216 protein-coding genes, 1 riboswitch and 1 other annotated feature (1 of these 218 cut by a window edge) are annotated in these 230,686 nt (G+C 53.3%); of the genes, 162 read left to right on the top strand and 54 right to left on the bottom strand.

Annotated features, from left to right (window positions below; all coding sequences use genetic code 11):
* The 32 genes from PVA01S_RS02970 to yunB all read left to right on the top strand — a co-directional run.
* Positions 1-862, top strand: the 3' portion of a protein-coding gene (locus PVA01S_RS02970) for an ATP-dependent helicase (RefSeq protein ID WP_127605035.1). 1,346 nt of this gene lie to the left of the window's left edge; only the last 862 of its 2,208 coding nucleotides appear in the window; the start codon falls outside the window, past its left edge; the stop codon is at positions 860-862.
* Positions 863-1,175: 313 nt separating this feature from the next.
* Positions 1,176-6,881, top strand: a complete 5,706-nt coding sequence (locus PVA01S_RS02965; RefSeq protein WP_244932879.1) for a glycerophosphodiester phosphodiesterase family protein — start codon at positions 1,176-1,178, stop codon at positions 6,879-6,881.
* A gap of 118 nt (positions 6,882-6,999) precedes the next feature.
* Positions 7,000-7,554, top strand: a complete 555-nt coding sequence (locus PVA01S_RS02960; RefSeq protein WP_054800343.1) for a glycerol-3-phosphate responsive antiterminator — start codon at positions 7,000-7,002, stop codon at positions 7,552-7,554.
* 220 nt (positions 7,555-7,774) lie between these two features.
* Positions 7,775-8,680 carry an HAD-IIA family hydrolase gene (locus tag PVA01S_RS02955; protein WP_244932878.1) on the top strand — a complete coding sequence of 302 codons (906 nt, stop codon included), beginning with the start codon at positions 7,775-7,777 and terminating at the stop codon, positions 8,678-8,680.
* A 100-nt stretch (positions 8,681-8,780) separates the two neighbouring features.
* Positions 8,781-10,121 (top strand): ABC transporter substrate-binding protein, encoded by a 1,341-nt coding sequence (locus PVA01S_RS02950; RefSeq protein ID WP_127605031.1) that lies wholly within the window; start codon positions 8,781-8,783, stop codon positions 10,119-10,121.
* 108 nt (positions 10,122-10,229) lie between these two features.
* On the top strand, positions 10,230-11,126 hold the full coding sequence (locus PVA01S_RS02945; RefSeq protein WP_127605029.1) for a carbohydrate ABC transporter permease: 897 nt from the start codon (positions 10,230-10,232) through the stop codon (positions 11,124-11,126).
* 24 nt (positions 11,127-11,150) lie between these two features.
* A complete protein-coding gene (locus PVA01S_RS02940; RefSeq protein ID WP_127605070.1) occupies positions 11,151-11,963 on the top strand; it encodes a carbohydrate ABC transporter permease in 813 nt (270 codons plus the stop codon).
* Positions 11,964-12,003: 40 nt separating this feature from the next.
* A complete protein-coding gene (locus tag PVA01S_RS02935) occupies positions 12,004-12,729 on the top strand; it encodes a glycerophosphodiester phosphodiesterase (RefSeq protein ID WP_127605027.1) in 726 nt (241 codons plus the stop codon).
* A gap of 183 nt (positions 12,730-12,912) precedes the next feature.
* The gene (locus PVA01S_RS02930) at positions 12,913-13,371 is read left to right on the top strand and encodes an SRPBCC family protein (protein WP_127605025.1); all 459 of its coding nucleotides are present in this window, start codon (positions 12,913-12,915) and stop codon (positions 13,369-13,371) included.
* Between the two features lie 112 nt (positions 13,372-13,483).
* A complete protein-coding gene (locus tag PVA01S_RS02925; RefSeq protein WP_164751713.1) occupies positions 13,484-14,665 on the top strand; it encodes an MFS transporter in 1,182 nt (393 codons plus the stop codon).
* 399 nt (positions 14,666-15,064) lie between these two features.
* Entirely contained in the window at positions 15,065-16,930 is a 1,866-nt protein-coding gene (gene iolD / locus PVA01S_RS02920) for a 3D-(3,5/4)-trihydroxycyclohexane-1,2-dione acylhydrolase (decyclizing) (RefSeq protein ID WP_127605021.1), read from the top strand.
* A 21-nt stretch (positions 16,931-16,951) separates the two neighbouring features.
* Positions 16,952-17,884 carry a myo-inosose-2 dehydratase gene (gene iolE / locus PVA01S_RS02915; RefSeq protein ID WP_054796329.1) on the top strand — a complete coding sequence of 311 codons (933 nt, stop codon included), beginning with the start codon at positions 16,952-16,954 and terminating at the stop codon, positions 17,882-17,884.
* A gap of 7 nt (positions 17,885-17,891) precedes the next feature.
* Positions 17,892-18,902 (top strand): 5-dehydro-2-deoxygluconokinase, encoded by a 1,011-nt coding sequence (iolC, locus tag PVA01S_RS02910; RefSeq protein ID WP_127605019.1) that lies wholly within the window; start codon positions 17,892-17,894, stop codon positions 18,900-18,902.
* 50 nt (positions 18,903-18,952) lie between these two features.
* On the top strand, positions 18,953-20,398 hold the full coding sequence (locus tag PVA01S_RS02905) for a CoA-acylating methylmalonate-semialdehyde dehydrogenase (protein WP_127605017.1): 1,446 nt from the start codon (positions 18,953-18,955) through the stop codon (positions 20,396-20,398).
* A gap of 37 nt (positions 20,399-20,435) precedes the next feature.
* Positions 20,436-21,323, top strand: a complete 888-nt coding sequence (gene fba / locus PVA01S_RS02900; protein ID WP_054796332.1) for a class II fructose-1,6-bisphosphate aldolase — start codon at positions 20,436-20,438, stop codon at positions 21,321-21,323.
* 13 nt (positions 21,324-21,336) lie between these two features.
* On the top strand, positions 21,337-22,386 hold the full coding sequence (gene iolG, locus PVA01S_RS02895) for an inositol 2-dehydrogenase (protein ID WP_054796333.1): 1,050 nt from the start codon (positions 21,337-21,339) through the stop codon (positions 22,384-22,386).
* A 34-nt stretch (positions 22,387-22,420) separates the two neighbouring features.
* Positions 22,421-23,236, top strand: coding sequence for a 5-deoxy-glucuronate isomerase (iolB, locus tag PVA01S_RS02890; protein ID WP_054800169.1), 816 nt, complete (start codon positions 22,421-22,423; stop codon positions 23,234-23,236).
* 76 nt (positions 23,237-23,312) lie between these two features.
* Positions 23,313-24,326, top strand: a complete 1,014-nt coding sequence (locus PVA01S_RS02885; RefSeq protein ID WP_127605015.1) for a LacI family DNA-binding transcriptional regulator — start codon at positions 23,313-23,315, stop codon at positions 24,324-24,326.
* Between the two features lie 328 nt (positions 24,327-24,654).
* Entirely contained in the window at positions 24,655-25,992 is a 1,338-nt protein-coding gene (locus PVA01S_RS02880) for a DRTGG domain-containing protein (RefSeq protein WP_127605013.1), read from the top strand.
* Positions 25,993-26,033: 41 nt separating this feature from the next.
* Complete coding sequence (lspA, locus tag PVA01S_RS02875; RefSeq protein ID WP_127605011.1) at positions 26,034-26,501, top strand: signal peptidase II; 468 nt, start codon at positions 26,034-26,036, stop codon at positions 26,499-26,501.
* A gap of 134 nt (positions 26,502-26,635) precedes the next feature.
* Positions 26,636-27,823 carry an MFS transporter gene (locus PVA01S_RS02870; RefSeq protein ID WP_244932877.1) on the top strand — a complete coding sequence of 396 codons (1,188 nt, stop codon included), beginning with the start codon at positions 26,636-26,638 and terminating at the stop codon, positions 27,821-27,823.
* 446 nt (positions 27,824-28,269) lie between these two features.
* Positions 28,270-28,932, top strand: coding sequence for a chromate transporter (locus tag PVA01S_RS02865; protein WP_127605009.1), 663 nt, complete (start codon positions 28,270-28,272; stop codon positions 28,930-28,932).
* Positions 28,933-28,949: 17 nt separating this feature from the next.
* On the top strand, positions 28,950-29,486 hold the full coding sequence (locus PVA01S_RS02860) for a chromate transporter (protein ID WP_127605007.1): 537 nt from the start codon (positions 28,950-28,952) through the stop codon (positions 29,484-29,486).
* A gap of 98 nt (positions 29,487-29,584) precedes the next feature.
* Positions 29,585-30,262 carry a response regulator transcription factor gene (locus PVA01S_RS02855; RefSeq protein WP_127605005.1) on the top strand — a complete coding sequence of 226 codons (678 nt, stop codon included), beginning with the start codon at positions 29,585-29,587 and terminating at the stop codon, positions 30,260-30,262.
* Positions 30,259-31,629: a sensor histidine kinase gene (locus tag PVA01S_RS02850; protein ID WP_127605003.1), complete on the top strand. Its 1,371-nt coding sequence runs from the start codon at positions 30,259-30,261 to the stop codon at positions 31,627-31,629. The genes PVA01S_RS02855 and PVA01S_RS02850 overlap by 4 nt, the downstream gene beginning before the upstream one ends.
* A 186-nt stretch (positions 31,630-31,815) precedes the next feature.
* Positions 31,816-34,929 (top strand): efflux RND transporter permease subunit, encoded by a 3,114-nt coding sequence (locus PVA01S_RS02845; protein ID WP_127605001.1) that lies wholly within the window; start codon positions 31,816-31,818, stop codon positions 34,927-34,929.
* A gap of 55 nt (positions 34,930-34,984) precedes the next feature.
* Positions 34,985-36,256, top strand: a complete 1,272-nt coding sequence (locus PVA01S_RS02840) for an efflux RND transporter periplasmic adaptor subunit (RefSeq protein ID WP_127604999.1) — start codon at positions 34,985-34,987, stop codon at positions 36,254-36,256.
* Positions 36,257-36,276: 20 nt separating this feature from the next.
* Complete coding sequence (locus PVA01S_RS02835) at positions 36,277-38,004, top strand: DUF4352 domain-containing protein (protein ID WP_127604997.1); 1,728 nt, start codon at positions 36,277-36,279, stop codon at positions 38,002-38,004.
* Between the two features lie 161 nt (positions 38,005-38,165).
* Complete coding sequence (locus PVA01S_RS02830) at positions 38,166-39,413, top strand: DUF445 domain-containing protein (RefSeq protein WP_164751712.1); 1,248 nt, start codon at positions 38,166-38,168, stop codon at positions 39,411-39,413.
* A 277-nt stretch (positions 39,414-39,690) separates the two neighbouring features.
* Positions 39,691-40,563 (top strand): hypothetical protein, encoded by an 873-nt coding sequence (locus PVA01S_RS02825; RefSeq protein ID WP_244932876.1) that lies wholly within the window; start codon positions 39,691-39,693, stop codon positions 40,561-40,563.
* Positions 40,564-40,656: 93 nt separating this feature from the next.
* Entirely contained in the window at positions 40,657-41,016 is a 360-nt protein-coding gene (locus PVA01S_RS02820) for an ArsR/SmtB family transcription factor (RefSeq protein WP_127605064.1), read from the top strand.
* 92 nt (positions 41,017-41,108) lie between these two features.
* Positions 41,109-41,876, top strand: a complete 768-nt coding sequence (gene yunB, locus PVA01S_RS02815) for a sporulation protein YunB (protein ID WP_236595799.1) — start codon at positions 41,109-41,111, stop codon at positions 41,874-41,876.
* A 173-nt stretch (positions 41,877-42,049) separates the two neighbouring features.
* Here the strand turns inward: yunB and PVA01S_RS02810 are convergent, their stop codons facing one another.
* Positions 42,050-43,108 carry a M23 family metallopeptidase gene (locus PVA01S_RS02810; protein WP_412761003.1) on the bottom strand — a complete coding sequence of 353 codons (1,059 nt, stop codon included), beginning with the start codon at positions 43,106-43,108 and terminating at the stop codon, positions 42,050-42,052.
* Between the two features lie 127 nt (positions 43,109-43,235).
* On the opposite strand from PVA01S_RS02810, the gene larC2 reads away from it, so the two are divergent.
* Positions 43,236-43,712, top strand: coding sequence for a nickel pincer cofactor biosynthesis protein LarC2 (larC2, locus tag PVA01S_RS02805; RefSeq protein WP_054796339.1), 477 nt, complete (start codon positions 43,236-43,238; stop codon positions 43,710-43,712).
* 186 nt (positions 43,713-43,898) lie between these two features.
* Here the strand turns inward: larC2 and larC are convergent, their stop codons facing one another.
* Positions 43,899-45,002 carry a nickel pincer cofactor biosynthesis protein LarC gene (larC, locus tag PVA01S_RS02800; RefSeq protein ID WP_127604993.1) on the bottom strand — a complete coding sequence of 368 codons (1,104 nt, stop codon included), beginning with the start codon at positions 45,000-45,002 and terminating at the stop codon, positions 43,899-43,901.
* Positions 44,999-45,877 carry a nickel pincer cofactor biosynthesis protein LarB gene (larB, locus tag PVA01S_RS02795; RefSeq protein ID WP_127604991.1) on the bottom strand — a complete coding sequence of 293 codons (879 nt, stop codon included), beginning with the start codon at positions 45,875-45,877 and terminating at the stop codon, positions 44,999-45,001. Before larB ends, larC begins: the two co-directional genes overlap by 4 nt.
* A gap of 158 nt (positions 45,878-46,035) precedes the next feature.
* On the opposite strand from larB, the gene lipA reads away from it, so the two are divergent.
* Together lipA and PVA01S_RS02785 are read left to right on the top strand one after the other, a co-directional pair.
* Positions 46,036-46,911 (top strand): lipoyl synthase, encoded by an 876-nt coding sequence (gene lipA, locus PVA01S_RS02790; protein ID WP_127604989.1) that lies wholly within the window; start codon positions 46,036-46,038, stop codon positions 46,909-46,911.
* Positions 46,912-46,930: 19 nt separating this feature from the next.
* Entirely contained in the window at positions 46,931-47,755 is an 825-nt protein-coding gene (locus PVA01S_RS02785) for a YutD family protein (RefSeq protein ID WP_127604987.1), read from the top strand.
* A gap of 51 nt (positions 47,756-47,806) precedes the next feature.
* Here PVA01S_RS02785 and PVA01S_RS02780 read toward each other — a convergent pair whose 3' ends face one another.
* The 4 genes from PVA01S_RS02780 to ylbJ all read right to left on the bottom strand — a co-directional run bounded on the left by PVA01S_RS02780 (position 47,807) and on the right by ylbJ (position 53,291).
* Positions 47,807-48,619 carry an NAD kinase gene (locus PVA01S_RS02780; protein ID WP_127604985.1) on the bottom strand — a complete coding sequence of 271 codons (813 nt, stop codon included), beginning with the start codon at positions 48,617-48,619 and terminating at the stop codon, positions 47,807-47,809.
* Positions 48,620-48,840: 221 nt separating this feature from the next.
* On the bottom strand, positions 48,841-49,329 hold the full coding sequence (locus tag PVA01S_RS02775) for a zinc ribbon domain-containing protein (protein ID WP_307720663.1): 489 nt from the start codon (positions 49,327-49,329) through the stop codon (positions 48,841-48,843).
* A 70-nt stretch (positions 49,330-49,399) separates the two neighbouring features.
* Positions 49,400-52,000, bottom strand: a complete 2,601-nt coding sequence (gene glgP, locus PVA01S_RS02770) for an alpha-glucan family phosphorylase (protein ID WP_127604983.1) — start codon at positions 51,998-52,000, stop codon at positions 49,400-49,402.
* Positions 52,001-52,040: 40 nt separating this feature from the next.
* Positions 52,041-53,291, bottom strand: coding sequence for a sporulation integral membrane protein YlbJ (gene ylbJ, locus PVA01S_RS02765; protein ID WP_280531806.1), 1,251 nt, complete (start codon positions 53,289-53,291; stop codon positions 52,041-52,043).
* Between the two features lie 459 nt (positions 53,292-53,750).
* Between ylbJ and PVA01S_RS02760 the strand changes: the two genes are divergently transcribed.
* On the top strand, positions 53,751-54,113 hold the full coding sequence (locus PVA01S_RS02760) for a globin domain-containing protein (RefSeq protein WP_054796367.1): 363 nt from the start codon (positions 53,751-53,753) through the stop codon (positions 54,111-54,113).
* Between the two features lie 32 nt (positions 54,114-54,145).
* Positions 54,146-54,844, top strand: coding sequence for a DUF2225 domain-containing protein (locus tag PVA01S_RS02755; RefSeq protein WP_054799839.1), 699 nt, complete (start codon positions 54,146-54,148; stop codon positions 54,842-54,844).
* Positions 54,845-54,977: 133 nt separating this feature from the next.
* Here the strand turns inward: PVA01S_RS02755 and PVA01S_RS02750 are convergent, their stop codons facing one another.
* Together PVA01S_RS02750 and PVA01S_RS02745 are read right to left on the bottom strand one after the other, a co-directional pair.
* Positions 54,978-55,232: a hypothetical protein gene (locus PVA01S_RS02750; RefSeq protein ID WP_127604977.1), complete on the bottom strand. Its 255-nt coding sequence runs from the start codon at positions 55,230-55,232 to the stop codon at positions 54,978-54,980.
* A gap of 9 nt (positions 55,233-55,241) precedes the next feature.
* Positions 55,242-55,433, bottom strand: a complete 192-nt coding sequence (locus PVA01S_RS02745; RefSeq protein ID WP_054796342.1) for a YycC family protein — start codon at positions 55,431-55,433, stop codon at positions 55,242-55,244.
* A 210-nt stretch (positions 55,434-55,643) separates the two neighbouring features.
* On the opposite strand from PVA01S_RS02745, the gene PVA01S_RS02740 reads away from it, so the two are divergent.
* Complete coding sequence (locus tag PVA01S_RS02740; RefSeq protein ID WP_127604975.1) at positions 55,644-57,434, top strand: M3 family oligoendopeptidase; 1,791 nt, start codon at positions 55,644-55,646, stop codon at positions 57,432-57,434.
* Between the two features lie 98 nt (positions 57,435-57,532).
* Here the strand turns inward: PVA01S_RS02740 and PVA01S_RS02735 are convergent, their stop codons facing one another.
* Positions 57,533-58,792 carry a methyl-accepting chemotaxis protein gene (locus tag PVA01S_RS02735; protein ID WP_054799840.1) on the bottom strand — a complete coding sequence of 420 codons (1,260 nt, stop codon included), beginning with the start codon at positions 58,790-58,792 and terminating at the stop codon, positions 57,533-57,535.
* 239 nt (positions 58,793-59,031) lie between these two features.
* Here PVA01S_RS02735 and PVA01S_RS02730 point away from each other — a divergent pair, with 239 nt between their 5' ends.
* Positions 59,032-59,418 carry an O-methyltransferase gene (locus PVA01S_RS02730; protein WP_425262459.1) on the top strand — a complete coding sequence of 129 codons (387 nt, stop codon included), beginning with the start codon at positions 59,032-59,034 and terminating at the stop codon, positions 59,416-59,418.
* A 209-nt stretch (positions 59,419-59,627) separates the two neighbouring features.
* Here PVA01S_RS02730 and PVA01S_RS02725 read toward each other — a convergent pair whose 3' ends face one another.
* Positions 59,628-59,855, bottom strand: a complete 228-nt coding sequence (locus PVA01S_RS02725) for an alpha/beta-type small acid-soluble spore protein (protein WP_054796343.1) — start codon at positions 59,853-59,855, stop codon at positions 59,628-59,630.
* A 102-nt stretch (positions 59,856-59,957) separates the two neighbouring features.
* Between PVA01S_RS02725 and PVA01S_RS02720 the strand changes: the two genes are divergently transcribed.
* A complete protein-coding gene (locus PVA01S_RS02720) occupies positions 59,958-60,455 on the top strand; it encodes a hypothetical protein (RefSeq protein ID WP_054796344.1) in 498 nt (165 codons plus the stop codon).
* A 4-nt stretch (positions 60,456-60,459) separates the two neighbouring features.
* Here the strand turns inward: PVA01S_RS02720 and PVA01S_RS02715 are convergent, their stop codons facing one another.
* Positions 60,460-61,662 carry a CapA family protein gene (locus PVA01S_RS02715; protein WP_127604973.1) on the bottom strand — a complete coding sequence of 401 codons (1,203 nt, stop codon included), beginning with the start codon at positions 61,660-61,662 and terminating at the stop codon, positions 60,460-60,462.
* A gap of 166 nt (positions 61,663-61,828) precedes the next feature.
* On the opposite strand from PVA01S_RS02715, the gene PVA01S_RS02710 reads away from it, so the two are divergent.
* Positions 61,829-62,329, top strand: a complete 501-nt coding sequence (locus PVA01S_RS02710; protein WP_127604971.1) for an LURP-one-related/scramblase family protein — start codon at positions 61,829-61,831, stop codon at positions 62,327-62,329.
* A gap of 88 nt (positions 62,330-62,417) precedes the next feature.
* Here the strand turns inward: PVA01S_RS02710 and PVA01S_RS02705 are convergent, their stop codons facing one another.
* Positions 62,418-63,365 carry a TIGR03943 family putative permease subunit gene (locus PVA01S_RS02705; protein WP_127604970.1) on the bottom strand — a complete coding sequence of 316 codons (948 nt, stop codon included), beginning with the start codon at positions 63,363-63,365 and terminating at the stop codon, positions 62,418-62,420.
* Positions 63,366-63,376: 11 nt separating this feature from the next.
* On the bottom strand, positions 63,377-64,489 hold the full coding sequence (locus PVA01S_RS02700) for a permease (protein ID WP_127604968.1): 1,113 nt from the start codon (positions 64,487-64,489) through the stop codon (positions 63,377-63,379).
* A gap of 125 nt (positions 64,490-64,614) precedes the next feature.
* Positions 64,615-64,888: a binding site (T-box leader), on the top strand.
* A 72-nt stretch (positions 64,889-64,960) separates the two neighbouring features.
* Between PVA01S_RS02700 and trpS the strand changes: the two genes are divergently transcribed.
* On the top strand, positions 64,961-65,950 hold the full coding sequence (gene trpS, locus PVA01S_RS02695) for a tryptophan--tRNA ligase (RefSeq protein ID WP_127604966.1): 990 nt from the start codon (positions 64,961-64,963) through the stop codon (positions 65,948-65,950).
* A gap of 72 nt (positions 65,951-66,022) precedes the next feature.
* Here the strand turns inward: trpS and PVA01S_RS02690 are convergent, their stop codons facing one another.
* Positions 66,023-66,220, bottom strand: coding sequence for a DUF5325 family protein (locus tag PVA01S_RS02690; RefSeq protein WP_054796349.1), 198 nt, complete (start codon positions 66,218-66,220; stop codon positions 66,023-66,025).
* Positions 66,221-66,370: 150 nt separating this feature from the next.
* Here PVA01S_RS02690 and PVA01S_RS02685 point away from each other — a divergent pair, with 150 nt between their 5' ends.
* A complete protein-coding gene (locus PVA01S_RS02685; RefSeq protein ID WP_054796368.1) occupies positions 66,371-66,595 on the top strand; it encodes an alpha/beta-type small acid-soluble spore protein in 225 nt (74 codons plus the stop codon).
* 157 nt (positions 66,596-66,752) lie between these two features.
* On the opposite strand, the gene PVA01S_RS02680 is transcribed toward PVA01S_RS02685, so the two are convergent.
* A complete protein-coding gene (locus PVA01S_RS02680; protein WP_127604964.1) occupies positions 66,753-67,736 on the bottom strand; it encodes a metal-dependent hydrolase in 984 nt (327 codons plus the stop codon).
* 97 nt (positions 67,737-67,833) lie between these two features.
* Between PVA01S_RS02680 and PVA01S_RS02675 the strand changes: the two genes are divergently transcribed.
* Positions 67,834-68,160, top strand: coding sequence for a hypothetical protein (locus PVA01S_RS02675; RefSeq protein WP_127604962.1), 327 nt, complete (start codon positions 67,834-67,836; stop codon positions 68,158-68,160).
* A 177-nt stretch (positions 68,161-68,337) separates the two neighbouring features.
* Here the strand turns inward: PVA01S_RS02675 and gerQ are convergent, their stop codons facing one another.
* From gerQ to urtA, 7 genes are all read right to left on the bottom strand, one after another.
* A complete protein-coding gene (gene gerQ / locus PVA01S_RS02670) occupies positions 68,338-68,769 on the bottom strand; it encodes a spore coat protein GerQ (protein WP_244932875.1) in 432 nt (143 codons plus the stop codon).
* Positions 68,770-69,105: 336 nt separating this feature from the next.
* Complete coding sequence (locus PVA01S_RS02665; protein WP_127604960.1) at positions 69,106-69,939, bottom strand: aldo/keto reductase; 834 nt, start codon at positions 69,937-69,939, stop codon at positions 69,106-69,108.
* 127 nt (positions 69,940-70,066) lie between these two features.
* Complete coding sequence (urtE, locus tag PVA01S_RS02660) at positions 70,067-70,795, bottom strand: urea ABC transporter ATP-binding subunit UrtE (protein ID WP_127604958.1); 729 nt, start codon at positions 70,793-70,795, stop codon at positions 70,067-70,069.
* Entirely contained in the window at positions 70,782-71,579 is a 798-nt protein-coding gene (gene urtD, locus PVA01S_RS02655) for an urea ABC transporter ATP-binding protein UrtD (RefSeq protein ID WP_127604956.1), read from the bottom strand. The genes urtE and urtD overlap by 14 nt, the downstream gene beginning before the upstream one ends.
* A gap of 19 nt (positions 71,580-71,598) precedes the next feature.
* A complete protein-coding gene (urtC, locus tag PVA01S_RS02650) occupies positions 71,599-72,711 on the bottom strand; it encodes an urea ABC transporter permease subunit UrtC (protein ID WP_127604954.1) in 1,113 nt (370 codons plus the stop codon).
* Positions 72,712-72,734: 23 nt separating this feature from the next.
* A complete protein-coding gene (gene urtB, locus PVA01S_RS02645) occupies positions 72,735-73,640 on the bottom strand; it encodes an urea ABC transporter permease subunit UrtB (RefSeq protein ID WP_127604952.1) in 906 nt (301 codons plus the stop codon).
* A 117-nt stretch (positions 73,641-73,757) separates the two neighbouring features.
* A complete protein-coding gene (gene urtA, locus PVA01S_RS02640; RefSeq protein ID WP_127605056.1) occupies positions 73,758-75,002 on the bottom strand; it encodes an urea ABC transporter substrate-binding protein in 1,245 nt (414 codons plus the stop codon).
* Between the two features lie 340 nt (positions 75,003-75,342).
* Here urtA and PVA01S_RS02635 point away from each other — a divergent pair, with 340 nt between their 5' ends.
* The 9 genes from PVA01S_RS02635 to PVA01S_RS02595 all read left to right on the top strand — a co-directional run bounded on the left by PVA01S_RS02635 (position 75,343) and on the right by PVA01S_RS02595 (position 82,868).
* Positions 75,343-75,648, top strand: a complete 306-nt coding sequence (locus tag PVA01S_RS02635) for an urease subunit gamma (RefSeq protein ID WP_127604950.1) — start codon at positions 75,343-75,345, stop codon at positions 75,646-75,648.
* Between the two features lie 39 nt (positions 75,649-75,687).
* Positions 75,688-76,053 carry an urease subunit beta gene (locus PVA01S_RS27125; RefSeq protein WP_127604949.1) on the top strand — a complete coding sequence of 122 codons (366 nt, stop codon included), beginning with the start codon at positions 75,688-75,690 and terminating at the stop codon, positions 76,051-76,053.
* Positions 76,054-77,784 carry an urease subunit alpha gene (gene ureC / locus PVA01S_RS02625; protein WP_127604947.1) on the top strand — a complete coding sequence of 577 codons (1,731 nt, stop codon included), beginning with the start codon at positions 76,054-76,056 and terminating at the stop codon, positions 77,782-77,784.
* A gap of 15 nt (positions 77,785-77,799) precedes the next feature.
* On the top strand, positions 77,800-78,501 hold the full coding sequence (locus tag PVA01S_RS02620) for an urease accessory protein UreF (protein ID WP_127604945.1): 702 nt from the start codon (positions 77,800-77,802) through the stop codon (positions 78,499-78,501).
* A gap of 56 nt (positions 78,502-78,557) precedes the next feature.
* Positions 78,558-79,217, top strand: a complete 660-nt coding sequence (ureG, locus tag PVA01S_RS02615; protein WP_127604943.1) for an urease accessory protein UreG — start codon at positions 78,558-78,560, stop codon at positions 79,215-79,217.
* Positions 79,210-80,046: an urease accessory protein UreD gene (locus PVA01S_RS02610; protein WP_054796354.1), complete on the top strand. Its 837-nt coding sequence runs from the start codon at positions 79,210-79,212 to the stop codon at positions 80,044-80,046. The genes ureG and PVA01S_RS02610 overlap by 8 nt, the downstream gene beginning before the upstream one ends.
* 237 nt (positions 80,047-80,283) lie before the next feature.
* Positions 80,284-81,231, top strand: coding sequence for a heme o synthase (gene cyoE, locus PVA01S_RS02605; RefSeq protein WP_054799845.1), 948 nt, complete (start codon positions 80,284-80,286; stop codon positions 81,229-81,231).
* 71 nt (positions 81,232-81,302) lie between these two features.
* Entirely contained in the window at positions 81,303-81,914 is a 612-nt protein-coding gene (locus PVA01S_RS02600; RefSeq protein WP_127604941.1) for an SCO family protein, read from the top strand.
* Positions 81,915-81,938: 24 nt separating this feature from the next.
* Positions 81,939-82,868, top strand: a complete 930-nt coding sequence (locus tag PVA01S_RS02595) for an AEC family transporter (RefSeq protein ID WP_127604939.1) — start codon at positions 81,939-81,941, stop codon at positions 82,866-82,868.
* A 6-nt stretch (positions 82,869-82,874) separates the two neighbouring features.
* Here the strand turns inward: PVA01S_RS02595 and PVA01S_RS02590 are convergent, their stop codons facing one another.
* The 3 genes from PVA01S_RS02590 to PVA01S_RS02580 all read right to left on the bottom strand — a co-directional run bounded on the left by PVA01S_RS02590 (position 82,875) and on the right by PVA01S_RS02580 (position 86,683).
* The gene (locus PVA01S_RS02590) at positions 82,875-83,234 is read right to left on the bottom strand and encodes a ribonuclease M5 (protein ID WP_127604937.1); all 360 of its coding nucleotides are present in this window, start codon (positions 83,232-83,234) and stop codon (positions 82,875-82,877) included.
* Positions 83,235-83,513: 279 nt separating this feature from the next.
* Positions 83,514-85,115, bottom strand: a complete 1,602-nt coding sequence (locus PVA01S_RS02585; RefSeq protein WP_127604935.1) for an S-layer homology domain-containing protein — start codon at positions 85,113-85,115, stop codon at positions 83,514-83,516.
* Positions 85,116-85,498: 383 nt separating this feature from the next.
* A complete protein-coding gene (locus PVA01S_RS02580) occupies positions 85,499-86,683 on the bottom strand; it encodes an MFS transporter (protein WP_127604933.1) in 1,185 nt (394 codons plus the stop codon).
* Between the two features lie 208 nt (positions 86,684-86,891).
* On the opposite strand from PVA01S_RS02580, the gene PVA01S_RS26425 reads away from it, so the two are divergent.
* The 13 genes from PVA01S_RS26425 (at position 86,892) to PVA01S_RS02520 (ending at position 101,074) form a co-directional block, all read left to right on the top strand.
* Positions 86,892-87,044 (top strand): hypothetical protein, encoded by a 153-nt coding sequence (locus PVA01S_RS26425; RefSeq protein WP_155614613.1) that lies wholly within the window; start codon positions 86,892-86,894, stop codon positions 87,042-87,044.
* A 71-nt stretch (positions 87,045-87,115) separates the two neighbouring features.
* Positions 87,116-87,550, top strand: a complete 435-nt coding sequence (locus tag PVA01S_RS02575) for a hypothetical protein (protein WP_230876080.1) — start codon at positions 87,116-87,118, stop codon at positions 87,548-87,550.
* 53 nt (positions 87,551-87,603) lie between these two features.
* Positions 87,604-88,773: a transglutaminase domain-containing protein gene (locus PVA01S_RS02570; protein ID WP_230876079.1), complete on the top strand. Its 1,170-nt coding sequence runs from the start codon at positions 87,604-87,606 to the stop codon at positions 88,771-88,773.
* 154 nt (positions 88,774-88,927) lie between these two features.
* On the top strand, positions 88,928-89,644 hold the full coding sequence (locus PVA01S_RS02565; RefSeq protein WP_127604929.1) for an HAD-IA family hydrolase: 717 nt from the start codon (positions 88,928-88,930) through the stop codon (positions 89,642-89,644).
* A 21-nt stretch (positions 89,645-89,665) separates the two neighbouring features.
* Positions 89,666-91,750, top strand: coding sequence for a peptidoglycan D,D-transpeptidase FtsI family protein (locus PVA01S_RS02560; protein WP_127604927.1), 2,085 nt, complete (start codon positions 89,666-89,668; stop codon positions 91,748-91,750).
* 462 nt (positions 91,751-92,212) lie between these two features.
* Entirely contained in the window at positions 92,213-93,100 is an 888-nt protein-coding gene (locus PVA01S_RS02555) for a metal ABC transporter solute-binding protein, Zn/Mn family (protein ID WP_230876093.1), read from the top strand.
* Between the two features lie 56 nt (positions 93,101-93,156).
* On the top strand, positions 93,157-93,930 hold the full coding sequence (locus PVA01S_RS02550) for a metal ABC transporter ATP-binding protein (RefSeq protein ID WP_127604925.1): 774 nt from the start codon (positions 93,157-93,159) through the stop codon (positions 93,928-93,930).
* A gap of 5 nt (positions 93,931-93,935) precedes the next feature.
* A complete protein-coding gene (locus tag PVA01S_RS02545; RefSeq protein WP_127604923.1) occupies positions 93,936-94,904 on the top strand; it encodes a metal ABC transporter permease in 969 nt (322 codons plus the stop codon).
* On the top strand, positions 94,901-95,785 hold the full coding sequence (locus tag PVA01S_RS02540; protein ID WP_127604921.1) for a metal ABC transporter permease: 885 nt from the start codon (positions 94,901-94,903) through the stop codon (positions 95,783-95,785). Before PVA01S_RS02545 ends, PVA01S_RS02540 begins: the two co-directional genes overlap by 4 nt.
* A 231-nt stretch (positions 95,786-96,016) precedes the next feature.
* Complete coding sequence (gene asnB, locus PVA01S_RS02535) at positions 96,017-97,891, top strand: asparagine synthase (glutamine-hydrolyzing) (protein WP_127604919.1); 1,875 nt, start codon at positions 96,017-96,019, stop codon at positions 97,889-97,891.
* Between the two features lie 33 nt (positions 97,892-97,924).
* Positions 97,925-98,683 (top strand): Cof-type HAD-IIB family hydrolase, encoded by a 759-nt coding sequence (locus PVA01S_RS02530; RefSeq protein WP_054796360.1) that lies wholly within the window; start codon positions 97,925-97,927, stop codon positions 98,681-98,683.
* A 51-nt stretch (positions 98,684-98,734) separates the two neighbouring features.
* Complete coding sequence (locus tag PVA01S_RS02525) at positions 98,735-99,223, top strand: DUF456 domain-containing protein (protein ID WP_127604917.1); 489 nt, start codon at positions 98,735-98,737, stop codon at positions 99,221-99,223.
* 135 nt (positions 99,224-99,358) lie between these two features.
* On the top strand, positions 99,359-101,074 hold the full coding sequence (locus PVA01S_RS02520) for a putative polysaccharide biosynthesis protein (protein WP_127604915.1): 1,716 nt from the start codon (positions 99,359-99,361) through the stop codon (positions 101,072-101,074).
* Positions 101,075-101,204: 130 nt separating this feature from the next.
* On the opposite strand, the gene PVA01S_RS02515 is transcribed toward PVA01S_RS02520, so the two are convergent.
* Entirely contained in the window at positions 101,205-102,491 is a 1,287-nt protein-coding gene (locus PVA01S_RS02515) for a DUF2515 family protein (protein ID WP_127604913.1), read from the bottom strand.
* A gap of 135 nt (positions 102,492-102,626) precedes the next feature.
* Between PVA01S_RS02515 and PVA01S_RS02510 the strand changes: the two genes are divergently transcribed.
* A complete protein-coding gene (locus PVA01S_RS02510; protein WP_127604911.1) occupies positions 102,627-104,225 on the top strand; it encodes a copper amine oxidase N-terminal domain-containing protein in 1,599 nt (532 codons plus the stop codon).
* Between the two features lie 112 nt (positions 104,226-104,337).
* On the opposite strand, the gene PVA01S_RS02505 is transcribed toward PVA01S_RS02510, so the two are convergent.
* Positions 104,338-104,556, bottom strand: a complete 219-nt coding sequence (locus PVA01S_RS02505; protein WP_127604909.1) for a type II toxin-antitoxin system antitoxin — start codon at positions 104,554-104,556, stop codon at positions 104,338-104,340.
* Between the two features lie 15 nt (positions 104,557-104,571).
* Positions 104,572-105,417, bottom strand: a complete 846-nt coding sequence (locus tag PVA01S_RS02500; RefSeq protein WP_127604907.1) for an SPFH domain-containing protein — start codon at positions 105,415-105,417, stop codon at positions 104,572-104,574.
* Between the two features lie 203 nt (positions 105,418-105,620).
* Here PVA01S_RS02500 and PVA01S_RS02495 point away from each other — a divergent pair, with 203 nt between their 5' ends.
* The 5 genes from PVA01S_RS02495 (at position 105,621) to PVA01S_RS02475 (ending at position 110,695) form a co-directional block, all read left to right on the top strand.
* Positions 105,621-105,965, top strand: coding sequence for a thioredoxin family protein (locus tag PVA01S_RS02495; protein WP_054798606.1), 345 nt, complete (start codon positions 105,621-105,623; stop codon positions 105,963-105,965).
* Between the two features lie 192 nt (positions 105,966-106,157).
* On the top strand, positions 106,158-107,084 hold the full coding sequence (locus PVA01S_RS02490) for a COX15/CtaA family protein (protein ID WP_230876078.1): 927 nt from the start codon (positions 106,158-106,160) through the stop codon (positions 107,082-107,084).
* Between the two features lie 51 nt (positions 107,085-107,135).
* Positions 107,136-108,896 (top strand): UbiD family decarboxylase, encoded by a 1,761-nt coding sequence (locus PVA01S_RS02485; protein ID WP_127604903.1) that lies wholly within the window; start codon positions 107,136-107,138, stop codon positions 108,894-108,896.
* A gap of 156 nt (positions 108,897-109,052) precedes the next feature.
* Positions 109,053-109,817 (top strand): Cthe_2314 family HEPN domain-containing protein, encoded by a 765-nt coding sequence (locus PVA01S_RS02480; RefSeq protein WP_127604901.1) that lies wholly within the window; start codon positions 109,053-109,055, stop codon positions 109,815-109,817.
* Positions 109,818-109,876: 59 nt separating this feature from the next.
* Positions 109,877-110,695, top strand: coding sequence for an SDR family oxidoreductase (locus PVA01S_RS02475; RefSeq protein WP_054799176.1), 819 nt, complete (start codon positions 109,877-109,879; stop codon positions 110,693-110,695).
* Positions 110,696-110,752: 57 nt separating this feature from the next.
* On the opposite strand, the gene PVA01S_RS02470 is transcribed toward PVA01S_RS02475, so the two are convergent.
* Positions 110,753-111,001 carry a NifU family protein gene (locus PVA01S_RS02470; RefSeq protein ID WP_127604899.1) on the bottom strand — a complete coding sequence of 83 codons (249 nt, stop codon included), beginning with the start codon at positions 110,999-111,001 and terminating at the stop codon, positions 110,753-110,755.
* A gap of 78 nt (positions 111,002-111,079) precedes the next feature.
* On the opposite strand from PVA01S_RS02470, the gene PVA01S_RS02465 reads away from it, so the two are divergent.
* Positions 111,080-111,334 carry a YuzB family protein gene (locus PVA01S_RS02465; RefSeq protein WP_054797780.1) on the top strand — a complete coding sequence of 85 codons (255 nt, stop codon included), beginning with the start codon at positions 111,080-111,082 and terminating at the stop codon, positions 111,332-111,334.
* A 2-nt stretch (positions 111,335-111,336) separates the two neighbouring features.
* On the opposite strand, the gene PVA01S_RS02460 is transcribed toward PVA01S_RS02465, so the two are convergent.
* Both PVA01S_RS02460 and mqnE read right to left on the bottom strand, forming a co-directional pair.
* Positions 111,337-112,401, bottom strand: a complete 1,065-nt coding sequence (locus PVA01S_RS02460; RefSeq protein ID WP_127604897.1) for an NAD(P)/FAD-dependent oxidoreductase — start codon at positions 112,399-112,401, stop codon at positions 111,337-111,339.
* A gap of 30 nt (positions 112,402-112,431) precedes the next feature.
* Positions 112,432-113,505: an aminofutalosine synthase MqnE gene (gene mqnE, locus PVA01S_RS02455; RefSeq protein ID WP_373423885.1), complete on the bottom strand. Its 1,074-nt coding sequence runs from the start codon at positions 113,503-113,505 to the stop codon at positions 112,432-112,434.
* A gap of 380 nt (positions 113,506-113,885) precedes the next feature.
* Here mqnE and PVA01S_RS02450 point away from each other — a divergent pair, with 380 nt between their 5' ends.
* The 3 genes from PVA01S_RS02450 (at position 113,886) to PVA01S_RS02440 (ending at position 115,398) form a co-directional block, all read left to right on the top strand.
* Positions 113,886-114,131 (top strand): aspartyl-phosphate phosphatase Spo0E family protein, encoded by a 246-nt coding sequence (locus tag PVA01S_RS02450; protein WP_244932874.1) that lies wholly within the window; start codon positions 113,886-113,888, stop codon positions 114,129-114,131.
* Positions 114,132-114,164: 33 nt separating this feature from the next.
* On the top strand, positions 114,165-114,527 hold the full coding sequence (gene erpA / locus PVA01S_RS02445) for an iron-sulfur cluster insertion protein ErpA (RefSeq protein ID WP_054797782.1): 363 nt from the start codon (positions 114,165-114,167) through the stop codon (positions 114,525-114,527).
* A 481-nt stretch (positions 114,528-115,008) separates the two neighbouring features.
* Complete coding sequence (locus PVA01S_RS02440; RefSeq protein WP_127604895.1) at positions 115,009-115,398, top strand: hypothetical protein; 390 nt, start codon at positions 115,009-115,011, stop codon at positions 115,396-115,398.
* Positions 115,399-115,467: 69 nt separating this feature from the next.
* On the opposite strand, the gene PVA01S_RS02435 is transcribed toward PVA01S_RS02440, so the two are convergent.
* Complete coding sequence (locus tag PVA01S_RS02435; protein ID WP_127604893.1) at positions 115,468-115,797, bottom strand: SPW repeat domain-containing protein; 330 nt, start codon at positions 115,795-115,797, stop codon at positions 115,468-115,470.
* 115 nt (positions 115,798-115,912) lie between these two features.
* Positions 115,913-116,209, bottom strand: a complete 297-nt coding sequence (locus tag PVA01S_RS02430) for a magnetosome magnetite crystal formation protein family (protein WP_054797785.1) — start codon at positions 116,207-116,209, stop codon at positions 115,913-115,915.
* A 295-nt stretch (positions 116,210-116,504) separates the two neighbouring features.
* On the opposite strand from PVA01S_RS02430, the gene sda reads away from it, so the two are divergent.
* Positions 116,505-116,660: a sporulation histidine kinase inhibitor Sda gene (gene sda, locus PVA01S_RS02425; protein ID WP_054797786.1), complete on the top strand. Its 156-nt coding sequence runs from the start codon at positions 116,505-116,507 to the stop codon at positions 116,658-116,660.
* A 128-nt stretch (positions 116,661-116,788) separates the two neighbouring features.
* On the opposite strand, the gene PVA01S_RS02420 is transcribed toward sda, so the two are convergent.
* Entirely contained in the window at positions 116,789-117,778 is a 990-nt protein-coding gene (locus tag PVA01S_RS02420; protein WP_127604891.1) for an NAD(P)/FAD-dependent oxidoreductase, read from the bottom strand.
* A 434-nt stretch (positions 117,779-118,212) separates the two neighbouring features.
* On the opposite strand from PVA01S_RS02420, the gene PVA01S_RS02415 reads away from it, so the two are divergent.
* Together PVA01S_RS02415 and PVA01S_RS02410 are read left to right on the top strand one after the other, a co-directional pair.
* Entirely contained in the window at positions 118,213-119,403 is a 1,191-nt protein-coding gene (locus tag PVA01S_RS02415; RefSeq protein WP_054797787.1) for an NAD(P)/FAD-dependent oxidoreductase, read from the top strand.
* A 3-nt stretch (positions 119,404-119,406) separates the two neighbouring features.
* Positions 119,407-119,679: a hypothetical protein gene (locus tag PVA01S_RS02410; RefSeq protein WP_054797788.1), complete on the top strand. Its 273-nt coding sequence runs from the start codon at positions 119,407-119,409 to the stop codon at positions 119,677-119,679.
* A gap of 145 nt (positions 119,680-119,824) precedes the next feature.
* Here PVA01S_RS02410 and hemQ read toward each other — a convergent pair whose 3' ends face one another.
* Entirely contained in the window at positions 119,825-120,571 is a 747-nt protein-coding gene (gene hemQ, locus PVA01S_RS02405) for a hydrogen peroxide-dependent heme synthase (RefSeq protein WP_054797789.1), read from the bottom strand.
* Positions 120,572-120,784: 213 nt separating this feature from the next.
* Here hemQ and PVA01S_RS02400 point away from each other — a divergent pair, with 213 nt between their 5' ends.
* The 3 genes from PVA01S_RS02400 to zapE all read left to right on the top strand — a co-directional run bounded on the left by PVA01S_RS02400 (position 120,785) and on the right by zapE (position 123,723).
* On the top strand, positions 120,785-121,069 hold the full coding sequence (locus tag PVA01S_RS02400; RefSeq protein WP_054797790.1) for a YuiB family protein: 285 nt from the start codon (positions 120,785-120,787) through the stop codon (positions 121,067-121,069).
* 119 nt (positions 121,070-121,188) lie between these two features.
* Positions 121,189-122,700, top strand: coding sequence for a DnaD domain protein (locus PVA01S_RS02395; protein ID WP_127604887.1), 1,512 nt, complete (start codon positions 121,189-121,191; stop codon positions 122,698-122,700).
* Between the two features lie 69 nt (positions 122,701-122,769).
* On the top strand, positions 122,770-123,723 hold the full coding sequence (gene zapE, locus PVA01S_RS02390) for an AFG1/ZapE family ATPase (RefSeq protein WP_127604885.1): 954 nt from the start codon (positions 122,770-122,772) through the stop codon (positions 123,721-123,723).
* A gap of 145 nt (positions 123,724-123,868) precedes the next feature.
* Here the strand turns inward: zapE and PVA01S_RS02385 are convergent, their stop codons facing one another.
* Complete coding sequence (locus PVA01S_RS02385) at positions 123,869-124,018, bottom strand: YqzM family protein (RefSeq protein ID WP_127604883.1); 150 nt, start codon at positions 124,016-124,018, stop codon at positions 123,869-123,871.
* A 229-nt stretch (positions 124,019-124,247) separates the two neighbouring features.
* On the opposite strand from PVA01S_RS02385, the gene trxA reads away from it, so the two are divergent.
* Together trxA and uvrC are read left to right on the top strand one after the other, a co-directional pair.
* Complete coding sequence (gene trxA / locus PVA01S_RS02380) at positions 124,248-124,565, top strand: thioredoxin (RefSeq protein WP_054797792.1); 318 nt, start codon at positions 124,248-124,250, stop codon at positions 124,563-124,565.
* Positions 124,566-124,656: 91 nt separating this feature from the next.
* Positions 124,657-126,669, top strand: a complete 2,013-nt coding sequence (gene uvrC, locus PVA01S_RS02375) for an excinuclease ABC subunit UvrC (protein ID WP_127604881.1) — start codon at positions 124,657-124,659, stop codon at positions 126,667-126,669.
* Here the strand turns inward: uvrC and PVA01S_RS02370 are convergent.
* A complete protein-coding gene (locus PVA01S_RS02370) occupies positions 126,626-128,257 on the bottom strand; it encodes a CPBP family intramembrane glutamic endopeptidase (protein ID WP_127604880.1) in 1,632 nt (543 codons plus the stop codon). The genes uvrC and PVA01S_RS02370 overlap by 44 nt on opposite strands.
* Positions 128,258-128,494: 237 nt before the next feature.
* A riboswitch (cyclic di-AMP (ydaO/yuaA leader) is annotated at positions 128,495-128,645 on the top strand.
* A gap of 70 nt (positions 128,646-128,715) precedes the next feature.
* On the opposite strand from PVA01S_RS02370, the gene PVA01S_RS02365 reads away from it, so the two are divergent.
* The 3 genes from PVA01S_RS02365 to PVA01S_RS02355 are packed head-to-tail and all read left to right on the top strand — an operon-like array spanning position 128,716 to position 132,021.
* Positions 128,716-130,068 carry a TrkH family potassium uptake protein gene (locus tag PVA01S_RS02365; RefSeq protein WP_127604878.1) on the top strand — a complete coding sequence of 451 codons (1,353 nt, stop codon included), beginning with the start codon at positions 128,716-128,718 and terminating at the stop codon, positions 130,066-130,068.
* A 13-nt stretch (positions 130,069-130,081) separates the two neighbouring features.
* Positions 130,082-130,747 (top strand): potassium channel family protein, encoded by a 666-nt coding sequence (locus PVA01S_RS02360; RefSeq protein ID WP_127604876.1) that lies wholly within the window; start codon positions 130,082-130,084, stop codon positions 130,745-130,747.
* A gap of 53 nt (positions 130,748-130,800) precedes the next feature.
* Positions 130,801-132,021: a cation:proton antiporter gene (locus tag PVA01S_RS02355; protein ID WP_127604874.1), complete on the top strand. Its 1,221-nt coding sequence runs from the start codon at positions 130,801-130,803 to the stop codon at positions 132,019-132,021.
* Between the two features lie 10 nt (positions 132,022-132,031).
* Here the strand turns inward: PVA01S_RS02355 and PVA01S_RS02350 are convergent, their stop codons facing one another.
* A complete protein-coding gene (locus PVA01S_RS02350; RefSeq protein WP_127604872.1) occupies positions 132,032-132,919 on the bottom strand; it encodes a LysR family transcriptional regulator in 888 nt (295 codons plus the stop codon).
* Between the two features lie 255 nt (positions 132,920-133,174).
* On the opposite strand from PVA01S_RS02350, the gene PVA01S_RS02345 reads away from it, so the two are divergent.
* Genes PVA01S_RS02345 through sdhB form a run of 3 tightly spaced genes read left to right on the top strand, consistent with a single transcriptional unit; the run spans position 133,175 to position 136,378 of the window.
* The gene (locus PVA01S_RS02345) at positions 133,175-133,831 is read left to right on the top strand and encodes a succinate dehydrogenase cytochrome b558 subunit (RefSeq protein ID WP_054797796.1); all 657 of its coding nucleotides are present in this window, start codon (positions 133,175-133,177) and stop codon (positions 133,829-133,831) included.
* A 16-nt stretch (positions 133,832-133,847) separates the two neighbouring features.
* Complete coding sequence (sdhA, locus tag PVA01S_RS02340; protein WP_127604870.1) at positions 133,848-135,608, top strand: succinate dehydrogenase flavoprotein subunit; 1,761 nt, start codon at positions 133,848-133,850, stop codon at positions 135,606-135,608.
* Positions 135,609-135,610: 2 nt separating this feature from the next.
* Positions 135,611-136,378 carry a succinate dehydrogenase iron-sulfur subunit gene (sdhB, locus tag PVA01S_RS02335; RefSeq protein WP_127604868.1) on the top strand — a complete coding sequence of 256 codons (768 nt, stop codon included), beginning with the start codon at positions 135,611-135,613 and terminating at the stop codon, positions 136,376-136,378.
* A gap of 84 nt (positions 136,379-136,462) precedes the next feature.
* On the opposite strand, the gene PVA01S_RS02330 is transcribed toward sdhB, so the two are convergent.
* On the bottom strand, positions 136,463-136,981 hold the full coding sequence (locus PVA01S_RS02330; protein WP_127604866.1) for a DUF3231 family protein: 519 nt from the start codon (positions 136,979-136,981) through the stop codon (positions 136,463-136,465).
* 184 nt (positions 136,982-137,165) lie between these two features.
* Here PVA01S_RS02330 and PVA01S_RS26420 point away from each other — a divergent pair, with 184 nt between their 5' ends.
* Both PVA01S_RS26420 and PVA01S_RS02325 read left to right on the top strand, forming a co-directional pair.
* Positions 137,166-137,306: a hypothetical protein gene (locus PVA01S_RS26420; protein ID WP_155614605.1), complete on the top strand. Its 141-nt coding sequence runs from the start codon at positions 137,166-137,168 to the stop codon at positions 137,304-137,306.
* Positions 137,307-137,468: 162 nt separating this feature from the next.
* Positions 137,469-138,542, top strand: coding sequence for a LacI family DNA-binding transcriptional regulator (locus PVA01S_RS02325; RefSeq protein WP_127604864.1), 1,074 nt, complete (start codon positions 137,469-137,471; stop codon positions 138,540-138,542).
* A gap of 67 nt (positions 138,543-138,609) precedes the next feature.
* On the opposite strand, the gene PVA01S_RS02320 is transcribed toward PVA01S_RS02325, so the two are convergent.
* Together PVA01S_RS02320 and PVA01S_RS02315 are read right to left on the bottom strand one after the other, a co-directional pair.
* On the bottom strand, positions 138,610-139,572 hold the full coding sequence (locus tag PVA01S_RS02320; RefSeq protein WP_127604862.1) for a cation diffusion facilitator family transporter: 963 nt from the start codon (positions 139,570-139,572) through the stop codon (positions 138,610-138,612).
* A gap of 449 nt (positions 139,573-140,021) precedes the next feature.
* Complete coding sequence (locus PVA01S_RS02315) at positions 140,022-140,162, bottom strand: hypothetical protein (RefSeq protein ID WP_127604860.1); 141 nt, start codon at positions 140,160-140,162, stop codon at positions 140,022-140,024.
* Between the two features lie 184 nt (positions 140,163-140,346).
* Between PVA01S_RS02315 and PVA01S_RS27690 the strand changes: the two genes are divergently transcribed.
* From PVA01S_RS27690 to PVA01S_RS02300, 3 genes are all read left to right on the top strand, one after another.
* The gene (locus PVA01S_RS27690) at positions 140,347-140,676 is read left to right on the top strand and encodes a zinc ribbon domain-containing protein (protein WP_127604858.1); all 330 of its coding nucleotides are present in this window, start codon (positions 140,347-140,349) and stop codon (positions 140,674-140,676) included.
* A 1,033-nt stretch (positions 140,677-141,709) separates the two neighbouring features.
* Complete coding sequence (locus tag PVA01S_RS02305) at positions 141,710-142,570, top strand: restriction endonuclease (protein ID WP_127604856.1); 861 nt, start codon at positions 141,710-141,712, stop codon at positions 142,568-142,570.
* A 59-nt stretch (positions 142,571-142,629) separates the two neighbouring features.
* Positions 142,630-143,214, top strand: a complete 585-nt coding sequence (locus PVA01S_RS02300) for a hypothetical protein (protein WP_127604854.1) — start codon at positions 142,630-142,632, stop codon at positions 143,212-143,214.
* Positions 143,215-143,803: 589 nt separating this feature from the next.
* Here PVA01S_RS02300 and PVA01S_RS02290 read toward each other — a convergent pair.
* Positions 143,804-144,433 (bottom strand): IS3 family transposase, encoded by a 630-nt coding sequence (locus PVA01S_RS02290; RefSeq protein ID WP_127604852.1) that lies wholly within the window; start codon positions 144,431-144,433, stop codon positions 143,804-143,806.
* Between the two features lie 41 nt (positions 144,434-144,474).
* Complete coding sequence (locus PVA01S_RS02285; protein WP_127604850.1) at positions 144,475-144,801, bottom strand: transposase; 327 nt, start codon at positions 144,799-144,801, stop codon at positions 144,475-144,477.
* 35 nt (positions 144,802-144,836) lie between these two features.
* Here PVA01S_RS02285 and PVA01S_RS27820 point away from each other — a divergent pair, with 35 nt between their 5' ends.
* Positions 144,837-145,007 carry a glycine zipper domain-containing protein gene (locus tag PVA01S_RS27820; RefSeq protein WP_464621143.1) on the top strand — a complete coding sequence of 57 codons (171 nt, stop codon included), beginning with the start codon at positions 144,837-144,839 and terminating at the stop codon, positions 145,005-145,007.
* A gap of 166 nt (positions 145,008-145,173) precedes the next feature.
* Here the strand turns inward: PVA01S_RS27820 and PVA01S_RS02275 are convergent, their stop codons facing one another.
* Complete coding sequence (locus PVA01S_RS02275; RefSeq protein WP_127604848.1) at positions 145,174-146,700, bottom strand: tripartite tricarboxylate transporter permease; 1,527 nt, start codon at positions 146,698-146,700, stop codon at positions 145,174-145,176.
* Positions 146,701-146,721: 21 nt separating this feature from the next.
* Positions 146,722-147,183 (bottom strand): tripartite tricarboxylate transporter TctB family protein, encoded by a 462-nt coding sequence (locus PVA01S_RS02270; RefSeq protein WP_127604846.1) that lies wholly within the window; start codon positions 147,181-147,183, stop codon positions 146,722-146,724.
* Between the two features lie 581 nt (positions 147,184-147,764).
* Between PVA01S_RS02270 and PVA01S_RS02265 the strand changes: the two genes are divergently transcribed.
* The 22 genes from PVA01S_RS02265 to PVA01S_RS02160 all read left to right on the top strand — a co-directional run bounded on the left by PVA01S_RS02265 (position 147,765) and on the right by PVA01S_RS02160 (position 172,475).
* Positions 147,765-148,775: a tripartite tricarboxylate transporter substrate binding protein gene (locus tag PVA01S_RS02265; RefSeq protein ID WP_127604844.1), complete on the top strand. Its 1,011-nt coding sequence runs from the start codon at positions 147,765-147,767 to the stop codon at positions 148,773-148,775.
* A 19-nt stretch (positions 148,776-148,794) separates the two neighbouring features.
* Positions 148,795-149,478 carry a GntR family transcriptional regulator gene (locus PVA01S_RS02260; RefSeq protein ID WP_127604842.1) on the top strand — a complete coding sequence of 228 codons (684 nt, stop codon included), beginning with the start codon at positions 148,795-148,797 and terminating at the stop codon, positions 149,476-149,478.
* A 21-nt stretch (positions 149,479-149,499) separates the two neighbouring features.
* Positions 149,500-150,843, top strand: a complete 1,344-nt coding sequence (locus tag PVA01S_RS02255; RefSeq protein WP_127604840.1) for an MmgE/PrpD family protein — start codon at positions 149,500-149,502, stop codon at positions 150,841-150,843.
* 74 nt (positions 150,844-150,917) lie between these two features.
* A complete protein-coding gene (locus PVA01S_RS02250) occupies positions 150,918-152,330 on the top strand; it encodes an SLC13 family permease (RefSeq protein WP_127604838.1) in 1,413 nt (470 codons plus the stop codon).
* A gap of 58 nt (positions 152,331-152,388) precedes the next feature.
* Positions 152,389-153,030: a GntR family transcriptional regulator gene (locus PVA01S_RS02245; protein WP_155614603.1), complete on the top strand. Its 642-nt coding sequence runs from the start codon at positions 152,389-152,391 to the stop codon at positions 153,028-153,030.
* 248 nt (positions 153,031-153,278) lie between these two features.
* Positions 153,279-154,127 carry a polysaccharide deacetylase family protein gene (locus PVA01S_RS02240; protein WP_127604834.1) on the top strand — a complete coding sequence of 283 codons (849 nt, stop codon included), beginning with the start codon at positions 153,279-153,281 and terminating at the stop codon, positions 154,125-154,127.
* 75 nt (positions 154,128-154,202) lie between these two features.
* Positions 154,203-155,087, top strand: a complete 885-nt coding sequence (locus tag PVA01S_RS02235) for a nitrilase-related carbon-nitrogen hydrolase (protein WP_054796416.1) — start codon at positions 154,203-154,205, stop codon at positions 155,085-155,087.
* A 228-nt stretch (positions 155,088-155,315) separates the two neighbouring features.
* On the top strand, positions 155,316-156,731 hold the full coding sequence (locus PVA01S_RS02230; RefSeq protein WP_127604832.1) for a sensor histidine kinase: 1,416 nt from the start codon (positions 155,316-155,318) through the stop codon (positions 156,729-156,731).
* Between the two features lie 25 nt (positions 156,732-156,756).
* Positions 156,757-158,166, top strand: a complete 1,410-nt coding sequence (locus tag PVA01S_RS02225; protein ID WP_164751709.1) for a response regulator transcription factor — start codon at positions 156,757-156,759, stop codon at positions 158,164-158,166.
* Between the two features lie 21 nt (positions 158,167-158,187).
* A complete protein-coding gene (locus PVA01S_RS02220) occupies positions 158,188-159,483 on the top strand; it encodes an MFS transporter (RefSeq protein WP_127604828.1) in 1,296 nt (431 codons plus the stop codon).
* A 217-nt stretch (positions 159,484-159,700) separates the two neighbouring features.
* Positions 159,701-161,074 carry an ethanolamine permease gene (eat, locus tag PVA01S_RS02215; protein ID WP_127604826.1) on the top strand — a complete coding sequence of 458 codons (1,374 nt, stop codon included), beginning with the start codon at positions 159,701-159,703 and terminating at the stop codon, positions 161,072-161,074.
* Positions 161,075-161,275: 201 nt separating this feature from the next.
* Positions 161,276-161,911 (top strand): GntR family transcriptional regulator, encoded by a 636-nt coding sequence (locus tag PVA01S_RS02210; protein WP_127604824.1) that lies wholly within the window; start codon positions 161,276-161,278, stop codon positions 161,909-161,911.
* A gap of 11 nt (positions 161,912-161,922) precedes the next feature.
* A complete protein-coding gene (locus tag PVA01S_RS02205; protein ID WP_218029624.1) occupies positions 161,923-162,681 on the top strand; it encodes a creatininase family protein in 759 nt (252 codons plus the stop codon).
* 44 nt (positions 162,682-162,725) lie between these two features.
* Positions 162,726-163,559, top strand: coding sequence for an alpha/beta hydrolase family protein (locus tag PVA01S_RS02200; protein ID WP_155614600.1), 834 nt, complete (start codon positions 162,726-162,728; stop codon positions 163,557-163,559).
* 25 nt (positions 163,560-163,584) lie between these two features.
* Positions 163,585-164,691: a C45 family autoproteolytic acyltransferase/hydrolase gene (locus PVA01S_RS02195; protein WP_127604822.1), complete on the top strand. Its 1,107-nt coding sequence runs from the start codon at positions 163,585-163,587 to the stop codon at positions 164,689-164,691.
* A 41-nt stretch (positions 164,692-164,732) separates the two neighbouring features.
* On the top strand, positions 164,733-165,563 hold the full coding sequence (locus tag PVA01S_RS02190; protein WP_054796405.1) for a carbon-nitrogen hydrolase family protein: 831 nt from the start codon (positions 164,733-164,735) through the stop codon (positions 165,561-165,563).
* Positions 165,564-165,608: 45 nt separating this feature from the next.
* A complete protein-coding gene (gene dpaL / locus PVA01S_RS02185; protein WP_218029623.1) occupies positions 165,609-166,847 on the top strand; it encodes a diaminopropionate ammonia-lyase in 1,239 nt (412 codons plus the stop codon).
* A 201-nt stretch (positions 166,848-167,048) separates the two neighbouring features.
* A complete protein-coding gene (locus PVA01S_RS02180) occupies positions 167,049-168,641 on the top strand; it encodes a glutathione ABC transporter substrate-binding protein (RefSeq protein WP_127604820.1) in 1,593 nt (530 codons plus the stop codon).
* A 28-nt stretch (positions 168,642-168,669) separates the two neighbouring features.
* Entirely contained in the window at positions 168,670-169,593 is a 924-nt protein-coding gene (gene nikB / locus PVA01S_RS02175) for a nickel ABC transporter permease (protein WP_127604818.1), read from the top strand.
* Between the two features lie 12 nt (positions 169,594-169,605).
* The gene (locus PVA01S_RS02170) at positions 169,606-170,508 is read left to right on the top strand and encodes an ABC transporter permease subunit (protein ID WP_127604816.1); all 903 of its coding nucleotides are present in this window, start codon (positions 169,606-169,608) and stop codon (positions 170,506-170,508) included.
* Positions 170,509-170,521: 13 nt separating this feature from the next.
* Positions 170,522-171,553 (top strand): ABC transporter ATP-binding protein, encoded by a 1,032-nt coding sequence (locus tag PVA01S_RS02165; protein WP_127604814.1) that lies wholly within the window; start codon positions 170,522-170,524, stop codon positions 171,551-171,553.
* Entirely contained in the window at positions 171,504-172,475 is a 972-nt protein-coding gene (locus PVA01S_RS02160) for an ABC transporter ATP-binding protein (protein WP_127604812.1), read from the top strand. Before PVA01S_RS02165 ends, PVA01S_RS02160 begins: the two co-directional genes overlap by 50 nt.
* Before the next feature lie 74 nt (positions 172,476-172,549).
* Here PVA01S_RS02160 and isdG read toward each other — a convergent pair whose 3' ends face one another.
* From isdG to PVA01S_RS02140, 4 genes are read right to left on the bottom strand one after another with little or no spacing between them, the layout of a single operon-like run.
* Complete coding sequence (gene isdG, locus PVA01S_RS02155; RefSeq protein WP_054796403.1) at positions 172,550-172,870, bottom strand: heme oxygenase; 321 nt, start codon at positions 172,868-172,870, stop codon at positions 172,550-172,552.
* Positions 172,871-172,885: 15 nt separating this feature from the next.
* Positions 172,886-173,659, bottom strand: coding sequence for an ABC transporter ATP-binding protein (locus PVA01S_RS02150; RefSeq protein WP_127605042.1), 774 nt, complete (start codon positions 173,657-173,659; stop codon positions 172,886-172,888).
* A complete protein-coding gene (locus PVA01S_RS02145; RefSeq protein ID WP_127604810.1) occupies positions 173,659-174,663 on the bottom strand; it encodes a FecCD family ABC transporter permease in 1,005 nt (334 codons plus the stop codon). The genes PVA01S_RS02150 and PVA01S_RS02145 overlap by 1 nt, the downstream gene beginning before the upstream one ends.
* Positions 174,660-175,637, bottom strand: coding sequence for an ABC transporter substrate-binding protein (locus PVA01S_RS02140; RefSeq protein WP_127604808.1), 978 nt, complete (start codon positions 175,635-175,637; stop codon positions 174,660-174,662). The genes PVA01S_RS02145 and PVA01S_RS02140 overlap by 4 nt, the downstream gene beginning before the upstream one ends.
* Before the next feature lie 447 nt (positions 175,638-176,084).
* Between PVA01S_RS02140 and PVA01S_RS02135 the strand changes: the two genes are divergently transcribed.
* Positions 176,085-180,086 carry an NEAT domain-containing protein gene (locus PVA01S_RS02135; RefSeq protein WP_164751708.1) on the top strand — a complete coding sequence of 1,334 codons (4,002 nt, stop codon included), beginning with the start codon at positions 176,085-176,087 and terminating at the stop codon, positions 180,084-180,086.
* Between the two features lie 104 nt (positions 180,087-180,190).
* On the opposite strand, the gene PVA01S_RS02130 is transcribed toward PVA01S_RS02135, so the two are convergent.
* Entirely contained in the window at positions 180,191-180,823 is a 633-nt protein-coding gene (locus PVA01S_RS02130) for a bifunctional 4-hydroxy-2-oxoglutarate aldolase/2-dehydro-3-deoxy-phosphogluconate aldolase (protein WP_127604804.1), read from the bottom strand.
* 491 nt (positions 180,824-181,314) lie between these two features.
* Here PVA01S_RS02130 and PVA01S_RS02125 point away from each other — a divergent pair, with 491 nt between their 5' ends.
* The 18 genes from PVA01S_RS02125 to PVA01S_RS02040 all read left to right on the top strand — a co-directional run bounded on the left by PVA01S_RS02125 (position 181,315) and on the right by PVA01S_RS02040 (position 199,748).
* Positions 181,315-182,379: a TRAP transporter substrate-binding protein gene (locus PVA01S_RS02125; RefSeq protein ID WP_244932873.1), complete on the top strand. Its 1,065-nt coding sequence runs from the start codon at positions 181,315-181,317 to the stop codon at positions 182,377-182,379.
* A gap of 53 nt (positions 182,380-182,432) precedes the next feature.
* Positions 182,433-182,969, top strand: a complete 537-nt coding sequence (locus tag PVA01S_RS02120) for a TRAP transporter small permease (protein ID WP_127604802.1) — start codon at positions 182,433-182,435, stop codon at positions 182,967-182,969.
* Entirely contained in the window at positions 182,966-184,243 is a 1,278-nt protein-coding gene (locus PVA01S_RS02115; RefSeq protein WP_127604800.1) for a TRAP transporter large permease, read from the top strand. Before PVA01S_RS02120 ends, PVA01S_RS02115 begins: the two co-directional genes overlap by 4 nt.
* A 52-nt stretch (positions 184,244-184,295) precedes the next feature.
* Positions 184,296-185,324 (top strand): C-terminal binding protein, encoded by a 1,029-nt coding sequence (locus PVA01S_RS02110; protein ID WP_054799192.1) that lies wholly within the window; start codon positions 184,296-184,298, stop codon positions 185,322-185,324.
* Between the two features lie 37 nt (positions 185,325-185,361).
* The gene (locus tag PVA01S_RS02105) at positions 185,362-186,411 is read left to right on the top strand and encodes a TRAP transporter substrate-binding protein (RefSeq protein ID WP_127604798.1); all 1,050 of its coding nucleotides are present in this window, start codon (positions 185,362-185,364) and stop codon (positions 186,409-186,411) included.
* On the top strand, positions 186,408-187,652 hold the full coding sequence (locus PVA01S_RS02100) for a nickel pincer cofactor-dependent isomerase, group 22 (protein WP_127604796.1): 1,245 nt from the start codon (positions 186,408-186,410) through the stop codon (positions 187,650-187,652). Before PVA01S_RS02105 ends, PVA01S_RS02100 begins: the two co-directional genes overlap by 4 nt.
* Before the next feature lie 137 nt (positions 187,653-187,789).
* Entirely contained in the window at positions 187,790-188,554 is a 765-nt protein-coding gene (locus tag PVA01S_RS02095) for an IclR family transcriptional regulator (RefSeq protein ID WP_127604794.1), read from the top strand.
* 83 nt (positions 188,555-188,637) lie between these two features.
* Positions 188,638-190,362, top strand: a complete 1,725-nt coding sequence (locus PVA01S_RS02090; RefSeq protein ID WP_164751707.1) for a methyl-accepting chemotaxis protein — start codon at positions 188,638-188,640, stop codon at positions 190,360-190,362.
* A gap of 54 nt (positions 190,363-190,416) precedes the next feature.
* Positions 190,417-191,436, top strand: a complete 1,020-nt coding sequence (locus PVA01S_RS02085) for a zinc-dependent alcohol dehydrogenase (protein ID WP_230876075.1) — start codon at positions 190,417-190,419, stop codon at positions 191,434-191,436.
* A gap of 206 nt (positions 191,437-191,642) precedes the next feature.
* Positions 191,643-192,404 carry a glycosyltransferase family 2 protein gene (locus tag PVA01S_RS02080; RefSeq protein WP_127604790.1) on the top strand — a complete coding sequence of 254 codons (762 nt, stop codon included), beginning with the start codon at positions 191,643-191,645 and terminating at the stop codon, positions 192,402-192,404.
* A 1-nt stretch (position 192,405) separates the two neighbouring features.
* Positions 192,406-193,512 (top strand): glycosyltransferase family 2 protein, encoded by a 1,107-nt coding sequence (locus tag PVA01S_RS02075; protein WP_127604788.1) that lies wholly within the window; start codon positions 192,406-192,408, stop codon positions 193,510-193,512.
* A complete protein-coding gene (locus tag PVA01S_RS02070) occupies positions 193,505-194,095 on the top strand; it encodes a glycosyltransferase family 2 protein (protein ID WP_127604786.1) in 591 nt (196 codons plus the stop codon). Before PVA01S_RS02075 ends, PVA01S_RS02070 begins: the two co-directional genes overlap by 8 nt.
* Before the next feature lie 93 nt (positions 194,096-194,188).
* A complete protein-coding gene (locus tag PVA01S_RS02065; protein WP_127604784.1) occupies positions 194,189-195,193 on the top strand; it encodes a CgeB family protein in 1,005 nt (334 codons plus the stop codon).
* Positions 195,190-196,302, top strand: a complete 1,113-nt coding sequence (locus tag PVA01S_RS02060; protein ID WP_127604782.1) for a DegT/DnrJ/EryC1/StrS family aminotransferase — start codon at positions 195,190-195,192, stop codon at positions 196,300-196,302. The genes PVA01S_RS02065 and PVA01S_RS02060 overlap by 4 nt, the downstream gene beginning before the upstream one ends.
* A complete protein-coding gene (locus PVA01S_RS02055) occupies positions 196,299-197,366 on the top strand; it encodes a Gfo/Idh/MocA family protein (protein ID WP_127604780.1) in 1,068 nt (355 codons plus the stop codon). Before PVA01S_RS02060 ends, PVA01S_RS02055 begins: the two co-directional genes overlap by 4 nt.
* Complete coding sequence (locus tag PVA01S_RS02050; protein ID WP_127604778.1) at positions 197,363-198,322, top strand: NAD-dependent epimerase/dehydratase family protein; 960 nt, start codon at positions 197,363-197,365, stop codon at positions 198,320-198,322. The genes PVA01S_RS02055 and PVA01S_RS02050 overlap by 4 nt, the downstream gene beginning before the upstream one ends.
* Complete coding sequence (locus PVA01S_RS02045) at positions 198,319-199,308, top strand: glycosyltransferase (RefSeq protein WP_127604776.1); 990 nt, start codon at positions 198,319-198,321, stop codon at positions 199,306-199,308. Before PVA01S_RS02050 ends, PVA01S_RS02045 begins: the two co-directional genes overlap by 4 nt.
* Positions 199,309-199,331: 23 nt before the next feature.
* Complete coding sequence (locus PVA01S_RS02040; protein WP_127604774.1) at positions 199,332-199,748, top strand: hypothetical protein; 417 nt, start codon at positions 199,332-199,334, stop codon at positions 199,746-199,748.
* Between the two features lie 57 nt (positions 199,749-199,805).
* Here the strand turns inward: PVA01S_RS02040 and PVA01S_RS02035 are convergent, their stop codons facing one another.
* Complete coding sequence (locus PVA01S_RS02035) at positions 199,806-200,819, bottom strand: DUF4855 domain-containing protein (protein WP_127604772.1); 1,014 nt, start codon at positions 200,817-200,819, stop codon at positions 199,806-199,808.
* A 172-nt stretch (positions 200,820-200,991) separates the two neighbouring features.
* Between PVA01S_RS02035 and PVA01S_RS02030 the strand changes: the two genes are divergently transcribed.
* The 13 genes from PVA01S_RS02030 to PVA01S_RS01970 all read left to right on the top strand — a co-directional run bounded on the left by PVA01S_RS02030 (position 200,992) and on the right by PVA01S_RS01970 (position 215,004).
* Positions 200,992-201,978 (top strand): glycosyltransferase, encoded by a 987-nt coding sequence (locus tag PVA01S_RS02030; protein WP_127604770.1) that lies wholly within the window; start codon positions 200,992-200,994, stop codon positions 201,976-201,978.
* Positions 201,979-202,039: 61 nt separating this feature from the next.
* A complete protein-coding gene (locus PVA01S_RS02025; RefSeq protein ID WP_127604768.1) occupies positions 202,040-202,735 on the top strand; it encodes a DapH/DapD/GlmU-related protein in 696 nt (231 codons plus the stop codon).
* A 20-nt stretch (positions 202,736-202,755) separates the two neighbouring features.
* Positions 202,756-204,060, top strand: a complete 1,305-nt coding sequence (locus PVA01S_RS02020; RefSeq protein ID WP_244932872.1) for a nucleotide sugar dehydrogenase — start codon at positions 202,756-202,758, stop codon at positions 204,058-204,060.
* A 199-nt stretch (positions 204,061-204,259) separates the two neighbouring features.
* Positions 204,260-205,471 carry an ROK family protein gene (locus tag PVA01S_RS02015; RefSeq protein ID WP_230876088.1) on the top strand — a complete coding sequence of 404 codons (1,212 nt, stop codon included), beginning with the start codon at positions 204,260-204,262 and terminating at the stop codon, positions 205,469-205,471.
* A gap of 83 nt (positions 205,472-205,554) precedes the next feature.
* On the top strand, positions 205,555-207,066 hold the full coding sequence (locus PVA01S_RS02010; protein ID WP_218029622.1) for a sugar ABC transporter ATP-binding protein: 1,512 nt from the start codon (positions 205,555-205,557) through the stop codon (positions 207,064-207,066).
* Positions 207,063-208,100 carry an ABC transporter permease gene (locus PVA01S_RS02005; RefSeq protein WP_054796384.1) on the top strand — a complete coding sequence of 346 codons (1,038 nt, stop codon included), beginning with the start codon at positions 207,063-207,065 and terminating at the stop codon, positions 208,098-208,100. The genes PVA01S_RS02010 and PVA01S_RS02005 overlap by 4 nt, the downstream gene beginning before the upstream one ends.
* Positions 208,101-208,190: 90 nt before the next feature.
* Positions 208,191-209,294 (top strand): substrate-binding domain-containing protein, encoded by a 1,104-nt coding sequence (locus PVA01S_RS02000; protein WP_054799204.1) that lies wholly within the window; start codon positions 208,191-208,193, stop codon positions 209,292-209,294.
* Between the two features lie 24 nt (positions 209,295-209,318).
* Positions 209,319-210,170: a sugar phosphate isomerase/epimerase family protein gene (locus PVA01S_RS01995; RefSeq protein ID WP_127604762.1), complete on the top strand. Its 852-nt coding sequence runs from the start codon at positions 209,319-209,321 to the stop codon at positions 210,168-210,170.
* A gap of 27 nt (positions 210,171-210,197) precedes the next feature.
* A complete protein-coding gene (locus tag PVA01S_RS01990; RefSeq protein ID WP_054796380.1) occupies positions 210,198-210,623 on the top strand; it encodes a cupin domain-containing protein in 426 nt (141 codons plus the stop codon).
* 32 nt (positions 210,624-210,655) lie between these two features.
* Complete coding sequence (locus PVA01S_RS01985; RefSeq protein WP_127604760.1) at positions 210,656-211,891, top strand: Tm-1-like ATP-binding domain-containing protein; 1,236 nt, start codon at positions 210,656-210,658, stop codon at positions 211,889-211,891.
* The gene (locus PVA01S_RS01980; RefSeq protein ID WP_127604758.1) at positions 211,884-212,708 is read left to right on the top strand and encodes a phosphoenolpyruvate hydrolase family protein; all 825 of its coding nucleotides are present in this window, start codon (positions 211,884-211,886) and stop codon (positions 212,706-212,708) included. The genes PVA01S_RS01985 and PVA01S_RS01980 overlap by 8 nt, the downstream gene beginning before the upstream one ends.
* A gap of 41 nt (positions 212,709-212,749) precedes the next feature.
* Complete coding sequence (locus tag PVA01S_RS01975) at positions 212,750-213,313, top strand: gluconate 2-dehydrogenase subunit 3 family protein (protein ID WP_127604756.1); 564 nt, start codon at positions 212,750-212,752, stop codon at positions 213,311-213,313.
* A complete protein-coding gene (locus PVA01S_RS01970; protein ID WP_127604754.1) occupies positions 213,310-215,004 on the top strand; it encodes a GMC family oxidoreductase in 1,695 nt (564 codons plus the stop codon). The genes PVA01S_RS01975 and PVA01S_RS01970 overlap by 4 nt, the downstream gene beginning before the upstream one ends.
* 45 nt (positions 215,005-215,049) lie before the next feature.
* On the opposite strand, the gene PVA01S_RS01965 is transcribed toward PVA01S_RS01970, so the two are convergent.
* Positions 215,050-215,268 (bottom strand): hypothetical protein, encoded by a 219-nt coding sequence (locus tag PVA01S_RS01965; RefSeq protein ID WP_127604752.1) that lies wholly within the window; start codon positions 215,266-215,268, stop codon positions 215,050-215,052.
* Between the two features lie 45 nt (positions 215,269-215,313).
* Positions 215,314-216,522 carry an MFS transporter gene (locus PVA01S_RS01960; RefSeq protein ID WP_127604750.1) on the bottom strand — a complete coding sequence of 403 codons (1,209 nt, stop codon included), beginning with the start codon at positions 216,520-216,522 and terminating at the stop codon, positions 215,314-215,316.
* Between the two features lie 354 nt (positions 216,523-216,876).
* Between PVA01S_RS01960 and rpoD the strand changes: the two genes are divergently transcribed.
* The 12 genes from rpoD to PVA01S_RS01900 all read left to right on the top strand — a co-directional run bounded on the left by rpoD (position 216,877) and on the right by PVA01S_RS01900 (position 230,531).
* On the top strand, positions 216,877-217,995 hold the full coding sequence (rpoD, locus tag PVA01S_RS01955) for an RNA polymerase sigma factor RpoD (protein ID WP_127604748.1): 1,119 nt from the start codon (positions 216,877-216,879) through the stop codon (positions 217,993-217,995).
* Positions 217,996-218,043: 48 nt separating this feature from the next.
* Positions 218,044-218,268 (top strand): hypothetical protein, encoded by a 225-nt coding sequence (locus PVA01S_RS01950; protein ID WP_230876074.1) that lies wholly within the window; start codon positions 218,044-218,046, stop codon positions 218,266-218,268.
* Positions 218,269-218,292: 24 nt separating this feature from the next.
* Complete coding sequence (locus PVA01S_RS01945) at positions 218,293-218,619, top strand: YnfA family protein (RefSeq protein ID WP_054796374.1); 327 nt, start codon at positions 218,293-218,295, stop codon at positions 218,617-218,619.
* Between the two features lie 339 nt (positions 218,620-218,958).
* On the top strand, positions 218,959-219,990 hold the full coding sequence (locus PVA01S_RS01940; RefSeq protein WP_127604746.1) for a Gfo/Idh/MocA family protein: 1,032 nt from the start codon (positions 218,959-218,961) through the stop codon (positions 219,988-219,990).
* A 130-nt stretch (positions 219,991-220,120) separates the two neighbouring features.
* A complete protein-coding gene (locus PVA01S_RS01935) occupies positions 220,121-220,936 on the top strand; it encodes a sugar phosphate isomerase/epimerase family protein (RefSeq protein WP_127604744.1) in 816 nt (271 codons plus the stop codon).
* A gap of 27 nt (positions 220,937-220,963) precedes the next feature.
* On the top strand, positions 220,964-222,148 hold the full coding sequence (locus tag PVA01S_RS01930; protein ID WP_127604742.1) for a substrate-binding domain-containing protein: 1,185 nt from the start codon (positions 220,964-220,966) through the stop codon (positions 222,146-222,148).
* 34 nt (positions 222,149-222,182) lie between these two features.
* Complete coding sequence (locus PVA01S_RS01925) at positions 222,183-223,346, top strand: levoglucosan dehydrogenase (protein ID WP_054799207.1); 1,164 nt, start codon at positions 222,183-222,185, stop codon at positions 223,344-223,346.
* Between the two features lie 85 nt (positions 223,347-223,431).
* Positions 223,432-224,925: a sugar ABC transporter ATP-binding protein gene (locus PVA01S_RS01920; RefSeq protein ID WP_127604740.1), complete on the top strand. Its 1,494-nt coding sequence runs from the start codon at positions 223,432-223,434 to the stop codon at positions 224,923-224,925.
* Complete coding sequence (locus PVA01S_RS01915; RefSeq protein ID WP_054796372.1) at positions 224,906-225,874, top strand: ABC transporter permease; 969 nt, start codon at positions 224,906-224,908, stop codon at positions 225,872-225,874. Before PVA01S_RS01920 ends, PVA01S_RS01915 begins: the two co-directional genes overlap by 20 nt.
* Positions 225,875-225,890: 16 nt before the next feature.
* On the top strand, positions 225,891-227,042 hold the full coding sequence (locus tag PVA01S_RS01910) for a Gfo/Idh/MocA family protein (protein WP_127604738.1): 1,152 nt from the start codon (positions 225,891-225,893) through the stop codon (positions 227,040-227,042).
* A 48-nt stretch (positions 227,043-227,090) separates the two neighbouring features.
* Complete coding sequence (locus tag PVA01S_RS01905) at positions 227,091-229,106, top strand: methyl-accepting chemotaxis protein (protein WP_127604736.1); 2,016 nt, start codon at positions 227,091-227,093, stop codon at positions 229,104-229,106.
* A gap of 255 nt (positions 229,107-229,361) precedes the next feature.
* On the top strand, positions 229,362-230,531 hold the full coding sequence (locus tag PVA01S_RS01900) for an ROK family protein (RefSeq protein ID WP_164751714.1): 1,170 nt from the start codon (positions 229,362-229,364) through the stop codon (positions 230,529-230,531).
* Positions 230,532-230,686: the final 155 nt, after the last annotated feature.

The raw sequence follows: 230,686 nt of genomic DNA, 5'->3' as shown, positions 1-230,686 counted from the left end.
GGGAATCGACAATAACGAATCCGTCTTTGATAATTTGCTGAACTACGTCCCGCTGCAAGATTATCAGCGTAAACAGGTGCAGGAAGTCAAAGAAACCTTGCAACAGATGAAAGGCATGCCGCCGCTTGAGGCAATCCGGGTAATTCGAAACCGGCTTGGCTACGAGAAAGCCATCGACAAGATGTGTGAAAGGCTGGGATTCAGCAAGGAATACTTGACCGGTATTCTGAACACGCTGGAAGCGATCGCGGATACGCTCGAAACGATGGAAGATTTTGCGAAGCGGCTGAAGCACTTGGCGTCTCTGATGAAAAGCTCAAAGTCCAATAAGGACCACAATGCGGTGACCTTCTCCACCCTTCACAGTGCAAAAGGTCTGGAGTTCGAGCGGGTATATATGATCGATCTGATCGACGGCATCCTGCCCGCTTCCGCGGACATGGAGAAAAAGGCCGGAGGGAATCAGGCCCTCTTGGAGGAAGCCGTCCGTTTATTCTACGTCGGCATGACCCGGGCGAAAAGGGAACTGGAGCTGCTTACGTATCAAAAAAGGGATGGCGAAAAAGTAAAAGAATCTCCGTTTGTTGCGGACGTTCGCAGCATCGTCACGCCCGACAAGCCGCTGCCCAAACAGGAAGCGTCCGTCCAGGCAAATACGGTAAAGCCCGCGGTTCCCTTCAACCCGAATGCGATAACGAGCGCGGCTCAACTGAAAATAGGGCTGACGGTTCAGCACCGGTCTTGGGGGCGGGGGGAAATCGTCCAGCTGTCGGGGGAACGAATGGACATTCGCTTTCAGGCCGAGGTTAAGAAGCTTTCGGTTAAAGCTTGCTTGGAAATGGGGCTCCTGGAGCCGGGATGAATCTTTACAATCTCTTCGCATGCGGATGACATTCCGGAAACAATGCGCTGGTAAAGTAAAAATAGAAATGTGAGTTCCTTATACGAACCGAATAGACAAGGGTAGGAGACAAGGAGAAAACCCTTCATTGCAGCAATTGGATGAGTCGTCAAGTAAAGACTCTCCGGTTTCGTTTGCTGGATGAAGGGTTTTTTTGTGCTTTCCGAAACTGTGTGCGGGAGGGGTGGTAAGGCCGCCGCGCTTTGATGAACAAGCAGTCTGACCAAGGATGAAAGGGATGAGGGAAATGAACAGGTATAGGAAGTTATTCCATATGTGGATCATCGTCGCTTTATTAAGCGGCATGCTCCAGCTTAGCGTGCTGCCAGAGCAAGCTCAAGCGGCAGACGCGGGAAGAAAAACGCTCGACGTGAACAAAACGCGGCATGCTCCTGTCATTGACGGCAAGCTCGATGAATCCATCTGGAGCATCAATGAGCGTTTGGACAGACGGATAGGGGAAGGGGGGTTCCAGGAATCCCGCTTTGGCCTACTGTGGGATAACCGTTATTTATATATCGGCGTGAAGTCCGATGACGCGAATTTGATTCATAATGGCTCCGGGTATTGGTTCGAGCAGGATGGCGTGAACATTTTTCTGGATCCGACACAGCATCAGTCTGCGCCGTTTGCCGAGGGCGACATGCAGATCGGCTTGATGTATCAGCCGGGAACGACGACGCCGAAGCTGCAATTCGGGGCTGCGCTGAGCAATCACAGCGGCAAGGATGAGAAGAAGATATTAAGGGCGATTCAAACGACAGCTTCCGGCTGGTCGCTTGAAGTGGCGGTTCCTTGGGACATGCTTCATTTTGACCCTATGCTGAACAAGCGGCTCGGTTTGGAGATCGGCACAACCGACCGGTACGGCGACGATACAAGCCAGCAGCGGACAAGCTATTGGAGCGCCTATAACTCCAGCTCGTTCTGGAACGATACGAGCGGCTACGGTGTCGTGACGCTTGTAGACGGCAGCCCGGTTTCGGGGGATGTGAATCCTGTTCTTCTTCAGGAACATTTCGACGGCTATGCGGCAGGCAGCCTTCCTCCCGGCTGGATCTCGGATGTGAACAGCGGCAGCAGCCCGTTTACAGTTGTGCAGGATACCTACGGTAACGGAAGAATGCTATTTGACGGGAAGGCGTCGGGGAAGCAGGCCCGGGTCATCGCGCCCATTCAATGGGACAATTATGAGATTGAAGCGGATATGAGATTCGAAGGCGTGGTGAATGCCCAAAGATGGGCGGCGCTCATGTTCCGTGTGCCTTCTAACGGCAAGGTCCCTTACGATCAAATGGCTGTCCGGCAGAACGGCACTTATGAAATGGCTTATCGGAAACCGGATGGAAACTGGTTTTCACCGACGCCGATTTCCGGCATGTGGAAGCCGCTGACGTTAAATGAGGACTACACCTTGAAAGTCCGGGTATTCGGGAACAACGTCAAGGAATATATAAAAGCGAAAACCGATGCCGACTTTACGCTTTTGACGGACCAAACGTTAGGGTCAGATGTGCTCTTGGAAAAAGGCAAAATCGGATTTCAAGCGGACCAAAGCAAGGTTTCGTTCGACAACTTGAAAGTGACCCGAATTACGGCCGACAACCTGTATATGACGCTGCCGCCTACGATGGAGGCTCTGTCTGGCGCGGTTAATGTGACGGCCAGTGTATATTACTCCGACGGTATTACCGAAGCGGTGCCTTCCGGGATGCTCAAGTTGTATACATCGGATGAGAGTGTCATCAAAATCGTAAACAATCAAATCAATCCGCTCAAACCGGGTAAAGCGAAAGTGACGGCGATCTACGCCGATGCCGAATGGTCGCAGGAAATAACGGTAACGCCTTCTGCAGTCGGGGCCAAAGTAGTATCGCTTCAGCACGAGAGCGGTTATGTGCTGTCAGCCGCTGCGGGTCAACCGATCGAGCTCGACTCGATAACGCTGCGTGCGGACTACAGCGATTTTACATCGGGGCTGATGAAGGGAAGCGAAGTAAACTGGACTTCCGTCGATCCCGCTGTCGTGATTCATAGCGGCACAATGAAGGTACAACAAAAAGGCGTGTACACCGTAACCGCGGAAAAAGATGGTGTCCAAGTGTCCATACGGGTCGTAGCCAAGAATGCCGGCGACAGCGATTATGTGCTCTATGAAGAAAATTTTGACGCGCTTGCGAACGGAACGCTGCCGCAAGGCTGGACAAGAAAACAAGGGACAACTGCCGGCGCGGCGGCCGTGAATAACGGCGCATTTGAAATCGATGCAAGCGCGGCTCCCGACAACCCTTCGAGAGTACTGCTTCCCGATTATTTAGGGGCCTTCGGCAATTACAAGATCGAAGCCGACATTACGCATCTGGCGGCCAATAACACAGCGAGATGGAATTCCATCATGTACAGAATTCAGAACGATAATTACCCGTATTACCAGATGGCGGTCAGGCAGGATGCGACGGCGGCCAACGGCGTCGAATTTGCGGAGCGGACGCCTGCCAATGGTTGGAACGTCATGGAAAAAGGATCGTACACAGAAGCTATCAATCCGAATAAGCTGTACCATTACACGATACTAGCCTATGGAAACCGGGTGCAGGAATGGATCGGCAGCCAGCTTGTTATCGATACCGACCGGGCAACCAGCTATGCGAAGGGAAGAATCGGACTTCAAGCCGACGGAAGTAAAATGAAAGTGGACAATATCCGGGTCACCCTGCTGCAAACTCCGCTTCCGGCTATCGTGGATCCGTCGGACCGGTTCGTTCAGGTGACGGAGCCGGATACGAAAATCGCGATGGCGCCTACGGTAGTGGCGGAGATCACAAGTCTGGAGAACTTGGCCGGCTTCACCGGTCCTACCTTGCCGGCAACGGTCATTCTGCATGTGAACGGCGACCTGAAGGTGACCAATCCGACGGGCGAGAAGGAAATCGGCAGTCTCGATTCGGTTCTCGGCACGATTGGAACGAGGATGATTCCTGCCTTTTACGTGAAGGATGAGCTCTCCGTTGAGCGGTTGACGGAGTATTTAAAGAGCATCGGACTTGAAGACGCCTTTGTTGTTTCGAATAACGGAGATTTGATCAAAAAAGCGAGAACCGCTTATCCGATCATTCGCGGTATCGTCGATTTTACATCGGAGACGAATGGGTCCGAAGATCGATTGATCGATATCCGCAGACAAACGACGGCCAGCTTGGCCAAGATCGCGCTTCTGCCGCAGAGCGCCGCAACGCCTGACAATGTGAACTACCTTCAACAGCGGATGGTCTCGATCTGGACCAAGGAAACGGCGAATGCGGCTGACGAGAGCATCGCGATGCATCGTCTGATTACGGCCGGAGTGAACGGGATTGTCACCGACTCGCCGGATAAGGCGTTCGACGCTTTCAAGGTATATACCCATGACTTGACGCTGATCCGCAAGCCGTATATGATCGGCCATCGCGGATTGCCGACCAAAGCTCCCGAGAATACGATAGAAAGCAACCTTCTGGCGATTCAGGCGGGCGCTGATTTTATCGAGAACGACATGTATCTTTCCAAAGACGGGCATTTGGTTATCGTACACGATACCGATTTGACCCGCACGACGAACGGATCCGGGAATGCGGAAAATTACACGCTTGCGGAATTGAAGGCGCTCAATGCCAACAAGCCGATGCCGGCGGGCTACCCTGACGTGAAGATTCCGACCCTGGAGGAGCAGATCGATCTGGCCAAAGCGCACGGGAGAATGATTATGGCCGAGATCAAGACAAGCACCCCTAACGCTGTCGGCACCTACGTCCGGGTAATTAGGGAACAGGATGCCGAGGCGCTGATCGATACGATGTCTTTTCATGCCAGTCAACTGAAATTGATGGCTCAGCTGATGCCGGAGATGCCGCTGGGTTTACTGGTCAGTGCCGGTACGGTCAAGCAAGCCGATACGCAAAAATCTTTGCGCGATGCGCTCATGCTTGTCCAGCCGCTGAATGCTACTTTTAATACGGGCTATGACAGGGAGCTGAACAAAAACTTCCTGGAGGCCGCGAAGCACCGGGGGTTGATCGTATCCCCATGGACCTACAATAACAAAAATGATTTCATCAACATCTTTAAAAGCGGCGTCTATGGCATTACGACCGACTATGCGGACTGGGCCTCAGACTGGGCGGCTGCGCTCAAACCGGTGAATGACAAGTTCGTCCTGCAGCAGAACGAAACCATTCCGTTATCGTCCTATATCGTAACCTTTAAGGGTGAACAAAAGGATGTTCAGCCTGACATCGTATTGTTGGACGGACTGGATACGGTAGAAGCGAACGGCAGCATGCTTACAGCGAAGAAGCCCGGCAGAGCGCATGCCTTGCTTCGCTACTCGTTTGTTATCGACGACAACAATAAGTACGACCTCTATACGCAGCCGGTTCTCATTCATGTGGAGTCCCATAATGCCGATCTGGCAGGGTTAGAGGTGAGCGCGGGCACCTTAACGCCGGCATTTGCTCCGGATACGACAGCGTATCAATGGACGATTGGCCGCAGCGTAAGCACAATCCGGGTAACGCCAACGGCCGCCGATGCCTGGGCGACGTTGAAAGTGAATGGTGTCCCGACCGTAAGCGGCGCGGTATACGAGGCGGCGCTCAAGTATGGAACGAACCGGATTGCGATTCAAGTGACGGCGGACGACAACACGACGACCAAAGAGTATGTGCTGAGCGTACTCCGGCCCCAGCCTGACGACGAATCGAGCGGCGGAACTTCGTCGCCTGCTCCGTCTGCCGGCGCTCCATCAACCGGCGATGGCATTCGTGTCAAAGAAGAAGACGGCAGAAAAATCGCACAAACTACAGTCGACGACGCGGCGATTCGAGCCGCCGTGAACGGAGCCGACCAAGGCAGCATTACGCTGCAGGCCGTGGAAGAAGGCGAAGACATCGATCAAGCGATGATTTCGTTAACTCCGTCAGCGCTTCAAGTCCTTCAGTCGCAGCAAGCGGGCAGCACCGTCGTGTTCAAGACGAATCTGGGTGCATGGCAGCTTCCACTGGAGCAAATCGATGTCAGGGCATGGGCGACCAGGCTGGAAGTATCGCCGGACAAGCTCCATGTAACCGTCCAGATGACCAAGGATGACAAGGCTAAATCGGCTGCCGAAGCGAACGGCTTGCAGGTGCTCGCCTCCATCGAATTCAAGTTAACGGCGGCGGCGGAGAATGGAAGCAGCAGTGAAATCTCAAGCTTTAGCCGGTATGTGCCCAGAACGATGAAGCTGAACGGGCCGGTGAATGAACAGACGCTGGCAGCTGTGCGGGTTGAAACCGATGCGAACGGAAACACCGTGTATCAGCCGGTTCCGTTTGCTCTTGCGGATGGCGAAGCGGCTCTGTACAGCAGGTCCAACAGCACCTATATGCTTCTGGACCGCCGTGTAACCTTTAGCGATTTGAGCGGGCATTGGGCTAAACAGGATGTAGAGAGAATGGCCGCCAAATGGATTGTTCAAGGTGTCGATGACGACAAATTCGCGCCGGACCGGGAAGTCACGCGCGCCGAATTTGCCGCGCTGCTCGTGAGATCGCTGGGGCTGGCCGCCGCAGCTCCGGCAGGCGCAACGTTCAAGGACGTCAAGCCGGGGGACTGGTTCGCGAGCGCGGTAAATACCGCGACCGCTAACGGGCTCGTCACCGGTTACGAAGACGATACCTTCCGCCCCTACGGCTATATCTCGAGGCAGGAAATGGCCGTCATGATTTACCGGACCATGCAGTTTGCCGGTTATCGCGCAGCAGATCCGGCCGCCGGCAACGCCTCTTTCTCCGATGAATCGGTGATTGCTGCTTGGGCGAGGGAAGCGACGGCCAAACTGGCGGGCCTGCAAATGGTGAACGGCGTGTCAGCGAATCGTTTCGCGCCGGAAAGCACGGGAACGAGAGCGGAAAGCGCGGTGCTGCTGAGCAGAATGCTTCGTTCCATCGATTTCTCCAACTAACGTAAGGCAGATAGCTGTCCCCACCACGTTTGGATATGGTGGGGACTTTTGAATATTAACACTCCGCAAACAATCGAAGGGTATAGTGGTAGTAAGCAAGCCTTGGAGGTGCACACGCATGAGCAATTATCCGATCATCGCTTCGGTTACGAAAGAGGAGCAAATTTCGAAAGTGCTGGAAAGCAGCGTCACGCGCGTGAATTTAATGGCAGGACATATCGGCAATCTGGAATCGATTATTCAACACATTCATGAAACAGGGAAACAGGTTTACGTCCATTTGGAGATGGTTTCGGGTTTGGGCAGGGATGCGCATACCGTCGAATATTTGGCAGCGAAGTTCAAGGTGGACGGCATCGTAACGACGAAGTCGAACGCGGTCGCTGCGGCCAGGCAGGCGGGAATCAGAAGCATTCAGCGCATCTTTGCCATTGACACTGCGGCCGTTCAAACGGCTGTTCGAATGATTGCGGGATCACATCCGGATGAGGTCGAGCTTATGCCCGGGTTAATGCCGAGGGTCATTCGCGAGCTGAAGAACACGATCAAGCAGCCGCTGATTGTCGGGGGATTGATCCGTTACGAGGAGGAAATCAGGGCTGCGCTGGAAAGCGGCGCAGATTTTATTTCCAGCGGTGATCCGTCCATGTGGAAGCACCCATTTGCACGCTGAAATTTACAAAACCTATGAACGGATTTTATCGTCCCTTGACAAAACTGCCTTATACTAAGTTTATATCGAACATATTTGCTGGTTACGATGGGTTGAGAACAGGAGAAAACCCTTGTTCAGTAAAATGTAAAAAAAAGCCGGGGCATCTGTGCGATGTGTCCGATGACGCTTATTTTACATTTTCGGACAAGGGTTATTTTTATTGGAAAGAGGTAGAGCGGTGACAGAACAGGGGACGCATCAGAAGAACGGGTTCCAGCCTTGCACAGGGGATGGCGCCAAGGAAGAAGGGCGGGTAAAGAAGCGCCCCGCCGGTTTGAATCAATTCGAAGGTTATTTGTTCGATCTGGACGGCACTGTGTATGCCGGCAATTCGATACTGCCGGGCGTGCTGCCTACGCTGAACAGGCTTCGCGAACAGGAGAAATCGCTGCTGTTCGTGACGAATACGACGATTCGCACCATCGAAGAGGTGCAGCAGCGGCTTGAACAGCTCGGGGTCGCATGCAGCGAGGATGAAATTATGACGGCGCTCAGCGTGGCCGGACTGTATTTCGGGGAGCATGAGCCGGGCGCCAAGGTGTTCATGATCGGCGAGCGGGCCATGAAGCTGGAGCTGGAACGGTACGGCGTGGAGACGACCGAAGACGCGCTGAGCGCAACGCATGTGCTGGTCGGATTGGACAGGCAGTTTACGTATGACAAGCTGACTCAAGGCATGAATGCCCTTCGCAATGGGGCGCTGCTCCTTGCAGCCAACCCGGACCCGTTCTGCCCGATCGACGACGGAGCGATTCCGGATACGTGGTCGCTGGTGAAGGCGCTGGAGACGGCGAGCTTACGAGAGACGTTCAAAGTGATCGGCAAGCCATCCGCCTATTACGCGGAAAAGGCGTTCGAGAAGCTGTCTGTCGACCCCGGACGGTGTCTGATGGTCGGAGACCGGATCGAAACCGACATCCGCTTCGGCAACGCGAGCGGCATGTATACGGCGCTTGTGCTGACAGGAGCCGATTCGCGCAAAGACATCATGCTGACGGGCGTCGAGCCGGATTACGTACTCGCTTCGTTAAGTGAAATTATCGGTGAACAGCGGCTATATACCGGAAGAAGCGGTACCAGCTAATACGCTGCATCAAGGGATTGTCCGAGCTGGATCATACCGGCAGTAACCTTCATTAGGCGAAGGATCTACATAAAACAGAAATTTAGGGAGGAATTTATCTATGAAAAAAGTATTGCTATCCGTGCTTGCGACAACATTCGTCCTGTCGGCTTGCGGCCAAGGAACAGCCGACAAGCCTGCAGCACAGAACGGGAACGCAAGCTCAAGTCCGGCCGAAACGGCCAAAGCCGCCGATAAGCCGGTAGACGTGCAGTTTTATTTTCCGGTAGCCGTCGGCGGTCCGATCACGAAGCTGATCGATAAATTGGCCGACGATTTCCATAAGGAAAATCCGAACATTACCGTGAAGCCGGTCTACGGCGGCAGCTACCAGGATACGATGACGAAAGTCGCGACGGCTGTGCAGGGCGGTAATTCGCCGGATATCGCGGTCCTCTTGTCTACCGACTTATACAGCCTGCTCTCGATGAATGCGATCGAAGACTTGACGCCGCGGTTTTCCAAAGATTATTTTAACGGCTTCTATGAAGCGTTCATGGGCAACACCAAGTCCGGCGATACCGTATGGAGCGTTCCGTTCCAGCGCAGTACGATCGTGATGTACTACAACAAGGATCTGTTTAAGAAAGCGGGACTCGATCCGGACAAGGCGCCTGCCAACTGGAACGAGCTGAAGGAAGCCGCCAGCAAGCTGACGGTCAAAGACGCATCCGGTAAAGTGACGCAGTGGGGCATTGAAATTCCAAGCACCGGCTATCAATACTGGATGCTGCAGGCGATGTCGCTGCAAACAGGCACGAACATCATGTCGAACGACGGCAAGAAGGTCTATTTCAATAAACCGGAAGTGCAGGAAGCGCTGCAGTTCTACACGGACCTCGGACGCAAGGATAAAGTCATGCCTGAAGGCACATTGGAATGGGCGACCGTACCGTCCGATTTTATCAGCGGCAAAACCGCGATGATGTTCCATACGACAGGCAATCTAACGAAAGTGAAGACGGATGCGAAATTCAATTTCGGCGTAGCTTTCCTGCCGGCTAATAAGCAATACGGGTCTCCGACAGGAGGCGGCAATCTGTACGTGTTCAAAAACATTCCGGAAGAGCGCAAGGCAGCAGCGGTGAAATTTATCGAGTTTCTGACGAAACCGGAGCGGGTAGCCCAATGGTCGATCGATACGGGGTATGTCGGAACGACGAAGGCTTCCTATGAAACCGATTTGCTGAAAAATTACGTGAAAGATTTCCCGCAGGCGGCTGTGGCGAGAGATCAGCTGCAGTATGCGGACAGCGAACTGTCGACGTACCAAAACGGGCAAGTGACCAAGCTGTTTAACGACAATATTCAGGCTGTGCTGCTCGGTAAAATGACGCCTAAAGAAGCGCTCGATAAATCCCAGCAGCAGGCTGACGAAATTCTGAAAAGCTTCCAGAAGTAGCAGTCAATCACAGCCGAAACGGACGGGATTATCACGGCATAGGTGCCGTAGTAATCCCGTCCGTTAGGCAGTCGCGAACAAGCAGGACGTAGAAAAAGGGGGATTCGAATGATACAATGCGCGCCGGGCGCCAAACGAAAAATCAACTGGAGAGAGAACGGCTTCGCTTACGCGCTGCTTCTTCCTTCGCTTGTGTTTCTGGCTTTGTTTACCTTCTATCCGACGATTAAATCGGTGTATGTAAGCTTCTACAGCTCGAATTTGTCCGAAAGGAAGTTCGTCGGCTTCGACCAATATGTACAGGTGTTTCAGGATGATGTGTTTATGAAGGCGCTCGCCAACAATTTACTGCTCGTTCTTGGCACCGTGCCGGTAAGTATTTTGCTGGCGCTCTATCTGGCGGTTTGGATCAACAATAAGCTGAAGGGGACAAGTCTGCTGCGCGCGGCGTTTTTTTATCCGACCTTTATACCGATGATTGCGATCGCCAACATCTGGCTGTTTATCTATACGCCCGACTACGGATTGTTGGATAAATTTATCGGTGTCTTCGGCTTGACGGGGTACAATTGGCTGGGCGATCCGGATTGGGTCATGCTGTCGATGATCGTCATGATCATCTGGAAGGAAGCGGGGTTTTTCATGATCTTTTATTTGGCAGGACTGCAGAACTTGCCGAGGGAAGTGTACGAAGCTGCGGAAATGGAAGGCGCGAGTCCCTTCCAGGCTTTTCGCAAGATCACCTTTCCGCTCTTGATGCCGACAACGCTGTTCGTCATGGTGATTGCCACAACGAACTCCTTTAAATTGGTCGACCACTTATACATCATGACAAAGGGAGGCCCCAATAACGCGAGCAATTTGCTGCTGTACCATATTTATGAGACGGCGTTCAGCTTTTGGGATATGGGCAAGGCGTCCGTGCTGACTGTCGTGCTTCTCGTTATTTTGCTTGTTATTTCCGTTTTCAATTACGCCTATCTGGACAAACGGATCCATTACTAGGAAGAAGAAAGGAGTTCTTCTATGGTGGCACGAGCGATCAACCGTTCCATTATCGTATTGTTGGGGATGGCCTTTCTGGTTCCGCTGGTTTGGACCGTTGTCACATCGTTTACTCCCTCAAGCGAAGTCATCACAAGAATCAATCCGTTCGCGATAGAACATCCGACGTTTGCCAATTATATATCGGCATGGACGACCATTCCGTTTCTTCGGTACTACTCGAACACGATTTTGATCGTTACCGGCATTTTGGCGGTGCAGCTGATTACGGTTACGCTGGCTGCTTACGCGTTTGCACGGTTGCGTTTTATCGGACAGGGCGTCGTCTTTATTCTCTTCTTGACGCAGATCATGATTCCGCCGGACATTCTGATTTTCCCGAATTATTCAACGATGAAAGAGCTCGGCTTGATTGATAACAAGCTGGCAATTATGCTGCCTTATTGGGCTTCCTCGTTCGGCGTGTTTCTGCTGCGGCAGACGTTCAAGCAAATTCCGCTTGATTTGGACGATGCGTCTAAGGCGGACGGAGCCAAATGGTGGCAAACGCTGTGGCATGTATATTTGCCCTCGGCGAAACCGACTTATATCGCATTCGGGCTCATCTCGGTCAGTACGCACTGGAGCAATTTCATGTGGCCGCTTATCGTAACCGACTCGGTGGAAACCCGGCCGCTGACCGTCGGCATCGCCATATTCGCCCAATCGTTCGAGACGGGAGCCCAGTGGGGAACCGTAACGGCGGCGACGCTGCTGGTTATCCTGCCGCTGCTGCTCGTATTTTTCGTCTTCCAGCGTCAGTTTGTCGAGAGCTTCATGCATTCCGGATTAAAGTAAAAGAACGAAACATGAGAAGAGGGATGGAAGGATGATCGGGATGAATTGGAATCGTAACACGCCATGGGTATTTGCCCATAGGGGGGCGTCAGGGGAAGCGCCGGAAAATACGCTCGCTTCATTCCGGCAGGCGATCCTGCAGCAATGCGATGTCATCGAGCTGGATATTCATTTGACAAGCGACGGGCATGTCGTCGTCTGTCACGATGAAACGCTCGACCGTACGACGGACCGGAGCGGAGCGATTGCAGAGCTGACGCTGGAGGAAATCCGCCGGGCGGATGCCGGTTCCTGGTTTGACCCGGCTTTTGCAGGCGAACGAATTCCGCTGCTGCAGGAAGTGCTGGAGCTGGTGCCGGCTGAGATCGGCTTAAATATAGAGCTGAAGATGAGCTGCGGCGGAAGATTGGAAGAGGCGGCGATCAAGCTTCTCCGCGAGAACGGACGGCTCGATTCCGTGCTGTTCTCCTCCTACGATCACAAGCTGCTGCACCGGATCAAGCAGCAGGCGCCTGAAGCGCGCATCAGTCTCGTTTACGACTTCAAGCCGCTTCATCCGCTCTCGCTTATCCGTGATTTCGAGCTGGATGTGTTCGCCGTGTCGCTGTATCACGGGATGGTGGAACAGGAAGACGTCGAGGCCATTCGCAAGCATGGCAAGCATGTCATCGTGTGGACGGTCAATCAGGAGCCTGCGATGCGCCGGATGCTGGATTGCGGGGTTTCCGGCATCATCACCGATCACCCTGCCCTGTTGAAAAGTTAGGAGCATGGATAAGCACGAAAGTAGCTAGTGCCTGGTAACAGCGTAAACTTGCGCATGTTGCTCAGGCGCCGGCTTTTTTTTATTTTTCAAAGTCCGCGGTAGTTAAAAGTGATGGTCTAATGCCGCCCCTTATGGTAAATTAATTACAATTTATATCTTCCCAAAAAAAAGGAGGATTGTCGGATGACCAACCCGAGAATCGACAACGGGTATTCGGAACATCAAGCTCGGAAGCCCGTCGGTCAAACGTCGTCGGTCGGCTTCCAGGTGGGGGTTCGAAGAACGCTGCCGCTGCCCCAAGAGCAGGCATGGCGCTTGCTTACGTCGCCGGAGGGCTTATCCTGGTGGCTGGGCGGGCTGTCCGCCTTGCAGCTGGAACCCGGGCAGCGTTTCTTCTCCAAAGAAGGCACGTCCGGCGAGCTGCGGATCGTAAAGCCGCTCGAACAGCTCCGGTTGTCGTGGCAGCGAGCAGGTTGGGAGCAAGCTTCGACTTTGCAAATTCGTTTACTGGCTGCGGCCGGCGGCAGGACGACGATCAGCTTTCATCAAGAAAAGCTGAAGGATGCGAATGTGCGGGAACAGATGAAGCTGTATTGGGAAGAGGTGCTGGCAAGGCTTACGGAGAAGGCTAAGGCGAAGTAAATCACGAGCGGTGAGCTTTGTGAATCACGAGGATGGTCGACCTTCGACTCGATCGGGTATGCTGAAATCCGGCTCGCCTAAACCTAGTAAACAATTTCGGAGGTACGACAACATGACCGTTGGGAACGGAGCCGGGGCTGAAAAACGCCGACTGAGTCAACTTTACTTTTTGTACTACGCCGCTGTCGGCATCTACATGCCGTACTTGGCGCTATATTTGCAGCAATCGGGCATGAACGGGGTGGCGATCGGCAGCACCATGGGGCTGCTGCCCGTCATTGGGGTCATCTCTCCGCTGTTTTGGGGGTGGCTGTCGGACCGATGGGGGAAAACCGTCGCCGTGATGGCCATTCTTCTGGGCGGAGCGGCCTTCTCGCTGATTCTCTTTATGAGCATGCGGCAGCTTCTGCTGACCGTGGCCGTTTTAGTGCTGATTACGCTGTTCATTAACGCCTATCCGTCCCTGTTGGACGGGATGACGCTATCTTACCTGCAAACCGCCTCCGGGCAGTACGGCCGGCTCCGGGTGTGGGGCTCGGTCGGTTACGGCGTCGGCGGGATGATCGCCACCGCCGTACTGTGGCGGCTGCCGATGGGAAGCTTGTTCCTGACTGCGGCGTTGATTTTGCTGCTCGGGATAGCCGTAACCTTGAGGCTGAAGACCGCCTCACCGTCTTCCGCCGACAGAACCGGCCGAGCTCAAGGCCCCCGAGGACTGGGTTCGGCACCGTTCGTCTTGTTTCTGCTGATGGCGTTTCTGCTGCAGGTGGCAAACAGCTTCTACGGCTCGTTCTTCGGCATTTACATTCACGACGTCGGGGGAACGCAAAGCGCGATCGGCATCGCCAACGTCATCAGCTCGGTCTGCGAGCTTCCGTTCTTTTATTACGCCTCCACGGTCGTTGCGCGCTTCGGCGCCTTAAGGACGCTATCCGCAGCCGGGCTGCTGTATGCCCTGCGGTGGGGCTTGCTCGGGGCGTTCCCCGGGATGGCGACGGCTTACAGTACGCAGCTGCTGCACGGCTGCACCTTCTGCTTGTATTTCGCTGCGGCCATGGATTACATCGCGCGCTCGATACCGGAGCGTTCCCGAACGACCGGCATTGCCGTCTTCACAGCCGTCATCGCCTTGGCGGGTATTCTCGGCAACGTGATGAACGGCTTTTTGTATGATTACCAGGGCTTGCTGTCGATGCCCTATGCGTCGTCCTTGTTCGCTGTGCTCGCCGGGAGCGGCTTCATCGGGCTGGAACGGCACGAGGCGCGTTTACGGGCTCGAGGCTCCTTATCGTGACTGTGTTTGGATAGACCGGCAGCGGGAGCGTACGGCTGCGCGCTGCCGTGTGCCCGGTATTGTCCGCTTCCAAACGATGGGGAGTATGGGCGCAGGAATGCCGGATGGCCCCCGGGCCGAGGCTGGAAAGCCTGATTGTCCGTATTCCAACCGGGGCGGGGGGTTAGCCCGCCTGCGCACTGCTCCTGCTGACCGTTGGTGCGGACGTTATCCGGTAGGGAGGAAGGCGTCCGCAACTGATTTCCATCCGGAAGGCGGAAAAAAAGGATTGTCGAAAGCAAATAAATGTAGTAATATCAGATTAAGCGCTTAACCCGGATGGGAACGGCGCTTGAGCCAATAGAGGTGAAGCGCTTAACCCAATAAAAAAGTTTCATGTAGAAGGGAGTTTCACGATTTATGAGCACGATTCGTCTTACGATGGCACAAGCCTTGCTCCGGTTTTTGGATGCCCAGTACGTTTCGATGGACGGGGTTGAAACGAAGTTCGTGCAAGGCGTGATGGGAATCTTCGGTCACGGCAACGTAACAGGGCTCGGTGAAGCGCTCGAACGCAGCGCCGGCGCCTTAACGTATGTACAAGGCAAAAACGAACAAGGCATGGTTCATGCTGCAACCGCTTTCGCGAAGCAGCGCAACCGCCGCCAAATTTACGCCTGCACGTCATCGATCGGCCCCGGGGCTTTAAACATGGTCACGGCGGCGGCTACTGCCACGGTCAACCGCATCCCGGTGCTGCTGCTGCCCGGCGATAATTTCGCGACCCGCCAGCCGGACCCGGTTCTGCAGCAGCTGGAGGTGGCCGGCGATTATACCGTCTCGGCGAACGATCCGTTCAAGCCGGTCAGCAAATATTGGGACCGGATTACACGTCCCGAGCAGCTGCTGACGGCCGGGCCGAACGCGATGCGCGTGTTGACCGACCCGGCCGAGACAGGCGCGGTGACGCTTGCCCTGCCGCAGGATGTACAGGCGGAAGCTTACGATTACCCGCTGTCGTTCTTCGCAAAGCGGGTGCATTATATCGACCGGCGGCCGCCGGCTCCGGATGCGGTGAAGCGTGCGGCGGAGCTGGTGCGCGGCAAGCGCAAGCCGCTGCTGATCGCCGGCGGCGGCGTGCTGTACGCGTCCGCGACGGCGGAGCTGGCGGCATTCGCCGAGGCGTTCGGCATTCCGGTAGCCGAGACGCAGGCGGGCAAAAGTTCGCTGCCGTGGAATCATCCGCTGAACGTCGGAGCGATCGGCGTAACCGGCACGCTGGCCGCCAACCGCCTGGCGCAGGAGGCGGATCTCATTATCGGCGTCGGCACGCGGTATTCCGATTTTACGACGTCGTCGAAATCGGCGTTCAGGAACCCGGACGTGCAGTTCGTCAACGTGAACGTCAGCGGCTTCGATTCGGCGAAGCTGAACGGGGTCGCGTTGACCGCCGATGCGAAGGAAGCGCTCCGCGCGCTGCACGAAGCGCTGGCGGCGTCGGCCTACCGCAGCGGTTACGCCGAAGGGGACATTGCGGCGCAGAAGGCGCAATGGGACGGGGAGGTCGACCGCTTGTACGCGGCGGAGCACGAAGCGGGCTTGGCGCAAACCCGGGCGCTCGGCGTGATCAACGAGACGATCGAGCCGACCTCGGTCATCGTATGCGCGGCAGGGAGCTTGCCCGGCGATCTGCACCGGCTGTGGCGGCCGGTTGAGCCGAAGACCTATCACATGGAATACGGCTTCTCCTGCATGGGCTACGAGATTGCCGGTGCATTCGGCGCGGCGCTCGCCGAGCCGGACCGTGAGGTGTACGCTATCGTGGGCGACGGCAGCTACCTGATGCTGCACTCCGAGCTCGTCACCAGTCTGCAGGAAGGACGCAAAATCACGGTGCTGCTGTTCGATAACCACGGTTTCCAGTGTATCCATAACTTGCAGCGGGGCCACGGCAGCGACGGCTTCGGCAATGAATTCCGCTACCGCTCGAACGAAACGGGCCGGCTGACGGGCGGCTACCTGCCGATCGACTTTACGGCGCATGCGCGCAGCTTGGGGGCGAAGGCTTACAAGGCGACGACGCCGGAAGAGCTGAAGGACGCACTGCTGCGGGCAAAAGGTGAAACCGTCACGACGCTGATCGAAATTCCCGTCGTACCGGGCACGAACACGGACGGGTATGAGTCGTGGTGGAACGTCGGCGTGCCGGAAGTGTCCGTCAGCGACAAGGTGAAGCAAGCAAGCGAACGCATGAATGCGCGTATTCAAGCGGTTAAACTCATATAACGGAAAAGGGGGAGTCCGGGCATGCCGAATCCTGAGCAACAGCAAAAGCCAGTGCTGCCTTTTAAGCTGGGCATTCATCCGATCAACTGGGTCGGCGAGGACGTGAAAGAGCACGGCGCGGATACGACATATGAACAAATTTTGGACGAAATCGCGGCGCTTGGTTTAACCGGGACGGAGATGGGGCGCAAATATCCGACCGATCCGGAGGTATTAAAGGCGGAGCTGTCCCGACGGGGCATCAGGCTCGTATCGCAGTGGAAGTCGGTGCTGTTCTCCGACCCGTCCTACCGCGAGAGCGAGCTGCAAGCGTACCGGAAACACGTCGAGTTTCTGAAAGAAATGGGCAGTCAAGTCATCAGCACGTGCGAGATCGGAGGATCGCTGCATTTCGATCCGCGCCGTACGCCGAACGAGAAGGAAGTGCTTCGGCTGGACGAGGCCGGCTGGCAGAGCCTTGCGGAAGGGTTGAACGCCGCCGGTGCCATCGCCAGGGAGTATGGCCTTAAGCTGACGTATCATCATCATGGCGGAACCGTGGTGGAGCAGCCGGAAGAGATCGACCGGCTGATGGAGCTGACCGATCCGGAGCTCGTGTACTTGCTGTTCGATACCGGCCACGCCTACTACGGCGGGGCGGACCCGCTGGAGGTGCTGCGCAAGTATTACGACCGGATCGCATACATTCACCTGAAGGATATCCGGCAGGAGGTGCTCGATCAGGCAAGGGCCGAGCAGGCGGATTTCGTCACCTGTATCCGCAAGGGCGTATTTACCGTTCCGGGCGACGGCTGCCTTGATTTTACCCCGATCTTCCGGGAACTGCTGTCCCGCGGGTACGACGGCTGGGCGATGCTCGAAGGCGAGCAGGACCCCGTCGTGCATCCGGCTTACGAATATGCGAAGAAGGCGATCGCGCATATCGAATCTCTTATTTCCAAGGAAAGAAGGTAGCGAAGCGATGACCTATGTCACATTTCCGGCGGAGAAGCCGCTGGACTTTGTCGCCATCGGGCGGCTCTGCATCGACTTAAATGCGAACGAAATTAACCGTCCGATGGAAGAGACGATGACGTTCACGAAATACGTCGGCGGTTCGCCGGCCAACATTACGATCGGGATGGCGCGGTTCGGGCTCCGCACGGCATTTATCGGGAAGATCGCAGATGATCAAATGGGCCGCTTCATCGCCGATTACTTGCAGCGCAACCGGATCGAGACGTCGAACGTCGTCACGGACCGGACCGGGGCGGTGACGGGGCTTGCTTTTACGGAGATTAAAAGCCCGACCGACTGCAGCATCCTGATGTACCGCGATAACGTGGCCGACCTCAAGCTGACGCCGGACGAGGTGAGCGAAGAGCTGATCGCCCGGTCGAAGGTGCTGCTGATCTCGGGGACGGCGCTCGCCCAGAGCCCGTCGCGGGAAGCGGTGTTCCAGGCGCTGCATTATGCCAAGAAACACGGCGCGGTCATCGTCTTCGACCTGGACTATCGGCCTTACACGTGGACTTCGCCGGAAGAAACGGCCGTCTACTATAACCTCGCCGCCGAGAAATGCGACATCCTGCTCGGCACGCGCGAGGAGTTCGATATGATGGAGCGGTTCGATGCGAATCCGGAGCACAGCGACGCCGTGACGGCGGGCAAATGGTTTGATTACTCGGCCAAAATCGTCATCATCAAACACGGCAAGGAAGGCTCCATCGCCTATACGCAGGATGGTGTCGGCCATCGGGCACAAAGCTATCCGGCTCGCGTCGTCAAAACCTTCGGGGCGGGCGACTCGTACGCGGCCGGGTTCCTGTACGGCGTCATGCAGGGCTGGACGCTCGAGAAGAGCATGGCCTTCGGCAGTGCGTCAGCCTGCATCGTGATCTCCAGCCACAGCTGCTCCGACGCCATGCCGACAGCCGAGCAGGTGCACGACTATATCGAACGCTGCAACCGCGGTGAAGTGACGGCTTCTTAAGCTTCTGATAACGAACGGCAACCTAACGAGCGAAAGGGGATTTTTTTTCCATGACCATTACGTTAAAAAACTGGATCGGCGGCGTCTGGGTCGAATCCGCATCCGCCAAAACTGAGCCCGTCTATAATCCGGCTACCGAAGAGGTGCTTGCTTACGTACCGCTTTCCACGAAAGAAGACGTGGACCGCGCCGTACAAAATTCGAAGGAAGCGTTCGCTGTATGGAGCCGAACGCCGGTTCCGCGCCGCGCCCGCATTTTGTTCAAGTACCAGCAGCTGCTGGTCGATCATTGGGAAGAGCTGGCGCAGCTTGTGACGAAGGAGAACGGCAAAAGCTATACGGAAGCGTACGGCGAAGTGCTGCGGGGCATCGAGTGCGTGGAGTTCGCGGCAGGCGCCCCGAACCTGATGATGGGCAAGCAGCTTCCCGATATCGCGTCCAATCTGGAGTCGGGCATGTACCGGTATCCGGTAGGCGTCGTCGCGGGGATTACTCCCTTCAACTTCCCGATGATGGTGCCGTGCTGGATGTTCCCGCTCGCGATCGCCTGCGGCAACACGTTCGTGCTGAAGCCGTCGGAGCGCACGCCGCTGCTGGCTAACCGGCTCGCGGAGCTGTTCCAGGAAGCCGGACTTCCGGAAGGCGTGCTCAACATCGTACATGGCGCGCATGACGTCGTAAACGGGGTCCTCGAGCACCCGGACGTTCGCGCGGTATCCTTCGTCGGCTCCCAGCCGGTCGCAGAGTATGTGTACAAAACCGCATCCGCTCACGGCAAACGCGTTCAGGCGCTGGCAGGCGCCAAAAACCACTCGATCGTCATGCCGGACGCCGATCTCGATCTGACGGTGAAAGAGATCATCAACGCGTCGTTCGGCTCCGCGGGCGAGCGCTGCATGGCGTGCTCCGTCGTTGTCGCGGTCGGCGAGATCGGCGATACGCTGGTGAACCGGCTTGTCGAAGCGGCTAATGCCATCACCATCGGCAACGGCCTGGACGAAGGCGTGTTCCTGGGGCCGGTCATTCGCGGACCGCACAAGCAGCGGACGATCGGATATATCGAGACCGGCGTGAACGAAGGCGCGCTGCTGGTTCGCGACGGCCGTCAGGACGCCGCTTGTCACACAGAGGGCTACTTCGTCGGACCGACGATTTTCGATCAGGTGTCGGACGAGATGAAAATATGGCAGGATGAGATCTTCGCACCGGTGTTGTCGGTCGTGCGCGTCGCTACGTTGGATGAAGCGATTGAGCTGGCCAACCGTTCGGACTTTGCCAACGGGGCCTGCCTGTTCACGAAGAACGGCAGCCATGTTCGCCAGTTCCGCGAAACGATCGATGCGGGGATGCTCGGCGTCAACCTCGGCGTTCCTGCCCCGATGGCGTTCTTCCCGTTCTCCGGTTGGAAAAAGTCGTTCTACGGCGATTTGCACGCCAACGGCACCGACGGCGTGGAATTTTATACCCGTAAGAAAATGTTGACGGCCCGCTGGTAAGTCCAGTGACCTTAGCCCGCATGAAGGAGAGAACATTATGGCACTCGTCTCGATGAAGCAGATGCTGCTTGGCGCCTTGGAAGGCGGCTATGCGGTCGGGCAGTTTAATTTAAATAACCTGGAGTTTACGCAAGCGATTTTGCAGGCCGCCCAGGAGGAGCGGGCGCCGGTCATCCTGGGCGTCAGCGAGGCGTACATCCCTTACATGGGGGGCCTCCCCTGCATTGTGGGGATGGTCAAGTCGCTGATTGACCATTACGGGGTCACCGTACCTGTCGCGCTGCATCTGGACCACGGCTCGACGTACGAGCTGTGCCTGCGTGCGCTGCATGCCGGATTCACGTCGGTCATGATCGATGCGTCACACCATTCGCTCGAGCATAACATCGACGTGACGCAGCGCGTCACGCAGGCGGCGCATGCGCTGGGAGCTACGGTGGAAGCGGAGCTCGGCCGGATTACCGGACGCGAGGACGACCTGGTCGTCGACGAGGCGGAAGGCATGTACGCCGTGCCGGACGAGTGCGCGCGCCTTGTACGCGAGACGGGCATCGACTGTCTCGCCCCGGCGCTCGGCTCGGTGCACGGCCCGTACCGCGGACAGCCGAAGCTCGGCTTCGAGCGGATGGGCGTCATCCAGCGCATGACGGGGGTGCCGCTCGTGCTGCACGGCGGAAGCGGGCTGCCGGATGAGGAAATCCGGCAGGCGATCTCGCTCGGCACGTGCAAGATCAACGTCAATACCGACAATCAAATGGCGTGTACGGCGGCGATCCGGGCCTTTCTGAATGAACGACCCGATGCGTATGATCCGCGAAACTATTTGATTCCGGCGCGGGAGGCGATCAAATCTTCCGTTATCGCCAAGATGCGTTTATTCGGCAGTTCAGGGCAAGCAGGTAAGCAGGCTAAGCAGGTTAATTGAGAGGAGACCTATCGTGAACAAGATCAGAATCGGAATTATCGGCGCAGGCCGAATCGGCAAAATTCATGCCGACAATTTGCTAAGGCTGCCGCAAGCGGAAATTGCGGCTGTCAGCGATCTATTCGCCGGCCCGGAATTGGAAGCATGGGCGGCGGATCGCGGCATCGCGCGCGTGACGAAAGACAGCGGCGACATTATTGCCGACCCGCAGATCGATGCAATCTTCATCTGCTCGACGACCGATACGCATGTGCCTTTAATCAAGCAGGCGGCGCAGGCGGGCAAGCACATCTTTTGCGAGAAGCCGGTCAGCATGGATATTCATCAAACGGTGGAGGCGCTGGAGGCGGTCCGGCAAGCGGGCGTGAAGCTGCAAATCGGCTTTAACCGCCGCTTCGACCATAACTTCAAACGCGTGCGCGAGCACGTGCAGGGCGGTACGATCGGCGACCCGCATATTGTGAAAATTACGTCCCGCGATCCGAATCCGCCGCATCCCGATTACATTAAAGTATCCGGCGGCATTTTCATGGATATGATGATCCACGACTTCGACATGGCCCGCTACGTATCCGGCAGCGAGGTGGAGGAAGTGTATGCGCAGGGCAACGTGCTGATCAACCCGGTGATCGGCGAGCTTGGCGACCTCGACACCGCGATTGTGACGCTGCGCTTTGCGAACGGTGCGCTCGGCGTCATCGACAACAGCCGCCAGGCTGTGTACGGCTATGATCAACGGGTGGAAGTTTTCGGCTCGAAGGGCAGCGTTGCGGTATCCAACGACCATCCGAATACGGCGGAAATCAGCACGGCGGAAGGGATTGTCCGCGACAAGCCGCTGCACTTCTTCCTCGAGCGCTACAACGCGGCTTATATCGAAGAGACGCAGCTGTTTATCGAGAGCTTGACGAACGGCAGCCCGCTGATCGTGGACGGGAATGACGGCTTGCAGGCGGAGCTGATCGCACTCTCGGCCAAGCTGTCCTACAAGCTGGGGCGTCCGGTGAAGACGGCCGAGGCGATCGGGCTCCTGGAATCGGAGCAATTGAAGGAAACGGTTTAAGGAAACGGTTTAACGAAAGAAAGGAGAGGCGAACATGTCGAAGCTGATCGTAAAACCGGAACAGACGCCGGATCGGGAAGGCGTGGTACTGAACATCACCCCGGAGTCGGCGCAGTGGGACTATGTCGGCTTTCAGGTGGTGCGTTTGGCGGAAGGCCAGACGCTCCGCCGGGAAACCGGCAGCATGGAAGTGTGCCTGGTGCTGCTGAGCGGCATCGCAGACGTTGCAACGGCGCATGAAGCATGGCCGGGTATCGGTCGGAGAATGAGCGTGTTTGAGAAAACGCCGCCGTATTCGGTTTACGTGCCGAACGACGACCGCTACGAGGTGACTGCGCGGACGGCGGTCGAGCTGGCCGTCTGCGAGGCGCCGGGCCGGGGCGGGCACGCCGCCCGTTTAATCGCGCCGGAGCAAGTCGGTGTGGAAATGCGCGGGTACGGGTCCATCGAGCGGCAGGTTCATAATATTTTGCCAGAGCAGGAGCCGGCGGACAGTCTCTTGGTGGTGGAAGTGTTCACTCCGAGCGGACACTGGTCCAGCTACCCGCCGCATAAGCACGACCGGGATGCGCTGCCGGACGAATCGCTGCTGGAGGAGACTTATTATTTCCGCGTACAGCCCGAGCAAGGCTTTGCGGTTCAGCGGGTGTACACGGACGACCGTTCGCTTGACGAGACGCTCATCGTCCAGGACGGGCAAGCGGTGCTCGTGCCGAAAGGTTACCATCCGGTATCCGCTCCTCCGGGCTACGAGGTGTATTACTTGAACGTCATGGCCGGACCGACGCGAGTGTGGAAATTTCATAACGACCCCGACCACGCTTGGATCATGACGAAGCCCCGTACCTAGACGGGCACGCAAAGCGGTTGCATGTTGTTCTCCTTCTGCGCATAATAGAAGGAAATCCGACAAGCGGGGAATCCACATGAAAGCAACCATATACGACGTCGCGCGCGAAGCCGGCGTGTCGATAGCGGCCGTATCGCAAGTCATCAACGGCAAGGGCAAGATCAGCGAGGAACGGCGGGCTGAAATTATGCGCGTGATGGAGCGGCTGAACTACCAGCCGAGTGTCATTGCCGCCGCCCTGACGGGCAAAAAGACCTACACCCTCGGGCTGCTCGTGCCCGATATTTCCAACCCGTTCTTCGCCGAGATTGCGCGGGCGGTCGAGGATCAAGGACACAGTCTCGGCTACAGCCTTGTTATTTGCAGCACGGACAACAAGGATGAGCGCGTGGAACGTTATTTATCGCTGCTGCAGCAAAAAAGCGTTGACGGCATGATCATCGGAACCGGGATGGACAACAAGGAAATGCTGAAGCCGCTGCTTGAGAATTCGATCCCGATCGCGATGATCGCCCGGGAAATGCCCGGTCACGACGTGCAGACGGTGATCACGGACGACTTCGCCGGCGGCCGTCTTGCCGCGGAGCATCTGCTGGGGCTCGGCCATACCCGGCTGGCCGTGCTTGCCGAGCAGCTCAAGGTAAGCAGCAGCCGGGAGCGGATTCGCGGCTTCCGGCAGCGGCTGGCGGAGGCCGGCATCGATTTGCCGGACGATCGGGTGCTTGCAAGCGGCGACGCCCTGGTCAAGGACGGCAAGCGCAAAGCGACGGAGCTGCTGCAGCGGGCGGAACGTCCGACGGCGATTTTTTGCTGCAACGATCTGCTTGCAATCGGTGCGCTGCAGGCGGCGAAGGAGCTCGGGCTGCTCGTGCCGGAGCAGCTGTCCATTGTCGGCTTCGACAATACGATATTGGCGACGGTCACAGAGCCTCCGCTGACAACGGTTTCCCAGCCGACCGAGGAGATGGGCAAGCTGGCCGTCGATTTGCTGCTCAGCCAGCTGAAGAAGGAAGAGGGCGGCTCAAGGCGAACGGTGCTGCAGCCTGAGCTCGTGACCCGGCGATCGACGGCCGCGCCTTCGAACGAATAACGGGCGCGCGGGTTATCGCGCGAGCAGGTACGGAATCGGACAATACCGCAGGTCGTGGTTCCGCTATTGCGCTAGTGTGCCGCCCGAGCGCCCGCTTGCGCAATCGACTTGCTGCCCGCTCCATTGGCGGCCGCAGCGTATATAACCAAGAAGGGTTGGGGATGCTCCCCAACCCTTCTTGGTTTATTCGATTACATGCGCCGCTCCACGCTCCCGTTGCCCGTCGTTCACTCCAGGTGAGTTGCAAGGTGCTACTGCCAATGTGTTACAATGAAAACAGTGGAACAGAATGTAACAGAGTATGGATCGGATAGGTGGGGGAGCGAGCATGAGTGACGGGCTTCAAGGTTTTCTAACGAAACACGAGCAAATTATGGATCATATCGAAAATTTGTCAGCGGGCACCCGCATTTCCGTACGGAAAATCGCCCAAATGCTTGAAGTGAGTGAAGGCACGGCCTACCGTGCTATCAAGGAAGCGGAAAATTTGGGGCTCGTCACGACGAAAGAGCGAATCGGGACGATCCGTGTCGATAAGAAGGAGCGGCAGCATTTTGATAAATTAACGTTCGCGGAGGTCGTCAACATCGTGGACGGAGAGGTGCTCGGGGGCGCCGCCGGGCTGCATAAGCCGCTGAACAAATTCGTTATCGGCGCCATGCAGCTTGAAGCGATGAAGCGTTATATCGAGCCGGACAATCTGCTGATCGTGGGCAACCGGAGCCAGGCCCAGCTGTATGCGCTCGGGCAAGGGGCGGGCGTTCTCGTGACGGGCGGCTTTCATGCGGATGAAGAGGCCCGGAAGCTGGCGGACGAGCTGGAGCTGCCGATCATATCGAGCAGCTATGATACGTTTACGGTGGCGACTATGATTAACCGCGCCATTTACGATCGTCTGATCAAGAAAAAAATTCTTCTCGTCCAGGACATCATCCGTACGGACAGCCCGGTGTACTCGCTGCGCGTCACAGATACGGTCAACGATATGCAGAAGCTGGTCGACGAACACGGGCACACGCGGTTTCCCGTCGTGGATGAGTTTAACCGCCCGGTCGGCATTATTACGACGAAGGATGTGCTGCGTGCGCAGCCGGAGCAGAAGGTTCACGCCTACATGACGAAAAATCCGCTGACCATCAGCGCCAATACTTCCGTCGCCTCGGTGAGCCATACGATGATTTGGGAAGGCATCGAATTGATTCCGGTGATCGATCATAACCGCAAGATGATCGGCGTGATCAGCCGTAAGGACGTGCTGAAAGCGATGCAGTATATCCAAACCCAGCCGCAGAACGGCGAGACGATCGAAGATCTCATCTGGTCCGGATTCGAGAAGGTTCGTCAGCCCGACGGCAGGCCCTGCTTCCGCGGCACCGTCACCGCCCGCATGACCAACTATGCGGGGATGGTGTCGGAAGGCGTATTAACGACACTGATGAATCAGGCGGCGTTGCGGACGGTACGCGACCAGAACCGGGGCAACTTGATTCTGGACAGTTCCTCGAACTATTTCCTGCTGCCGATTCCGATCGACAGCACCATTGAAATTTTCCCGATGATCATTGAGTTCAGCCGCAGGTTTTGTAAGATCGAGGTAGAGATTTATCACGAGGGCAAGCGAATGGCCAAGTCGATGTTCACAGCGCGTTTGATGGACCAGGTATAGGCTGAAGACCGGGGTCTGCGAAGAGGAATGGGGGAGCGGGGATGCGGTATTACGGGATCGTCATCGCGGCGATAGGCATCGATCAGGCGACGAAACTCTGGGTGCGCTTCCATATGCACTTGGGCGAAACCTTGGTCATCTGGCAGGAAGTGCTTCACTTTACGTATTATCGCAACAGCGGAGCGGCAGGAAGCACCTTCCAGGGCTATGGCCGTTATTTTATTATTCCGGCCGTGCTGTTCGTTCTTTACATGGCTTATGCCCGCAAGCAGGGGCAGCTCAAGAACGGTATGGCCGAGGCGGGAGCCGCGCTTCTCGTCGGCGGCGCGATCGGCAACGCGATCGACCGGGCGGTGTTCGGATGGGTGACCGATTTTGTGGATAACGGCCGCGGGATATTAAACTTGGCCGATATCGCAATTCAAGTCGGCGTCCTGCTGCTCTTGGCCGATGCCGTGCGGGATTTCATTGTGAGTCGCCGAGGACGTAAGAGCAATCCTCTAACGTAAGGCTCGTCATCCGATGAAGGCTGGACGATACCCGGCCATGATGGGCGGGCGAGGCGCAGCGCAAGGAAAGATTGGCATAATGCTGAAAGTGGAGGGAATTCTAAGGGAAAACCGGCAAAGCGCAGGTGAATCTCTTGAACGTTACCGCTGTTCCCTTTCAAGCTAAAGCAAACATGCTCTTATACGCGGCGATTCTGTTTCTGGTGGAATTCGTGCGCGGCGCTTTTCTCATTTCCTTCCTGCCTGCATACGGCGTTCATCGGCTGGGCTTGTCGACGGCCGGCGTCGGCATTGCGGTGTCCGTACACTATGTCACGGATACGCTGATCAAATGCGGCGCCGGGTATTTGCTCGACCGCTTCTCGCTTCGGCTGATCGCCCCGATCGGGCTTGCATGCTCGCTCGCCGGTCTCCTCATGATGCTGGCCGCCCCTGCGTTATGGCTGCTGGCTCTCGCCGCGGCCCTGTTCGGCGTCGGCATATCGCCGGTATGGCTCGGCGGTTTAAGCCGGGTCGATTCGAAGCGGCGGGCGTCGCACATGGGCGTCATCTATACGTGCTGGCTGGCGGGACTCGGTTCAGGCCCCGTCGCGATCAATTTCCTGCTTGACCGCAGCTATACGGCCGCGTATTGGCTGATGATCGGCTTGTGGGGCGCCGCGCTCGTCTTGTCGCTTTGGCTCGGCGCCGCCGGTCAAGACCAGGTAACCGGGCAGCTTTCGCTCCGGCGGCAGCTTTCCTTGTTGGGGGAGCGGCTGCGCGCGATGAAGGCGCTGCTGCCCGGGATGATGATGCAGACGACCGCAGCAAGCATGCTCGTTCCCGTCATGCCCGGGTTTGCCGCATCGAACCTCGGTCTGAGCTACTCGCAGTATTCGTTGGTGCTCATTGCCGGAGGCGGCCTGACGATGCTGGGCTTAATTCCGATGGGGAAGCTATCCGACCGTTTCGGGAAACGCTGGTTTATCGTGCTCGGCTATTCCGCCTTTGCCCTGGCGCTTTTCGGATTGACTTTAACCCGCTCCCTCGGCATGGCCTTGCTGGTCGCTTCGGTGCTGGGGATTTCGTATGCAGCGGTGCTCCCCGCCTGGAACGCGGTGCTTGCCCAATACGTGCCGAAGGAGCAAAAAGGGCTGGGCTGGGGGCTTTTCTCCAGCGTGGAAGGCATCGGGGTCATGATCGGTCCGGTCCTGGGCGGATGGATCGCCGACCGGTTCAGCCCCGCCATGAGCGTGCTGACCAGCGCCGGTATACTCGGCCTGCTCGCCCTGTATTATTTGTTCGTGCTGTTTGGCGCGCTGAAGCTGAAGATAGAGGCTTGAAGGCGTCCGTCCGTCAAATAGCGGAACGGCAGTCGTTCACTCGTTTCGAAGCCTTGGCGACAACCGCTGGATCCGCCCCTCCATGTCCGCGCGCTGTACCTTCCCCATCGCCCCCGTGGAGGCATCACGGCCGGCCGACCGCGTCCCACCGCAGCCCGTCGAGGCCACCGCACCCACCCCCTGCACCCTTTTCGCTTATTTTAGATGATAATTCTGCCCGGTGTCCTCAGCTCCGCAAACTAAACGCCATTTTGAAATTAATTCAACAAAGCACATCGGAAAAGAGGCGTTGAAATACACGGCCTCTTCGCAGCATAAGCTGATTTTATAGGATATATTTAGAGAAGTGATAGGAAACCCGGCGAAAGTTTATTCCAAATCGAAATAAAGTGGAGTATAATAGAGTCAACAACACGATGAGCCATCGTTGTAAGGGGGCGGGCTATATGACAACGGGTCGACTTCGCCTATTAGGGCAATTATTTTATACGTTTCTGCGAATGGGTCCCGTCACGTTCGGCGGCGGTTATGCGATGATTCCCGTTATCGAGCGGGAGGTGACGGTCAAGCGCCGATGGATCGAAGAGCATGAGATGTCCGAGGTGCTATCCGTATCCGGATCGGCCCCGGGGGGCATCGGCGTGAACGCTGCGGCGTTCATCGGTTACCGGCTGGCCGGAATGCCGGGAGCGGCATCCGCTATCGTAGGCATCACGCTGCCGACGTTTATCATTGCGATACTGCTAAGCGCCGGGTACGCCGTCTTCGGCGGGTATGCGAAGATCGAAGCGGCGCTGCAGGGCATTCATGCTGCCGTGTTCGGTCTCATTCTTGTTGCCGCCTACAGAATGGGCCGCAACGCCGTTTACGACATGACGACGTTTCTATCCGCGGCCTGTACCGTCATGCTGCTGATTTCCGCATCGATCCATCCTTTATTTCTGATCGCTTCGGGCATTTGGGCAGGCATCTCTTTCGTTATCGTGAAACAAAAGCTGGGCATGGTCGTTCGTCTGAACAAAGACGCGGATACCGGGGCGGAAGCGGATGGAAGCTCTGCGCCTAAAGTACCGGCTTACGCCGATTATTACATTGCCGACGGCATCTGAATGTGAGGTGAAGCGCCATGCTATGGAGCTTATTTGTTTCGTTTTTCAAAATCGGCCTCATGTCGTTCGGCGGCGGTTATGCGATGGTTCCGATCATTCAGCATGAGGTTGAAGCGAACGGCTGGCTGAGCGCCGCTGCGTTCGCCGAAACGGTCTCCCTGGCCGGCATGGCGCCGGGACCGATGGCAACGAATTGCGCTACGCTGGTCGGCTTGAAGACGGCGGGCCTCCCCGGCGCAATCGCGTCTACGGGGGGCATGGTGCTGCCTTCGCTGCTCGTGGTCGTGACGATTGCGGCGTTCTTTTTCAAATTCCATCGGCATGCGTGGGTGCGGGCGTCCTTCTACGGGCTCCGTCCCGTCGTCACGGGCTTGATTCTGTACGCTGCGCTGCGGTTCGGGGTGGTCGAAGCGGTCAGCCCGCTGTGGAGCTGGCACACCTTCGGCTCGATCCTTATTGCGGGCGGCGTGATTGTCGGCATCTTGAAGTACAAGATGCATCCCGCGGCCATTCTGGTCTTGTCGGGCTTGGTCGGCATAGCGTTCTTCAGCTAGACCCCGCTGACCGCCGCCTGCCTCCGCCGCCACGTTGAAAAGAAGCGGCGTCTCCATTATGATCAGGGTATCGGATGGAGCATAAAGGAGGGAGGGCCATGACCAAAATTCTCGTTGTCGACGACGATCCCCATATTCGAAGGCTGATCAAGGCCACCTTGCAGGGCGAAGGCTTCACGCTGCTGGAGGCGGAGAACGGCCGTCAAGCGCTGGACGCCTTGGCGCGCACAACCGTCGATTTGGTCGTGATGGATATTATGATGCCGCACATGGACGGCTGGGAGCTATGCCAGGAAATTCGGGCGTATGATGCCGATTTGCCGCTGCTGATGGTCACGGCAAAGGCCGAGTCCGCCGACAAAGTGAAAGGCTTTCGGCTTGGAACGGACGATTACTTGACCAAGCCTTTCGATCCGATGGAGCTTATGATGCGGGTCAAAGCGCTGCTGAAGCGGTATCGGATCAGCACGTCGCCGGTCATTCGTCTGGGCGGACTGGAGATGAACCGCAACAGCTACGAGGTCCTGTGCCTGGGAGAGCGGATGGAGCTCCCGCCCAAAGAGTTCGAGCTGCTGTTCAAGCTCGTTTCTTACCCGAACCAAATATTTACGCGTAACCAATTGATCGAACAAATATGGGGCATTGATTACGAAGGAGACGACCGGACGGTCGACGTTCATATCAAGCGGCTGCGGGAGCGCCTGCCGGAAGCGGGGACGGGCCTCAGCATCAAGACGATTCGCGGGCTGGGGTACAAGCTGGAGGTGCGGCCGTGATCCGGTCGCTGTACTTGCGCGTGGTGCTGACGTTCTTGCTGGCGGTCACGTTCGGGCTGATCGTGGCCTTTTTTGCGACGACGTATGTGTATCGGGATCGGATCGAACTGGGGATCGAAGAGGAAATGGTCAATACGGCGCAGGATATTGCCGAAACTTATCGGCTTATGGGGACTTCCGCCGCGGATAAGTATATGGGTGAGCGCCATTGGGTGAAGGCGTACTCGATCACGATCGTCGATGACGAAGGCGGGCGAAAAACGTACGGGGCTCGCCGGGACGGGGAGACGATCCCGGACGAAGCCGTCCGGTCGGTGCTGAACGGCGGTATTTATCGCGGCGACGGTCCGCCCTTTCACCGGACGATCGGGTATCCGCTGCAAACCGGCACGTCCAGGCATGCGGTTTTCGTCCAGGCAGCGCGGACCGAGCAATTGAACGATTTGAGGAAAATTGTGCTGACGTCGCTCCTGATCGAGCTCGGGGTCGGCAGCTTGTTTATATTAATTGCCGCGCGCTATTTGGTTCAGCCGCTCAAGCTGATGACGGTGGCGACCCGGCGTATTGCGAAAGGAAACTTTAACATCCGTTTAAACTGGGGCAAAAGAAAGGACGAGCTCGGCGAGCTGGCCCGCAGCTTCAGCGATATGGCCGAGGAGCTGAAGCAGCTTGAGCAGATGCGACGGGACTTTGTCTCCAACGTTTCGCACGAAATCCAGTCCCCGCTGACGTCGATTTCCGGCTTTTCCAAGCTTATCCGCGATCCGGGCATGCCCGCCAACGAACGAAACCAGTATTTGGATATTATCGAGACGGAGTCGTTGCGCCTTTCCCGGCTTAGCGAAAATTTGCTGAAGCTCGCGTCCCTCGAGTCGGAGCACCACCCGTTTCACCCGGTCACGTTCGATTTGGACGAGCAGCTGCGGCGGGTCGTCGTGGCGCTGGAGCCGCAATGGTCGGCGAAGGAGCTGGAGCTCGAGCTGGAACTGCCGCGGGTCAAAATTACCGGGGACCCCGATCAGCTGAACCAGGTGTGGATCAACTTATTCGGCAACGCCGTTAAATTTACGCCCCGGGAAGGGCGGGTTTCCATCAGGCTCGAGGCGTTAACCGATCGCGTGAAGGTCGTGATAGCGGATACGGGCATAGGGATTAAGGAAGAAGATCTGGAGCCTATTTTCACACGGTTCTATAAAGCGGACCGCGCCCGGCAGCGCGAGCTTGGCGGCAGCGGGCTGGGGCTGTCGATCGTGCGTAAAATCGTCGAGCTTCACCAAGGCTCGGTCGAAGTCCAAAGCCAGCCGGGACAGGGCGCCACATTTATCGTCACGTTGCCGAGCGTGCCCGCAGCTTCCAAAAGCATGTAAACTGCCGGTTTGAACCGGACCAAGGACGGTTGTCTGAAGCGAAGCGTTTGGCTCGCCTCGGGCAAACGTCTTTTTTGCGTTTCTGATTGTACCTCCGTTCATACTGCGTTCATATTCGCTTCGTATAGTAGGCAGGACGCCAATTTACAGGAAACGTTCAGGTTAAGGAATGAGGGGAGTGCAGGAATGAATCGAATCACGCAATTTTCTATGAAAAACGTTTCCGCTTTGTTTATCATCATGCTTCTCTTATTCGGCAGCGGGATCTATGCGTCCGGCGAGCTGAAAAAGGAAAACATGCCGGATATCTCGTTCCCCGTCGTTGTGGTGACGACGCAATATGCGGGCGCGCCGAAGGACGTCATGGATGAAATCACGGATCCGATCGAGGAAAAGCTCGCGGGTGTCGAGGACATCGACTCGATGAGCTCGACGTCGAGCGACAACAACTCCATGATTATCATCATGTTTAAGCAGGACGTCGATATCGACAAGAAGAAGCAGGACATCGAAAGCTTACTTACGGAAGTGCGGCTGCCGGCTTCGGCGAGCACGCCCAAGGCTTCCACCTTTGGAGCCTCTTCCATGGCATCCAATTACTTAGTCGTATACGCAGACAACGGAATGAGTCAGACGGAGCTCGACAAGGTGTACCGGGATACGATCGAGCCGGGGCTGGAAAGCATCAAAGGGCTCGACCATATGGACGTCATCGGGGCTCGCGATACGAGCTTGGATATCGAGCTCGATGCCGGTGCGCTTGCGGCCTTCGGCCTGTCGCCTTCGCAAGTCAGCAATGCGATCAGCGCCGCCGTAACGAAAAGTCCGATCGGCAGCGTCAAGCTGAACGGCAACGACAAGATGGCGCGCGTGACCGGCGACATCGACACCTTGTATGCGCTGGAGCAGCTCGAAATCGTGACCGGCAAGGGAGATATCGTCAAGCTGTCGCAAGTGGCGAAAGTCAAGGCGATTACCGAGTCCGACTTCAAAGGACGGTTGGACGGCAAGCCGGCGATTGGGCTCATCTTGTACAAGGCAGGCAGCGCCAACGCGGTCGATTTCTCGGACGACATCCACAACCAGCTCGAAAGCTGGCATCAGACGCTGCCGAATGTCGTGTTCAAGAGCACCTACGACAGCGCGGATCAGATCAGGGACTCGATCAACGGCATGCTGAAGGAAGGCATCGTCGGGGCTCTGCTTGCCTCGCTGATGATTCTCGTGTTTTTGCGCAACGTGCGTATGACCTTGATCGTGCTGGTGTCCATTCCTCTATCGATCCTGATCACGCTGCTGCTGATGTGGCAGTTCGATTTGACCTTAAACACGATGACGCTGGGCGGGATGTTTATCGCCGTCGGACGGGTCGTAGACGATGCGATCGTCGTCATCGAGAACATTTACGCCTCGCTGGAGAAGGCGCAGGCCCGGAACGAATCCGTCATTGCGCTTGCCACGAAGCAGGTTTCGATGGCTATTACGTCCTCAACGCTCGCCACCGTCGGCGTATTTGCGCCGATGGGGATGGTAAGCGGAATTGTGGGCGCCGTTTTCCGGCCTTTCGCCATCACGCTGGCCTGCGCGCTCCTGGCCTCGTTAGTAGTCGCCGTAACCGTCATTCCGATGCTGGCGAAAATATTGGTGCTGCGCGGCGCGAGAAACGTGAAGGCGCATGACGAAACGAAGCCAAGCCGTTTCACCTCGTTCTATGAGAACGTGCTGAAGTGGACGCTTATGAACCGGATCAAGACGCTGCTCATCTCCGGTCTGCTGTTTGTCGTTACGCTGGCCGCTACGATTCCGATGCTGAACGTGTCGTTCCTGCCCAGTAGCGAGGCCTCGAGAACGATGTACTTCTCTCTGAAGTTTCCGTATGAGACGTCCTTCGAGGCGACCGACGAGAAAACCAGAGAGCTGGAGAACATGCTGATGGAAACGAAGGACAGCCGCGGAGAACCCGTCTTCAAATTCGTCGAGGGACTTGTCGGATACAGCGGCAACGACGATGAACGGACCCCGTACGCTTCCCAAATTTATTTGGAAGTGAACGAGAATGTTGATCCGGACAAGGTGAAGGAGCAGGTGAAAGCCTTCATTGTCTCCGAGCTGCCGCAAGGCTCCGAGGTTGAGCCGCGTTCACTCGGCAACGACTTCGGCGGAACGACCACGGACTTCTCGTATTCGCTCAAGGGCGAAGATCAGGACCAACTGGTGAAAGCAGCCGCGCTGGTCAAGGAAAAGCTCCATACGTTCCCTGAATTGAGCGAAATCGAAGACAACCTGAGCGATGCGAAAACCGAGGTCGAAATCGCAGTCGATCAGAAAAAGGCGAGAGCTTACGGTCTGACGGCCGCAAGTGTGCGCGATACCGCCCGCGCTTGGATTCAGAAGCAAAGCATTGGCGACCTCAAGCTGGATAACGAGACGTACACGACGACCGTATCGCTCGATAAATCCGACAAAGATACGCTTGAGAAGCTCGGCAACCTCCCGCTGACCGGGGTTAACGGAACCACCGTCTATTTGAAGGAAATCGCCAAAGTCAGCGAGATTCAATCGGCGGCGGCGCTCACACGCGAAGATCAGCAGCAGCTCGTGAAGGTGACGGCCAAAATTAATGCCGACAACAAAAACGGCGTCAGCCAACAAGTGACCACGGCGCTGAACGCGCTTGAGCTGCCTGACGGGGTATCCCGCGAAGTAAAAGGAGTTTCGGCCGACATTAACGAAAGCTTCTCGCAGCTGTTTATGGCCATGGGTGTAGCCGTTTGCGTCGTGTACCTGATCATGGTGCTCGCCTTCGGGAACGCAGGTGCGCCGTTCGCGATCCTGTTCTCGCTGCCGCTTGCGGCGATCGGCGGCCTGCTCGGACTTGTGCTGACGGGCGAAGCGCTGAACGTTACGTCGATGATCGGCTTTATGATGCTGATCGGAATTGTGGTCACGAACGCGATCGTGCTGATCGACCGGGCGCAGCAATTGCGCGAGGAAGGGTATACGGTGCGGCAGGCGCTGCTTGAAGCGGGGAAAGTTCGCTTGCGTCCGATCATCATGACGGCGGGTGCGACGATTATGGCCTTGATCCCGCTGGCGCTCGGCTTGTCCGGCGAAGGGGCTTTGATCGGCAAGGGGCTTGGCGTCGTCGTGATTGGGGGCTTAACGACTTCGACGATTTTGACGCTGGTCGTCGTGCCGGTTGTGTATGAAATGATCGAAGGGCTCAAGAACCGGGTATCGCGCAGGTTCAACCGTACGAAGAAGGTCCAGGAGCCTCCGGCGAAAGCGCTCGAGATGTAGAGTCAGGCATCGATCGAACAGAAATAGAGATAGAGAAGGTTGAGGAGGCCAAGAGATGAGAAAGGTTAGTGCGGACAACAATAGAGCGTTGAAAAGTCGCTCCGTCGGCGTACTGGTCGTTGCAGCGGCGATTGCCGTTACGGCGGTCGGCTGCTCCGTTCCGGGGCAAGGAGCGGGTGCGGCGGAAGCGCAGCTCCAGGTACGGGCGGTCCGAACGGAGGCGGTCGTGAAACGCGACATCGGACAACCTGTCGAGCAAGTCGCAGACGTTGTGGCGCTGAACGTGTTGGATATCCTGCCGAAGGCAAGCGGCGAGGTGCTGGAAGTGCTGCGCAAGCGCGGCGAGTTCGTGGAGAAGGGCGATGTGCTGTTTCGGATCGACAGCCGCGATGCGGAGTCGGCGAAGCGGAAGAGCGAGCTGGCGCTCAGCAGCGCGCTGGAATCGCTGCAGAAGGCGAAGGACGACCGGGTCAACAACCGCAAGGATTTGGCCGATGCGGTGACGCGGGCGGAAGTGGCGCTGAACAATGCGGAGCAGGATTACAATAAAATGCGCAACGATTTCGACGCCGGGAAAGTGACGCAGCACCAGGTTGATCAGTCCAAGCAGCAGGTGGATAACGCGCGGATGAGCTTGGAGTCGGCACGGAGCAAGCTGGCGGCGAACGACAATTCCAATACGATCGCTTCGATCGAGACGCAGGCGGAATCGGCGCGTATTTCCCTGGAAGACGCGACGCGGAATTTGGACAATTACAGCGTGAAGGCGCCGGCGAGCGGGCTCCTGACCGATTTTAACGTCGTGGCGGGACAGACGGTTTCGATGAATGGGGGCAAGGTCGGCCAAGTGCAGCAGATCGATCCGGTCAAAATCAAAACCGAGCTGTCGGAAACGAATTACCAGCTGGTGAAAAACAAGCAGCAGCTTACGTATTACAGCCCGGACGCTCCGGACAAAAAAGGGACCGCCGCCATCAGCTACCTGGCGCCGGTCATGAGCGCCCAGAACAAGACGTTCACGCTGGAACTCGAGGTGCCGAACGCAGACGGCGCGCTCCAGCCAGGCGCCCGCGTCATGGTTCAGCTGACATCGGATGCCGAGCAGCAAGTCGTTGCCGTTCCGACCTTAAGCATCGTGCGCGAAGAGTCCGCGACGTACGTATTTGTACAGCAAGGCGATCAATACCAGAAGCGCCAGGTCAAGCTCGGCCGCATTAACGGCTCCTATCAAGAGGTGCTGGAAGGCGTGAAAGAAGGCGATCAGCTGGTCGTCACAGGACAACACACGTTGAAGGACGGACAACAGGCAGACACTTCCAAATCATAAAGCGAGGAGAGAAATCTAGCATGAGAAAAAGAACCCCTTGGAAAACCGGCATAACCGCCGCGGCGCTTGCCGCGATCCTGGTGCAAGCCAGCGTTCCCGCGCTGGCCGCAGACGCGCAGACTTCCGTCGTATCCGCTCCTTCCGTTAATTACGGCTTGACGAGCGACATCCGCGCCGCATTGAAAGGCGTCTCCGTCGAATCGACGGCGCAAGGCTTGCAGCTGGCGGCCGTCGTCCGGCTATATAATGGCGGAACCGTCCAAAACCGTGTGCCCGAGCATGAGCTTCGCGTACGTCAAGCGGACGGCTTGACGTATACGCTAAAGCCCAGCGCCACGAACAAAACGGCGCTGCAGCCGAAGGAGATCGGCGAGCTCGTCTATATGGCTACCGTCGACAGCAAGGCCGAGTTCAAGCCTGCCGACCTGTCTTTGGTGAATGTGAACGAATACACGTATCCGAAGCAGGAAACGACGCTGCTGACGCTGCCGGCCGCAGACCAGGTATGGTACGGGGCGGGCTCGGAGAACGGGCGGCAGCGCGAATCGCTCGCCTGGGGGACAACCTTCCGCATCCCCGGTTTAAACTCGGAGCTGGTGTATACGCCGGTCGGCTTGTCCAAGCAAAGCACGGCCCAGGGGACCGCAGATGTCGTCACTTTGCTGGTTGAGAACCCGGGCGTCGGCAAAGAGACGGTGCCGAGCTTCCGTATCGACGGCCGCGCGGCCGCAAAGACGTATACGGGCGCTTTCACGGACAAGCAGCCCGTCGTTGTGGAAGCCGGCGCGAAGGCGTACGTACATATCGCGATTCCGTACGAGAACGGCTCCGCACTGACGGAATTGTTCGTCATGACGACGGATACGTTTACGCAAGCGGGTAACCCGGCGACGCAGGTTGCCATCGATACAGGGCGGCTGAAGCTGGCATTGCCGGACGGCGGGCAGGCTGACCGTCTTCCTGACGCTTATACGCTCGGAACCCCGATTGCCTTCGATCCGCTGACGAAGGTCGTCGATGCGCAAACGGAAGTATCGCTGATGGAGCTGCATTTGCACGAAAATCCCGACGAAGGCTACCAGACGGTTGTCGGCAAGTTCAAGATTACGAACAAGGGCAGTATACCGGCGGCGCTGCCGGCGTTCCAGACGCAGCTCGTGAGCGGCACGGGCGCAACTTATGCCGGATCGAGGCAATCCAATGTTGCGGAGACGCTTAATCCGGGTCTGAGCTACGTGATCAGCTACTCGTTTAACGTGCCGCAGTCGGAGAAAGGTGACGCACTGACGCTGAAGCTGCTCGATGCGCAAACCGCTTCGCCGTACGTAAGCACAGCGGCTTCGTTAGCGACGTCGGTACAGCAGGAGACGACCGAAGAGCGTCTCGACCTGTATCCGTTCGACGTTAGGCTGAACTACTACACGATCTCCGCCGCGACGACAGGCGCGCAGACGATTGCGTACACGTATAAAGTGCTGCTTGATCTCGATATCGCGCAAGCGGAGGACGTGGTCGCCGACGCCAATTCTTCGAAGCTGCGGTTTGAGGTCGTCGATACGCTGGGTCGCATTCTGGGCTCTACGGACGGCGTGTTCACGGGCACGAACAAGCTGGTAAGCGGCAGACAAACCTTGACGTTCGCCAACATCAAGAGCGAGCAGCTTGAGTTCCCGGTAACCGTGAACGTGTACGAAGTCATCCAAACGCCGGGCGGCGAAGCGAAACGTCTGCTCAAGACGCTGCGTTAAGCTGCGCATAGGATGAAACGGACGGACGAAAGCCACGGCCGTTGGCATACCGCCTGAGGCAGTGGCCGGAAGAGCGTGCGTTTGGCAATTCTCGACATGAAATGCTATACTCTAGACAAATTTATGTCACCCGAGTTGAAGGGAAGGAGTTGACCATTGTCATGAGGGGAAAGGCCAAATATACTGCAGGGGTCTCATTGATTGTTATGTTCATCGGCTTTGTAGCCACGATTCCGTGGGATTCGATTGCCTGGGTGCGGTTCATACAGAGCGGATTCGAAGCGGGCCTGGTTGGAGGACTGGCTGATTGGTTCGCCGTCACGGCATTGTTCCGGCATCCGCTCGGTATCCCGATTCCGCATACGGCGCTGCTTCCGAAAAATCGCCAGCGTGTGACGCAGGCGCTGATTTCCATCGTAGAGAACGAGCTGCTCAGCAAGGAGAGCTTGACCCGGAAGCTGGAATCGCTGCAGATCGGCCGTCGGCTGCTCGAGCTGATCGAGCGGAAGCTCGGCACGACGGAAGCGAAAGCGGCGCTGATCCGCTTGATCGAGACGGTGCTGGAGCAAATTCCGTGGGACGAAGCGGCTCGTTTGGCGGATCGGGAAATCAGGCGGCAGGCCGGCTCGTTGAATGTGCCGGAGCTGCTGCAAACCGGCGTAAGCTATGCCATCGAGCGGCAATACGACGAGAAAGCGGTGAATGGGCTGCTTGATGTCGTATACGATCTGGTCAGCCGGACGGACACGCGAGACCGGCTGGGCGCGCTTGCCGTGAACGCCGTTTCGCAGATGAACACGGGAGGCTTTATGTCGTTCGCGATGAACGCATTCGCGGGGTTTGTCAGCGAGGAGAAGCTGGGAGGGATCATTCAGGAACAGCTGCTGCGGGAAATCGTCCGGTTGAAGAACGGGCAGGATTCGAACCGCCGGTGGATCATGGGCGAGCTGCGCGCCTATGCCCAGTCGTTCGGTAAGAGCGAGGAGCAGCGCGAAGCGCTTGAGGCGTGGAAGACCGAGCTGCTCGGCAGCCTGGATTTAACCGATAAGGCGGCGCAGGCGCTCGGCGATATCCGCGGACGTCTCGCAGTTTTTATCCGCGAAGAACGGTTTGCGGACGAATACTTGATTCCGTATTTAATCCGTGCGATCCACAACCTTAAAGCGGATTCGGACAGCATGCAGACCATGGAGCAATTCATCCGCTCGGGACTGACTCAGTGGATCGGCGAAAATCACCACCAAATCGGGAAGCTGATCAAGGAGAACGTCGACCGCTTCGATAACGCGACCCTGATCGAAATGATGGAAGACAAGATCGGACAAGATTTGCAGTGGATTCGCGTGAACGGGGCGATTTGCGGGTTCTTCATCGGGCTTATTTTGGCGGCCATTCAAGAGTTCGTCTAAAGCTGCGGCGAGCCTGGGGCTGTTAACGCCGGTGCCGCTTGCATGTCCGCTCCGTGCGTCCGACCGCCCGGCAATAATGTCAACCTCGCTGATAAAGACCATGTATTCCAACTAACACCGCCGCCGCGATCGCCTCGCTTGCCGTACCGGTATTCGTTTACCGCCGTCATACCCGAGGCCGCGGCGGCTTTTCCGTTTCCGCTTCATCGGAGGAGGGCTGGCGGATAGTTTGAATACCATATGGGGGTATGGTATTATTGGCTTGAGGTGAACGATGATGAAAACCAAACCACGTATGATTTTTATCGCGGCGGCTCTCGTGACCGTTTTGCTTCTTGCGGGCTGCGGGACTGGAGGCAAGCAGACGGCGGCTGATCACGGCGGACAAGCGGAGCCGACAACCGGCGGCGGGCACGCAGGGCACGATAGCCATGCGAGCGGCGGCAGCTCAGAGAGCTCCGCTGCGTTGCAGGCAGAATGGAAGCTGTCGAAGGAAAAGCCCGCGGCAGGCGAGACGGCGCAGGTTACGGTACAAATTCGTGATGCGGACGGCAAGCCCGTCGAGAAGTTCGATGTCAACCATGAGAAGCTCATGCATCTGATCGTCGTCAGCAAGGACTTGTCTCACTTTGCACATCTGCATCCGGATTACAGGCAGAACGGTTTGTTCCAAGCGGACGTCCCATTTCCTACGGACGGCGAATACAAGCTGATCGCGGACTTTATTCCGGCGGGAGGGACTGCACGGACCGAGACCCATTGGGTTGCCGCAGGCAGCGGAGCGGGATCGCCGTCGGCGCTGCAGCCTGATGCGAGCCTGGTCAAGACCGTGGACGGCAAGGAAGTGGCGCTGACCTTCGACAAGCTGAAGGCCGGGCAAGAGACGACGATGACGTTTACGATCAAGGACGCCCAGTCCAAGGCTCCGATTACGAACTTGCAGCCGTACCTTGGCGCTGTCGGTCACGTTGTCGTCATTAGCGGCGACGCGGAGCAGTACCTTCACAATCATCCGCTGGATGAAAGTGCGAAGGGGCCGAATGCGGCTTTCGCTACGACGTTCCCGAAGGCGGGTTTGTATAAAATTTGGGGCCAGTTCCAGCACGAAGGGCGCGTATTCACGGTGCCGTTCACGATAAACGTACCGTAAGCAGAGCGAGCTTGATCGGTTTGCGCCGTTTTCTGCTATAATGGAAATCAAGCGGAAGCTTGTACTGTGCGGAAAAGGGCGGTGATACCCGTGATAAACAAGCTGCAGGACCAGTGCGATGAGACATGCGAGGGAACATTGCAGATCGCCGAGCTGAAGCAGCAGCTCATCTCCGAATCGACGGCGGCGGGGCTGGCGGATATTTTCAAGGCGCTGGGGGACCCGACCCGGGTCAAAATCATTCATACGCTGCTGCAGCAGGAACTCTGCGTCCATGATTTGACGCTAGTGCTGGAGATGGGGCAATCGGCTGTCTCCCATCAGCTCAGGTATTTGCGCAATTTGCGAATTGTCAAGCGCCGCAAGGTCGGCAAGACGGTGTTTTATTCGCTCGACGACGAGCATATCGAACAAATTTTTGTCCAGATGCTGCAGCACATGAAGCACGAGTAAGCCCGCCGAAGGCGGGCTCTTCTTTTTTACGGCCTGGCCGCATATGCTGGTAGAAGCATAGGCCGTCCGCGGCCGGGAAAGGGGGAACCCCGGTGCTGTTGAGGCGCAGATGGAGAAGCGGTCCCTCGGGCAAGAGCAAGCTGCGGCGTCATATCGCAATCGTTAGTGTCGTGCTGCTCCTGCTCATGATTCAATTTTATATGTACATCGATCGAAGCCTGGTGCCTCCGCTCGTGCATTTGGCTACGGTGCGCATGAAGCAGGTGGCTACCGAATCGATTAATGCAGCCATATCGGACCGCATCGCGCAAAATACGAACTTCGAGAAACTAATCGATTGGAAGACGGACCGGAACGGTAAAATTACAGGTTTTATGCTGAACTACGCCGAGCATATGAGAATATCAGCGGACACGATTCAAATCGTACAGAAGCGGTTGGACGAAATCGGGGAGCTGCCGGATCACATTCCGCTCGGGCAGGCGATGAAAAGCCCGATTCTCGCTTCCTTCGGGCCGGAAATTCCGATTAGACTCGTACCGGCGGCTGCGGCGAAGGTAGACTTGAACACCCGCTACCAGAACGCCGGGATCAACATGATCTTAGTGGAAGTGTACATTAAAGTCCGCGTGGAGGTAACCGTCATCATCCCGTTCGATTCGCAAACGGAGGTGGTGGAGACGGAGCTGCCGGTCTCGTATTCGCTTGTCGTCGGCGATGTGCCGACGTATTATTTCGACGGCAAAGGCAACCCGCTCGGACAGACCAACCCGATGCCGCCCGGCGTCGCGTTGCCGGAGCTGAACATGCAGCCGGGCAAGGGGATGCCATCGAAGGAAGAGGCCGCGGCGGAGGGATAACCGTCCGGAGAAGAGCGAGTGAAGGGGCTGTGCGCAAAACCGGTTTTGGAATTTCGAAGTCCCATGCCAAAGAACCTTCATCTCCACGTTGACCGTGGTTATGAAGATTCTTTGCTTTGTCTTGTCCGGCCCGGGTTCGGTTGCAGTCTTTCGATTCTTTACGACGGAACGGCTTACTTCTTGCGGCGCAGACGCTCTTCGCGTTCCCACTTCCGCAAATAGGGATACGGGTCGAACGACCAGTCCGTCAGTCCGTTATCCCGATACAACCCGTAGTGCAGATGGGGAGGGAATTTTCCGGAGGTGCCGGGCTTGCCGTAGCCGGAGCTGCCGACCCAGCCAATGACTTGTCCGGGTTTCACGACTTCCCCTTCCTTCACTTCTTTTTTGTTAAACCCGGACAAATGGGCGAAGTAATGATATACATTATTTAAATCACGAATACCGATCCGCCAGCCGCCGTACGGATTCCAGCCCATCACTTCGACGATGCCGTAGGTGGCGCTTCGCACAGGTACGCCGTAACCCGCGAACAAATCGGTCCCTTCGTGGATCCTGTACCCGCCCCAGCCGCGGCTCGCTCCCCAGGTGCTGCGGTACGCATAATCGCTGCTGAGCGGTATGACGAAGTAATGTTCGTGCAGGTCCAACGTATCGAATTTGGCGTAAATCCGGGCAAATTGCTGGATCCGCTGTACACTGCGCGAGTTCTGATAATAATCCCACAAGCCGATGCGCAGGTCTTCATCCGAGCTGCCGCGCTTTAGTAAGAAGGTTGCCATGGCATGCAGCCGGTCCAGATCGTTCGAACGGTCGGCGAGGTTATCCCCGGAACCGTCTTTGCCCATGCCTCCGAACAAGATAATGCTCTGCGGGTTCCGGTCTTCGTGATCGGGATTCAGCATGCCGCCCCACTGCAAATCCGTAAAATAAATCGCGACCGTTCCGTCCGGGGCCGGTCTTTTTTTGGCAAGATTGATCGTTCGTTCGTATTGATCCACAGCAGCCAGGTAATACCAGGGGATTCCAGTCAACGCGCTTGTTTTGTCAAAAAGGTCTTTTCGCTCTGCAAATACGGCCTTCATATTCGCCCCAGCTTTGTTTTTGGCTGTATTGGTAGCCGGAGGAGCCGCTGCATGCGCAGATGAGCCCGGATCGAAATTCCATACCGCAGTTGCGAGTAAGGTGCTGCACATCCACATTGAGAAGTTCCGCGTTAAAGATGCTGCCATTAAAATAGCTACCTCCTAATCACGTACGGTGAAGCTCTACGCTCGCTTCAATAACGTTAGCTTGTGCCGCGGATTGTCTTTTTATCCCGCAATAAGTTTGATATGATGCTATGGGAGGGATGCGCATATGTCTTTTAATCACCGGGACGAGCATGTGGACGACGGGATGCTGCTGCTGCAGGCGAATTTGGACGATATGAACCCGGAGTGGTGCTCCTACATTACCGACTTGCTGCTGGAAGCGGGAGCTAACGACGTTTACTGGATTCCGATTATTATGAAAAAGGGACGTCCCGGCGTGATGCTGAACGTTTTCGTGGATGAATGCAAAACTGGAGACATGGAAGCCATTATTTTCGCCGAGACGACGACGCTCGGGCTTCGATATATGCGGGCCAGCTGTCATAGGCTCGGCCGCGAGTTTATCGCCGTGGATACGCGGTGGGGGACGGTGCAGGTGAAGGCCGGCTTTCATCAGGGTAAGATGGTGCAGTTCGCCCCAGAATTCAAGGAGTGCGAGCAGGCGGCGAGGAAGCATCAGGTGCCGCTAAAGCAGGTGTATGACGAGGTGCGCCGTTTGTTTCTGGAAACGTACGGAGAATAAGCTTGAAGCTTTTCCCATAAGTTAGGGGATAGCGAATCCGCTCTCGGTTCCCTGACGGGAACGAAGGAGGAAGTGGAACAAAAACGAACAGGCTGAGGCAGCCTGTTCGTTTTTGTTTTAGGCGCGGACGCCTTGCCCCTTATCTTTCCCGCAATCGGCCGGATCAGACTTCAGAGCCTTGGCCCACTAATGCTGGTGAGAATTCAGGCGCTGCGTGGAATCTCCGTTCACCCCATTGCCCGCCCGGGCTGCGCCAAGAACAGAGCCGCTCTCGTGCAATTTTTGAGGGGGGTCTTGGGGATGGTCCCGGTGCAGGTGCATGCGCACCTGTTCTTGATGATGCTCGTGATGGTGATGATGATCATGCTCGTGCTCGTGTTTGGCGTTGTGTCCGTCATGATCATGCTGATGATGCTCATGATGATGGTGATGATCGTCATGACTATGGCGGTGATGCCCGTGGTCATGATCATGCTGATGGTGGTGCTCGTGATGATGGTGGTTATGCCCGTGCTCGTGATGGATCTCATCGTGGTGCACGCGCCACTTGTTCAGGTAAGGGTCCGCTTGTCCGACGACCGCACGCAGTACGTTCGGCTGATTCGGCAAGTCGCGGGTGCCCGCGCCGTAACCGATCGATTCCACGATCATCGGCGGAAGTCCTTTGGCGAATTCGTCCACCACTCCGGCGATAATACCGGCGCCGGTCGGCGTCGTCATTTCGAGCGAATAGGCGGTCGGCGCGATCGGCAGCCCGCGCATCATTTCGAGAGTGGCGGGAGCGGGCACGGGATAAATGCCGTGATCGCAATGGACCGTGCCAGAGCCAAGCGGAACGGCGGAAGACAATATTTTCTCGATGCCGAGCGAGTCGACAGCCAGCGCTACGCCAACAACATCGGCGATGGAATCGATGGCGCCCACTTCGTGAAAATGCACGCGATCGATCGGAATATCGTGAATTTTGGCCTCGGCGATGGCGATTTTCTCGAAGATGGCAAGGCTCAGCTTGACCGTTCGCTCCGAAAACCCGGCTTGTTCGATGATGCTTACGATTTCAGAATAATGGCGATGATGCTTGGGAGGCGTATGCGGATCGAGCAGCACGTCCAGCTTTAGTGCGGAGATGCCGCGTTTGTTCACCCGCTTCCATTCAAGCGTAAATGGCTCCACTTGAATTTTGCGCAATTCTTCTTCAATATAATGGCGATCCGCCCCGGCGTCGACCAAGGCTCCTAACGTCATATCGCCGCTGATGCCGGAGAAGCAGTCCAAGTATAAAATTTTCATCGGTCATCCCTCTTTGTCTGGTTCTTTATGATCAAGGCTGCGTTGTAACCGGCGCCAAATCCGTTGTCGATATTCACGACCGAGATGCCGGGCGCGCAGGCGTTCAGCATGGAAAGCAGAGCGGCCACGCCTTGGAAGCTGGCGCCGTAGCCGATGCTTGTCGGCACGGCGATGACCGGCACGGCGACAAGACCGCCGAGCACGCTGGCCAGCGCGCCTTCCATCCCGGCGACGACGACGACAGCGTCGGCCCCTCGAATAAGCGGGAGCCGGCGGAATAGCCGGTGAATGCCGGCAACCCCGACATCGTAGACGCGCTCCACGCGGGTGCCGAAGCATTCGGCGGTCACGGCAGCTTCTTCGGCGACAGGCACGTCGCTCGTTCCTGCGCAGACAACCGCGATGTAAGGCGCCGTGCCGGAAGCGTCCGGCGTTTGTCCGCCGCGCAGCCACGTTAAGGCGCGCGCTTCGGCGCGGTAGACCGCGCCCGGGAACCGCTCCAGCACGGCGGCTGCTTTGTCTGCGCTAACGCGGGTGGCGAGCACCCGATCGCTATGCGCGGACAGCCGCTCCATAATGGCTGCAATCTGCTCCGCGGACTTGCCTTCACCGTAAATGACCTCGGGAAACCCCGTCCGTTCAGCCCGGTGCAAATCAAGCTGCGCGTAGCCTAGCGTATCGTCGATACCGGGAACTCCCGGCGCTTGCCCCAAGACCGCTTCGCGCGCGTCCGTCTGTCGGCCGGCATGCGCTGCTGCGCCCGCCGGCCGCTCCGCCGAAGGCTGCTCGCGTTCTTCCTCTAGCAGCCGTTTCGCTTCCGCGACGTCCAGATCGCCGGACTGAACCAGCTTCAATATATGATCCATGTTCATCATACGAACAAATCCTCCCCGGGAAACACTCATCTTAGTGTAGCATATTTCGAAATCGAACGAAATTCGCGGGATGGATTGTTGCGCCATTCATGATATAATAACTTCAATAAACATTATTAGTAATGTTCGGATTCCAGCAGAGGAAAGTAGGGATAACGATGGCGACACCGTCGATTGAGCGAAAACCGGAATGGTTAAAAATTAAATTAGCCAACGGCGATTCTTATAAAGAACTGAAAAATATGATGCGCACCAAAACGCTCCACACCGTATGCGAAGAAGCTAAATGTCCAAATATTCACGAATGCTGGGCGAACCGGACGGCGACGTTTATGATCCTGGGGGACATTTGTACGCGGGCTTGCCGATTTTGCGCCGTCAAAACAGGCTTGCCGACCGAGCTGGACTTGCAGGAGCCGGAACGGGTAGCCGAGGCTGCCGAGCAAATGGGCCTTCGCCACGTCGTAGTGACATCCGTTGCAAGAGACGACTTGAAGGACGGCGGAGCCTCCATCTTCGCCGCAACGATTCGAGCGCTGCGCGCGCGTCTGCCGTTATCCGGCGTCGAAGTGCTGATCCCGGATTTTCAGGGGGATGAGGAAGCGCTGCGGACGGTACTTGAAGCGAAACCGAACATTTTGAATCATAACGTGGAGACGGTGGAGCGGTTGTCCGATAAAGTAAGAGCGAAGGCAAAATACGGCCGCTCGCTCGAGCTGCTGGAACGGTCGAAGCGAATCGCGCCGGACATCCCGACCAAGTCGAGCATTATGCTGGGCGTCGGTGAAACGTGGGACGAGATCCTGCGGACGATGGACGATTTGCGCGCCATCAACTGCGACATCATGACCATCGGCCAATATTTGCAGCCGAGCCCGCAGCATTTGCCCGTGACGACCTATTACACGCCCGAGCAATTCGCCGAGTTGAAGGCGGAAGGCATGAAGCGCGGATTCAGCCATGTGGAGTCCGGCCCGCTTGTACGCAGTTCATATCACGCCCATGATCAGGTCAAATCAGCCCAGCAGTCGTAACCTTAAGGAGGCACGCTCCGTGATCCAAATTTCCAACAAAACCTATGAAGTGTTCGTCGATCATAAGAACGGCTGGCGTCCCGAGGCGTTCCGCGAGCGGTATAGCGAAGTGCTGGACCGGTACGATTACATTGTCGGGGACTGGGGATACAGCCAGCTTCGGCTGCGTGGTTTTTTCAAAGACAACCATCCGAAAGCGACGAAGGACACGGTCATCTCCACGATTGAAGATTACTTAAACGAATATTGCAACTTTGGCTGCGCTTATTTCATCCTTGAGAAAACCGGAACCCGGGAAATCCCTCCGTCGGAGCAAGGCGGCGATGAAGAAGGGGCGGCGCAAGAGGAAGGGGAACCGGCACAGGACGCCGGCGAGCAGCAGTCTGTTCCGGCCGGGCAGGAGCGCAGGGAGCAAGCGCCGACGCGGCATAACACGCACGCTGCCCGCGCCGAGACGAAGCAGGAGCATGCGCGTTCGTCCTCTCCAGGCGGCGGCCGCAATCACGGCCGAGGACAGCAGCAGGAATCGTCCGGCAAGCAAGGCGGTTCGCATCAAGGAACTTCTAAGCCGCAAAGCGGTTCTCATTTCCGCGGGAAAGACGGCAAGCCGGGGGCGTCGAAAGGCCCGAACGCGCAAGGCTCGCCGCGCAATGACCGTAACGATCGACCTGATCGCAGCGACCGTCAGGACCGCAACGAGCAAGGGGGACGTGCGCAAGGCGGCAACAACCAGGGCCAGGGTCAAGGTAACCAGGGTCAAGGTAACCAGGGTCAAGGTAACAAGTCGAACCGCAATCACGGCCATCACAGCCAGAAGCCGAAGCCGGAATCGTCCCGCGTGTAGGCTGAAAATCATGCAAGAAGCCCCGCCAATCGGCGGGGCTTCTTGCATGATTTAGATCATGTCGTATCCGATAAACGCCTCACGAACGCGGCTCCAGAACGGGAACGGGCGGAAGCGGGCGAACTTTACTTTTTTTCCGGCGGCTACCATGCTTCGGATCGACACAATATCATTGCGCTGCATGTATACATGATCGAGCGAGAGCACAATATTTTGCCGGGGGCGGGGATAAATGTCGCAATGGTGATGCTTCGGCAGCAGGATCGGCGAGCCGAGCGTCCGGAAGACACGGTTGTTGATGGAGGCGATTTCCGCGATCTGAATCGTGTCGAGCGACGGATGGATGATGGCGCCCCCGAGACTTTTATTGTAAGCGGTGCTGCCCGACGGAGTCGAGATGCAGATGCCGTCGCCGCGGAACGTTTCGAGCAGCTCGTCGTTGATGTGCAGCTCGGCCACCAAGGTGGCATCGACGCCCTTCAACGTAAATTCGTTCAGCGCCAGCTCGGTCTCAATGCCCTGCTGTGTCGTGATTTGAATTTCCACCAGCGGGTATTTGACCACCCTCAAATCGTTCTGCCGGGCGCTTTCTCCCATCAACTGCGCAAGCAGTTCGACCTCGTCCGGCTTCCAATCGGCGAAAAATCCGAGACGCCCCGTATGTATACCGACAAACGCGATATGATCGAGCTGTTCTTTGTACCGATGGAAGGCGTGAAGCAGCGTGCCGTCTCCGCCGATCGAGAGGACGATATCCGGATTCGTTTCCTCGTGAACCAATCCGTTCCGCTGTATGAGATCGTGGAACGTATTCATCAATTGGATCGAGACTTCGTCGCCGCGGTGAACCACATTGTATTTCAACTGGTTGTCCTCCTCAAGGCTTTCGTTAGAAAGCCACTTCGTAAGCATAAGCAAGGCTTTCGTTAGAAAGCCACTTCGTAAGCATAAGCAAGGCTTTCGTCATAAAGCCGCATCGTAAGCATAGCTCCATCCATCATAATCAATCTTGTCAAATAATACAATGCCGCCCCCGTCAAAAGGGGCGGCATGCCGGGAACGGCCCGGCGCTGCAGCCACTCCTTTTAAACCGATTCGCCGCACTTCGGGCAATAACGATAGCTGGCTTCGATTTTATCGCCGCAATACGGGCAGAAGCTTTTGCCTCCGCTGTCTGCGCTTCGATCCGCTGATTCATTTCCCCTTGACGCCCGTGGGGGGCGTCCCGCGAACCGATCCAGCGGATCGGGCTCGCGGTCGGCATCGACGATGTCAAAAGTCGACATGCGATTGCGGCCGGTCGCGTTCTTGAAGTGGTAGACGGCTTGCACGATGCCGAATCCGATAAAGACGAACCCGAACAGCGGAAAGACGATACCGACAAGCGGAAACGGCGCATCGCGAGTGATCGAGAACGCCATAATCGTCCAGAATATACCGAAGATAACGGCAAACAAGCTGCCGGCTGCTCCCATCGCGGAAGGGCCGCGTCCCGGTTTTATGCTTTTCATCGTATCGCCCCAATCGCTGGAAATCGTATCCTTCGGTTTTACATACGGATGTTGCCGCCGCAAAGTTGCAATCCTGACAGAAACGCGCAGCAAGAAGAAGCCGCCCCGGGATAACAGGACGGCTTCCTATCGGCTAATACGCTTTGACCAAGGGCAGCTCGAAGCGGTGGGTGAAATTGGCGCTTACCGGATGAACGCGTACGGAAAAGTGCGAGCCGTGGCGGAGATGCGACGGAATGACCGCACGGTAAACGATCGTGTTCTCGTTAAGATGACGGGTCGGCTCCATGACGACGACGACCTGCCGCCAGCCATCGGGCTGTTCTTCGTAATAGACGAGCTCTACGGCCGTGTCGCGGTACCACATCGGCCCGAAGTGCACCGTGGCGGTGGCTTCCTTTGTCGGCGCCATGCCCGGGACGGGCTGCCTGCCGGTCGTAAGGCCGTCGTTAACCTCGAGCACGCGGACGTGCTGCCAATTGCTCCGCACAAACTTCTTATAGTCGGCGACCTTTGTCGCCTCCTCGTAATGGTTGCTTACGAAACGCTGCGTCCGCACAAGCGAGGGAACATAGGTGCCGTTCGTATAATCCATCACCATCCGGTCCGTATTGTAGACCGGCGACAAGGTGCGGATCGAATGCTTCATCCGATCAACCCACGGGGACGGGAACTCGCCCTGACTGTAATAAAGCGGCACGATTTCATGCTCCAGGACGTGGTACAACGACTGTGTATTTTCCCGATCTTGCGTCTCCGGGTCCGACTTGTCATTGGAATGGATGCTCCAGCCGTTGGCGCCGTCGTAACCTTCCTCCCACCAGCCGTCCAGCACGCTGAAATTGAGAACGCCGTTCATCGCTGCCTTCTGGCCGCTGGTACCGCTGGCTTCGTACGGGCGGCGCGGGTTGTTCAACCAGACGTCGACGCCCTGGACAAGGACGCGGGCGAGGTTGATATCGTAATTTTCCAGGATGACGATTTTGCCGCGGAATCGATCCATCTGCGACACTTGATAAATGTCCCGGATCATGTCCTGTCCGGGCTGATCGGCCGGATGCGCCTTCCCGGCGAATATGAACTGCAAGGGGCGCTCGGGATTGTTGACGAGCCGGTCCAACCGGTTCAAATCGTTAAACAGGAGACGGGCCCGTTTATAGGTCGCAAACCGGCGCGCGAACCCGACGGTCAGCGCTTGCTCGGACAAATAGCCGTCCACTTCCGCAAGCTTATCGGCGGGTAGGCTGCTGCGTCTGCGCTGTTCGCGAAGGTTGTCGCGCGCCAGCCCGATCAGCCTCTTCTTCAACCCGCTGTGAATGTTCCAGAGCGACTCGCTGGGCACGATCTGCAGCGAGCTCCACATGTCCGGGTCGGTCTGATGCTGCTGCCAGCCGCCGGGTAAAAAGCGGTTAAACAGCGCCTTCAGCTCCGGAGCCAGCCACGTGTTCAGATGCACGCCATTCGTAATGTGCCCGATCGGCACTTCATTCACATCAATGTCCCCGTGGAACTCCCGGAACATCTCGCGGGACACATGCCCGTGCAGCTTGCTGACGCCATTGCGCAGCGCAGCGGTGTTCATCGCAAGATGCGTCATATTGAAAGCCTGCTTGCGCTCGTCGAATCCGAGACGGGTGAAATCGTGCCGGAAGCCCGGATAGTCCGCAAACAGCTTGCTGAAATAGTAGTCGAACATCGGAAGCGGGAACGCGTCGTGTCCGGCCGGCACCGGCGTATGCGTAGTGAAGACGGTGCCGGCGCGAACGACCTCAAGCGCCACGTGGAAGGGCAGCCCCTGATCCAACTGTTCCCGCAGCCGTTCGAAAGAGAGGAACGCCGCATGGCCTTCATTGATATGATACGCCCCGGTCGGGATTCCAAGCGCCCGCAGTGCCCGGATGCCGCCTACGCCAAGGAGCACCTCCTGCGCGATCCGGATATCCTGGTTACCGCCGTACAGCTGTCCGGTCAGCTCGCGGTCCCAGGGACTGTTATCTGGCAGATCGGCGTCGAGCAAATAGACAGGTATGCGGCCCACCTGGACTTGCCAAACCTTTAGACGCACCGTACGGTCCGCCACCGGTACCGTGATGTACAGCTCCTCGGGAGCCGTTTCAGTCGCAGCGTCCGGGGATGACGACGGCTCCTCGCATTCCTGCGAGGACTCGGAATCGAGCGCATACGCCGGGCCGATCGGCAGCTTCATGAAGTCGTAGACGACGTTCTCGGCTTGTTGTCCGCCCCGGTTATCGATTTTTTGATTGAAATAACCTTTCTTATACAACAGGCCGATGCCGACGAGCGGCACACCCAAATCGCTTGCCGATTTGCAATGATCCCCGGCAAGCACGCCGAGCCCCCCGGAGTAGATCGGCAGCAATTCGTGAAAGCCGAATTCCGCCGAGAAGTAAGCGACCGCTTGATGAACGTGCTGCGGGTATTGCCGCTCGAACCAGGTCTGCCTCTCCATATAGGCGTCGTACTGCTGGATAACCGCCTGGTAGCGCCTTAGGAAATCGCCATTCCCGGCGAGCCGTTCCAGCTTTTCGTTCGGAGCCTCGATGAGCAGACGCACAGGGTTGTGCTGACACTGGTCCCACAAGGTCGCATCGATCTCGGCAAACAGCGACTTGGCGCTGTCGTTCCAGCTGTACCACAGGTTGTGAGCAAGCTCGGATAATCGGACAAGGGCCGCAGGCAGCGGGATTTGACGTGCACGGAACAACGTATGCATCAGGTCACCTCAATCTAAATTTTGGATATACCGTATGAACTTAAGTTCGAATCCGCTTCATACATCTTCGGGCGAAGAGGAAGCAGGCGGACAGCAGCAGCATGATGACAAGGGAAACCGTAAAAGCCGTCAGCGCCGCCGGCAGCGTATGCCGGAACCAGGTCGCGAGCGGCTGCGTCACGTCTACGGTGGAGTAAGCGGATGGCTCGAACGTCGCGGGAACGGCGGCCAGCGGCTCCCAGAGGAGCAGGACCAGGGCGGCCGCCAGCAAGCCGTGCACGAACCGCGCGAATAAGAACGGCGTGTAGCGAAACGGCGTGCGGTGAAGCACGCTGACGATTTGCGCATGAACGGACAGCCCTGCCCACGAGAGCACCCAGGCCGCAATCGCCGCTTTGTACATGGGCGGAATGCCGATTGCGCTGCCGGCCTCTTTGGCTCCTAGCGTCACCTCGAAAAATCCGTTCACGACGGCTTCTGCCAAGACGGAGGGAATGCCTGCGCCCTGCAGCACGGTTTGCACCCCCGTATAAATGAACGACATCACGCCTGCGGACGCCAGTACTTCCATGACGACGGAGAAAAACACGACCAAGCCTCCGATGACGAACGATAATTGGAGACCCGAGGATAAAGCTTGCGTCAGCATGACGCCAAGCGTTCGTCCGTCCTGCAATCTAGCCGTGTGCATCGCCCGAAACGATTGCTTCCATATACCTATCCGACTGACCTTGGGGGCTTTTGCCTCCCGGATCTGAACGCCATGACCCGCCCTCGGCTTGCCATGAAACCGCATCATCAAACCGACGAGAACGGCTGAGCCGTAATGGGCGGCGGCGAGCAGCCCGGCAAGCGACGGGCTGTGAAAGAAGCCGACCGATACGGCGCCGATCAGAAAGATCGGATCCGACGACGTCGTAAACGCGACAAGCCGTTCGCCTTCCTCGCGGGTAACGATACGCTGATCCCACAGCTGGCTCGTCAGCCGGGCGCCGATCGGATACCCGGAGGCAAAACCCATCGCCATCACGAAGCCCCCGATCCCGGGCACGCGAAATAGCGGCCGCATCATCGGATCGAGCAGCGTCCCGAAGAAATGCACAATGCCGATGCCGAGCATCATCTCGGAGATGACGAAGAACGGAAACAGTGCGGGAAAGAGCACATCCCACCAGATGGCAATGCCCTTGATGGACGCCCGAAAAGACGGTTCCGGAAAGATCAGCATCATACAGGCTAACAGGACGGCGGCGAGTGCGGCGAGCTGCAGGCCGGGATTTGTTTTGCGCAAAAAAGTCACTTCCTCTCCAAAGAGCCTGTCATTCTGGTATATGATGAGCTTCCCGGAGACATGCTCCTGAATGGAAGATATAGGCATGCAAAAATTAAAGAGAGTGCTTTCAAAAATGCTGTTTGTTTATTTTTTTTATGGTACAATGGTACTAATATGAGAATGGGAGTGATCCTTATGATGGGCGTTATTGCTGGAATTCTCGTATGTGCATTTGTATATGTCATCAGGGAGACCTTAATGACCTCTGGTGAAGAAGACGCCTAAGTTGAAACGGCCGTTGCTGTGTTTACCGGTCAACGCGCCGAGTGGGATAGGATTCGAATGACGATGCTAAAGCGCATGCATTAGCATCTTTTTTTGTTGACTGACATCGCGCCCCCTTTGTAAGACATGGCCGGTGCCGCCGATTATCTTAGGGTTAAGGAGCTGATTGCTTTGACGCATGAACGAGAATCGATGACGATATATGAAGCGATGGGCGGGGTGGAAGGCATTCGCCGAATCGTCGAAGCCTTCTATCCAAAGGTTCAGGCCCACCCGCTGATCGGCCCGTTATTTCCTGACAATATTAGGCCGGTGATGGAGAGGCAAACTTTATTTTTAAGTCAATTTTTCGGTGGACCGCCGCTGTATTCGGAACAATACGGCCATCCGATGATGCGCGCCCGCCACCTCCCTTTCCCCATTACCGAAGAGCGAGCGGAAGCGTGGCTCGGCTGCATGGCGTTAGCGCTTGAAGAAACCGGCATGGAGCCGCAGCTGCGGCGCGCCGTGCTGGAACGGCTGAAGGGGCCTGCCTATCATTTTGTGAACAGCTGAATGTCATATGCCGATTAAAGGAAGTGTATGAAATGATGGAGCCTCTATTCCAAGCAAAAGTCCAATGCCCCCAGTGCGATGCGGAATTCAGAACGTCTCGGGTAAGGCCGAGCTTCAAGAAGTCGATCAAGTCCGACACGGACTTTTGCCTGCATTATAAAGATCTGAATCCCGATTATTACGTCGTGCGGATTTGTCCGTTTTGCGGCTTCGCCGGCACCGAAAATTCGAAGGAGCACCTCACGCTTCAGCAGAAGAACGCTTTTAAGGAGAAGATCGGCGCCAAGTGGTCGTACAAAGACTGCGGCGGCGAACGTCAATGGGATGATGCATTATATGCTTTTAAGCTGGCGCTCGTATGCGCGCAGGCGGTGAATGAAAAAGGGCGGGTCACCGCCTCATTGCTCCACCATATTGCCTGGTTGTATCGGCATCAGGGAAACGAGGAGCAGGAGAAACGGTTCCTTCAATACGCGCTTGAGGAGTATATCCGGACGTTTGAGACGGAAGCTTCCGAGATGAACAACGCCAGGCTCATGTATTTAATCGGAGAGCTGCATCGGCGCTTGAAAAATTTCAATCAAGCGGTCAAGTGGTTCGCACGCGTCGTGAACGACAAACAGATTATGGATGCCGGCATGATTCGGGCTTGCCGGGAGCAGTGGCAGGCCGTACGGGAGGAAATGCAGGAGCAAAAGCTTCAGCTGGAAGAAGATGTCCAAGAATTATAGACTCCGTATGTAAGCTGCACTAACAAACAAACGCTTAAAGGGAATTCGCTGCCGGGCCGGGGAGGCGGGAAACGAATTTGCTTTAAGCGTTTTGTTATGCCATTTGCAGGAATTAGCGCCCGCTTGTCTGCTGTTATGTCGATTTCGAGCGGTCGCCGCGGCGAAGCGGCCGGCTCGCCAGCAAATAGTCCGAATCGGCATCGACGAGTGTCAGCCGATTGCGGCAGCAGGGGAATACGAGCAGCTTCTTGACGCGGTCTTGAAGCTCCTGCATGTCCCTCGCTTTAAGCGGCAGCAGGACGTTCTCCGCTTGGCAGAACGGGCAGTTTTGCACGTAGATGTCCTGACCGAACCGGTCGTAAGGCCATGTATTTTCGAAAGGTATCATCGTTTTCGGTTACTCCGATTTCGGCTTTTCTTGAGCTTCGGCGGCGGTGCCGGTTTTGCTATCCGCTTCCGCAGATTTGGCCAGCTCGGCCAGCTTTTGCAGCAAAATATGCTGCGGCATATGCATCAGGTGCTCCAGCGGCACGTTCAACTGTTTGGCCAGCTTTTGTGCCGTTTCCGGAGAAATTTGCAGCGGTCTCATCTTCCGAAATCAACTCCCATTCGTACATCTATAGTCTCCATTTAAACATATCCAGGACCTGCATTCAACAAGAAACCATCCCGGAAGGGCGGGGGCCTGCGCCTCTTGACGCACCCGTCCGAACAATAGAGCTCCATTTGGGCTGGACGTCAAATTATGGTTTAATGGAAAAAGAAGTATATCCCTTATTGGAAGGTGCGGTGTTCACTCATGCAAAGTCCTTTGCCTCAAACCTGGGATTTGGAGCGTTTTTTTGCCGGAGGCAGTCAATCGGAGGCGTTTGCCCGCTTTCTGCGTCAGCTGGAGACGAATATCGCGGCGCTGCGTACCGCGCTGAAGGAGCTGCGCGTGCCGAACACGGCCGAGGAAGCGACGGCGCTGCTGCCGACGCTTGCGCTGCTGCAGAAAGCGGCGCTCGCATTGCGCGAAGCGGACTCGTTCACGGCCTGCTTGGCCGCCGCTAACCAGAACGATAAGACGGCCGTCATGCTGGCAGGTAAAGTGAAGGCGATTGGGGCGGAGTACGCCACCGCGCAAACGCATTTCGACGACCTGCTGACGCGTATAGGGGAGGAGGCCTGGCAGGCATTGCTGGCGCATCCGGAAACGGCGGAAATCCGTTACCCGCTCGTAGAGCGCAAGCTGCTTGCGGCCGACAAGCTGCCGCCGGAGCAGGAGGCGCTTGTCAACGATTTGGCCGTTGACGGGTATCACGGCTGGGGCGAGTCGTATAACACGACCGTCAGCAAGTTCCGCGTTCCGTATGAGGAGAACGGCGAAGTGCTTCAGCTGTCGGCCGGTCAGGCGGCCAACCGGATGCACAGCCCCGACCGGAAGGTGCGGCAGAAGCTGTTCCGTTCATGGGAGGAGCAGTGGGCCGAGCATGCGGATTATTGCGCCGACGCGCTGAACCATTTGGGCGGGTTCCGGCTGAAGCTGTACGAGCGCCGAGGCTGGAAGGACATTCACAAGGAGCCGCTTGCGATCAACCGGATGACGAAGGAAACGCTCGATGCGATGTGGGGCGTCATCGAGGGCGGTAAAGATATCTTCGTCCGTTATCTGGAGCGGAAAGCGAAGCTGCTCGGCATTCCGAAGCTGAGCTGGTACGATGTCGACGCGCCAGTCGGCGAAGGCAGCCTGGAGTTCAGCTATGATGAAGGCGCCCAGCTGATCGTCGAGCAGTTCCGCCGCTTCAGCCCGCGGATGGCTGATTTTGCGGAGAGGGCGTTCGAGAACCGCTGGATCGAAGCGGAGGATCGTCCCGGCAAGCGGCCGGGCGGGTTTTGTACGTCGTTCCCGATCGCCGAAGAAACCCGGATCTTCATGACTTACGCCGGCACGGCCTCCAATGTGGCGACGCTGGCGCATGAGCTGGGCCACGGGTACCACCAGCACGTCATGAACGATTTGCCGGCGCTTGCACAGGAGTACGCGATGAACGTGGCCGAGACGGCCTCGACGTTCGCGGAGATGGTCGTCGCCGATGCGGCGGTGAAGGCCGCGTCAAGCGAGGCTGAGCGGATTACGTTGCTGGAGGATAAAATACAGCGTTCCGTCGCGTTCTATATGAACATCCATGCGCGATTTATATTCGAGACGAATTTCTACGAGGAGCGGCGCCGGGGGCTGGTCGGGATCGAGCGCTTGAACGAGCTGATGACGGCGGCGCAGAAGCAGGCGTTTTGTGAGGCACTCGAGGAATATCATCCTCATTTTTGGGCGTCGAAGCTGCATTTTTACATCACCGAGGTACCGTTCTACAATTTCCCGTATACGTTCGGTTATATGTTCAGCACCGGCTTGTACGCCGAGGCGCTCCGCCGGGGAGCTGCGTTCGAGGACCAGTATGTGGCGCTCCTGCGCGATACCGGCCGGATGACCGTGGAAGAGCTGGCGCGTAAACATTTGGGCGTCGACCTGACGAAGCCGGACTTCTGGCAGCAGGCGCTGGATCTGTCGGTCGCCGACGTGCATGAATTTCTGCGCTTGACGGAATAAGACCGTTCGACCGTTCGGTGTACAAGGAAAGAGGCTGACCCTGCGGCAGATGATAATCTGCGGGGGTCAGCCTCTTTCACATGGCCGTTTCTTATGTACTAGAGCTTGAAGATGCTCATCGTGAGCTGCAGCTGCGTCACCAGCCGTGTCATTTCTTCCGACTGGGCCACGATGGCTTGCACGGCGCCGATCTGATCCTTCATGGAGGCGGACACTTGCTCCGTCCCGGCGGCGGATTGCTCCGTGATTGCCGATATGTTCTCCATCGTCGCCGAGATTTGTTGGGCGCCGGCCAGCATCTGCTCGCTTTCGCGCGCGAACTTTGAAATTTGCTCGCTGATGAAGGATACGCTGCTTACGATTTCTCCGAATACCGTTTCCGTCTCGGAAATCAGCTGGGTTTGCTCTTGCACGATCTTTTCGTTTTGCGCCATGGACGAGAGCGCTTCCTGGATGCCTTGCTCAATGCTGCGCACCAAGCCGAACACCTCTTGGGTCGAGGTCGTCGACTCTTCGGCAAGCTTCCGGACTTCTTGGGCGACGACGGCGAAGCCTCTGCCATGCTCGCCTGCCCGTGCCGCTTCAATAGAGGCGTTCAAGGACAGCAGGTTCGTCTGCTCGGCGATTTCCGAAATGGACGCGGTGATGGTGGAAATTCCTTTCGTCAGCTCGGCCAGCGAGTTGATCGTGTTCGAGACGTTGGCGGTCGCTTCGACGTTCTTGCGGACGCCGTCGCTTTGCGTTTCGACGGATTGCAGACCTTTATTGACCAGCTCCAGCATTTGGCCGGAGCGCGCATTCATTTCCCGCGTCGATTCCGTGTAGCTGGTTACTTTATGCTCGATGTCCTTCGTGGCGGCAGAAACCTCACTGATTTCCTCGGAAATTTGATTGGCCCCGGCTGCAAGCTCGTTGGCTGCGATCGCGGCTTCTTCGAGCACCGCTTTCATTTTCTCATTCTTGTAAAAGATGTCCCGGCTGGAATCCGACACGTGTTTCGACGCTTTACCGGTATCCTTCAAAATTTCGCGCAGCTTCTCCGTCATCCGGTTGAACGAATTCGCCAGCTCGCCCAGCGCATCGTTCGATTGAATGTGAATTTTCGACGTGAAGTCGCCCTTGGAGATGCTAATCGCGGCGCGGGAAATATCGCTGATCGGTTCTGTAAGCGTTCTTTCCAGGAATCGGATAAAAGGAAAACTTAACCCGGCCAGCAGAAATAGTAAAATAAGCCCCCAGAGCATACTTGACGAGGATTGAAAAATGAAAAACAGCATAGCGATGGAGTAAACGGCAACGATGGCGTAGCACCCAAGCTGGAGCTTGTTCTTAAACGATAAGCCTGAAAATCTGTTCATACCCGAACGACCCCTTCAATCTGTTCTGGGATCAACGACTCATACAAGGCGATTAATCCTACGGGCAATTATACCACTGCTTGTAAGTTTTGGTCTATAGGGTTGGAAGAAAGGGGTTTCGATAGGCCTACATGCATAGCGAAAAAAGTGAATTTTTGTTGATATTTTGATTTTATTGTCCTATAATAGGGCTACATCAGGATATACATAATATTCCATTAATTCAAAAAGAAGGGATGATGCTTTTGATTTTGGAGAAGGTTTCGTTAGCGCGGCAGTTGGACCTGGTGTTTCGGGAATTAAAGGAAGAGCTTGCGCATTTGACGTCGGGCACCGTATTCGTGCAAATTCGCAACAACATGGTAGGAAAGTTCGGGGTCAGGCACTTTCCCTTGGAAAGTAGAGGAAGCGAACTCAAGAAAGCGGACCGGGGACTGACCGAAAGCCACCAGCACTCCTTTCGTCAGACAGCCCTTGAGTCGTTAAAGCTGAAAAAATGGTCGCACGGCGAAATCCAGTTCGAGTTCGCGATGCGGCAAAACTTGTTATGCACAAGCGTCACGTTCGAATCGAATTATAATATGGCGAATCTTGTCAATCCCGACAAAAACGGCAATACCGATTGATCAGCACTTATACCTCATTTATAGTAGGATGGGCCTTTGGCGTTGATGCCGGAGGCTTATTTCACTTTTACGGATTCCATCCTGCGCTTAGACGGGAGCGGTGGAAATCGTTTATAATAAACAATACCGGCCTCGGATAATCGGGGCGGCCGCACATGGAAAAGCGGTTCCGCGAGGGAACCGCCCCGTTAAGTATTCGAGGTACTGCATTATCGAGTGAACTTGCCGGCCAACTGCTGCTCGGCGATTTGAACCAGACGACGTGTGATGTGGCCACCAATAGCCCCGGTGTCGCGAGTAGCCATGAAACCATAGTACCCGTCTTGAGGAATTTGGATGCCCAGCTCTTGAGCAACTTCATACTTCAGTTGGTCCAAAGCTTGGGAAGCTTGAGGTACGACCAAAGCGTTGCTGCTGCGGGATTGTCCTGCGCCCATCGATATCACCTCCGTTCTTGAAGGTAGTATGTACCAAAGCAATAATTATACTCTTTGAAAAAAATTGGTAAATGTGTCCACCGGGTGAAAAGGAGAACCGCCATGGCATTTTCATTAACTTACCGCAACTGGTCGTTTGACGCCGGCCTGCAGATCGTTCACGCCGACGTCCGGCTCGACATCGACGGTGAAACCGTGATCGATGAGCCTTTATGTCTGGACGTCGGACTGCCGGCCCTGCTCTTGAGCGCTTTGGAGAACGTGGAACCGGACCGCTGGGCCGGGGTGGACGCGTGGACGAAGGTTCCGTTCTTTATTTGCGGCTGCGGCGATCCGGAATGCCGGGCGTTCTCGTTCGTCGTCATCCACCGAAGCGAGCGGGAGCTGGAATTGACGGAAGTGGAGGAGCGGCAAGGCGGAGCCCCGCGCCGGGTAGCGTCTTATACGGTGGATAAGGCGGAGTACGTTCGGCAGGTACGGGATATCGCCGAAACGTTCCTGAGCTTCGTGGAGCCGCTCGACTACCGCCCTTTGTACAAAGACACCGTCCCCACGGTTCGCCGATTGTTGGATGAGTTGTCTTTGAAATATTCGACATAGTCGTTTATAACCCGTCCGCGACGGTAAGGTCCGGCATCCAGCGGCGCATATGGGCGGCCACTTCTTTAAAGACGCGGGGCGCGTCCTTTAATTCCTCTTCCGTCACGGAGGCCAGCGGAACGACACGATAACCGCGCCACCGCTTGAAGCGGATGTAAGTGGGCAGGAATGTGACGTTCTCGACGACGATGCGGCTGCCTATCGAACCGGCCTCTGGCCCCGGCCCCGGTACCTTTTGGAGGTCCGCGCTCAAGATGCCGCCGATTCGCGTATGCGGGTCGGATTGCTTCTGAGCGGCGATAAAATTGCCGAGCGAGTAGACGACCAGGCTTCGTCCGCCGTTACGGCCGTTGTCGATCCACTCGAGCGGCTGCAGCACATGCGGATGATGGCCGAGGATCAAGTCCGCGCCGGACACGGCGGCCAGTTTGGCCAGGCGCTTCTGCTCGTCGTTCGGCAGCCGCTGATATTCGACGCCGAAGTGCAGGCTGACGACGACGGCATCGGCCAGCCGCTTCGCTTCGCGAATTTCGGCGGTCAGGACGCCCGGCTCCAGCCGGTGCACGAGATGGGATTTGCCCGGCGGTGAAGGAATGCCGTTGGTGCCGTAGGTGTATGATAGAAACGCCAGCTTCAAGCCGTTCCGTTTCACGAGCCGCATACGCCGCCGATCGTTGACGCTCTCGCTCGCTCCCGCGTACTCGACCTGCAAGTCCCGCCAGTGCCCGATCGCTTGCAGCACAGCCTTCTCGCCGCGATCGAGCGTATGGTTGTTGGCCATCGTAACGACATCGACGCCGGCATCCCGGAGAGCGTCGGCTGTCTCGAACGGGCTGTTGAACGTCGGGTAATCGGACAAGCCGATGCCGATCCCGCCGGTGATGCTCTCTTGATTGGCGACAGTCACGTCCGCCGCCGCGAGCGCAGGACGAACTTTCTCGAACATCGGCCGAAAGTCGAAGCCGCTCTTTGTGCGGGCGTCGTCATAAATGGAGCGGTGAATCAAGACATCGCCGATGGCGGCGATCGACGCTTTCTGCTCCGGCTGCGGGCAGGGAGGGCCGGAGCGCAGCCGGGGTACTTCGTACGCCGCTCTTGGAACGGCTTGCCGGACGGCAGTCGGGTGAACGTCGGGGCTGGCGGCGGAACCGCTTAACGATGCAAGCAAGATGACCGCCGCTATAGCGCCGGACAGACAACGTGTCACGCAGGATTCGCCTCCCTTGTCATAACTTCACCGGTACCCTTACTATTCACTGGAATGAATGCGATTATGAAGCGTGGAAAATGTTTGAAAACCGAAACCTTTTAACCGCGCCGTTCGTTAAAAATGACAAAGCCTCCGATCGACGGAAAGCGAGGAGATGTTAGTGATGGAAGCGCGCAAGGTATATGTTCGCGACAACTTTTTGTCCAGAGGGGAAACGGACATCACGGATGAACGGGAGCGGAAAATCGGCACGCTCGACCTGCACGGCATGTTTCAATCCGGCGTAACGGTCCAGAGTTTCTCAGATGGGTTAACGTCGTATAGCGGAAAATTCCGGGCTTTCTCCAATACGTGGCTCGTGTTTAACGGAGGGGACCAAGAAATCGGCACGTTAAAAGCGAAGTTCACGTTTTTTACCAAACGGTATGTATATGATAGCGATACGCACGGGACGTTCTATATCGAATCCCCCGCCTTCTCGCGGGAATATACGGTGAAGACGGAGAGGGAGCAGCTGGCCGCCGAATTCCGCCGCGTGGACGGGATGTTCGGGGCCGGGGCGTTCGAGCTGACCAACGACTCGACGCTGCCGATGGAAGAACTGATTGTTGTCGTCATGGGCGTTCATGCGATTCAAAAAAGGCAAAGCGCCGCCTCCACATAAGACAGCGAAGGAAAAAGGCTCCGGCAACGCTTAACGCGCTGCCGGAGCCTTTTGGCTTGCTGCAGAAGTTCAGGCGGGTGACCCTCCATTAAGCGCCGAAATTCATGTTCGGGTAAACGTAGGGTGTCTTCGCCGGTTCGGCTTTGGCTACCTTCTCGACCTTCAGCACCATGATCTCGACGTCGTTGAATTTCGTCTTCTCCAGGGTGCCGGTGACCGTGACCCAGGTGTCTGCGGCGAATGTTTTGGCGCGGTCGTACTCGGCAAGCACGCCGAACGGTGCGGCATCCGCGGAGCAGCATTGAATGGAAAAGCGCCCGATGACAAACTGGTTGTCTTTCATATCCTCTTGCCGGTAGACGAAACCGGTCAGCTGCATTTTTTTGCCGATGAAGGCATCCAGGTAAAGGTCCACCGAGGTGAGCGTCTCGATAAACCATTCTTCCTGGACGGTAATCTGATCGGAAGCGTACAGCTTCTTCGCGAAATCGGCGTACTGCTTCGTGAACTTATCCGATGGAAACAACGCATCGAGAGAACCGGAGGCTCCTTTGGCCGGCGGTTGCGCCGGCGGCGGATTGTCCGCGCCTGGCGCGGCTGCGTTGGAGGACGAGAGACCTGCCTCCGGAGGCTCGCTTTCTTTCTTCACGGCGCTGGCGCTGCTGAGGTTCATGCCTTTCTTCGCGGCCAAGCTGCTGCCCAGCGACGTATCCGGAAGCAAGAACCCGAGCAGCAGCGGCAGGAGGAAGAGGCCGTATACAACCGTGTTCTTGAGAATGGAGCGCGACGGCGTATGATCGTGCCCGCAGTCGCAATCCGGCTCATGCGTACTGCGGAACGTGCGTACCGCCTGATAGCCTTGGTACACAGCCACGGCGTAGAGCGCCAGGGAGGACCATTTGACGTAATCCACCATGCGGGGCGCGATGTAGAGCAAAATTCGATCGCTGTGCACGAGATATGCGATATAACCGGCAAAGCCGAATAAGATGAGCGCTTTAATGGTATGGTGAAAGCTGAGCAGACGTGGACTCATAATAGGACACCTCACTGGAAAAAGATACGTTCGAACAGCAGCGAGCCGATTAACGTCACGATTACGAGCAGCCCGGTCAGCAGAAGCACGAACTTGGCGCGGAAGGCGGACAGAAGCATGAGCGTGCTTTTCATATCGAGCATCGGTCCGAAGACAAGAAAGGTCAACAGCGACCCTGCCGAGAACGTCGTGGCGAACGACGAGGCGACGAAGGCGTCGGACGTCGAGCAGAGCGACAGCACATAGGCAAAGCCCATCATGAACAGATGCGAGCTAACCGTTCCTTCCCCGATCGAAACCAGGCTTTCCCGGGACATGAACGTTTGAATCAGGGCTGTCAGCATGGCGCCGAAAATCAAATATTTGCCCATGTCGAAAAATTCGTCCGATGCGTGCCCAAGCACGCCGGACAAGCGGCCTCGCCATCCGGGACCGTGAGCATGCGTATGGCTGTGATCATGCGTATGGCCGTGATCATGCCCATGCGCTGTATGATGATGATGCGTATGCCCATATTCGTGCCCGTGTTCATGCGCGTGATTGTGCGTGTGCACAGGCGCGGCACCGTATTTCAAGCCGGCCCGCAGCGGATTGGTGCGGACGAAACGGTACACGAGCAGCCCGATCGTGGCGGCGACGAGAAAAGCGAGCGCCATGCGCGAGTAGGCGATTTCGGGACGCGTACGGAACGCCATGAAGGTGGAGGCGTATACGACCGGATTAATAATCGGACCGGCGAGGATGAAGACGACGGCCGTATATACGGGCATGCCCTTGAGAATCAGGCGGCGTATGACCGGGATCATCCCGCATTCGCACAGCGGAAAGACGATGCCGAGCGCGCAGGCGAACAGAACGCCGAGCACCGGATTTTTGGGCACCCATTTGCGGATCGTTTGCTCGGAAACGAACATTTGCAGCAGGGCGGAAACCAGGACGCCGAGGAGGACGAACGGCAGCGCCTCGAGCACGATGCTGATGAACAGCGTCTTAAAGTTTTGAAGCTCCTCCGAGCTGATCCACGACAAGTCGGGCGGCTGTTTTTGCCTGAAAATAAGGATGAACATGATGATGCATAAAACGGCGAGAACGTTAGTGGCCAGTCGTTGAATAGTCGTTTGCAAAGCACGGTCTCTCCTTCTTTTTCGTAATTATTATTATAGCGTATGCACTGCGGAATGAATATAGGACAAGTTTTTGGTCAAAAAGTGATCTTGACATGCCGCATGCCGTTCGGTACAATGACGTCTAATAAGCGATGACGGGAATAAGTAGGCGGCAGGCACGCTTTGCAGAGAGCCGGTGGCAGGTGCGAACCGGCAGGCGGCGGTCGTTCGAATGGATCCTCGAGCTGAACGGTGGAACAGGCGTCAAACCCGGGCCCGGGCTTAGGAGTCGGGCGCTGCATTATACCGTTACGGTCACTCCCCGTTACAGGAGATCAAGGCTCTTGTCGATCGCCGATTCGCGGCTGATGCGGCAACGGGCGAATTAGGGTGGCACCACGGTCTCTCGTCCCTTGCGGCGGGAGGCCTTTTTGTTTTGCAGTCGGACCGGAAGAAGAGAAGTTTCCATGATCAAGGAGGAAGAAGAACATGTCCAAATTACGAGTGCTGTCGGGGATGCAGCCCAGCGGGCAGTTGACGCTGGGCAACTATATCGGAGCCTTGAAAAATTATGTGAAGCTGCAGATCACCCATGATTGCTACTTTATGGTGGTCGATCTGCATGCAATTACGGTTCCGCAGGAACCGGCGGCGTTGAAAGAGCAGTCGGAGTCGGTCGCGGCGCTGTATTTGGCGGCTGGCATCGATCCGAAAGCGGCAACGGTCTTCCTGCAATCGACGGTGTCCGCTCATGCGGAGCTTGGATGGTTGATGACGACGCTCACCTATATGGGCGAGCTGGAGCGGATGACGCAATTTAAAGACAAGTCGGCCGGCAAAGAATCCGTCGGTGCGGGCTTGTTCACGTATCCTTCGTTGATGGCGGCCGACATTCTGTTGTACAATGCCGATCTCGTGCCGGTGGGCGACGATCAGAAGCAGCATCTGGAGCTGACGCGCGACCTGGCGCAGCGGTTCAACGGCAAGTTTGGCGAGACGTTCAAAATTCCGCAGGGCTACATCCCGGAAGTCGGGGCGCGTGTCATGTCGCTTGACGATGCCTCCAAGAAGATGAGCAAGAGCAATCCGAATGCCGGCAGCTACATCGCGCTGCTCGATGCGCCGGACGTTGTACGCAAGAAAATTAGCCGGGCGGTAACGGACTCGGGGCGCGAAGTGAAATTCGATCCGGCGAACAAGCCGGAGGTGAGCAACCTGATCAGCATTTACACACAGGTGGCTGATAAAACGATTGCCGAAGTCGAGGCGCTTTACGAAGGACAAGGCTACGGGCCGTTTAAAAAAGACCTGGCCGAGGCTGTCGTGACGGTGCTGGAGCCGCTGCAGCAGCGCTATCGCGAGATCCGGGAATCCGGCGAGCTGCACCGCATCCTGGCCGAAGGGAAGGAGCGGGCCGCCGAGCAGGCGGAACGGATGCTGAAGGAAGTCAAAACGAAGATGGGCTTTGTCGTTCTTTGAAACGACAAAAGAGCTTGTCCGACGGTGTGATCGTTCACCCGGAGGACAAGCTCTTTTTTATGTATCGATCCGTCAGCGTTCTTCTTGCTGCCGGCCTTCGCGCCGTCTCCGCTGTCTGGCCTTCACGATAAAGCCGGATCCTATAAAGAATAGGGCGATTATGCCGGTCAATACGGCCATCCATGGTCGGCCTGCAGCGATAAAGTAGCTGACCGTTGTCAGCAGCGCGGTCCCGACAAGGGCATAAATCAGCGCAAGAGTTTTGTTCATAAGGGTTCAAATCCGCCTTTGCTCCATAAAATTTGAAACTCGAAAGGTTTTTTCATAAAGGTGCGTATAGTTTCTTACAGCGGGCACATAATAAGTTTGCAAGCTTGCAAATACATCAAAGACATCATTCAATTGAAAGGAGTGCTGAACATGGGTGCAGGTCAATCCCGCAGCAGCAACGCTCTGGTCGTACCACAAGCTTCACAGGCATTGGATCAATTAAAGTATGAGGTAGCTCAAGAATTGGGCATCCAAATCCCGCAAGACGGCTACTACGGTTACATGGCATCTCGCGACACCGGTGCGATCGGCGGTCACATCACTCGTCGCTTGGTCCAAATCGCCGAGCAAGCAATCGCGGGTCAAACTCGCTAATTGCAGACGGCATTCTTAGCATCAGCGTAGTATCGACATAAGCTCAGGGAGCCAATCTCCTTGGGCTTTTTCATCATATATGGCGAACAAGTCCGCTGAAAGAAGCGGAGCATGAGCCTGAAGGGTGGCGCATGTCCGCTGGCGTGTTAAGGCCCGGTTAATTCATGTCGACGCGCAGCTTCTTCTCCAGCCGGGTATCGTTCACCCAGCCGACATAAGAATCGAGCGTTTCAAACGATTTGTCCATCCGCAGCACCGCTACGAAAGGATACTGCTTGCGATGCCGGTAGCGCACATCGGCCCAGCGTACCTCGTAGCCCCAGCCGTGCTCCTTGACGTCGGCGCAGGCAAACGAGGTAAAGTAAAGGAAGGAGGCGATATTCGGATGCGCTTTGGAAGCTTCCACCGCCGGATGGCAATCGCATTTGACGTGATCGACCCACTTGATCCGGCCGTTGCGATATTCGCCCAGGCTGAACGTCGTGTCGTTCTTTTGTTTCACGACCTGCCAATGATACAGATGGACGGTAGGGATTAACGTGTACTTGTCGCCGGGCGCGTACTCGGGATCCTGACGGTACAAGGTGGACTCCAGCCGGTGATGATGCCACGAGCGCCACGCGTAATAAACGGCTATCAATCCGTATAACAACGGGAAAGCGACCGCCGGGTCCACCAACCTCATCGACCAGAGGAAGATGGCGACCACATGCGCCAAAAAGATAAACGGATCGAAAATATGAATGATATTCCATGACACCCATCGCTCCGAGAAGGGACGAAGCGCTTGCGTTCCGTACGTATTGAACAAGTCGGTAAATACGTGGAATGCAACGGCGATGAACACCCACATCGTGACATGCAGCATAGGCAATCCGTCGAAGAAAAGCCAGAGCGCGCCGGAGATGGCTGCCGTCCAAAGGAAAAGCGCAGGCAGCGAATGGGAGATCCCGCGATGATTTTTAATGTAAACGGCATTGTTCTTCAAACGAAGCAGCGTATCCGCATCGGGCGCTTGCGAGCCCGCGACGGTTCCGATCAAGACCGCCGTCGCAACGACGGGATCTGCGGCTACGACAGGATCAATATAAGCGAGCCCTGCCAGTCCTAGCCCGATGACGAGATGGGTACCGGTGTCCATGGACTTACCTCCTGAAAAGCGTATTTCTTCCATAATGTGATTTGCAGTCCATTACTAGTAGTGTATCATTTTCTTGAACAAAATAAAGGTGGCGAGGGTGAAAAAAGTGTGTATCGTTTTTGTCGAGTATCGGATTGAAAAAGAGTACCGTACTTCTTATTTAACGTGGGCGGCCGTTTTGAAACAACAGTTCGAACAAATGGACGTTTATGAGGGGGCTGAACAGCCCGGTTTGTTCGTTGAAATTTGGAACGGGTTGAGCGATGAAGCTTACGCGGCTATGAAAGCGGCCCGGACCGGAACGATAACGCCGGGCCTGCCCGATGAGACGGAAGAAGGTCGCTTGTGGCGCCACATAGACCCTTGGATCGCCGGCGGCCGCGGGAAAGTCCATATATGGAAGTTCACGAGGATCACCCCTTAGGACGAAACCTTTCGTTTGCTCGAAGCTTATGATCCAGCTATATTCAAGCGATTCGAAAACGGTATAGGTATTTATTTGGCAGTCGTGCCGGCGAAAATAAAGAAACAGCGGAATCCCCCCAAATAGGGGATCCGCTGTTTCCGGCTTAACCATGTATGTTTTTTTAAAGAGTCAGCTTTATCGGCCGGTCGGGACTCCTCCGAACGGATACGTGTAATTAAGTTCTTCGTCGAAGGTGATGTAGTCGAGGTTAACCATGAGGAGCAGGTACCGCATGCCTGTGGTCGGGTCGCTGATGATGATGTGGTCGCGGCCGGCGGCTTCCAGGCGACCCTTGAACACTTTTGCGTTCCATTCGGAGTTATTCTCGAACGTCATATAGATGGTGGCTACCTTGCCAAGGTTTAATCGCAGAATGTTCTCGATGAACGATTGCTCGAGCGGGAGCAAGCCGGGCGCTGCCTGGGACTGCGGGGACATGCCCGGCAGGGTCGAACCGCTTGGGATGGTCGCGCCCATGGGTGCAATCGGTTGAGTCGGGCCCGGGCCCGGCGAATACATCGGGTAGCCGTAAGCATTGGTGTTCGGGCGGTAAGCTTGATTGTACATAATTTTCGAAAAACCTCCTTTGGGGTTAACGCCTGATTGGTGCATTGAACGCCTGGGCACATGCTGCCTGCAGGGGGGGAAGAAACCGTGCTTCTGCTAGCGTCCGGTGTTCGGTTGGTTGCGCCGGGCCGGACTGGCGCCGGGTGGAACTGACATACCAAAGAGAATGACTTGCCGGATCATAACGCTCGCCGCTGGTCGCTCGCTGCATCTAGGCTTTCGCACATAATTTATACTATGTGATAGGCGGATGTTTGTTGACGGGTGGGGGTTGTATTTTTTTGTAAACGGCAAAAACCGTAAAGCCTGTGGCTTTACGGTTCTCAGAGCAGTCGGTTAGAAATCGAAATTGTCTGGATCCGGTCCGAATCGGCGGTCTTGATTCAATCCGTCCAAACGGGTCATATCTTCGTCGGTAAGGGCGAAGTCGAAAAGATCGGCATTCTCCTGAATCCGGTGTTTCGTAACGGATTTCGGGATGGTGACAATGCCGTGCTGGAGATCCCAGCGAAGGATGATTTGCGCCGGCGATTTTCCATACTTGCCGGCAAGCTCGGTCAGCAGCGGCAGGTCGAGGTTGCCCTGCATCAACGGGCTCCAGGCCTCCAGTTGAATACGCTGCTTTTGGCAAAAACGGCGAAGCTCCAACTGCTGCAGCAGCGGGTGGAATTCAACCTGATTGACGGCCGGCACAACTCCGCTGTCGTCGATGAGGTCCTGCAGGTGATGGACTTGGAAGTTGCTGACGCCGATCGCGCGTACATAGCCTTCGTCGCGCAGCTTGATCAGCGCTTTCCAGGTTTCTTTGTATTTGCCTTTGACCGGCCAATGTATCAAATATAAATCGATGGTTTCAAGCTGTAATTTGCGCCGGCTTTCCTCGAAGGCGCGCAGCGTCGATTCGAAGCCTTGATCCGCGTTCCATACTTTGGTCGTGACGAACAATTGTTCCCTCGGGATGCCTGAGGCTTGCAGAGCTTGGCCGACTCCGGCTTCGTTGCCGTAAGAGGCTGCCGTGTCAATAGAGCGGTATCCCGCTGCAAGCGCGTCGGTGACGGCTTGAACGACCTCATCCCCATCCTTCGTTTTCCATACGCCCAGGCCGAGCCAAGGCATGGTTACCCCGTTGTTAAGCGTGGTGGCGTCATGGATTTGCTTCAAGGTTGTCATCGTGAATCGCTCCCTCTATATGGATATTTTTGGGTTATGTAATCCATTTTTATGATAACACAAGAGACGGGGAACGCCAAAGCGAGCCTGTTTTTGCTTACAGGCTCGGGGCGGATGGCTCCCTTCGTTATACAACCAGGTGTTTGCGCACCATCTCTTCGCTTAATTGCGAAGGATCGCCTTCGGCCACAATGACGCCTTTATCGAGAACGTAATAATAATCGGCGATGCTTGTCGCGAACGTTAGACTCTGTTCGACCAGCAGCACGGACGTATTCCCGATTTTCTTGATCGCTTCGATGGCGCGCTCGATATCCTGAACGATAGAGGGCTGGATGCCTTCCATCGGTTCGTCGAGCAGCAGCAGCCTCGGCTCGGCAGCAAGGGCGCGGGCGATCGCAAGCTGCTGCTGTTGGCCGCCGCTCAAATCACCGCCCTTCCGGTGAAGCATTTCCCGGAGAATGGGAAAATTCTCGAAGACGGAATCGGGAATGCCGGCTTTGCGCAGCTTGGAAGGCGCGGCTTCCAGGCCAAGCAGCAAATTTTCTTCAATCGTCAGCTGGGGGAAAATGTCCCGGCCCTGCGGGACGTAGCCGATGCCGGCCTTGGCGCGCAGATCGGGTGAAAATCGCGTTATGTCTTGGCCTGCATAGGAAATGCTGCCGCTTCGCGGCTTGATCAGGCCCATGATCGTTTTCATCGTCGTTGTTTTGCCGACGCCGTTACGGCCCATCAAACATACGACTTGGCCGGGTTTTACCTGCAGCGTGACTTGCCGCAGAATCATGCTCTCCCCGTATCCGGCTTCCAACGCTTGCAGGCGCAGCCCGGCATTTACGCCGCTATCCTTCGTCATGTCGTTCCGTCCTCCTCCCTAAGTAAACCTCGGCGACTTTATCGTCGTTCTGAATCTCCTCCATCGTGCCTTCCCGCAAAGTGGCGCCCTCATGCATAACCGTTACGATTTGGGCGAACTGACGCACGAATTCCATGTCGTGCTCGACGACAACGACTGTCTGGCTTCGGCTGATCCGCTGCAGCAGCTCGCCGGTTTTCCCGGTCTCGCTGTCTGTCATGCCGGCGGCCGGTTCATCGAGCAGCAGCAGCTCCGGCTCCTGACTCAGCAGCATGCCGATTTCAAGCCACTGCTTCTCCCCATGCGAGAGCGAGCCGGCCGCCGCCGTCTCCTTATGCGCGAGTCCGACCATCTCTAAATAATGCCGGATGCGGGCCCGCTGCTGGGGGGGCGACGAAGTGAACAGAGCGCCGAAGATACCGCGCTTTTGTTTGACAGCGAGCAGCATGTTTTCGTAAACGGATAGGGTGGAGAAGATGGAGGGAGCTTGGAATTTGCGTCCGATGCCCAGCTGTGCGATTTGATGCTCCTGGTGGCGAGCCAGGTCGATCTTGTCCTTGAACTTAACGCTGCCCTTCGACGGCTTCACCTTGCCGCAGAGCACGTCGAGAAGGGTCGTCTTGCCGGCGCCGTTCGGACCGATCAAAAAGCGCAGTTCCCCCGGAGCGAGCAGCAGATTCAGTCCGCGAATCGCTTTAAAGCCGCTGAAGCTGACTTCCAGGTTTTCGATGCGAATGAGGGGGGAGGCTGCTTCTGTACGCGGTGACGTTAGAGGGTGGATCATGGGTGAGGCCTCCTTCTTATCAGGTGTTGTTGGGCTCAGTGCCTGCCGTTGCGGCGAGCGATGCGCTGCTTCGCGGGGAAGCGGGTGACGATGTGGTCTTCTTCCGGCGCTTCAACAGATCGTGGATCGACCCGACAATGCCCTTCGGCAAAAACATCGTCACAACAATGAACATCGCGCCGATCAGAATCGGCCACCAGTCCGGATACGCTTCGCTGAACGTTGTTTTGGCGCTGTTCGTCAGGATGGTGCCGATTATGGCACCGAAGATGGTGGCCCGGCCGCCGACGGCGACCCACAGCACCATTTCAATAGAAGGGACGATGCCCATCTGTGCAGGAGAGATGATGCCTTCATGCAGCACGAACATGACGCCGGCCAGCCCGGCGAGCGCGGCGGACACGCAATAGATGAATACTTTATAAGCGACGGGGTTGTAGCCGAGGAACCGTACCCGGTTCTCTGAGTCGCGAATGGCGATTAAGATGTTGCCGAGCTTGCCGGACGTTAGCCACAGGCAAAAGCAAATGACGAGCCCGACGAGCACGACCGTCACGTAATAAAATAGGGTTTTGGTCGCAGGATCGCCCACGGGCATTCCGAGAAACGTGCTGAAGCTCGTCAAGCCGTTCGACCCTCCGGTATACCCCTGCTGGCCGACGAATAAGGTGACGGTGATGATGACGAGCGCTTGCGACAGGATGGAGAAAAAGGAGCCCCGGATGCGATTGCGGAACGTGAGATAACCGAGGAAGAGGGCGACCAGCGTAGGCACGGCTATGGCCAGCAGCAGGGCCGCTCCGGCGGAATGAAAGGGCGCCCAAAACCAGGGCAGCTTCTCCACGCCGCTCCATGACATGAAGTCCGGCAGCCCGCCATCGGAGGCGACGAGCTTCAGGTGCATCGCCATGCAGTAGGCGCCCAGCCCGAAGTAAACGCCATGGCCGAGACTCAGGATTCCGGTATAGCCCCAGATCAGATCGAGCCCCATGGCCAGGATGGCGAATGCCAGAAATTTGCCCAACAGACCGAGCCTGAATTCGGACAACGCCATAGGGGCCAAGCATAAAAGAGCGATTAAAATCACGGTGGCAATCGCTTTGGTTTGGGTACTGCCTAACGTCAGTTTCATGCGTCATACACTCCTTCTGCGGTTTAATCCAGCGCACGCGACTTCATCGTGACGAGCCCGGCCGGCTTCCATTGCAGGAACGCGATAATCAGGGTAAACACGATGACTTTGCCGAGCGTGGCGCTCGTCGAGTATTCGAAGGCGGTGTTCAGGACACCGATGCCGAGCGCGCCGACGACCGTGCCGACGATTTTGCCGATGCCTCCGAGCACGACGACCATGAACGCGTCTACAATATAATAGGTGCCGATCGAAGGGCCGATCGGACCGAGCAGCGTCAAGGCGCAGCCGGCGATGCCGGCGAGTCCCGAACCGAGCCCAAAGCCGAGCGCATCCACGCGTTTGGTGGAAATGCCGACGCACGCGGCCATCGAACGGTTCTGCATGACGGCCTGCATGTTGCGTCCGTTACGGGTGTGGTACAAGAACCAATAAAGGCCGATGATGCACAGGGCGGCTAAGGCAATAATGAACAGCCGCTTGTAAGGCAGGATGAGCTCGGCCGTGACGGTCCAGCCGCCTTCGAGCCAGCTTGGCGCTTTGACGGCGACGTTAGGCGCTCCGAAGATCGAGCGTGCAAGCTGCTGCAGTACAAGACTGACGCCCCAAGTGGCGAGCAGGCTGTCGAGCGGGCGGCCGTAGAGGAAACGGATCAGCGTTTTTTCCAGTATCCAACCGATCAGGCCCGCCGCGAGGAACGAGACGGCGAGCGAGACGGCAAAATAATAGCCGAATGCCGAGGCGGGCACATATTTTTGAAACGCCAGCTGGATCATGTAGGCCATATAGGCGCCGATCATCAGGAACTCGCCGTGCGCCATGTTGATCACATTCATCAGACCGAACGTAATGGCCAGCCCGAGTGCGATGAGCAGCAAAATCGAGCTGAGGGAAATGCCGTTAAACAACTGAAGCAGCAAAATGCTCATGGCAGGTTCGCCTCCTTGTTTGGGAGTCAAGCTGTAAAGGTGAGGTTGAAGGAAAGGGACCGCCCGAAGGCAGTCCCGCGTCCAGAAATACGTTCAGTTCTACGATGTGCAGCGTGATTATTTCTTGGTCACTTCCGCGCCCCAAGGATACGTGGTGAGGAACGGATCCGGCTTCACCGGCTGGCCCGAGTTCCAAACTTCTTTAAATTGGCCGTCGGCTTGCACCTGGCCGATCCGTACCGTTTTGAATACGTGCTGATTGTCGCCGTCAATTTTCACTTTGCCGCCCGGTGCGTTGAATTCGAGGCCCTTGGCAGCTTCTTTCACCTTGTCAACCTCGAAGGAACCGGCTTTCTTAACGGCCTCCGCCCACAGGTATACGCCGAAGTATCCGGCTTCGATCGGGTCGTCGGTTACGCGGTCCTGGCCATATTTCGCTTTGTAGGCTTTAACGAATTTTCGGTTCTCCGGCGTATCGGTCGTTTGGTAATAGTTCCATGCTGCGTAATGCCCTTCGAGCACGGAGGCGCCGATACCGCGGATTTCTTCTTCCGCCACGCTGACGGACAAGGTCGTCAGGTCGCTTGCGCTGATGCCGGCATCCTTCAATTGTTTGAAGAAGGCGACGTTGCTGTCTCCGTTCAACGTGTTGAAGACGATGTCCGGCTTTTCCTTCTTGATTTTGCTGATGATCGTGTTGTAGTCGGTATGGCCGAGCGGCGTGTATTCCTCGGCGATCAGGGTGCCGCCTTCGGCTTTCAGCTGCTCTTTAATAATCTTGTTTGCCGTGCGCGGGAAGACATAGTCGGAGCCGAGGAGGAAAAATGTTTTGCCTTTATTCTGCAAGAGCCATGTGACGGCCGGTACAATTTGTTGGTTCGTCGTAGCGCCGGTGTAGAAGATGTTCGGAGATGCTTCCAGACCTTCGTACTGGACCGGGTAGAAGAACAGGCCTTTGTTCTGTTCGACGACGGGGAGAACCGCTTTCCGGCTCGACGACGTCCACCCGCCGAAGATCACTGCTGCTTTGTCTTTTTGAAGCAGCTTTTTCGTCTTCTCTGCAAAAGTCGGCCAGTCAGACGCGCCGTCTTCAACGATCGGCTTGATTTGTTTGCCGAGCACACCGCCGGCTTTATTGATTTCCTCGATGGCGAGCAAAGTCGCATCTCGAACGGATACTTCGCTGATGGACATGGTGCCGGTCAACGAGTGCAGCACGCCGACGGGCACGGTGCCGGCGTCCCCGTCTTTCGGGGCTTCGGTCATGGTCGCTGTTGGGGTTTCGGAGCCCGAGGTGGCGGCCGGCGTTGTCTGGCTTGCGCATCCGGCAAGCAGCGCCGTCCATGCAAGCGCTCCTGCCATAAGTACGGTTAAGCTTTGTCTTTGGTTTTGTCTTTGTTTTTGGTTTCTCAATTCATCCACTCCCCTATTATTTGGAAATTGGTGATCACACGATTATCATAGTGACATCCGGAAATTATGTCAATATATATTACATCAAAAAAATAATCGACTAAATTCACTTTGTATCTGACCTGATACTGACGTTATTATTAGGATTTTCGGTTAAAATTAGAGATAACCTCCTTTTTCAGCTCTTTTTATGTTATATTAAATGACATAAATTGTTTACAAACGTAATAAGCGCGAATATAATAAAACCTAATCTCATCCTCATTATTCGTGTTTTGGAGGTGCACCGATGTTTTTGACGGAAAGGGAGAAAGAAAAACTGCTCATCACGGTCGCTGCGGATTTGGCACGGCGGCGTCTGGAACGGGGCGTTAAGCTGAATTATCCCGAGAGCGTAGCTTTGATTACGTCCGAGCTGATGGAGGGGGCCCGGAGCGGTATGTCGGTGGCGGCCTTGATGCAGTTCGGAACAACGGTATTAAAGGCGGAACAAGTGATGGAGGGCGTGCCCGACATGATTCATGAAGTGCAGGTGGAGGCGACGTTCCCGGACGGAACGAAGCTGGTGACCGTGCACCAGCCGATCAAATTTTAAAGGCGTAATACGTTCATCGAAACGGAGGGGGAGATTCCAATGATACCTGGCGAATTTCGGGTTCGTGAGGGCAGCCTGGCGATCAATGCCGGGAAAGCGGAAGCTGTGATCACCGTCGTCAATATCGGCGACCGACCGATTCAGGTCGGCTCGCATTATCATTTTTTCGAAGTAAACCGGGGGCTTCGCTTCGATCGGGAGAAAGCTTACGGCATGCGGTTGAACATTCCGGCCGGTACCGCCGTCCGTTTTGAACCGGGCGAAGAGAAGGAGATCGTGCTCGTCGAGCTAGGGGGCGAACGACTTTCGTTCGGTTTAAACGGATTGTCCGCCGGCAGCGTGCGCCGCGGAAAGCTGCCGGAACCGGTGCGCATCCGGTTGGCCGAATGGGAGGATGGCATCTAGATGGCGTCGATAGACCGTAAAGCGTATGCGCTCATGTTCGGACCGACTGTGGGGGATGCGATCCGACTCGCGGATACCGACCTGTGGGCGGAGATAGAGAAGGACTTCACTGTATACGGCGAAGAGTGTAAATTCGGCGGCGGCAAAGTGATTCGCGACGGGATGGGGCAATCAAGCCGGCACACCCGGGATCAGGGCGTACTCGATACGCTCATTACGAACGCGGTCGTGATCGATTACACCGGCATTTACAAAGCGGATATCGGCGTGAAGGACGGCCTCATCGTCGGGATCGGCAAGGCGGGCAATCCCGACGTCATGGACGGCGTCGATCCGAATATGATTGTCGGCGCATCGACCGAGGTGATTGCGGGCGAAGGGAAAATCATTACCGCCGGCGGGATCGATACGCACATTCATTATATATGTCCGCAGCAGATCGAAACGGCGCTGGCTTCAGGGGTGACGACGATGATCGGCGGCGGCACCGGTCCCGCGGCGGGCACGAACGCGACCACTTGTACGCCGGGCGCTTGGCACATTCATCGGATGCTGGAAGCGGCGGAGGCGTTCCCGATGAATCTCGGCTTTACCGGCAAAGGGAACGCCTCGTTCCCCGAACCGCTGGCCGAACAGGTTGAAGCGGGAGCGATCGGATTGAAGCTTCATGAGGACTGGGGGACGACGCCTGCGGCGATTGACGCTTGCTTAGGCGTTGCCGACCGTTACGATGTACAGGTCGCCATTCATACGGATACGCTGAATGAGTCGGGCTTCGTGGAAGACACGATACGGGCGATCGGCGGCCGGACGATTCATACGTACCATACGGAAGGAGCGGGCGGCGGGCATGCGCCCGACATCATCCGGATCGCGTCGGAGCTGAACGTGCTGCCGTCCTCGACGAATCCGACCCGGCCCTATACCGTGAACACGGTAGAGGAGCACTTGGATATGCTGATGGTTTGCCATCATCTGGATAGCCGCATACCGGAAGACGTGGCCTTCGCCGACTCGCGCATCCGGCCGGAAACGATCGCCGCAGAGGACATTCTGCACGACCTGGGCGTGTTTAGCATGCTCAGCTCGGATTCGCAAGCGATGGGGCGCGTAGGCGAAGTGATCATCCGTACGTGGCAAACGGCGGATAAGATGAAAAAGCAGCGCGGTTACTTGCCTGCGCCGGAAGAGGATGCGGCGGTCACGCAAGCCCACGATAATTTCCGGATCAAGCGGTATGTGGCCAAATATACGATCAACCCGGCAATCACCCACGGCATTTCGCATCTCGTCGGCTCGGTGGAGGTCGGCAAAGTGGCCGATCTCGTCGTTTGGTCGCCGGCCTTCTTCGGGGTGAAGCCCGACCTGGTCGTGAAAAGCGGCTTGATCGCCTACGCCCAGATGGGCGACCCGAACGCCTCCATTCCGACGCCGCAGCCGGTGTTCGGACGGCCGATGTTCGGCGCGTTCGGCATGGCGCTGAAGCACAGCATCACGTTCGTATCGCAAGCCGCTTTCGATGCCGGTGTACACAAGAAGCTCGGGCTTAACAAGCGGGTGGAGCCGGTCAAGGGCTGCCGGACTGTTAAGAAGAAGGATATGATTCATAATGATCAGACGCCTTCGATTGAGGTGGACCCGGAAACGTACGAAGTGAAGGTGGACGGGGCGTCGATCACGTGCGAACCGGCGAGCGTGCTGCCGATGGCGCAGCGTTACTTCTTATTTTAAGGAGGCTGTACAAGGATGAATTCGGGCGGAGGATATTCCTGGCTGGCCTACTCGCAGCTGCTCGATTCAGCGCTGCCGATCGGAGGCTTCTCCCATTCCTTCGGACTCGAAACGCTCGTTCAGGAAGGCCGGGTGATGACTCCGGGCCACCTGCGTGAATTTATTGAAGCGATGCTGTACTGTAGCTGGTCCGCTGTCGACGCGCTTGCCGTCAAGGCGGTTTACGAATGGTCGCCGGCGTCAAGGTGGGACGATTTGTGGAGCTTGGACCGGATGCAGCATATGCAGCGGCCGGCGCTGGAGACGAGGGAAGGCACGGTCAAAATGGGCCGCAGGCTGTTTCAGCTGGCGCGGTCGATGTACCCGGACCTTGAGTGGGAGCCGCTTGCCACCGCAATACGGGACGCCCGATGTCCCGGCACGCATCCGCTGATCCACGGCTGGATCGCGCGGCAGCTTGGCGTACCGCTGACTATGGCGGCGGAGGGGTACTTGTACCAATGCGCCCTCACGGCAGTGAACAGCGGCCTCCGGCTCATGTCGCTCGGCCAAACCGAAGGGCAAAAGCTGCTCGCCTCGCTGATGCCGGCGATCGCCGGGTCATGGAGGCAAGCGTCGATATTAGACCCGTTGGAGGATGGTTACAGCAGCGTGCCACTAATCGAGATTGCCATGATGCGTCATGAAGGTTTATATTCACGATTGTTTATGTCATAAAACATTATCGTAAATAGAATTTAATCCTATCAATAATGAAGGAGGAATGGTGCGAAATGTGTCAAGGAGGAGCTCATCACCACCATCAATGGGAGGCGCCGAATATTGAAGGAGACCGTCCGATGCGAATCGGCATCGGAGGCCCTGTAGGTTCCGGTAAAACGGCGCTTGTCGAAAGACTCGCCCGCAAGCTGAACGATAAATACAGCGTTGCGGTCATTACCAACGATATTTATACGAAAGAGGATGCGCGTATTCTGATTCATTCGGGAGCACTGCCTCCGGAGCGTATTATCGGCGTAGAGACGGGCGGCTGCCCGCATACGGCGATCCGCGAAGACGCCTCGATGAACTTCGAAGCGATTGAGGAGCTTGAGCGCCGTTTCCAGGAGCTTGACATCATCTTTATCGAAAGCGGAGGCGATAATCTGGCGGCGGCGTTCAGTCCGGAATTGGTGGATCGCTTCATCTATATTATCGACGTGGCGCAGGGCGAGAAGATTCCGCGCAAGGGCGGTCCCGGCATTATGCGCTCCGACATGCTGATTATCAACAAAATCGACTTGGCTCCGCACGTCGGCGCGTCCCTGCAGGTCATGGAGGAGGATACGATCCGCATGCGCGGCGACAAGCCGTTCGTTTTCTCGAACTTGTTCAACGGTCAGGGACTCGACGATATCGTGGCATGGATCGAACACGAATACAGCCATGTCTAAAGTCAGCGGCACGATTTCCGCGGATATTGTCTGTGCGAACGGAAGCACGCAGCTTCGGCGGCACGCGCAGACGTATCCGTTGAAAATCGCCAAAACGTTCCCGTTCCCGGGCAACCAGCTCGGCATTTATGTTATGGACGCTTCACCGGGCATCATGGCCGGGGATTGCTACGAGCTGGAATGGCGAATCGGGGAAACCGCCGATGTGCTGATCACGAACCAGTCGTATACGAAGGTGCATCCGCCCCGTGACGGTGAGAACGCCGTAAGCGAACAGCGGCAGCGTCTGCACCTCGGCAAGGACGCTTACGTCGAATATATGCCGGAACCGCTCATGTTGTATCGGGACGCGACGCTGATCAGTGACACCGCGGTTGAGATGGAGCGGGGCTCGACCTTGATGCTTAGCGAGCTCACTTGCCCCGGCCGGACGCATCGCGGCGAACGTTTCCATTATGAGAAGCTTCGCAGCCGGTTCACCGTCGCCTATGACGGGGAAATGATTTACCAAGCGAAGCAGCAAATCGTCCCGAAGGAGGGGAGGGTCGGCGTTATTCCGCGATGGCACAGCTTTACGCATCTCGGCATGTTTTATTTGTTCTCGGAGCGGGCGGATGCGGCCGTTGTGGAGGAGCTGCGGCAGCATTTATCGGAATTCGCCGCCAAATTCCCCGAGCTGTATGTCGGCGTCAGTTTGACGTACCGCTACGGCTTGGCCGTCTTCGTCTTAGGTCGGCGCGTGTTCGAGCTGCAGCAGCTGCTGCATGCGGCCTGGCTGTTTGTGCGGCAGCGGCTGTTCGACCGTCAGGCATTTGTCATTCCAAAATGACTTTCTTCTATAAAATAGATCAGGTCTAGAATGAATCGGGTAATAAGCCATAAGTGAATTTGGCAAGCGCCGCAGCCCGCGGTCGCTTGTTTTTTTTGCGCATTCGACAATATTTTGAACACCGTGCCCGGTTTGTTGTCAAACGACCCTTAGGTTGCTATTATAAAGGGGACATGTAAAAGCGTGGACAAATCGCAACAACGCTTGTTCGATTTTTCACACAAGGAGGTTCACAAATTGAAAGAGCAGGCAAGCCTGGAGCTTCATGTCGAAACGGCCGCAGCGGCAGAATCGACGGCAAGTGCACCGGTAAGTTGGAAAGACTTCTATCAACTGATCAAACCCGGTCTTATTTTCTCCAACTCACTTACAGCCTTGGGTGGATTTTGGGTAGCGTCCGGCTGGCAAATTGATTGGTTGAAGCTGATTTATATGCTGCTAGGAACCGCGCTCGTGATGGCATCGGGCACGGTATTGAATAACTACTTGGACCGCGATCTGGACGCGAAGATGGAGCGTACGAAGAAGCGCGCCTTGGCGAGCGGACGCATTTCCCCGCAGGTGGTGCTCGGGTATGGCATCGTGCTCGGCGTGGCCGGTTTGGCGGTGTTATGGTTTTTGGTCGGCAGTCCGTTATCGACGCTGCTTGGGCTGATCGGATTGTTCCTGTACGTGTGGGTGTATACCGCCTGGTTTAAACGGACTTCCGTATGGAGCACGTTCGTCGGCAGCTTCTCCGGCGCGGTGCCTCCGATCATCGGCTACTGCGCGGTGCAGCAGCAGTTTGACATGGGGGCGCTTATCCTATTCGGTATCTTGTTCCTGTGGCAGCCGCCTCACTTCTGGGCGCTCGGCATCCGCCGCATGGAGGAGTACCGTGCGGCAGGCTTTCCGCTGCTGCCGGTCGTTCAAGGCATTTACCCGACCAAGATGGCCATGATCCGTTACATTGTGCTGCTTGTGCCGGTTTCGCTGCTGCTGTACGTGTTCGACTATGTCGGTGAATTGTACTTTTACGCGGCGGTGCTGATGGGGCTGTACTGGGCATTCCTCAGCTTGAAAGGCTTTAAAGCCAAAGACGATATGCAATGGGCCAAAAAGATGTTTATCTTCTCCGTCAACTACTTGATGTTTTTATTCATCATCATGATGATCAGCACGACGTCGACGACGTTGCTGCCGTAATCATATACTTTCGAACGATCCCACGCCTCGCTTACGGGCTGGGATTGTTTTATGAAGAGAGGGGCTTACAGATGCCGAAGAATTCATTTAAGATTGTCGTGATTGTGCTGCTGCTCGGCTTGATTGGAACGTTCAGTTACATGCTGTTGAAAGGTCCGGAGGAGCAGACGATGGACGTCTTGCGCAAAGCGCCCGACTTCAAACTGCAAAATCTGGACGGCAAAGAGGTCACCTTAGCCGATACGGCGGGGAAAGCGAAGCTTGTATATTTCTTCTTCTCCACGTGTCCAGACGTATGCCCGCCGTCGACGTATACGCTGTCGAAAATTCAGGACAGTCTTAAGGAGAAAGGCGTATTCGGAACGAAAACGGCATTACTGTCGATCACTTTCGATCCGACGAAAGATACGCCGGAACGGCTGAAAGAATTCGCCGACCGTTATCATCCGGATTATAACGGCTGGTATTTCCTGCGCGGCGAAGAGAAAGCGACTGTGGAACTGGCCGAGAAGTTCGGCGTTATGGTAGCCAAAGATCCGAAAGCAGATACCTGGACCCACAGCAACTTGTTCCTGCTCGTAGACGGCAAAGGCGATCTGCGAACGTACTATACGGCCGCTGACGAGAACTTGGACGTGGAGAAAGTGGCAGCTGATTTGATTAAAATCAGCAAAGAAAAATAGCTTGCTTCGGAGGCTCGCGCCAGCATGAACGTTTTTACGCATATTTTATTGAATAACGTTATTCCTTTAACGATTATGATTGTGCTGGGGATTTGGTTGTATCGAGCTTTCCGACTGGATATTAAGACATTGTCCAAGCTGAACTTTTATTTATTTTCTCCGGCTATCGTCTTCAAAATGTTATATGAATCGCAACTTTCGTTAGCGCTAATCGGGCAAACGCTGCTGTTTTTCTCTCTATTCTTCGCCGCCATGTACATGCTGATCGAAATCGTCATCCGCGTGCGGAGATATGAAGGCGGCATGGTACCGGCGATGCGGAACAGCGTCATCTTTTACAACAGCGCCAACTATGCGATTCCGCTCAACCAGCTCGTGTTTGTCGGCGATGCGTTCACGCTGTCGGTTCAAATCATTATCATGATGATGCAGAGTCTTATTCCGAACACGTACGGCATTTATTCGGTGAGCAGTGCGACCAATAAGAACGATAGCAAGGCGACGATGCGCACGATCCTGACGATGCCCGTCATCTATGTGATTCCGGTTGCCTTCCTGCTGCGCGGACTGGAGGTGCCGATTCCGGACCCGGTATATACGCCGATCAACTATATCTCTAACGCGTTCATCGCAACCGCCCTGCTCACGCTAGGCGTACAGCTGGGCAGCATGAAATGGAAGCTGAATTTCTCGGACGTCATGCTGTCCAATGTGCTTCGGCTGTGCATCGGTCCGGCGGTCGGATTTGCTATCGTCAAGCTGCTCGGCATCGACGGCGTCATGGCGCAAGCGCTTGTGCTTTCCTGTGCGGTGCCAACTTCGTTAAGCAGTGTGCTGCTTGCGGTAGAGTACGATAATGAACCGGAATTTTCGTCCCAGGTTGTTTTTTCTTCGACGATCTTCAGTATTTTTACCGTCACGCTTGTCATTTATTTAATGAAATTCATCGCATAAACGGACTTAAAACTTCTCAAAGGTCGGGAGCACGGGCGGATATAAGATATATTCCTCGAGCCCGGCCTTTTCTAACTGTTGAATTAAATATTCGTCCGGCGTACCTTCGACGCCTGCGTAGCCGCGGCGGGTATAAATTTGTTCGGCGTCCGGGAACGTATCCCGCAGGATACCTCTTATTTTCTTGCCGGAAGAGTCGTTATCGGTGAATATATAGACGTCCCGGGTGCCGACCGATTTCTTTAGCTCCTCCAGGCGGTCGGTATTTAAAGAACCGAAGGTACACACGATCAGAATATCGTCCGTTAGCAGCCGTTTCAGACGGCTCTTGTCGTTTTTTCCTTCGACAATAATGGCAATCGGCATACTCGTTCCTCGCATTCCGTCTTATTTTATGTACGCTTTAGATGTAGTATATCCCCTATTACTGTCCGATCCAACCTGTTCCTGTACATATTTCCCAGGAAATTGTCGAAGGCCCAGCGGGCGATGAGGCGGCAGGGAAGCGCATGACGACACGGGCCGTTTGGCTTTTATGAAGTTTGTCGATGCACAAATACGTGTTGTTAAACGATGAATAAATAACAGCCCCGGCCGCTTCCGTTATGGAAGCGCCGGGGCTGTTCGTACGTACAAGATCGATTCTTATTCGTTAATGAAGTTCGCCTTCACAAGCAGGCGCTTCAGCATGGCGGCCGACTGCGCACGGGTCGCATCCTGGCGAGCGCCGAGCGTATCGCTCGTCATGCCGTCGATGATCCCGGCGTGAATGGCGACGGCCAGTTCATGCTGCGCCCAGACGATGGTGCCGGAGTCCTTGAACTTCGCGAGCAGCGCCGCTTGTTCGGTCGGCGTTACATCCGGCTTCGCTTTCGCATAGGCCAGAGCGCGGACGACCATGGCGGCCAGTTCTTCGCGGTTAATCGTGGCATTCGGACGGAATGTGCCGTCTTCGTAGCCGTCGATCAGCTTCGCGGCTGCTGCGGTTCCGACGACGCCGGCGAACCAATCGCTTGCGGCCACGTCCTGGAACGATCCGGCGCTGCCGGACGGCTCAAGACCGAGCGCACGGACGACCAAAGCCGCAAATTCGGCGCGGGTGATACTGCGCTCCGGTTGGAAAGACGTATCGGTTACGCCGTCCACGACGAGCTTGTTTGCAAGCAGTTCCACGTAAGGCTGCGCCCAGTGCCCGCTGATGTCGGCGAAGCTCTTGTCGAGCTGAATGACGGCGTACAAGCTGCTGCCGTTACGCTTCAGCGTCGCCTGCTTATCTGTGAATAGCGTAGGAACGAAGCTCAGCTTCCCGGTGGCCGGGTTGTACAGAACTCCGGTCGCCCTGGAGAGATTCTCGCTTCCGCTTAACGGGAGCACACGGCTGAGGTAATGACTGCCGAAATCCGGAGCTGCGGTTTTGCCGTCTTTGCCGACGCCGACGATGTTGAAGTCGACCGGCTGGGCAAGCACCGAGCCGCCCAACTGCTTCGCTGCGGCGTCCACCGCGCTGCTGGTTGCCGTATCGGCCTTGGCAATCGTAATTTTCACCGTCAGCTCGCTGACGGTGACTGCAACCTTCGCGGCCAGGTCGCTTAGCTTCAAGACGTGCAGCGGAATGTTATACGTGCCGTTCGCATTCGTCACCTTCAACAGCTTGTCAGTATCGGAAGCGAAGCTCTCTAACGCTTTGGCCGGAATGGAGACGCTGTCTCCGCTCAAGTTCAGCGTAACGGTGTCGTACTTTTCGAACGAGCTCTTCAAGGTATCGGCATTGACGCTTCCGTCGGCGCCGACTTGAATCGATTCAGAGCCGGTGGAAGGAGAACCGCCTCCGCCTCCGCCTGCGCAGCAGCCACCGCCGCCTCCGGAGTTGCCCGGATCTGTCGTCAAGTATACGGATTGATAGACGGAATCCGCCACGTTAAAGCCGGTTCCTTTCGGTCCGTATACTTGGACGTAATCGAAGGTGCTTACGTTATTGAGGGTAAATCCATAGTTGTACACGCCGTCGTACACGGTGTATGTAGCGGTCGTAACGCCCAAGTAGTTTCCGCTCGGATCATAGAAATAAACGGACGGCGTTACGGAGGAGCTGTACACATCGGAATATACGGTTCCGGTGACCGTGCCGTTCTTATAAGTCAAATCCTTAAAACCAGTACCCGCGTAGGCCAAAACCGGCAATACAAACGATAACATCATCATAAGAACGGTAAAGTGTGCCGTCTTCTGTAGAACAGAAGGCTTCATTCGCGATTCACTCCTTTCTGCTTGATCTGGTAATCGAACGGGGTCTGTGCGATATTCATGATGAGATGGGTCGGACAAAACTAGTCACCTCCTTCGTTTAAGAAATTCCACCAGAAGAGTTCGGCACGAACATCCAATTTATGTCCGTACTGCCAAATCATGTTTCATCTTCGTCGGGTAGTCCTATGGAGATTACCCAAGCTTGTCTGGTCTGAAACACGGTGGTTTCTCCTTAACGGAGGCCATTTACATAAGGTTGCGGGATTTACCCTAATTTGTACTTTTGGCCTATCCGTTTGCGACCATCTTCTCATGTGACAAAAAAAGCCGCCCGGAACCGGGCGAAAGACCGGTTCATGGACGGCGAGGCTTGCGGCCGCGGCTCAAGATGTGCGGGACGGTGTCAGAATCGCCCGGAACGGAACCATCGATAAGGCGATCATCAGGAACGCGAATGCGATAAAATAAGGAGACATGATGTCGCGTACATGTCCCGAGACGATCGGGCCGATAAAGGCCCCTACCGAATACGATATCGATAAAAACGAGAACGTGCGTCCGTACCGGCTGGCACTTGTGACCCCGGCAAGAAAAGAAGCGATTGCGGGGAAAATAACGCCTTTCGCCATCCCGATCAGGAACAGCGAAACCGACATCGGAAGCGGCCAATGCACCGACATGCCGAAGAAAGTGAACGCGAGCGCCAAGCTCCCGAACGATACGCGCCAGACCGGCGATACCCGGTTTAAGAATAACAAGCTGAGCGTCACTAGCGATCCTAAGCTGACCAAGGAGAAAAATATGCCGGAGGTCATAATCGAGCTGTGCGTCTCTTTCATCAGCGGCAGCTCGAAGAACAGAATGCCCTGGGAGCAGGAGAGAGCCAGCGGGATGCAGAAAAACAGCCATGGAATCGTACCCGATCCGGCGGCGGTCTCAAGCTCTGAAGCGTCATTCGAAGACGTTGTATGGTGCGCGTCCGACGCTTTTGAGGGCTCCGCGAACGCGGCCATCCTGGGAGCCGGGCTTTCTTTGACGAAGATAGAGGCCAGTACGCCCGTGGTGATTAAGCCCCATCCCAAATAAACGAACGACTGTTCGAAGCCGAAGCGGGCCACCAAATAAGCGCCGGCCGCCGGGCTCATGACGGACGCCAGCGTATGCACCATTCCGTTGCCGGACATCAATTTGCCTTGGTGGACGCGGTCCTTGGCGATTTTCGCCAGCATGGATAAACAAGCCGGAGACAGAAAGGCAAGGACGAACCCGCTGAACGAGCGGATAATCAGAAGCTGCCACGGGTCGGTGACCCGGGATTGAATCAAGAGAAGCACTCCTGCTACAATCAGGCTGAAGAGAATAAATTTTTTGCTGCCGAAGCGATCGACGCCGTATCCGGCGATCAAGTTGCCCGGAAGATGCGTAATGGAATAGACGCCGAGAATGAGGCCGATGAACGAAGGGGCGGCGCCCAAGGACACGGCGAACGGCGACAAAATCGGATACTGCGCGTGCAGATCGAAAATCGCGACGAACATAAACAAATAAAGCCATATAGCGGTTTTCATCCTATCACCCCGAGGTTCTCTAATCCCGCAACGGTTACAGCGGGTACTGCCGATGTTCGTTGCCGGCTTATTCATACAAGCTCTTTATACGTTTACGCTGGGCTCGGCCAAGTTAGTACAACAGTTGGAAAACTCCTCAATAATTGAACGGGTTAACGATTAGCCCGATTAACGGTTTGCAACCCTAACAGAAAGGGGCGACGGCCAAATGGAAGGTTTCATGTGGGTGCTGCTGATCGCCGTGCTGGTCGTTTCGGCGCTTCGGTTGAAAAGAACGCGCAAGGGCACCGGGCACAAGGATCGTTCTGACGAGATCCGGCGAAAGCTCGCCGAGCTGCGAAAAAAAAGAGATGAAGAGTAGAGACCAGCTGTTGTATGATGGGGAAAGCGGCTAGTTTAGCCGCACATGGGATTGAAGGAGGGGGAGAGCGGATGGACTTTATCATGAATTTTTTACAGGACCGGTGGTACGTCATCGTGGGTGCGCTCGTCGTCCTGTTCATCGTCGTCAACCTGGTGAAGACGGTGATGAAATGGATTCTCGTGCTGGCTGTGTTAGCGGGGCTGTTCTACTACGGGGCGAATTATAAAGATCAACTGCTTGAATTCGGCACGACGGTGGGGGCGCAAGCGGCAGCGGAAGTGAAGGCCCAGTTGGCCCGAACGTTCAGCGAAGAAATCAAAGAGGCCAAGTACGCGGCGAATCCCGACGGATCGTTCACGGTTACGACGAAAAGCATCAAGCTCGAAGGCAAAGCCGGCGAGGGCGATGTGAAGGTGACGTTTATGAACCAGACCTTCACGGTCAAAATGGATGATGTTATCAAAGGCTTGATTGACCAAGCGAAAAAGAACGCGGGTTTGTAATGGAGGGAGCCGCGCTTGACATCAACCGGGCCGGGTAGGAAGGAGGAGGAGGTATGGGCGATACGGACTTGCTAAGGACGGCGATGTCGCTCAACGCCGTCACGCTGCTTATTGCTGCAGTATTTTTCTTTTCCGTCATACAAGGATTGTTTCGCGGCGCTTCCTCTTCGGCCAAGCATTTGGCGCTGATGGTGACGGAGGGCGCCGTTACACTTGTCAGCTTGTTCCTCGCGTGGATGCTGACGAACGGGATGTCGCCGAAAGTACAGGCTTGGCTCGTCGGCTTGAATATTACCATTCCGTCCGAGGAGCTCGGTTTTTGGGAGCAGTTCTATTATACCGTCGTGACGGGGCTGCGGGATTTCTCGCTGCTGCGGAACAGTGTGCTCTTCGTGGTCGGCTACGGTCTGATCAAACAGCTCGTCTACCGGCTGATCGATCCCGTTGTGGACGGCTGGCTGTCCGCTCGCGGCGACCGTTTGCCGCGATCCGGGGAAAACGGAGGCGCGCCGACGGTATTCAGCAGCCTGCTGGGCGGCGGTATCGGCGGGGTGACGGGGCTCGGCCGGGGCCTTGTCCTGGTTGCCGCTCTGTTCATTTTCACGACGCTGTTTCCGCAAACGCCTGTGGCGGGTTACATTCAAGCGTCCTCGTTATACCAGAAAGGCGCCAAGGAAGTCATTCAGCCGGTAACCGGCGATTTTCTGGCCAATCAGCTGCCTGTTTTTACCCGTGCGGTAGAGCAGGAGTTCAGCAACATTTTACAGCGCAAATACGAGGTGCTCGACGCCCGGATCGCGCCGGATATCGCGCAGGCGGCCCGGCAGGTGACAGCCAAGGCGAAAACCGACGAGGAGAAGGCGAAGCTGCTCTACCGCTGGGTCGGCACGCGGGTCTCGTACGACTGGGACAAAGTCAAGCTTTACGAGGAACAGCGCATCTGGAAGGAGCAGACGCCCGAGGATACATTCACTACGAGAAAAGGCGTCTGCATCGACTTCTCCAGGCTGTATGCCGTCATGGCCCGTTCCGTCGGGCTCGATGTGAAGGTTGTGACCGGACTCGGCTACGACGGCCGGGGCGGTTACGGACCGCATGCCTGGAACGAGGTATACTTGTCCGAGAAGAAAGCTTGGGTGCCACTCGATTCCACATGGGTCGCCAGCGGCGGCAATTGGTTCAATCCGCCGAACTTCAACGATACGCATATTAAGGAGGCGTAACGTCTCCGTTTCCTGGCCGAAGGATCGCGAACAGCGGTCTTCCGGCTTTTTTATGGTTTTTTTGGCCGGCGATCCATGGCAAGAAGCTTTTCTTCTCCGGTTCGGTTTGTGGTAAACTGGTAACAACGATCGATTGAAAAAAGGTGGTAAAGACGTGCTGAACAAACCGTTAACGGCCTATAAAGCCGTATTTTTTGATGTAGGCGATACGCTGCTGACAATACCGGCGGCGAGCGCGATCCTGCACCGGCACTTGGCTTCCCGTTCGCTGCATCGCGGGGAAGAGCAAGTCGGTGAACTTTTTACCGAGGCGTTTCGTCTATTGTATTATGGAAAGCCTTCGGACGCGTTCGAAGCTTGTTCGCCCGAATCCGACCGTTTGTTCTGGATGAAGGTGTACCACTATATTTTGCAGAAGCTCGGCGTGGAGGAAGAGAAATGGACGGAGGAGCAAATCCATGCCTGCTGTCATGAACTGTATGACCTGTTTACGTCGCCGGAACATTATGCGCTGTTCGAGGACGTCATCGAGACGATGGCGGAGCTGCAGCGAAGAGGGCTGCGCCTCGGCATCATTTCGAATTTTGCCCCGACGCTGAAGTCAATTTTGGCGGATAAAGGGATTTTGGATTTCTTCGAGCCGGTCATCGTCTCGACGGAAGTCGGGCTGGAGAAGCCGGACCCGGCGATTTTCCGGCTCGCGTTGGAGCGTGCGGGGCTTGAAGCCGCAGATGTGCTGTATGTCGGCGACCATGACCGGAACGATATTTGGGCGCCGGCGCAAGCGGGCATCGATGCGGTGAAGATCAAGCGTTACGACTACCATACGGGCGAAGGCATTCATTCGCTGCGACAATTGCTTGTGTCTTAACGAAAGGAGCAGCTTTACCTCATGAAAAAACCGATCGGCATGGAAGACCCGACGAAGCAGGAGGCCAGCAAGCGCCGGAATTTTACGCTTCGGATCAATGTGTTCTTTTTCTTTACGTTTTTCTTGTTCTCTGTCCTGATCGTGCGGCTGGCGATGCTCCAATTCGTCGAAGGCAAGGAACTGCTGGCAGAGAAGAACGATATCAACAATGCGAACACGCCGATTCCGCCGATCCGCGGCAATATTTTCGACCGGCAAAGCGCGCCGCTCGCCTCGACGACGTCGTCGCAATCGCTCTATTTCCGCGTCGAGCAGAAGCAGCCGAAGGAGGAAGTCGTCGCGCTGGCTAAGCGGCTGGCCGACATCTTTGCCACGCACGGCCGCCCGACCGCTGCCCCCTTATCGGCCGCCGACATCATCAAGGAGATGGACGTCGGTTACGACCTGGAGATGAAGGAGACGGAGACGAAGCCGAGCTACTTCTCGGTGCCGCGGCGGATCAAGGCGGATTTGACGCAGGCCGAGATGGCCTTCATCCTGGAGCACCGCGACGAGCTGAAATGGCTGGAAATCACCGAGGAGAGCATCCGCAGCTATGACCCGGTCAAGCCGGTGGCGGTGCAGCTGGTTGGCTATATGCGTCCGTTCTCCCAGGCGCGGGAGCCGAAGTACGGGATCGAATTCTATAAAGACAAAACCAATACCAAGGGTTACATGGATACCGAATATGTCGGCTATGACGGGATTGAGCTGATGTATCAGGAAGAGCTTCGCGGCAAGAACGGCGTCAAGTCGTACCCGGTCAACGCCGCCCACAAAATCATCGGTCAAGTCGAAATTACGAAGCCGCAGAAGGGCAACAATCTGTATTTGACGATCGATAAAAATGTGCAGAGCATCACGGAAACGGCCATCATGGATCACCTTGCTTATTTAAAAAGCCCGGCGGTTCGCAACGATCCGTATATCGGCAGAGGCAAGAACGCGGTGGCCGGGTATGCCGTCGCCATCGAGGTGGAAACCGGGAAGGTCGTTACGATGGCCAGCATGCCGGACTATAACCCGGGCGTATGGGCGGGCGGAATTCCGAAATCGGAGTACGACCGGATCCAGTCGTTCATCAATAACGGCACGATTACGACCGCTTACCCGGATTATCCGGCCGAGGAGATCAAGTATCATCCAACCTCCATCGTGTATATGGGTTCCGTCGTGAAGCCGCTCTCGGTGTTGATCGGATTGAAGGAAGGCTTGTTCGGGGTCAACACGATCTATCAAGACACAGGGACGTTCTATTACGGGAAAGACAACAACGCGAAGCTGTCCAACTCCGACACCCGGGCTTGGGGACCGATTAATGCGACGAAAGCGATCCAGTACTCGTCCAATACGTTCATGTCGGCGATGATCGGCAACGAGCTGTACGGCCGGAAACGGGAGAAGGCGGTCGATATTTGGGATTCGTATTTGGCGAAGTTCGGGCTCGGTGTATTGACCGGAAGCGGTCTGCCGAAGGAATCGCCGGGGATCAGCGAATACAAAACGAATACGAAAGAGTCGATCCAGCAGCGCATGGTGTTCGCTTCCTGGGGCCAGAACGAGAAGTACACGACGCTCCAGCTTGCGCAGTATGCGACGACATTGGCGACAAGGGGCGAAAGACTGAAGCCGCTGCTCGTCGATCGGATCGAGACTTACGACGGAGAACCGTTACAGCAGTTTAACGAGAAAGTGGTGCTCGACAAGACGGATTTCTCGAAGGAATATTGGGATGCTGTATTTAAAGGAATGAAAGAAGTGAAAGTGAACGGCTTCGACGACTTCCCGTACACCCTCGCCCGCAAAACGGGAACGTCGACGCAGAAGGTCGCCGGCAACAAAGACGTCGACAACGCGGTGTTTATCGCGTTCGCGCCATTGGAGAAGCCGAAGCTCGCCGTTGCGGTCGTCGTGCCGGAAGGCGGGTACGGCGCTTACGGCGCCGCTCCGATCGCGCGCAAAATTTTCGATGCGTACGATTACTATTACGGGCTCGACGGCGTTCCGAAGAAGTCGGCAGGCACGAACGGCGCCGCAGGCGCAGTGACGCCGACTCCGGCGCCATAGTTACATTTACCCATAGCGGAACTATGAAGCGTTATTCCCTCTTTTTAGCCGCCCAGTCGCGGTTGGAGTGGAAATAGCGAACCGTAGTTCCGCTATTTTTGTTGAGCCAGCGCCGACAGGACCGACAGACGAAATAGTAAATTAAAGTTCCGCTATTTACATAATTACAGGGGTTGGTCCGCGGGTATGCGGCAGGCTGGGTGATTTCATTAAAATAAATGTTGCACTAAGGAAACATTATTGTATATAATAAAAATATAGTCTGGTGGGAAAGAAAAGTTGTCGAGACCAACAAATGAGGTCTAAGACAACTTTAGGCACCATATAGATCAAGACATAATACCATGAAAAGAGTAGGAGTGAGTTACTTTGAAAACGGACCATACAATGCTTAACAGCAAGGGGCTGCCGTCTTCATTGAAGCGGTTCATCATGACGATCATCTTTCTGGGGATCGCGGCCATGGCCGCAGCATGCGGAAACACGGCAAGTCCGACAAATTCGGCGGGCAACGAAGTCATCAAAGTGACGGCGACGATTGGCATGATCAGCGATATCGTGAAGCAGGTCGGCGGCGAGCACGTAGAGGTGACCGGATTGATGAAACCCGGCGTCGATCCTCACTTGTACAAAGCGTCCCAAGGCGACATTCGCAAGCTGGAGGACGCCCAGATCATTTTCTACAACGGGTTGCATCTGGAAGGCAAAATGACGGAAATCTTCGAGAACATGGAGAAGCAAAAAACGACGGTAGCTGTGACCAAAAACATTCCGGAATCAAGTTTGCACCTGGTGGACGACGGCTCCGGCTCGCATGACCCGCACGTTTGGTTCGACGTCAAGCTGTGGATCAGCGCAACTGAGACGGTGCAAACCGAGCTGGCGAAGTTCGACCCGGCGCATGCGGATGACTATAAGAAAAATGCGGACGCTTATATCGCCCAGTTAAAGGAGCTCGATGAGTACGCAGCGAAGCAAATCGCTTCCATCCCGGAAGGACAGCGGGTGCTCGTGACGGCGCATGACGCCTTCGGCTATTTCGGCAAAGCATACGGAATTAAAGTGATGGGCTTGCAGGGCATCAGCACCGCGTCCGAATACGGCTCCAAGGATGTCAGCGACCTGCGCGATTTCCTCGTGACGAATAAGATCAAAGCGGTGTTCGTCGAATCGAGCGTGCCGAAGAAATCGATCGAGGCGGTCATTCAGGGCGCGGCGAAGCAAGGGCATGACGTGAAGATCGGCGGGGAGCTGTTCTCCGACGCGATGGGTGAGGAAGGAACGCCGGAAGGCACGTACCTCGGCATGGTGCGGCACAATGTGGATACCATCGTTAAGGCGTTGAAATAATCTTTGGGCTGCTTGGTTAAAGATGAAGCAGGAATTGGGAGAAGGAGTGAGATTCCATGGTTAAACAAGAGATTGTATCCCCCTTATCGGTGCAAGGGCTGACCGTTGCCTATCAGAAGAAGCCGGTGCTGCGAGACGTCACGTTCACGGTGCCCGAAGGCAAGCTCATCGGCATTATCGGGCCGAACGGCGCGGGCAAATCGACCTTGATCAAGGCTGCGCTGGGCTTGATTCCGCGTGTGACAGGCGAGGTGACGATTTTCGGCAAGCCGTATGAGCAGCAGCGCAAGGCTATCGGGTATGTGCCTCAACGGGAGTCGGTAGACTGGGACTTCCCGACGAGCGCGCTCGACGTTGTCATGATGGGCCGTTACGGCCATCTGGGCTGGTTCAAGCGGCCGGGCGCCAGAGAACGGGAGATGGCGATGGATTGTCTGGAGAAGGTCGGCATGGCCGATTTCGCCGGCCGTCAAATCAGTCAGCTGTCGGGCGGACAGCAGCAGCGCATCTTCCTTGCCCGGGCGCTTGCACAGGATGCGCGGCTGTATTTCATGGATGAACCGTTCGTCGGGGTCGATGCGGCGACGGAGAAAGCGATCATTACACTGTTGAACGAGTTGAAAAAGCAGGGCAAAACAGTGCTGGTCGTTCACCACGACCTGGCAACGGTGAAGGAATATTTCGACTGGATTATGCTGCTTAACGTCGAGCTCATGGGCATCGGGCCGACGGATGATTGGTTTACGAAAGACAACTTACAAAAGACGTACGGCGGACGACTCGCGCTGCTTCACAGCGATGAAGACGCCGTGATCGTCAGCTCGAGGTGATCGCGATGTTCGCGTATTTATTCGATATGCTGCGCGATCCGAACGCGCAGTGGATTCTGCTCGGCAGCATGCTGCTCGGCTTGAGCAGCGGAGTGCTCGGCAGCTTCGCCTACTTGCGCAAGCAAAGCCTGATGGGCGACGCGCTGGCGCACGCCGCACTGCCGGGCGTCTGCATCGCCTTCATGCTGACCGGCTCGAAGTCCATCTTCTTCTTCCTGATCGGCGCCGCGGCGGCAGGGCTCATCGCGACGTTCGGGATCGGTTACGTGACGAGGCATTCCCGGATTAAACAGGATTCGGCGCTGGGCATCGTGCTGTCGGTATTTTTTGGCGTCGGGATCGTGCTCTTAACGAAAATTCAACACGGCGGGAGCGGCAATCAGAGCGGGCTCGACAAGTTTTTGTTCGGGCAGGCGGCTTCGATGGTGCTCTCCGATGTTATTACGATGGCGGTAGTCGCCTTAATCCTCGTCATCCTATGCGGGCTGCTCTTCAAAGAATTCAAGCTGCTCAGCTTCGACCCGGGGTTTGCCAAAGGGATCGGTTTGCCGGTCGCGGCGCTCGACCAGTTTATGATGTTCCTGATCGTCGTCGCCGTCGTTGTCGGCATTCAAGCGGTCGGCGTCGTGCTCATGTCGGCGCTGTTGATCACTCCGGCCGTCTCGGCCCGCTACTGGACCGAGAAGCTCGGCGTGATGGTCGTCCTGTCCGGCATCTTCGGCGCAATCAGCGGCTTTGTCGGCACGCTCGTCAGCGGCCTCGGCAGCAACCTGCCGACCGGTCCGCTCAGCGTGCTCGCGGCCACGGCGCTCTTCATCGTTTCCGTGCTGTTCGCGCCTAAGAGAGGGCTCGCGGCCAAGGTGCTGGAACGGCTGGCGGTGAAGCGCACCGTTCTGCGCGACATGCAGCGCCAAGTGCAAGTTCAGAGTGTACGGCAGCCGGCGCACGGCACAGGGGAGGAGGGGGGACTATGAACGACTTCTGGATTATACTGACAGCCTCGCTCGTTGCTTGTTCGTGCAGTCTGCTCGGCTGTTTTCTCGTCCTGCGGCGGATGGCGATGATCGGCGACGCGATCAGCCACTCCGTGCTGCCGGGGATCGTCATCGCCTTCTTAATCAGCGGCTCGCGCGACTCCTTCTTCATGATGCTGGGCGCTTCGGTGATCGGTCTGCTGACCGTTTTCCTGATTCAATGGTTCAACCAGAGCGGCGTCCAGTCCGATGCGTCCATCGGCGTCGTATTCACAGCGTTGTTCGCTTTGGGGGTTCTGCTCGTCAGCGTGTTCACCCGCCAAGTTGACCTGGACCTTGACTGCGTCTTGTACGGGGAGATCATTCAAGTGCCGTGGGAGACCATTCAGGCGTTCGGTATCGATATCGGACCGAAGGCGGTCTGGGCGCTCGGCCTCGTGCTGACGGTCAGCTTGCTCGTGATCGGATTGTTCTATAAGCAATTTAAAATTTGCGCGTTCGACCCGGCCATGGCGGCAGCGGTAGGCATTCCCGTCGCGCTGTTCCACTACTTGCTGATGGGGCTGGTCTCCGTTACGACGGTTGCCTCGTTCGAGAGCGTCGGGGCGATCCTCGTCGTCGGCATGCTGGTCGTCCCGGCGGCGACGGCGTACCTGTTGACTGAGAAACTCAGCCTCATGATCGTGTACAGCATGATCGTCGGCGTGCTTAGCGCGGTGCTCGGCTACGGGATGGCAACGCTGCTCGACGCTTCGATCGCGGGCTGCATGATTACGGTTGCCGGCGTCTTGTTCGTCGCGGCGTTCCTGCTGTCCCCGTCGCACGGTATCGTCTGGCGCAAGCTGAAACAGCGCACCCCGTCGAAACGGCTTGCCGCGTAAGCGAAGCGCAGATGGCAAAGAAAAAGCATCCTGAACCGGACCTTGGAAGGAAGGCGTACACCCGCCGCCCAAGGTTCGGATCGGATGTTTTTTTTGTGGGCGCATCGGAGGGCCCGAAGCTGCCGCCAGGGGACAACCGATTTCCAGATAACCGCGAAACTATGCTATACTGTTATATCGGACATTTTTTTCGCGGATTGTGATACGCGGTAAGAGGAGGACTTTAGACGAATGTGCGGAATTACCGGCGTTATGTATTTTGAAGACCGTGAGCCGTCTCCCGAATTATTGAAGAGCATGACGGATTGCATCGTGCATCGGGGACCGGACGATATTGGATTTTGGAGCGATAACCGGATCGGATTGGGCTTTCGCCGCTTGTCGATCATCGATTTGAAGGAAGGGCATCAACCGCTCGCCAACGAAGACGATACCGTTTGGATCGCATTTAACGGCGAGATTTATAATTATAAGTATTTGCGGGATTCGCTGCAGAGCAAGGGGCATCAGTTCAAGACGCATACGGATACGGAAGTCATCGTCCATCTTTATGAGGAATACGGCGAAGCCTGCGTGGAGAAGCTGCGCGGGATGTTCGGTTTTGTCATTTGGGACCGGCGTAAAAGGCTGCTGTTCGGGGCGCGCGACCATTTCGGCATCAAACCGTTTTATTACTATCACGACGGCTCGCGGTTTTTGTTCGGCTCGGAAATCAAGAGCTTGCTGGCTGCCGGCGTGGAGCGTTCGATTCATCGCGAGAGCCTGCTGAACTACTTGACGTTCCAATATGTGCCGGAGCCGGATACGATGTTTGACGGCATCCGCAAGCTGCCGCCGGGCCACACCGTAACGGTGACCTACGACGGGCAAATGTCGATCCGCCAGTACTGGGATCCGATGCTCGCGCCGGAGGAACGCTCGTTCGAGGACTGTGTGGAGCAAATCCGCTCGACGCTTCAGGATTCGGTCATCCATCATATGCAGAGCGACGTGGAGCGGGGCTGTTTCTTGTCCAGCGGCATCGATTCGACGGCCATCGCGACGCTGATGCGTTCGATCGAGCCGATCCGCACGTTCTCCGTCGGTTTTGAGGGTGCCAACAACGAAACGGTGATCGCCCGTCAGACGGCGAATGCGATCGATACGGAGCATTACGATAAAATCATTACGGAAGCCGATTATTTCGCGACACTGCCCAAAGCGGTGTGGCATCAGGACGAGCCGGTTGCCGATCCTTCGGCGATTGCGCTGTATCACGTGGCTCAGCTTGCGCGCGAGCATGTGACCGTCGTGCTGTCGGGTGAAGGCGCTGACGAGCTGTTCGGCGGTTACCGGATCTATAACGAGCCGAACTCGCTGGCCCCGATCGAACGGCTGCCGCATGGCGTGAAACGGATGCTGCACGCGTTGGCGCGGGTGCTGCCGGAGGGCTTCAAGGGCCGCAACTACTTGCTGCGCGGGACAACGCCGCTCGAGCAGCGTTTCCTCGGCAACGCGAAAATTTTCACCGAGGAGATGAAGGCCGACATCGTTCGCACCGATCGCGAGCTGCTGCGCTCTTACCGCAATCCGCTTGAGGTAGCGAAAGTATTTTATGACAGAAGCAAGCATCTTGATCCGGTGTCGCGGATGCAGTACATCGACATGAACCTGTGGCTGCCGGGCGATATTCTGATGAAGGCGGACAAAATGACGATGGCCCACTCGCTCGAGCTGCGCGTACCGTTCCTGGACGTGGAGCTGTATGAGGTGGCGCGCCGTATACCCGCCAAGTACCGGATTGCGCAGGGGACGACGAAATACGTGTTCCGTAAGGCGATGGAGGGGATCATCCCCGACTTTATTTTGAACCGGCCGAAGCTCGGGTTTCCGGTGCCGATGCGCGATTGGATGAAGGGTCCGCGGGGGCAGCAAATCGTGGAGCAGATCGAGGGCAGCGGCATTGAAGAGTACATTCGTCTGGACACCGTGCGTTCCATGCTGAACGCGCACCGCAGCGGACAAGGGGACTACGCCCGCCGCATTTGGACGATCTACATGTTCGCGCTTTGGCATACGACATATATAAACGAACAGAAGCAGCCTTCGCTCGCTTATGCGCTGTAAGGAAGGACGATCTGGGATAAAGGAGAGGTACGAATGAGTCGATACCGGATGATTGCACTCGACATGGACGGCACCATGCTGACGGAGGAGAAGACGATTTCAGCCGAAACCCGCGCGGCCATACTCGCGGCCGAAGATGCGGGAATCAAGGTGGTGTTCGCGACCGGACGCGGGATCCAGAATGCGCTGCCGTACGCGGTGGAGCTCGGCTTGACCTCTCCGCTCGTCACCGTCAACGGAGGCGAGGTCTGGAAGGCGCCGGGCGAGCTGCTCGAGCGGCACCCGATGCAGGCGGATGAAGTGCGCCGCATGCACCAGCTGGCGATTCAGTACGATCCCTGGTACTGGGCGTACAGCGTCGGCGATGTGTTTAATAAGGAGACGTGGGACGGGGTCGGCGATATCGATGCGCGGACGTGGCTGAAGTTCGGCTATTATACGGAGAATCTCGAGGTGCTGGGTACGATCCGGCAGCAGCTGGAATCGTGGGACCTGTTCGAGATCACCAATTCGCACCCGTGCAATATCGAGATGAACCCGAAGGGCGTCAATAAAGCGAGCGGCCTGCGCCGGTTGTGCGAGCTTTACGGCTTCGACATGTCGCAGGTGATTGCGATGGGCGACAGCTTGAACGACGTGTCGATGATCCGCGAAGCGGGTCTTGGCGTCGCTATGGGCAATGCGCAGGACGAAGTGAAGAAGCTCGCCGACACCGTCACGCTTACGAACGAGGAGCACGGAGTCGCACGCATCATCCGCGAATATGCATTGGGCGGTAACGCCGGCATTTAAGCGGGCGTCGCCGGGCTTTACAAGAAAGCGTAGCGAAAGGAGTGAGGCTGCATGGTGCTGGCAGCTTGGTCGATTATCGTCCTCTTGTTCGTCATCGGCATGGCCGGCGCGGTGTACCCGATACTGCCGGGGGCGCTGGCCATCTACGGAGCGTTCTTCGTATACGGGTTTATGCTCGGCTTCGAACCGTTCGGCTTCTGGTTCTGGCTGATCCAGACGTCCATCGTGGCCGTGCTCATGATTGCCGATTATCTCGTGAACGCGCTTGGCGTCAAGAAGTTCGGCGGCAACCGCGCCTCTGTGATCGGCAGCACGATCGGCCTGATTGCAGGACCGTTCGTCATTCCGGGAGTCGGGCTCATTGTAGGACCGTTTCTCGGGGCCGTCCTCGGCGAGCTGATCGTCGGCACCCCTTGGAAGCAGGCGCTGCGTGCCGGAGTCGGGGCGTTGGTCGGCTTTTTCTCCAGCCTGGTAGTCAAATTCGGCTTTCAGCTGCTGATGATCGCGCTGTTCGTCGTTTGGGTCGTGCGCTATGCGTAAGTACGGCCAGAACCGGGGCCATAGCGCCGTTGTTCACCGTCGTTCCGTTATTGAAATAAGGCACTTTGGAAGAAGACCGCCGGAGCTTGGTTCGGGCGGTTTTTCTTCGGTTGATAAGGGAGAAGGGAAACGCCTGTGTCTAAAGTCGGAAAAGATTCGCTAGTCAAAGGTACGCTTATATTAACGTTAGCCGCATTGGTGGCGCGGGCGCTCGGCGTCGTGCAGCGCATTCCGCTCGTTTACCTGCTCGGCGATATCGGCATGGCGGCATACGGAATCGCCTTCAATTTGTACTCCGTGCTGCTCGTTGTGGCAACGGCCGGTATTCCGAGCGCGCTGAGCAAAATGATCTCCGAGCGCACCTCGCTCGGACGCCACGAGGAGGCCAACCGGATTTACAAGGCGGCCTTGCTGTTCGCCCTGGCGGCGGGCGTCGTGATGACCGTACTGATGTATGCCGCCGCGCCTTACTTCGCGGAAAGCATCGTCAACCCGCAGGCGGCGCTGCCGATTCGCGCGATTGCGCCGGCGCTGCTGCTGTTCCCGCTGATTGCCATCATGCGCGGTTATTTTCAAGGCCGCCGGATGATGATGCCGAACGGCATTTCGCAAATTATCGAACAAATATTCCGCGTCGCCACCTCGGTGGCGCTGGCGTATTTGCTGCTCGGCCACAGCCTGGACGCCGCTGTCGCCGGCGCTTCGTTCGGCGGCGTGATGGGCAGTATCGCGGCGGCGGCCGTGATGCTGTATTACGCGCTCCGGCTGAAGCGCAGCGACCGCAGCGAGCGAATGGCCGTTGTGCCGGCCGCTCAGGCGGCAGCGGAATCGGGCGCGAACGCGGCGGCGGCCGCCTCGGCGTCAGCGCCGCTTGCGTTCCGCGCGATCTACGGCCAGCTGTTCAAGCTGTCGGTACCGATCGTCATCTTCTCGATGACGGTGACGCTCATCTATACGATCGATTCTTCGATCGTGACGCTGCTGTTGAAGGACCGGTTCGGGGAGGAGCCGGCCCGTGAAATACTCGGGATCTTAACCGGACGGGCCCAGTCGCTTGCCGGCATCCCGATCATTCTGGCCGTCGCGCTCAGCCAATCGATCGTCCCGATCATCTCGGCGGCTTACTCGCAGAAGGACATGAAGCAGGTGTCCGAGCAGACGGCCAAGGTGCTTCAGCTTTCGCTGCTCTCCGGCCTGCCGATGGTGCTGCTGATCGCGCTTGCCGCCCGCCCGCTGAACGGCTTCATATTCGGCAATGTGACGGGATCGGAGATCGTGGAGACGTATGCCGGTCCGGTCATTGCCATGCTGACGGTAACCGCCATCTTCCAAATTGTCATGCAGACGTCCGGCGCGGTACTGATGGGCATGGGGCGGATGAGGACGCTTGTGCTCGCGGTGATCGTCGGCATCGCCGCCAAACTCGCCGTCAGCTTTGCGCTTGCGCCGCTTTTCGGCATCTACGGCATTATCGCGGCGACGGCGCTTTGCTTTATCATCATGACGGCGATCATTGTCCGCGTGCTTCGCCAGAACGTGAGCTTCCGCATCTTCGGCGGAAAGCGCTGGATCGGGCTGATCGGCTCAACGGCGCTAATCGCAGTCATCGGCATCCTGCTCGATCAAGCGTGCCGCCTCTACGTGACACCGTTCGCCTCGGTTCGGCTCAACGATATGGTGCAGTCGATCGTCATCTGCGCGATCGTCGGCGCAGCCTATCCGCTGCTGCTGTTTGCGACGCGCGTCCTGAGGCTGCAAGATTTGCAGCAGGCGCCAGGTCCGCTGCGCAAGCTGGCGGGTCCGCTGCTGTCGCGGTTAGACCGGTCGAAGAAGCGGCAAGGCGGCTCGTAAAGCCTGAGTAAAACCTGAGTAAAACCGCTAAGCTAGAACGGCATATACCCCAATCCACGCCTGCTCGAAAGAGGGTGAAGGATTGGGGTATTGGTGTTGGGCGAACGGTGCCCAGCCTGCGCGCCGCTTCTCAAACAAGCAAGTCCCCCGCGAGCACGGTCATCTCGATCTTCTTCAACCCGAAGCCGTTTGCCTGCGTCATCTCGAACGAGAACGGCGCCGGGATGCTGCTTAAATAACCGAGCACGGCGATATCCGTGAACCAGTCTCCGGGCTCCGTGGGGGCGATCGGCCGGTCCGGCCACGCCTCCGCGAGACCCGGACTGTACAGGGGCGCGGCTCCTGGCTTTAGCCGCAGGCCGTCCAGCTTCTCCTGCAGCTGTCCGCGCTTCACCGGCGGACCGTGCCGCACCGACGCGAACAGCTGCGGCCAATAATCCGCGCGCGACCCTGTGTGCCGCCGCTCGCAGGCAAAGCGCACGGCCCCCTCGTGCACGGCCGGAATGCCGAACAAGATCGCGTACAGCGATTTGCCCACCTCGATACGCTCCCGCAAGCTGCTGAAGCTTTCCAGGATCAGGCCGGCCAACCGGCAATCGGCTGCATACCGGTACGGGAACACAACCTGGTTCAGCTGCAGCAGCGACTGTGCCTGGAAGAAGAACGTATCGACCACTTGCTGCAGGAACGAAGCGTTGCGCACGACCCGCTCCTCGATATGCTGCTGCTCGTTGATAATGAGTCCGACCGTCAAGAGAGCGGACTCCCGCCGTTCCCAGAAATGCTCCCACAACGGGCGCATGAAGCGCGATACCCCGAAGGCGGGGAGCAGGTGAAACAGCGGCCTGCGATGCCTTAGGCTGGCCTCATATAGCAGCAGCTGCGGATAAGCGTCGCGAAAAATAAGCGCGTTCGCCCGTTCCAGGAATCGGAACACCCACTCCCGCTGATCTTCGCTTAACAGGTAGGGGAGAAACTCGCCGCGAAGATCGGTCATGCTCCAGCCTCCGTTGCGCGACACCATATGCGCGAGGAATGCCCAGTGCAGCTCCGGGTGCTCGCGGTACATCCTCAGGTAGGCGGTCGTCCGCGTCAAGTTGTTCCGGTTATGCGCATCGCGCTCCGCGGCCAGGCGCGCCGTCAGCTGCCGCTCCCACGGGCTGACGGCGGCTTCGTCCCAGGCCTCGGCCGAGGCGGCCCCGTCCTTGCCCGCAAGCGACAGCTTCCAGGCATAGCGCCGCTTCAAAGCGTCGAGCGAAGGCCGGTTCAGCTCGATCCGGTGGGCGGCCGCGAGCAGCGGCTCCTCGTGCTGCACGCTGTGCGCCTTGCCTTTGAACCAATGCCAAAGCTCATGAGGCAGATCGGCCAGCTTATGCAGCAGATCGGTTCCGCTCCAGCGGTATTTATCACGATTCATCCCGTTCCTCCTTTCCTGTCGATGGGAAATTGTTACAATTTGTATATTTTCGCAGGCGAGTGCAACGTTTCCAAATAAAAAGCGTATAAAATGTAGCACGGCCCCGAACTTATTTACATATTTCAGGAGGTAAGAATGAAGAAGAAACATTGGAGCGCCAAACTAAGTCTCATGCTGATCGCCCTTGTGATCGTACTGGCCGGTTGTCAACCGGTAGGCTCGGTCGACGTCAGCAAAGTCATGTCCAACCTGTTTACCGTTAAATCTTCGGAAGGCGCATCAAGTGTAACCTTGGAGCTGACAGCGGATCCCGCCGCATCCATAACGCCGGAAGAGAAGCGCGCGATCGAGCTGTTGAACGGCTTCAAGGTAGAAGTTACCGAGATGAAGCAGCAAAGCCCGACCGAGCTTTCCGCGAAAGGCTCGCTCGCTTACGCGAACGTGAAAATTCCGTTTCACCTGGTCTTATCCGACATGATCTATACGATTCAAATCGAAGGCGCGAAGAAGCCGATCGTCATTGGCAACAGCGCCGCAATAGGCGCAGGTTCCGCTCTTCCGACGACGCCGGAACTGCAGAAGCAGATCGAGCAGCTCGGTCAGAAGGCCGTAGAGGCGATGCCGAAGTTCAGCTCGTTCTTCACGAGCAACTTCCCGAACCCGAAGACGATCTCCGCGGAGGCAGCGAACGTAACCGTGAACGGAGAAGCGCTGCAGCTGCAGAAGCTTCACGTTGAGTTGAAGGGCAGCGAGCTGGTCGGGCTGATCAAGGGTTTCCTGACCAATGTTCTGAAAGATGAGGAAGGCCTTAAGCAATTTATCGCCGCGCTGTATGATGTATATGCGCCGTTCTTGAAGGAAATGGTCAAAGCCGGCAGTGCGAACGCCGAAGGCGACACAGGCGCGCTCGATTCGATCATGCCTTTCCTGGAGAATAAAACATTAGCTGTCGAATTCATCTATACGTTCCTGAAAAGCAATTTGGAACAAGTCGTAGCGAGCTTTGATCAATCGCTGAACAGCTTGCCTAAGAACGAAGACGGCATGTCGATACAGGACTTGCTGAACGACAACCAATCGTTGACGATGGATCTGTATGTAGACGCGGAGAACGTAACCCGCAAGTCGACAAGCGTATTGCTGCTCACGCTGCCGGATTCGGCCAAGCATGGACTCAAGTCGATTAAAGTGACCTCCAGCGGCGAAGTATGGAACGTCAACAAACCGGTGACGATCGATCCTATCGATACAACCGGCGGAGTCGTGGAGTGGATGAACAAATCCGGACGCCTGACCTCGAGCAAGCTCGTCGCCTCGCTCGATCCGAAGTCGGACCTCTACAAGCTGTTGAAGGACGAACTGAACATCACGAAGAAAGAAGTAAATCTGACCGTCTCTTCCGAAGACAGCATCATTCCAGGCCTGACGCCGTTCAACGATCAAGGGACCGTGATGGTTCCGGCGCGCTTCGTCGCCGAGCAGCTCGACGCCGACGTCGAATGGGATGCGGCCAAGCAGCAAGTCACGATCACTGACCCGCTTAGCGGCAACGTAACCGTTCTGACGATCAACAGCACGCAGGCAAGCGTGAACGGACAGTTGCAAACGCTGGAGAAAGCCGCAGTTATCGTCGACGGCTCAACGTACATTCCGGTGCGTTTCGTTGCGGAGAGCATGAACGCTAAGGTTGGCTGGACGCAAGAAACGCAAACGGTCGGCATCGTCCGCGAATAACGAGCTTTACCCGTTACATTTTCCCAATATGGGGACCAACATGCATAAGCCCCCGAACGTTATCCGCCAAGGATCGTTCGGGGGCTTTGCCGCATGCGCGGGGGCAAGCGCTTTATTCGGTTGTCGGGTTGTCGTCTGCGCTGGAGGCCGGCTCTTTCGGAGCTGAGGCGGGCGGGCGCGGCGATAGGTGTCTTCCGGCTCGGGAAGCCGCGTCCCGCAGCAAATATTCGATGTGGCTGTTTACGCTGCGGAATTCGTCCGCGGCCCATCGCTCAAGCACCTCGTATAACTTCGGATCCAGCCGCAGAGGGAAATTTTTCTTCGCGGCCATAACGGACTGCGCCTTCTAGTACAAGCTTCCCGTATTGATGACGGGATTGGCGGAACGATCGGATACGATGGCGACGAGCAGGTTGTTGATCATCGCGGCTTTGCGTTCCTCGTCGAGCTCGATGACGCCCTCTCGCTGAAGCTGGGAGATAGCGAGCTGCACCATGCCGACCGCGCCTTCCACAATCTTCGAGCGGGCGGCGATAATAGCGGCCGCTTGCTGGCGCTGCAGCATCGCGCTGGCGATTTCGGTAGAGTACGCCAGATGCGTCAGACGCGCCTCCATCACTTCCACGCCGGCAACGGACAGCCGTTCCTGCAGCTCGCGGGCCAGTTCCGCAGCGACTTCGTCGGAATTGCCCCGCAGCGAGTAGCCGCCGTCTTCGAACGTGTCGTACGGATATTTGTTAGCCACGTGACGGAGCGCCGTCTCGCTTTGAATTTCCACGAACTGCTCATAATTGTCGACGTCGAATGACGCTTTCGCCGAATCGACGACGCGGAAGACGACGACGGCGGCGATTTCGATCGGGTTGCCTTCGATATCGTTGACTTTCAGCTTGGCGCTGTTGAAGTTGCGAACCCGCAAGGACACTTTCTTCCGAACGGAGAACGGGATGGTCATCCAGATGCCGCTTCGGCGAATCGTACCGGAGTAGCTGCCGAAGAAGGTGACGACCATCGCTTGATTCGGCTGGACGATCGTCAAGGACGAAAGCAGCGCGATGGAGAACAGAGCAAGCACAATGGCGAGAGCCGGCCATTCTTTATCGATGAGCAGCAGCGTGCCGATCACATCGACGGCAACGAGCCCAAGCAAACCGACGAATCCGTTAATCACCCAAGGTTTTTTTTCCTGCATGAACAAACACTCCTTTTCGTCATTCATTTAAATATTGTTTTGATACTGTTATGATATCACTTTTAGGAATTAATGTAAATCCCTGAATAATGGATACTCTTTTCTCGTCCAGAAAGGCACCCCGGCTCATTGACAGACGCCTTGTCGAATGCTATAAGTGGGGTAAGTTCCATTTCTGATATTAAGAATAGGCGGTGTTTCCTATGGAGAAAGTGACGACTGAACAGCGATTTCAAGAAATCATCGGCGGTTCCAAACCGACCGTTGCCGTTTTTAAAGCCACATGGTGCAAGGACTGCCATTTCATCGAACCATTCATGCCGGAAGTTGAAGAAGCTTACGCCGACCGGCTGCAATTTATCCACGTGGACCGCGATGAGATGCCGGACTTGTGCAGCGAGCTGAATATTTTAGGCATTCCGAGCTTTATCGCTTTCAGGAACGGCCAGGAGCTGATCCGCTTTGTGAGCAAGCTGCGCAAAACGCGGGAAGAAATCGAACAGTTTCTGGATCGCGCGGTTGAAGTTGCGAATACGCTCGCTCCCTAACCGACGGATGGAGAATGCCCGGGACGGATCGCTTCCGCCTGGGCTTTTCTTCTTTCATCGCTTTGTAACAATTCCGCGTGGAATTGCCCCCTGATTATCGTTATAATGTTAATGAAACGTTCGTCGGTGTCCGATTATGTCGAGAAATAACGAACAAGAAGCGGGTGAAAGCGGATGAAGATGGAGCGAAGAATGAAGGCTTTATCATTGGCCAGTATGCTCGGCATGTTCTTGATTCTGGTCATGGGCGCGTTAGTGACCAAGACGGAATCCGGGCGAGGCTGCGGAGACGATTGGCCGTTATGCAACGGCAAATTCGTTCCGGCCTATACAATCGAATCTTTTATTGAATACAGTCACCGGTTTGTTGTCGGCGTCGTCGGGATCATTTTGCTCGCGACAACGATTCTTGTGTTTTTATACAGCAAGCGCAAGGACGCCAAGTGGTATGTCGGCGGCGCGATGTTCTTCACGCTGCTGCAGGCGGTTCTTGGAGCGCTTGCCGTCTTGTGGCCGCAATCGTCGGCCGTGCTCGCGCTGCATTTCGGATTTTCGCTGATGTCTTTCGCGTTTACGCTGCTCTTGTATTTGGTCTTTACCAAATACGGCGAAGCGATGCACCGCGGAGACGGTACGCGTCTAAGCCGGGGCGTCCGGATGTCGGTCTGGTTCGTGCTGATTTACAGCTATGTGGTCGTTTATTTGGGCGCATTCGTCCGCCATACGGAGTCGGTCGGCGGTTGTATCGGCTGGCCGCTCTGCAACGGTCAGGTGATCCCGGAATTTACCGGATCGACGGGCATCGTATTTGCTCACCGGGTGGCGGCGGCGGTGCTCGGTCTCGTCATCTTGGCGCTGTTCCTGTTCGTCCGTTCTCAAGCACAGCCGGACAGCAGCGTTTACCAAGCGGCCAAGCTGTCGCTGATCTTCGTCACGCTGCAAATTGCAAGCGGCGCGTTCGTCACGCTGTCGATCGGGTACGAAATTTACTTGCTGGCCAGCTTGCTGCATGCCGTGCTGATCTCCTGTTTATTCGGAATCCTCTGTTACTTCGGCATTACTTCCCTCCATACGGAGGAGCACAACGTTCAGGCTTACGCAGCTCCAAGGCTGCCGTAAGCCTTCTTCTTCATCTACATACTTAGAAAGTGAAGGGAGCAAGGCACACGCATGCGATTTTCCAACCTGCGCGCTTTTTTGGAGGCGCTTCGCCAAGAGAATCAACTGAAGGTGATTTCGGCACCGGTCGACCCGAATCTGGAGCTCGCGGAAATTCACCGCCGCGTCATTGAAGAGGAAGGGCCCGCCCTGCTGTTCACGCATGTAAAAGGAGCCTCCTTTCCCGTCGTTACAAACTTGTTCGGGACGAGCCGCCGCGTTGATCTCGCGTTCGGTCCGCGTCCGGAGCAGTTGATGAAGCAAATTGTCGGCGCGATGGATACGCTGCTGCCGCCGACGCCGAAGGCGCTGTGGGAGCAGCGTCAGCTTATTCTCGATTTGCTCAAAATCGGCACCAAAGGCGTCGGCCGGGAGGCTGCGCCGATCCTGCAGCATTGCCGCACCGAAGCGCCTCTTGCCGGCTTGCCGGTTCTGACGTCATGGCAGGAGGACGGCGGTCCGTTCGTGACGCTGCCGCTTGTATACACGGAGCATCCGGTTACGAAGCACCATAACCTCGGCATGTACCGGATGCAGGTGTACGATCCGCAGACGACGGGCATGCACTGGCAAATCCATAAAGGCGGAGGCTTCCATTACCATGAAGCCGAGCTGCGTAACGAACCGCTGCCGGTTACGGTGTTCCTGGGCGGCCCGCCGGCCTTGATCGCCTCGGCGATCGCGCCCGTGCCCGAGCATCTGCCGGAGCTGCTGCTCACTTCGCTGATGCTCGGCCAGAAGCTGCCGCTTGTGGACAATCCGCGGGGCGGACACCGGCTGATCGCTGAGGCCGAGTTCGCCATCGTCGGCAAGGTGGCGCCCCATGTGCGCCGGCCGGAAGGTCCGTTCGGCGATCACTTCGGCTATTACTCGCTTGTGCACGATTTCCCGGTCTTCGATGTGAGCCATGTATGGCACCGCAAGGACGCCATCTACCCGGCTACGATCGTCGGCAAGCCGCGGCAGGAAGACTATTACCTCGGCGAATATTTGCAGCGCCTGCTGGCGCCGGCGTTCCCGATGGCGATGCCCGGCGTGAAGGAACTGTGGGCGTACGCGGAAACCGGCGTGCATCCGCTGGCTGCCGCCATCGTGCGCGAAAGCTACAGCCGCGAGGCGCTGGCGACGGCGTTCCGCATCTTCGGGGAAGGCCAGCTGACGCTGACCAAGTTCCTGATCGTGACCAATCAGCACGTCGATCTAAGCAACTTCCCGCAGCTGCTGGAAACGGTGCTGGAACGATTCGATCCGGCCACGGATCTGTTCATCTTCAATCACACGGCGCACGATACGCTTGATTATACCGGCGACCGGCTCAATCACGGCAGCAAAGCGGTGCTGCTCGGCGTCGGCGAGCCGAAGCGCAAGCTGCCCGCCGTCTACGAAAGCGGGCAGCTGCCGGGCATTCACAGCGCGGTTCCATACTGCCGCGGCTGTTTAGTCGTCGCCGGCGCTTCGTTCGCGGACGACCCCGAGCTGGCCGCCCGCCTCGTTCGCGACGCCGGCGAGCAGCTGCGCGATTGGCCGCTCGTCGTGCTCGTCGACGACACGGCGATCGCCTCCGGGCAAACGCCATTCCTGTGGACGGTGTTTACCCGGTTCAATCCGGCGGCGGATATGTATGCCGACGCCGAGCTGAGACGGCACCATATCGGGTACCGGGTGCCGATCGTCATCGACGCCCGGATGAAGCCGGGCTATCCGGACGAGCTGTTCCCGCGCGAAGATATCGTTGAATTGGTTGACTCGCGGTGGAACGAATATTTTGCTTAAGCCAAATCAACGACGAGGCCGGGAGAGATCCCGGCCTCGTCGTTTTTCAATTCGGCTCGCTGCTTTAATCCGTTCCATCAAGCCCGTTCGATGGTTTTCAGCCTAATCATGGGGTATAATAATAGTTATATCTTACGCGATGATGGAGATAAAACCATGTTGAGAGCTTTATTCGGCGAACCGCCGCGCAAGGACGAAGGGCTTCTGCTGGAAGCCAATCAAGCCATACGCAACTATTTGCAAGTCCTCTCGCGCATCCCCGGTGACCGGCAGACACCGCATGAGCGGCGCTTCGTCATCTGGAGCGAAAACTTCCTGCGTGCGCTGGACGAGCTGGAGCAGAGCGAGTATGCCGCGATTCTGTACGGAAGCCGGGTCAATTCGGATTACGTCGATCAGATGCAGCCCGGGGAGACGGACGAGTACCATCGTCATCTGTACTATTACCGCAACGCGCTGATCCGCCTGTTTGCCATTCTCGATAAACTCGGACATTTTCTGAACGAACGATTTGTACTGCAGACCGAGCGCGTCAAATCCCGTTTTTCCTATTTTACCGTACTCCGCAATATGCATCAGAACGGGCTGCACACGGATTTGGAGCAGCAGTTGTATGAGCTAAAGATAAAGTATAAAGAACCGGTCGACCGTCTGCGCAACAAGCGCAACATGGAGATTCATACGATTAACGCCGATCTGCTCGACGATTTGATGAAAGCGGAGGAGAGCAGACGCGGAGAACGGCTGCGTCCCGAGACGGAAGAGATCAAAGCCAATCTTGACGATCTGCGCGAAGGCTGCGAAATGGCCATGAAAGCCGTAACGACCGCATTCCGTTACATTGCCAGGCATCCGGCCGCGACTGCAGCGCCAAAGTCTGCGCCTACTTCCAGAGCGGGCGGACGGCGCGCCGGGCGTTGAAATCGCATCCCGCCATCCACTATACTTGAGGAAGAACTGGAAGCGGGGAGGAACGGAGCATGCAGCCTATGCGGAAAACCGCACTCATTACCGGAAGCGCCAAGGGACTTGGCAAGATGACCGCGCTTCTGCTTGCTGAGCAAGGCGTCGACCTGCTCGTCAACTACGTCAACAGTGCGCAGGAAGCCGAGGAGCTGTGCGCGCGAATTCGCAGCCTGGGCGTAGAAGGTTACGCCGTTCAAGGGGACGTAGCAAAGCCTGCGGACCGGGAACGTCTTGTCTCGGAAGCCGTCAACCGCTTCGGCAAAATTGACATTCTGATCAACAACGCCGGTCCGTTCATTCGCGAGCGCCGCTTGTTTCGGGATTACGACGCATCGGAGATCGAAGGATTGATGCAGGGGAATTTGCTCGGCGTCATGCATCTGGACCATCTGGTTCTGCCGATGATGCGGCAGCGTCAATGGGGGCGCATCATCCACTTCGGCTTCGGTCACGCCTCGGAGGCGCGAGGCTGGCCGCACCGAGCCGTATACGCCGCTGCCAAGGTAGGCCTCGTCTCGTTCACGAAGACGATCGCCGTCGAAGAAGCGGCCAGCGGCATTACGGTCAATATGATATGCCCGGGGGATATTCGCGGCGCGAACAAGGAGCGGACGATCGACGAAGTGGAGCATCTGCATGACGACGAATCGCCTAGGGGGCGTCCGGGAACCGGAGAAGACATCGCCCGCGTAATCGCCTTCTTGTGCGAGGAACGGTCGGACTTCTTAACCGGCAACATTATCGACGTCTCTGGGGGGCTTGATCCGATACGAGCGATCGTCGGCAGCGGCGCGAAGACGAAAGCGAGCGCAGAGGCGGGTACGAACGCCTGAAAGGCAAGAAAGGGCCGACCCCCGGAGGGTCGACCCTTTCTTGCTTGGCAAGTGCAATTAGAACACCTGTATAACCTCTTGCACGCCTTCCACTTCTTCAAGCAGCGCGCGCTCGATGCCGGCTTTCAACGTAATCGTCGAGCTCGGGCAGCTTCCGCATGCACCCATCAATCTTAGCTTAACGATGCCATCTTCCACGTCTACGAGTTCCACGTCACCGCCGTCGCGCTGCAGGAATGGACGAAGTTTATCTAAAACTTCAAGCACTTCGTCATACATAGTGCTTTGCTGCGTACTCTCACTCATTTGCATCATCTCCCTTCTATCCTTTATTATATTACAATCGTTTGAAAATTAAAATGGCTATAAGGTGGGGAAGCGTCCATGAGACCGATCATAGAATTTTGCACAAACAATATGCATCACGGCACAGATAAGCTGATGAAGGCGCTGGAAAGCAACCCCGAGTACGACGTGATCGAGTATGGCTGTCTGGGGAATTGCGGCGAGTGTTACTTGTTCCCGTTCGCCCTGGTGAACGGCGAGATCGTCGCAGCCGAGACGGCCGAAGGATTAGACGAAGCGATTCAAGCGAAAATAAAAGAGATCGAAGCGATGTTCGATCTCTTAGGGGAATAAAACTATCCGAAATGGCGCTTGGACATCCAGAGCACGCCGCTTTTAATCGCCCGCGGCATCATGCCGAGCATGACGGTGCGTTTGCCCATCATACCGAAGCCGGCCTTCTTGCCGAGCGACCCGAGAACTCCCTTGAGCTTGATTTTACCGAGCCGGGGAGTTTCGTTTTTCCATACCGCTTGTAATACTTCGGCAACCTGCTCGCCTTGGGCTTCGGCGGCCTGACCGCTCGGGGAGAAGGGGAGCGACGCACAATCGCCGACGATGTAAATCTCTTGATAGTCGGGCAGTTGATGGTATTCGTTAATGATTAGCCGTCCTTGCGCATCTTTAGGCAGATCTAACTGTTGCACAATCGGGCTCGGTTGAATGCCCGCCGTCCATATGGTGATGTCCGTTTGGATGATCTCATCGCCGTTATACAAGAGGCCGCCCTCCAGACGGGAGAGCGAGACGTGCGAGCGCAGCTCGATGTCATGCTCCAGCATCCACTCGCTTACGTAGCGCTGCACCTTCTGCGGGAACGGAGACAGGACGCTTGCGCCGCGGTCCAGAATGCGGATGTTCAGATCGGGCCTGCTTTCCCGGAGCTCGGCCGCCATCTCCACGCCGCTGAGGCCGCCTCCGACGATCGTGACTTGACCGTAGGGGGCAGTGTCGTTGGCGCCTTGATACGTTTTTCGGGTGGCGGACAACGTCTGGATGCTGTTCGAGAACTCTTTCGCGCCGGTAATGTTGTGGTACTTATCGACGCAGCCGAGCGCGATGACAAGCCAGTCGTACGAGAGCGGATCGTCATTCTCGAAGTGCACGAGCTTCGACTCCGGATCGACGGACGTCACTTCCCCGTACTTCAAAATCAGCCGCGGATCGACCGGAAACTGGACGCGTATGTCTTTATCGGACACGGTTCCCGCCGCAAGCGCGTAGTATTCGGTTTTCAACCCTTGATACGGCATGCGGTCGATCAGGATCATGACCGTATCAGACGGCAAATCCCCCTCGAGCAATGTTTTGGCGACGGTCAAACCGCCGTATCCTCCGCCTAAAATGACAAGTTTTTTCATAACAACGGCAAACCCTTTCTCACATGCATTTTATTCGTAAACCTTGATCTCGTTGTAGAACGTGTCGCGTTCAACCGCAATTCGTCCCGCTCCTTGGATCAAGTAAACCAGCTCGTCCCGGGTCAATCCTTCAGGGGAAGTGGCTCCCGCCGAATGGCTGATCCGTTCTTGAATGATCGTGCCGTGCGCATCGGACGCCCCGAAGGCGAAGGCGATTTGCGTCAGCTGTGTGCCGAGATTGATAAAATAAGCTTTCACATGCTGAATGTTGTCCAGCATCAAACGGCTGATGGCGATCGTTCGCAAGTTATCGTAAGCGGAGACGCGGCGTTTCAAACCCGCATCGACGTTGGCCGGCTGCACGGAGTTAGGGATGAATACCATGAACCCGCCCGTTTCGTCCTGAAGCTCGCGTAAATACATCAAGTGGCGGATGCGTTCCTCGAACGTTTCGATGGAACCGAACAGCATCGTCGCGTGCGTTTTCAACCCGAGCTTATGCGCAGTCCGGTGCACTTCGAGCCACTGATCGGTAGAAGCCTTGTCGACGAGGTGCATCTTCTTGCGGTAGCGTTCGGACAAAATTTCCGCTCCGCCGCCCGGCATCGTGCCCAGCCCGGCGTCGATCAGCGTTTGCAGCACCTCTTTATAGCTTAGTCCGCTTAGACGGGAGAAAAACTCGATTTCCGCCGCCGTATGCGCTTTGATCGTGACGTCCGGGTAACGCTGCTTGAGACCCCGGATGCAGTCTACATAGTATTGGAAAGGTACGTTCGGGTTATGCCCGCCCGTAATGTGAAACTCGCGCATGCCGGGATGGTAATGCTTGTCGATATAGGCGAACATTTCTTCAGGCGTTAACGTATAGGCGCCCGGCTGGCCTTCGTCTCTCCGAAAATGACAGAATGCACAGTGCTCTTCGCATACGTTCGTAAAATAGAGACTCATGTTATCGACAAAATACACTTTCTTGCCGTTCTTGCGCAGGTTCACTTTGCCCGCCAATTGTCCGATCGTTAACAAATCGTCGGATTCGTAGAGGAACACGCCGTCCTCTAACGTCAGGCGCTCGCCGTGCTCTACTTTCTCAGCAATTTCGGCCATGCGCAATTCGGGGTTGCTGATTGCGGATTTCAATCGAATCCACCTCCGTAAACTGGATAGGCGCCCTTGGCCGTAGGCTCAAGGGCGCATGCTGATCACACATCATATATAAGATATCCTTATAACACAAATAAGGTTGAACAATACACCCTATTATAAACCTCCTGTTCGGGCTGGGCAATACATGGTTTCGACAAAAATGTTTCAGCAAACCAAGGTTGAATATTTCCATGGGAGTAAATGTCACGATTACCATAAAATTTTATTTCAGTAAAGTGGAAAAACCTAAAATTTGGTATTTCAATTAGCCGCCAAATCTAGTATACTTTAGCATTGTCGGATTTCTTACTAAAACGATTTTTCTAAGAGGGGACGGTGCGATGATGCTGATTTCTGTTTCACAAGAGCAGTACCTGGCGCTTTCCCGGGAAATCGAGAGCGTTCGCGAACGGATGGTTCAATTGGGCGGTGAGCTCGGTTTGATGCATCCCGAGGTTCATCTGTGCAGCCAACAATTGGACGTGCTGTTGTTACGTTATTACGAAATTGATAAAATAAGAAGAAGCGGCGGGCAGGGAACAAAATCCCTTGAGGTGTCGGCTTCAAAAGAGTATACTTTATGTTAGAACCGATTTAATCGTAAGGGAGGCTGAATTCATATGATTACAATCAGCGAAACAGCTAGCGATAAAATTAAAGAAATGCTCGCGGCGGAGGAGTCGTCCAACTTGTTCCTGCGCATTGGCGTAAAATCCGGAGGCTGCAGCGGCTTTTCCTATGGAATGGGCTTTGACGATAACCAGAAGGAAGACGATAAAGTGATGGACATCCACGGATTGAAGGTGGTTGTCGACGCAGAAAGCTCCAAGTATTTGTACGGTGTCGAGATCGACTTCCAGGATGCCGGCATGGGCGGCGGCTTCACCATCAACAACCCGAATGCGGTAGCGACGTGCGGGTGCGGCTCCAGCTTCCGTACGAAAGAGGAAGATGCGGTACTGGCACAGCCTTGCGAGGATTAATCGCGGGAGCGGTGCGGGTTCTGATTCTGATCAATAGTTGATTACGGGTTGCGGATTGCATACCTCCTGACGTTAGTTCTACGGAACATACGTCAGGAGGTTTTTCGTTATGTCCACGCTCCAGATTCTCTCAATATGATTTCTTCGGAAATAACGTTGGGAGTTTTTTTATTTTGGCGATTAACGCTGCGGTAGATAACGAAGAAGGTGAATAACTACGGTGGCCGAATCTGCTTATCCACATGTGGATAAGCAGATTCGGCGCGTTATCAAGCCACTTATCCACGTCATCCACAACAGGGAAGGTTACTTCCATTTACCGCACAGATTTCCGATTTTACCATGAACATTAGCCTTACGTAAACTTAAAAAAACCAATCCAATTTCGGTGCTTGTACATTCGTATTCTATCGATTCGCCGATACCACTATCTAATAATTAAATATAATATAGTATTCTCTCATATTCAGGAGGTGATAGTATGTCGAAGATCACTACGAAACCGTTTGTTGTTCCCCGGATTACGGCTAGTGGACTGCCTATCGATAGTCTTGTTATTAATCTAAGAAACCTGGAAGATCATGCGATGAGAGTTTGTGCTACGGTTAATCGATATTTCCCGTACATGGAAACCGAAGGGGAGGTTCTTTACAAAGAAGAGGTCTTGCTGAGTCCGCATAGTGGTACAACTCATCTGGTCTACGGGTTCCATGCATCTGACAACCTTAGAGTTGTTGTGGAAGGGGATGTAAAGGATCCTGAGGGAGCAGGCACTGGAGTTGAAGTTTGGCTTGTGATCGGAAACAATGGCGTACCTTTTGAACCTAGCAGCTTATATCGGCATAGCGATTTTATTGAACTATACGATTGACATTCGTGGTTCATAAAAAAGAAGCCTTTCGGTAAAAGTCCCGAAAGGTTTCTTAACGCCCGCGTCAGCTCATTTCGCTTGCGGAGGGTCGGTATTCATATTCGTGTAATTGAGCAGTACGGTCAAATAACCGAGAACAACGTACAGCAGGGTCAGCATCCAGTCGAAATGATACAGGAACGGATACAAAATAAACCAAACGCCGCACAGCAAGCTGATCCAATTCGGCCATGAAGACCAACCGGTTCTGCCGCGGGCGAGCAGCGAGGAAACCGCTTGAAGCAGCCCGAACAGCACGCCGGCAAGGACGGCGCCGGACGTATCGGTAAAGCTTGCCCACCAAGGTGCTGTGAGCCAGAGGACGCCGATCATCGCCGTGAATCCGTTGCGAAAGGCCATCGCGTTCACCACCCCGATCCGTAATAAGAGCCGGCTGGAAAGCTAGCTCTTATTACATGATATGCAAGCGGTTACATGATAGTTCGGATTAATGGCGCATGGGGTCAACACTTTGTTAGCGGGAGACGAGCACCCGAATACCTTGAATGACGTTGTAGATCGTAACGGCTGCATACAGAACGCCGCAAAGTACTAGCGCGATAATAAAACCGCTGAAGGTCGGCAGCGTAAAGACGGCGATCAACAAAAACAATAAAGAGGCGAAAGGCAAAATATGCGAGACGAACGCTGCTTTCGCATGATGCTTCACTTCCGGGTCATCGGTAATGAAGTAAATAACGATCGGGATAATGAACCCCGCGAAGAAAATGCTGAAATAGCATAAGGCCGAAATGAGTTTACGCGTTTCCAAGAGAACAGCCCCTTCCATCCGTAAAAGCTATTACGCAATACGCAGAACCGTAAATACGGTTTCGAGTCAAATGGGAAATTAAACCAAAGTTGATAAAATTTTTTTATTGCATGCACGTCCGGTTTCATTGTGTATAACTTTGTCCACATGACCCGGCGCAGTATTATCCATTTTTCTACAGTTATTAACAAGATGCACACAGGTTGTGCACATATTGATGTGGATAACGGAACGCTTGTTCTAATTTTTGAACCGTGTTACTATAATTTTACTTTAAAGAATCAAGGTGATTGAGATGAAATTGATCAGTAATGAAATATTGGTGGATTCATACTTCAAAGCGCTCGATCTAAAATTGGAAAAAGAATTTGTCGAACTGCTGCTGGAAGAAATACATCGTCGCGAACTTAACCTGGATTATTACCGGGAAGGGGACGCGCAGGTTTCATGACCTGAACTTTCTTTCTCTCCCCTATCGGATAGTAGCCCTCATACTCCAAAAAAACCCCTCCTTCGCCGCTAAAGCGTAAGCAGGGGTTATTTGTCACTACCGAGAACAATTGCCCTGAAAAACCGGCATTACCTCTTCATATTCGAGCTGTGCCCCGGGGACAGCTTCGCGGTCGGGTCGATGTACACCTTCGCGTTATTGATCGCAGTCGGCGCTTCGCCGAAGCCTACGGCAATAAGCTTCAGCTTGCCTGGGTATGTGGTGATGTCGCCCGCGGCGAAAATGCCCGGTATGCTCGTTTCCATACGGGAGTCGACGACGATCGAGCCGTTGTCGATTTCCAGTCCCCATTCGGCAATCGGTCCGAGGGAGGAAACGAATCCGAAATTGACGATAACCGCGTCAACGTCGATGACAGTTTCCACACCGCTCTTGATATCGGCCAGCGTAACTTGGGTAATCGTATCTTCGCCGTGAAGCGCCTTAATTTCTGTCGGCGTTACGACGTTGACTTTCGAATTCATCAGGTTTTCAACGCTGTGCTCGTGAGCGCGGAACTTATCGCGACGGTGAATAAGCGTTACCTGCTCGGCGATCGGTTCCAGCATGAGCGCCCAGTCCACGGCGGAATCGCCTCCGCCGCTGATCAAGACTTTTTGGCCTTTGAAGCGGTTAAGGTCGCTGACAAAGTAGTGCAAGTTTTTCTTCTCGTATTTAACGGCCTCGGGCAATTCCAGTCTGCGCGGCTCGAACGCTCCGACGCCTCCTGTAATGATAACGGATTTGGACTGATGTACGCCTTTGTCGGTCGTAACTTCAAACAAACGCTCGTCTTTCTTTTCCACGGATAGCACTTTCTCTTCCAGGCAAATTTGGATGTCGGAGAAATGCTTCATCTGCTCGTCCAGATTGTTGACGAGCTCCTGAGCCGTTACTTTCGGAAAGCCGGCCACATCGTAGATGTATTTTTCCGGGTAAAGCGCGGCGAGCTGTCCGCCGAGCTGCGGCATACTCTCGATTAATTTGACGGATGCTTGGCGCATGCCGCCGTAGAACGAAGCGAACATGCCTGCCGGACCGCCGCCGACGATAATAATGTCAACAATTCCGCTACTCATTACAATAAGCACCTCCGGTACGATATGTATCCATTCTATTATAAACGTACGCTCTTTCCATGAAAATATGAAAGCATAGCGTATTTAGATTAAATTAATTAATGGTATTCATAACCTTTCCGTATAATTTCAATTCCGGCGGGAAAAAACGAGAGAGGAAACAATCGGGGGAATCCCTTTCTTAAGATGGCGAAAAAGGGGCGATTTTAATCAAAATAATACTTGCTATTTCAAGCGTATCATTATATCATTTCTTTTGAATTGGTTAAATTTGTTGTTGCATAAACACTTGAAACGCTTATATTTTGACTAACTGATGCCAAAAATAAAATTAAAATCACATTCCGGCATAGATTGTGTAATTTTTCACAAAGAATTTTGGTCAAACTTATAAAGAAATATAGAAAATACGCGAGGATGGAAGGGATAGAGCCATGAGTCGAATTCCAAGGATTGTCATTTTGGGTGCAGGTTACGGCGGTATTGTGACGGCGATCCGGCTGCAGAAGGAACTCAACTATAACGAGGCGGACGTAACGCTGGTAAATAAGCATGATTACCATTACATTACCACGCATCTGCACATGCCGGCTGCCGGCACGGATAATCCGGAAAATGCACGTGTCAGCATCTTAAAGTTGATCGACGAGTTCAAAATCGATTTTGTGAAATCGACAGTCGTTCAAATTCGCCCGCAAGAGAAGAAAGTTATTCTCGAAGAAGGCACGTTGTCCTACGACTACCTGGTTATCGGTCTCGGTGGGGAGCCGGAAACGTTCGGCATTCCCGGCTTGAAGGAATACGCGATGAACATCCGCTCGATCAACAGCGTTCGTTTCATTCGCGAGCATATCGAATATCAGTTCGCCAAATTCAAGCGCGAGCCTTCCCGTACGGATTACTTGACATTCGTCGTCGGCGGAGCAGGCTTCACAGGCATTGAATTCGTCGGCGAGCTGGCCGATCGCATTCCGGAGCTCTGTAAGGAGTTTGACATCGATCCGTCTCTCGTGAACATTTATAATATTGAAGCGGCTCCAACAGCTTTGCCGGGCTTCGACCCGGAACTGGTCGAGTATGCGATGAACGTTCTGAAGAACAAAGGCGTTACGTTCAAAATTGCCACGGCGATTAAAGAATGCACACCGGAAGGCGTCGTTCTGGCGACCGGCGAAGAGATCAAATCGGCCACCATCATCTGGACCGGCGGTATCCGCGGCAACCACATGCTGGAGGAAGCCGGTTTCGAAACGATGCGCGGCCGCATCAAAGTAGACGACACGCTTCGCATCCCGGGCCATGAGAACATCTACGTGCTCGGCGATTGCTCGATCGTGATGAGTCCGGAAGGCCGTCCTTATCCGCCGACCGCGCAAATTTCGATGCAGCAGGCGGAAGTGTGCGCGCACAATCTTGTTGCGCAAATTCGCAATTCCGAGCTGCAGAAGTTCGAGTACAAGCCGAAAGGCACCGTGGCCTCGCTCGGCCGCGGCGAAGCGATCGGCATCGTCGGCTCGCGCAAAATTAAAGGCGGTGTCGCGGCCGTGATGAAGAAGGTTATCGATCTTCGCTACCTGTACATTATCGGTGGCATCCCGCTCGTCTTGAAGAAAGGCCGTTTCTAAACGATGCGTCACTGCAGTGTGCAGGTTCGCGGGCTGCTGACCCGCGAGGAGCTCGACCGGTACAACGCCTTGATCGATGTCGGCCATTATCTGGAGACGCAAGACCGCTATGATCTGGTGGCGACGGTTCAGAAGGAGATCGACATTCTGATCCTGCCGGCCATTGAACGGTTGAAGGAGAAGTCTCGTCAACGCGACCGCGATACCGAGGAGTATTTGCGTCGCAAAGCGCTGGAGCAGGAACTCGCGAAGCTTGCCGAGGAAGACGACGACTAGAAGCCAAAAAAACCTTGCCTGACACGGCTGCTGCAGCCGTATGGGCAAGGTTTTTTTGCGTAACCCGGGAAAGCAGCTCAAGCTCCGGGCGGCGAACCCGCGGCGGCGGCGCCTGGGGCCCGGAGCTTCGCCAAGGGGCGCCGGCTTATAACTTCAGCATGGCGGAAGTCTTATCCGTATCGAGCAGGTTGCCGATGTAGAAGTCGCCGAAGTCGCCAAAGCGGGCGCTCGTTTCGTCAAAGCGCATTTCGGTGACGATCTTCTTGAACTGCAGCGCATCGTCGGCGAACAACGTGACGCCCCATTCCCAATCGTCGAGGCCGATGGAGCCGCCGATAATTTGTTTGACTTTGCCGGCGTACGTGCGGCCGATCGTGCCGTGGCCGCGCATGAAGGAACGGCGCTCTTCGGTGCTGAGCATGTACCAGTTATCGTTGCCTTCACGGCGCTTGTTCATCGGATAGAAGCAGATGTGCTTCGCTTTCGGCAGGATGGGCTTCAAGCGGGCGACGATGTCCGGATCCTGCATCGGATCCGTACCCGGTTTGGCCATGTAACCGCCGAGTTCGACGACCGATACGTAGGAATAGGTCGGAATGGTCACTTGAGCGAACATCGATTTGTTAAACTCGTTCTCGAGCTCGTTCAGCTCTTCCAGCGTTTCGCGCAGGTGCATGAAGACGAAGTCGGCTTTCTGCCCGACGATGGAGTAGAACGCTGTGCTTCCGAGCTTCTGATCCTCGGTGCTCTGATATTGCTTCAGCAAGGACAACAGCTCGTCCTCGGCGCGGTTTCTTTCTTGCGCGGTCAAGCTTTTCCAGACGTTCCAATCGATGGCGCGGAAGTCATGCAGGCAGTACCAGCCTTCCAACGTATGTACGGCTTCACTCATGGATCTCTCTCTCCTCATGATATTGATTTTCACTTCGATTCTTTTGCTTGTTTCATTGTAGCTAAAGATGCGGGAAAGGGCAAATGCACCAAGGCTGGGGGCTAAACGGTGACAAAGTGTTCACATTCCCGGGACGAGGGCGCCCTTTACCGTCCTGCGCTTTTGATTATAATAGAAAGTAGACGAAGGTATGAGAAGAAGGAGTTGTCTGCATTGCTGCAATTGATTATCGCTACCGTGCTGCTGTTCGTGCTGTTCTTCGGAATCGGGTTTATTCTCAACATGCTGCTGAAGACGACTTGGTTTCCCATTTACGGATATATCGTACTTGTGATCGGTCTTGTGTTGTATTGGGGTTGGGGGACAGGCTCGCTTTCGCAAAATATCGCCGAGTATACGTTTGTCGATTATATCTCGGCATTAGGCGGATTGGCGGGCGCCATCCTGAGCGGTTCGACGATCAAGTCGCTGCGTCAGAAAGGCTTCAAGATGTTCTGAGGAAACGGAGGAAGGCTCCCGGTACGCCGGCGAAGCCTTCTTTTTCTTCTACACCGTTGTCGATTGCTGTGGTAAAATGAAGATTAAGACTTTAGCAACACGGATGGAGTTTTGTATGCATGCGAATTACGAATATGCTTCACTTTTCCGAGTATCACCGGTTTGTCGTTAACCGCGACTTTGCCTTAAGCAGTCTCGATTACAAGGTGCTGACCTCGATGTACCAGCCGATGGTCGGCGCTTTTGCCCTTAGCGTTTATTATACATTGTATCACCAGCTGCCTGCCGATCAAGTGGGCTTCTCGCCGATCGAGCAGCAGCGGAAGCTGTTTCTGACGATGGAGATCGAGGGCGGAGAGCGCGGGCGTAAATGGTTTATCGAGCAAACCTCCAAGCTGGAGGCGGTCGGTCTGCTTCGCACGTCACGCCGCTTTGCGGCCGCTTCGGAGGACTATTTGTACGAGTATCAGCTGTTCGAACCGCTGACGCCGGGGGAGTTTTTCAAAAACCACCATCTCACGCTGCTGCTTCGCGATAAAGTCGGAAAGTATGCCGTTTTTGCGCTGCGGGACGAATTTATGCTGCCCGAAGCGGACGAGCTGAAGCAGGCGAACGCCGAAAATTTATCGGTACCGTTCTACGAGCTGTTCCGGCTAAACACGCAGGTCGTCGATCAGGAGCTGGAGCAGGCTTTCTTCGAATCGGCCGCAGCCACGACTGACCAGACGAAGCCGGAAGTGACGTACAAAGGGTTCACGTATGCGGAAATCATCATGCATTTTCCGAGGGAGTCGTTCAACCGGGAATATGTCGAGCGGTTGAAATACGAGCCCGAGCAGATGGCGACGATCAATTTCGTAGCGAAAAAGTACAGCCTCTACCTAACCGACATCTGCCGGCTGCTGGACGAGGACGGCGTATTCGACGAAGCGGGCACGCTCGCGCTCGAGCTGCTGCAGCATAAAGCGAACCAAGTATTCCGTCAAGATAAGAAACGAACGGAAGATAGGGTAAGGTGGATGGCCAAGCTGCCCGGCAAGGCCGATGCGGAAGGCGAAGAGAAGGTGGAAGGGGCCGTTTCGAAGGATAAGCCGGTCGAGATGGAATTTTACCTGGACGTGCCGGATTTGTTTCAAGGAGAGTGCAACCAGCATCAGTATAATTACATTTTGCGGAACGAGCCGTACATGTTTTTGCTGGAGAAAATTTTTTCTAAAGGCACGGTGCCGGACGGGCTGCTCGATACGCTGGCGAAGGTCGAGCTGAATTACGGTTTGCATGAAGAAGTGATCAACGTCCTTATTCATTATATTTATGTCACCAAACGTTCCTGGTCGAAAAAATATATGGAAGCGATCGTCACCGACATGCTGGGGAAACAGGTCGGATCGTTCGAGCAAGCCGTTCGTTACGTGCGCGAGCAGATGGCGTACAGCGAGAAAAAAACGGCTCAGGGCACGCAGGGCGCCTATCGCGGAGGCAGCGGAGGTACGGCCAAGTCCGGCCGTGGCGGCGCAAGGCAGAAGCCGCTCATTCCGATCGTGCCGGATTCGGCCCCGAGCAAGCCGCGTTCGGATGAGGAGCGGGAGGCGCTGCGCCGGAAAGCGCAGCAGCTGGACGGACAAAGGTAGCGGCTGCCGGGGACTGAGTGAGAGAACCGGAGAAGAGAAACAGGTACTTCATGGGGGAGGTGCTTCGCGTTGGAATCGCTAGGGGAGCTGCTGCGCGGCTCGCAGGGCCGGCAGCTGTTGAAGCAAGCGGAAGAGAAGCTGCGCGAGGTTGCGGCCGATCCGCTGATCGTGAAGCTGCGGAGCAAGTATCCGCAGCTCGATAACCAGACGATCAAGCTGAATTTAAACAAGCTGCATCAATATGTGAAGGAATACAATAATTGTACGAATTGTCCGGGGCTTGACCGCTGCCCGAACGATCTCGAAGGCCATTACACGATGCTCCAGGTGGAGCCGGGGGATGACTGGACGCGCGTCTACGATCATAAGGTGGCGTGCAAGAAGTTTTTGGCGAAGTCGATGCAGGATGCGGTTCGCAGCCGGATCCGAAGCTTTTATGTGGATGAACGCGCGCTTTCCCAAGGGTATTCGTCGCTGGAGATTCTGGACAAGGATCCGCAGCGGGAGGAAGCGGTCGGGCAAGTGATGGATTATATTTTGAACGTGCGTACGAAAGGGCTGCCGCAGACGGGCTTGTACTTGGCCGGCCATTTCGGCACCGGGAAGACGTTCCTGATGTGTTACATGCTCTACGAGCTGGCGAAGGACGGCTATACCGGCGCAATTGTGTATATGCCGGATTTTGCCGAGGATTTGAAGTCGATGTTCCAGGACCCGCTGAAGCTGAAGGAAACGATCGACATCCTGAAAGAAACCGACCTGCTCGTGTTCGACGACATCGGCGCGGAGAATTTAAATCCGTGGCTGCGCGATCATGTGATGGGTGCGATTCTGAACTACCGGATGAACCGGAAGCCGACGTTCTTCACGTCGAATCACGATCTGGACGCGCTGGAGAAGCATTTCAGCTTTACGAGCAAGGACGGGGACGAGGAGTATAAGGGCCGGCGCATTATGGACCGGATTCGGCCTTTCGTCGATGTGGTGATGGTGAACGGGTATAACAAGCGGGGATCGAAATAAAGGAATAGGCAGGGAGTACGGGGCGCGGCAAGGACCGCACGCACAAACCCTTGTGCACGAGCCGCGCACAGACCGCGGACGGGCCTCGCGCACAAAAAAATACCTGCCTGCCTCATCCGGCAGCAGGTATCGCCTTACCCAATCGTTACTTCGCAACCAGCGTGATGACTGTGGCTACGATCGCGATTAAAAACAAAACGCCGAAGAAAACCCCGAAGCCCAACGCGACATCGATCAAGTCATTGCGCTCTTCTTCATATACGTGCAATTCCGGATGTTTCGGATCGTTACTCATTTCAGTTCCTCCTTGTCGCTTCGTGCGGCCCGAAGAAGGGCTCTTCAGGAACGTCCGATCGCACACCGCGAGACTTATCGTAATTATATAGGCTTAGTATACCCAACTTCGCAGATGATTGTAAAGGATGCGAAAGTGACAATTATGCAAACTTTGGTTCGGTTGAAAAGTGAAAGCAATGTGGTATACTTTACATGTTGACATTATCCGCGAAAGGAGAATTCCCATCATGGCTATTGTAAATGTGACTGATCAATCCTTCACCGGTGAAGTGGAAGGATCCGGTACGGTTCTCGTAGATTTCTGGGCTCCCTGGTGCGGTCCTTGCAAAATGATCGCTCCGGTCCTGGAAGAGCTGGATAAAGAACTCGGCGACAACGTGAAGATCGCGAAGGTGAACGTGGACGACAATCCGGAATCCGCTTCGCGCTTTGGCGTTATGAGTATCCCGACCTTGATCGTCTTCAAAGACGGTCAACCGGTGGACAAGGTCGTCGGCTTCCAATCGAAAGACGCGTTGAAGAACGTATTGGGCCGCCATCAATAATTTGGCAGTCTGACGATGACGTGAGAAAAAGCTCTTTTTCTGCTATGCTGAAAAAGAGCTTTTTTTGTTGCCTGCGAAAGGAGAGAAGGGCATGTCGGACACGCATGGGGAATGGAATCCGCAGGACCGGAAGAAGACGCTGGAAGCGATCAAAACGAAGCTTTCGCTCGTTCCGGAGCTGCCGGGCTGTTACTTGATGAAGAACCGCGAAGGCACGATCATTTATGTCGGCAAAGCGAAAATATTGCGCAACCGGCTGAGGACTTATTTTACGGGCAGTCATACGGCGAAGACGCAGCTGCTGGTGAGCGAAATCGTCGATTTCGAATATATCGTGACCGCCAGCAACATGGAAGCGCTCATCCTGGAGTGCAATCTGATCAAGAAGTACGTCCCGAGGTACAATGTACTCCTGAAGGACGATAAATCTTTTCCCTATATAAAAATTACGCACGAGCGGCATCCGAAGCTCGAAGTGACGCGGCGGGTGCATAAGGACAAGGCGAAATATTTCGGCCCGTATCCGAATGCGTACGCCGCTCAGGAAACGAAGAAGCTGCTGGACCGGTTGTACCCGCTGCGCAAGTGCAATACGCTGCCGGATAAGGTATGCCTGTACTACCACTTGGGCCAGTGTATCGCACCCTGTGAGTTCGAGGTCGAGCAGGAGACGTACGATAAGATGGTCGGGGAGATCGCGCGCTTTTTGAACGGCGGCCACGACGAGATCAAGGAGGACCTGAAGCGCAAAATGCAGGAAGCGGCCGAGGAGCTGAACTTCGAACGGGCCAAGGAGCTGCGGGATCAAATTGTGCACATCGACGCCGTCATGGAGAAGCAGAAGATTACGACGAACGATAAGATGGACCGCGACGTATTCGGTTTTGCCGTCGACAAAGGGTGGATGTGTGTCCAGATTCTATATATGCGCCAAGGGAAGCTTATCGAGCGGCATGCGACGATGTTCCCTTACTATGGCGAAGCGTATGACGATTTCACCTCGTTCGTGACCCAGTATTACAGCGATAACCCGGCGCTGCCGAAGGAAATTTTCCTGCCGCCGAATCCGGCGGAGGAACGTCCGGCCGCTGTGGAGACGCCTGCGGCGGGCGCAGATGCGGAGCAGGGAACGCCTGTGCCGGAGGAGACGGCCGCGGCCGAGACGAAATCCGACGTCAAGGATGCGCTCGAAAGCTGGCTGAAGGTGCGGGTGCATATGCCCCGCCGCGGCTTGAAGAAGAACATGGTTGAGATGGCGAGCGACAACGCGCGCGTGGCGCTTGAAGAGAAGTTTAAGCTGATCGAACGGGATGCCGAGCGGACGATCAAGGCCGTTGAAAATTTGGGCCAATACCTCGGTACGGGCACGATCCATCGCATCGAAGCGTTCGACAACTCGAACATCCAGGGAAGCGACCCGGTGTCGGCGATGGTCGTGTTCACGGACGGCAAGCCGGACCGCAAGGAATACCGCAAGTACAAAATCAAGACGGTGCAGGGACCGGACGATTACGAGACGATGCGTGAGGTCGTCAGACGCCGCTACGAGCGTGTGTTGAAGGAAGGACTGAAGATGCCCGACCTGATCGTCATCGACGGCGGCAGGGGCCATCTGGCGGCTGCAGTGGACGTGCTCGAGAACGAGCTCGGTTTGCATTTGCCGGTATGCGGTCTGGTCAAAGACGCCAAGCACAAGACGGCCCAGCTGTTAATGGGCGATCCGCCCGAAGTGGTGCCATTGCCGCGCGACAGTCAGGAATTTTATTTGCTGCAGCGCATCCAGGACGAGGTGCATCGCTTCGCCATCACGTTCCACCGCGAGACGCGCGCCAAGTCGATGACCGTATCGACGCTCGATTCGATCACGGGCATCGGCGAGAAGCGGCGCAAGGCGCTCTTGAAGCACTTCGGCTCGTTGAAAAAAATAAAAGAGGCTCAAGTCGAAGACTTCAAGCCTCTCGGTATCGGGGAAAAGCTGGCGCAGCACATTCTCGCTTCCTTGAACCGCCCCGCCGAAGGAGCCGAAGCCGGGCCCGGCGCAAGCGATAGCGCCGACCCGATTACGGATGGCGCAGCGGCGGATTCGACGGGGATCGAGGCCTGAAGCGCCCGTGCAGCCTGTGCAGCAGCCAACCGACGACAGCCGGCGCGAAGAAGTACGCGAGGCCGACGGCGGCTTGCCTGTCGTCGCCGCTGTACATCAGCGAGAAGCCCATCAGGATGCTGTCCATCGCCGCGTGGGCGAACAGGGCGGTCAGGAAGCCGTACCGCAAGTACGCGTAACCGAACACGATGCCGATGACCGACACCTCTACAAGCCGGGTGTACACCGGGTATACCGGGTACTGGGTGTGACTCATCGCCCAGATAACGCTAGGCACAAGCACCGCCACGAAAGGACGGCGTGTCAGCTTCAGCATAAGCGACACGCCGAGCACCCGGTAGACGGCTTCCTCGGAGATGGCTGCAGACCAGGCCAGCAGCGGAAACCATTCGGGGTGCAGCATATTGTACACCGAATCGGTCGGGTCGTTCACGGCCCAGACGTCGAACAGCTCGGTGGCGGCGAAGAACAACGCCTGCTGGATGCCGAGAATGAACAGGGCGATCACATATCCGCTGCTCATCGCCTGCTTCACTTGCCCGCCGAAGTCCGCATCACGCCATACGGCCCACGGGCGTTCGCCCCGGTCAAGCGTCAGCCGGCTTCCGGCAACCAAGGCGAAGTAAGAGGACAACGCCATCAGCGCCACATAGATGTTGCTGATCCACAAGTACAACACCGCATCCGGCTCCGAAGGACCGCTGCCGTGCATCGTACGGAAGGCGGGCATCAGATTGTAGTTATTGCTCACATAGATCGCCAGGAACACGATCGACAGCAGCGCGCCGCGCGCGAAGTCGATCTGTTTGCGCTGCCGTACGACGAGGATCAAGGCGGCGAGCGCCATCAGCAGCGATGCGAACAAGCTGATCCGCGTCATCAGAGCGGACCGCTCGTCCTGCATCTGCTGCCAGAGCGTGAAGCTTTCCGGCGGCGGGAATGCCGGGCGGAACGACACCGCTTGCCCGTTCGCCGTCTGCACGTGCAGCTCCAGCGGGGCTTCGCCGATCCGCTCCGTCTTGCTGACGAATACGAATTCGCCGGGCGGGCGTTTGTCCGCAGCGCTGCCAGCCAGTGTGAACGCAGCCGGATCGAAGCCCATATCGCGGACGGCGCTTACGGCGATCGCGGACGCATCCGTTTCCGCCGCCGGCCGCGCTTCGGTTTTGGCCGTCGGCGCTTTCGAAGCGCTATAGCTGATCACCTGACGGTTGTTGAAGTTGACCCCGATGTAATAGGTGGCTTGCCCATCGCGGATTTCCACTTCGTAATAATCGATTGGATAACGCTTCTCGAACCGCTTTCGATACTCTTCCTCCAAGCCTTCCTTCTGGATGTACCCGCTGCGAACCGTGTTCGATTGAAACAACGTATCCGCCGTGCGGCCGGGCGAGAGCCCGAATTTGTGATCGGCGAAGGCGATCGCGAGTTCGGCCGCTTCCGCTTTACTAATGGCAGGCGCCGCCTGCGCTTCCCCGTCAAGATCGTTGTGGTCCTGAAACAGCGGGGCGAGATAAGATAGCCCGAAGTACAGCAGAAGACCGATGACCGCCAGCCATAAGGGGGGACGAGAACCTTTGTTGGGCATGATACACTCCTTATCCGGTAAATCGTAACAGCTTATCTTAATCGTATTCTCCGTTATGGCCATCCATGCTAATAGGGTAATCTCATGATATCACGAGAAAGCGCCGGAAAAAACAAGCAAGGAGAAGACTTCACCGTTTGAGAGCGCTGTCATGTATCGTAATGTTCCGAAAATCCTTCCTTTTCCGCCAAATAGAGCTTTGTACTTCGTTCCAAAGAACCTTATAATTCATATCAATTGAATAAGAAGCCGAATTTCTTCAAGAAAACGGGGGAACCATGAATCATAGGGGTGAATTCCGTGCAGGGCCGGGTAACGGGCCGCATGGATAGGGGGCCTGTATACCCGAATCCGTCAGCTAACCTCGTAGGCTTGTGTTACAGGAACCTTAGATGGCACTGGGTTTCCCGTGTCTTTTTTTTGTTGTTCATAAAAAGTTGAGAAGGTGCAGGTTCAGGATGAAATCCAAATCGAAAAAAATCGAGCTTACCCCGCCGCAAATTTTGGTCATCGGGTTTGCCTTGATCATACTGGCGGGCGCCGGCTTGTTAACGCTCCCGGTGTCAGCGGCGTCCGGGGTGCCGACGCCTTTCCTGGACGCTTTGTTCACGGCGACCTCGGCGACCTGTGTGACTGGTCTGGTCGTAGTCGATACAGGCACTCATTGGTCTTTATTCGGCAAGATTGTCATTATTTCGTTGATTCAGGTCGGCGGTCTCGGGTTCATGACCATGGCCACCCTGTTCGCCTTCGCCTTGAAGAAGCGGCTTTCGCTGAAAGAACGGCTCATTCTTCAAGAAGCGATGAATCAGGGCAGCATGGAAGGCATCGTGCGCTTAATCCGTAAAGTTCTGGTGTACTCGTTGACGATCGAGTTCACAGCGGCTGTCATCTTCGCCATCCGGTGGTCGTTCGATTTAGGTCCGGTGCGTGCGCTGGGGTATGGGGTGTTTCATGCGATCTCGTTCTTTAACAACGCCGGGTTCGATCTGTTCGGTCCGATTACCGGCCGGTTCTCCGGCATTACGGCTTACGCGGACGATTATGTGATCAATATCGTCTCCATGGCGTTGATTATATTAGGAGGGATCGGGTTTGTCGTCCTGTCCGACTTGATGGAGTACAAGCAGCGCCGCCGGCTGTCGCTCCATTCCAAGGTCGTGTTGAGCGCGAGCGGCATTCTGATCCTGGTCGGGGCCATCGTCATCTTCATCTTTGAATTTACGAATCCGAAGACGCTCGCCACGCTTAACTGGAACGGTAAAATACTGGCTTCGTTCTTTCAATCGGTCTCCCCTCGAACGGCCGGCGCGAACAGCATCGACATCGCGGGCATGAGGCAGGCGTCGCAGTTTTTCATTATTGTTCTCATGTTCATCGGGGCGTCCCCGGGATCGACGGGCGGCGGGATCAAGACGACGACGTTCACGACGCTGATCGGGGCGATTATCGCGATGATCCGGGGGAAAGAGGATATCGTGCTGTTCCATAACCGGCTCGGCAAAGACCGGATTCTTAAAGCGATTACGTTAACCATGCTCGCCTTGTTCTGGGTCATCTTCGTCACCATGCTGCTGTCCACGACGGAAGATCACAATTTCCTGATGATTTTGTTCGAAGCGACGTCGGCTTTCGGCACGGTCGGACTGACGATGGGGCTCACGCCCGATTTGACCACGTTCGGCAAGTTGATGATCGCCCTTACGATGTTTATCGGCCGGCTCGGTCCGTTGACGCTCGCGTATGCGCTCGGTCCGAAGGCAGAGAAAGAGCTGTTCAGATACCCGGAAGGGAAAATTACGATTGGATAGGGAGAGGCATTCGATGAAACGCAGTCAGTACGCGGTAATCGGACTCGGCCGTTTCGGCTCGAGTCTGGCAAAGGAGCTCATACAGCTCGGTTATGAAGTAATGGGGATCGATATGGACGAGGAAGCGGTAGAAGAAATGAGCGAAGAGCTCACGCACGTCGTCGTTGCGGATTCGACGGACGAAGATGTCATTCGTTCGCTTGGGATCCGGAATTTTGATTGCGTGATCGTAGCGATCGGCAACGATATTCAAGCCAGCATCCTGACGACGATCCTCTTGAAGGATATCGGGGTGAAGATGGTTGTGGCCAAGGCGTTGTCCGAGCTGCACGGGAAGGTGCTGCATAAGATCGGCGTCGACCGGGTCATTTTCCCGGAACGGGATATGGGCATTCGCGTCGCGCATCAGCTGGTTTCCCCGAATCTGCTCGATTATATCGAGCTGTCGAAGGAGTACACGATCGCCGAGCTGGCCGTTCCGAAGTGTTTGGACGGTCTGTCGTTGAAGGAGCTTGATACCCGGGCTCGTTATGGCTGCAGCGTCGTCGCTATCAATAAGAAGCATGGCGACGTGATCATCGCGCCGACGGCTACCGATACCGTAGACGAGAAGGACGTCATGGTCATCATTGGCACGAACGAACAGATCGAGCATTTCGAGAACGCCTTGGTTCGTTAAGGCTTTGTTAGACGATCGACCGTTGGGTTTATATAGGAAGGAGCCGCGGAGAGTTGGAGAATGCCGTACTTATCGAGCATGTCATCTTTTTAATCGTTTCCGTCTTATTTCTGGGCATGATTTTCGGAAAAGCGGCGAATTGGCTGAAACTGCCGGACGTCGCTCTCTTTTTGGCCGCAGGCATGATCGTCGGTCAAGGGCTGCACCTGATTCACGAGCCGAGCAGCACGTTCACGAATCAATTCATCTTAACTGTCGGTTCCGCGCTCATCTTATTCGACGGGGGGCGCAACATCCGGCTGTCGGGCCTTCGCCAGGTATGGGTCACCCTTACCTTGCTAAGCGTGCCGGGCGTGCTGATTACGTGCGCGGTCGTCGCTTTTGCCGCCCATTACCTGCTGGGGATCCCGTTCATGTATGCGGTGCTGCTTGGGGCGATTATTTCGTCGACCGACCCGGCGACGCTGATCCCCGTCTTCAAGCAAGTGAAGATCCGGAGCAAAGTACGGGAAACGGTGGAAAGCGAATCCGCCTTCAACGACGCAACCGGCTCGATCCTCACCTTCTCGGTGCTCGGCGCGATTACGGGCGGACAGGCGATATCGCTCTCCTCAAGCGTACTCGAGTTTCTGCAAACGGCGCTCGGCGGCATCGCGGTCGGCATCGGTGTCGGGTTCGGGCTGGCGTTCATCACGGCGCACCTGAGGCTCGGATGGCTGCGCGATTACACCACGATCGCTCTCGTCGTTACCGCGCTTGGGGCCTACTGGCTGGGCGACGCGCTGCATGTGAGCGGATTTATGGCGACGTTCACGGCCGGACTGATTTGGGGGAACAGCGATTTGTTCAAGCTCCACATGGACGACAAGCTGCAGGAAATGGGCCATTTTACCGAAAATATGACGGTGCTGATGCGCATGCTTATTTTCATTCTGCTCGGAAGCCAGGTAAACTTCGGCATGATCTTCGAACACTTGTGGCCGAGCCTCGGTGTCATTGCGGTATTCATGCTGATCGCAAGGCCGCTTACCGTGCTGGCCTCCGCGCTTCCGGACCGGAAGGCCAAGTGGGAGCGGAACGAGATTGTATTTATGTTCTGGGTGCGGGAGACGGGCGTCATTCCCGCCGCGCTGTCGGGTATGGTAGCCGGGATGGGCATCGCGCATGCGGACATCATCTCGTCCGTTACGTTCCTGGCGGTGCTGCTCACGATCCTGCTCCAGGCGAGCACGACGGCTTATGCCGCGCGCAAGCTGGGGCTCGAGGAGAAGTGAGCCTGGAGGGTCAACGGTAATGCTTCACCGCCAGGTCGATAAACCGCCGGATCGGCGCTTCGAGAGCGGCTTCCTCCGTATATAGGAGCGAAGTCGTTCTTTTCGTTTGCTCCAGCTCGGGGACGAAACGAACGGTCAGCTCATTGTTGCCGACCAGCGGATGGCGCAGGTACGATTCCGGGAGCAGCGTGGCTGTCTGGCACGTCGCGACGAGGCGGACGATCGCTTCGAACGAATCGATCTCCATCTTCACATCCGGATGGACGCCGCAGCGATGGAACATTTCGTCCATCAGTACGCGATACCATGTCCCGCGGGAGAATAAGATCATCGGCAGCTCGTGCAAATCGTGAACGGTCAAGCCGGCGTGATCGGCATAAGGGTGTGCGGCGGGGAGCACCAGACAGAGATGATCGTCGAACAGCGGGACGCTGACGAGGCCGGGGTCGTCGATTTGCGAGGCGACAAGACCGATGTCGACTTTTTTCTCCTTGACGAGCGGGACGACCTCGTGCGTTTTGCCGGTGACGGCTTTAATATCGGTATGCGGATGCTCGCGTGTATAAATGGTGATCAAATCGGGCAAGGTGGATTGCAGGGTGGTCAGACTGGCGCCGATGACGATGCTGGCCGGTTTCGTCGCGGAACGGAACGCGCGCAGCGAATCGTGCAGCTTCCGCTCCAGACGCTGCTGATCGAGCGCATATTCGTAACAGACCTCGCCGGCGCGCGTCAGCTCGAGCCGCTTGCCTTTACGGCGGAACAGCTCGACGCCAAGCTCCTGCTCCAGCTTCATGATTTTGCGCGAAAGGGCGGGCTGCGAGATGTTCAGCAATTGCGACGCTTTATTCAAGCTTTGCTGCTGCACGACCGTGACGAACATGTCGAATTGTTCCATAGTTATTCCTTTCTATATGCACTGTAGTTATAAGAGATTATAAGAAATCGGCACTTCCATTATAAGCGAAATAAGAGTAGGATGTATATGTCACGGATTGTTCACAATAATTACCGTGAACCGTATACAAGACTGTCGATTCATGGAAAATAGTTGTATCGTTTTGTGTTGACGCTCTCAGGCGTCGGGAGTACAATGGGTAATGGTTTTCACGAAGGCCGTGGCAAGCCTAATTTTAGGGGGGAACGAAGGGTAATGTTCAAGAACTCGTACTTTTCACGAAAGCTCCATTCCTTACTGGGGGTTATTCCGGTCGGGTTTTTCCTGATCGAACACCTGCTGACGAACTACTCGGCAGCGAAGGGCGGACCCGAGAGCTTTCTTGAGCACGTCGAATGGCTGCACAGTTTGCCGCTCGTATTGGCGCTCGAAATTTTCGGCATTTGGATTCCGCTGGCGTATCACGCGATTTACGGTTTGTATGTCGCCTACACGGCGCGAAATAACGTAAATAACTACGGCTATTTCCGCAACGTGATGTTCTTCTTGCAGCGCGTGACCGGTGTGGTTACGTTCCTGTTCGTGGCGTGGCACTTTTTCCAAACCCGTTTTCAAATTGCGATCGGCAGCGTCGAGCAAATGGAGATCGGCTCGCATATGCACCAAATCGCATCGAATCCGGTTTACTTCGTATTGTATGTAATCGGCGTCATCGCCGCTGTGTTCCACTTCAGCAACGGCATGTGGTCGTTCCTGGTCAGCTGGGGCATTACGGTCGGTCCGCGCGCGCAGCGTGTGTCGACTTACGTTTGGATGGGCGTGTTCGTGGTGATGTCCGCTATGTTCATTATGTCGCTGACGGCATTCTTGGATCCAGCGTTTCAGCATGTAACGTCAGTAACGAAAGGTTAAGGGGGATCGGACAATCATGGCGAATTCGAAAGTTATCGTAGTCGGTGGGGGCCTTGCAGGCTTGATGGCCACCATTAAAGCTGCAGAAGCCGGAGTCCATGTCGACTTGTTCTCTCTGGTTCCTGTTAAACGTTCTCACTCCGTCTGTGCTCAAGGGGGCATCAACGGCGCCGTTAACACAAAAGGCGAAGGCGATTCTCCCTGGGAGCACTTTGACGACTCTGTATACGGTGGCGACTTCCTTGCCAACCAACCGCCGGTTAAAGCGATGTGCGAAGCCGCGCCGGGCATCATTCACTTAATGGACCGGATGGGCGTTATGTTTAACCGTACCCCGGAAGGCTTGCTTGACTTCCGCCGCTTCGGGGGCACGAAGCATCACCGTACGGCGTTCGCCGGCGCCACGACAGGCCAGCAGCTCTTGTACGCGCTCGACGAGCAAGTACGCCGCTGGGAAACGGCCGGCCTCGTGAAGAAATACGAGCACTGGGAATTCCTCGGCGCGATTCTGGACGACGACGGCGTATGCCGCGGTATTGCCGGACAAGATCTGCGCAGCATGGAAGTCAATACGTTCGCTGCGGATGCGGTTATTTTGGCGACGGGCGGTCCCGGGATCATTTTCGGGAAAACGACGAACTCGGTTATCAATACGGGTACGGCAGCCAGTGCCGTATATCAGCAAGGCGTATATTATGCGAACGGCGAATTCATTCAGATTCACCCGACGGCGATTCCCGGGGACGACAAGCTGCGTCTGATGAGCGAATCGGCTCGCGGTGAAGGCGGACGAGTATGGACGTACAAGGACGGGAAGCCTTGGTATTTCCTCGAAGAGAAATATCCGGCTTACGGAAACCTGGTTCCGCGCGATATCGCGACTCGCGAAATTTTCGCTGTCTGCGTCGACATGAAGCTCGGCGTCAACGGCGAGAACATGGTTTACCTCGACTTGTCGCATAAAGATCCGAAGGAGCTCGACGTCAAGCTGGGCGGTATTATCGAGATCTACGAGAAATTCATGGGAGACGATCCGCGTAAAATCCCGATGAAGATTTTCCCGGCCGTTCACTATTCGATGGGCGGTATGTGGGTCGACTACAACCAGATGACGAACATTCCGGGCTTGTTCGCCGCAGGCGAGTGCGAGTACCAGTACCACGGCGCGAACCGTCTGGGCGCGAACTCCTTGCTCTCCGCGATCTACGGCGGTATGGTGGCCGGTCCGAAAGCGATCGAGTACATCAAAGGGTTGGATAAGCATGCGGAGGACATTTCCTCGACCGTTTACGAACGTTATGCGAAGCTGCACACCGAGAAGTACGAAAGCATCCTGAAAATGAACGGTACGGAAAATGCGTACGTGCTTGGCAAAGAGCTCGGCGAATGGATGACCAACAACATGACGGTCGTTCGCTACAACAAAAACCTGGAGCAAACGATCGATAAAATCAACGAGCTGAAGCAGCGCTACAAAAACATTAACATCAACGACTCGGCTCGCTTCAACAACCCGGGCGTCGCTTATACGCGTCAATTGTGGAACATGCTGGAGCTCGCGCACGCGATGACGCTTGGCGGACTTCTTCGTAACGAGAGCCGCGGCGCGCACTACAAGCCGGAGTTCCCGGAACGTAACGACGAGGAGTTCTTGAAGACGACGAAGGCGAAATGGACGGCCGACGGCCCGCAAATCGAGTGGGAAGATGTCGACGTCTCCTTGATCGCGCCGCGTAAACGTGACTACACAACCGACAAGAAGAAGGGAGGTCATTGATCATGGCCGAAGCAACCGCGACAGCAAACAAAAAGATTAAGTTTATCGTCACCCGTCAGGACTCAGCGGAAAGCAAGCCGTATACGGAAGAGTTCGAGGTTCCATACCGTCCGAACATGAACGTGATCAGCGCTCTGATGGAGGTACAGCGGAATCCCGTGAATGCCAAAGGCGACAAAACGACGCCGGTGTGCTGGGAATCGAACTGTTTGGAAGAAGTATGCGGAGCTTGCTCCATGGTCATTAACGGAAAGCCGCGCCAAGCTTGCAGCGCGCTTGTCGACAAGCTGGAGCAGCCGATCCGGATCGCTCCGATGAGCACCTTCCCGGTCGTCCGCGACCTGGTCATCAACCGTGAGCGCATGTTCTCGGCTTTGAAGAAAGTGAAAGCATGGATTCCGATCGACGGTACGTACGATCTCGGACCGGGACCACGGATGGCGGAGTCCAAGCGTCAATGGGCCTATGAGCTGTCCAAATGTATGACTTGCGGCGTGTGCCTGGAATCCTGTCCGAATGTGAACGACAAGACGACGTTCATCGGACCGGCTGCCATTTCGCAAGTACGGTTGTTCAACGCTCACCCGACGGGCGAGATGAACGCTCACGAGCGTCTGGAAGCGCTGATGGAAGACGGCGGCATCGAAGGCTGCGGCAACTCGCAGAACTGCGTGCGCTCCTGCCCGAAAGGCATTCCGCTTACGACTTCGATCGCGGCGATGAATCTCGACACGACGAAGCATCTGTTCAAGAAATGGCTCAGCATGTAATTTCCTTACGCCGAACTTGATACAATGATGAAGGCTCCCTACCTTGCGCTTGGCGCGGTAGGGAGCCTTTTTGTGATTGAAGGACTAGCTGTGCACCAATTCTTTCGTCTGCAGCTGCAGTGGCGGCGGCACGAGCCAGCCCTTGGCTTTGTTCATGCGCAGCAGCTTGCTGCTGAGGCTGGTCTTGGTTTGATGATACTTCGTAAATAACATGCCAATATCCTCGCGAATGGCTTGACCGATGATTTGGCTGCACATGTTTAATCCGATGATCAGATCGACGCTCAATGAGGCGGATATTTCCTGATCGGTGAAACGAGCGCCTGCCGGAATGTCTTCCAGATTCGCTTTCGGCTTCTCCGGCGGCGACGGCGGGGGGGTGATGCCGTTCTTGATTAACAGTGCATCGCAGTCATCGGTTTCTTTAGCCGCGACATCGATTAATTCCTTCATGAATTCTCTTAAATCAGAATCACCGGCGTGATTACGCAGCGTATGGTAACCGGTAAAGGCCAGCTTTGTCTGCGAGCTGAATGCCCACAAAGCATAAATTTCACCATAATGCATAGGCTCGTGTTTCGGATTTCCGTCTAAGATTCCCATATCGATTCTCTTCGCATGGTGATGAAGTTCCTCGTGTAGTATGTACGGAGAGCCGACGATCTATCTTCCCTTACCGTAGGAATTATTGGCGTCTTGCGTCCTGCATATCTTCCGGTGTTTGGTGACAAAACATGAAGGCATACTCTGCAACTCATATTGTTCCTAACGGATGGAGGGAAGTTCGATGCGCAAAGGCAAAAACAAAAGCATGAATCAAACCATGCAGTCGATGGCCGATCACTCGAATCAGGCGGTGGAAAGCAAAGCTTACACCATGCCGACCTATCACAAGGACAAGCATGAGCCGAATAGACCGTCGATTTAACGATGGTCTTGTTCAGCCGTTTCGCCAGAGGGCGGAACGGTTTTTTTTCTTATCCGCTGCATTGACGCGTCCAATGGATTGGCGGTAAAATGAAAAGATTAAACGCTTAAATCGATTGTTTTTATTCTATGAAAGTTTTGAGCAGGGAGAGGGAAATGCGGCATGAGTAAAAAGCGGCAAATCACCATCGTCGATATCGCCGAAGCGGCTGGAGTATCCATTGCTACGGTTTCTAACGTGTTGAACAGGCGCAATGTGCCGATGACGCCGGAAACGATCCGTAAAGTGGAACAGACGGCGGAACAGCTCGGCTACCGCCGCAACGTTATGGCCGCCAGTCTAAGCCGGAAGAAGTCGTATGAGCTCGGCATGCTCGTGCCTGTCTTCGGCGGATATCACGGGCAGTTTGCCGAAGAAATGCAGCGTATGGCGCATGGGTACGGGTACCATTTGTCCGTTTTTTCGGCAGCGGGGTTCGATCCGGAGATAGAGAAGCGCCACCTGGATGTGCTGCTGCAGCGCCGGGTGGACGGGCTCATCTGCCACGGGCTGGCGATGTCGCAGGAAGCGACCCGCCATCTGGTGGGCGAAGGGACGCCGCTTGTTTTGTTTAATGCGTGGGGATGGCCGAACGACATCGCCGTCGGGGCCGTGAACCTCGATTTTGTCGATGGCTGTGACGAGGCTGTGAGACATCTGTATGAGCAGGGCTGCCGAACGATTGTGTATTTGGCCAAAACAAGCTTGTACGCTACCGATCTTCAACGAAGAGCGGGCTTTCGAAACGGGCTTTCGAAGCTGCCTGAACCGGTGCCGTACGACATGATCGATTCGGATGAGGTGGAGACGATCGACCAGGCGTTGGAACAAGTGGAGAGACTCTGGAATCGAGAAGCTCCGGTCGGCATTCTTGGGTTCGACGATGTGATTTCGCTGGCATTCATGTCCGCCGTACAACGGCGGGGGTACCGGGTGCCGGAGGATTTTCGGATTGCCGGCATCAATAACGATCCGGTGACGACGGTGTGCCACCCGATGCTGACGTCGCTCGATATCCCGTATGCGCTGCAGGCTGAAATGACCATGATGCTGATGCTCGAGGCGCTTGGCGATACGAGAGCGCTGAAGCAATCTCCGGCAGATGAGGCGCGGAAGCTTAAACGTATCGGCCATGAAATTCAAATTCCGCTCCGCCTGATTGCGCGGAGATCGAGCATTGCGGAAGCGCTCGAATAAAGACGCCTTGCCTCTCCGGTCACCACAGTTCGTGGGGGTCAGGTGAGGGAAGGCGTCTTGACGTCTTCTAGAAGACAGGACCGATACTCCGGGTCTGCTTCTGCTCCTTGGCCAGCATAAATTGCTTGCCGTATTCGCCGTGCGGGTGGATGCCCGCATGCTCCATCTGGATCGTCGTGTGCTCGATGCCGTACTTGTTCTTCAGCGTCTCGTTGATGGCGAGGATGATGCAGAACGGCTGGATGCTGTCGTCGATAAAGACGTGCGCCGTGAGGGAATAATGATCCGAGGACACGGCCCACAGATGCATCTCGTGCACATCTTCGACACCTTCCACGGCAGCGATGGCTGCCCGGATTTCATCCAGATCGAAGCGCTCCGGCACCGATTCCATCAGGATGAGGTACGATTCCTTAATGATTTTCGCACCGCCGGTGAAGATGATGCCGCCGATGACAATGCTGATAATCGGGTCGAACCAAGGCAATCCGGTATAATAAATGAGTACGGCAGAAACAATAACTCCAATGGAACTTAGCAAATCTCCGATAAAATGCCATAAAGCGCTTTTCACGTTCAAATTTTCCTCTTCCTTCATACTGCGGCTGAGCACCAGCGTCAGGACGAGGTTGACCGTCAGCCCGATGGAGGCAATGATCAGCATGAGCTTGAGATCGATCGGTTCCGGGTTCATAAATCGCCGTATCCCTTCGATACAGATGCCGATCGAAATGATGGCCAGCGCCAGACCGTTGAGGAACGAAGCGATAATCTCAAAACGGAGGAAGCCGAACGTATATTTGGCGTTTGGCTGTCTCGTCGCCATATAGATGGCAACCATGCTCAATCCGAGAGCGAGCACGTCTGAGATCATATGCGCGGAATCGGAGAGCAGGGCGAGCGAATTGGACAGCAGTCCGCCAATGACTTCAACGATGGTGAAGAATAAAGTTAAACTCAGCGTGATCCACAGCGTTTTCTTGGAACGGCTTTGTTTCTTCGCATGGTCGAGATGGTGATAATCGTACATCCGAATCACCCTTTCTGTAAGGTAAGTCCTTGATTGGATTATACGTCAAGGTCGAAATTTTGGCAAATACTTTAATTGATATCGATTTTCAGCCTTTTGAGACTAATTATCGGTATCAAGTTAGCGTTTTCTTTGATTTTGATAATATTTCTCGATATTATGATATTGATTCTCATTACGGCATATAACGCTTTCAATTTTGTTACATAATTGAAATATATCTGTTACGTGTTTAACATGTTATCCGTGTATTATAGATAGCAAGACCCCCTTTTTAATATATACACCCTTAGATCCGCCCCGTTGGCGGGTCTCTTTTTTTGTCTGTATGTCTAGGAGCCCTTGTCCCATAGGGGCTTTTAAGCTTTACCTTGGCAGGGAAATGATCGAATTATGCGTTTTGGCAGGAATTTGGCGGGGGATTACGGGTAATGGCAGGAGAAAGGCGGCTACCTTAGGAGTTTCTCCAAAGCAGTAGCCGCCTCAGCTTGCATATTTGGCATTAGGTGAGAGTAAGTGTCCAAGGTGATCATTATGGATGAATGACCGAGCTGTTCTTGGACTATCTTTGGATGAATGTCCAGACTCATGAGTAGGGAAGCGCACGTATGACGAAGATCATGAAAGTCTGATCACTCGCATGTTCGTCTTCTTGAGCATACGCTTTCAAACCACACTGCAATTAGCTTAGGACAAAGGAATACCATACTTGCTGCAACTAGGAAGCTCCTATCTTCATATCGTTCCCCCGTGGCCAGCTTTTCCTCTTTAATCATGAAGGAACGAATGTACTGTTCAAATTGTGGCAAGCAAGTCCTAGAGGGCGCTAAGTTTTGTTCTTCTTGCGGAGCGAAGTTGCTAGTATCAGATGAAGGGCGACCTATCGATACAACAGATGTGGAGGCTCCGCAAGTATCTATTACAAAGCTTGAAGAAGAGTCGCTTGCTCAAAATGGCTTAGCGGCTACGCGCGGCACAAAAGCTAAAATTATTCAGCGTGCATTAACGCTTTGCTTAACATCATTGTTGTGTATCTGGTCTTTAGACTATTCAAGGTTATCGGTGATGATGTTCGGAACGGCTCGTATCACGCATTCCTTCTGACCATCGTATTCGGCATAGTGTTATTTTTCAACGTAAATACGTTGTATCAAGATGCGGTGGCAACTCAGCAGTGGGCGCAAACGCGCGTCATGTCCTTCGTGAATTTCTTATGATTACGTGTTCTCGACAGCAAAGAGCTTTTATGGATGGACGATTGCACTAAATATCGTGAACATTGTATCGATTTTGCTGATTGCTCCGATAAGAAGAAGATTTAATAAGCCTCTAGCAGCAAGCGGGACAACAAGCGAGGCCAGTCAGGCATGAGCAGGAAGACTATAGTTGGTATGATCTGTGCAATTGTTTTGTTGGTCGAAGTTATTATTTACATACTGGAGACATTGCTTTCGGACAATTCTAATTCAATTCGTAAGGCCTGCGAGAAGGCGCATCAACTCGAACATCAGCAGACGAACTATAATAATGCTTGGTACACATTGTTCTTGGTGACAGCTATAATTGGGGCTGTTACAATAATGACTATTCCTAATAAGAGAATTCGGCATTAGTCTGCATGATATTCCAAAATTAAGCATTTTGACCTATAATCGAATATAGGCATAAGAGCAGGGTGCTGCCTCAGTAGGCGCACCTTTTTCATTTAATAGACTAAAATGAGAGTTGGTTGGTCGGTAGATGAAAGAATTACTCAAACACCCAATAGTAGCTGGGGCAATTACCTTTTTTATCGGAGCTGCAATAACATTCCCACTTTACCCCGTCTACAATATCGCTCGTGTAGGAATTAAAATCTGGTTCTTGACTAATGATGAGCTTCTTAACTGAGGGTTGGTATCTCTCGACCTACAGTAACAAGTACAACTTCCTGTTCCAATTTGCAAAGAATGTAATGGATACTTAGTAATGAATGAGGGCTCGTATGGGATTGAGCTTTTAACATGTGAGAATTGCGGTTTTAGAAAAACAATTGAGAGTGGGTTCCATGGATACCGAGAGAAGATTAGAAGAGAAATTGTTAGGAAAATTCGAACTTACCAATGGAAAGACAAGGAAATAGGGGGTTAAAGAACCAATGGCTAGAACTTACTACGCAGAAGGAAGACAACTCGCATATGTCTTGAGAGGCTTGTTTATTATTGGTGGGCTTACTTTGTACTTCAACATCCCAGGGTTGCATTGGGGATTCTTCTTTGGCATACTCATCGGTTCAATCATAGTTGCGGATATCATAGGAGCTATCTGGACTCGGAAAAGACGAACCGAGAAAAAGCAGAAACCCAAAACATCGATTAAGAAGGCTGCTCAGACAAACATAAGACGGACTTCAAAGGGATGTAGAACTGATGAAATCATCCTTACTAGCAGGTTGGATGACCTATCTGGAGCTGAGTTTGAGCGTCTACTTGCTCTTTACTTCCGTGATCAGGGCTACACAGTAAAAGAAGTAGGTGTAGGCGGTAATGATGGTGGAGTTGATCTTGTGATCGTTGATGGTCGCGGGGAGAAAACAGCCGTCCAAGCCAAATGCTATGCAGACCATAATCTAGTACCTGTAATGACAGTGCGTGAACTTGTGGCGGCGAAGAGGAATCATGATTGTATATTATCGTTGCTTATCACTACATCTGATCTTACACCTCCTGCCAAGAAGGAAGCAGAGCAATTCAAAGTCGATTATTGGCATGGAGCCTTAGTCGAGCAAAAGCTAAGAGCATGGGGGAAATGGCAACCGAGCAAGAAACCGCGTCCCATAGAGAAGAGAACTGAGACGGTAGCAAAGTCAGAGGTAGCAATAGCTCGGAAGGAAGCAGCGGCAACAACCTCAGTGACATGCAAGTGTGGTTCTCCTATGGTAAGAAGGAAGAGTAAGCAAGGGGAAGAGTTTCTCGGTTGTACCAAGTTTCCTGGTTGTAGACAAACAAGATCGTTATAAGGTAGAAGGGAGAAATCATTGGCAATGTCAGCTAACACTAAATGAAAGAGAGCGTAAAAATGGATTCATTAATACAACTAATAGTAGAGTTACTTCCCGATAAAGGGTCAGATTTTGTAGTGGCTGGCTTGTTGGCAATTATAGGTTTTTTTATAAAGGGATACTTGGACAAAAGGAAGAGTGAAAAGGAATCTAGGGAGTCAGCGGCAAAGAAGAATGAAGAAACGGAAAAGAAGATCAAAGAGATTATAGATGCAATGTCTCCCAAATATCTAAGTATTCCAAGGGATATAATTATGCATACCTATTCTTACAACTTCATTAACGAACATGTTGATGAAAATGGTTTTAAGGAGAGTCCATATTACAAAGATACCTTAGAAATGAAGAGACTAACCGAAATGAGAATGATGGACGATATTGAGGAAATTCTGTCCTTATCCACGAGTGGGATTGATGGTAATTATGCTGAAACGAAGAATGTGATCCAACGCAACCAGAATACGCTTAAGAATTTGAAAAACGTATTGAAAGCCAAATCTGATGATGACCTGAAAGTCAAGTTTCTTGGAGACATCAACAAACAATTATCAGATGATTATCAAAAACTAATGAATGAATACTGGAAATTGGCAAAAAAATGATTGGTCGCTTGGGCCTGGAATCATCTACGATAGTGACAGAATCTATGGTACAAGAGAAAGCTTCATTACTCAAGGCCATCTTAATGGCCTCACATGGATGAGTCTGTGAACTGCTTTGCTATAAAAAAACAGCACAAATATTATAGGAAAATCCAATTTGCCGACCACACAGTATGACTATCAGAAAGGAAATTTCGCATGAAGATAGAAATTGCTGAATCCCTAATGCTGTCCTGGTTAAGACACGCTAAGAATTGTCAGGTTGTGCAATTGAACTGGAAACCTTCTGTTAGGTCATGGGAGTTATTCAACGAAACTGAAGTCGAACAGATAATGGTGGCGACCGATCATGCCCGCCCCTCCATGTAAAGGGCTTTGTCCATCAGTCATACCTTAATCACAAGCGGCTTTACGGTTTGCTGACGTGCAGCTTGATGAAACTCCTGCGGGGATAGATCATACAAACTGCCATGAATCCGCCACTGACTCTCAAATTCATGCCTGGAGAGGCACTCTTGTTCTAAAATGGCATGAAATGCTTCGACATGCGCATTTTTATTCGGCGTTTTCGGAGGAATCCGTTCATGCTCTACACGATACTCCAGGCACGCTTCCTCAAAAGCATGGCTGATGAATTGCGGGCCGTTATCGGTACGAACCACTGGCAACTGATCTTTCCCAAAGAGTTGTCGTTTCCATAGTGCCCTCTGCAGGTCTGCGCGGCATGCTTCCCTTCGCAAGAGAGGCCCATGTGGTAGTCGATAATCGATCGGTCGTAGACGTCAATCAGGCTGAGCAAGAATAAGAAACGCTGCTGTGCTGCAATGTAGCCGTATTTGACGTCCATCTCCCAAAGCTGATTCGAAGCGCGGATCTCACGATTGTTCGCCAGCTTTCGGGGATATTGGATTCGCTTCCGGCGTTGTGGCTGCAGGATGCCCAGTTCCTGACACAGTCGGTATACTTTTTTCTTATTAACGATCAGCCCATACTGTCGTTTCAGACATAGGGTTAGTTTACGATAACCGTATGTGGCTTCTTCCCCGGAAATAAGTTCCATCAGCCATTCCTTGATCTGCTCATCGCTGACGGGATGCTGCTTATGATCCAAGGAAAAGCCGGGAATTGGTCTTCCGCCGTTATACACTCGCTCTTGCTTGAAATGCTTCTTCCGGTAATAGTACGTCGCTTCACTGACGCCGACGATTCGCAGCACCATTGCAGCTTTATACCCCCGCGCAATCCATGTGTCGGCGATCTCTATTTTGTCCGATAGGCGGGGTTCACCTTTTTTACGAGATCACGAAGAATCGCAATCTCCAAATCCTTCTCGCCCAACAGCTTTTTCAATTTATCGTTATCCTGCTCTAACGCTTGAAACTCTTTGGGTGTTGGGGTGTAGGCTGCAACTTTTTTGGATTCGGGTGATGCGTTTTTCCAACTTGTCTGTTTCGATTGACGAATCCAGCGGGATAGCATTTTCCCGTCGATTCCATGTCGTCTGGCAACTTGGCTTGCGTTGCCTGCCTCTAAGGCTTCTTGGATGAGCTGCTGTTTAAATTCTATGCTGTAACTCTTGCGCTGCATCTTTGATCCCTCCACTTTTGTTAATTCATATTGTAGTGGATAAGAAGAATAGACTCAAAGGTAATTTCGGGGCTTTAGAGATTGCTTTAGGAGTCGCATTGGGATCAGCGTTCGGGTTGCTTTTGGATAACCTTGCTCTAGGCATGGGAGTTGGGATTGCGATAGGAGCAGGAATTGGGGCGTCTATGGAAAAAAAGAAGAAGTAACGTAGAATATTTTCCCACTTGCTTGCCTCACTAACCGTTTTGGCACCTGCACGACGCGCGCGCAAACGCGCTGTTAGCGTGCGCTGTACAACAGGCAAGCTTTGCTTTATAACAAAAGGGACGGTCTCCCCAAGGTCTCAGACCTTGGGGAACCGTCCCAACTAGGTTATGCAGCTTCATTCACGATTACTTTTTTACCCTTCATCTTCAGGATAACCGGAACGGCCACCCAAAGAAGGGCGATGAGAAGGAAAATCAAGGATGCAGGTCTTGTTACAAACACGCTGTAATCGCCATTGGAGATGGTCAGAGCTCTGCGCAAATTATTTTCAATCATCGGCCCCAAGACCAGACCAAGAACGAGAGGGGCCATCGGGTAGTCTTGTTTGGTCATGAAATAACCGAATATCCCGAAACCGATCAAGACGAACAGATCGAACGTCGCAAGCTGAACCGCGTATACGCCAAAGAACGAAATAGCCACAATCATCGGGATCAAATATTTGGGCGGCGTTTCAATAATCTTGGCGAACACCTTAACGAGCGGCATATTCAAAATTAGTAGCATCAAGTTGCCGATAAACATACTGGCAATGAGTCCCCAAGCGATCGTCGGATGCTCGGAGAATAATAACGGACCCGGCTGAACGTTATACATAATAAGCGCGCCCATCAGAACCGCCGTAGTTCCCGTACCCGGAATCCCTAATGTTAGTAAGGGAATCATCGCACCGCCGGAAGCCGCGTTATTAGCCGATTCGGGTCCGGCTACGCCTTCGATGGCGCCTTTACCGAACTTTTCCGGGTTCTTGCTGATCTTTTTCTCTAAAAGATAGGAAAGAAACGAAGCTAAGGTGGCGCCTGATCCAGGCACGATGCCTTTAAAGAAGCCTAAGAACGAACCGCGGAGGATGGGGCCTACGCTATCCTTCAAATCCTGCTTGGTCGGAAAAATCCGGTTGATTCTGGCAATTTCGCCATTGTTGCTTTCTCTCTCCAGGATCGTTTTGAATACTTCCCCTAGGGCGAACACGCCCACGGCAACCGTCAAGAATTCGAACCCTTGAAAAAGCTCAGGCAGGTCGAACGTGAACCGGGCTACGCCGGATATCGTATCCATTCCGATCGTAGCGAGCAATAGTCCCAAGGTCGTCATGATCAGCGCCTTCGTGACGGATTTGCCGGCCAGACCGCTAAGAGCGGATAGCCCTAGAATCATTAAGGAAAAATGCTCGGCAGGCCCGAGCTTTAAGGCAAGATTAGAGAGCGGCTCAGCCAGGATGACCAAACCAATGAGTGAAATGATCCCGGCTACAAAAGATCCGATCGCCGAAATCGACAAAGCGGCTCCCGCTCTTCCTTGCTTGGCCATAGGATATCCGTCGAGCACAGTTGCTACGGATGAGGATTCACCTGGCGTATTGAGCAGAATCGAAGTCGTTGAACCCCCGTACATCGCCCCATAGTAAACGCCTGCCAATAAGATAATGGAGCTGGCCGCCGCTTCTTCGGGTCTCAGTCCCCCGGTCAACGAAGCGGTCACCGGAATCAGCAGGGCTACCCCGCTAATCGGACCGATGCCTGGAAGAACGCCGACCATCGTACCAATAAGAACGCCGGCAAAGGCAAACAGAATATTATGCCATTGTAACGCGATGGCAAAACCATGCATCAAAAATTGTAAAGTGTCCATTTCATTACCCCTCGTTTGAAATTACTCGAAGCCTAACCATTCGGGAAGCCCGGGCAAAGAACCGTTCATCAAGTCCACATACAAATAATAAACCCCAAATGAGAAAGCCAAAGCTATGACAAGAGAAGGTATCCATTTGCCTTTCGACATCGTTTGGAAGCCAACCAGCAGAAAAATAAACGTACAGATCACATAACCGAGCGTTTCAAGCAAGAAGGCATATAAAATGGCTGCAATTAAAATAATCGCAAAACGTTTGTAATCCAAGGATATCTTTGGCTCATCGGCATGTTTTACCTTAAAGGTTTCGTATAGCAAGCGTAAGCTTAATAGGATAAGAATCGAGCCAAGTCCCAACGGCAATGTATTCGGTCCTACGGGGCTATCCTCGGTGTTCGAGGCCATATTCAGGCTCTGGTGTACAAATCCGGTACCCAACACCAGAAAAGCGAGACTTGCATATCGGTCAAATGTTTTACTCACTCTGTCTCGAGCCTCCTGTTATATCAAGTTAAAAACAATAGAAGAATCCGCTTTCAATTTTTTGGAAAAATCTGATTAAAACGCTTCCAAGAAAATAAACTCACAGATGTTTAGGGTAATCCTCCTCACGTATGGAGTGTTTTTGAATAGGCGGTATACCAAACAACGCTAATTATGGGTCACTCGGTTGAGATGAGTCAAACAATAAATGAATCAAATTTACTTGAAAATTAGCATTTAACTCTAAATATCTTTAAATTACTACTGATTTCGATAAAATTTAAATAGTCTCAATCTGGCGAATTAGGTATACCAGTTGGCTGTGTATTGGAAAGCGGAAGAGGATCACGGGGGGATTCCCGCACAGGCTACATCTAATGTCAAAAACAAGGTGGTATACCGTTCTGCGATTTTTTTCAAAAAAATGAATATACACAAGAATTAAAGATACAGTTAGATATTAAGAGTAATATTTGTATTTCGTTGATAAAATGACGAATTATTAACTTGACTGTAAGCGATTAATCGCCCCATAATTGGCCTCAGGTGGTATACAAATACATGAGAAGGAGTGAAACGAAATGATCAGTAAAAAAGCCGTTTCCCTTGCTTTGGTTTCTTTACTTGGTGCGACACTGTTGACAGGCTGTGGCTCATCGGCAGCGACGAAGCAAGTCCAAGGCGATAAACAAAGCAGTAAACAAGCGGTTAACTTCCCTACGAAGCCGATCACGATTTTGGTTCATACGAAAGCGGGCGGTCCTACAGACGCTATGGCTCGCGAATTGGCTAAATCGGCGGAGAAATTTCTAGGTCAACAAGTGTTGATCGAAAATAAACCAGCCGGCAGCGGGGCCGAACAATTGGCCGACCTGGCTAAAGCCAAGCCGGACGGATATACGCTTGGAGCGTTAACGCCTACCCAAATCGGTATGTGGAACAGCAACTTGAAAAAACAATTTAAATTGGAATCGTTCTCGTACGTGGCAGGGGTTCAAATCGATCCTTACGTAATCGTGGTTCATGCAGACAGCCCTTACAAAACATTGAACGATCTTGTTGAAGCCATGAAGCAAAAGAAGCTCAATGTCGGAGGTTACGGCTCGATCGGCTCAGGTCACAATATCGCCTGGAACATCTTTGCCGAGAAGGCCGGTGTCAAAGCCAGCTGGGTAGCTTATGAAAGTACGGGTGAAGCGGTTACCGTACTGCTGGGTAAACACATCGATGTGGCCAATTCAAATCCCGGGCAGGTTTCCGAATATGTCAGAAGCGGCAAATTGAGAGTATTAGGGGTCATGGCAGAGAAGCGGCTCCCTGAATTCCCGGACGTTCCAACCTATAAAGAGGCCGGATATGACGTGGATACTTCCTGGGCCCAGTTCAGAGGGATCTTCGCACCTGCCGGCGTTCCGGAAGAAGTGCTTCTCAAGATTAATGACGCCTTCGCCAAAGCGATGGCGACAGAAGAATTTAAAACGTACATGAAAAATGCGCAAATGGTGGATGGGACGATGGATCATAGTCAATTCACCGAATATGTTAAAAAACAAGATACTTTAACCAAAACCTGGTTAGAGAAATTGCAATAATAGAGGGGCAGGACTGTAAGTGGAAGAAGAACTGGCTACCAAGGGAGACTGGGTGTTTGAATATATATTTGCAGCCATCAAGAGGGGCGACTTCCACTTAGAACAAATTCTCACCGAACGGGAACTGGCGGGAAGGCTGGGCGTGAGCCGAACCCCCATCCGCGAAGCTTTTCGGAGGCTGGAGAAAGAAGGCTTAATCCAGTACGAGCCTCATCGGGGAGTACGAGTGATTTCTTTCTCAGAGCAAAAGGTGAAACAGCTTTATGAGATCCGTGAGGTTCTGGAAGGACTTAGCGCCAGATTGTTGGCTCAGAATCAGAACAACGAAGTATTGCGAAATTTGAGAATATTGCTGGAGCAGGCGGAGAAGTTCGCCGCTGAAGGGAACATCGGCCTTCTGTCCAAAATCAATGCTCAATTTCATATGGAAATCGCTCTCGGGGCCGAGAACGTTTACTTGATTAACACCCTGCAGAATTTGCAGTCCCATATCAATATCGTGATGTCGCACTCTCTTTCGCAAAGCGGCAGACCCTATGAAAACCTCAGGGAGCATTGGTCGATCTTGGATGCGATTGAGAGCGGGGACCCGCAGCTGGCTGAAGTTACCGCCAAATTTCATATTCGAACCGCTTATGCCAACGCCATAAAAGAAATGAACACCATCAAAGAGCGTTCAACTATTGTAAAAAAGACGAAATAGGATAAAGAGGAGAGATTCGCTATGATTACTAGAAACCTGGTTAACAATTGCTTAAATACGAAGTACGAGGACATTCCTCAGGAAGTCATCCTGCATGCCAAAAAAAGCATCCTCAATTGGATGGGCGTTGCGATTGGAGCTGCCTACCATCCTTCGGTTGAAATGCTGATCAGCTTGAAGAACGATCTTCAATCCAGTGAACAGGTTTCGATTCTTGGAAGAAGGGAAAAGGCGGACCTGCTGTTATCCACGCTGATCAACGGAATGAGCTCGCATATTTTTGACTATGATGACACGCATCTGGATACGATCCATCACCCGAGCGGACCTGTAGCTCCGGTATGCTTTGCTTTAGCGGAGAAGTTCAACCTTTCGGGCAAACAAGTGCTGCGCGCCTTTATCCTTGGGGTTGAAGCTGAATTGCGAATCAGCAACGCCGTATGCCCGAGCCACTACGATTTGGGCTGGCATATTACAAGTACGGCCGGTGTTTTTGGAGCGGCGGTCGCCGCCGGTATTTTGCTGGAGTTGGATGAAGAGCAAATGCTGAACGCCCTGGGTCTGGCAGGGACACAAGCATTTGGTTTACGCGAAATGTTCGGCACAATGACCAAGCCTTTCCATCCGGGTAAAGCAGCTGAGAACGGACTGTTAGCCGCACTTCTGGCTCAAAAAGGCTTTACCAGCTCGAAGCAAGTGCTGGAAGCCAAGCGAGGCTTTGCCAATGTTACGGCTCCTGAGCATGATCTGGAGCAGGTAAATATCAACTGGGGAACTCAATGGGAAACCTTGAAAAACGCATTTAAGCCATACGCTTGCGGTATTGTGCTGCACCCGGCCATCGATGCGTGCATTGCACTTGGCAAGCAGGTGAGTGATCCGTCCCAGGTGAAGGAAATTGAAATTTCAGTCAATCCTTATGTGCTCGAGCTTACGGCTAAGCCTGAACCGAAAACCGGATTGGAAGGCAAGTTTAGTATTTTCCATACGGGAGCAATGGCTTTCCTTGAGGGGGATGCGAGCGAGGAGCAGTACCAGGACGCCAAGGTTTTGGACCCTAAGACGCTGGCGTTCAGAACTAAAATCAAGCCGGTAGTTAACGAGTCGTTCGAGGAAGATGAGGCTCTGGCCAAACTGACGACGGTAGACGGTAAAGTCTATGAGTACAAAGTCGAGCATGCTACGGGCAGCATTGAGAACCCGATGACGGATGAGGCTCTTTGCAATAAGTTCAGAAAAGTAGTGAAAGGAATTTTAGGAAGCGACAGTACGGAAGCCATCATTGCCAAGCTTTACGATTTGGATTCCGTAGCCAATATCAATGAAGTGATACCTTATTGCACGCCCCAAACAGCCACCGTTTAGGTTGACTAGTTGAAGCCTTGGATAACAAGGCTTCTCTTCCTTTTTACAGTTTTTTGGAAAGTAGGCAGATCCCGATGGGTATAGTATTGAATAAGAAGAATGTGTTACTGCTCTGTTCTTTTATTTTTCTTATAGGGGCCCCGATGCTGCCTATTCCGGAAGCTATGGGAGACAAAGGGTGGGTCGCTCTAGGAATCTTGATATTTTCGATTGTTCTGTGGGGTACGCAGGTGATCCCCGCACCGATCACAAGTTTTCTTGCTGTGGCGTTAACCGCTGTTTTTGGCATTTTTAGCTTTGAAGAAGCGGCGAGCGAGCTGGGCAACGAAACGATTTGGTTGATCATCTCCATGCTGATTATGGGAGCGGCTGTAGAGAAATTATCTTTGGACAAAAGGCTGACATATTCGATTTTAAGCTTGGCAGGCGGCCATGTGAAATGGACCTTATTGTGCTTATTTATCGTAGCGTTCCTGCTCACCTTCTTCATTCCTAACGCAGTAGGCCGATTGGCGCTGTTGCTTCCGATCGCTTCGGAAACGATTCATGTTATGGAGAAGCAGGGCGGCCGCAATGTGAGCACGGCCATTATGCTGGCCATAACCTTTGTCCCCTATTTCAGCACGATTGCACTGCTTACGGGGGCAAGCGGATCGATTTACGCAGCGGGTTTATTTGAATCCATGCTTGGCTTCCGCTGGAGCTACCTGCACTGGTTTATCGTGATGCTTCCGATTGTGATGATCGTGTTGGCGTTATTATGGGTTTTATTGTTAGTGCTGTTTCCCGCCAAAGTATCGGTTGTCGCAGAAGGCAGGGAATACTTCCAACAGCAGAAGAAAAAGCTGGGGGCTTTTTCCAAGCAAGAGTACCAGATGGTATTTCTGTATGTATTGCTGATTCTTTTATGGGCGACGCGGGACCTCCATCATTTATCAATTTCCTTGTCCGCCGTCTTGGTGATGATTTTATTGTTTTTGCCGGGGTTCCGGTTAATTCAATGGAAGGACGTCGTCCATAAAGTCGACTGGCAAATTCCTTTTTTGTTTGCGGCAGGGTTTACGTTGGCCAATTCGCTTGAGACAAGCGGTTTTGTCGCATGGATTTCATCCTGGTCCATGATTTATTTAGACAACCTGTCCGTGCTGTCCCTGGTTGTAGCCATGACACTGATTTTTGTGACGATCAGGTTCGGATTTACGAACTACACGGCAATGGTCGCCTCCTTGATGCCCATGGCCTTATCTTTTGCGATAAGTACGCCCTACAATCCGGTATGGCTCGGGATGATCTGTTTGGTTTCGAGCAGCATCGCCTTCATCTTTCCGACCCAATCAACAGGCAGCCTGACGACTTTCTCTATGGGGTATTACACCAGCAGGGATATGCTGGTCTCAGGCAGCATATTCACGCTGCTGATTATGGTCGTGACGATTGTTGCCGCATTCTATTACTGGCCGCATGTCGGCCTTCACATTTACAAATAACGCCGTTATCGTATAATAGGGAAGGAGAAGTGTGTCAAAAAAGGTGGGTGTGTTCAACTTGTCATCAGAAAAAGATATCAAAAGAGAGCAGGTTTTCGATTACATTTATAACGCCATACATCTTGGCGAAATTCGCCCGGGACAAACCTTGTCGGAACGGACGTTATCGATCAAGCTTGGCGTAAGCCGAACCCCCATCCGTGAAGCGTTTCGCCAGTTGGAAAATCTGGGCTTGGTGAAATCAGAGCCCCACAAGGGCGTGACCGTCACTTCCATATCCGGCGATCAATTGAAGCAGCTCTATCAGATCCGTGAGGTCCTGGAAGGGCTTGGCGCCAGAATCCTGGCTGAAAACCGGAATGAAGAGGTTCTTGCCGCATTGACGAATTTACTCAAGGAAGCGGAGCAAGCCGTACAACAAGAGGATATTTATACACTTTCCAAGATTAACACGCAATTCCACTTGGCTATAGCCTCAGGTACGAAAAACATCTATTTAGAGAACATGATGCAAACCTTGCAAATACATCTCCGTTTGCTCATGTCGACTTCTTTGTCGAGCAGCGGCAGACCGAAGGAGAACTTGAAGGAGCATTGGATGATCGTGAAGGCCATTGAAAGCGGTGACCCGGAGCTCGCGGAGACGGTGGCAAGCTTTCACATCAGAAATGCCTATAAAACGATCTTGGCGAAATTTTAACAGTAACATGGATAAAGTTACGAAAGAAGCCGGTTAGTTCGTCAACGGCTTCTTTTTTTGTATACAAAAAGTTTGAAATCAAATAAATTTACACCCTGCTAAAATAGTTGGAATATTCAGAACCCTAATCCCGAGCTAAAATGAGAGCGTAACCAAAACAATCCGTGTCAGGTCGGAAACCCCGAAGCGGTTGCCTGGCAAACAGGAGGCAAGCCAAACAACCTAAATCGATTGAGGAGGAACACGCTATGCAAAGAAACGGAAAAGTAAGACTTCCTAAAGGAAAAAAAGTCGCGGTAAACATCGGCTGTGACTTTGATGCACAATCGATCTGGATCGGTTCTTTCAATCGCACATCTCCGGCCTATATGTCCCGCGGCGAATTCGGAGCCGAAGTGGGCGCTCCAAGATTGCTTAAACTGTTTGATAAATATGGAATCAAAACGACCTGGTGCATTCCGGGCCACACCGTGGATACGTTCACCGACATTTGCAAAGAAGTGGTCGCGCGTGGCCATGAAGTGGCTCATCACGGTTATGTACATGAGAATCCGACGCCGCTTAGCTATGAGGAAGAAGAAAAAGTGATGCAGATGGGTCTTGAATCGCTTGCCAGAATAGGCGTCAAACCGCGCGGCTACCGGTCCCCTTATTGGGATTTCAGTCCGAATACGCTGGGGATTCTGGAGAAATACGGGTTTAAATATGACAGCAGCCTGATGGGTAACGATCTGCATCCCTACTGGCCGAGAACGGTTGAAGTGAACGCGGATAAAGCCAATGTGTTTCAAGCGGAGAGCAAAGTGCTGGAAATCCCCGTGTCCTGGTACCTCGACGATTTCCCTCAAATGGAGTACCTGACAGGCGGACAAGAAGGGCAAAGGCCTACGCAAGACATATTTGACCGTTGGGCCTCCATATACGATTATGCTTGCGATCAGGAAGAAGGCGCCTGCTATGTGCTGACGACGCATCCGCAAACGATCGGCCGGGCTCACACGATTCAAATGCTGGAGAAATTGATTCAATATATGGAATCACGCGGTGCCTGGTTCGCGACCCTCGGAGAAATCTACGACAACTATTACGAAGAATAAAAAAACGATGCGCCAAGTCCTCCACATATACGGGGGACTTTTCTCAAAAGAATGTAATGTCATGGAGGAATAACGATGAGAAAAGTAACGATATCCGCCTGCCAATTCCGTGTTGAACGCGCCCCGAGCTTTGATGCTTTTAAGCAGCAGGTGACTGAACTGATGGATCAGGTTCCGCCGCAGTCGGACTATGTCATTTTCCCGGAATTGTTCACAGTCGGTCTGCTGACCAGCTTTGAAGGCAGCGATGCCTATTCCGCAGCCGATCTGGTGAAGATCGACCAGTACACGGAGGATTACAAACATTTGTTCGGTAAACTGGCGAAAGACAGACAACAGGTGATCATCGCCGGCTCGCACCTGGAGCGCAGAGGCGACAAGTATTACAATATCGCCTACATTTTCAAGCCTGACGGCACGTATGTCGAGCATAAGAAAACACATATTTTCCCGGCGGAAGCGAATTGGCAAACCTCGGAGGGCGACGAATTGCAGGTGTACGACATCGGTCCGGCCAAGATTGCGCTTGCCGTGTGCTATGAGGCGGAAATTCCGGAGATTTCGCGAATTCACAGCATCAACGGAGCCGAAATTATTTTTTGTCCGTCCTACACGTTCACGGAATACGGGTTCTGGCGCGTTCGCCATTGCGCCCAAGCCCGCTGCATTGAGAACCAAGTCTATTTCGTTCACTGCCCTACCGTAGGCGAACCCGGGTCGCCGCTGCCGAACGGGTTCGGCCGGGCATCGATCTTAAGCCCGTGCGATACGGCATGGTCGCCTGACGGCGTTGTCGCTGAAGCGGAAACGAATGTAAACATGGTCGTCACCGGTGTTGTAGACCTTGACGAATTGTACGTAAACCGAAAGACCGGGGCTGCAACGACCTTCGTTGACCGTACCCGGAGAGAGAACGTATATACCCGATACGAGCCTTACAAATCCTATAACCGGAAATAAAAGAGTAGAGTTGAATCCCGATTGCCCGAGGAGCATTGCTGCTTCTCGAGCCAATCAGGGATTTTTTTATGTAAAGACGCTGGCTGTTGAACATGTTCGAACCGATTTGAATCTGATGATAGGGGGGTGTATAATTTTACGTGTGTGCTGCAGATAAGCATGTTCCCGTTCCTTCGAGAAAGCGCTTAATTTCGGCGGGCGCAGGACGACAAGATGGGGTGAACTTCTTTGTACTTTAGCATTAAATACAAATATATGATCTTATACTCCCTCTTGACGATTTTCCCCTTAATTATGCTGGAACTGCTCATTTATCAATTTTGGACAATCAAGTATTACGACAACGCCGTGGACGCGCAGACCAGAATGATTCAGCAGCTCGATCATTCCATGACGGTTATTTATGAAAAATGGGGCTCTGATACGGAGAAGCTATTCAGCGTCCAAGACGGTCTGGTGCAAGATCTTGCCGGAGGGCTTCATTTTAACGTACCCAGCGATTTGCTCATTATGAACGCTAACGGACAGATTCTGTACACTTCGAATGACCGGATTAACGGTTCCTCCTCCATTGAAAGTGAAGTTAACGCCAGGGCACCCGAAAGCGGCAATTTCACAATCAAAGAAAATAAACGGAAAATGCTTGTGATCTATCAAAAAAATCCGGTTACAGGGCTTCGTTCGATCAGTATAACGGAAGTGGCGGCTATTTATGAAAATAACGCCTACCTCAAAAAGTGGATGACGTATCTGATCCTATTGTCTACGGTGTTCAGTGTGTTTTCGATTGTCCTCATTTCCTTACACGTTGCCGCACCGATTCGTTCTTTGAGAAAACAAATCAATGCGATTGATGATGGGGAATTCAAGAACACATCGGATCAGGTTGTCATCATCAAGGACGAAATTTGGGAGATCGGCATCAGCTTTCAGAAGATTATGCTTAAATTGCAAGAGCAGATCAATCTTCAATTCCAATTGAAAATGGCGACCAACCAATCGAAATTCAAGGCGCTGCAATCTCAAATTAATCCTCATTTCCTTCACAACACGCTGGAAACGATCAATTCGCTTGCGATCATTCATGAGGTGCCGCTAATCGCCCAGATTTCCCGTTCCTTATCCAAGATGTTTCGTTACAATACGGTTCAGGATGCGGAGGATGTGCTTCTGAAGGAAGAACTGGATCACGTGGATCATTACTTGAAGGTCCAGCTGATTCGTTTTGACGGCTGGATCGAATGCGAACAGCGGATTGACCCTCAAATTCTGGAGCATCGGACGATCAAATTTATTCTTCAACCCATTGTGGAGAACTGCTTCACGCATGCTTTCAATCATGTAACGGATAAGGGGATGATCCGGATCGAAGGCACGCTTGAGCAGGATCATATCTTGATCCGTGTCAACGATAACGGCACAGGCATGCCTGAAGACAAGATTCAGAGCATGAACGAGGCCTTAAGGGCGTATGATTCCAAGCCGGAACATGCGGACGATGCCAGAGTCTCTGACAGCATCGGGGTTTATAATGTAAATTATCGTCTGAAAATTGCATATGGAGAAGCATACGGCCTTCAGTACGAGAACATCAGCCCCCGTGGATTAAGTGTGCGGATCAAGATACCGGTAAACCAATCTTGACGATACGATGAAGGAAGTGATTCATGTGCTGCAATTGTTAACAGTCGAAGATGAACCATGGATCAGCAAAGGCATTGAGAAAATGCTCCCTTGGCATCAATATGACATTCAATTGATCGGCCATGCCAAGAACGGCGAAATGGCCCTGGACCTCATGAAGCTGAATAAACCGGATATCATTATTACGGACATCAAAATGCCGGTCATGGACGGTCTCTCGATGATCGAGCGTCTTTCCGGGGATGTCGCCTTCGATTCGAAAGTGATTATTATCTCCGGCTACAACGATTTCGAATATGCGAAAAAAGCGATTAAATACGGGGTCTCCAATTTCATATTGAAGCCGATTGATCCGGAAGAGCTGAAATCGACGATCGAAAGCGTCGTCTCCCAAATTCATAAAGAGAAGCGGGAGCAGGAAAACGTCAGCTCAATCCGTTTGAAAAACTATATGTACGAACGCATCACCCACCAAGAGAAGCCTGCGGATGACGAAATCGTTTTTCCGAAAAAATATTATTGCTTTATTTTCTCCCTGACCGAAATTCCGGAAGCCGAGATGAAACAAAGCGGCTACAGCTTTTCGCTCAGGATGGGAAGACAAATCGTCTATGTGGTATTTGGGGATACACCTGAGGGATTGACTAAGCTGGCTAGGACAACCGTTACGAATTTGCATGACCGTTACGCTTGCGGAATGAGCCAGGTGCACACAAGTGACGATCTTTCCGTAGAGAAGGCTTACAAAGAAGCGATCCAGGATATGAAATATGGGAGCGGGGAAGAAAACCGGAAGCCATCTCCTACCTATTTAACCGTCGAAGACGAGAGTAGACTGCTTTCCGCTTTGAAGAAGGGAGAGAAGAAGTTATTTACGCAGCAGTTGAACGAATTATTGGACCGTGACCAGACCTTGGAAGCGCATTTGTTCATCTTGTTTCAGCTTTATGTTGAAATCTCCAAGTATTTCAGGGTGTATAACGAGTTGAACGACAACGTTTCGTGGCTGCTTGAATGGAAGACCGTCAGCGCTTGGGGGGATTTGTATCGGTGGAAAGCGACCTTCTTCAATCCGTTAATCGAATTTATCCTGAATAGATGGGACAAGCAATCTAAGGATTATGCGCTGCAGGCGAAAATTTTCGTCGAACAGCATTACGGCAATTCGTCGCTGTCGCTGGACATGGTGGCGGAGTATTTGGAATTATCCCCCTCTTACCTCAGCCTGTTGTTCAAGAACGAAACAGGAATCAATTTCACCTCTTACATCGCGAAGAAAAGAATCAAAGAAGCCCAGACGCTGCTTGCCCGAACGAAGCTGAATCTGATCGAAATCAGCAGGGCGGTCGGATTTAACGATGTGAAATACTTTATTAAGGTGTTCAAGAAGGAACTGTCATTGACGCCTATTCAATATAGAGAAATCCATAGGTGAGACAAATGATTGGAGGTCAAGATGAAACATAACTCTCGTGCCTACAGTTCTTTTGTGACGGTCATCGCATTCTTGGGTTGGAGCATCTCCGCGATGGACGCCTCTTTATTTTTCTTTGTTGCGCCGGAGATTATGGATGAGTTCGATTTTTCCTTGTCGGATTTCGGCATCATTGTAGCCGGGGGATTCCTCATTGCGATCTTGTTCAACCTGATTGTCGGCCCGCTCATGGATTATTTAGGAAGAAAAATCGTCTTTCAATGGATTTTATTGCTGATGACGATAGGAACGTTCTTAACCGGCTTATCCTGGAATTTCGAATCGTTGAGCCTGTTTCGAATTTTGGCTACCGGAAGCGCATTCGCCGAGTATGCCGTGGGAGCGACCATATTGATTGAGTCCGTATCCGCCAAAAACCGCGGTTGGATCGTCGGCTTTATGGCGGCCGGCTGGCCTGCGGGCACGGCAGTGTCCATCCTGCTTTCGTTATACATCGTTCCTTCGCTTGGGTGGCGCAGCGCCTTCTTCATTGCGGCTATCCCTGCCTTCCTGATCATCATTATTCGCATGTACATCAAGGAGCCGGGAAGATCCATGGATCTGTTCAAGTTCAGGCAAACAACCAAAACGCTCGGAACGGACTCCAGGCAATATGAAATCATTCCGACCGATTTCAAAATAAATAAGGAAGAAGCCATCAAATTCACGTATTTGCAGTTGACCAAGGGGGAGCTGTTAAAAAATACGATTTTTATATGGATCTATATGAATTTTGTGGTGATTGCTTACGGTTTGTTGATCTGGTTTGCTCCCTATTGGATGAGCCATGCCTATCAACTGAGCTGGTACGAGGCGACATGGGCCGTTGGAGCGGGCAGCCTGATCAGCATATTGGGCTTTATTTGCTGCGGATGGCTCAGCGGAATTATCGGAATCCGATATGTGAACACGCTCTTCATTATTTTATCCATCCCGCTCACCGTATGGATGACTTTCTATGCCGAAACCTACAGCACCTTTCTACCGGCCTACTTATTGTGGAGTTTCTTTGGCGCCGGGATCTGGGGAGTCATCCCGAGAATTTTCACGGAGGCCTTTCCTACAAGGGCCCGGGGTACAGGCTCTTCGATCAACTCGGCTTCCTGCTGGCTCGGGTGGGGGGTCGTCAGCTACTTTGCACCGCGCATTATCGAAGTCAACGGCTACAACAGTGCGATTGCCATTGCCGGAATCATTCTGCTGCCGTTAGCTTTGATTCCGCTCTGGATCATGAGGGAAATTCCTACTTCACGCGAGCTGGAGGACTATATATCCTGAATCATGAATGCTTATCCACAGCATATTTCATATTGACGGAAGAGGAGCAATCCTCTATAATTTACTTGTATACAACTAGTATTAAAATTCGTATACAAGCATAACCTACTCATTCATGAAGGAGGCTGGCCGATAGAAGCGGGAACGACATGACAAGGCTTTTGAAAATAACGGTTGTTATTTGAACAACCTGCAGCAGAAGGAGTGGGAACCTAACTTGCAATCCAGTAAGCAATTGGCAAAAACGTTGAAGCCGATTCATTTGTGGGCGATTACGGTTGGGATGGTCATCGCCGGGCAATATTTCGGTTGGAACTACGGCTTCAAGGAAGGAGGGATTATGGGCTTAGTGATCGCCTCGCTCCTCGTAACCGTGTTCTTTACTTGTTTCACGCTAAGCTATTCCGAATTGGCTACCTCGATTCCGGATGCCGGAGGCCCTTCGGCCTATGCCCGTCAAGCTATGGGCCCGTTAGGCGGCTATATAACCGGCATTGCCTGTTTGCTGGATTTCGTCTTTGCGCCGCCGGCGATTGCCGTATCGACAGGTGCGTATCTTCATTTTCTTATTCCGGCCGTCAATCCGATGTACGCCACGATAGGCATCTTTATTCTTTTCATTGTTATTAATTTGCAAGACATTAAAGGTGTAGCTGTGATCGAGCTTGTAGCGACCATTGCCGCTCTGATAGGACTCGCCGTGTTCTACGCGGCCGGCATTCCGCATGTGGAAACGGCGAACCTTTTTAACGAAAGCTCTTTTATCGGCGGAGGAACCGGCATTATGGCGGCGATTCCCTTTGCCATATGGTTTTTTCTTGCCGTTGAAGGGGGAGCCATGGCATCGGAGGAAATGCAAAATCCGCAAAAAAACATTCCGAAGGGATTAATATCGAGCATATTAACGTTAGCGGTCGCAACGATTCTTACGCTGATCGTAACCGCAGGATTAGGCGGGGGGATTGGAAACCCGGCCGATCATCCGCTGCCCCAAGCGCTCTCCGGGGTTTACGGGGAAGGCGCGCTCGTTGTCAAAGTAGTTGCTATCATTGGCCTGTTAGGCTTGGTTGCCAGCTTAAACGGCATCATCATAGGGTATTCCCGGCAAACCTATGCGCTGGCGAGAGCGGGTTATTTTCCGGCCTTCATGACCCGATTAAATGGTAACGGCGTGCCGGTATGGGCCTTAATCATCCCCGGGGTGATTGGAATCGTCTGCGCAGCCTCGGCTACCTATTCCGATGCCTTAATTATTTTATCTGTATTCGGCGCTGTTTTGATGTATTGCTTATGTATGATTTCGCTGTTTATTTTGCGCAGGAAGCATCCGCATTTGGACCGTCCTTACAAAGTGTCGTTTCCTTTTGTACCCGGGATCGCCTTACTGCTGGGGCTCGTGTTTTTGTTTTGCGTTATCCGTTACAGTGTGATGAAGCTGTCGCTGCCGATGTTCGGATCGGATATCCCGCTCTGGGCCGTGCTGCTGGTCATGTTTGCAGTCGCCTTTATCTACTACGGGTGGAGAGCGCGTAAACATAGGGGGCTGCTGTCGAATAAGCTGCTGGTGGGGGAGAACGCTTCCGTGAAATAAGGGATTGACGAACGGAACATGGAGCGAATATAATGTGGTTGTATACAACTTGTATATGAAAATCGCAAACCATGCTGCACAAAAAAGCACACCATGTAACAAGATCAGAACCATTCGACAAAGGAGGTCTTGACTCATGCATCATAACGGCTTATACTGCCATTGTATACAAGTCGTATGTAATCGAGGGTGTGGTTGATTATGAAAAAACGAGTTTTGCTTAAGGATACTGCCTATATAAAAATTAAAGAAAAAATTATGAGGGGAGATTTCCTGGACAGCAACTCCACCTCTGAGAATCAACTGGTCGAAGAACTGCAAATGAGCCGAACGCCGATTCGCGAGGCGCTGCACAAGCTTCAGCACGAAGGCTTGGTTAAGATCATTTCGAATCAGGGGATTGTTATCCAAGAGATGTCCGTGAAAGAAACCAACGATCTGTTTGATATGCGAAGTGCCATCGAGATCTATTCGCTGCGCAAAACGATACATTCGATCACTTCAGATGAAATCTCGCATCTCGAGCAAATTATCGAACAACAGAAACGGAGCAATGAAGAGAAAGACGTTGCTTCGTTTATTCGGCAAGACGTGGATTTCCATCAATATTTACTGGAAATCGGAAATAACAGTTTGTTTATGCAAATGATGGGCAGCATTCGCGAAAGACTGTATTTTGACGTTAACCGTTGGCGCAGGGCCTATCCGGAATCGATCACGCGTTTGATCGAAGAGCATATCCGGATTGTCGAAGCGATTAAAGCCAAAGACAGCGAGCTTGCTGTTGCCGAGCTTGAGGCGCATTTGCAAAACGGGAAAATTACGTTCATTTCATGAGGAGGAACCTAATGAAACAGGTCAATTATATGAAAGAGATGAGCTGGAAAACGTTTGTCGAGCGGAAAAAAACGACCGATCTGGTCATCATTCCTTCAGGGGCGTTTGAAGTATACGGACCGCATTTACCGCTTGGAACGGATACGTTAGTCGCGAACAAAATTGCCGGTCTCGTTGCCGAGCGGGTAAATGCGATGATCGGACCAGTGCTGGAAGCAGGGGAGTCTTCCGAACTGGAAGACTTTCCGGGCACGATAACGATCAGCTCGGAAAGCTTCAAGCAATATTTATGGGATACATTGCGCAGCCTTGAGAAATGGGGCTTTAAAGATTTCTTGTTTGTCAACACGCATTTGGGCAATGTGCCTATTATTAATCAAATCGCATTTGAATTTCAGCGAACGCCCGGCATCCGCTGTGCACAAATCGACTATTGGAGATTTATTAAGGCGCACTGCGACGGCATTATCGAATCCGGCGAGCTGGCACACGCTCACGCCAGCGAAGCGGGAACGTCGGTTATGATGCATTTATATCCCGATCTGGTCGATGTGAGCCAGTGGGTAAACGAACCTCCAAAGTTTAACGACTTTTTTCCCGACGTCATTACATACCCTCCATTCTCGGCCTTTACGAATTCGGGCACTATTGGAAACGCTACCATAGGAACGAAAGAGAAGGGCGAGGCGCTCGTCAACCGTTCCGTGGACCGCATTGTCCAGTTCCTTCAAGAAAGCTGGTATCCGGCTGAAGCCGCAGTCATTCGTTAATCTCATCACGAATTCCCGACACGGGACTTCAGGAGGTAGATAGCTTGAACCACTCTCCGAGAAAGCTTTCGCACTATGACTACGGCGCGTCGACGATGCATGCCTGCCAGTATGACAAGAGATTCTCTTACTGCACCTACATTCCTGCAAATTACGGCCAACCCCATCATGCCGCATACCGTCTAGCCGTAATCGTTCACGGTACGGGCCGAACCGCTCAACATTACAGAGATTTATTCGCAGATTTTGCGGAAGAAACGAATACGATCATTCTCGCTCCCTTGTTTCCCGCCGGAATTACCGAGCCGGGGGAGCTGGATTCCTACAAGTACGTGCATTTTGCGGGCATCCGTTTTGATCTTGCTTTGCTGTCTATGGTCGATGAAGTAGCGGGTAAATACGGGATCAACGCCGACCGCTTCCTGCTTCACGGCTTTTCCGGAGGCGGCCAGTTCGCCCATCGATTCTTTTATCTTCATGCAAACCGTTTGCTGGGTGTGTCTATCGGCGCTCCCGGGTACATCACCTACTTGGATACATCCAGACCTTGGCATGTAGGTACCGGCAATTTCGAGCAGTACTATGGCGTTCCCGTACAGCTTGAAGATATGCGGAACGTACCGGTTCAATTAATTATTGGCAGCGAAGATGTCGAAACCTGGGAAATTAATAACAAGGATGAGCCGCTCTGGATGGATGGGATCGATGCCGCCGGCTTAACCCGTCTGGAACGCATCAGAGCTTTGCGGGACAATTACGAGCGGGAAGGATTATCGGTTCAATACGATGAAGTCCCCGGAGTTCGTCATGAAGGGTTTAAACTGCTGTCTCCCGTAAAACGTTTTTTTTCAAACATTTTGACCCACCATTCGCGCTGACGAAAAATTGAAGGAGGAACAACGTATGGTTTCGCCTGACCAGGAATCATCCGGGGCCAGATCGTCCAGGACTTTTCCCTACTATTGCTTTCGGGGCAGCCACCGGCAGATCGGTCAGCAATACGGCGAGGCATGTGCCGGTCTGATCGAACGCCACCTCGAATTGGCACAGGAAAGGTTAAAAACGTGGGTTGAAGTTCCGACCCAGGAAGCCTTAATGGAAGCGGTTATGCATTATCGGACTTATGTGCAGCGTTATGCGCCGTATTTTGATGAAGAGATACAGGGGATTGCCGAAGGCGCGAATATTACGCTGGCTGAAGCCTATTTGCTGCAGCTGCGGGCCGAGATCTACCGCAATTTTCAACCCAACAATGAATGCACGACCTTCGCCGTCTCATCTCAGGCTACATCCAACGGCATCCCCTTGATCGGGCAAAATGCAGACCTTCCGCATTTTTATTCCGAAATTGGCGTGGTGGTCGAATTTGTGCCGGATGACCAGCCCGCTTGCTTAATGTTTGCACCGGCCGGTCAAGTTTCGTATATCGGGATTAACAACTTGGGCCTCGGGGTATTTGCCAACTTCCTCACTTGCGACGGATGGCGCTTCGGATTTCCGCGTTACATGCTGTCACGCTATGCGCTGACCTGCTCCTCGACGGTCGAGGAAGCGATCCAAGCCGTGCGCAGCCTGCATCGGGCGTCGTCGAGAAATCTGATCATGATGGATCGATTCGGTCATGCGGCGGACCTGGAGACGATTCCGACTACGGATGCGTTACTGTTGCCGGACGATGGAATTCTGGTTCATTCCAACCATTTTATTGGGAGCGATTTGCAGAAGGAAGAGCGATTGAGCGGACACCAGCTGGTCAACTCGCGCATTCGCCAATCCCGGATGAAAGAGCTGCTGGTCGGCAGAAAAGGGGAGCTCAACGCGGACGTCATGCAGGATATTTTGCGCGATCGTCAAACCTACCCGCATACGCTGAGCGCGATGCCGGAAGATGACGGTACGGATAACATGACCGTCGCATCGGTCATTGCCGAACCGGACGAAGGCAGATTATGGATCGCCGTCGGTCCCCCGCATCAATACAACTACAAAATGTATGCGTTCTCAAATTAAACAACGGCACTTATTACTTCATTTCGGAAAGGAAGCTTACCATGAGAAAAATTAAAGTTGCGACGGTACAAATGGACAGCCAGCACGATAAGGCATCCAACCTTCAGAAGGCCGAACGGCTCATTCGCGAAGCGGCGGGACAGGGAGCGCAATATGTCGCCCTGCCGGAATATTTCAATTTTGTCGGAACGGAAGAGCAGGAAGAAGCCAACGCGGAATATATTCCGGACGGCGAGACGGTACAGTTTTTGAGCAGGCTGTCCAAGGAACTGAACATCTGGCTCCATGGCGGAAGCATGTTGGAGAAGGTAAGGGGCGAAGTCAAATTCTATAATGCGACGGTACTGTTCAATCCGCAGGGGGAATTGGTAGGAAAATACCGCAAAATCCATTTGTTCGACGTCGAGATTGAGAGCGGACCTTCCTATCTGGAATCGCAAACCAAAGATTTCGGCAGAGAGGTCGTGGTCTGCGATACGGACTTCGCCAAGATCGGCCTTGCGATCTGCTACGATATCCGGTTCCCGGAGCTTTTCCGTCTGCAGTCGTTGAAAGGTGCGGAAATCCTGATGCTGCCTGCGGAATTTACGCTGTATACCGGCCGCGATCATTGGGAGACCTTGCTGCGCGCCCGTGCTATTGAGAACCAGGCCTATGTCATCGCCCCCGGACAAATCGGTAAAAAGCCGTCGTACCAAAGCTACGGCCGCTCCATGATCGTCGATCCGTGGGGGACGGTTATTGCAACGGCGGCCGACGCGGAGATGGTGACGGTAGCGGAAATCGACCTCGATTACGTCCAGCAAATCCGCAAGCAGGTTCCTTCCTTGAAAAACCGCCGGCCCGAAGTGTATTCGCTGCATCTTTCTTAGTTTGCGGGAAAATTCAGGATAACAGGGTGCGGGAGGCGAAACCGATTGCGGCATGAACTTGTCAAGCCATCAGGGATAAAGTTTATTTGTAACGATGCCAGAAATCCGGATGCGAACGAGCTTCCACTTTGGCTTTCCGTTAACGAAAGCGTGAAAGCGCTTAATTTCCAAAAATCAATGAGCGGTTACGCCGTTACCCCGCTAATCGCTTTAAACCGCTTGGCCGAAGCTGTGGGAGTTGCCGGCATTGCGGTGAAAGACGAGTCTTACCGGCTCGGGTTGAACGCTTTCAAGGGTTTAGGCGTCACCTATGCGCTCGGAAACGTCATTTGCGGGAAATTAGGGATTTTCATCGAAGACACGACGTTCGACTATTTGAAATCGGCGGAAGTCAGGCATAAGCTCGGGGATCTTACCTTTACGACGGCTACCGACGGAAACCACGGACGCGCCGTAGCTTGGGTGGCCCGGCAATTCGGGCAAAAGGCGGTCGTCTATTTGCCGAAGGGATCGGCCGCCAGAAGAGTGGAAGCCATCCGGGAGACGGGCGCTCAAGCCATTGTGACCGAATTCAACTACGACGATACGGTGCAATTGGCCAAGGAGAAGGCTGCGGAGAACGGTTGGGAAATCGTTCAGGATACCGCCTGGGACGGGTATACTCGCATCCCCCAATGGATTATGCAGGGGTATACGACGATACTCGGGGAGGTCGGGGAGCAGATCCGCCATATGGAAATGCCTGAACCGACTCATATCGTTCTGCAAGCGGGCGTAGGCGGAATGGCCGGGGCGCTGCTTGGTTACTGGGCTAATTTATACGAAGGGAAACATCCGGTGACCCTCATCGTAGAGCCGGACAACGCCGCTTGCATCTTCCACTCCGCGTCGGTCGGGGACAGGGAGCCTCACCAGGTGTACGGCAGCTTGGAGACGATCATGGCGGGCTTGGCCTGCGGAGAGCCGAATCCGATAGCGTGGAGCATACTGCGGGACTTCGCGGACGCCTATGTCAGCTGCCCGGATTATGTGGCCGCCCGCGGCATGCGGATGTTGGCCAGTCCGCTGGAGGGCGATCAACGCGTGATCAGCGGGGAAAGCGGAGCGGTCGGTATAGGTTTATTATCCTTGCTGATGTCGGAACCGGAATTTAGCGGGATCCGAAGCAAGCTGAAGCTGGATCAGGACTCGGTCGTGCTGTTCATCAATACGGAAGGGGATACGGATCCGGTTCTGTACAGGCAGATTGTATGGGACGGCAAGTATCCGATGCCGCAGCGGTAGCGGAGGATGACGGCAGATCCGTCTCAGGCCGTGCCGGTAACCGGCCTGTGCGAGCCGGATAAAGACAAAGGCTGGAAGGCGCCTTTGTTTTACCTCCGGCCTTACAGGAAGGCGAGGCAAGTATAGCGGCACGTTCTGCCGTTCAGGGAATGCTGCAAGCGAAAGATTAGGCGGTATTATTAAAAAGGAGCGTGTACACTTATGCAAGCAAAAAAGGGCTGGATCGTTGTTTTAACTTGCATGCTGGTCGTTAGCCTTGTGGGGGCAGGCTGTTCGAAGCCGGCTCAGACGCAGAAGGATGCGGGCGCCGACAGCAAAGCAGCCGCCAGTAAGCCTACCGAGCTTGTTGTCGCACAGGCGGCCAATCCGACGACCATGGATCCGCATGACGCTCAGGATACCTTGTCGCACTCGATTATGAAATCCATGTACGAAGGACTTCTAGGCTTCGATAAAGATATGAAGGTTGTGCCGGTCCTCGCAGAGTCTTTACCGGAACTGGGCAGCGATGCCAAATCGGCAACCTTTAAATTAAGAAAAGGCGTTAAGTTTCACGACGGGGAAGAGTTCAACGCGGAAGCGGTCAAAGCCAACCTGGACCGGATTAAAAATCCGGATAACAAGCTGAAACGCGCCTCGCTGTTCCAGGTCGTGGAGAAAGTGGAAGTGATCGATCCTTACACGGTCAAATTCGTTCTGAATCAGCCGTTCGCGGCTATTACCCAAACGTTCGCCCATCCCGCCTCGATGATGATTTCTCCGAAATCGATTAAGGAGAATAACAAGGAAGTGCAGCGCAAGCCCGTAGGCACAGGCCCTTACCAATTCGTCGAATGGAAGGACGCCGATCATGTGACGATCAAGAAATTCGACGGATACTGGGATAAAGCGAACACCGCGAAAGTGGATAAAATTGTGTTCAAGCCGGTAACCGAAGCTTCGTCCCGTACGTCCATGCTGAAAACCGGCGAAGTTCAATTCGTTTATCCGTTGTCTGCCGACCAAGTGGACAGCGTGAAGAACGACAACAATATTGTCGTGAACAAAGCGCCTTCCATACTTGAGTTCTATGTCGTGTTTAATATGACGAAGAAACCGTTCGACAATAAAAAGGTGCGTCAAGCCTTGAACTATGCGATTGATAAAAATACGCTGATCAAAGTGGTGTACAAAGGGTTTGGGACACCGGCGGAATCCATCATCGCGCCGAATGTATGGGGCTTCCAGAAACAGCAAATGTACGATTACAATCGCGAGAAAGCAAAGAGTCTTCTGAGCGAAGCCGGTTTTCCTAACGGATTTGAGACAACCTTATGGGTTGTGAATGCCAGCGAAACGGTGAAAGCCGCGGAATTTATTCAACAGCAATGGAAAGAAGTCGGGGTAAAAGTCAACATTCAGCAGATGGAGAAGGGCACCTTGCTCAACCAGTTGTACGTGAAGCCGGAAGAGAGCAAAATGCAGACGTACATGGGCAGCTGGTCTCTGTCCACAGGCGAAGCCGATTGGGGTATCCGTCCGCTGCTGACCAAGGCCCAGTTCCCGCCGGCCGGCTACAATACGGGATTTTATGTGAACGAAGAGGCGGAAAAATTAATCGAAAACGGGCTGCGCTTAACGACCGACAAAGAACGTCTTGAAGCGTACGCGAATGTGCAAAAGTTAGTTGTAGAAGAAGCTCCATGGGGTTTCCTCTACGTGACCGACATTATTTCAGGTAAAAGAAGCAACTTGAATAATGCCTTTGTCCTTCCTGACGGCTCGCTTGATTTGAAGCGTGTTGAATTCAAATAGTGCAGATGCCGAATGAGGAGGAGTGGTCATGCTTATCTATATATGCAGACGTTTGGCTGCGATGCTTCCGATCCTGCTGATCGTCTCGATCGTCATCTTTTTCTTCATTCATCTCATTCCCGGTGATCCGGCCCGCATTGTTGCGGGTCCGGACGCATCGGTGCAGGATGTGGAGAACACCCGCGCGAAGCTCGGTCTGGATCAGCCGCTTTACGTACAATTCGCTAACTTCTTTATCAACGCTTTACAAGGAAACTTCGGCGTTTCCTTTCGGACGCAAGAGCCCGTCCACACCATGATTGTCGAACGTTTCTCGGCAACGCTCGAGCTGACCATGTACAGCATGGTGTGGGCGATATGCGCTGGATTGTTGTTTGGGGTCATCGCAGCCACACACAGGGGCAAATGGCAGGATCGGTTAGCGATGATAGCGGCGATCACGGGAATCTCGATGCCTTCGTTTTGGCTGGGGATTTTGCTTGTCGAGCTTTTCGCCGTTCAGCTCGGCTGGCTGCCTTCAGGAGGAAGCGGATCGTTCCAGCATGTGATTTTGCCGGCCATCACGCTGGGCTCCGGGGTCGCAGCCGTCATTGCACGATTCACCCGCACAAGTCTGCTTGAAAGCTTGAGGGAGGATTACGTCAGGACGGCGAGGGCCAAAGGGGCGAGAGAAGCTGTGGTCGTCTGGTCGCACGCGCTGCGCAATGGACTGATTCCGGTTGTCACGATGACCGGACTTCAGTTCGGTTTTTTGCTTGGCGGTTCCGTGGTCGTCGAAGCGGTGTTCTCCTGGCCGGGGATGGGGCGGCTGTTGATCGATGCCGTCAATTTCCGCGATTACCCCGTCATCCAGGCGGAGCTGCTGCTTTTTGCCTTGGAGTTTATGCTCATTAATTTGTTCGTCGATATTATTTATGCCACTTTGAACCCGCAAATTCGACTCGTTCGATAGGAGGGAGAGACTATGTCGAAGACTGCTGCATCTACCGGTATAACCGACACGTTAACGCAAAAGGCAGCCCCTGCGGAGTCCCCCTTTCGCCGGTTTGTCCGCAATTTCCAAAGACAGAAGATCGGGGTGGCCGCTCTTCTGATTGTACTCCTGTTGTTCGTCATCTCGCTGATCGGGCCTCAGCTCGTCAGCTACGATCCCGCAGCTCCCGACTACAACGCAGTTTTGGAAGCGCCATCCTTGAAGCATTGGGCCGGTACCGACGAATTCGGCCGGGATATATTCAGCCGGATCGTATCCGGAACGCGCATTTCCTTATCGGTGGGATTGCTGTCGGTTCTCTTCGGTGCTTCAATAGGAACATTTTTTGGTCTTACCGCCGGGTATTACGGAGGCAGATACGACTCCATGGTTATGCGCGTTTGCGACGTGCTGTTTGCTTTTCCGGGGATTCTGCTGGCCATCGCCATTATTGCGATTTTGGGACCGGGACTTGCCAATGTTGTCGTGGCCGTAGCTATTTTCACCGTTCCGATCTTTATCCGCATTGTTCGGGGCAATACGCTGTCTCTCAAAAGCATGACGTATATCGAAGCGGCGCGGGCGATTGGTGTTAAAGACAGCGCGATTATATGGAAGCATATTTTTCCGGGTACGCTGTCCGTCGTCCTGGTTTACTTGACCATGCGTATCGGCTCGGCGATTCTGATTGCGGCCTCGTTGTCCTTTCTCGGTATGGGGGCGCAGCCGCCGACCCCCGAATGGGGCGCGATGCTCAGCTCCGGACGCGGGAGTATGACATCGGCACCTCACGTCGCGATCTTCCCGGGGCTGGCTATTCTCGTCACCTGTCTGGCGTTCAATGTGCTCGGCGATTCGGTGCGGGATGCGCTGGACCGAAAGATTACGGAATAAGGAGGCGGTCAGGATGGCTAAAAAGCTGCTGGAAGTGGACAATTTACAAATCCGGTTTCGTTCCCGGGATGCACAGGTTACGGCGGTCTCGGGTGTTTCGTTTTCCGTGAAGGAAGGCGAAACCGTCGGACTGGTGGGCGAGTCCGGGTGCGGGAAATCGGTGACCTCCATGTCGATTATGCGTTTGCTGCCCGGTCAACCGGCTTGCAGGATTGAAGGGAATATCCGTTTCGAAGATTCCGAAATTTTAGAGCTGACCGATCGTCAGATGAGGGATCTGCGAGGGAACGAGATCTCCATCATCTTTCAAGAGCCGATGACATCGTTAAACCCGATCTTTACGATCGGCAAGCAGATCGACGAAGTGATTCTGCTGCATCGTGACGTAAGCAAACGGGAGGCGCGGGCGTTAACGGTGGAAATATTAGGGAAGGTGGGCATTCCTCGCCCTGAAGCGATTGCGAAGTCCTATCCGTACCAATTATCGGGCGGGATGCGACAGCGGGTGATGATCGCGATGGCGCTTGCCTGCCAGCCCAAGCTGTTAATTGCGGATGAGCCTACGACGGCGCTGGATGTCACGATACAAGCGCAAATACTTGATTTGATGCGACAGATGAGGGAACAAACCGGGACATCGATTTTGCTTATCACGCATGATCTTGGGGTTGTCGCGGAAATGTGCGACCGTGTGCTCGTGATGTATGCCGGCCAGGTGGTGGAGGAAGCCGATGTAGGCAGCTTATTCCAGGAGCCGAAGCATCCGTATACGATAGGCCTCCTCGAATCGATTCCGCAGCTGGATCGCAAGCTCGAACGGCTGAATTCAATTCCAGGTCAAGTGCCTGCGCTTGCGAATATGCCTCAAGGGTGCCGGTTTGCGCCAAGGTGCAAGCATGCGATGGAGCAATGCTTCACGCATAATCCGGAATTGATACAGATGAAGGATGGACACAGCTGCCGCTGCTGGCTGTATGACGGAGGAGGTGCCTGTAATGAGTCAAACTGCGTTGTTGGAAGTCAAGAACCTGAAAAAGTACTTTGAAATTCGGGGCGGGCTGCTGAATAGAGTGACGGGGTATGTTAAAGCGGTGGATGATGTGTCTTTCTCCGTGCGCAAAGGGGAAACGCTGGGTATTGTCGGGGAGTCCGGCTGCGGAAAATCGACAACGGGGCGTTTGATTCTCAAGCTGCTGGAGGCGACGGAGGGCCAAATTTATTATAACAACACCGAGATTACGGGATTGAGCGGAGAACGTATGAGAAAGCTGCGAAGAGATATCCAAATGGTCTTTCAGGACCCGTACGCTTCGCTGAATCCGCGGATGACGGTAGGCGATCTGATCAGCGAGCCGCTTCTCGTTCATCATTTGATCCATGCCAGGGAAAAGGAGCAGAAAGTAGCGGAGATTCTGGAATTGGTCGGGCTGAACGCCTCCCATGCAAGCCGCTATCCCCATGAGTTCAGCGGTGGGCAAAGGCAGCGCATCTGCATTGCCCGCGCCCTCAGTTTAAAGCCCGAGCTGATCGTAGCCGACGAGCCGGTATCCGCTCTCGACGTTTCCGTGCAGTCCCAGGTTTTGAACCTGATGCAGGATTTGCAGAAAGCCCTTCATCTGACCTATATATTTATTTCCCACGATCTCTCGGTCGTTCGCCATCTCAGCGATCGGGTAGGGGTGATGTACTTGGGACGCATGGTCGAGCTCGGCAAAACGGACGATTTGTTTAAAAATCCGCGCCACCCGTACACGCAGGCTTTGCTGTCCGCGGTTCCGTCAGCGAATCCGCAAAGGAAGCGGGAAAGGATCATTTTGCAGGGAGACGTGCCTTCCCCGGCGAATCCGCCGAAAGGATGCGTGTTTGCCCCCCGCTGCCCGAAGGTCATGGACGTGTGCAGAACCGAAAGGCCGGGCATGCTCCCGCTAGGGCACGAGCATCAGGCCGCCTGCCACTTGTACCCGTAAGCCCATGCTTCATTCAACGGACTAAACCGGCCTCTCGTCTCGTGACTTGAGACATGAGGCCGGTTCACGGATCATTAACTTGCCTTGATAGGCTCTCTGACGATCTTTACGTCGTAGAACGAGATCTGATTGGAAATAATATATTCCGGCATGCCTCCACGATGGGAATGGGCTTCCCGGAACGCTTCGCTTCGCGTCCAGGCCTGAAAATCCTCCTTCTGATTCCAACGTGTGCTTACAGTGACCTCATCGTATTCGGGCGTATTCTCGGTCAGCAGCACCTCCAGACCCAGAAAGCCATCCATGTATTCCACTTTGCCTACCTTATCGAACCGTTCGATTAACTTATGCGCGTTTCCTTTGGTGATTTGCGATTTGTTCGTCACGATGACCATGTGTACCGCTCCTTTTTATTGTTTTCGAATGGGGATAATAATCGGATATTCATCTTCGAATTTGACCTTTGCTTCGATTTGATAAACATCCTTCAAAAATTCCGGACTGAGTACGTCCTTAGGCTTACCTGTTGTCTGGATCCGGCCATTCTTCATGGCGATCAAATAATGGCAGTAATGGACCGCCTGCTGAAGATCGTGCAGCACCATGACGATGGTGAGCTTATGCTCCTGATGAATCTTCCGCAGCATTTCCATGACATCCAACTGATGCGCAATATCGAGAAACGTGGTGGGTTCATCTAGCAGAACGATGTTCGTTTTTTGCGCTAAAGCCATGGCAATGCGCGCTTTTTGCTGTTCACCTCCCGATAAAGTATGGAACATCCGCTGCTCGTATCTCCGGGTGCCGGTAACATCCATCGCCCAATCTACAATATGTTCATCGTTGGATGTCATCCGGTCGAAGATCCGCTTGTACGGGGAGCGGCCGTAGGAGACCAGCTCCCGGACGGTCAAATCGGGCAGTGAATGCCTGGATTGAGTCAGCATGGATAACGTTCTGGCATATTGGATCGTTGTGAATTCCGCAGCCTTCCTGTTGTCTACATACAGTTCTCCTTGATCGGCATGAAGCAGCCGGGTAATCACTTTCAGCAGCGTGGATTTGCCCGATCCGTTCGGACCGACGATCGCCGTCATTTGCTCTCGCGGAAACGAAACCGTAATGTCACGCAGCTGAAAAGCGCCGGATTGATAGTGAAGATGCTCGGTTTGGATAGCTGTCATCATGCGATTCTCCGTTTCTTCAGCAAGTATAGAAAGAACGGTGCGCCTAAGGCGGCCAGCAGAATGCCGACGGGAAGCTCGATCGGATCAAACCACGAGCGGGCGATCGTATCGGCGAGCACGACAAGACTCGCTCCCCCGATGACGGAAAGCGGAAGCAAGTAACGGTAGTCGTCCCCGACAAGAATACGGATCGCGTGCGGAACGACTAATCCGACAAAGCCGATTAACCCCCCGACGCTGACGGCCGTACCGGCCAATAAGGACGACAATAAAATAATAAAAAGCCGCTGCGCCTCAACCCGTTGGCCCAGCAATTGAGCCGAATCGTCTCCTAATAGCATGAGATTGGACGGTTTTATCGCAAATACGCATGCGGCAAGGCCAGCAATAGCGTAAGGGGCCATGAAGGAAAGATGATGCCAGCTTTTTCCGCTGAGCCCGCCGGCAAGCCAAGGCAAGACGGCCTGCACGCGATCGCTGAAGACGACCATGAATCCGTTGGTTCCGGCGCCTAGCAGAGCATTGATGGCGACTCCCGCCAAAACGATTTTAAGCGGGGACGCCCCCTTATCCCAAGCCAGCAGGTAGATGACGATGGATGTTGCCAGAGAACCGAGAAATGCCACCGCCGGTAGCAGATAGCTGTATTGCGGAAAAACGATCATTGAAATAATGGCCGCGAGACCCCCGCCGGCTGACACTCCGATAACGCCCGGATCGGCCAACGGGTTTTTCATCACGCCTTGAAGCAGAGCGCCGGAAGCGGCTAGACAGGCGCCGACCAACAATCCGATCAGAACCCTGGGGAATCTTAGGTTATAGATGATTTTTTCGTGCAAAGGTTGGCTGTCGGTTGTGAAGACCGCCCAAATTTCCTGGAGCGATATCGGGACTGATCCGTAGGACAGGCCATAAAAAGTAGCCAGAAGCAGCAGAAGAGGGGCCAGTATGACGAGCCCTTTTCTTCGCATGTTGCGTCGATCTGCCTTCATGACCGTCATTTCGCGGATTGAAGCAGCTTTTGCAGCAAATCGAGCGCTTCAATGACTCTCGTGCCGGGATTTGTGCCGAACAGATCGGACGGCAGCACTTCGATGCGGTTTTGCTTCACGGCGTCCAAGCTGGTCCAAGCCGCGTTCTGCTGCATTTCTTTCACGAATCCTTCCTTCACGGTCTCCGGGTTTCCGTGGCTCATCAGCAGGATGAGCTGCGGATCGGACTGTATGATTTTTTCCGTGTTTAATTGGGCGTATTGCGGATAGTTCTCCAGCTTCGGGTAGTCGGCGGCAATGTTTTCTCCTCCCGCCATGACGAGCATGTCGCCGCTCAACGAATTGTTCAAGGCGGCCATATACGTCCCCGGAGCTCCATACACGAGGAGAACTCTCGGTTTTTCGGCAGCGCGATTATGCTGGAGCTCCGTCAGCTTCTTATCGATGCTCCCAATCAGCTCCCGGGCTTTATCGTCCTTTTGCAGCAATTGGCCGATCAGCGCTATTTGTTTTTTGATGTCCTCGACCGAATTGGCCGAAGTGAGCACCATCTTCGCTCCGATACTTTCAATACTCGGAATATCCTTCGTGTTCATCGGATGATTGCCAAGGACAAGATCAGGGCTGACTAATGCGATTTTTTCCAAATCGATGCCGTGCGTCGTCCCGATTTGTTGGACCTTCTCGGCTTCCTTTACTGCAAGAGGCGCCGAAGTGGTCGGTCTGCCGACCAGCTGGCCGCCAAGTGCGTATACAATATCCATCTCTCCGCTGCTTAGCGCGACAATTTGTTGGGGGACAGCCTGAAAGCTTACCGTACGGCCTGCAAAATCCTGGACGGATACGGCAGCAGATTTGGGAGCGGTTTCGGAGGCCGCGTTTGCCCCCGTTACAGGCCGGGCGGAATCGGGGGTTGCGGTTTGCCCGCAGCCTATAATTACCGAGAGAGAAAGTGCCATAAAGGCAACCCATTTAAATTTCATGAAAGGCCTCCTGTCTGACGATGTAGGGGGAATACACAGTATAATAAAAAGATAGTTGAAAATGATTATCATTGTCAACTATTATTTAGAAATTTTTATCCAATTAAAAACTTATTCTGGCAATTATCAGACCCGACCGTGCTGAATTTGCCTGTAATTTTTAAAGTTTATACAGGAAATAGATGGCCATAAAGTGATTGACAAAATGAAAGCGGCTAATATAAGATCATCTCGTAGGCGGGACACAGTTGGTAAATTTTTGTTTATCGGAGGGAAGCCGGAACAATATGGCTTATTTAGCGGCGTTTTAGTTGGAAGATAAACAAGGGTTATTTTTTTTTAGCTTTTTTATTAAGAATGATAATCATTATCTGAATTTTATCTGGAATCGCAAAGCATGACGTGAGACATTCCCATACTTCATTGTGAACAAGGAGAGTAATGACTTTGAACAGGCTACTCAAGAAAAATATTTCAATTCTGCTCATGCTGTTCGTGCTGCTGGCTGCTCTGCAAATTCCGGTAGCCGGAGCAGAAGCAGGTCCTGAAGCGAAATTAAACACCAACACCGTTGCTCAAACCGTCTACTTGGGGAATTCCTTTAGAGCGACGATTAACATCAGCGGTGTGACAGACACCGTCTATCAGCAAGTATACGAGCATGAAGCTACGGTAACTTTTGATCCCGGTCAATTGGAATTAACACAGGTCTTGGCTCCGTACAATACCTTCAATGAGCCTGTGCTGACGGAGCTGTCACCGGGCAAGATTAAAGTTTACACCAGCCTTAAAGAAGGCAAGGCCGGTCTCGCTTTTAATCAGGGCGCGAGAAATTTCGCTGTGTTTCTGTTTAAGCCTAAAACACTTACGCAGGCCGCTTCTGTTTCAGTGAGCGATATCTCCATTACAAACGGACAAGGAAACAAGCTGGAGCTGAACGATGCCTCGACTACGGTAAGCGTATTGCCCGCCGGCGATAAAGAACCGCTAAAGGCATTAGTAACCGTCGCTCAGAATGTGCATGATTCGGCTGTTGAAGGGACTTTGGACGGGCAGTATCCGTATGGTTCGAAAAATACGCTGAAGACGGCGATTAATAAAGCCAAGAGCTTAGCCAACAGCACCGAGGAGCAATCTCAGGATAAGCTGGATCAGGAGGCCGCCTCCCTGCAAGCAGCGCTGGCGGCGTTTGAAGCATCGGTCATTGTAAGCAATCCGGGATCCGGCTCGCTGCAGGACGGGGAGTATACGCTCGGGTTTACGATTTACAAGAAGGGCACGAATGAACCTTCGGTCATGTATGATTATGTCGATCGAAACAGCGGGAAGCTGCAGGTGCAGAACGGGAAAAAGTATGTTTCGTTCACCCTGAAGCAAAGTGCCGAGACGCTCTCGTTCAAGACGGAGAAGAACGGGGCTTTGGTTGAAACGACCACGTTAAGCAGCGATGCGGCAACCAACACAAGAGTCGTCCAATTCGAAGTGGACGATTTGTCGGCAAGACTGAACGGCTGGGTTAAGGTGTATTGGGTGCTTCCTGCGCCAATAGGCATTTACGACCACGAGTATGAAATTGAACTGGGATTCGGCGCCGTTTCCTCCGAATACCCTCTTCAGTTTACGGCGCTGCACTCGACGAAAGATCAGCCTTCTTCCATGGATAACTATTTGCTTAAACCGGGCAAATTGATTGTACAGCAAGATAAGAAGAAAGTGTCTTTTACCGTGAAAGACAGCACGACCGTTACGAGCCTGAAAGTAGAGAAGAACGGAACTTTCGTTGAAACGCAGGTTGTAAGCACGGACCCGGCGGCAAATACTAGAACGGTTGAATTCGAAGTCACCGACTTGACCGCGTTGCTTAACGCTCAGGTGCACATCTCGACTACGATGCCGAACGGCACTCCGTACGAGATGGACCATACCATCCGCCTGAAGTTTAATATCGGCAGCAAAACGGCACTGAATGCTTTAATTGCCGACGCTCAAGCGAAATATCATGCAGCCGTGGAGGGAAGCTACAAAGGCCAATATCCGGCCGGCTCCAAGAGCGAACTGCTGACCGCCATCCAAGCGGCTAAGAAGTCGGCGGAAAATCCGGCGTTGAGCCAAGAGCAGGTGGATAACACGGCGGCGGCTCTGCAGCAGGCATTGGCGAAGTTCCAGGCAGCCGTTCATGCAAGCAATCCTTTACCGGCAAATCCGAACGATTTGGCCGACGGCGAATACATGATTCCATTCTCGGCGCTGCATGCTACCAAGGAACAGTTATCCAGCATGGAAAATTACTTCCTCAAGCCGGGCAAATTAACGGTGCAGCAGGGGAAAAAGAAAGTGTCTTTCACCGTAAAAGAAAGCTCTGTCATCCCGCAATTTCAAGTGGAGCAAAACGGTGTATTGACCGATACGACCATTGTAAGCACCAATGCGGCGAATGACACAAGGGTCGTACAGTTCGAAATAGCCGATTTAACGGCCGAATTGAAAGCGGCAGTTCAAATCAGCACAACGTATAACGGCGCGCCTTATAACATGACGCACAGCATTCGCTTGAAATTCGATGCGGGCAGCGTGCTGACTCAGCCTGTTGAAGGCGCAGAATATACGTTTAACATTGTCGTAACCTCCGGCGATCAATCGGGAACGCCGGCGAATACGTACCTTGAGGATTCCGGCAAGTTGAAGGTGCAGAACGGCAAGAAAGTGGTGTCGTTCAAGACGAAATCCGGCGTACAGATCAGGAAATTACAGAAGGTGCTCGCGAGTGGCGGAACCGAAGATATTTTGCCGAAAACGGTGGCTAAACAACCGGGCGCGGTGAAGGTGTTGGCAGCCGTAAATGACTCCCAGGAGGTTCAATTCGAGCTCGAGGATTTGACTGCCGCCTATATCGTCAACCTTGAAGTCCAGCAGGGAGAAGGAACGGAAACGCGCTCGTTCCAAATCGCCTTCAGCCAAGTGACGCCTGTCGCCACGAATCCGGGAACTGGAACAAACCCGGGGACAGGTCCGGGTGGCGGCGGAGTCTCAAATCCGCCGGCTACGTCGAACATTCACGGGCTCGCAGACGGTACTTACAGCATCAATTATAGAATAGTGAAGTTCGAAAAACCCGAGCAAACGTCGGTCATGCAGGATTACGTTGTCACGCCCGGAACGTTAACCGTGACGAACGGTGTGATGTACGCCGCCTTTACGTTAAAGCAAAGCAAGCAGATTACCGATTTCAAAGTCGAGCAAGACGGCAGCCTGTCTGACTCGACCGTAGTGAGCACGGATGAAAAAGCAAACACGAGGGTCGTTCAATTCAAGGTAGCCGACCTGACGGCCAAGACCAAAGCATGGGTTAGCATTGATTGGCCTGAATTTAATTATGATCATAATTATGACGTTTACATTACCTTCGACAAATCGAGCCTGAAGGCTGCTGCCGCCGGCGCAGGTGCAACTCAACTGGAGGCTAAACCGCTGGCAGAAGCGCTGACAAACGGCGAATACGCGTTGGATTTCGTCATGAACGTGCGCGGGAAGGACCAGAAATCGGTAGTTGACGAGTATGTGCTGCATCCGGCCAAGTTGACGGTGAAAGACGGGAAAAGCTATGCAGCCTTCACCTTGAAACGCAGCAAAGAAATGCCCGGGTTCAAGATCGAGAAGGACGATGCTCTGGTGGACGCGGAGGTTATCGGGACGAATGAGCAAGAAAATACAAGAACGGTCCAATTGGAAATCAAGGACGCAAAAACGAAGGTCAACGCGCAAATCCAAATGGCCATCCCGAATCAATATAACGGCGATTACCATGTAGAAATCTTGTTTGATGCGAACAGCATTAAGCCGTACGTCCGGGCACAGAATGGCAATGCCCCGAAAGACGGCGATGCTTCGGCCTCGAAGCCCGGGCAGGCAAGCCTGAACGATCTGGAGAACCATTGGGCGAAAGCTTTGATTGAACGGGCCGTCGGTCTCGGCATCGTGAACGGCTATGAGGACGGCTCCTTCCGTCCGGACGGTCAAGTGAGCCGCGCCGAGTTTACGGTCATGATCAATCGGGCGCTCAAATGGGAAGAAGCTGCGAAAGTTCCGGAACTGCCCTTTGCCGATCTCGACAGCATTCCGGAATGGGTCAGACCAAGCTTGGCGCAAGTGGCGGGCGCGAATGTGATCAGCGGCTATGAAGACGGAACCTTCCGGGCGGACCGGTCGATCAGACGTGCCGAGCTGGCGGTCATGATCGTCCGGGCGTTGGGACTTCCGTTAGATCCGAATACGCAGCTGACCTTTGAGGATACCGATCAAATTCCGCAATGGGCGCAAGCGCACGTGGCTGCGGCGTTCCAGCTTGGGATGATCAGCGGAAGAAACCCTAACCTCTTTGCACCGAATGAGAGCGCAACCCGCGCGGAAGCGGTCACCCTCATTCTGGCCATGCTGAACCATGTCAAGTAATATCCCACTGTACAACCGATAATCGCATGATGACGGAGATGCCGGATGACCGGTATCTCCGTGATTGAAAAACTCCCTCCGCCTGTTAGCTGAGGGAGCCTTTATTATCCCATTCGTTCGATTAACCGCTTCGCTTTGTCGGTGACCCAGCTGTAATTGCCGCTGTGAATTTCCTTCAGGTTGACGAGCGAGCCGCCAATCCCAAAGCCGTAACATCCGGCATCGAGGAACTGCCTGATATTTTCCTCGTTGACTCCCCCGACAGCTACCATCGGGATGTGGCTCAGCGGTCCCTGGAGCTCTTTCAAATAGCCGATCCCAAGGCTCGCGCCGGGGAATATTTTAACGGCCGTCGCTCCCGCTTTCCATGCTTTCACGATCTCCGACGGTGTCATGGCCCCCGGAAATACCGGCACACCTTGCTCCACGCCATACCTGATGACGTCCTCGTCCGTATTCGGCGTAACCAGATACGCAGCTCCGGCGGCAATCGCCTTCTTGGCGTCGTCCAGATCGATGACCGTTCCTGCACCGATATACATGCGCTCTCCTACACGATCCTGCAGTCGGGGGATGATGTCCAGTGCGCCAGGCGTATTCAAAGTCACTTCCATGGCCTTAATGCCGCCGTCGTACAGGGCGTCAGCCAAACGGTCCATATGCGTTTCCTCAACACCCCGGATAATGGCGATAATACGTGTTTGCTCAATCAAGGCAAGCCCTTGTTCTCGATTCATCTCATACACCTCGTCTTAGGATATAGCTGTATTATGCCATGTTTTTTTTGTATTGCAAACCAGGATTGCATGAGTGAGACCGTGCGTACCGCGCCGGAAGCCGGAAATCAAAATCTATTAAATATTTAATTGACAGCATTTTAAACATATAGTACTATCAAAAAAGTAATCGACAAAATTCGTGAACGTGGTTCTATAATGTAGAACGTTTACATGATTAAAGTTTGGCACACTCCCATTCGACTTTCTAATATTCAGAACTATGTTCTATAATATAGAACAAATGGAATAACGAAGCAGGGGGCGGGGCAAAACTGAACTGCCGCGGTATTGTCGGAACAGAGTTCTATAATGTAGAACTACGGCTTGATATCAAATCTCTTGACATGTGTCTTCAATGAAATCGCTTTCAATATTATTGTTCATTTTGGAAAATATCAAAATGAAACATCCACGATGAACATCATTTAAATATTTTAGGGGGCGTTGGAATGAAAATCAGTAACCGTTTGAAAGTTGCAGTTGGAATGACGCTTGTCGCTTCTTTATTCGTTTCAGGGTGCGGAAATGGAAACGCTTCAGGCCAGAACGAAGGAAACGGGGAGTCAGCCAAGCCGGCCGCCGCGAAAGCGATTACAATCAAAGTGGCCAATTATTTCGCTCCTGACCATCCGCAGAACGTTGCGCTTCGGGAGAAATTCAAGCCGCTGGTTGAGAAAAATTCAGGCGGATCGCTCAAGGTAGAAATTTACGAGAATAACAAGCTGGGGGCAGAGAAAGAGTTTTATGACGGCATCCGCAACGGCTCCATCGAGATGGGGATTCCCGGCTTGATCATGCAAACAGAGATTGAGAAGCTTCAAGTAGGCGAGCTGCCATTCTTAATCGAAAGCTTCGCGCACGCTCAAAAGGTATTCCAAGGACCGATCGGCAAAGAACTGACGGTCGACCTTGAACAAAAGCACGGCGTTAAGGCTTTGGCCTGGAGTGCAAATGGCTACAGAATGTTCTCCAGCAATCGTCCTATTAACCAGATGAGCGATTTCAAAGGTCTGCGCATGAGAATGCCGAACGCTCAAGTCTTCCTCGATCTTGGCAAATCACTCGGGATGAACGTAACGCCGCTGCCGCTTTCCGAAGTGTTCACGGCCTTGGAGCAGAAGGTTGTGGATGGACAGGACAATCCGCTTGCCAGCTTACGCGCTTCAGGGTATTACGAGGTTCAAACCGATGTGCTGGAATCCCAGCATATTTTCAGCCCGAACATGTACATCATCAGCAACAAGTTTTTCCAAAAGCTGACACCTGAACAGCAGAAGGTGGTTCAGGAAGCGGCTACGGCCTCTGCGGAGCATGAGTGGAAGCTGATGGAGGAAAGCTATGAAACGGATAAAAAATTCCTCCAAGAGCATAAAATCAAATTCACGACTCCGGATGACAAATTCCGCGATGAAATGAAAAAATCGGTTCAACCGATGTATGAGCAGTTCTATAAAAAGTATCCATGGGGCAAGGAAATCATCGAGAAAATTCAAGCCGAAGCTAAAGGTTTATAAAACCCGGGGCTTTTATGCCCCTTGTACCAGGTTAAGGAGGGTTTGAAGTCAGCATGTTTATTCGTTTGATTAATGGATTGACCGCCGCTTTTCTCGCTATTATGTCAATTTTGGTCTTTGGGAACGTCGTTTTACGTTATGCCTTTAACTCGGGGATTACATGGTCCGAGGAAATGGCCCGCTTCTTGTTCATTTGGCTCATATTGATCGGTGCGATCAGCACATTGAAAGACAATCAGCATCTGGGTGTCGATATGTTGGTTAAGCGGTTATCCAAAACGGGGAAAAAGATCGTTTACGTTGTGAGCAACGGAATCATCTTGTACATCTTATGGATCGTTTTCTTTGGAAGCTGGGACATGACGATGTTGAATATGGATAACAAATCTCCGGCAACGGGGGTTCCGCAATCGCTCATCTATGGAACAGGGCTCGTGATGAGTTTTTGTATGGCTTTAATTATTTTAGGCAAGTTGTACCAGCTCTTTTTTGGCAAGGCGGATATCGATGAGTTGACTCAGGTACTGGATTCCGAAGAGCTGATTGGTGAAGCTGATGGCCATTCGGATCAAGGAGGTGCCGTGAAGTGACTATTGTTATTTTCTTGGGAGTTCTTTTAGGCGCTATGGCATTGGGTATGCCTATCGCGTTCGCGCTTCTCGCCAGCGGCGTGGCGCTAATGTTCCATCTGGATATGTTTAACAACCAAATTGTGGCGCAAAACTTGGTTAACGGCGCAGATAACTTTCCGTTAATGGCCGTTCCGTTCTTTATCCTGGCTGGCGAATTGATGAATGCCGGCGGCATATCCAAGCGGATTATTAATTTCGCTATGGCTTTGTTTGGACACGTTAAAGGTGGACTCGGGTATGTCGCGATCTTGGCGAGCGTCATATTTGCCGGGTTGTCCGGTTCCGCTGTCGCCGATGCTGCAGCGCTTGGCGCGATTTTGATCCCGATGATGGTGGCCGCAGGGTACGACCGCGCTCAATCCGGCGGCTTGATTGCTGCCAGCAGTATCATCGCGCCGATCCTTCCGCCGAGTATTCCGATGATTATCTTCGGCGTAACTGCAGGAGTATCGATTACGAAGCTGTTTATGGCGGGAATTATTCCCGGTTTATTGATTGCCGTTGTATTGACCATTTCCTGGTGGTCCATTACCCGTAAAGGGAATTTCAAAGTTCAGCCGAAGAAATCGTTTAAAGAAATTATGCAAGCTTTCCTGGCGGCCTCTTGGGCGCTCTTCCTGCCGGTGCTCATTATCGGCGGTCTTCGCGGCGGAATATTCACACCGACGGAAGCTGCGGTTGTGTCTGCTGTCTATTCTTTGATCGTAGGACTCTTTATATACAGAGAAATAAACTTGAAAAAAGTATACCACTTGCTGGTGGCCGCTTCCAAAACGACAAGTGTCGTCATGTTCCTTGCCGCCGCAGCGATGGTCTCTGCATGGTTAATTACGGTAGCGAACATCCCGGCCGAGCTCGCCGACGTGCTTGGGCCGTTGATTGAAAACAAAGTGCTGTTGATCCTTGCTATTAACTTGCTTGTGCTGCTTGTCGGAACGGCGATGGACTTGACGCCGACGATCCTGATTTTAACGCCGGTGCTCATGCCGATTATTGAGATGGCGGGTATCGACCCGATCTTCTTCGGATTGATCTTTATTCTGAATAACTGTGTCGGTCTATTGACGCCGCCTGTAGGAACGGTGTTGAACGTTGTAGCCGGTGTCGGCAAGCTGAGCATGGAGCAAATCATGAAGGGCGTCTGGCCTTTCCTGGTAGTGGAAACGCTGCTCTTGCTGATCTTGTCGTTGTTCCCGGATCTTGTGCTCATCCCGCTTGGCTGGTTCACCTAAAAAGCTTCAGGGTGCGACATAAACAATATTTTTTCAGGAGGAAACAGACAGAATGCGTAAGTTTAAAGTAGTCGTAACGGATTGGGAGTATGCAGATTTGCGGTTTGAAGAAAAAGTATTTCAAGCCTATGAAGAGATTGAACTCGTTCCGGCTCAGTGCAGAACGGAAGAGGATCTGATTCGGGTTTGCCAGGATGCCGATGCGTTGATCAATCAATATGCTCCGATTACGCGCAGAGTCATTGAATCCCTTCAAAATTGCAAGGTCATTACACGCTATGGCGTCGGTGTGAATACCGTTGATTTGGACGCTGCGACGGAAAAGGGCATTTGTGTAGCCAATGTTCCGGATTATTGTATGGATGAAGTATCGGATCATGCGCTCGCTTTGCTGTTAAGCTGGGCAAGAAAAGTAACAGCGGCGGATCATCATGTGAAAAACGGCGTATGGGATTTCAAATTAACGCAGCCGATTTACCGCCTGCGTGAAAGAACGATCGGGTTGGTCGGATTCGGCCGAATTCCGCAAGCGCTGGCCGAGAAGGTCAAGCCTCTCCATCTTCGGGTTATCGCCTATGATCCGTTCTTCCCGGCCGATGTCGCCAAACAGAAAGGGGTGGAGCTGGTATCGCTGGATGCTCTTTGCGAGCAATCGGACTTTATCTCGGTTCACGCTCCATTAACTGCGGATACGAAAGGACTTCTCGGGGAAAAGCAGTTTGCGCTTATGAAGAAAGACGCGGTCGTGATCAATACCTCCCGCGGTCCGGTTATTGACGAGCAGGCATTAATTGCCGCGCTGGAGAAAGGGCAAATTGCAGGAGCCGCTTTGGATGTCGTCGAAGAGGAGCCGATCGCTTCCGATAACCCGCTTCTCCGGATGGAGCAAGTGATTCTGACACCGCACGTGGCCTGGTATTCCGAAGAATCGGCGGCCGAATTACGGGCGAAAGCGGCGATGGGCGTAGCGGACGTCCTGGTGTTCGGCGAATATCCGAAATATTTGGTGAATCATAAGGTGAAGGAACAAGGTAAGCTGGAGGCCAGCCAACCTGAAGCGAGATATGCAAAGCTAGTCTAGGTATTCATATAACTAATAAATAAAGGCGGGGTTATCAATGAAACAATGGATTAAACGCAGTATGATCGCTCTAACAATTCCAAGCTTGCTGCTGGCTACCGCTTGCGGCGCATCAGGACAAGACGGCCAGGCCGCCGGCAAGCAGCCGGAAGGAAAAGTGCGCATACTCAAGTCGGGTATCGGATTCAACGAAGATCATTCTCAGGCGCAAGGTCTTATTAAATTTGCGGAAATCGTCGAGAAAAACAGCGGCGGCAGAATCAAAGTACAAAACTACTTCTCGTCCCAGCTTGGTGACGATATGAAAATGATGGAAGCCTTAAAAGCGGGAACGCAAGAGCTTACAATGCCTTCCACGTCGCCGATCAGCAACATGGTGAAAGAGTTCGGGATTTTCGATTTCCCATTCGTTTTCAACAACGAGCAGGAAGCCTATGCCGTACTGGATTCTCCATTCGGACAAAAGCTGTTGGATAAGCTGCCTCAGCACGGACTCATCGGACTCGGTTACTGGGAGAACGGCTACCGGAACTTGACGAACAGCAAGCGGCCTGTTGCAACGGTAGAAGACTTCAAGGGGTTAAAGATCCGCACGCTGCAAAATAAAGTGCATTTGGAAGTGTTTGGCGCATTAGGCGCGAATCCGGTGCCGATGCCGTTCTCCGAGGTGTTTACCGGTCTGGAGAGCAGGACGGTTGACGGGCAGGAAAATCCGATTGCAGCCATTGAATCCAGCAAATTTTACGAAGTACAAAAATACTTAAGCTTGACGAATCACGTGTATACGCCGTTTGTTTTCTTAATGAGTAAGAAGATTTGGGATCAGCTGACGCCTGAAGACCAAAAAATGTTGAAGGATGCCGCAGCTGAAGCGGGTAAATACCAAAGAGCGCTCAACATTGAACAAAACAAAAAGTCGTTAGAATCGCTTAAAGCGAAAGGTATGCAAGTGAATGACATTTCTCCTGCGGAAAAAGAGAAAATTCAACAAATCGTGAAGCCGGTCGTTGATAAATTTGCCAAGGAATTCGGCGAGGACGTTGTGAAGGAAATGTACGATGGCGTTCAAAAGGCCCGCAACAAATGAGCATCATTGAAGAGCTTCTAAGCGACATCCCGCTTCCCAAAATGGTGAAAGTTAAACAGCATTTTCACGCACCCGAGCTGCCGGACGTTCCGGCAGCAGTTCGGGAAGCATTGGCATCGAGGGACGTGTTGTCAAGAATCAGCTCCGGGGACCGGGTAGCCATCGCCGTCGGCAGTCGGGGCGTCGCAGATCTTCCGATTCTTACGCGGGAAGTGGTGTCAGCCGTTAAATCGGTTGGAGGAAACCCGTGTATCGTACCGGCAATGGGGAGTCATGGCGGCGCTACGGCCGAGGGACAGACCGAAGTGCTGGAAGAGCTTGGCGTAACGGAGTCTTATGTTGGGGCCCCGATCGTTTCCAGCATGGAGGTTGTCGAATTGGGGAAGCTGGACAACGGGCTTCCCGTTTATATTGACAAGCATGCGTACGAGGCCGACAAAATTATTGTCATCAACCGGATCAAACCGCATACCGCTTTTCGGGGACCTGTAGAAAGCGGCCTGATGAAGATGATCACGATCGGGCTGGGCAAACAAAAGGGTGCCGAAGCGGCTCATGCCTACAGTTTTAAATATATGGCCAAGCATGTGCAGGAAATGGCCCAGATGGTCATCGAGAAGACGCCGCTTATTTTCGGACTGGGATCGATAGAGAATGCTTATGATCGTCCCGCGCGGATTGTCGCTGTACCGGCTGAAGCGCTGTGGGAGGAAGAGCCGAAATTGCTGCTTGAAGCCAAATCGCTCATGCCCAGAATCATGTTTAACCCCCTGGATGTTCTCATTGTCGACGAAATCGGGAAGGACATTTCCGGTGACGGCATGGATCCGAATATTACGGGGCGTTACGCTACTCCCTATGCCAGCGGCGGTCTGGAAGCGACAAGAATCGTAGTTCTCGGCCTGACGGAGAGAACGCATGGCAACGCGAACGGATTGGGGATGGCGGACATGACCACCCGCAAGGCGTTTGATTCTATCGTGTGGGAAAAAGGCTATGCCAATGCGCTGACAAGCACGGTGGTAGCCCCCGTTAAAGTGCCGATGATCTTCGATACGGAGAGTCTTGCCGTCAAGGCCGCGATTAAAACCTGCAATACTTTTGACATGACGAAAGCCCGCGTGGTCCGGATTCACAACACGCTTGAGCTGAAGGAAATTTGGATTTCCGAAAGTTTGCTGGAAGAGGCCAGAGGGCAAGAAGCGATTGAGATCGCAGGAGAACCGGAAGATCTTTTCTAACCGCATCGTTCTTGTTCTTTGAGAGTCCCTATATGGCATTTATCATTGGCAATTTGTTATCGTGTACGCCAGGATTTTTTATTTCAACTATGCTAATATTTAATTGACACGAAAATCCTAATGAGGGAAAAAAATTCATGCCTATTATTCAGTCGATAGAACGCGCTCTGCGCATCCTGGATTTATTTGATGAGAACGAAACGGAATTGAAAATTACAGAAATCAGCGAACGAATGGGGCTTAGCAAAAGCACGGTGCATTCCCTGTTAAAGACGCTTCAGCTGTATCGTTATATCGAGCAAAATCCTGAGAATGGCAAATACAGGCTCGGGATGAAGCTGTTTGAACGAGGTAATTTTGTCATCAGTCGTTTAGACATTCGGACGGTGGCCAAACGTTTTTTGGTTCATTTATCCGAACGGACAGGCCAAACGACGCATTTGGTTATCCTGGATGGCAAAGAAGGGGTATACATTGACAAGGTAGAGGGAGAACAGGCGATGATTCTCTCCTCCCGGATCGGCCGCCGCATCCCGCTGCACGCCACTTCCGTAGGCAAAGTGTTCCTGGCTTTCAAGTCTAAGGAAGAGCTGGCCAAGCTGTTGGACGGCTATGACTTCTACGAGAAAACGGTGAATACGATCACAACGAAGGAACGGTTAATGGCGGAGTTGGATGAAATTCGCCGTCAAGGCTATGCGGTGGATAATCAGGAATATGAGCCGGGTGTGCGCAGCGCAGGAGTCCCCATCTATAATTATGCGGGCGAGGTCGCTGCCGCGATTAGCATCACGACTACGATCGCTCGTGTGGATGACAAGGCTTTCGAACAACTGATTCCCCTGCTGGTTCAGGTAGGCCAGGAAATATCGGAACGAATGGGGTATGGCATCTTAAACTAATGGACATGCGGGGGGACTCCTAAAGAGCTCCCCTTTGTTTATCCAATAACAGCTTAACCCCATGTATGGAAAGGAGAATCCTATTGAGCTGGTTTCATCATCTTAAAATTTCTTTGAAATTTATGGTTTGTTTTGCGCTTGTGTTGATCATTTTACTGGCTACGGGTGTATTGGGACTGACGAATAGCCATAAAATCAACAATAATCTTGTGGATATTTATGAAAACAAGCTGATCACGATTAAGGATTTGGGAGAAATTTCCAGTTCTTTTCATAGAATCAATACGCATCTTGGCAACTATTTGCTAACTGCCAATTTGGACGAACGCATAAAGTCAAAAGAAAAGATGATGGAAAACCAGAAGCATATCGATCTTTTACTGGAAAATATGGCTTTGCGGCCTTTGCCCGAGGAATACGTCAAGGAGCTTGAACTGTTCAAAGGCTTATGGGTCAATTACTCCGAGAAGGGCAACAAAGTGACCGAATTGGCGGATCAAAACCAGAAGGCCAGTGCTCAGCTTATTTACGAGAAGGAAATGCTGAATAAGGTCGAAGGCATCGATCAAACGTTTCACAACTTTATCGAGCTGAATAAAGAGGAAGCGGAGCAGTCTTATTTAAGCTCCTCTGCCATGTATAAGAAAGTTACGGCTATTTCCATCGGATTTATCGCAGGCTCCTTTCTTATTTCCATCGCGCTGGGCTATATCATTACGTCTTCTATGGTGAATCCGATCAAGGAACTTCTTCGCAAGTTCCAGCTGATGGGATCCGGCGATCTGTCAGCGCCTATTTCCATTCAGCGCAAGGATGAGCTCGGCCAATTGGCACTAGCCTCCGAACAGATGAGACAGAGCATAGCTTCTATTATTAATCAGGCCCAAAACTCGGTCTCAACCTTATCCGGCGTGTCGGACAAGATCAAACAATCGGCGATTCTGACCGGGAATTCTTCCCAGTTTATTCTTCAAGGGCTGCAGCATTCTACCGAACGGTTCAAGCACCAATCCGAGATGGTTTCGGGCGACGCAGCCATTGTGAAAGAAATGTCCATGGGCTTGCAGCAAATGGCTGGCGACGTCGACCAGATGAACCGCCGTGCACTCGATATGGAAACGGTGTCCGCCCAAGGGGATGTCGCCGTTCGCGACGCGATCGATAAGATGAACGGACTTCAACAGCAAGTGATGCAATCGACCGAGTCCGTTCGGAATTTGGCTCAGCTGTCGAAGGATATCAACCAGGTGATCACGACGATCATGGAGATTGCGGAAGAAACCAATCTGCTCGCTCTCAACGCGTCGATTGAAGCGGCTCGGGCGGGTGAAGCGGGTCTCGGCTTTGCTGTGGTTGCCAGTGAAGTGAGGAAGCTTGCCGAGAACAGCAGGAGCGCGGCCGATCGTGTGCGAATGGACATCGGCAAAATGCAGGCAGGCACGTTGACTGTCGTGAATTCCATCCAAATTTGGGCGGCTGAGATTTTGGACGGCCAGGAGAAGGTGGAGAACGTTAGTCTGGCTTTCCAAAACATTCGCGATTGGGTGTATAAAATGAACAGCTCCATTCAAGAGGTGTCGGCCAACATCGAAGAATTGGCTGCCGGGAGCTATCAAATCGATCAATCGATGCGAAGAATCGAAAATTTCTCGGTGGAGGTATCCGATTCGACGGAAAGCTATGCGAACACATCGGGGGAACAGGTGAAATCGATGAACGAAGTGATTGTTTCCATCGAGTCGATATTGGCCATATCCGAGGAATTGAATAAGGCAACAAGCCGCTTTACCGTCTCTCCCCAAGGATGAAGGAAATTCGCCGGAGCGGAGTCTAGGACGACATTTTAATTTGGAGGTTTAGTGATGGCGACAATGAAAGCAGGACTCTTTCTCGGCGCAAAAAACGTTCAGGTAGGCGAATTGGAAAAACCGTCACCCAAGCAAGGGGAAGCGTTGATCAAAGTAGCTTATGCCGGAATATGCGGAACCGATATGATGATTTATGCCGGCAGACATCCAAGAGCAAAGGCCCCGTTAGCGATGGGACATGAATTTTGCGGTGAAATCGTCGAAATTGCGGGCGACAGCGCTTTTGTTCCGGGTGAGCGGGTCGTGATCGAGCCGACGCTTAGCTGCGGGACTTGCGAAGCTTGCTTGGCAGGCCAAACCCATGTATGCAAAACGCTGCGGCTTATCGGCATTGACGGCCACGGCGGGTTTGCCGAATATGTTGTCGTTCCATTAAACAGACTGCACCGCATTCCGGAAAGCTTGTCGGATGCGCATGCCGCGTTGACGGAGCCACTGGCTGTAGCTGTTCATTCGGTGCGCCGTTCCAACATGAAAGTTGGCGACCGGGTTGTTATTTTGGGAGGCGGCCCCATTGGTCTGATGATCGGCATGGTGGCGAAGCTGGCGGGCGCCCGCGAAATTATCGTGTCGGACATTAGTCCTTATCGGCTGTCCAAGGCGAAGGAGCTTGGATTTGTAGCGTTGGATGCCAAGACCGCGAATGTTGGGGAAGAAATCCGGACGATTACCCAAGGAGTAGGGGCGGACATCGTATTTGAAGTTGCCGGAACACCCGCTACCGTGAGCCTGATGGTGGAAGCCGTCAGAATTCAAGGTCAGGTCGTCGTGGTCAGCTTGTTCAAGCAGCCTCCGGCTGTAGATTTGGCCAGCATGCACTTTAAAGAAATTTCCTTGACGACAACTCGATGCTACAGCACGGGGGATTTTGAAACGGCGATTCAATTCATGGCGAAAGGAATGCTTGATATCTCGCCGATGATTTCACATGAGCTTAAGCTGGATCAAGTTGCACAGGGATTCGAGTACATGGAAAATCCGGATCAATCGTTGAAAGTATTAATTCAACCTTAAGTAGGATGAAAGAGATCTAAACAGGTATGGCCGGGCCCTATTCGCGGGGCTCTTTTTTTTTATACAAGCCCATTAATTACCGGAGTGGAAGCAAAAAAATGCGCTTTTTCCACAATTGTCCAAACAATACGTACATTAGCCGTCTCAACTCCTCGTTACTGCCATAATATAAAGCATATTAGACTATGACCAGTTGAGGTGTCCGAATGACAAATGAATTCAATCCGCGGGACCCTGTCGCGAAGCCGAAATTGTCCGTCGTCATTCCAGCCAGGAACGAGTCGACAACGATTGCCTATGTCATAGAGGAGGCCAGGAGTGTTCATCCTGAATCGGAGGTCATCGTTGTTGTCAACGGAGCAACGGACAGAACGGCGGAAATTGCCGCACAGATGGGGGCTAAGGTGATCCGCTATTCGGCGGCGCTTGGACACGATGTCGGGCGAAGCTTGGGAGCCAAGGAGGCCAGGGGCGATATTATCCTATTCCTGGATGGCGATATCGTGATTTCTACCGATCTGCTCACTCCCTTTGTCCAAGCGGTAGAGAATGGGGCTGACGTCGCTTTAAACAAATACCAAGGCCGTGTGAATACGAAAAATGTGCATAATGTCGTTTTATCGAAGCGGGTGTTAAACGCTTTGCTTTCGTCATCCGAACTGGGCGCTTCGTCCATGACAACGATCCCGCACGCCATTAGCCGAAAAGCGCTGCGTGTCATTGGCTGCGACAATTTAGCCATCCCTCCCAAAGCTCAAGCGATAGCCCTGACAAGCGGACTTCATGTCGCGCAGGCATGCTTTGTAGATGTCGGGAAGGTCAATCCTAAACGAAGGAAATCCCCTGATCCACTCTCGCAGCTCATTGTGGGGGATCATCTTGAAGCCATTCATTGGCTGTTTAGTCAAAGCGATTCTCGTGCTAACCGTTCGGATCTCGGAAGGCAGCGGGAAAGGGTGAGAGATTAGCATGAAGATCATACCGAAAAAAGCAGCTGTAAAAAAAGAGCGGCCCTTACGCATACCCGTTGCGGAAAAGAGCGTAAACTCCCGGAAAAAAACAGCTTGGGACAAAGGGGCTTATGCGGCAGGATGCCGTTCGGTCGGATGGTTCTGGCCTAAATCGACCGACGGGGAACCGCCGGAGAACATTCAATGGGAGCGCAGAATCAATGTGCGCTGGGCCAAATGGTTTGGGAAGCATGCATTCAGACGCGTGCCCCAGTTAAGCTACCCTCTCGCGTGCAGACGGTTCATTCGCGGTTTTTGCGAAACGGCAAATATCGATATAAGTTCGGATCTGTTGCTTCCGACAACCAAGTCGGTCTGTTGCGTACTTACGGTAAAGAATGAGGCTGCTACGTTGCAAGCTCAATTAAATGAGCTTAGGCGTCTTCCGTTTGAAGAAATAATTGTAGTTGTTAACGGGTCTACGGACAATAGCTACGAGGTTGCCCGCAATCATCCCGTCCAGGCAACGGTCGTTCATTTCGATTCGGCGCTTGGTTACGATGTAGGGAGAGCGGTCGGAGCCAGAATGTCACATTCCGATATGATATTGTTTTTGGACGGGGACATGACGATTCGGGTGGATCTGCTGCTGCCGTTTATTTATGAGATTGAAAAGGGGGCGGACGTCGTTCTGAACCCGATTTCGTCCCTGCTGCCGACATTCGAACGAAGGGATTCCGTCTCTAATATCAAACAGTTTTTAAATATATGTTTGGGAAGGCGGGATTTGCATGCGGATTCGCTAACCGCCGTCCCCCATGCGCTTTCACGACGTGCGATCGAAAAGCTGGGAACCAGCGTACTGGCTGTCCCTCCTGTTGCGCAGGAGAGGGCCGTTCGTTTAGGACTGTCCGTTGTCCGTTCGCCGGTTACGGTCGATGTGATTACCCGCAACCGGCTCCGTAAACAAAATGTCGGGTTAGGAAACCGCGTTGAGCATCTCATACTCGGGGACCATCTGGAAGCCCTTCATGAGCTAATGGGTAATTTCGGTCCGCGGCTGCACTTTCCCGACTCCATGCGACAACGTCACCTCATCGAGGAAGGAGTCGACGAAAGTGTCTAAAACAAGTATAATCATTCCCGTCCATATGGCGAAGGAGCTTCTCGGAAAATGCATCGCCTCCATTCGCAACCATACGGACATTCCGTATGAAATCATCGTCATTGACAATGGATCGAATGATGGTACGGACGAATATTGCCGCAAGGAGCGTATAACTTTTGTTTCATTGCCGTGGAAGCATGCCGTTTCCGATGCCTGCAACCTTGGTTTAAGATTGTCAACCGGAGAGAATCTGCTTCTGTTGAAACACGATGTCCTGGCTTCACGCAAGTGGTTGTCCGGTATGCTTCAAGGTTTGAACAGTCAGGACGATATCGGTATCGTCCGCCCTTCGTTGACCCCAATCCAAATCCATCAAAACAAGCATGTCGCGGATGAGGATGTGTTGGAGCGTTGCATCTTGTTCAAGCGGGACTTGCTCAACAAAATTGGCTTCCTTCAGACCCCGCAGTTGTTTGCCGATCGTGTGTTTCATGATTATTGTTCCCGCGCAAGCCAAGCCGGGTATCAATTGATGATTGCCGGAAAGGTGAAATTAAATCCGGATTCCACCATCGAACGGGTTGCTGCACATACGCCATGAGAAAAAAAAAGGAAACGGCGTGTGCCGTTTCCTTTTCATACGAAATCCCATACCTTGCAAAGAAAGCAGTCGTGCGTAAGGAGGGAAGCATATTTGAGGATATACAAAATATTTTTTTTGAATCATCTCTCCTGCTATATCAACAGCTTGGCAGATACGTTATGCCAAATGGGCCATCAAGTATATTACCAATCTTCGTGGGATATGAGAGAGATTGAAGCGGGAATTGATTATTATAAGCCGGATCTGTTAATTACCGTAGGCATCGACAAACCGGTATTCAATCCTGCCCTGAACGTCATACCGGCTTTGTGTGAAAAATACGGACTGCTGCACATTTATTGGGCGACGGAAGACAAAATCCATTTCGACGCCATATCGCTGCCGTTTGTGCAACGCATCAAGCCGGACATCGTCTGGACCATTCATCCGGAATGCGTACCCAAATACCGCGAGCTGGGAATGGGCTCGGAATATTTCAATTTTGCTCTTAATCCGCGCTTGTTTCCTCCTAAACCGGAAAGCGCCGAAGAAGTATACGATGTCTCTTTTGTCGGCACGACACATTTGGAAACCCGAACCTTCCGATACGATAGTCTGAAGCAATTATTATTTCCGCTTATTCCGACCGAAGTGGAGATCAACGTTTGGGGAAACAACTGGTTGGAGAGCAGGGAATTTCAAGAAAAGGAATTCGGCGCTTCCGTACCGCTTCATCGTTATCATGGTTTTTTGCCGTACAAGGACACGGCGGACATTTATCACAAAAGCAAAATTATGCTCGGCGTTCAGAACGCCCAAGATCAAGTCACGCAGCGCACATTTGAAATTTTAGGCACCGGCGCCTTTATGATAGCCAGCCGAACGGAAGAATTGGAGAGTCTGTTTGAGGATAAGAAAGAACTCGTTCTCAGTTCCGGTGAGGAAGAAACCGTAGAGCTTGTGCGCTATTATTTGAGTCGTCCGGAAGAACGGATGCTCATTGGCAAGCAGGCGCGTGAGAAAGTCATGGCTAACCATACGTTTGCTCATCGGATGGAGAACGTTTGGCCCGCGATTCATGAATCTTTAATGGAAAAAAGGAGAGTTCGTCGATGATTGAATTAGTTCCGCTGGTGCGTCAATTTCAGTCCATGAAGCAGGACATCTTGCAAGCGATGGCCGATACCATCGATTCGGGTAAATTTATTCTCGGCCCGAACGTTCAACGTCTGGAGAGCGATATCTCCGCTTATTTGGAAGTGTCTGACGCGATCGGCGTTGCTAACGGGACGGACGCTCTGGTACTTACGCTGGATGCTTACGGGATCGGGCCCGGTGACGAGGTCATCACGACTCCCTTTACGTTCTTCGCTTCGGCAGAGGCCGTTTCCCGTGTCGGCGCTACCCCCGTGTTCGCCGATATTGATCCGCAAACTTATAACATTGATCCGGCCCGTATCGAAGAAAAAATAACGCCGGCAACTAAGGCCATTATTCCCGTTCACTTATTCGGACAGCCTGCAGATATGGACGAAATGATGAGCATCGCGAACAAGCGCGGATTAGTGGTGATCGAAGACGCATGTCAAGCGTTCGGAGCCGAATATAAGGGAAGACGCGTGGGCAGCATCGGTCACGCGGCATGTTTTTCCTTCTTTCCAACCAAAAACTTGGGTACGATCGGCGACGGGGGCCTGATTACGACTTCTGATAAAGAGGTAGCGCAGCGAATCCGCCGGCTCCGTCAGCATGGCAGCAATAAAAAATATTATCATAGCGAGATCGGCTATAACAGCCGGTTGGATGAGCTTCATGCCGCCATCGTCCAGCTTGCTTTATCGAAGATCGATTCGTGGAATAAGGAACGGATGCGTCTGGCAGTCCGTTACCGGGAAGCGTTCAAGGATCTTCCGTATTTGCGCGTAGGCCCGGAACCGCAGGACCGGTCGCACATCTACCATTTATTTTGCATACAGTCCGAACACCGGGATCAACTGCAGGAAGCGCTGACTCGCAAGGATATACAGAGCGGCGTTTATTACCCGCGTCCGCTTCACCTTCAAGAAGCCTATGCGTCTCTTCATTACGGACCCGGTGCATATCCCGTATCGGAACGATTGTCGGAGCAGCTGCTCGCTTTGCCGATGAGCCCCTTCCTTTTAGAGAGCGAGCAAGACCAGGTAATCGACGTATTAATCGGCTTAAAAGGAGAATTAAAGCCATGATGGGGTTTGGTATAATCGGCTGTGGACGAATATCCGACAGGCATATCGCTTCGCTTGCCAAATGCGATCGCGCCCGACTGGCAGCCCTTTGCGACGTTCGGGTGGAACGCATGGATGAAATTGAACAGGAGTATAGGAAGCTTTCGGGTTCGAAATCGGAGGTAGCCAAATATCAGGACCTTGCCGAACTGCTGCAGGATGCAAGCGTTCAAACGGTCATCATCGCCACTCCTTCCGCGCTGCACGCCGAATTGGCCAAAACGGCGATTGCGAAGGGAAAGCACGTCATTCTTGAGAAGCCGATGGCCCTTTCCCTTCGCGATGCGGATGAGATCGTGAAGCATGCGGAGCTGCATCAGGTTTGTGTGCACATGTGCCACCAATTGAGGTATAAGCCGATCATGAAGCGGTTGAAGCAGCTCATAGATGCCGGGGCTATGGGCACTCTTTATCTGGGCGTTATCTCCATGAGGCTGCAAAGATCGCAGGCCTATTACGAAGCGGCCCCGTGGAGAGGAACATGGGATCAAGACGGCGGCATGCTGCTCAACCAGGGCATCCACCTCGTCGATCTGATGCAGTGGTTCATGGGGGATTACAACCAGGTGTTTGGCAGTATGCTCCGCGGTCCTTTGCCCAAGCAAACGGAGGACGTTGCTGCCGGAATCGTTAAATTTAACAATGGCGCAATCGGCATCATTGAAGCGAACACCTTGACTTACCCGAGCAATTATGACAACAGCATCACGCTCTTCGGAAATAAAGGAACGGTATGTATCGGAGGAATCGGGCTCAACGAGATACGCAAATGGTCGTTTGACGATCCAACGCTCGAAGCTCCAGCCGGGAGCAACGATTCGGATGAGCACCTTCTCATGTACGAACAGTTTATTCAAGCCGAGGAAGGAAACGCAAACGCCATGGTCATTCATGCCTCCGAAGGGAAGAAGGCGCTCGAGCTCATATTTGCGTTGTACGATTCCGTTCGAACGCAACAAGCCGTACAGGTACCCTTAACCTCATTTTCTACAGGGATGATGGCGAATGAGGAGGGATGGCAATGAAAAATACCTTTGGTCATGTGCTCGTGACAGGAGGAGCAGGCTTTATCGGATCTCAGCTTCTGCGCAAGCTGCTTCCGATTTCGCAAAGCGTGACGGTGATTGACGACTGTTCAACGAGCAGGCGGGAGAACCTTCCCGTCTCGGAACGGCTGACGTTCATTGAAGCTTCCTATGTGGATGAACAGCTGTTGGAGCGGGTATTGCCCCGAACCACTCATATTTATCACTTGGCTTGCAGGAATTTGGTCAAGTCCGCGCAAAATATGGACGACGATTTGCACGTCAATTTATATGGAGGATACTTGCTGTTGAAAAAAGCGAAGGAAGCCTGCCCGGACTTGCAGCGTTTCGTGTATACGTCGACAGCATCGGTTTACGGGAATGCCGACGTTCTTCCAACACCCGAGAGCTGTTACCAGACGTCGGTTCCTTATGCAGCCAGCAAATTTTCCATGGAGCATTATTGTCAAGTTTTTCACCATATGTATCAAATGCCCATATCGGTTCTCCGGTTGTCTAACGTCTACGGGCCCGGTCAATTAACGACGAACCCTTACTGCGGGGTGGTGGCCAAATTTTTCGAGGCGGCCGATAATGGTCAGCCCTTCATGATCTATGGCGACGGTACGCAAACTCGGGATTACACGTACGCCGATGATGCCATTGATGCGCTTCTGACTGCAGGGCTTCATACAGGCGCTATAGGAAGGGTGTTTAATGTCGGAACGGGAGAGGAGACGAGCGTGAACCGGTTGGCCGAAATCATATCGGACATAAGCGGCTTGTCCTCCCCGCAGCTCGCCTATCATCCGAAGCGGGCCGTGGATGTCGTTTACCGTCGCTGCCTGGATGCCGATTATCTGCGCCGTACCTTAGGCTGGGTGCCTAAGACCGGATTGGCCGAGGGCCTGCGAAAGACAAAAGAGTGGATAAAAAGGGGGAACCGTTCCGAATGAAAATCTTTCACGGGACGATTGAGATTGCCGGGCAAATGGGGATTCTGAGCGGAGAGCAAAAAAAAAGAGGACATTTGGCTGCAGGCTACAACATCTTTCATTCCTATTTGGGCTACAAGGATCATCTCGTGAATACGAACCCGGATGAAATTCAAAAGACGCATAAGCACATCGTAAATTTCTTTGATCAGTTTCATTTCCATTACGCGACCAGTCTTCTTCCCGATTATCAGGATCTCGAAATCATTAAGCATAAAGGCAAAAAAATGATCATGCATCATTGGGGAAACGACATCCGATTTCATGATAGGGCACGAGTTCATAATCCGTATGTGTATACGGGCGATTCTCCGGCAAATGAAGTGATACACCACCGATTGACCCAAATCAGCCGGTATGTGGACGAAGCGATCGTACAAGATTATGAGGTTTACGCCTATGCCCAGCCTTATTATAAGAAAGTTCATGTCGTGCCGATCTCCATCGATCTTACGCCAATCGTTCCGTTTTACCCTAAGAACGATGTCAAGAGGCCGCTCATTCTTCATGCGCCGACAAACCCCGAATTCAAGGGGACGATGGCCATCGAAGCGGCGATTCAGGAACTGCAGAAATCGTATAGCTTTGAATATCGGCGTATTCAGCACTTGAATCATGAAGAGGCGATTCGGCTTTACCGGGAGGCCGACCTGATCGTCGACCAGATTCGCTGCGGCTCCTACGGCTTGCTTAGCGTTGAAGCGATGGCGCTGGGGAAACCGGTTATTGCCTATATTCGGAACGATATCGTCGCTCAGTTTCCTTCTCAGCTGCCGATTATGAATGCGAACCCGGATAATGTGCTCACAGCTATTCAGTCATTTCTCGAGAACCCCGCGCTTCGAGTGGAGAGGGGCTTGCAAGGGCGGGAGTATGCAGAAAAATATCATGCCAAGGAAGTTGTGGTCGATAGGCTGGAGCAGATTTATGATAACCTGCCTTCTTAATGGAGGGAAATGGAGGATTAACAGTGGACTCCCTAGAGAAATCCATGTTTTTTATTCCTAATCGCTTATTTGTCCAGGACAACGAGATGTACGTTTCCTTTAATATAGCGGGAATCCCCTCGGATATGGAAGTCACCTCGATGATCTTGTACGTCCCTTTACCTGAGGTGAGCTCGGAGGTGCGTCTCGATTTGCACGAAATCGTCGCAGCGTGGGATGAGCAATCGGTTACGCATGTCCGTCCTGTCTATACGCAAGCAAGAAGCAAAGGTTATTTTTGTTCCGAAACGAAGGAAGGCAGCTTTGCGCTGGAACATCTTGCTCATCCTTGGCGCAGTCACAGCTTGGAAAACCATGGGGTATATGTGCGTGTACACAGCCTTGATCCGGTATTGTTATCCGAAGAACACCCGCCCTACCTCATCGTAAAAACAGTTTAATACGAGATCAGCATGCAAAAGAGCCGCCGGATGGCGGCTCTTTGCGATGCGAGAAAATCAGTAGCTAATGCCGGGGTAATTGATTTTCTGATATAGACCTTTAAGAAACAAATAGAGCTGGATATAACCTGCGAGATCATTCCTATAGATCGATTCCAGCGTCTGATTCTGAAATTGATACACAAGGAACGATTCGTTCATATAGCTGTTTTGATCTTCCAAGCCCCAATTAAAGTAATCGAGATGATGCGTATCGTTATACATCAAGCCTTTGCCCCAGGTCACCTGGATGCCTGTTTTGAAATATTGGGCAAATAAGCAAGCATTGTTTATCCAACCGACATCAAAGCTGGAATTTCCACTATAGTTGGAGTGCAGGGCTGTCACGTGGAACCCCAATACCTGCCAATCGATAACGCCGCCGGAGCCATAATTGGGCAGCCACATACTAAGAAGCTTCTTCGCATGGATGGCAGCGTTAATCCATTTCACAAGCATTTCATCATCGCCGTCAATCACTTCCCTTTGCCATAAAAATCCTCTTAATTCCAGCTTATCATGAAGATGAGAATGTTCCCGCCAACGGTTCAGCAGCTGATCCAGCCACCATTGGATAGCGGTTAGACGGTTGATGTCCGACTCGAAATCAAGATTATGCCCTTGAACGACGCCGAAGCTTCTCTGGAAGGGATGGGGATAAGGAAAAGAAATCCAAACATCCATTTTGTCGTTTCCGGATAAACGATGCAGGGCATGCAAATTTGCTTCAGGGGCAAACAAAGCATCAATCCAGCTCAGCCAATCCGTCATGTCCGAAGGCTCGGCAAAGCCGATAAACAACGGATGGATGGAATGACTTTCCCGGGCCTGGTATCCATTGAAAATAAACCCTTTGAACATGCTGTCGATCGGTTGTCCGTTTAGTATATAACCTGTGTAGTACTTCAGCTGCTCGTCACTCCATTTGAGCGGGGTGCCGTTTAAGAAATCTCCGCATGGAATCATGCATACCTGATTGCGTAAGTCGTAAGCGCTCGGCGATAAGTATCCGCTTGAGGATGTTGGAACCATCTTTTCACTCCTAATTTTATAAGGTTTGTATTGATATTAAATAGTATGTTTCTAAAAATGTTGATGACCTACACAACAAACCATTTTTTACGAGAGTACAGGCGATTATTGTTAGACTTGAATAAATTCTAGTATTGATTAATTATCCATAACTTCGTGAAGGAGGCAACATATGATCATTGTTCATGCGCCGACAGAGATAGCGGGGCAGATGAGGGCGTTGGTAAGCGGCTTAAGGCAAGCTGGGTATAAGGCAAACGGATACAATTGGTTCCAATCCTACTTGAATTATATCGGCAGCGTGATCAATACGGATGCCTATGAATTAATTAAACTGATAGACCCGCTGGTGAACTATGTAGATTTGTTTCATTTTCATAACGGCAACACCTTTGTCGTCAATAACTATGATGTGCCGCTTATTCACGAGAGAGGGAAGAAAATGGTGATGCATCATTGGGGGAATGACGTCCGGACGGTCAAGGGCGCCTTAATGATGAATCCTTATCCCATTCCCCCCAGCTATGCGACGGATGAAACGATACACGAGAACCTGACATTTTTAAGTAAATATATGAAACACGCGATTGTGCAGGACTACGAGATATATCCGTATGTCACGGATTATTACGAACATGTTCATTTGCTTCCTCTCGTTTGTGAATACCAGAAATTTCCTTATGTTTATCCATCGCCGGATAATCTCAATCCGGTTATTATTCACGCTCCTACGAATAGGGAATTTAAAGGATCGTACTATATTGAGAAGGCGGTAGGGGAACTGAAGCTAACCCATAACTTCACCTACTTTGCCGTAGAAAACATGAGCCACCAGCAAGCGATGAAGTCGTATTTGAACGCCGATATTATCGTGGATCAAATTTTATGCGGCACCTACGGCATGCTTAGCGTCGAAGCGATGGCCATGGGAAAAGTGGTTGTAGCTTACGTAAGGGAAGATGTCAAAAGCAAATTTCCTCCGGATCTGCCGATCGTGGTAGCCAATCCCGACACGATTCGCGATGTGCTCCTTCATCTTCTTCATAACCCTGAACTTCGCCATAGTATCGGAAAAGCAAGCCGGGCTTATGTCGAGAAATATCACAGCGTAGAACATGTAATCCCCAAGCTGCTTGAGATTTATTCGAAAATCCAGTAAGCGCCATTGGAGATTGTCCGGCATGCGCATCCAGATGAGGATTGAAAAGGAGACAATATCCATGGATCAAGGACAGCAAATTAGTTATGGGAAAAACGTAACGACCGGCCTTCATGTTGTCATCGAACCGGATGTCACGATAGGGGACGATGTAACGATCGGAAACCATGTGGTCATTAAAAGCGGTACGCAAATCGGCAGCGGCGTTCAAATCGGCGATTTGTCCGTACTCGGAAAGGGCCCTGCGTCCAACAAAAAAATGGCGCTGAAGCCGGTTGCAGACCTGCCTCCGCTTCTCATTGGCGATGATGTGAAAATCGGCTGCGGAGTCGTCATCTATGCCGGGGTAGCCTTGGAGAACGATGTTCTTGTCGGGGATATGGCCAGTATTCGAGAACGCGTTACGGTTGGGGAGAGCAGCATTATTGGTCGAAATGTCATTGTTGAACCGAAGACGACGATAGGGAAACGTGTCACCGTCCAAACCTCATCTTACATTACAAGCGACATGATTATTGAGGATGATGTGTTTATCGGTCCCTGCTGCTCGACCGCCAATGATAAATATATGGGACGGGGCAACTATCATCACCAAGGCCCCATTATTAAACAACGGGCGAGAATCGGAAATAACGCCACGTTACTACCGGGTATCACAATCGGCGAAGAGGCCATAGTAGGTGCGGGAGCGGTCATTACCAAGGATGTTCCATCCGGGCAAACCTACGTCGGTAATCCCGGCAGACCTATAAAATAATTTAACAAGGAGGTAGTTTCGTGCCCAGCAGCATAGATCGTCCGTTTCAAAAAATAGCAGTAATCGGTCAAGGATATGTAGGGCTTCCGTTGGCCCTTCTGTTTGTAAATAAAGGTCATACCGTTTATGGCGTTGATGTGGACCCGAAAAAAATTGAAGGGCTGCGCCAGGGTGTCAGCTACTTGCCTGATGTCCAAGACGAAGAATTGCGATGGAGCCTGGCGACAGAGCGGTATCATCCTACCGATCGTTATGAGAAAGTCGCAGAGGCCGATGCGATTATTATTTGTGTCCCCACACCTCTTAACGCTTCCCATTCCCCCGATCTTACGATATTAGAGAAGGCCGTTGTAGAAATCGGCAAGTTTTTGCAAAAAGGCCAGATGGTCATTCTGGAGAGCTCCACGTATCCGGGAACGACGCGGGAAGTTCTGCAGCCCTTGCTGGAGAAGGAAAGCGGCTTGACAGCCGGCATCGACTTCCACATCGGTTACTCGCCGGAACGAATCGATCCCGGAAACAAAGACTATAAAGTGGAGCAAATACCAAAAATAGTAAGCGGACTAACCGCTACCTGTGTAGAAAGTGCCCAAGCCCTGTATAGCAGCGTCTTTGATAAGGTTGTGAGAGTCTCTTCTCCGGATGTAGCGGAGCTTACGAAGCTCTTGGAAAATTCCCACCGTCTAATCAACATCAGCTTCATGAACGAAATAGCGGCAATTTGCGATAAGATGAACATCGATGTATGGGAAGTAATCGAGGCGGCCCAAACGAAACCGTTCGGATTTACCGCTTATTATCCCGGTCCGGGAATCGGCGGACATTGTATTCCGGTAGATCCGTTGTATTTACAGTGGAAGGCCCAGAAGTTCGGTACCGAAAGCAAGTTCATCCAGCTATCCGATGAAATCAACCGCTCCATCCCGTCCTACATCATGAACCGTGTGAAGGCTATACTTGCCAAGCAGTCCGCACCGGAGCATGCCAGCATTCTTCTTTATGGCGTCGCTTATAAAAAAGATATTAACGACGTCCGGGAATCGCCGGCGCTTGACCTCATTCACTTGCTTGCGGAAGCGGAATTCTCGGTCTCCTATCATGATCCGTTTATTCCTGAAATTCAAGTGAACGGTCAGCGCTATACGAGTGTCGAAATCGATGAGGATACGCTTCGCAGCGCAGACTGTGTCATTATTTTTACGGACCATTCCGTCATTCCGCTCGACCAAATCATCGCGCATGCGCCGCTTGTGTTTGATACCCGAAACGCTACGGCCGGTGTGCAGGATAAGCATCATGTGTACCGCATGGGAGCGGGGAAATAACGATGCTCCCGGATGAAGCCGCTAATGGCGCAAACCCACCCGCCCTGTTGGCGGGTCTTTTTTTTGAGCATCTTTTTTGGGAAAATGAGGGACTTTTTTATATTGACTGTAAAAAGTTATCGATATATTTTAGAAATAACCAATAGAATAAACAAATCTTCAACCAAAGTCGACTTTAAGGAGTGGTCGCAACGTGAATATGCCTCGGGTAACTCTTGAAGTGCTTCAGGCGATTCGACGCAGCCGGAAGCCGGTATCCAAAGCGGAACTTGTCCGGCTAACCAACTATAGCCTGGCAACCATCACGGAACATACCGAAATCTTGCTTCGAAATCATTTGGCGCTGGAATCAGACAGAGGCCCCTCCACAGGCGGACGCAAGCCGCAGCTTCTATCCTTTAACGCTGAAGCGGGCTATATCGCGGCCATCGATCTGGAATCCACGCATGCGGGAGTCGGCATAACAGACCTGAACTGCAATATTCTGATATCCGAATCGTCTAACGATATCGATGTGGCCGCAGGACCGGCGGCGGTGCTTGAGCAAATCAAAGATTTGGTTCTTGCCTTGCTCCGGAACAAAGGGATTGAACGATCCCAGGTCAAAGGAATTGGAATGGGTTTGCCGGGTCCGGTTGAGTACAGTCGGGGCCTGCCGGCTTCACTATCCATTATGCCCGGATGGGATCGGTATCCGATCCGCGAATTTTGGGCGCAGCACTTTGAATGTCCCTTATACGTAGACAACAATGTACATACGATGGCTCTCGGGGAGCAAATGCTTGAGCAGGACAGCAAGGTCGATAATTTAATCTTCTTGAAGATTGGCAACGGCATTGGAGCCGGCATCATCTGTAACGGGCACATTTATCGAGGCTCCACGGAGTGTGCAGGGAATGTCGGACATATCAATATCGGCCATGACTTTCTTTGCTATTGCGGAAACCGGGGATGTTTGGAAGCGCTTGCCGGAGGGAGGGCCATCGCCGCAAGAGCCGAGCAGATGGCGCGGGACGGTCAAAGTGAATTATTAGCTGCGATCCTTGCCGAGAAGAAAAAGCTAACCTTGGCGGATGTCAGGAAGGCGGTGGAAGAATCGGACCCGGTTGCCGTAGAGCTTATGCGGGAAGGCGGCACGGCTATCGGGAATGTGCTGGCGAGTTTGGTTAATTTTTTTAATCCGGCCCTGGTGTTGATCGGCGGCGGGGTATCGCAGGTAGGCGATGTGCTGTTAGCCTCGATCAGGCAGGCGGTTTATCAACGGTCCTTGCCGTTAACGACTCGCAACCTGTCCATTCAGCATTCTTTATTAGGGGAGCAAGCAGGCATTGTAGGAGCAGCAGTATTAACGTTCAATGAAATTATGCATATGCCGTTTGTTAACAGAGAACTGACCTTTACTTACAAGTGAACATTGGATTACACACATTAAATCAATTGTAACCGGTTACATCCCATGATGCAGACATTATGGAAAATAAAGGGTGGTGTCTTGTGGTGAATAAACAGGTCGATGATGTTCAAGGAACCCCGTTCTTGGAAATGCGAAATATTTCAAAGAGTTACTCCGGCGTTAAAGTGTTACATAACGTCAATTTGAAGATGAATTCCGGCGAAATCCTGGCTCTCGTCGGAGAGAATGGAGCCGGTAAATCGACGTTAATCAAAATTCTCTCCGGCGCCATTAAAGCCGATACCGGCGAAATATTCATGAGCGGCCGGCAAGTGGAATTTCATACCCCTCTCGATGCCGAGAAAAACGAGATTGTAACCGTGTATCAAGAGCTTAATTTATTTCCTCATCTTTCCGTTACCGAAAACCTATTCTTTACCAGTTATCACCAGACGAAAGGCTTCATCAATTGGAGAGCGCTGCAAGAGGAAGCGCAGCGGTTCCTTAGCGAGTTCGGCGTGCATTTGCCGGTTGAGAAGCCTGTCTCCGCGCTTAGTATAGCCGAGAAGCAAATGCTTGAAATCGCCAAAGCGCTTTACCGGAATGCGCGTGTTATGATTTTGGACGAACCGACTGCCGTCCTGGGCGGAGAAGATGTGGATAGGCTGCTTCACATTGTGCGGATGCTGAAGGAGCGCGGCGTCTGCGTCATCTTCATCTCCCACAGATTGAATGAAATATTCGGCTTGGCGGACCGGTATTTAGTCTTGAAGGACGGGCAGCAGATCGACGCAGGCAGCATGGAAGAGACGAATCCCGACGATTTGGTCGGGAAGATGGTGGGACGTCATATCAGCAGTGCCCCCGCGGGCAGGTCGGGCCATGAGAAAAGTCGGGAGCTGCTGCGGGTCGAAGGGCTGTCCCGAAGAGGGGTCTTTAAGGATATCCATTTCTCCCTTTACGAAGGGGAGGTTCTAGGAATTGCAGGTCTAAGAGGGGCAGGCCGAACCGAGCTGGCCAGAGCGATATTCGGAGCAGATCCGATAGACGCCGGCAAAATATTCGTTCGCGGGCGCGAGATCAAAATCGCCTCCCCGAGAATAGCGGTCGATAACGGGATTGGCCTGGTTCCCGAAGACCGCGGGAGCCAGGGATTGTTCAAAAATCTTTCCGCGCTGCAAAATATGTTCATGGCCTGTTCAAAGCCGAAATGGATACACCGCCGCAAAGAACGAATCGTTGCCAACCGCTATGTGGAATCGCTGCAGATCAAATTGCCGGGATTGGGGATTCTCGTCGGGAGTTTATCCGGCGGCAACCAGCAGAAGATCGTTCTGGCCAAGTGGCTGGAAACAGGCATCGGCATTCTCCTCCTGGATGAGCCGACCAGAGGGATAGATATCGGGAGCAAGGCACAAATATATAAAGTCGTCCGGGAGCTTTGCGAGCAGGGCATGGGTGTGATTTTAATATCGTCCGAGCTGCCTGAAATTTTAGAAAATAGCCATCGCGTTCTTGTCATGCATAAAGGACAGATCGCCGGAGAATTGGATCGACAGTCCGCTTCCGAGGAAACGATTATGAAATATGCCGTAGGAGGGATGACACAGTGAAAAGCGAAGCGAATCATCAGGTGAATCATGAAAGCGCAGTTGTACCCAAGAGCCATGCAGGCAGCGGTAAGATGGTCTTCCAAGTGATGCAAAATTATCAGGTGACTCTCCTTCTTTTTATCGTCATGTTTATTCTCACCGCCATCCTGGCGCCGGAATTTTATAACTTGCAGAACATGATCAATGTGGCGCGTCAGGCTTCCATAACCGGCGTAGTGGCTGTCGGCATGACCTTTGTCATCCTGACGGGCGGTATCGATCTTTCCGTAGGCGCCATTCTCGCTGTCGTCGGGGTTACATTCGCCACGATGATCAAGCAAGGGATTCCCGTAACGGGAGCCATCCTGATCGCGCTGATCATCGGCGTATGCGGTGGCCTGATTAACGGAATCGGGGCCACGTTTCTAGGCATTCAACCGTTCATTATGACGCTTGCGACGATGGCGGCAGGCAATGGCGTTGCGCTGCTTCTGACCAAAGGAACGCCTATCGACTTCAAGGCTAACAGCGCCATGATCGAGCTGCTTGGCAACGGCAAAATAGCGGGCATACCCGGGCCGGTTCTGCTTTTTATACTAAGCGCGGTACTCGCCGGAATCGTTCTGCGTTATTTGCCATTCGGCAGATTTGTCTACGGGATTGGCGGAAGCTTGGAGGCGGCGCGTCTTTCCGGCGTGAGAACGACCCGGATCCTGCTTGCAGTTTATGCGGTTAGCGGTTTGTCGGCAGCGCTCGCCGGATTAATGACGACCGCCAGGCTGTATGTCGGCCATCCGACAGCGGGCAGCTTCATTATGCTGGACAGCATAGCTGCCGTTGTCATCGGCGGCACCAGTTTAATGGGCGGGCGCGGGAGTGTCGCAGGCACGGTTGCCGGGGTTCTTTTATTAGCCATGGTTGCGAATCTTCTGAATCTGCTGGGCGTCTCTCCTTTCAATCAGCAAATAGCGAAAGGGGTCATTATTGTAGTCGCCGTATTGTTTACAACCCAGGGCTTGAAGCAGCGGATCAAACAGCAGTGGTCGGGTCTTTAATAAGGGCTTTGATTACATAAAGGGGGGATCGTATCGTCGTTCGTGGAGCAGGAAGGTTGTTGAAAGCCAAAAAAGGAGGATTGAAAAACAATGAATCTCATGAGAATCATGACTTCGGCAGCACTTTCCGCGTTATTGCTGTTCATGACGGCATGCGGCAGCGGCAGCAGCAACAACAATGGCACCGGGGCCGGCACCGGCAGCAAAGAATCGGCTTCGTCAACGGAAGGAGCGGCCAAAGCCGGGACTTCCGCTGCGCCCGTTCCAATCGACTATGGGCTCTATTGCGGCAAGGAGTGTCAGGAGGCATTAACGCTGAAGGCTTCCCCCGATTCCATTAAAGGTAAAGTTGGTTTTGCAGTCGCTTCTTTGACTTTTCCTTACGGCGCGGCTTTGAAGAGCAGAACGGAAGAAGCGGCCAAGAAATATTTTCCGAACATGGAACTGCTGGTAGGCGACGGACAAAACGATCCGAGCGTTCAAACGAGTATCGTGGATGATTTTATTTCCAAGGGCGTGCAGGTTTTAATCATTAACGCGGTCGAGAAAGATGCGCTTGTTCCTGCCGTTGAACGGGCTGTGAAAGCGGGCATCAAGGTGATCTCCGTCGATCGTACCGTTAACACCAAAGTGCTGACGACGATCAAAGCCAATGATTTGGATTTGGGGATGAATGCGGGCCAATCTCTTGTTACCCTGTTAAATGGAAAGGGCAACGTTGTTGAACTGCAGGGAAGCCCTTCGGCATCGCCTACCATCGATCGGCACAAAGGGTTCACCGATGCCATCGCCGGCTCTCCGGACATTAAAGTCATCGCCAGTCAGCATGCCAACTATGACCAGGCACAGGGACTGAAAGTGATGGAAGATCTGCTGCAGCGGTTTCCCAAGGGGCAAATCGACGCCGTATATACCCACGCCGACATGATGACCATGGGCGCCTTACAGGCGATTAAGGCGGCCGGCAGACAGAACGAAATTAAATTGATCAGCATCGATGGTATGCAAACGACATTCGATGCCATCTCGGATGGAGAAATCGCGGGTACGGCCGTTTATCCGGTCATTGCGCCGATGAACGTGATTGCGGCTGCCAAGGCTTTGGTCGGCGAACCGATGCCTGAATTCATTAAACTGGAATCCCCGGTTGTGACCAAAGAGAACGTAGCGAAGTATAACGGCACCACTTATTAAAATAACTTTGGGAGGTCTTCGATCATGACGATGAAATTGTCCTTTAACACTTGGCCCTATGCGAGTTTCCCGGTTTGGCTGCCCGCTTATCCGCTGGAAGAGGTGATCAAGCGCCTCTCCAAAATCGGTTACGAAGGGATTGAGATCGGCGCAGCCAGTCCCCATGCTTACCCGCCCACGACGACCAAGGAGAGGCGCGAGCATATCAAGAAGGTGCTGGAGCATTACGGAATGGAAGTATCCAGCATGCTGCCCGGCCTTAGCGGCGGTCCCGGCCATAATGTCGCTTCGCCGATCCCGGAAGAGAGACGCCACACGATCGAGCATTATAAAGACGTCATCGAATTGTGCGCCTATTGGGGAGGCAAAACGGTGCTGTACATTCCCGGCTGGCAAGTTTTCGGCACAAGCCTTAAACAAGCGTGGGCTTGGAGCGCCGAGGCATTGAAGGAAATTTCCAAGACGGCTGCGGATTACGGGGTAACGCTTGTCATCGAGCCTACCTCGCATGACAGCAACATTGTGGACCGGTGCGACGATGCCCTGAATTTGATGGAAGAGGTTAACGAACCGAACGTCAAGGTGATGTTCGATACGTTCCACGCTCTTTACCGTAAAGAGGTGTCCTCAGATTACATTTACCGAATGGGCGAACATCTTCACCACATCCATATTTCGGATAATGACCGGCTTGCGCCGGGACAAGGCAAAGGGGATTTCGTCTCCGTCATTAACGCGCTTAAGGATATCGGCTACGACGGTTATCTGGCGATGGAAATCGGATTTGACCGCCGGGATGTGGAGCCGGATCTTGTAGCCCGCCAAGCCTACGAATACCTCAAGCCGTTAATCGATCAAGCGGAAGGGAAAAAATAAGAGCAAATTCGAGAGGAGGCTTTCTGGATGAGCGGTAAACATTTCGTTATCGAGACGCATGAAGTTGAGACGATGCTGTTTGACTGGGGCCGCATCGTGATGACATGCACGCCCGAAGTGACCGGATCGGCCGGCTTTAGCGCCGGTATCGTCGAGATGCAGCCGGGACAGGGGCACGACCGTCACAACCATCCGGGCGCGGAGGAGCTTATCTATGTCATCTCCGGCGAAGGGGAACAGATGGTGGAAGATGCAAGCGGCAATCCCATCGTTTATACGGTCGCTTCAGGGAGCACCATCTATGTTCCCGAAAGCAGGTACCATTATACCGTTAATACGGGTAAAGAGCCGATGAAAGTATTCGTGGTGTATTCGCCCCCGGGCTCGGAGAAGGAATTGCGGCAGCTTCCCGACTTCAGATCGGTTCCCCCCGTTCAGCAGCCCAAGCGTTAAAGGGAGACAAAATGCCGACGGAGGTTCTGGCGATGGAAACGGTAGTTCTTATAGGAACTTTGGATACGAAGGGCAATGAATATGAATTTGTGAGGGATCGTATTCGGTCTGCAGGCTGCGAAGTGATCGTTATCGATGTCGGCGTCCTGGGCAGTCCCCGGATTTCGCCGCACCTGACCAGGGAAGACGTGGCCCGGGCAGCCGGAACCGATATCGGCGTTCTTATTGAGCGAAACGACCGGGGATTCGCTATGGAGCGGATGGCGGCCGGGGCGGCGGAGTTGGTTCGCAAACTGTATCAAGAAGGACGGCTGCACGGCGTGCTGGCGTTGGGGGGCTCGGGGGGATCTTCAATAGCTACTCATGCGATGCGCGCACTGCCGGTCGGCGTTCCCAAGCTGATGGTATCCACGATCGCGTCCGGCGATATTCGTTCGTATGTGGGCCAGTCGGATATTACGATGATGTATTCCGTTGTGGACATCGCCGGGATTAATTCCATCTCGGAGAAAATACTTGCCAATGCGGCTGCCGCCATCTCCGGAATGGCCCGGGCGAGCGCCGCCTATAAGCCGCACCAACAAGCAAGGCCTCTGGTGTCCGTTTCCATGTTCGGGGTTACATCGCCCTGCGTGCTGCAAGCGCGCGATTGGCTGGAAGCACGCGGTTATGAAGTGCTGGTGTTTCATGCCAACGGCTCGGGAGGGCGCGCCATGGAGGGACTCATGAAGGACGGCTTCATCCGTGCGTCACTTGATTTGACGACTACAGAGCTTGCGGACGAATGGGTCGGCGGTATGCTGTCGGCAGGAGCGGACAGGCTTGAAACGGCAGGCCGCCTCGGCATTCCTCAGGTCGTGTCGCTCGGCGCGCTCGATATGGTTAATTTCGGGACGCCCGATACCGTTCCGGCCCGCTTCCAGGGAAGGACGCTTTATAGACACAACCCGAACGTTACGCTGATGCGAACTACCGCTGACGAGTGTGCGGAATTAGGGAAAATCATAGGCCGCAAGTTAAACATGGCAACCGGTCCGGTGAGTGTCTTTATTCCGCTCAAGGGCATCTCTTCGATTGCCAAACAAGGGGAAGTATTTTACGACCCTCAAGCGGACCGGGCATTGGTTGATAACCTGCGGCAAGTGCTCGCTCCCCATATTGAGGTGGTGATCATGGACACGGACATCAACGATCCGGTTTTTGCCCAGGCCATGGCCGAAAAGCTAGATGCATATATCAAATATAGCGAGGTGCTTCGTCATGAGTAGAAAAGAAATTGTACAACGATTACGCAATCAGGTGGCCCAAGGGCTGCCGATTATCGGCGCTGGCGCGGGAACAGGAATTTCCGCCAAATGTGCGGAAGCGGGCGGAGCCGACCTGATCATTATTTACAATTCCGGCCGATTCAGAATGGCGGGACGCGGGTCCATTGCCGGCTTGATGCCTTATGGCGATGCCAACCAGATTGTTGTGGAGATGGCGGGCGAAGTTATACCGGTTGTGAAGAACATCCCTGTGCTTGCAGGCGTATGCGGCACCGACCCCTTCAGACAGATGCCTATTTTTCTTGAGGAATTGAAAAGAATCGGATTTAAAGGCGTGCAAAATTTCCCAACCGTAGGGCTCTATGAAGGACAGCTGCGGCAAAATATGGAGGAAACGGGAATGGGGTATGACCGTGAAGTCGATATGATTAGAATTGCCCATGAGCTGGACCTTCTGACCACCCCCTATGTGTTCAATCCGAATGAAGCCCGTGCCATGGCAGAAGCCGGCGCCGATGTCATCGTGGCCCATGTAGGTACGACGCTCAAAGGATCAATTGGAGCGAAAAGCACGATGACCCTGGACGATTCCATCCGTGCCATTCAAGCTATGCACGACGCTGCCAAAGAGGCGAATCCGGACGTGCTGGTCATCTGCCACGGCGGCCCCCTGGCAGAGCCGGACGACGTTCGCTACGTGCTGGAGCGGACCAGAGGGATCGACGGTTTTTTCGGAGCCTCAAGCATGGAACGGCTGCCGGTTGAGATCGCGATAACGGAGAACACACGGCGGTTTAAAGCTTTGCCTCTTGGCTAGTGCGTTACATACCAGTCGACATACAGGGAGGAGAATCGGCAATGACGGCGAGCGGGGAAAACGTTCAGACGTATATGTTTTTTAATGACGAGGAAGCCGGCACAATCGAGGCTATTACCGCCCGTATCATTCCAAGCGATCCGTTAAGTCCGGGCGCACGGGAAGCCGGAGCCGTTATTTACATCGATCGGGCGCTGGGTGGCTATTTTAGCCACCTCCAAACCTTTTATCGACAAGGAATTACAGCTTTCGACCGTTTGTGCCAAGAGCGGTATGGAGCTCCGTTTGTCGAGCTTACCGAAGAACAGCAGGACGGGATGCTTCATGAAATCGAGGGCTCGCTTACCGATGAGGAGCCGGACAGTCTGGCGCAATTTTTTGCGGTTGTGTATGAGCATACGCTGGAGGGAACGTTCGGCGATCCTCTCTACGGCGGGAACCGGGATGCGGTCGGCTGGAAGCTGGTCGGATTTCCCGGCGCCCAGTGGGGGTATACGGCCGAGCAGATGCAGTTAGGCTATGACGCCAAACAAATGAAAGTGCTGACTCTTGCCGACCTTCGCCAGGAAGCGAACCGATCGGCTGTAAGCGGGGTGAAGCCATGACTGGACGAATTGACGCTATCGTAGTCGGCTTGGGCGCATCGGGAGGCATTGTAGCGACAGAGCTTGCCCGCGCGGGACTTAAGGTGGTCGGACTTGAAAAAGGGGCCTTTTACAAGGAATCCGATTTTCAATCCAAGTTTGATGAAATCCGGTATTACCGCCGGAGCGCCATTGTGCCGCATATGGGAAAGGATCCGCTAACCTGGAGGCCGAATGAAGGCAAAGCGGCTGTTATTTTGCCCTGGGCATCGAATAAGCTTGGCCTGGGCGATCCTTTTCAGATTCCGCCGTCTATCGGAACGGGAGGAGGAACGATCAGTTGGGGCGGGGCTGCGTTCCGGTTCCGCGAGAAAGATTTCAGTATGCGAAGCACGGTTATTGAACGCTTCTCGGAAGCGGCGCTCCCGGAAGATACGACCTTGGTCGATTGGCCCTTAAGCTATCAAGAGCTGGAGCCTTATTATGACCGTGTGGAGTGGGAGATCGGGGTATCCGGATGCGCAGGGCATATGAATGGGGAGCGCCTGCCGGGCGGGAACCCGTTTGAAGCGTCTCGCACCCGGGGGTATCCTATGCCTCCGATGCAGCGCGGATCAACCGATCATTTATTTGCCGATGCGGCCCAACGTCTGGGCTATCATCCGTTCCCGACGCCGACGGCCATAGCTACGGTTGATTATAAAGGCAGATCGGCCTGTACCAATTGCGGGTTTTGCCATGGTTACCCTTGTCACGTTGGAGCCAAAATATCGACCCATGAAATCATTAAATCCGCCGCCGAGGAAACCGGAAATCTGGAGATACACCCCTTTGTCCGGGTTTTCCGCGTGAATCGCGATTCAACCGGCCGGGTCAAAGGCGTCTCTTACTTCGACTCGGAAGGAAAAGCGATGGAACTCGAGGCCGACATTGTGATTCTCGGCTGTTACGCTCTCGAGAACGCAAGACTGCTTCTGGCATCCGGGATCAATAAGAACGGGCAGGTCGGCAAGCATTTGATGCTGCACAATTTCGGTTGGTTCACCGGCATTTTGCCGTACTGGACGAATCCGTTCATGGGATCGCTGCAGGGGGGCTCCGTAATTGACGATTTTACGTCGGAATTGATTCCCGATAATGAGGAAGGGGTTCTTTGGGGGTCTCCGATCAATACTTGGACCGGCGATATGCAGCCGCTTGAAACCGCCCACGGCCTTCCTCCGCACGTTCCGAGATGGGGAAAGGGCTTCAAGGATTGGATGAGTGAAAATTACAGAAAGCTCTTCAGGATGTATTCGCAGCATTCCACGCTGCCTTCCCGCCGATTTTATTGTGATCTTGATCCGGTCGTGAAGGATCAATTTGGCCAACCGGCGTTAAGAATCACGCATGATTGGACGGAGTACGATAAGAAGACCGTCGAATATTTCATGAAAATCAAGCGGCAAATCGCGCAGGAAATGGGGATGAGCGAATGGTGGGAGGATTCGCCTGCTCCCGCTTACCATGTGTCCGTTCATGACGTCGGCACCCACCGGATGGGTTGGGACCCGAATTCATCGGTTGTCAGTCCGTTCGGAGAAGTGCATGAATGCGAAGGACTGTATGCCATAGGAGGGGGACAGTTCCCGACCTTTCCTTCCTATAATCCGACGGAAACGATCATGGCCTTGGCTTATATGACGGCGGATCGATTGCTAAACCGTATATAATAGCAGGCAAAGCGGAGGTTTCGTGTTTATCAAACACGGGACCTTTTAGCGCTTGAATCGCCTCAAGGCTTCGGCAAATCGGCGTATGCCCTCGCGTATGCTGCCGGCTTCCGTACGGCTGTAAGTAAACCTCATAAAGTTTCGGCTGGAACCGAGCGTCGTACCGGGGGCGAAAATAACCCCGTTCTGGATCGATTCCTTGAACAGCGCGTTCTCATCCCATTCCCCGTTTGGTTTGCACCAAAGCTCTGCAAGGAAAGGCATCGGCGGCCAAGTAACCCATATAAAACAGCGAAAAACCTTGAGCGATCAAGGTTTTTCGCTTTGGAAGAACGCGATGTCGTTTCTTTCGCGTGAACGCATCTGCGGTTTATGATGCAGCCCGTAATAGATGACGATCGTTAGCGCGACGATCAAACCGCCTATAAGATACATGGTGCGATAGTTCGTATGGGCGGCGATAACCCCCAAAATATAAGAGCCGGAGGCATATCCCGTATCGAAGAAGACAAAGTATGTACCCGTGGCGAGTCCGCTGCGGTGAGCCGGCGAAGATTGGATGGCAATGGTCTGAAAACTTGGGAGCAGCGCGCCGAAGCCTAGGCCGATGATGCCGGCGGTGAGCAAAAAGATGAAAGCGGAATGCGCTTGACTTAACCCGATCATGCCGCCGACGAACAAAACAAGCCCCGGATAAACCAATACATGCGCGCCCAATCGATCGAACAGCTTGCCGGTAAACGGTCGGGAAATTAAGATGATGGCCGCAAATACCATAAAGAAATAGCTGGCGTACTGCGGTAATCCGAGTTCCTTGGCGTAGACGGAAATAAAGGTGGAAATTGCCCCGTAGGAAAAAGCCAATACGCTTGCGGCGATTGAAATGGGAATGGCCCGGCGTTCGATGAACCGGTTCCAGCTCCAGGGGATCCCCGCAAGTTTGACCGTGACGCGCTCGGGAATACGGGTCATCATGCCGCATACGAACGAGAGCACGGAGGCCGCTATGCATAGTCCGAAGAGTACGGTAAAGTCATAGCTTGACATTACGGTTATGCCGAGGAACGGCCCGACGACCATAGCCAGGCTCATAAATAGCCCGAAATATCCGATGCCTTCTCCTTTGCGCTCTGCGGGTACCGTATCCACCGCAATGGCGGAAAAGGCCGTTGCGGCTATGCCGAACCCGACGCCATGCACGATGCGCAGCAGCAGCAGCATGCTCATACTGCTTACCGACAAATAAAGGATGCAGCAAACGGTATAGAGGACGAGTGAAAGAAAGAGCAGCTTCTTCCGATCCCATTCATCCAGCCATTTCCCCGTTAAAGGCCGGAAAATAACCGCAGCTATAACAAAAACCGTAGTGACAAGACCTATTTCTTGTTGTCCCCCGCCCAAGCTCTCAAGGACGAACGTCGGGAGCGTAACTGCATACACGTAGAAGGTCATAAAAATAAAAAAACTGCTGAAGCAGATTGCTAAAAAATTGAGGTTCCATAACGCTTGTTTCTGCATGTCTTGTTCGCTTCTTTCCTTGTTTTGTTCAAACGCCGGCGCCGGCGTAATAAGCTTGAAACCGCAGGGTCAGGCCTTGGATTAGTTTTCTGCCTATGCGCTAATGATGAAACCTGGCGATTCGTCGTTTCGCATACGTTCACTCCTTTTATATCGCATGTATAATATTATCATAACAATTATATGCATGACAACTATTTATCAGTGAAGCATGGCAGGGCCCGCACGCCGCCAAGGAAAAAAGATATTGACAAAATAAATAATTTGTGATATATTAATAAGTTGCTCGTTGACAATTTAATCAAGAGTGTGATACATATAAAGATGACTTACTTGGGAGGGGGCCGTTGGACGATGGAGAACGATCACCGTGCTGGATCAGAGACAGAACTTACGCTTGAACAGGTGAAGGAGCAGTTAATCCTTCAGGGCCAACAACATTCTTCATTAACTTATAAAGCCATTATGGAAAAGCTCGCCCCATTTGATCAGGAACCGGAACAAATTGACGAGTTTTTCGAGCAGCTTTTTGAGCTTGGTATTCAGATCGGCAACGATACGGATGACGGGCTCTCTGTAAGGTCTAACGTTCAGGAGCATGACGAGATGCAGGCTGACGATGACCTGTCGCTGCCGCCGGGCCTTAAAACCAATGACCCTGTACGCATGTATTTGAAAGAAATCGGACGCGTGGGGCTCCTTTCGGCAGAGGATGAGGTCGGCTTAGCGAAAAGGATCGAACAGGGCGATGAAGAAGCGAAACGGAGATTGGCCGAGGCGAACCTGCGTCTTGTCGTCAGCATTGCCAGACGCTATGTCGGACGAGGCATGATGTTTCTCGATTTAATTCAGGAAGGCAATATGGGACTCATGAAGGCGGTCGAGAAGTTCGATTATTCGAAGGGGTACAAATTCAGCACGTATGCGACCTGGTGGATTCGTCAGGCGATTACCCGCGCTATCGCCGATCAGGCCCGGACCATCCGCATCCCGGTGCATATGGTTGAGACCATCAACAAGTTTATCCGCATCTCCAGGCAGCTGCTGCAAGACCTCGGGCGGGAGCCTTCGCCGGAAGAAGTTGCGAAGGAGATGGACCTGACGACGGAAAAAGTACGGGAAATTATTAAAATCGCGCAGGAGCCGGTTTCGCTCGAAACACCGATCGGAGAAGAGAACGATTCCAGCTTGAGCGATTTTATCGAGGATCAGGAAGCGCTGCTGCCGGCTGACGCCGCAGCTTACGAGCTGCTGAAAGAGCAGTTGTCGGACGTATTGGATACACTCACGGAGCGCGAGGAGAACGTACTGCGCCTTCGTTTCGGACTCGCTGACGGACGCACGCGTACGCTTGAGGAAGTGGGCCAAGTGTTCGGCGTTACCCGAGAGCGGATTCGCCAGATCGAAGCGAAAGCGCTGCGCAAGTTGAGACACCCGAGCCGCAGCAAGCTTCTGAAAGATTTTCTGGAATAAGACTGGAACAGGTACGGGAATAAAATATACATGAAGGATGGTGGCGGTATGGAATCGGGATTCATCATTCGTTGCCTGCAATGCGGCGAAGAGTATAAGGTAACGCCCGGGCGGCGTTACTACCGCAACGAACAAATTGTTTTTGGTACAGACAATTACGGTGCAGACCAAATATCCTGCGAATGCGGGAATGCTCTCGAGGAAGTCAGCAAGTTTGAGGGGGGCGATTACGAAGGCGAGTTTATCGTGGAGTGGCGCGACATCTCAAAATAAAATATCCAGAAGGAGATGGCCCGGATGTTTGTTGCCATTCTGTTGTTCGTCATAGCCGGGGTTGCGGAGATCGGCGGGGGCTATCTGGTTTGGCTGTGGCTAAGAGAGTCCAAGCCTGTTTGGTACGGAGTAGTGGGAAGCCTTGTGTTAATTGCCTACGGCGTTATCCCCACTCTGCAGATGTTTCCGAGCTTTGGCCGGGTGTATGCAGCCTACGGCGGGGTGTTTGTTGTTCTCGCCGTCTTGTGGGGCTGGGTCGTAGATAAGAAGGCGCCGGATCATTACGACTGGATTGGAGCGGCCGTTTGCGTTGCGGGTGTGTGCATCATGTTGTGGGCACCCAGAAACTGAATGTCGAGGCAGAACCATGGCGGCAGGAGGGAGAAATCCCGGCAGGGCCCGCCGCACCGAAATCGGAGCTTTGCGCCTGATTAGCGTGGACCGCTCCCCGGCTGCCGCCGTTGGAGCCGGGCTTGTAAGCTGCAATATCGGAGGAAAGGGTAACCTCCAGAACCAGGGTCACTTGGTTCTGGAGGTTTTTCGTTTGCAAATTATGAATAAACGGTGAATTTTCCCGCTTGTAGAACCTGGATTTCCTTTATAAAAACATACTTTTAATATTGACAGTTAAAAGTATATCAAATATAGTTTTAAGTATAGTTTACAAAATAAAAAGAAAAGGGTGAATATATGCTAAAAGTTGGTGTGATCGGCTGCGGGGCAATTGCGCAAAGACGTCATTTGCCGGAGTACAGCAAAAGAAGCGATGTAGAAATCGTAGCCGTTTGTGATTTTAACCTGGAACGAGCTAAAGAAGTAGCTCAAACCTTCGGAGCGAAATTTGCGTTCCAAACGCATCAGGAGTTATTGGCATGCGAAGAGATTGAGGCTGTATCGGTATGTGCTCCCAACTTTCTTCATGCGTCCATTACGCTGGATGCGATTCATGCAGGGAAGCATGTACTTTGTGAAAAGCCGATGGCTACCAGCTTGGAAGAGGCGAAGAGTATGGTGGACGCCGCTTCTGAGAAGGGCGTTAAATTAATGATTGGCCACAGCCAGCGTTTTATGCCGGTACATCTCAAAGCGAAAGAAATACTGGATGAAGGAAAATTGGGGAAGGTATTAAGCTTTCAGACGACCTTCGGTCATTCGGGTCCGGAAAACTGGAGCGTGGATGGCAGCAAAAGCTGGTTTTTTAACCAGGATGAAGCCTTCGCCGGTGTGCTGGGAGACTTAGGAGTTCATAAAGCGGATCTGATTCGTTGGCTGTTGAACGATGAAGTCAGTGAAGTCAGCGCCATGTATGGAACCTTGCATAAAAATACGAATGTCGACGATCATGCGGTGATTACGATCAAAACGCACAAAGGTGCAATCGGGACATTGACAGCGAGCTGGACCTATTATCCTAATGAAAATAACTCCACGATCATTTATTGTGAGAAGGGAACTTTGAAAATAGGTACGGATGACAAGTTCGGCTTGATTGTCGAGCATCTGAACAAGCATCGTGAGTTGTATGAAATGGATAAAATGCAGACGAACGAAGCCGGCGGACAAACCGATTCAGGCATCATCGATCACTTCGTGGAAGGGATTTTGAGCGGACAGGGACATTCGGTTACAGGAATCGATGGCTACAAGGCGCTTGAAATCGTACTGGCAGGCATACATGCTGCGAATGAAAAGAAAAATATTTCGTTGATTGCAACAATCTAAGTTTTTTCAACTAGAAATAAAATGTTTTTAGACTTACTTTTAACATTGACAGTTAAAAGGTATTGGAATATAGTTAATTTGAACGATATGTAAGCGATTAATTTACATCTGAATATAAGGAGGCCTCGATATGAAGTTGGGTTACCAGACGAATACATGGGGCGGAGTCGTTGGGCATCCGGCCGGCGTAACCTCAGTGAAGGATCTTTATTATTTAGCGAATGGGTCTACCGAGCAAGCGATTCAAGATATCGCTGCGGCAGGATACAAAGGGATTGAACTTTTTGACGGGAATTTGATGCAGTATGCAGACCGGCCCGAGGCGTTTACGGACTTGCTTAAGCGCTATGACTTAACCTTAATCGGCGTTTACACCGGAGCCAATTTTATTTATAAGGATATCCAGGACGATGAGTTTCACAAAATCGAGAAGGTTGCCGAATTCGCATCCCAATGCGGCGCGCAGCATCTTGTTATCGGAGGCGGAGCTATTCGCGCTGCGGGAATTTTGGATTCCGATTATACGGAACTGGCGCAATCGCTGGATCGTGCCGCGGCTATTGCGGTCAAATACAATTTGATTCCAAGCTATCATCCGCATCTCGGTACGATTGTGCAAGGACCGGATCAACTGGATCGAATTATGGAGCTTACGTCCATTAATCTGTGTCCGGACACGGCGCATATCGAAGCGGGCGGCGGCGACCCTGTGGCTACGGTGAAGAAATATATGGATCGGATCCTCTATATCCATTTCAAAGATTATGCGAACGGCGCTTTCTTGCCGTTAGGAGAAGGTCATCAGAACTTTGCTGAAATGGTAACCGCTTTACGCAAGAACAACTACAACGGTTGGATCACGGTCGAGCTGGATAGCTATGAGGATCCTTTAAAGGGTGCCCAAATCAGCAAGAAGTTTATTCAGGATCAATTAAATATAAATTAAGCAAAAGTTGAAGGGGGTCATTTCATCATGAAGAAAGCGCTTTCCACATTATCGGTACTGACCTTGGCATTCAGCTTAGTATTAGCTGGTTGTGGAACTGGCGGCAATGGAAACGCCGGCGAAGCCTCGGGAAAAGCAGAGACGCCTGCCGCTGCGCCGGCCAATGAGCAAACGGGTCCGCTGACAATTAACCAAAGCCTTCCGAACAAAGAAATTTTAAGTAAAGGTCCTAACGGTGAGAACGCTGTATCCGCCAAAACGCTGCAGTTGACTCCTGAAGAATTGGCCAAAATCAAGCAAGGAAATTATAAAGCTGCACTTGCTATGCACTATGCCGGTAACGACTGGTCGACAGCACAAATTAAAGGACTGAAAGAAACCTTTGCCAAAATGGGTATCGAAGTGATCGCAACGACAGATGCTAACTTCAAATCGGAGAAACAAGTATCCGACATTGAAACGATCTTGTCCAAAAAGCCGAATATCATTGTCAGTATCCCGGTAGATCCTGTATCTACGGCCGCTGCTTATAAAAAAGCCGCTGCTGAGGGCGTGAAATTGGTATTCATGGATAATAAACCGAACGGCTTGGAGCACGGTAAAGATTATGTCAGCGTCGTATCCGCCGATAACTACGGCAATGGCGTAGAAGCGGCTCATGTGATGGCGAAGGCGATTGGGGAGCAAGGGGATATCGGCGTTATTTTCCACGATGCGGACTTCTTTGTAACGAAACAAAGAACGGATGCATTTGAAAAAACAATCAAAGAGAATTATCCGAACATCAAGATCGTGGAGCGCGGCGGTATTGCAGGACCGAACGACGGCGAGAAAGTTGCTTCCGCTATGTTGACGAAGCATCCGAATCTTAAAGGGATCTTCGTAGTATGGGATGTGCCTGCAGAAGGAGCGCTTGCCGCTGCCCGTTCAGCCGGTAGAAACGATCTGGCTATTACGACGATTGACCTGGGCACGAATGTCGCGCTCGATATTGCCCAAGGCGGGATGATTAAAGGTCTCGGCGCGCAGCTGCCTTACGACCAAGGTGTCGCGGAAGCTATTCTGGCCGCTTATGCGCTGCTTGGCAAAGAAACGCCTCCATATGTAGCGGTGCCTGCGCTTCAAGTAACGAAAGAAAATATCCTGGATTCCTGGAAAACGGTATATCAAGTTGACGCTCCGAACACCATTCAAAACGCTGCTAAGAAATAATGAAATCATTCTTATATAAAGAGGAGAGAAAACAATGCGTAAATTAAATGTAGCTATGATCGGCGGAGGTTTCATGGGGAAGGCGCACTCGTTGGCTTATGCGGGAATGCCTATGTTTTTCTGGCCGGCTCCGGCTCTTCCTCAACGTAAGACGGTCGTGGATATCAACGACGAATTAGCGAAAGCAGCAGCAGATCGTTACGGATTTGAATCCTACTCTTCGGATTGGAGACGTGTTGTCGAGGATCCGGAGATTGACATTATCGATATCGTTACCCCGAACAACTCTCATGCGGAGATTGCGATTGCGGCTGCCAAAGCCGGCAAACATATCATCTGCGAAAAACCGCTTGCCAGAACTGGAGAAGAATCGAAACGGATGCTGGATGCGGTCACTGAAGCCGGCGTTAAGCATATGGTCGCTTTCAACTATCGTCGTACTCCTGCCGTGGCATTGGCCAAGAAGTATATCGAAGAAGGCGCTATCGGGAAAGTCCTCAATTTCCGCGGAACCTATCTGCAGGATTGGTCGGCGGATCCGGCCTCGCCGCTCTCCTGGAGATTCCGGAAGGATATTGCCGGCTCCGGAGCGCTGGGCGATATCGGCACGCACGTTATTGACTTTGCCCGTTACTTGGTTGGCGAAATTACTGAGGTTATGGGTGTGGCGAGTACCTTCATTAAAGAGCGTCCGATTCAATCCGGTTCTGTAGATAAATTGGGAACGGTGAAGGCAAGCGGCGACGTGAAGAAAGAAGCGGTAGACGTTGACGATGAAGTGAGCACCTTGCTTCGTTTTGAGAACGGCGCCGTGGGCAGCATAGAAGCTACGCGCAACGCATGGGGACGCAACAACTTCTTGACCTTCGAGATTCACGGCGAAACGGGTTCCATTTATTTCAACTATGAGCGTCGTGACGAGCTGCAGGTTTGCTTCTCTAACGATCCGAGCGACAGACGCGGCTTTAGAACGATTTATACCGGGCCTAATCATCCGTACGGCGAAGCGTTGTGGCCGATTCCCGCACTAGGCATTGGCTACACCGAAACCAAAATTATCGAAGCGCATGATTTTATTTCGGCTATTGTGAACGATACGGACGTTTCACCGAATTTCTACGACGGCTATCGAATTGCTGTCATTTCCGATGCGATTATTGAGTCTGCCAACAGCGAAAAATGGGTTAAAACGATCTAAGATCAAGAACTGCGAATGCGAATAAAGTGATTTTCTAACGGGGCGGAGTGCCGTCCCGTTAGAATCCTTGCAAAGGGGACTTCTTATGGAAACGCCATTTTTGGAAATGCGAGATATCTCCAAATCATTTAACGGAATCAAAGTTCTCGATAACGTCCATTTCGAATTAAAAAAGGGAGAAGTTCATGCCCTGATGGGCGGCAACGGTGCGGGTAAATCGACTTTGATGAAAATTTTGACGGGCGTTTATGAACTGGATGCCGGACAAATTTATATAAACGGTTCTGAAGTGCAGATCAAGACGCCGACCGATGCGGAAAAGAATGGCGTATCGATGATTTTTCAAGAGTTCAGTCTGATTCCTACATTAACGGTAGCCCAAAATATATTTTTGAGCCGGGAACCGAAAACAGCGATGGGGTTCATCGACGATAAAAAATGCGTGAAACTGACCAAGCAGCTGCTCGAAGAGCTGGATGTCGATATTAAACCGAATGACGTCGTAGCCGACTTGGGAGTCGGGTATTGGCAAATGACCGAAATTGCGAAAGCGCTGTCGAAAGAAACGAAAATATTGATTATGGATGAGCCCACATCCTCATTAACGAAGCGGGAAACGGAAGTGCTGTTTGAATTTATCGGACGATTGAAGCAAAAAGGAATTTCGATTATTTATATTTCGCACCGCATGGATGAAATTTTTCAAATTTGCGACCGAATTACGATCATGGGTGACGGACGTCACATCATCACGGCGGAAACAAGCCAATTGGATATGGACAGCGTGATTCAGCACATCGCCGGTAAAAACTTGGAAAAATTCGAATGGAAAGAACGAAAAGGCAAGTCTAACGAAACCGTTATTCTTCAAGTGGATAATTTGCAAACAAACAACCGGGTGAACGGTGTCAATTTCAAATTGAAGCACGGGGAAGTTTTGGGGATCGCGGGTTTAATGGGAAGCGGACGAACCGAAACGATGCGGGCGTTGTTTGGGATCGATCCGGTGACCGGCGGAGACATCTATATAAAAGGCCAGAAAACCGTAATCCGGTCGCCGCAAGACGCTATCCGCAGCGGACTTGCATTGGTGCCTGAGGACCGAAGAGTTCAGGGATTGATCCTGGATCTTCAAGTGAAAGATAACATTCTGCTGCCGTCCCTCTCGAAGATTACCAACGTCCTTGTCAATGACAAAAAAGGAAATGAAATTTCCGAGGAATGGGTCAAAAAACTGAACATTAAAACAGACTCCATTAACAAAACATCGCGGTTATTATCCGGCGGTAACCAGCAAAAAATCGTGTTTGCCAAATGGCTGGCCAATTCGCCCGATATTATTATGTTAGATGAACCGACCATCGGGATCGATATCCGGGCTAAAGTCGAGATTATCGATATGGTACGCGATTTGGCCGATGAAGGAAAGAGCATCTTGCTTATTTCCTCGGAAATGACAGAGCTTCTGGCTGTCAGCGACCGAATACTCGTCTTTCATGACGGGAAAGTAGTTAAGGAATTTATGCGTGAGGACATCAAATCAGAGGAGGATTTGCAGCATGCAATCCAAGGCTTCTAGTGGAGTTTCATTGCTTAGGCAGTTTAATTGGAGACAATATATCGTTTATTTGGCCTTCATCGGCGTATTAATTTATTTCTCTGTGACTTTGAGCGATGAAGGATTTTTGACAACGAACAATATTTTAAACATTGTGCGCCAAACCGCGATCATTTCGATTATGGGCGTGGCGATGACCTTCGTCATCAGTACAGCTGAAATCGATTTGTCCGTCGGTTCCATCGCGGCGCTTTCCTCTCTAACGTCGGCCATGGCGCTGGAAGCGGGCTTCGGCATGATCGGAGCGATCGTTGCCGGTTTGGGCACAGGCTTCCTGATCGGGCTCATTAACGGATTGCTGGTGACGAAGGTCATCATCCCTTCCTTCCTCGTGACTCTAGGCATGATGGGCGTGACGAAGGGATTGGCGATGTGGGTGACCAATACGGCGCCGGTTCCGATTATTGACAAAACGTTTGTTTATATTTTCGGCTCCGGCGATGTCGGCGGTATTCCGGTCTTATTATTCTGGACGGTCATAGCGGTAGTGCTCGGGCACGTTGTTCTGCGGAAAACCGCATTTGGGCGAAGAACGCTGGCAACCGGGGGCAATCAAAGCGCCGCGAGATTTTCCGGTGTTAACGTAACGAAAACGAAATTGTATGTATTGATCGGCTCCGGCGTGATGGCTGGGCTTGCCGGGATGCTGTATGCGGGACGGATGCACTCCGGACGGTACACCTTCGGCGAGGGAGATGAATTGTCCGTTATCGCTGCCGTTATTTTGGGAGGTACCAGTTTGTTCGGAGGTGTCGGTACGGTCATCGGGACCGTCATCGGATCACTGATGATCGGAACGATTAATAACGGATTGATTATTATGGGATTGGATGTCAGCCAGCAAATGATCGTGAAAGGACTCATCATCATACTCGCGGTGGCGTTCGGGCGAAAAGCTGTCGCCAAGTGATGGGAAGGGATTTGCTATGGGAAACCTACGAGCAGCGATATTGGGAGCGGGGTTTATCGGGCAAGCCCATATTGAAGCGATAAGGCGGCTTGGCTTTGTCGATGTGGTTGCAGTCGCACAGAATGGCCAAGAGAAGGCTGAAGAAGCTGCCAGATCGTTGAACGTTCCTAAAGCTTACGGGAACTATATGGACCTGCTGCAGGATAAGGATATCGATGTGATTCATAATTGTACGCCTAATTACCTGCATTATGAGACGAGTAAGCAGATCTTATTGCACGGGAAACACCTGCTCTCCGAGAAGCCATTAACGTTGACGAGCGAAGAAGCGAAAGAATTGTACCATTTGGCCAAAGGGAAAGATCTCGTAACCGGAATCAACTTTAACTACCGGCAATTCCCTATGGTTCAGCATCTGCGCGGTATGGTAAGGGAACATGATTTGGGCAATATCCGAATTGTCCGAGGCCATTATTTACAAGACTGGTTGTTGTACCAAACCGATTATAACTGGCGCATAGAACCCGAGTATGGCGGACGCACGCGTGTCATCGGCGATATCGGCTCCCATTTGTTCGACCTTGCACAATACGTGACAGGGGCGAGAATTACGGAGGTTCTGGCTGATACATCGATCGTTTACCCTATACGCTATAAACCGTTAAAGGGGCAGCAGACGTTTCAAGCAAGCGAACAGAAAGAGACAGAGCCCGTTGAAATCAAAACCGAAGATTACTGCTCGGTATTGGTCAAATTCGACAACGGATCGAGGGGCGTATTTACCGTTTCCCAAGTATCGGCAGGAAACAAAAATGCGCTGGAGTTAAATTTAGACGGCGACCTTGCTTCCGGTTCTTGGAAGCAAGAGGAGTCGTTTCGATTGGTCGTGGGATATCGGGACAAACCGAGCGAAACCGTCTTGAGAGACCCGAGTTTGTTGAAGAAAGAAGCGCTTCCCTTCCTGCACTATCCCGGCGGGCATGAAGAGGGCTGGACAGAAAGCCTCAAAAACATGATGCAAAACTTTTACGATGCTGTAAGATCGAAGTCCTTGATTTCGGATTCCGTCGCTTCTTTCAAGGAAGGGTATCAAATTATGCTGATTATCGATGCCATCGTGAAAAGCGCCGACACCGGAAGCTGGGTCAAAGTAGAGACGGTCAGTTAAGATGATCGTAATTCATATTCCATAGAGAATGAAGGTGCGGCCATTCGCTTGATAAGTAGATTTCAATCTGTTGGAACCAAGTTGTTCCTTATTTTTTTTATCAGCATCGTGACCTTTGTATTAACGGTTGGTTTAGTTTCCTATAATATCTCCAAAAATACGATAAGCAGTCAGGTTTCCAAAGCATCGTTGCAGACGGTCGTCCAAGCGAGCGAAAAGCTGGATTTTATGTTTCGTGATTTCGAAACGATATCCAGCCAAATCCAAACCAATACCGAGCTTATGGATCAGATGTGGAAGCTCCTGTATTTTGAGGTCGATCAGGATGAAAGAGTCGCCATCCATCGGAAAATATTGAGTTCGATGAACCTGTTGCTTCACTCGAATCCGAATGCCGAGGGCATTTACCTGTTGAACGAAAAGGGTTCTTTCGGTACATCGAATCAAAAAATTCCAACTCAATTTATGGAGCAGGATTGGTACAAAAAGACAATCGAAGGCGGCGGCAAGTTTTTCTGGCTTGCGCCTCGCGAGCGGGGTTATCTAGGTCTGGGGAAGGAAAACACCCAACTATTTGCCGTTGCACAAGTCTTGAAAAACTCATTAAACGAAACGGTTGGCGTACTGTTGATCGAGTTTGATGCGAATCTGCTGTCGGAAACCTTGGACAAGGTGAAGCTGGAATCGGGCAATGTGTTGATTCGGGAGTCTTCCGGTCAAGTCGTAGCAAGCACAGACCCGTCGTTTACCGATCAGGTTGCTTCGCTTAAGCTGGACGAAGCGGAGGGGCAATTCAGCATTAAGGCAAACGGGATGGAAGCTTTAGTCGTTTACAAGGTGTCCGATGTGACGAACTGGTCCTTAATCGGCTTTATTCCGAAGCAGTTTTTGTACGCCGAAGCTAATTATATTTTCCGTATCACCGTCCTGTGCGCAATCTCGGCCGCTCTGCTGGCTGTTGTCATCGGTTATTTAATTGTAAGAAGAGTCGGCAGACCGTTAATCCAAATTCGCGATTTAATGCAAACAGGAGCAAAAGGGAATTTAACCGTAAAGTCGGATCACAGAAGTAAAGACGAGATCGGCCAGTTGGGAAACAGCTTCAACGAAATGATTGAGAAAATCACATCGCTTATTAGCGATACAAGCGTTCTTGCAGGCAAAGTTCTTCATACGGCCAATGAGATCGTCTCCGGATCGGACAAAACTTCGACTTCCGCCAAAGAGATTGCGATGGCTACGGAAAGTATCGCCTCAGGAGCCGGAACACTGGCCGAGGAAGCGATGCGCAGCAATGAAATCACGCAAAACACCCAGCTGCAGCTGTTGTCGGTGGCGGAGAGCAATTCGGAAATTTCGGCATCCGCATCTGAAGTCATGCTGATAAGTAATGAAGGCATTCATCATATGAGCAACCTCATGACGGATACTTACACAGCCGAAGATACTTTGCGTACAATGGCCGACAAAATGGGACGGCTGCAAGAAAGTACCGGATCCATCGAAAAAATCATCCAGGTGATGGAGCAAATCAATAACCAAACCAATATTTTGTCATTGAACGCAGCCATTGAAGCCAGCAGGGTCGGCGCAGCAGGTAAAGGATTTATGGTGGTTGCCCAAGAAATGCGAAGCCTTGCCAGCCAATCGAGGGAATCGATCCAGGTCGTCTCTGGGATCATCCATGCGATTCAGGAGGAGATTACAGGAACGGTCTCCTCGTTCTTGGAATCGCGGCAGATTTATTCCGCTCAAGTGAATGCCGTCAAGGAAGCGAATGCGATATTTCAGAGCGTGCACGATTCGATGGAGCATGTCATCAGCAAATTAGGCGACAGCACGTTATTGATTCAGCAATTGAAGGAATCGCAAACCGCACTTGGCGAATCGATCGGCAACGTTAGCGCGGTATCCCAGCAAGCGTCCGCCGTGTCCGAAGAGGTTGCCTCTCAGAGCAGCGAGCAGTTGAAAATCAGCCGTGAGCTTGTTGGGCTGTCGACGCAGCTCAAGCAGTTGTCGGATGCGCTGAAGGAATCCTTATCCAAGTTCAAAATAAGTGAATAGGATGCATGCTGACGGGGCTATCCTAAAAGTTTAAACAGACTTCCGGGATAGCCCCTCGTGTTTAAGTATGGAAATAGAAAATGATTTACTATTAGATGGAGGGCCTTTATATTAGATTAGGATACAACCGTCCAAACCAACGCTTGTTACAACCTGCAAGTGTTGTTTTGTATTTAGAAATATGAAAGTGGTGAAATAACGTTGCTTTCCATGACTGCAAATGTTCTCCAGATCATAAGAAGAGCTAAGGATCCGATGGCCAAAACGGATGTAGCAGCCGTATCCGGGCTATCCTTATCCGCTGTATCAGACCATATCGAACGTTTGCTCAAAGAAAATTTAATACAAGTTTCCAATATAGGAAATTCAAGCGGCGGCAGAAAGCCGAGGCTATATACGTTAAATAAAGACGTCGGTTATATCATTTCGGTCGAATTAGGAACGTCCAGTGTCCAAGTGGCACTAACGGATTTTGACTGTAATATTTTATGTTATGATCGTTCGCCGGTTAACCTGAGCGAAGGTCCGGAGACCGTATTAACGTATATTTATAAAATGGTAGAACAATTGATGCTCGAACATCATATCAGTAAGAGCACGGTATTAGGGATCGGCATCGGAATTCCCGGCCCCGTCGAATTTGCTTCCGGCCTGCCGATTTCACCGCCGATTATGCCGGGATGGGACCGCTATCCGATCCGGGAGTTCTGGTCTCAATATTTTGATTGCCCCTGTTATGTCGATAACGATGTAAACATTATGGCCTTAGGGGAACATGCCAAGGGATTAAACTTCGAAATAGACAATTTAATTTATATTAAAATCGGGACGGGTATCGGCGCAGGGATCATCTACGACGGCAAACTGTATCGCGGCTCCAGCGGCAGCGCCGGGGATATCGGCCATTTTGATGTCGGTGCGGATGTCAACTGTTGGTGTGGCAATACAGGCTGTCTAGAGGCGGTTGCAGGCGGGAAGGCGATTGCCTCGAAGGCGAAGGAGCTGGCATTGGCCGGGAGAAGCGATTTCTTGCTTGATATCGTAGAGGAAAAAGGAGGGCTAACGCTTAAAGACATAGGCCTCGGCATTCAAAGACTGGATTCCTTATCGGTGGAGTTAATTCGCGATAGCGGTGCTTTAATAGGGCGAGTCCTCGCATCTCTCGTTAATTATTCCAATCCTTCATTAATCTCGATTGGCGGCGGCGTATCCGAATTTGGCGATATTGTATTGGCAGCTATAAGACAAGGGATTTATCAGAGATCCCTGCCGCTCGCAACCCGTAATTTAATCATTAATAAATCGATTCTTGGACGAAAGGCCGGATTGATTGGCGGAGCTTTTATGACCATAGATCAACTAATCATCAATTCTACGGATGACAATGCGCATACGTTTTTTGAACCGAAAGCCAAGCTTCAATAACCGTTAAAACACGGGATCCTTCGTTATGTGCAATGAATAGCCTTGGAGACTCCACTTGTCCTGTGAGCGGGCCTGAGTGGGGAGTCCTCGGGGCTTTTTCGTTGTGGCTGCCGTAAGGCAAGGAATGATTTTGGACTTGCAAACCCATATCAAAA

Source organism: Paenibacillus validus NBRC 15382, assembly GCF_004000985.1.
GTDB lineage: Bacteria > Bacillota > Bacilli > Paenibacillales > NBRC-103111 > Paenibacillus_G > Paenibacillus_G validus.
This window is presented reverse-complemented; position numbering and strand designations above follow the sequence as displayed.

Excerpts from the sequence above, each read along its gene's own strand:
- rpoD (WP_127604748.1), top strand. The coding sequence starts at position 216,877 with ATGGAGAACGATCACCGTGCTGGATCAGAGACAGAACTTACGCTTGAA.
- PVA01S_RS01915 (WP_054796372.1), top strand. The coding sequence starts at position 224,906 with ATGCAATCCAAGGCTTCTAGTGGAGTTTCATTGCTTAGGCAGTTTAAT.
- PVA01S_RS02935 (WP_127605027.1), top strand. The coding sequence starts at position 12,004 with ATGAATTGGAATCGTAACACGCCATGGGTATTTGCCCATAGGGGGGCG.
- PVA01S_RS02735 (WP_054799840.1), bottom strand. The coding sequence starts at position 58,792 with ATGAACAGATTTTCAGGCTTATCGTTTAAGAACAAGCTCCAGCTTGGG.
- PVA01S_RS02000 (WP_054799204.1), top strand. The coding sequence starts at position 208,191 with ATGAATCTCATGAGAATCATGACTTCGGCAGCACTTTCCGCGTTATTG.
- PVA01S_RS02835 (WP_127604997.1), top strand. The coding sequence starts at position 36,277 with ATGAGAAAAAGAACCCCTTGGAAAACCGGCATAACCGCCGCGGCGCTT.
- iolE (WP_054796329.1), top strand. The coding sequence starts at position 16,952 with ATGCCGAATCCTGAGCAACAGCAAAAGCCAGTGCTGCCTTTTAAGCTG.
- PVA01S_RS02545 (WP_127604923.1), top strand. The coding sequence starts at position 93,936 with ATGTTCGCGTATTTATTCGATATGCTGCGCGATCCGAACGCGCAGTGG.
- PVA01S_RS02150 (WP_127605042.1), bottom strand. The coding sequence starts at position 173,659 with ATGACAGCTATCCAAACCGAGCATCTTCACTATCAATCCGGCGCTTTT.
- PVA01S_RS02465 (WP_054797780.1), top strand. The coding sequence starts at position 111,080 with ATGAGACCGATCATAGAATTTTGCACAAACAATATGCATCACGGCACA.
- PVA01S_RS02160 (WP_127604812.1), top strand. The coding sequence starts at position 171,504 with ATGAGTCAAACTGCGTTGTTGGAAGTCAAGAACCTGAAAAAGTACTTT.
- PVA01S_RS01995 (WP_127604762.1), top strand. The coding sequence starts at position 209,319 with ATGACGATGAAATTGTCCTTTAACACTTGGCCCTATGCGAGTTTCCCG.
- PVA01S_RS02580 (WP_127604933.1), bottom strand. The coding sequence starts at position 86,683 with ATGAAAACCGCTATATGGCTTTATTTGTTTATGTTCGTCGCGATTTTC.
- PVA01S_RS02395 (WP_127604887.1), top strand. The coding sequence starts at position 121,189 with ATGCGAATTACGAATATGCTTCACTTTTCCGAGTATCACCGGTTTGTC.
- PVA01S_RS01920 (WP_127604740.1), top strand. The coding sequence starts at position 223,432 with ATGGAAACGCCATTTTTGGAAATGCGAGATATCTCCAAATCATTTAAC.
- sda (WP_054797786.1), top strand. The coding sequence starts at position 116,505 with ATGAAATTGATCAGTAATGAAATATTGGTGGATTCATACTTCAAAGCG.
- PVA01S_RS02035 (WP_127604772.1), bottom strand. The coding sequence starts at position 200,819 with ATGGTTCCAACATCCTCAAGCGGATACTTATCGCCGAGCGCTTACGAC.
- PVA01S_RS02320 (WP_127604862.1), bottom strand. The coding sequence starts at position 139,572 with ATGTACGATTATCACCATCTCGACCATGCGAAGAAACAAAGCCGTTCC.
- PVA01S_RS01985 (WP_127604760.1), top strand. The coding sequence starts at position 210,656 with ATGGAAACGGTAGTTCTTATAGGAACTTTGGATACGAAGGGCAATGAA.
- PVA01S_RS02570 (WP_230876079.1), top strand. The coding sequence starts at position 87,604 with ATGGGCGATACGGACTTGCTAAGGACGGCGATGTCGCTCAACGCCGTC.
- PVA01S_RS02025 (WP_127604768.1), top strand. The coding sequence starts at position 202,040 with ATGGATCAAGGACAGCAAATTAGTTATGGGAAAAACGTAACGACCGGC.
- PVA01S_RS01910 (WP_127604738.1), top strand. The coding sequence starts at position 225,891 with ATGGGAAACCTACGAGCAGCGATATTGGGAGCGGGGTTTATCGGGCAA.
- PVA01S_RS02840 (WP_127604999.1), top strand. The coding sequence starts at position 34,985 with ATGAGAAAGGTTAGTGCGGACAACAATAGAGCGTTGAAAAGTCGCTCC.
- PVA01S_RS01975 (WP_127604756.1), top strand. The coding sequence starts at position 212,750 with ATGACGGCGAGCGGGGAAAACGTTCAGACGTATATGTTTTTTAATGAC.
- iolD (WP_127605021.1), top strand. The coding sequence starts at position 15,065 with ATGAGCACGATTCGTCTTACGATGGCACAAGCCTTGCTCCGGTTTTTG.
- PVA01S_RS02130 (WP_127604804.1), bottom strand. The coding sequence starts at position 180,823 with ATGAATCGAGAACAAGGGCTTGCCTTGATTGAGCAAACACGTATTATC.
- PVA01S_RS02385 (WP_127604883.1), bottom strand. The coding sequence starts at position 124,018 with ATGAGTAACGATCCGAAACATCCGGAATTGCACGTATATGAAGAAGAG.
- PVA01S_RS02285 (WP_127604850.1), bottom strand. The coding sequence starts at position 144,801 with ATGCAGCGCAAGAGTTACAGCATAGAATTTAAACAGCAGCTCATCCAA.
- PVA01S_RS02665 (WP_127604960.1), bottom strand. The coding sequence starts at position 69,939 with ATGACAACCTTGAAGCAAATCCATGACGCCACCACGCTTAACAACGGG.
- PVA01S_RS02825 (WP_244932876.1), top strand. The coding sequence starts at position 39,691 with ATGAAAACCAAACCACGTATGATTTTTATCGCGGCGGCTCTCGTGACC.
- iolC (WP_127605019.1), top strand. The coding sequence starts at position 17,892 with ATGACCTATGTCACATTTCCGGCGGAGAAGCCGCTGGACTTTGTCGCC.
- PVA01S_RS02585 (WP_127604935.1), bottom strand. The coding sequence starts at position 85,115 with ATGAAGCCTTCTGTTCTACAGAAGACGGCACACTTTACCGTTCTTATG.
- sdhB (WP_127604868.1), top strand. The coding sequence starts at position 135,611 with ATGGCCGAAGCAACCGCGACAGCAAACAAAAAGATTAAGTTTATCGTC.
- glgP (WP_127604983.1), bottom strand. The coding sequence starts at position 52,000 with ATGCATACGTTGTTCCGTGCACGTCAAATCCCGCTGCCTGCGGCCCTT.
- PVA01S_RS01950 (WP_230876074.1), top strand. The coding sequence starts at position 218,044 with ATGGAATCGGGATTCATCATTCGTTGCCTGCAATGCGGCGAAGAGTAT.
- ureC (WP_127604947.1), top strand. The coding sequence starts at position 76,054 with ATGGCGTCGATAGACCGTAAAGCGTATGCGCTCATGTTCGGACCGACT.
- PVA01S_RS02560 (WP_127604927.1), top strand. The coding sequence starts at position 89,666 with ATGAAAAAACCGATCGGCATGGAAGACCCGACGAAGCAGGAGGCCAGC.
- PVA01S_RS02210 (WP_127604824.1), top strand. The coding sequence starts at position 161,276 with ATGAAAAAACGAGTTTTGCTTAAGGATACTGCCTATATAAAAATTAAA.
- PVA01S_RS02350 (WP_127604872.1), bottom strand. The coding sequence starts at position 132,919 with ATGGAACAATTCGACATGTTCGTCACGGTCGTGCAGCAGCAAAGCTTG.
- PVA01S_RS02275 (WP_127604848.1), bottom strand. The coding sequence starts at position 146,700 with ATGGACACTTTACAATTTTTGATGCATGGTTTTGCCATCGCGTTACAA.
- PVA01S_RS01945 (WP_054796374.1), top strand. The coding sequence starts at position 218,293 with ATGTTTGTTGCCATTCTGTTGTTCGTCATAGCCGGGGTTGCGGAGATC.
- PVA01S_RS02255 (WP_127604840.1), top strand. The coding sequence starts at position 149,500 with ATGATTACTAGAAACCTGGTTAACAATTGCTTAAATACGAAGTACGAG.
- PVA01S_RS02145 (WP_127604810.1), bottom strand. The coding sequence starts at position 174,663 with ATGACGGTCATGAAGGCAGATCGACGCAACATGCGAAGAAAAGGGCTC.
- PVA01S_RS01980 (WP_127604758.1), top strand. The coding sequence starts at position 211,884 with ATGAGTAGAAAAGAAATTGTACAACGATTACGCAATCAGGTGGCCCAA.
- trpS (WP_127604966.1), top strand. The coding sequence starts at position 64,961 with ATGTCCAAATTACGAGTGCTGTCGGGGATGCAGCCCAGCGGGCAGTTG.
- larC (WP_127604993.1), bottom strand. The coding sequence starts at position 45,002 with ATGAAAATTTTATACTTGGACTGCTTCTCCGGCATCAGCGGCGATATG.
- PVA01S_RS02705 (WP_127604970.1), bottom strand. The coding sequence starts at position 63,365 with ATGAGTCCACGTCTGCTCAGCTTTCACCATACCATTAAAGCGCTCATC.
- PVA01S_RS02500 (WP_127604907.1), bottom strand. The coding sequence starts at position 105,417 with ATGCAGGAAAAAAAACCTTGGGTGATTAACGGATTCGTCGGTTTGCTT.
- PVA01S_RS02290 (WP_127604852.1), bottom strand. The coding sequence starts at position 144,433 with ATGGTGCTGCGAATCGTCGGCGTCAGTGAAGCGACGTACTATTACCGG.
- PVA01S_RS02265 (WP_127604844.1), top strand. The coding sequence starts at position 147,765 with ATGATCAGTAAAAAAGCCGTTTCCCTTGCTTTGGTTTCTTTACTTGGT.
- PVA01S_RS02810 (WP_412761003.1), bottom strand. The coding sequence starts at position 43,108 with ATGGCAGCATCTTTAACGCGGAACTTCTCAATGTGGATGTGCAGCACC.
- PVA01S_RS02880 (WP_127605013.1), top strand. The coding sequence starts at position 24,655 with ATGAGTGACGGGCTTCAAGGTTTTCTAACGAAACACGAGCAAATTATG.
- sdhA (WP_127604870.1), top strand. The coding sequence starts at position 133,848 with ATGGCGAATTCGAAAGTTATCGTAGTCGGTGGGGGCCTTGCAGGCTTG.
- PVA01S_RS02105 (WP_127604798.1), top strand. The coding sequence starts at position 185,362 with ATGAAACAATGGATTAAACGCAGTATGATCGCTCTAACAATTCCAAGC.
- PVA01S_RS02050 (WP_127604778.1), top strand. The coding sequence starts at position 197,363 with ATGAAAAATACCTTTGGTCATGTGCTCGTGACAGGAGGAGCAGGCTTT.
- PVA01S_RS02440 (WP_127604895.1), top strand. The coding sequence starts at position 115,009 with ATGTCGAAGATCACTACGAAACCGTTTGTTGTTCCCCGGATTACGGCT.
- PVA01S_RS02360 (WP_127604876.1), top strand. The coding sequence starts at position 130,082 with ATGAAACGCAGTCAGTACGCGGTAATCGGACTCGGCCGTTTCGGCTCG.
- fba (WP_054796332.1), top strand. The coding sequence starts at position 20,436 with ATGGCACTCGTCTCGATGAAGCAGATGCTGCTTGGCGCCTTGGAAGGC.
- PVA01S_RS02300 (WP_127604854.1), top strand. The coding sequence starts at position 142,630 with ATGGATTCATTAATACAACTAATAGTAGAGTTACTTCCCGATAAAGGG.
- PVA01S_RS02710 (WP_127604971.1), top strand. The coding sequence starts at position 61,829 with ATGGAAGCGCGCAAGGTATATGTTCGCGACAACTTTTTGTCCAGAGGG.
- PVA01S_RS02740 (WP_127604975.1), top strand. The coding sequence starts at position 55,644 with ATGCAAAGTCCTTTGCCTCAAACCTGGGATTTGGAGCGTTTTTTTGCC.
- PVA01S_RS02720 (WP_054796344.1), top strand. The coding sequence starts at position 59,958 with ATGGCATTTTCATTAACTTACCGCAACTGGTCGTTTGACGCCGGCCTG.
- PVA01S_RS02555 (WP_230876093.1), top strand. The coding sequence starts at position 92,213 with ATGGCCGCAGCATGCGGAAACACGGCAAGTCCGACAAATTCGGCGGGC.
- PVA01S_RS02475 (WP_054799176.1), top strand. The coding sequence starts at position 109,877 with ATGCAGCCTATGCGGAAAACCGCACTCATTACCGGAAGCGCCAAGGGA.
- PVA01S_RS02690 (WP_054796349.1), bottom strand. The coding sequence starts at position 66,220 with ATGAACAAAACTCTTGCGCTGATTTATGCCCTTGTCGGGACCGCGCTG.
- PVA01S_RS02755 (WP_054799839.1), top strand. The coding sequence starts at position 54,146 with ATGATGGAGCCTCTATTCCAAGCAAAAGTCCAATGCCCCCAGTGCGAT.
- PVA01S_RS02725 (WP_054796343.1), bottom strand. The coding sequence starts at position 59,855 with ATGGGCGCAGGACAATCCCGCAGCAGCAACGCTTTGGTCGTACCTCAA.
- PVA01S_RS01970 (WP_127604754.1), top strand. The coding sequence starts at position 213,310 with ATGACTGGACGAATTGACGCTATCGTAGTCGGCTTGGGCGCATCGGGA.
- PVA01S_RS01935 (WP_127604744.1), top strand. The coding sequence starts at position 220,121 with ATGAAGTTGGGTTACCAGACGAATACATGGGGCGGAGTCGTTGGGCAT.
- PVA01S_RS02060 (WP_127604782.1), top strand. The coding sequence starts at position 195,190 with ATGATTGAATTAGTTCCGCTGGTGCGTCAATTTCAGTCCATGAAGCAG.
- PVA01S_RS02165 (WP_127604814.1), top strand. The coding sequence starts at position 170,522 with ATGGCTAAAAAGCTGCTGGAAGTGGACAATTTACAAATCCGGTTTCGT.
- larC2 (WP_054796339.1), top strand. The coding sequence starts at position 43,236 with ATGTCTTTTAATCACCGGGACGAGCATGTGGACGACGGGATGCTGCTG.
- PVA01S_RS02470 (WP_127604899.1), bottom strand. The coding sequence starts at position 111,001 with ATGAGTGAGAGTACGCAGCAAAGCACTATGTATGACGAAGTGCTTGAA.
- urtB (WP_127604952.1), bottom strand. The coding sequence starts at position 73,640 with ATGAGCATTTTGCTGCTTCAGTTGTTTAACGGCATTTCCCTCAGCTCG.
- PVA01S_RS02830 (WP_164751712.1), top strand. The coding sequence starts at position 38,166 with ATGAGGGGAAAGGCCAAATATACTGCAGGGGTCTCATTGATTGTTATG.
- PVA01S_RS02315 (WP_127604860.1), bottom strand. The coding sequence starts at position 140,162 with ATGAGTCTGGACATTCATCCAAAGATAGTCCAAGAACAGCTCGGTCAT.
- urtE (WP_127604958.1), bottom strand. The coding sequence starts at position 70,795 with ATGACGAAGGATAGCGGCGTAAATGCCGGGCTGCGCCTGCAAGCGTTG.
- asnB (WP_127604919.1), top strand. The coding sequence starts at position 96,017 with ATGTGCGGAATTACCGGCGTTATGTATTTTGAAGACCGTGAGCCGTCT.
- PVA01S_RS02240 (WP_127604834.1), top strand. The coding sequence starts at position 153,279 with ATGCAAAGAAACGGAAAAGTAAGACTTCCTAAAGGAAAAAAAGTCGCG.
- PVA01S_RS02195 (WP_127604822.1), top strand. The coding sequence starts at position 163,585 with ATGGTTTCGCCTGACCAGGAATCATCCGGGGCCAGATCGTCCAGGACT.
- PVA01S_RS02905 (WP_127605017.1), top strand. The coding sequence starts at position 18,953 with ATGACCATTACGTTAAAAAACTGGATCGGCGGCGTCTGGGTCGAATCC.
- PVA01S_RS01900 (WP_164751714.1), top strand. The coding sequence starts at position 229,362 with ATGGCCAAAACGGATGTAGCAGCCGTATCCGGGCTATCCTTATCCGCT.
- PVA01S_RS02505 (WP_127604909.1), bottom strand. The coding sequence starts at position 104,556 with ATGGCCGCGAAGAAAAATTTCCCTCTGCGGCTGGATCCGAAGTTATAC.
- uvrC (WP_127604881.1), top strand. The coding sequence starts at position 124,657 with ATGTCGGACACGCATGGGGAATGGAATCCGCAGGACCGGAAGAAGACG.
- PVA01S_RS02575 (WP_230876080.1), top strand. The coding sequence starts at position 87,116 with ATGGACTTTATCATGAATTTTTTACAGGACCGGTGGTACGTCATCGTG.
- PVA01S_RS02965 (WP_244932879.1), top strand. The coding sequence starts at position 1,176 with ATGTGGATCATCGTCGCTTTATTAAGCGGCATGCTCCAGCTTAGCGTG.
- urtD (WP_127604956.1), bottom strand. The coding sequence starts at position 71,579 with ATGATCCACCCTCTAACGTCACCGCGTACAGAAGCAGCCTCCCCCCTC.
- PVA01S_RS02510 (WP_127604911.1), top strand. The coding sequence starts at position 102,627 with ATGAAGAAGAAACATTGGAGCGCCAAACTAAGTCTCATGCTGATCGCC.
- PVA01S_RS02685 (WP_054796368.1), top strand. The coding sequence starts at position 66,371 with ATGGGTGCAGGTCAATCCCGCAGCAGCAACGCTCTGGTCGTACCACAA.
- PVA01S_RS02100 (WP_127604796.1), top strand. The coding sequence starts at position 186,408 with ATGAGCATCATTGAAGAGCTTCTAAGCGACATCCCGCTTCCCAAAATG.
- PVA01S_RS02080 (WP_127604790.1), top strand. The coding sequence starts at position 191,643 with ATGACAAATGAATTCAATCCGCGGGACCCTGTCGCGAAGCCGAAATTG.
- PVA01S_RS02950 (WP_127605031.1), top strand. The coding sequence starts at position 8,781 with ATGAAAAAAGTATTGCTATCCGTGCTTGCGACAACATTCGTCCTGTCG.
- erpA (WP_054797782.1), top strand. The coding sequence starts at position 114,165 with ATGATTACAATCAGCGAAACAGCTAGCGATAAAATTAAAGAAATGCTC.
- PVA01S_RS02845 (WP_127605001.1), top strand. The coding sequence starts at position 31,816 with ATGAATCGAATCACGCAATTTTCTATGAAAAACGTTTCCGCTTTGTTT.
- PVA01S_RS02865 (WP_127605009.1), top strand. The coding sequence starts at position 28,270 with ATGACAACGGGTCGACTTCGCCTATTAGGGCAATTATTTTATACGTTT.
- PVA01S_RS02250 (WP_127604838.1), top strand. The coding sequence starts at position 150,918 with ATGGGTATAGTATTGAATAAGAAGAATGTGTTACTGCTCTGTTCTTTT.
- PVA01S_RS01965 (WP_127604752.1), bottom strand. The coding sequence starts at position 215,268 with ATGCCTTTCCTTGCAGAGCTTTGGTGCAAACCAAACGGGGAATGGGAT.
- PVA01S_RS02030 (WP_127604770.1), top strand. The coding sequence starts at position 200,992 with ATGATCATTGTTCATGCGCCGACAGAGATAGCGGGGCAGATGAGGGCG.
- PVA01S_RS02420 (WP_127604891.1), bottom strand. The coding sequence starts at position 117,778 with ATGAGTAGCGGAATTGTTGACATTATTATCGTCGGCGGCGGTCCGGCA.
- PVA01S_RS02530 (WP_054796360.1), top strand. The coding sequence starts at position 97,925 with ATGAGTCGATACCGGATGATTGCACTCGACATGGACGGCACCATGCTG.
- PVA01S_RS02515 (WP_127604913.1), bottom strand. The coding sequence starts at position 102,491 with ATGAATCGTGATAAATACCGCTGGAGCGGAACCGATCTGCTGCATAAG.
- PVA01S_RS02930 (WP_127605025.1), top strand. The coding sequence starts at position 12,913 with ATGACCAACCCGAGAATCGACAACGGGTATTCGGAACATCAAGCTCGG.
- PVA01S_RS02045 (WP_127604776.1), top strand. The coding sequence starts at position 198,319 with ATGAAAATCTTTCACGGGACGATTGAGATTGCCGGGCAAATGGGGATT.
- PVA01S_RS02495 (WP_054798606.1), top strand. The coding sequence starts at position 105,621 with ATGGAGAAAGTGACGACTGAACAGCGATTTCAAGAAATCATCGGCGGT.
- PVA01S_RS02055 (WP_127604780.1), top strand. The coding sequence starts at position 196,299 with ATGATGGGGTTTGGTATAATCGGCTGTGGACGAATATCCGACAGGCAT.
- PVA01S_RS02960 (WP_054800343.1), top strand. The coding sequence starts at position 7,000 with ATGAGCAATTATCCGATCATCGCTTCGGTTACGAAAGAGGAGCAAATT.
- nikB (WP_127604818.1), top strand. The coding sequence starts at position 168,670 with ATGCTTATCTATATATGCAGACGTTTGGCTGCGATGCTTCCGATCCTG.
- lipA (WP_127604989.1), top strand. The coding sequence starts at position 46,036 with ATGGCGACACCGTCGATTGAGCGAAAACCGGAATGGTTAAAAATTAAA.
- PVA01S_RS02550 (WP_127604925.1), top strand. The coding sequence starts at position 93,157 with ATGGTTAAACAAGAGATTGTATCCCCCTTATCGGTGCAAGGGCTGACC.
- lspA (WP_127605011.1), top strand. The coding sequence starts at position 26,034 with ATGCGGTATTACGGGATCGTCATCGCGGCGATAGGCATCGATCAGGCG.
- PVA01S_RS27125 (WP_127604949.1), top strand. The coding sequence starts at position 75,688 with ATGATACCTGGCGAATTTCGGGTTCGTGAGGGCAGCCTGGCGATCAAT.
- PVA01S_RS02095 (WP_127604794.1), top strand. The coding sequence starts at position 187,790 with ATGCCTATTATTCAGTCGATAGAACGCGCTCTGCGCATCCTGGATTTA.
- PVA01S_RS02750 (WP_127604977.1), bottom strand. The coding sequence starts at position 55,232 with ATGATACCTTTCGAAAATACATGGCCTTACGACCGGTTCGGTCAGGAC.
- PVA01S_RS02075 (WP_127604788.1), top strand. The coding sequence starts at position 192,406 with ATGAAGATCATACCGAAAAAAGCAGCTGTAAAAAAAGAGCGGCCCTTA.
- mqnE (WP_373423885.1), bottom strand. The coding sequence starts at position 113,505 with ATGGCCGAAATTGCTGAGAAAGTAGAGCACGGCGAGCGCCTGACGTTA.
- PVA01S_RS01960 (WP_127604750.1), bottom strand. The coding sequence starts at position 216,522 with ATGCAGAAACAAGCGTTATGGAACCTCAATTTTTTAGCAATCTGCTTC.
- PVA01S_RS02745 (WP_054796342.1), bottom strand. The coding sequence starts at position 55,433 with ATGAGACCGCTGCAAATTTCTCCGGAAACGGCACAAAAGCTGGCCAAA.
- urtA (WP_127605056.1), bottom strand. The coding sequence starts at position 75,002 with ATGGCAGGAGCGCTTGCATGGACGGCGCTGCTTGCCGGATGCGCAAGC.
- trxA (WP_054797792.1), top strand. The coding sequence starts at position 124,248 with ATGGCTATTGTAAATGTGACTGATCAATCCTTCACCGGTGAAGTGGAA.
- PVA01S_RS02680 (WP_127604964.1), bottom strand. The coding sequence starts at position 67,736 with ATGGACACCGGTACCCATCTCGTCATCGGGCTAGGACTGGCAGGGCTC.
- PVA01S_RS02525 (WP_127604917.1), top strand. The coding sequence starts at position 98,735 with ATGGTGCTGGCAGCTTGGTCGATTATCGTCCTCTTGTTCGTCATCGGC.
- PVA01S_RS02885 (WP_127605015.1), top strand. The coding sequence starts at position 23,313 with ATGAAAGCAACCATATACGACGTCGCGCGCGAAGCCGGCGTGTCGATA.
- larB (WP_127604991.1), bottom strand. The coding sequence starts at position 45,877 with ATGATGAACATGGATCATATATTGAAGCTGGTTCAGTCCGGCGATCTG.
- PVA01S_RS01990 (WP_054796380.1), top strand. The coding sequence starts at position 210,198 with ATGAGCGGTAAACATTTCGTTATCGAGACGCATGAAGTTGAGACGATG.
- isdG (WP_054796403.1), bottom strand. The coding sequence starts at position 172,870 with ATGGTCATCGTGACGAACAAATCGCAAATCACCAAAGGAAACGCGCAT.
- PVA01S_RS02305 (WP_127604856.1), top strand. The coding sequence starts at position 141,710 with ATGGCTAGAACTTACTACGCAGAAGGAAGACAACTCGCATATGTCTTG.
- PVA01S_RS02610 (WP_054796354.1), top strand. The coding sequence starts at position 79,210 with ATGTCTAAAGTCAGCGGCACGATTTCCGCGGATATTGTCTGTGCGAAC.
- PVA01S_RS02945 (WP_127605029.1), top strand. The coding sequence starts at position 10,230 with ATGATACAATGCGCGCCGGGCGCCAAACGAAAAATCAACTGGAGAGAG.
- PVA01S_RS02635 (WP_127604950.1), top strand. The coding sequence starts at position 75,343 with ATGTTTTTGACGGAAAGGGAGAAAGAAAAACTGCTCATCACGGTCGCT.
- PVA01S_RS02460 (WP_127604897.1), bottom strand. The coding sequence starts at position 112,401 with ATGAAAAAACTTGTCATTTTAGGCGGAGGATACGGCGGTTTGACCGTC.
- PVA01S_RS02205 (WP_218029624.1), top strand. The coding sequence starts at position 161,923 with ATGAAACAGGTCAATTATATGAAAGAGATGAGCTGGAAAACGTTTGTC.
- PVA01S_RS02125 (WP_244932873.1), top strand. The coding sequence starts at position 181,315 with ATGAAAATCAGTAACCGTTTGAAAGTTGCAGTTGGAATGACGCTTGTC.
- PVA01S_RS02345 (WP_054797796.1), top strand. The coding sequence starts at position 133,175 with ATGTTCAAGAACTCGTACTTTTCACGAAAGCTCCATTCCTTACTGGGG.
- PVA01S_RS02140 (WP_127604808.1), bottom strand. The coding sequence starts at position 175,637 with ATGAAATTTAAATGGGTTGCCTTTATGGCACTTTCTCTCTCGGTAATT.
- PVA01S_RS01940 (WP_127604746.1), top strand. The coding sequence starts at position 218,959 with ATGCTAAAAGTTGGTGTGATCGGCTGCGGGGCAATTGCGCAAAGACGT.
- PVA01S_RS02415 (WP_054797787.1), top strand. The coding sequence starts at position 118,213 with ATGAGTCGAATTCCAAGGATTGTCATTTTGGGTGCAGGTTACGGCGGT.
- PVA01S_RS26425 (WP_155614613.1), top strand. The coding sequence starts at position 86,892 with ATGGAAGGTTTCATGTGGGTGCTGCTGATCGCCGTGCTGGTCGTTTCG.
- PVA01S_RS02120 (WP_127604802.1), top strand. The coding sequence starts at position 182,433 with ATGTTTATTCGTTTGATTAATGGATTGACCGCCGCTTTTCTCGCTATT.
- PVA01S_RS02410 (WP_054797788.1), top strand. The coding sequence starts at position 119,407 with ATGCGTCACTGCAGTGTGCAGGTTCGCGGGCTGCTGACCCGCGAGGAG.
- PVA01S_RS02620 (WP_127604945.1), top strand. The coding sequence starts at position 77,800 with ATGAATTCGGGCGGAGGATATTCCTGGCTGGCCTACTCGCAGCTGCTC.
- PVA01S_RS02855 (WP_127605005.1), top strand. The coding sequence starts at position 29,585 with ATGACCAAAATTCTCGTTGTCGACGACGATCCCCATATTCGAAGGCTG.
- PVA01S_RS02235 (WP_054796416.1), top strand. The coding sequence starts at position 154,203 with ATGAGAAAAGTAACGATATCCGCCTGCCAATTCCGTGTTGAACGCGCC.
- PVA01S_RS02220 (WP_127604828.1), top strand. The coding sequence starts at position 158,188 with ATGAAACATAACTCTCGTGCCTACAGTTCTTTTGTGACGGTCATCGCA.
- PVA01S_RS02330 (WP_127604866.1), bottom strand. The coding sequence starts at position 136,981 with ATGGGAATCTTAGACGGAAATCCGAAACACGAGCCTATGCATTATGGT.
- PVA01S_RS02085 (WP_230876075.1), top strand. The coding sequence starts at position 190,417 with ATGGCGACAATGAAAGCAGGACTCTTTCTCGGCGCAAAAAACGTTCAG.
- PVA01S_RS02365 (WP_127604878.1), top strand. The coding sequence starts at position 128,716 with ATGAAATCCAAATCGAAAAAAATCGAGCTTACCCCGCCGCAAATTTTG.
- PVA01S_RS02370 (WP_127604880.1), bottom strand. The coding sequence starts at position 128,257 with ATGCCCAACAAAGGTTCTCGTCCCCCCTTATGGCTGGCGGTCATCGGT.
- PVA01S_RS02435 (WP_127604893.1), bottom strand. The coding sequence starts at position 115,797 with ATGGCCTTTCGCAACGGATTCACGGCGATGATCGGCGTCCTCTGGCTC.
- PVA01S_RS02595 (WP_127604939.1), top strand. The coding sequence starts at position 81,939 with ATGAACGTTTTTACGCATATTTTATTGAATAACGTTATTCCTTTAACG.
- PVA01S_RS01930 (WP_127604742.1), top strand. The coding sequence starts at position 220,964 with ATGAAGAAAGCGCTTTCCACATTATCGGTACTGACCTTGGCATTCAGC.
- PVA01S_RS02860 (WP_127605007.1), top strand. The coding sequence starts at position 28,950 with ATGCTATGGAGCTTATTTGTTTCGTTTTTCAAAATCGGCCTCATGTCG.
- urtC (WP_127604954.1), bottom strand. The coding sequence starts at position 72,711 with ATGAAACTGACGTTAGGCAGTACCCAAACCAAAGCGATTGCCACCGTG.
- PVA01S_RS02450 (WP_244932874.1), top strand. The coding sequence starts at position 113,886 with ATGATGCTGATTTCTGTTTCACAAGAGCAGTACCTGGCGCTTTCCCGG.
- ureG (WP_127604943.1), top strand. The coding sequence starts at position 78,558 with ATGTGTCAAGGAGGAGCTCATCACCACCATCAATGGGAGGCGCCGAAT.
- PVA01S_RS02540 (WP_127604921.1), top strand. The coding sequence starts at position 94,901 with ATGAACGACTTCTGGATTATACTGACAGCCTCGCTCGTTGCTTGTTCG.
- hemQ (WP_054797789.1), bottom strand. The coding sequence starts at position 120,571 with ATGAGTGAAGCCGTACATACGTTGGAAGGCTGGTACTGCCTGCATGAC.
- PVA01S_RS01925 (WP_054799207.1), top strand. The coding sequence starts at position 222,183 with ATGCGTAAATTAAATGTAGCTATGATCGGCGGAGGTTTCATGGGGAAG.
- PVA01S_RS02490 (WP_230876078.1), top strand. The coding sequence starts at position 106,158 with ATGAAGGCTTTATCATTGGCCAGTATGCTCGGCATGTTCTTGATTCTG.
- PVA01S_RS27690 (WP_127604858.1), top strand. The coding sequence starts at position 140,347 with ATGAAGGAACGAATGTACTGTTCAAATTGTGGCAAGCAAGTCCTAGAG.
- PVA01S_RS02190 (WP_054796405.1), top strand. The coding sequence starts at position 164,733 with ATGAGAAAAATTAAAGTTGCGACGGTACAAATGGACAGCCAGCACGAT.
- PVA01S_RS02760 (WP_054796367.1), top strand. The coding sequence starts at position 53,751 with ATGACGATATATGAAGCGATGGGCGGGGTGGAAGGCATTCGCCGAATC.
- iolB (WP_054800169.1), top strand. The coding sequence starts at position 22,421 with ATGTCGAAGCTGATCGTAAAACCGGAACAGACGCCGGATCGGGAAGGC.
- PVA01S_RS02485 (WP_127604903.1), top strand. The coding sequence starts at position 107,136 with ATGCGATTTTCCAACCTGCGCGCTTTTTTGGAGGCGCTTCGCCAAGAG.
- PVA01S_RS02600 (WP_127604941.1), top strand. The coding sequence starts at position 81,303 with ATGCCGAAGAATTCATTTAAGATTGTCGTGATTGTGCTGCTGCTCGGC.
- PVA01S_RS02480 (WP_127604901.1), top strand. The coding sequence starts at position 109,053 with ATGTTGAGAGCTTTATTCGGCGAACCGCCGCGCAAGGACGAAGGGCTT.
- PVA01S_RS02170 (WP_127604816.1), top strand. The coding sequence starts at position 169,606 with ATGTCGAAGACTGCTGCATCTACCGGTATAACCGACACGTTAACGCAA.
- PVA01S_RS02590 (WP_127604937.1), bottom strand. The coding sequence starts at position 83,234 with ATGCCGATTGCCATTATTGTCGAAGGAAAAAACGACAAGAGCCGTCTG.
- PVA01S_RS02925 (WP_164751713.1), top strand. The coding sequence starts at position 13,484 with ATGACCGTTGGGAACGGAGCCGGGGCTGAAAAACGCCGACTGAGTCAA.
- PVA01S_RS02325 (WP_127604864.1), top strand. The coding sequence starts at position 137,469 with ATGAGTAAAAAGCGGCAAATCACCATCGTCGATATCGCCGAAGCGGCT.
- PVA01S_RS26420 (WP_155614605.1), top strand. The coding sequence starts at position 137,166 with ATGCGCAAAGGCAAAAACAAAAGCATGAATCAAACCATGCAGTCGATG.
- PVA01S_RS02180 (WP_127604820.1), top strand. The coding sequence starts at position 167,049 with ATGCAAGCAAAAAAGGGCTGGATCGTTGTTTTAACTTGCATGCTGGTC.
- PVA01S_RS02015 (WP_230876088.1), top strand. The coding sequence starts at position 204,260 with ATGCCTCGGGTAACTCTTGAAGTGCTTCAGGCGATTCGACGCAGCCGG.
- PVA01S_RS02730 (WP_425262459.1), top strand. The coding sequence starts at position 59,032 with ATGCTTTTGATTTTGGAGAAGGTTTCGTTAGCGCGGCAGTTGGACCTG.
- gerQ (WP_244932875.1), bottom strand. The coding sequence starts at position 68,769 with ATGTACAATCAAGCTTACCGCCCGAACACCAATGCTTACGGCTACCCG.
- PVA01S_RS02110 (WP_054799192.1), top strand. The coding sequence starts at position 184,296 with ATGCGTAAGTTTAAAGTAGTCGTAACGGATTGGGAGTATGCAGATTTG.